Origin of the sequence: Rhodococcus sp. NPDC076796 (assembly GCF_040702765.1) — a bacterium.
GTDB lineage: Bacteria > Actinomycetota > Actinomycetes > Mycobacteriales > Mycobacteriaceae > Rhodococcoides.
Map to the genome: position 1 here is coordinate 115,343 of NZ_JBFBMS010000003.1, position 230,686 is coordinate 346,028.

214 protein-coding genes and 4 tRNA genes (2 of these 218 cut by a window edge) are annotated in these 230,686 nt (G+C 65.8%); 82 read left to right on the forward strand and 136 right to left on the reverse strand.

Annotated elements, in window-relative coordinates:
* The 5 genes in view from AB0366_RS10735 to AB0366_RS10755 are tightly spaced (at most 39 nt apart) and all read right to left on the reverse strand, a layout consistent with a single transcriptional unit that may run on beyond the window.
* Nucleotides 1–286 carry the 5' portion of a cysteine desulfurase gene (locus AB0366_RS10735; protein WP_366243942.1) on the reverse strand. It extends 1,007 nt beyond the left edge of the window, so 286 of the gene's 1,293 nt are visible here — the first part of the coding sequence; its start codon is at nucleotides 284–286; the stop codon falls past the left edge of the window.
* 2 nt (nucleotides 287–288) lie between these two features.
* The gene (gene sufC, locus AB0366_RS10740) at nucleotides 289–1,065 is read right to left on the reverse strand and encodes a Fe-S cluster assembly ATPase SufC (RefSeq protein ID WP_366243943.1); all 777 of its coding nucleotides are present in this window, start codon (nucleotides 1,063–1,065) and stop codon (nucleotides 289–291) included.
* Between the two features lie 39 nt (nucleotides 1,066–1,104).
* The gene (sufD, locus tag AB0366_RS10745; RefSeq protein ID WP_366244398.1) at nucleotides 1,105–2,295 is read right to left on the reverse strand and encodes a Fe-S cluster assembly protein SufD; all 1,191 of its coding nucleotides are present in this window, start codon (nucleotides 2,293–2,295) and stop codon (nucleotides 1,105–1,107) included.
* 24 nt (nucleotides 2,296–2,319) lie between these two features.
* On the reverse strand, nucleotides 2,320–3,765 hold the full coding sequence (sufB, locus tag AB0366_RS10750) for a Fe-S cluster assembly protein SufB (protein ID WP_032377835.1): 1,446 nt from the start codon (nucleotides 3,763–3,765) through the stop codon (nucleotides 2,320–2,322).
* Entirely contained in the window at nucleotides 3,762–4,619 is an 858-nt protein-coding gene (locus AB0366_RS10755) for a metalloregulator ArsR/SmtB family transcription factor (protein ID WP_366244399.1), read from the reverse strand. Before AB0366_RS10755 ends, sufB begins: the two co-directional genes overlap by 4 nt.
* Before the next feature lie 193 nt (nucleotides 4,620–4,812).
* On the opposite strand from AB0366_RS10755, the gene mptB reads away from it, so the two are divergent.
* The 4 genes from mptB to AB0366_RS10775 are packed head-to-tail and all read left to right on the forward strand — an operon-like array spanning nucleotide 4,813 to nucleotide 9,245.
* On the forward strand, nucleotides 4,813–6,465 hold the full coding sequence (mptB, locus tag AB0366_RS10760) for a polyprenol phosphomannose-dependent alpha 1,6 mannosyltransferase MptB (protein ID WP_366244400.1): 1,653 nt from the start codon (nucleotides 4,813–4,815) through the stop codon (nucleotides 6,463–6,465).
* Nucleotides 6,462–7,406 carry an ABC transporter ATP-binding protein gene (locus AB0366_RS10765; RefSeq protein WP_366243944.1) on the forward strand — a complete coding sequence of 315 codons (945 nt, stop codon included), beginning with the start codon at nucleotides 6,462–6,464 and terminating at the stop codon, nucleotides 7,404–7,406. The genes mptB and AB0366_RS10765 overlap by 4 nt, the downstream gene beginning before the upstream one ends.
* On the forward strand, nucleotides 7,403–8,203 hold the full coding sequence (locus tag AB0366_RS10770) for an ABC transporter permease (protein WP_121869922.1): 801 nt from the start codon (nucleotides 7,403–7,405) through the stop codon (nucleotides 8,201–8,203). The genes AB0366_RS10765 and AB0366_RS10770 overlap by 4 nt, the downstream gene beginning before the upstream one ends.
* Nucleotides 8,204–8,258: 55 nt before the next feature.
* Entirely contained in the window at nucleotides 8,259–9,245 is a 987-nt protein-coding gene (locus AB0366_RS10775; protein ID WP_366243945.1) for a heme A synthase, read from the forward strand.
* 139 nt (nucleotides 9,246–9,384) lie between these two features.
* On the opposite strand, the gene AB0366_RS10780 is transcribed toward AB0366_RS10775, so the two are convergent.
* Nucleotides 9,385–9,756, reverse strand: a complete 372-nt coding sequence (locus AB0366_RS10780) for a hypothetical protein (protein ID WP_121872424.1) — start codon at nucleotides 9,754–9,756, stop codon at nucleotides 9,385–9,387.
* Nucleotides 9,757–9,892: 136 nt separating this feature from the next.
* Here AB0366_RS10780 and AB0366_RS10785 point away from each other — a divergent pair, with 136 nt between their 5' ends.
* A complete protein-coding gene (locus AB0366_RS10785; RefSeq protein ID WP_366243946.1) occupies nucleotides 9,893–10,858 on the forward strand; it encodes a quinone oxidoreductase in 966 nt (321 codons plus the stop codon).
* A gap of 25 nt (nucleotides 10,859–10,883) precedes the next feature.
* On the opposite strand, the gene AB0366_RS10790 is transcribed toward AB0366_RS10785, so the two are convergent.
* Nucleotides 10,884–11,891 (reverse strand): heme o synthase, encoded by a 1,008-nt coding sequence (locus AB0366_RS10790; protein ID WP_366243947.1) that lies wholly within the window; start codon nucleotides 11,889–11,891, stop codon nucleotides 10,884–10,886.
* Nucleotides 11,892–12,302: 411 nt separating this feature from the next.
* Here AB0366_RS10790 and tkt point away from each other — a divergent pair, with 411 nt between their 5' ends.
* From tkt to pgl, 5 genes are read left to right on the forward strand one after another with little or no spacing between them, the layout of a single operon-like run.
* Nucleotides 12,303–14,402 carry a transketolase gene (gene tkt / locus AB0366_RS10795; protein ID WP_366243948.1) on the forward strand — a complete coding sequence of 700 codons (2,100 nt, stop codon included), beginning with the start codon at nucleotides 12,303–12,305 and terminating at the stop codon, nucleotides 14,400–14,402.
* A 3-nt stretch (nucleotides 14,403–14,405) separates the two neighbouring features.
* Entirely contained in the window at nucleotides 14,406–15,530 is a 1,125-nt protein-coding gene (gene tal, locus AB0366_RS10800) for a transaldolase (RefSeq protein ID WP_366243949.1), read from the forward strand.
* A gap of 6 nt (nucleotides 15,531–15,536) precedes the next feature.
* On the forward strand, nucleotides 15,537–17,093 hold the full coding sequence (gene zwf / locus AB0366_RS10805) for a glucose-6-phosphate dehydrogenase (RefSeq protein WP_094615170.1): 1,557 nt from the start codon (nucleotides 15,537–15,539) through the stop codon (nucleotides 17,091–17,093).
* On the forward strand, nucleotides 17,090–17,998 hold the full coding sequence (gene opcA / locus AB0366_RS10810) for a glucose-6-phosphate dehydrogenase assembly protein OpcA (RefSeq protein WP_183130148.1): 909 nt from the start codon (nucleotides 17,090–17,092) through the stop codon (nucleotides 17,996–17,998). The genes zwf and opcA overlap by 4 nt, the downstream gene beginning before the upstream one ends.
* Complete coding sequence (gene pgl / locus AB0366_RS10815; protein WP_366243951.1) at nucleotides 17,991–18,737, forward strand: 6-phosphogluconolactonase; 747 nt, start codon at nucleotides 17,991–17,993, stop codon at nucleotides 18,735–18,737. The genes opcA and pgl overlap by 8 nt, the downstream gene beginning before the upstream one ends.
* Before the next feature lie 234 nt (nucleotides 18,738–18,971).
* Here pgl and ppc read toward each other — a convergent pair whose 3' ends face one another.
* From ppc to rpe, 15 genes are all read right to left on the reverse strand, one after another.
* Nucleotides 18,972–21,803, reverse strand: a complete 2,832-nt coding sequence (gene ppc, locus AB0366_RS10820) for a phosphoenolpyruvate carboxylase (RefSeq protein ID WP_366243952.1) — start codon at nucleotides 21,801–21,803, stop codon at nucleotides 18,972–18,974.
* Nucleotides 21,804–21,854: 51 nt separating this feature from the next.
* Nucleotides 21,855–22,088 (reverse strand): preprotein translocase subunit SecG, encoded by a 234-nt coding sequence (gene secG, locus AB0366_RS10825; RefSeq protein WP_068050526.1) that lies wholly within the window; start codon nucleotides 22,086–22,088, stop codon nucleotides 21,855–21,857.
* Between the two features lie 118 nt (nucleotides 22,089–22,206).
* Nucleotides 22,207–22,992, reverse strand: a complete 786-nt coding sequence (tpiA, locus tag AB0366_RS10830) for a triose-phosphate isomerase (RefSeq protein WP_366243953.1) — start codon at nucleotides 22,990–22,992, stop codon at nucleotides 22,207–22,209.
* 3 nt (nucleotides 22,993–22,995) lie between these two features.
* Entirely contained in the window at nucleotides 22,996–24,207 is a 1,212-nt protein-coding gene (locus AB0366_RS10835) for a phosphoglycerate kinase (protein ID WP_032377823.1), read from the reverse strand.
* 5 nt (nucleotides 24,208–24,212) lie between these two features.
* Entirely contained in the window at nucleotides 24,213–25,232 is a 1,020-nt protein-coding gene (gene gap, locus AB0366_RS10840; RefSeq protein ID WP_121869931.1) for a type I glyceraldehyde-3-phosphate dehydrogenase, read from the reverse strand.
* Nucleotides 25,233–25,352: 120 nt separating this feature from the next.
* Nucleotides 25,353–26,336, reverse strand: a complete 984-nt coding sequence (gene whiA / locus AB0366_RS10845) for a DNA-binding protein WhiA (RefSeq protein WP_068050529.1) — start codon at nucleotides 26,334–26,336, stop codon at nucleotides 25,353–25,355.
* Complete coding sequence (yvcK, locus tag AB0366_RS10850) at nucleotides 26,327–27,352, reverse strand: uridine diphosphate-N-acetylglucosamine-binding protein YvcK (RefSeq protein ID WP_366243955.1); 1,026 nt, start codon at nucleotides 27,350–27,352, stop codon at nucleotides 26,327–26,329. Before yvcK ends, whiA begins: the two co-directional genes overlap by 10 nt.
* Complete coding sequence (gene rapZ, locus AB0366_RS10855; RefSeq protein ID WP_314144260.1) at nucleotides 27,349–28,215, reverse strand: RNase adapter RapZ; 867 nt, start codon at nucleotides 28,213–28,215, stop codon at nucleotides 27,349–27,351. The genes yvcK and rapZ overlap by 4 nt, the downstream gene beginning before the upstream one ends.
* Before the next feature lie 83 nt (nucleotides 28,216–28,298).
* Nucleotides 28,299–30,389: an excinuclease ABC subunit UvrC gene (gene uvrC, locus AB0366_RS10860; protein ID WP_366243957.1), complete on the reverse strand. Its 2,091-nt coding sequence runs from the start codon at nucleotides 30,387–30,389 to the stop codon at nucleotides 28,299–28,301.
* A 71-nt stretch (nucleotides 30,390–30,460) separates the two neighbouring features.
* A complete protein-coding gene (locus tag AB0366_RS10865) occupies nucleotides 30,461–30,919 on the reverse strand; it encodes a PH domain-containing protein (RefSeq protein WP_366244401.1) in 459 nt (152 codons plus the stop codon).
* A gap of 29 nt (nucleotides 30,920–30,948) precedes the next feature.
* A complete protein-coding gene (gene ribH / locus AB0366_RS10870; RefSeq protein WP_121869933.1) occupies nucleotides 30,949–31,446 on the reverse strand; it encodes a 6,7-dimethyl-8-ribityllumazine synthase in 498 nt (165 codons plus the stop codon).
* Entirely contained in the window at nucleotides 31,443–32,729 is a 1,287-nt protein-coding gene (locus tag AB0366_RS10875; RefSeq protein WP_366243958.1) for a bifunctional 3,4-dihydroxy-2-butanone-4-phosphate synthase/GTP cyclohydrolase II, read from the reverse strand. The genes ribH and AB0366_RS10875 overlap by 4 nt, the downstream gene beginning before the upstream one ends.
* Before the next feature lie 86 nt (nucleotides 32,730–32,815).
* Nucleotides 32,816–33,427, reverse strand: a complete 612-nt coding sequence (locus AB0366_RS10880; RefSeq protein ID WP_366243959.1) for a riboflavin synthase — start codon at nucleotides 33,425–33,427, stop codon at nucleotides 32,816–32,818.
* A complete protein-coding gene (ribD, locus tag AB0366_RS10885) occupies nucleotides 33,428–34,459 on the reverse strand; it encodes a bifunctional diaminohydroxyphosphoribosylaminopyrimidine deaminase/5-amino-6-(5-phosphoribosylamino)uracil reductase RibD (RefSeq protein ID WP_366243960.1) in 1,032 nt (343 codons plus the stop codon).
* Entirely contained in the window at nucleotides 34,459–35,133 is a 675-nt protein-coding gene (rpe, locus tag AB0366_RS10890) for a ribulose-phosphate 3-epimerase (protein ID WP_366243962.1), read from the reverse strand. The genes ribD and rpe overlap by 1 nt, the downstream gene beginning before the upstream one ends.
* A gap of 35 nt (nucleotides 35,134–35,168) precedes the next feature.
* Between rpe and AB0366_RS10895 the strand changes: the two genes are divergently transcribed.
* Complete coding sequence (locus AB0366_RS10895; RefSeq protein WP_366243963.1) at nucleotides 35,169–35,558, forward strand: MmcQ/YjbR family DNA-binding protein; 390 nt, start codon at nucleotides 35,169–35,171, stop codon at nucleotides 35,556–35,558.
* 32 nt (nucleotides 35,559–35,590) lie between these two features.
* Here the strand turns inward: AB0366_RS10895 and AB0366_RS10900 are convergent, their stop codons facing one another.
* The 3 genes from AB0366_RS10900 to AB0366_RS10910 form a co-directional block, all read right to left on the reverse strand.
* Nucleotides 35,591–37,060 carry a transcription antitermination factor NusB gene (locus tag AB0366_RS10900; RefSeq protein WP_366243964.1) on the reverse strand — a complete coding sequence of 490 codons (1,470 nt, stop codon included), beginning with the start codon at nucleotides 37,058–37,060 and terminating at the stop codon, nucleotides 35,591–35,593.
* On the reverse strand, nucleotides 37,057–37,980 hold the full coding sequence (gene fmt, locus AB0366_RS10905; RefSeq protein WP_366243966.1) for a methionyl-tRNA formyltransferase: 924 nt from the start codon (nucleotides 37,978–37,980) through the stop codon (nucleotides 37,057–37,059). The genes AB0366_RS10900 and fmt overlap by 4 nt, the downstream gene beginning before the upstream one ends.
* 87 nt (nucleotides 37,981–38,067) lie before the next feature.
* Complete coding sequence (locus AB0366_RS10910; RefSeq protein ID WP_366244402.1) at nucleotides 38,068–38,745, reverse strand: PadR family transcriptional regulator; 678 nt, start codon at nucleotides 38,743–38,745, stop codon at nucleotides 38,068–38,070.
* Nucleotides 38,746–39,044: 299 nt separating this feature from the next.
* On the opposite strand from AB0366_RS10910, the gene AB0366_RS10915 reads away from it, so the two are divergent.
* A complete protein-coding gene (locus AB0366_RS10915; protein ID WP_366243967.1) occupies nucleotides 39,045–40,742 on the forward strand; it encodes a diguanylate cyclase in 1,698 nt (565 codons plus the stop codon).
* Here the strand turns inward: AB0366_RS10915 and AB0366_RS10920 are convergent.
* The 17 genes from AB0366_RS10920 to AB0366_RS11000 form a co-directional block, all read right to left on the reverse strand.
* The gene (locus tag AB0366_RS10920) at nucleotides 40,658–41,509 is read right to left on the reverse strand and encodes a cyclase family protein (protein ID WP_366243968.1); all 852 of its coding nucleotides are present in this window, start codon (nucleotides 41,507–41,509) and stop codon (nucleotides 40,658–40,660) included. The two genes, AB0366_RS10915 and AB0366_RS10920, sit on opposite strands and share 85 nt — an antisense overlap.
* Nucleotides 41,510–41,588: 79 nt before the next feature.
* Nucleotides 41,589–43,556, reverse strand: a complete 1,968-nt coding sequence (locus AB0366_RS10925; protein ID WP_366244403.1) for a primosomal protein N' — start codon at nucleotides 43,554–43,556, stop codon at nucleotides 41,589–41,591.
* A 147-nt stretch (nucleotides 43,557–43,703) separates the two neighbouring features.
* Nucleotides 43,704–44,918, reverse strand: coding sequence for a methionine adenosyltransferase (gene metK / locus AB0366_RS10930; protein WP_032397994.1), 1,215 nt, complete (start codon nucleotides 44,916–44,918; stop codon nucleotides 43,704–43,706).
* A 182-nt stretch (nucleotides 44,919–45,100) separates the two neighbouring features.
* Nucleotides 45,101–46,351, reverse strand: a complete 1,251-nt coding sequence (gene coaBC, locus AB0366_RS10935; RefSeq protein ID WP_366243969.1) for a bifunctional phosphopantothenoylcysteine decarboxylase/phosphopantothenate--cysteine ligase CoaBC — start codon at nucleotides 46,349–46,351, stop codon at nucleotides 45,101–45,103.
* 23 nt (nucleotides 46,352–46,374) lie between these two features.
* Nucleotides 46,375–46,680, reverse strand: coding sequence for a DNA-directed RNA polymerase subunit omega (gene rpoZ / locus AB0366_RS10940; RefSeq protein ID WP_032377808.1), 306 nt, complete (start codon nucleotides 46,678–46,680; stop codon nucleotides 46,375–46,377).
* 72 nt (nucleotides 46,681–46,752) lie between these two features.
* Nucleotides 46,753–47,364 (reverse strand): guanylate kinase, encoded by a 612-nt coding sequence (gene gmk, locus AB0366_RS10945; RefSeq protein ID WP_366243971.1) that lies wholly within the window; start codon nucleotides 47,362–47,364, stop codon nucleotides 46,753–46,755.
* A 5-nt stretch (nucleotides 47,365–47,369) separates the two neighbouring features.
* A complete protein-coding gene (mihF, locus tag AB0366_RS10950) occupies nucleotides 47,370–47,690 on the reverse strand; it encodes an integration host factor, actinobacterial type (RefSeq protein ID WP_317533104.1) in 321 nt (106 codons plus the stop codon).
* Between the two features lie 209 nt (nucleotides 47,691–47,899).
* Nucleotides 47,900–48,727 carry an orotidine-5'-phosphate decarboxylase gene (gene pyrF / locus AB0366_RS10955; protein WP_366243972.1) on the reverse strand — a complete coding sequence of 276 codons (828 nt, stop codon included), beginning with the start codon at nucleotides 48,725–48,727 and terminating at the stop codon, nucleotides 47,900–47,902.
* Nucleotides 48,724–52,065, reverse strand: a complete 3,342-nt coding sequence (gene carB, locus AB0366_RS10960; RefSeq protein WP_366243973.1) for a carbamoyl-phosphate synthase large subunit — start codon at nucleotides 52,063–52,065, stop codon at nucleotides 48,724–48,726. Before carB ends, pyrF begins: the two co-directional genes overlap by 4 nt.
* Complete coding sequence (carA, locus tag AB0366_RS10965) at nucleotides 52,065–53,195, reverse strand: glutamine-hydrolyzing carbamoyl-phosphate synthase small subunit (protein ID WP_121869946.1); 1,131 nt, start codon at nucleotides 53,193–53,195, stop codon at nucleotides 52,065–52,067. Before carA ends, carB begins: the two co-directional genes overlap by 1 nt.
* A complete protein-coding gene (locus AB0366_RS10970) occupies nucleotides 53,192–53,698 on the reverse strand; it encodes a transporter (RefSeq protein WP_366243974.1) in 507 nt (168 codons plus the stop codon). Before AB0366_RS10970 ends, carA begins: the two co-directional genes overlap by 4 nt.
* A gap of 4 nt (nucleotides 53,699–53,702) precedes the next feature.
* Nucleotides 53,703–55,019, reverse strand: coding sequence for a dihydroorotase (locus AB0366_RS10975; protein ID WP_366243975.1), 1,317 nt, complete (start codon nucleotides 55,017–55,019; stop codon nucleotides 53,703–53,705).
* Nucleotides 55,016–56,029, reverse strand: a complete 1,014-nt coding sequence (locus AB0366_RS10980) for an aspartate carbamoyltransferase catalytic subunit (protein ID WP_366243976.1) — start codon at nucleotides 56,027–56,029, stop codon at nucleotides 55,016–55,018. The genes AB0366_RS10975 and AB0366_RS10980 overlap by 4 nt, the downstream gene beginning before the upstream one ends.
* Nucleotides 56,026–56,613, reverse strand: coding sequence for a bifunctional pyr operon transcriptional regulator/uracil phosphoribosyltransferase PyrR (gene pyrR, locus AB0366_RS10985; RefSeq protein ID WP_121869950.1), 588 nt, complete (start codon nucleotides 56,611–56,613; stop codon nucleotides 56,026–56,028). The genes AB0366_RS10980 and pyrR overlap by 4 nt, the downstream gene beginning before the upstream one ends.
* 139 nt (nucleotides 56,614–56,752) lie before the next feature.
* Entirely contained in the window at nucleotides 56,753–57,307 is a 555-nt protein-coding gene (gene nusB / locus AB0366_RS10990; RefSeq protein WP_366243978.1) for a transcription antitermination factor NusB, read from the reverse strand.
* Nucleotide 57,308: 1 nt separating this feature from the next.
* Complete coding sequence (gene efp, locus AB0366_RS10995; protein WP_121869952.1) at nucleotides 57,309–57,872, reverse strand: elongation factor P; 564 nt, start codon at nucleotides 57,870–57,872, stop codon at nucleotides 57,309–57,311.
* Between the two features lie 77 nt (nucleotides 57,873–57,949).
* Entirely contained in the window at nucleotides 57,950–59,053 is a 1,104-nt protein-coding gene (locus tag AB0366_RS11000) for a Xaa-Pro peptidase family protein (RefSeq protein WP_366243979.1), read from the reverse strand.
* 106 nt (nucleotides 59,054–59,159) lie between these two features.
* Here AB0366_RS11000 and AB0366_RS11005 point away from each other — a divergent pair, with 106 nt between their 5' ends.
* Entirely contained in the window at nucleotides 59,160–59,819 is a 660-nt protein-coding gene (locus AB0366_RS11005; RefSeq protein WP_366243981.1) for a B-4DMT family transporter, read from the forward strand.
* Between the two features lie 91 nt (nucleotides 59,820–59,910).
* Here the strand turns inward: AB0366_RS11005 and aroB are convergent, their stop codons facing one another.
* The 13 genes from aroB to AB0366_RS11070 form a co-directional block, all read right to left on the reverse strand.
* Complete coding sequence (gene aroB, locus AB0366_RS11010; protein ID WP_366243982.1) at nucleotides 59,911–61,023, reverse strand: 3-dehydroquinate synthase; 1,113 nt, start codon at nucleotides 61,021–61,023, stop codon at nucleotides 59,911–59,913.
* A gap of 14 nt (nucleotides 61,024–61,037) precedes the next feature.
* Nucleotides 61,038–61,589 carry a shikimate kinase gene (locus tag AB0366_RS11015; RefSeq protein WP_366243983.1) on the reverse strand — a complete coding sequence of 184 codons (552 nt, stop codon included), beginning with the start codon at nucleotides 61,587–61,589 and terminating at the stop codon, nucleotides 61,038–61,040.
* Entirely contained in the window at nucleotides 61,586–62,773 is a 1,188-nt protein-coding gene (gene aroC, locus AB0366_RS11020; protein ID WP_366243984.1) for a chorismate synthase, read from the reverse strand. Before aroC ends, AB0366_RS11015 begins: the two co-directional genes overlap by 4 nt.
* A gap of 12 nt (nucleotides 62,774–62,785) precedes the next feature.
* Nucleotides 62,786–63,358, reverse strand: coding sequence for an A24 family peptidase (locus tag AB0366_RS11025; protein ID WP_366243985.1), 573 nt, complete (start codon nucleotides 63,356–63,358; stop codon nucleotides 62,786–62,788).
* Between the two features lie 103 nt (nucleotides 63,359–63,461).
* Entirely contained in the window at nucleotides 63,462–64,274 is an 813-nt protein-coding gene (locus tag AB0366_RS11030) for a shikimate dehydrogenase (RefSeq protein WP_366244404.1), read from the reverse strand.
* A 1-nt stretch (nucleotide 64,275) separates the two neighbouring features.
* Nucleotides 64,276–65,682, reverse strand: coding sequence for an endolytic transglycosylase MltG (locus tag AB0366_RS11035; RefSeq protein WP_366243986.1), 1,407 nt, complete (start codon nucleotides 65,680–65,682; stop codon nucleotides 64,276–64,278).
* Nucleotides 65,679–66,209, reverse strand: a complete 531-nt coding sequence (gene ruvX / locus AB0366_RS11040) for a Holliday junction resolvase RuvX (protein WP_317803903.1) — start codon at nucleotides 66,207–66,209, stop codon at nucleotides 65,679–65,681. Before ruvX ends, AB0366_RS11035 begins: the two co-directional genes overlap by 4 nt.
* 5 nt (nucleotides 66,210–66,214) lie before the next feature.
* Nucleotides 66,215–68,884 (reverse strand): alanine--tRNA ligase, encoded by a 2,670-nt coding sequence (alaS, locus tag AB0366_RS11045; RefSeq protein ID WP_366243988.1) that lies wholly within the window; start codon nucleotides 68,882–68,884, stop codon nucleotides 66,215–66,217.
* Between the two features lie 43 nt (nucleotides 68,885–68,927).
* Entirely contained in the window at nucleotides 68,928–70,322 is a 1,395-nt protein-coding gene (locus tag AB0366_RS11050; protein ID WP_366243989.1) for a replication-associated recombination protein A, read from the reverse strand.
* Nucleotides 70,323–70,371: 49 nt separating this feature from the next.
* Nucleotides 70,372–71,541: a kinase gene (locus AB0366_RS11055; protein ID WP_366243990.1), complete on the reverse strand. Its 1,170-nt coding sequence runs from the start codon at nucleotides 71,539–71,541 to the stop codon at nucleotides 70,372–70,374.
* Between the two features lie 155 nt (nucleotides 71,542–71,696).
* Nucleotides 71,697–72,596, reverse strand: coding sequence for a transglutaminase family protein (locus AB0366_RS11060; RefSeq protein ID WP_366243991.1), 900 nt, complete (start codon nucleotides 72,594–72,596; stop codon nucleotides 71,697–71,699).
* The gene (locus tag AB0366_RS11065) at nucleotides 72,596–75,157 is read right to left on the reverse strand and encodes a circularly permuted type 2 ATP-grasp protein (RefSeq protein ID WP_366243992.1); all 2,562 of its coding nucleotides are present in this window, start codon (nucleotides 75,155–75,157) and stop codon (nucleotides 72,596–72,598) included. The genes AB0366_RS11060 and AB0366_RS11065 overlap by 1 nt, the downstream gene beginning before the upstream one ends.
* 290 nt (nucleotides 75,158–75,447) lie before the next feature.
* Complete coding sequence (locus AB0366_RS11070) at nucleotides 75,448–78,837, reverse strand: transglutaminase family protein (protein WP_366244405.1); 3,390 nt, start codon at nucleotides 78,835–78,837, stop codon at nucleotides 75,448–75,450.
* A 206-nt stretch (nucleotides 78,838–79,043) separates the two neighbouring features.
* Between AB0366_RS11070 and AB0366_RS11075 the strand changes: the two genes are divergently transcribed.
* Both AB0366_RS11075 and AB0366_RS11080 read left to right on the forward strand, forming a co-directional pair.
* On the forward strand, nucleotides 79,044–79,646 hold the full coding sequence (locus AB0366_RS11075) for an RDD family protein (RefSeq protein WP_366243993.1): 603 nt from the start codon (nucleotides 79,044–79,046) through the stop codon (nucleotides 79,644–79,646).
* Nucleotides 79,647–79,773: 127 nt separating this feature from the next.
* Nucleotides 79,774–80,910 (forward strand): hypothetical protein, encoded by a 1,137-nt coding sequence (locus AB0366_RS11080; protein WP_366243994.1) that lies wholly within the window; start codon nucleotides 79,774–79,776, stop codon nucleotides 80,908–80,910.
* 67 nt (nucleotides 80,911–80,977) lie between these two features.
* Here AB0366_RS11080 and aspS read toward each other — a convergent pair whose 3' ends face one another.
* A complete protein-coding gene (aspS, locus tag AB0366_RS11085; RefSeq protein WP_366244406.1) occupies nucleotides 80,978–82,765 on the reverse strand; it encodes an aspartate--tRNA ligase in 1,788 nt (595 codons plus the stop codon).
* A gap of 169 nt (nucleotides 82,766–82,934) precedes the next feature.
* Between aspS and AB0366_RS11090 the strand changes: the two genes are divergently transcribed.
* Nucleotides 82,935–83,849: a neutral zinc metallopeptidase gene (locus tag AB0366_RS11090; RefSeq protein WP_366243995.1), complete on the forward strand. Its 915-nt coding sequence runs from the start codon at nucleotides 82,935–82,937 to the stop codon at nucleotides 83,847–83,849.
* Nucleotides 83,850–83,860: 11 nt separating this feature from the next.
* On the opposite strand, the gene AB0366_RS11095 is transcribed toward AB0366_RS11090, so the two are convergent.
* Nucleotides 83,861–84,889, reverse strand: a complete 1,029-nt coding sequence (locus tag AB0366_RS11095) for an Rv2578c family radical SAM protein (protein ID WP_366243996.1) — start codon at nucleotides 84,887–84,889, stop codon at nucleotides 83,861–83,863.
* Nucleotides 84,890–85,013: 124 nt separating this feature from the next.
* Between AB0366_RS11095 and AB0366_RS11100 the strand changes: the two genes are divergently transcribed.
* Nucleotides 85,014–85,484, forward strand: a complete 471-nt coding sequence (locus tag AB0366_RS11100; protein WP_366243997.1) for a DUF3237 domain-containing protein — start codon at nucleotides 85,014–85,016, stop codon at nucleotides 85,482–85,484.
* A 6-nt stretch (nucleotides 85,485–85,490) separates the two neighbouring features.
* On the opposite strand, the gene AB0366_RS11105 is transcribed toward AB0366_RS11100, so the two are convergent.
* Genes AB0366_RS11105 through AB0366_RS11115 form a run of 3 tightly spaced genes read right to left on the reverse strand, consistent with a single transcriptional unit; the run spans nucleotide 85,491 to nucleotide 88,100 of the window.
* Nucleotides 85,491–86,144: a hypothetical protein gene (locus AB0366_RS11105; RefSeq protein WP_121869969.1), complete on the reverse strand. Its 654-nt coding sequence runs from the start codon at nucleotides 86,142–86,144 to the stop codon at nucleotides 85,491–85,493.
* Nucleotides 86,134–87,405, reverse strand: coding sequence for a histidine--tRNA ligase (hisS, locus tag AB0366_RS11110; protein WP_121869970.1), 1,272 nt, complete (start codon nucleotides 87,403–87,405; stop codon nucleotides 86,134–86,136). The genes AB0366_RS11105 and hisS overlap by 11 nt, the downstream gene beginning before the upstream one ends.
* Before the next feature lie 2 nt (nucleotides 87,406–87,407).
* Nucleotides 87,408–88,100 carry an MBL fold metallo-hydrolase gene (locus AB0366_RS11115; RefSeq protein WP_128645681.1) on the reverse strand — a complete coding sequence of 231 codons (693 nt, stop codon included), beginning with the start codon at nucleotides 88,098–88,100 and terminating at the stop codon, nucleotides 87,408–87,410.
* A 191-nt stretch (nucleotides 88,101–88,291) separates the two neighbouring features.
* Between AB0366_RS11115 and AB0366_RS11120 the strand changes: the two genes are divergently transcribed.
* Together AB0366_RS11120 and AB0366_RS11125 are read left to right on the forward strand one after the other, a co-directional pair.
* Entirely contained in the window at nucleotides 88,292–89,155 is an 864-nt protein-coding gene (locus tag AB0366_RS11120; RefSeq protein ID WP_366243998.1) for a peptidylprolyl isomerase, read from the forward strand.
* Nucleotides 89,152–89,940 carry a peptidylprolyl isomerase gene (locus tag AB0366_RS11125; RefSeq protein WP_366243999.1) on the forward strand — a complete coding sequence of 263 codons (789 nt, stop codon included), beginning with the start codon at nucleotides 89,152–89,154 and terminating at the stop codon, nucleotides 89,938–89,940. The genes AB0366_RS11120 and AB0366_RS11125 overlap by 4 nt, the downstream gene beginning before the upstream one ends.
* A gap of 69 nt (nucleotides 89,941–90,009) precedes the next feature.
* Here AB0366_RS11125 and AB0366_RS11130 read toward each other — a convergent pair whose 3' ends face one another.
* The 12 genes from AB0366_RS11130 to AB0366_RS11185 all read right to left on the reverse strand — a co-directional run bounded on the left by AB0366_RS11130 (nucleotide 90,010) and on the right by AB0366_RS11185 (nucleotide 103,262).
* Nucleotides 90,010–92,502 (reverse strand): RelA/SpoT family protein, encoded by a 2,493-nt coding sequence (locus tag AB0366_RS11130; RefSeq protein WP_366244001.1) that lies wholly within the window; start codon nucleotides 92,500–92,502, stop codon nucleotides 90,010–90,012.
* 72 nt (nucleotides 92,503–92,574) lie between these two features.
* Entirely contained in the window at nucleotides 92,575–93,114 is a 540-nt protein-coding gene (locus AB0366_RS11135) for an adenine phosphoribosyltransferase (RefSeq protein WP_128645684.1), read from the reverse strand.
* Nucleotides 93,111–94,814 carry an ABC transporter substrate-binding protein gene (locus AB0366_RS11140; RefSeq protein ID WP_366244003.1) on the reverse strand — a complete coding sequence of 568 codons (1,704 nt, stop codon included), beginning with the start codon at nucleotides 94,812–94,814 and terminating at the stop codon, nucleotides 93,111–93,113. Before AB0366_RS11140 ends, AB0366_RS11135 begins: the two co-directional genes overlap by 4 nt.
* A gap of 24 nt (nucleotides 94,815–94,838) precedes the next feature.
* Nucleotides 94,839–96,020: a protein translocase subunit SecF gene (gene secF / locus AB0366_RS11145; RefSeq protein ID WP_121869977.1), complete on the reverse strand. Its 1,182-nt coding sequence runs from the start codon at nucleotides 96,018–96,020 to the stop codon at nucleotides 94,839–94,841.
* 1 nt (nucleotide 96,021) lies between these two features.
* Nucleotides 96,022–97,830, reverse strand: a complete 1,809-nt coding sequence (gene secD, locus AB0366_RS11150; RefSeq protein ID WP_366244004.1) for a protein translocase subunit SecD — start codon at nucleotides 97,828–97,830, stop codon at nucleotides 96,022–96,024.
* A 176-nt stretch (nucleotides 97,831–98,006) separates the two neighbouring features.
* Nucleotides 98,007–98,417, reverse strand: a complete 411-nt coding sequence (gene yajC / locus AB0366_RS11155) for a preprotein translocase subunit YajC (protein ID WP_121869978.1) — start codon at nucleotides 98,415–98,417, stop codon at nucleotides 98,007–98,009.
* A 138-nt stretch (nucleotides 98,418–98,555) separates the two neighbouring features.
* A complete protein-coding gene (gene ruvB / locus AB0366_RS11160) occupies nucleotides 98,556–99,584 on the reverse strand; it encodes a Holliday junction branch migration DNA helicase RuvB (protein WP_366244407.1) in 1,029 nt (342 codons plus the stop codon).
* A 54-nt stretch (nucleotides 99,585–99,638) separates the two neighbouring features.
* Nucleotides 99,639–100,244: a Holliday junction branch migration protein RuvA gene (gene ruvA / locus AB0366_RS11165; protein WP_094615219.1), complete on the reverse strand. Its 606-nt coding sequence runs from the start codon at nucleotides 100,242–100,244 to the stop codon at nucleotides 99,639–99,641.
* Nucleotides 100,241–100,858, reverse strand: coding sequence for a crossover junction endodeoxyribonuclease RuvC (ruvC, locus tag AB0366_RS11170; protein ID WP_037189428.1), 618 nt, complete (start codon nucleotides 100,856–100,858; stop codon nucleotides 100,241–100,243). Before ruvC ends, ruvA begins: the two co-directional genes overlap by 4 nt.
* 107 nt (nucleotides 100,859–100,965) lie before the next feature.
* Nucleotides 100,966–101,724, reverse strand: a complete 759-nt coding sequence (locus AB0366_RS11175) for a YebC/PmpR family DNA-binding transcriptional regulator (protein WP_128646421.1) — start codon at nucleotides 101,722–101,724, stop codon at nucleotides 100,966–100,968.
* A gap of 87 nt (nucleotides 101,725–101,811) precedes the next feature.
* Nucleotides 101,812–102,414, reverse strand: a complete 603-nt coding sequence (pdxT, locus tag AB0366_RS11180; RefSeq protein ID WP_366244005.1) for a pyridoxal 5'-phosphate synthase glutaminase subunit PdxT — start codon at nucleotides 102,412–102,414, stop codon at nucleotides 101,812–101,814.
* Nucleotides 102,411–103,262 (reverse strand): acyl-CoA thioesterase II, encoded by an 852-nt coding sequence (locus tag AB0366_RS11185; protein WP_037189431.1) that lies wholly within the window; start codon nucleotides 103,260–103,262, stop codon nucleotides 102,411–102,413. The genes pdxT and AB0366_RS11185 overlap by 4 nt, the downstream gene beginning before the upstream one ends.
* A 41-nt stretch (nucleotides 103,263–103,303) precedes the next feature.
* Here AB0366_RS11185 and AB0366_RS11190 point away from each other — a divergent pair, with 41 nt between their 5' ends.
* Entirely contained in the window at nucleotides 103,304–103,954 is a 651-nt protein-coding gene (locus tag AB0366_RS11190; protein ID WP_366244006.1) for a hypothetical protein, read from the forward strand.
* Nucleotides 103,955–103,964: 10 nt separating this feature from the next.
* On the opposite strand, the gene pdxS is transcribed toward AB0366_RS11190, so the two are convergent.
* The 9 genes from pdxS to AB0366_RS11235 all read right to left on the reverse strand — a co-directional run bounded on the left by pdxS (nucleotide 103,965) and on the right by AB0366_RS11235 (nucleotide 112,145).
* Nucleotides 103,965–104,840: a pyridoxal 5'-phosphate synthase lyase subunit PdxS gene (gene pdxS / locus AB0366_RS11195; RefSeq protein WP_032398431.1), complete on the reverse strand. Its 876-nt coding sequence runs from the start codon at nucleotides 104,838–104,840 to the stop codon at nucleotides 103,965–103,967.
* A gap of 250 nt (nucleotides 104,841–105,090) precedes the next feature.
* A complete protein-coding gene (locus AB0366_RS11200; RefSeq protein WP_366244007.1) occupies nucleotides 105,091–106,116 on the reverse strand; it encodes an NUDIX domain-containing protein in 1,026 nt (341 codons plus the stop codon).
* Complete coding sequence (locus AB0366_RS11205) at nucleotides 106,116–107,240, reverse strand: glycosyltransferase family 4 protein (protein ID WP_366244008.1); 1,125 nt, start codon at nucleotides 107,238–107,240, stop codon at nucleotides 106,116–106,118. The genes AB0366_RS11200 and AB0366_RS11205 overlap by 1 nt, the downstream gene beginning before the upstream one ends.
* Nucleotides 107,237–108,142, reverse strand: coding sequence for a phosphatidylinositol mannoside acyltransferase (locus AB0366_RS11210; protein ID WP_366244009.1), 906 nt, complete (start codon nucleotides 108,140–108,142; stop codon nucleotides 107,237–107,239). Before AB0366_RS11210 ends, AB0366_RS11205 begins: the two co-directional genes overlap by 4 nt.
* Nucleotides 108,139–108,822 (reverse strand): phosphatidylinositol phosphate synthase, encoded by a 684-nt coding sequence (pgsA, locus tag AB0366_RS11215; protein ID WP_366244010.1) that lies wholly within the window; start codon nucleotides 108,820–108,822, stop codon nucleotides 108,139–108,141. Before pgsA (AB0366_RS11215) ends, AB0366_RS11210 begins: the two co-directional genes overlap by 4 nt.
* Before the next feature lie 25 nt (nucleotides 108,823–108,847).
* On the reverse strand, nucleotides 108,848–109,390 hold the full coding sequence (locus tag AB0366_RS11220) for an HIT domain-containing protein (protein WP_121869988.1): 543 nt from the start codon (nucleotides 109,388–109,390) through the stop codon (nucleotides 108,848–108,850).
* A 2-nt stretch (nucleotides 109,391–109,392) separates the two neighbouring features.
* Entirely contained in the window at nucleotides 109,393–111,453 is a 2,061-nt protein-coding gene (thrS, locus tag AB0366_RS11225) for a threonine--tRNA ligase (RefSeq protein WP_366244408.1), read from the reverse strand.
* Between the two features lie 102 nt (nucleotides 111,454–111,555).
* Nucleotides 111,556–111,957, reverse strand: coding sequence for a TIGR02611 family protein (locus AB0366_RS11230; protein ID WP_128646443.1), 402 nt, complete (start codon nucleotides 111,955–111,957; stop codon nucleotides 111,556–111,558).
* Nucleotides 111,958–112,073: 116 nt separating this feature from the next.
* A tRNA-Val gene (locus tag AB0366_RS11235) sits at nucleotides 112,074–112,145 on the reverse strand.
* Between the two features lie 243 nt (nucleotides 112,146–112,388).
* Between AB0366_RS11235 and AB0366_RS11240 the strand changes: the two genes are divergently transcribed.
* The 3 genes from AB0366_RS11240 to AB0366_RS11250 all read left to right on the forward strand — a co-directional run bounded on the left by AB0366_RS11240 (nucleotide 112,389) and on the right by AB0366_RS11250 (nucleotide 112,660).
* Nucleotides 112,389–112,460, forward strand: a tRNA-Gly gene (locus tag AB0366_RS11240).
* 17 nt (nucleotides 112,461–112,477) lie between these two features.
* Nucleotides 112,478–112,548 (forward strand) — tRNA-Cys (locus AB0366_RS11245).
* A gap of 37 nt (nucleotides 112,549–112,585) precedes the next feature.
* Nucleotides 112,586–112,660: transfer RNA gene (locus AB0366_RS11250), tRNA-Val, on the forward strand.
* Nucleotides 112,661–112,756: 96 nt separating this feature from the next.
* Here AB0366_RS11250 and AB0366_RS11255 read toward each other — a convergent pair.
* Nucleotides 112,757–113,626 (reverse strand): bile acid:sodium symporter family protein, encoded by an 870-nt coding sequence (locus tag AB0366_RS11255; RefSeq protein WP_366244011.1) that lies wholly within the window; start codon nucleotides 113,624–113,626, stop codon nucleotides 112,757–112,759.
* 220 nt (nucleotides 113,627–113,846) lie between these two features.
* Between AB0366_RS11255 and AB0366_RS11260 the strand changes: the two genes are divergently transcribed.
* The 4 genes from AB0366_RS11260 to AB0366_RS11275 are packed head-to-tail and all read left to right on the forward strand — an operon-like array spanning nucleotide 113,847 to nucleotide 115,833.
* Nucleotides 113,847–114,140, forward strand: a complete 294-nt coding sequence (locus tag AB0366_RS11260; RefSeq protein ID WP_366244012.1) for a hypothetical protein — start codon at nucleotides 113,847–113,849, stop codon at nucleotides 114,138–114,140.
* Nucleotides 114,133–114,840 (forward strand): alpha/beta family hydrolase, encoded by a 708-nt coding sequence (locus AB0366_RS11265; protein WP_366244013.1) that lies wholly within the window; start codon nucleotides 114,133–114,135, stop codon nucleotides 114,838–114,840. The genes AB0366_RS11260 and AB0366_RS11265 overlap by 8 nt, the downstream gene beginning before the upstream one ends.
* A gap of 16 nt (nucleotides 114,841–114,856) precedes the next feature.
* Nucleotides 114,857–115,309, forward strand: coding sequence for a hypothetical protein (locus tag AB0366_RS11270; protein WP_366244014.1), 453 nt, complete (start codon nucleotides 114,857–114,859; stop codon nucleotides 115,307–115,309).
* Nucleotides 115,306–115,833, forward strand: coding sequence for a GNAT family N-acetyltransferase (locus AB0366_RS11275; RefSeq protein ID WP_366244015.1), 528 nt, complete (start codon nucleotides 115,306–115,308; stop codon nucleotides 115,831–115,833). The genes AB0366_RS11270 and AB0366_RS11275 overlap by 4 nt, the downstream gene beginning before the upstream one ends.
* A 7-nt stretch (nucleotides 115,834–115,840) precedes the next feature.
* Here AB0366_RS11275 and zapE read toward each other — a convergent pair whose 3' ends face one another.
* Entirely contained in the window at nucleotides 115,841–116,854 is a 1,014-nt protein-coding gene (gene zapE / locus AB0366_RS11280) for a cell division protein ZapE (protein ID WP_094615231.1), read from the reverse strand.
* Between the two features lie 34 nt (nucleotides 116,855–116,888).
* Here zapE and AB0366_RS11285 point away from each other — a divergent pair, with 34 nt between their 5' ends.
* The 6 genes from AB0366_RS11285 to AB0366_RS11310 all read left to right on the forward strand — a co-directional run bounded on the left by AB0366_RS11285 (nucleotide 116,889) and on the right by AB0366_RS11310 (nucleotide 122,534).
* The gene (locus tag AB0366_RS11285; RefSeq protein WP_366244017.1) at nucleotides 116,889–117,677 is read left to right on the forward strand and encodes a pyrimidine reductase family protein; all 789 of its coding nucleotides are present in this window, start codon (nucleotides 116,889–116,891) and stop codon (nucleotides 117,675–117,677) included.
* A 46-nt stretch (nucleotides 117,678–117,723) separates the two neighbouring features.
* Nucleotides 117,724–119,298, forward strand: a complete 1,575-nt coding sequence (locus tag AB0366_RS11290) for an alpha/beta fold hydrolase (protein WP_366244019.1) — start codon at nucleotides 117,724–117,726, stop codon at nucleotides 119,296–119,298.
* 63 nt (nucleotides 119,299–119,361) lie between these two features.
* A complete protein-coding gene (locus tag AB0366_RS11295) occupies nucleotides 119,362–120,600 on the forward strand; it encodes a glycosyltransferase family 87 protein (RefSeq protein WP_121870006.1) in 1,239 nt (412 codons plus the stop codon).
* A gap of 27 nt (nucleotides 120,601–120,627) precedes the next feature.
* Nucleotides 120,628–121,056, forward strand: a complete 429-nt coding sequence (gene msrB, locus AB0366_RS11300) for a peptide-methionine (R)-S-oxide reductase MsrB (RefSeq protein WP_314145437.1) — start codon at nucleotides 120,628–120,630, stop codon at nucleotides 121,054–121,056.
* A 312-nt stretch (nucleotides 121,057–121,368) separates the two neighbouring features.
* Complete coding sequence (locus AB0366_RS11305) at nucleotides 121,369–121,998, forward strand: polysaccharide pyruvyl transferase family protein (RefSeq protein ID WP_366244410.1); 630 nt, start codon at nucleotides 121,369–121,371, stop codon at nucleotides 121,996–121,998.
* Between the two features lie 77 nt (nucleotides 121,999–122,075).
* Entirely contained in the window at nucleotides 122,076–122,534 is a 459-nt protein-coding gene (locus tag AB0366_RS11310) for a MaoC family dehydratase (protein ID WP_366244022.1), read from the forward strand.
* Here AB0366_RS11310 and AB0366_RS11315 read toward each other — a convergent pair.
* The 5 genes from AB0366_RS11315 to hemE are packed head-to-tail and all read right to left on the reverse strand — an operon-like array spanning nucleotide 122,512 to nucleotide 128,690.
* Entirely contained in the window at nucleotides 122,512–124,833 is a 2,322-nt protein-coding gene (locus AB0366_RS11315) for a molybdopterin-dependent oxidoreductase (protein WP_366244024.1), read from the reverse strand. The genes AB0366_RS11310 and AB0366_RS11315 overlap by 23 nt on opposite strands.
* 30 nt (nucleotides 124,834–124,863) lie before the next feature.
* Complete coding sequence (locus tag AB0366_RS11320) at nucleotides 124,864–125,568, reverse strand: HAD-IA family hydrolase (RefSeq protein WP_366244026.1); 705 nt, start codon at nucleotides 125,566–125,568, stop codon at nucleotides 124,864–124,866.
* The gene (gene hemQ / locus AB0366_RS11325; protein WP_121870009.1) at nucleotides 125,565–126,260 is read right to left on the reverse strand and encodes a hydrogen peroxide-dependent heme synthase; all 696 of its coding nucleotides are present in this window, start codon (nucleotides 126,258–126,260) and stop codon (nucleotides 125,565–125,567) included. Before hemQ ends, AB0366_RS11320 begins: the two co-directional genes overlap by 4 nt.
* 4 nt (nucleotides 126,261–126,264) lie before the next feature.
* Nucleotides 126,265–127,620 (reverse strand): protoporphyrinogen oxidase, encoded by a 1,356-nt coding sequence (locus AB0366_RS11330; protein WP_366244029.1) that lies wholly within the window; start codon nucleotides 127,618–127,620, stop codon nucleotides 126,265–126,267.
* On the reverse strand, nucleotides 127,617–128,690 hold the full coding sequence (hemE, locus tag AB0366_RS11335) for a uroporphyrinogen decarboxylase (protein WP_366244411.1): 1,074 nt from the start codon (nucleotides 128,688–128,690) through the stop codon (nucleotides 127,617–127,619). Before hemE ends, AB0366_RS11330 begins: the two co-directional genes overlap by 4 nt.
* Nucleotides 128,691–128,815: 125 nt before the next feature.
* On the opposite strand from hemE, the gene AB0366_RS11340 reads away from it, so the two are divergent.
* From AB0366_RS11340 to AB0366_RS11380, 9 genes are all read left to right on the forward strand, one after another.
* Complete coding sequence (locus AB0366_RS11340; protein WP_037189453.1) at nucleotides 128,816–129,415, forward strand: DUF3000 domain-containing protein; 600 nt, start codon at nucleotides 128,816–128,818, stop codon at nucleotides 129,413–129,415.
* A gap of 40 nt (nucleotides 129,416–129,455) precedes the next feature.
* Nucleotides 129,456–130,736 (forward strand): ribonuclease D, encoded by a 1,281-nt coding sequence (locus AB0366_RS11345; protein ID WP_121870012.1) that lies wholly within the window; start codon nucleotides 129,456–129,458, stop codon nucleotides 130,734–130,736.
* 72 nt (nucleotides 130,737–130,808) lie between these two features.
* Nucleotides 130,809–132,035 carry an acetyl-CoA C-acyltransferase gene (locus tag AB0366_RS11350; protein WP_366244031.1) on the forward strand — a complete coding sequence of 409 codons (1,227 nt, stop codon included), beginning with the start codon at nucleotides 130,809–130,811 and terminating at the stop codon, nucleotides 132,033–132,035.
* Nucleotides 132,032–134,137, forward strand: a complete 2,106-nt coding sequence (locus tag AB0366_RS11355) for a 3-hydroxyacyl-CoA dehydrogenase NAD-binding domain-containing protein (protein WP_366244033.1) — start codon at nucleotides 132,032–132,034, stop codon at nucleotides 134,135–134,137. The genes AB0366_RS11350 and AB0366_RS11355 overlap by 4 nt, the downstream gene beginning before the upstream one ends.
* Before the next feature lie 97 nt (nucleotides 134,138–134,234).
* Nucleotides 134,235–135,110, forward strand: coding sequence for an RNA polymerase sigma factor SigJ (sigJ, locus tag AB0366_RS11360; protein ID WP_366244035.1), 876 nt, complete (start codon nucleotides 134,235–134,237; stop codon nucleotides 135,108–135,110).
* A gap of 94 nt (nucleotides 135,111–135,204) precedes the next feature.
* Nucleotides 135,205–135,951, forward strand: a complete 747-nt coding sequence (locus AB0366_RS11365; RefSeq protein WP_366244037.1) for an SDR family oxidoreductase — start codon at nucleotides 135,205–135,207, stop codon at nucleotides 135,949–135,951.
* Nucleotides 135,952–136,173: 222 nt separating this feature from the next.
* Nucleotides 136,174–137,571, forward strand: a complete 1,398-nt coding sequence (locus tag AB0366_RS11370; protein WP_366244039.1) for a sugar porter family MFS transporter — start codon at nucleotides 136,174–136,176, stop codon at nucleotides 137,569–137,571.
* A gap of 1 nt (nucleotide 137,572) precedes the next feature.
* Nucleotides 137,573–137,842 carry a YciI family protein gene (locus tag AB0366_RS11375; RefSeq protein WP_121870015.1) on the forward strand — a complete coding sequence of 90 codons (270 nt, stop codon included), beginning with the start codon at nucleotides 137,573–137,575 and terminating at the stop codon, nucleotides 137,840–137,842.
* 241 nt (nucleotides 137,843–138,083) lie between these two features.
* Nucleotides 138,084–139,343: an MFS transporter gene (locus tag AB0366_RS11380; protein ID WP_366244041.1), complete on the forward strand. Its 1,260-nt coding sequence runs from the start codon at nucleotides 138,084–138,086 to the stop codon at nucleotides 139,341–139,343.
* Here AB0366_RS11380 and dxs read toward each other — a convergent pair.
* Nucleotides 139,330–141,210 (reverse strand): 1-deoxy-D-xylulose-5-phosphate synthase, encoded by a 1,881-nt coding sequence (gene dxs / locus AB0366_RS11385; RefSeq protein ID WP_121870017.1) that lies wholly within the window; start codon nucleotides 141,208–141,210, stop codon nucleotides 139,330–139,332. The genes AB0366_RS11380 and dxs overlap by 14 nt on opposite strands.
* 179 nt (nucleotides 141,211–141,389) lie before the next feature.
* Between dxs and glsA the strand changes: the two genes are divergently transcribed.
* Nucleotides 141,390–143,216, forward strand: a complete 1,827-nt coding sequence (glsA, locus tag AB0366_RS11390) for a glutaminase A (protein WP_366244042.1) — start codon at nucleotides 141,390–141,392, stop codon at nucleotides 143,214–143,216.
* Nucleotides 143,217–143,258: 42 nt separating this feature from the next.
* On the opposite strand, the gene AB0366_RS11395 is transcribed toward glsA, so the two are convergent.
* Both AB0366_RS11395 and AB0366_RS11400 read right to left on the reverse strand, forming a co-directional pair.
* On the reverse strand, nucleotides 143,259–144,017 hold the full coding sequence (locus AB0366_RS11395) for an anti-sigma factor (RefSeq protein ID WP_366244043.1): 759 nt from the start codon (nucleotides 144,015–144,017) through the stop codon (nucleotides 143,259–143,261).
* A complete protein-coding gene (locus AB0366_RS11400; protein ID WP_121870020.1) occupies nucleotides 144,014–144,769 on the reverse strand; it encodes a sigma-70 family RNA polymerase sigma factor in 756 nt (251 codons plus the stop codon). The genes AB0366_RS11395 and AB0366_RS11400 overlap by 4 nt, the downstream gene beginning before the upstream one ends.
* 182 nt (nucleotides 144,770–144,951) lie before the next feature.
* On the opposite strand from AB0366_RS11400, the gene AB0366_RS11405 reads away from it, so the two are divergent.
* Nucleotides 144,952–145,914, forward strand: coding sequence for an ATP-binding cassette domain-containing protein (locus tag AB0366_RS11405; RefSeq protein WP_366244044.1), 963 nt, complete (start codon nucleotides 144,952–144,954; stop codon nucleotides 145,912–145,914).
* Nucleotides 145,911–146,750 carry an ABC transporter permease gene (locus tag AB0366_RS11410; RefSeq protein WP_121870022.1) on the forward strand — a complete coding sequence of 280 codons (840 nt, stop codon included), beginning with the start codon at nucleotides 145,911–145,913 and terminating at the stop codon, nucleotides 146,748–146,750. The genes AB0366_RS11405 and AB0366_RS11410 overlap by 4 nt, the downstream gene beginning before the upstream one ends.
* A gap of 24 nt (nucleotides 146,751–146,774) precedes the next feature.
* On the opposite strand, the gene AB0366_RS11415 is transcribed toward AB0366_RS11410, so the two are convergent.
* Entirely contained in the window at nucleotides 146,775–147,296 is a 522-nt protein-coding gene (locus AB0366_RS11415; RefSeq protein WP_366244045.1) for a CGNR zinc finger domain-containing protein, read from the reverse strand.
* Between the two features lie 25 nt (nucleotides 147,297–147,321).
* On the opposite strand from AB0366_RS11415, the gene AB0366_RS11420 reads away from it, so the two are divergent.
* Nucleotides 147,322–147,483, forward strand: coding sequence for a hypothetical protein (locus AB0366_RS11420; RefSeq protein WP_366244047.1), 162 nt, complete (start codon nucleotides 147,322–147,324; stop codon nucleotides 147,481–147,483).
* Nucleotides 147,484–147,499: 16 nt separating this feature from the next.
* Here AB0366_RS11420 and AB0366_RS11425 read toward each other — a convergent pair whose 3' ends face one another.
* Nucleotides 147,500–148,771 carry a TRAM domain-containing protein gene (locus tag AB0366_RS11425; RefSeq protein WP_366244048.1) on the reverse strand — a complete coding sequence of 424 codons (1,272 nt, stop codon included), beginning with the start codon at nucleotides 148,769–148,771 and terminating at the stop codon, nucleotides 147,500–147,502.
* Nucleotides 148,768–150,765 carry an APC family permease gene (locus AB0366_RS11430; RefSeq protein ID WP_121872443.1) on the reverse strand — a complete coding sequence of 666 codons (1,998 nt, stop codon included), beginning with the start codon at nucleotides 150,763–150,765 and terminating at the stop codon, nucleotides 148,768–148,770. Before AB0366_RS11430 ends, AB0366_RS11425 begins: the two co-directional genes overlap by 4 nt.
* A 177-nt stretch (nucleotides 150,766–150,942) precedes the next feature.
* On the opposite strand from AB0366_RS11430, the gene AB0366_RS11435 reads away from it, so the two are divergent.
* Both AB0366_RS11435 and AB0366_RS11440 read left to right on the forward strand, forming a co-directional pair.
* Nucleotides 150,943–151,608: a TrkA family potassium uptake protein gene (locus tag AB0366_RS11435; protein WP_366244049.1), complete on the forward strand. Its 666-nt coding sequence runs from the start codon at nucleotides 150,943–150,945 to the stop codon at nucleotides 151,606–151,608.
* A 49-nt stretch (nucleotides 151,609–151,657) separates the two neighbouring features.
* Nucleotides 151,658–152,317, forward strand: coding sequence for a TrkA family potassium uptake protein (locus AB0366_RS11440; protein WP_032397923.1), 660 nt, complete (start codon nucleotides 151,658–151,660; stop codon nucleotides 152,315–152,317).
* On the opposite strand, the gene AB0366_RS11445 is transcribed toward AB0366_RS11440, so the two are convergent.
* Nucleotides 152,291–152,944, reverse strand: a complete 654-nt coding sequence (locus tag AB0366_RS11445; protein ID WP_366244412.1) for a DUF3159 domain-containing protein — start codon at nucleotides 152,942–152,944, stop codon at nucleotides 152,291–152,293. The genes AB0366_RS11440 and AB0366_RS11445 overlap by 27 nt on opposite strands.
* Before the next feature lie 109 nt (nucleotides 152,945–153,053).
* Nucleotides 153,054–153,431 carry an OB-fold nucleic acid binding domain-containing protein gene (locus AB0366_RS11450; protein ID WP_032397922.1) on the reverse strand — a complete coding sequence of 126 codons (378 nt, stop codon included), beginning with the start codon at nucleotides 153,429–153,431 and terminating at the stop codon, nucleotides 153,054–153,056.
* 122 nt (nucleotides 153,432–153,553) lie between these two features.
* On the opposite strand from AB0366_RS11450, the gene AB0366_RS11455 reads away from it, so the two are divergent.
* Nucleotides 153,554–154,276, forward strand: coding sequence for an alpha/beta fold hydrolase (locus AB0366_RS11455; protein WP_366244051.1), 723 nt, complete (start codon nucleotides 153,554–153,556; stop codon nucleotides 154,274–154,276).
* On the opposite strand, the gene AB0366_RS11460 is transcribed toward AB0366_RS11455, so the two are convergent.
* Complete coding sequence (locus AB0366_RS11460; protein WP_366244052.1) at nucleotides 154,258–155,100, reverse strand: DUF3710 domain-containing protein; 843 nt, start codon at nucleotides 155,098–155,100, stop codon at nucleotides 154,258–154,260. The two genes, AB0366_RS11455 and AB0366_RS11460, sit on opposite strands and share 19 nt — an antisense overlap.
* 64 nt (nucleotides 155,101–155,164) lie before the next feature.
* Nucleotides 155,165–155,617, reverse strand: a complete 453-nt coding sequence (dut, locus tag AB0366_RS11465; protein WP_237669536.1) for a dUTP diphosphatase — start codon at nucleotides 155,615–155,617, stop codon at nucleotides 155,165–155,167.
* A 220-nt stretch (nucleotides 155,618–155,837) separates the two neighbouring features.
* Here dut and AB0366_RS11470 point away from each other — a divergent pair, with 220 nt between their 5' ends.
* Complete coding sequence (locus tag AB0366_RS11470; protein WP_366244413.1) at nucleotides 155,838–156,302, forward strand: DUF3093 domain-containing protein; 465 nt, start codon at nucleotides 155,838–155,840, stop codon at nucleotides 156,300–156,302.
* Nucleotides 156,303–156,375: 73 nt separating this feature from the next.
* On the opposite strand, the gene AB0366_RS11475 is transcribed toward AB0366_RS11470, so the two are convergent.
* On the reverse strand, nucleotides 156,376–156,678 hold the full coding sequence (locus AB0366_RS11475; RefSeq protein ID WP_027496891.1) for a DUF4193 domain-containing protein: 303 nt from the start codon (nucleotides 156,676–156,678) through the stop codon (nucleotides 156,376–156,378).
* A gap of 545 nt (nucleotides 156,679–157,223) precedes the next feature.
* Between AB0366_RS11475 and cei the strand changes: the two genes are divergently transcribed.
* Nucleotides 157,224–157,904: an envelope integrity protein Cei gene (gene cei, locus AB0366_RS11480; protein WP_121872448.1), complete on the forward strand. Its 681-nt coding sequence runs from the start codon at nucleotides 157,224–157,226 to the stop codon at nucleotides 157,902–157,904.
* 15 nt (nucleotides 157,905–157,919) lie between these two features.
* Here the strand turns inward: cei and AB0366_RS11485 are convergent, their stop codons facing one another.
* Nucleotides 157,920–158,762, reverse strand: coding sequence for an inositol monophosphatase family protein (locus AB0366_RS11485; RefSeq protein ID WP_366244414.1), 843 nt, complete (start codon nucleotides 158,760–158,762; stop codon nucleotides 157,920–157,922).
* A 232-nt stretch (nucleotides 158,763–158,994) separates the two neighbouring features.
* Here AB0366_RS11485 and ppgK point away from each other — a divergent pair, with 232 nt between their 5' ends.
* The gene (gene ppgK, locus AB0366_RS11490) at nucleotides 158,995–159,816 is read left to right on the forward strand and encodes a polyphosphate--glucose phosphotransferase (protein WP_366244053.1); all 822 of its coding nucleotides are present in this window, start codon (nucleotides 158,995–158,997) and stop codon (nucleotides 159,814–159,816) included.
* A gap of 159 nt (nucleotides 159,817–159,975) precedes the next feature.
* On the forward strand, nucleotides 159,976–161,307 hold the full coding sequence (locus tag AB0366_RS11495; protein ID WP_366244054.1) for an RNA polymerase sigma factor: 1,332 nt from the start codon (nucleotides 159,976–159,978) through the stop codon (nucleotides 161,305–161,307).
* A 76-nt stretch (nucleotides 161,308–161,383) separates the two neighbouring features.
* Here the strand turns inward: AB0366_RS11495 and AB0366_RS11500 are convergent, their stop codons facing one another.
* Nucleotides 161,384–161,743, reverse strand: a complete 360-nt coding sequence (locus AB0366_RS11500) for a DUF952 domain-containing protein (RefSeq protein WP_128646396.1) — start codon at nucleotides 161,741–161,743, stop codon at nucleotides 161,384–161,386.
* A 28-nt stretch (nucleotides 161,744–161,771) separates the two neighbouring features.
* Nucleotides 161,772–162,701: an EamA family transporter gene (locus AB0366_RS11505; protein ID WP_366244055.1), complete on the reverse strand. Its 930-nt coding sequence runs from the start codon at nucleotides 162,699–162,701 to the stop codon at nucleotides 161,772–161,774.
* A gap of 233 nt (nucleotides 162,702–162,934) precedes the next feature.
* On the opposite strand from AB0366_RS11505, the gene AB0366_RS11510 reads away from it, so the two are divergent.
* Nucleotides 162,935–163,129: a hypothetical protein gene (locus AB0366_RS11510; RefSeq protein ID WP_027496884.1), complete on the forward strand. Its 195-nt coding sequence runs from the start codon at nucleotides 162,935–162,937 to the stop codon at nucleotides 163,127–163,129.
* A gap of 112 nt (nucleotides 163,130–163,241) precedes the next feature.
* Here the strand turns inward: AB0366_RS11510 and AB0366_RS11515 are convergent, their stop codons facing one another.
* Complete coding sequence (locus AB0366_RS11515) at nucleotides 163,242–164,981, reverse strand: DEAD/DEAH box helicase (protein ID WP_121870028.1); 1,740 nt, start codon at nucleotides 164,979–164,981, stop codon at nucleotides 163,242–163,244.
* Nucleotides 164,982–165,171: 190 nt separating this feature from the next.
* Here AB0366_RS11515 and AB0366_RS11520 point away from each other — a divergent pair, with 190 nt between their 5' ends.
* Nucleotides 165,172–166,284, forward strand: a complete 1,113-nt coding sequence (locus AB0366_RS11520) for a YihY/virulence factor BrkB family protein (RefSeq protein WP_366244056.1) — start codon at nucleotides 165,172–165,174, stop codon at nucleotides 166,282–166,284.
* Here AB0366_RS11520 and AB0366_RS11525 read toward each other — a convergent pair.
* Nucleotides 166,257–166,493: a DUF3039 domain-containing protein gene (locus tag AB0366_RS11525; RefSeq protein ID WP_068050652.1), complete on the reverse strand. Its 237-nt coding sequence runs from the start codon at nucleotides 166,491–166,493 to the stop codon at nucleotides 166,257–166,259. The two genes, AB0366_RS11520 and AB0366_RS11525, sit on opposite strands and share 28 nt — an antisense overlap.
* A 102-nt stretch (nucleotides 166,494–166,595) precedes the next feature.
* Between AB0366_RS11525 and AB0366_RS11530 the strand changes: the two genes are divergently transcribed.
* From AB0366_RS11530 to AB0366_RS11540, 3 genes are all read left to right on the forward strand, one after another.
* Nucleotides 166,596–166,964: a DUF3099 domain-containing protein gene (locus tag AB0366_RS11530; protein ID WP_094615264.1), complete on the forward strand. Its 369-nt coding sequence runs from the start codon at nucleotides 166,596–166,598 to the stop codon at nucleotides 166,962–166,964.
* Between the two features lie 33 nt (nucleotides 166,965–166,997).
* Entirely contained in the window at nucleotides 166,998–168,491 is a 1,494-nt protein-coding gene (locus AB0366_RS11535) for a class I SAM-dependent methyltransferase (protein WP_366244057.1), read from the forward strand.
* Between the two features lie 178 nt (nucleotides 168,492–168,669).
* Nucleotides 168,670–169,641 carry a sigma-70 family RNA polymerase sigma factor gene (locus tag AB0366_RS11540; protein WP_032377730.1) on the forward strand — a complete coding sequence of 324 codons (972 nt, stop codon included), beginning with the start codon at nucleotides 168,670–168,672 and terminating at the stop codon, nucleotides 169,639–169,641.
* A 127-nt stretch (nucleotides 169,642–169,768) separates the two neighbouring features.
* Here AB0366_RS11540 and AB0366_RS11545 read toward each other — a convergent pair whose 3' ends face one another.
* Nucleotides 169,769–172,426, reverse strand: a complete 2,658-nt coding sequence (locus tag AB0366_RS11545) for a GNAT family N-acetyltransferase (RefSeq protein WP_366244415.1) — start codon at nucleotides 172,424–172,426, stop codon at nucleotides 169,769–169,771.
* A gap of 64 nt (nucleotides 172,427–172,490) precedes the next feature.
* Nucleotides 172,491–173,759: an acetoin utilization protein AcuC gene (locus AB0366_RS11550; protein WP_366244058.1), complete on the reverse strand. Its 1,269-nt coding sequence runs from the start codon at nucleotides 173,757–173,759 to the stop codon at nucleotides 172,491–172,493.
* A 185-nt stretch (nucleotides 173,760–173,944) separates the two neighbouring features.
* Here AB0366_RS11550 and AB0366_RS11555 point away from each other — a divergent pair, with 185 nt between their 5' ends.
* Both AB0366_RS11555 and galE read left to right on the forward strand, forming a co-directional pair.
* Complete coding sequence (locus tag AB0366_RS11555) at nucleotides 173,945–174,631, forward strand: metal-dependent transcriptional regulator (RefSeq protein WP_032397915.1); 687 nt, start codon at nucleotides 173,945–173,947, stop codon at nucleotides 174,629–174,631.
* 46 nt (nucleotides 174,632–174,677) lie between these two features.
* Entirely contained in the window at nucleotides 174,678–175,658 is a 981-nt protein-coding gene (galE, locus tag AB0366_RS11560) for a UDP-glucose 4-epimerase GalE (RefSeq protein ID WP_121870033.1), read from the forward strand.
* Between the two features lie 39 nt (nucleotides 175,659–175,697).
* On the opposite strand, the gene AB0366_RS11565 is transcribed toward galE, so the two are convergent.
* From AB0366_RS11565 to AB0366_RS11580, 4 genes are all read right to left on the reverse strand, one after another.
* Nucleotides 175,698–176,813 carry a DUF4192 domain-containing protein gene (locus AB0366_RS11565; RefSeq protein ID WP_366244059.1) on the reverse strand — a complete coding sequence of 372 codons (1,116 nt, stop codon included), beginning with the start codon at nucleotides 176,811–176,813 and terminating at the stop codon, nucleotides 175,698–175,700.
* 151 nt (nucleotides 176,814–176,964) lie between these two features.
* Nucleotides 176,965–177,675 (reverse strand): DUF5642 family protein, encoded by a 711-nt coding sequence (locus AB0366_RS11570; RefSeq protein ID WP_366244060.1) that lies wholly within the window; start codon nucleotides 177,673–177,675, stop codon nucleotides 176,965–176,967.
* Between the two features lie 112 nt (nucleotides 177,676–177,787).
* Nucleotides 177,788–178,420 (reverse strand): MBL fold metallo-hydrolase, encoded by a 633-nt coding sequence (locus tag AB0366_RS11575; RefSeq protein ID WP_317801596.1) that lies wholly within the window; start codon nucleotides 178,418–178,420, stop codon nucleotides 177,788–177,790.
* The gene (locus AB0366_RS11580; RefSeq protein ID WP_068050661.1) at nucleotides 178,417–179,502 is read right to left on the reverse strand and encodes an S-(hydroxymethyl)mycothiol dehydrogenase; all 1,086 of its coding nucleotides are present in this window, start codon (nucleotides 179,500–179,502) and stop codon (nucleotides 178,417–178,419) included. The genes AB0366_RS11575 and AB0366_RS11580 overlap by 4 nt, the downstream gene beginning before the upstream one ends.
* 164 nt (nucleotides 179,503–179,666) lie before the next feature.
* Here AB0366_RS11580 and sthA point away from each other — a divergent pair, with 164 nt between their 5' ends.
* The 4 genes from sthA (at nucleotide 179,667) to AB0366_RS11600 (ending at nucleotide 186,061) form a co-directional block, all read left to right on the forward strand.
* A complete protein-coding gene (sthA, locus tag AB0366_RS11585) occupies nucleotides 179,667–181,082 on the forward strand; it encodes a Si-specific NAD(P)(+) transhydrogenase (protein ID WP_366244061.1) in 1,416 nt (471 codons plus the stop codon).
* A gap of 178 nt (nucleotides 181,083–181,260) precedes the next feature.
* On the forward strand, nucleotides 181,261–182,205 hold the full coding sequence (locus AB0366_RS11590; protein ID WP_121870038.1) for a PAC2 family protein: 945 nt from the start codon (nucleotides 181,261–181,263) through the stop codon (nucleotides 182,203–182,205).
* Between the two features lie 228 nt (nucleotides 182,206–182,433).
* Entirely contained in the window at nucleotides 182,434–183,474 is a 1,041-nt protein-coding gene (locus tag AB0366_RS11595) for an alpha/beta hydrolase (RefSeq protein WP_094615355.1), read from the forward strand.
* 70 nt (nucleotides 183,475–183,544) lie between these two features.
* The gene (locus AB0366_RS11600; RefSeq protein WP_366244062.1) at nucleotides 183,545–186,061 is read left to right on the forward strand and encodes a DUF3516 domain-containing protein; all 2,517 of its coding nucleotides are present in this window, start codon (nucleotides 183,545–183,547) and stop codon (nucleotides 186,059–186,061) included.
* Here the strand turns inward: AB0366_RS11600 and AB0366_RS11605 are convergent.
* Nucleotides 186,048–186,986, reverse strand: a complete 939-nt coding sequence (locus AB0366_RS11605) for a hydrogen peroxide-inducible genes activator (RefSeq protein ID WP_366244063.1) — start codon at nucleotides 186,984–186,986, stop codon at nucleotides 186,048–186,050. The two genes, AB0366_RS11600 and AB0366_RS11605, sit on opposite strands and share 14 nt — an antisense overlap.
* Nucleotides 186,987–187,140: 154 nt before the next feature.
* On the opposite strand from AB0366_RS11605, the gene AB0366_RS11610 reads away from it, so the two are divergent.
* The 3 genes from AB0366_RS11610 (at nucleotide 187,141) to AB0366_RS11620 (ending at nucleotide 189,019) form a co-directional block, all read left to right on the forward strand.
* Complete coding sequence (locus tag AB0366_RS11610; RefSeq protein WP_121870041.1) at nucleotides 187,141–187,728, forward strand: peroxiredoxin; 588 nt, start codon at nucleotides 187,141–187,143, stop codon at nucleotides 187,726–187,728.
* Nucleotide 187,729: 1 nt separating this feature from the next.
* On the forward strand, nucleotides 187,730–188,269 hold the full coding sequence (locus tag AB0366_RS11615) for a carboxymuconolactone decarboxylase family protein (protein ID WP_121870042.1): 540 nt from the start codon (nucleotides 187,730–187,732) through the stop codon (nucleotides 188,267–188,269).
* 78 nt (nucleotides 188,270–188,347) lie between these two features.
* A complete protein-coding gene (locus AB0366_RS11620; protein ID WP_366244065.1) occupies nucleotides 188,348–189,019 on the forward strand; it encodes a PhzF family phenazine biosynthesis protein in 672 nt (223 codons plus the stop codon).
* On the opposite strand, the gene AB0366_RS11625 is transcribed toward AB0366_RS11620, so the two are convergent.
* The gene (locus AB0366_RS11625; protein ID WP_121870044.1) at nucleotides 189,009–189,683 is read right to left on the reverse strand and encodes a hypothetical protein; all 675 of its coding nucleotides are present in this window, start codon (nucleotides 189,681–189,683) and stop codon (nucleotides 189,009–189,011) included. The genes AB0366_RS11620 and AB0366_RS11625 overlap by 11 nt on opposite strands.
* 38 nt (nucleotides 189,684–189,721) lie before the next feature.
* Between AB0366_RS11625 and AB0366_RS11630 the strand changes: the two genes are divergently transcribed.
* A complete protein-coding gene (locus AB0366_RS11630) occupies nucleotides 189,722–189,952 on the forward strand; it encodes a hypothetical protein (protein ID WP_121870045.1) in 231 nt (76 codons plus the stop codon).
* On the opposite strand, the gene AB0366_RS11635 is transcribed toward AB0366_RS11630, so the two are convergent.
* Nucleotides 189,936–191,186, reverse strand: a complete 1,251-nt coding sequence (locus tag AB0366_RS11635) for an aminotransferase class III-fold pyridoxal phosphate-dependent enzyme (protein ID WP_121872452.1) — start codon at nucleotides 191,184–191,186, stop codon at nucleotides 189,936–189,938. The two genes, AB0366_RS11630 and AB0366_RS11635, sit on opposite strands and share 17 nt — an antisense overlap.
* A 76-nt stretch (nucleotides 191,187–191,262) precedes the next feature.
* Between AB0366_RS11635 and hrpA the strand changes: the two genes are divergently transcribed.
* Nucleotides 191,263–195,159, forward strand: coding sequence for an ATP-dependent RNA helicase HrpA (hrpA, locus tag AB0366_RS11640; RefSeq protein ID WP_366244068.1), 3,897 nt, complete (start codon nucleotides 191,263–191,265; stop codon nucleotides 195,157–195,159).
* Nucleotides 195,160–195,171: 12 nt separating this feature from the next.
* On the opposite strand, the gene nrdR is transcribed toward hrpA, so the two are convergent.
* Both nrdR and AB0366_RS11650 read right to left on the reverse strand, forming a co-directional pair.
* Nucleotides 195,172–195,636: a transcriptional regulator NrdR gene (nrdR, locus tag AB0366_RS11645; protein WP_008716872.1), complete on the reverse strand. Its 465-nt coding sequence runs from the start codon at nucleotides 195,634–195,636 to the stop codon at nucleotides 195,172–195,174.
* Nucleotides 195,637–195,750: 114 nt separating this feature from the next.
* Complete coding sequence (locus AB0366_RS11650) at nucleotides 195,751–196,134, reverse strand: hypothetical protein (protein WP_366244069.1); 384 nt, start codon at nucleotides 196,132–196,134, stop codon at nucleotides 195,751–195,753.
* A gap of 384 nt (nucleotides 196,135–196,518) precedes the next feature.
* Between AB0366_RS11650 and lexA the strand changes: the two genes are divergently transcribed.
* A complete protein-coding gene (gene lexA / locus AB0366_RS11655) occupies nucleotides 196,519–197,202 on the forward strand; it encodes a transcriptional repressor LexA (protein WP_094615357.1) in 684 nt (227 codons plus the stop codon).
* A gap of 76 nt (nucleotides 197,203–197,278) precedes the next feature.
* Here the strand turns inward: lexA and AB0366_RS11660 are convergent, their stop codons facing one another.
* From AB0366_RS11660 to ptsP, 3 genes are all read right to left on the reverse strand, one after another.
* Complete coding sequence (locus AB0366_RS11660) at nucleotides 197,279–198,421, reverse strand: acyl-CoA dehydrogenase family protein (RefSeq protein WP_366244070.1); 1,143 nt, start codon at nucleotides 198,419–198,421, stop codon at nucleotides 197,279–197,281.
* Between the two features lie 152 nt (nucleotides 198,422–198,573).
* Nucleotides 198,574–199,845, reverse strand: a complete 1,272-nt coding sequence (locus AB0366_RS11665; RefSeq protein WP_366244071.1) for a solute carrier family 23 protein — start codon at nucleotides 199,843–199,845, stop codon at nucleotides 198,574–198,576.
* A gap of 22 nt (nucleotides 199,846–199,867) precedes the next feature.
* A complete protein-coding gene (gene ptsP / locus AB0366_RS11670) occupies nucleotides 199,868–201,598 on the reverse strand; it encodes a phosphoenolpyruvate--protein phosphotransferase (RefSeq protein ID WP_366244073.1) in 1,731 nt (576 codons plus the stop codon).
* Nucleotides 201,599–201,768: 170 nt separating this feature from the next.
* Here ptsP and AB0366_RS11675 point away from each other — a divergent pair, with 170 nt between their 5' ends.
* Genes AB0366_RS11675 through AB0366_RS11690 form a run of 4 tightly spaced genes read left to right on the forward strand, consistent with a single transcriptional unit; the run spans nucleotide 201,769 to nucleotide 205,899 of the window.
* Nucleotides 201,769–202,536 (forward strand): DeoR/GlpR family DNA-binding transcription regulator, encoded by a 768-nt coding sequence (locus AB0366_RS11675; RefSeq protein WP_366244074.1) that lies wholly within the window; start codon nucleotides 201,769–201,771, stop codon nucleotides 202,534–202,536.
* Nucleotides 202,533–203,543: a 1-phosphofructokinase family hexose kinase gene (locus tag AB0366_RS11680; RefSeq protein WP_366244075.1), complete on the forward strand. Its 1,011-nt coding sequence runs from the start codon at nucleotides 202,533–202,535 to the stop codon at nucleotides 203,541–203,543. Before AB0366_RS11675 ends, AB0366_RS11680 begins: the two co-directional genes overlap by 4 nt.
* Before the next feature lie 9 nt (nucleotides 203,544–203,552).
* Nucleotides 203,553–205,598, forward strand: coding sequence for a fructose-specific PTS transporter subunit EIIC (locus AB0366_RS11685; RefSeq protein WP_366244076.1), 2,046 nt, complete (start codon nucleotides 203,553–203,555; stop codon nucleotides 205,596–205,598).
* A gap of 43 nt (nucleotides 205,599–205,641) precedes the next feature.
* Complete coding sequence (locus AB0366_RS11690) at nucleotides 205,642–205,899, forward strand: HPr family phosphocarrier protein (RefSeq protein ID WP_366244077.1); 258 nt, start codon at nucleotides 205,642–205,644, stop codon at nucleotides 205,897–205,899.
* Nucleotides 205,900–205,908: 9 nt separating this feature from the next.
* On the opposite strand, the gene AB0366_RS11695 is transcribed toward AB0366_RS11690, so the two are convergent.
* The 5 genes from AB0366_RS11695 to AB0366_RS11715 form a co-directional block, all read right to left on the reverse strand.
* Nucleotides 205,909–206,997 (reverse strand): hypothetical protein, encoded by a 1,089-nt coding sequence (locus AB0366_RS11695; RefSeq protein WP_366244078.1) that lies wholly within the window; start codon nucleotides 206,995–206,997, stop codon nucleotides 205,909–205,911.
* 5 nt (nucleotides 206,998–207,002) lie between these two features.
* Nucleotides 207,003–208,379, reverse strand: coding sequence for a GTPase HflX (gene hflX / locus AB0366_RS11700; RefSeq protein ID WP_230596240.1), 1,377 nt, complete (start codon nucleotides 208,377–208,379; stop codon nucleotides 207,003–207,005).
* Between the two features lie 253 nt (nucleotides 208,380–208,632).
* A complete protein-coding gene (dapF, locus tag AB0366_RS11705; RefSeq protein ID WP_366244079.1) occupies nucleotides 208,633–209,502 on the reverse strand; it encodes a diaminopimelate epimerase in 870 nt (289 codons plus the stop codon).
* 24 nt (nucleotides 209,503–209,526) lie between these two features.
* Nucleotides 209,527–210,456, reverse strand: a complete 930-nt coding sequence (gene miaA / locus AB0366_RS11710) for a tRNA (adenosine(37)-N6)-dimethylallyltransferase MiaA (RefSeq protein ID WP_366244080.1) — start codon at nucleotides 210,454–210,456, stop codon at nucleotides 209,527–209,529.
* Nucleotides 210,449–211,171 (reverse strand): class III extradiol dioxygenase subunit B-like domain-containing protein, encoded by a 723-nt coding sequence (locus AB0366_RS11715; protein WP_366244081.1) that lies wholly within the window; start codon nucleotides 211,169–211,171, stop codon nucleotides 210,449–210,451. The genes miaA and AB0366_RS11715 overlap by 8 nt, the downstream gene beginning before the upstream one ends.
* 151 nt (nucleotides 211,172–211,322) lie before the next feature.
* Between AB0366_RS11715 and AB0366_RS11720 the strand changes: the two genes are divergently transcribed.
* On the forward strand, nucleotides 211,323–212,810 hold the full coding sequence (locus AB0366_RS11720; RefSeq protein WP_366244082.1) for a DUF349 domain-containing protein: 1,488 nt from the start codon (nucleotides 211,323–211,325) through the stop codon (nucleotides 212,808–212,810).
* Between the two features lie 41 nt (nucleotides 212,811–212,851).
* Here AB0366_RS11720 and AB0366_RS11725 read toward each other — a convergent pair whose 3' ends face one another.
* Nucleotides 212,852–213,439: a hypothetical protein gene (locus AB0366_RS11725; RefSeq protein WP_366244083.1), complete on the reverse strand. Its 588-nt coding sequence runs from the start codon at nucleotides 213,437–213,439 to the stop codon at nucleotides 212,852–212,854.
* Complete coding sequence (gene miaB, locus AB0366_RS11730; RefSeq protein ID WP_366244416.1) at nucleotides 213,436–214,959, reverse strand: tRNA (N6-isopentenyl adenosine(37)-C2)-methylthiotransferase MiaB; 1,524 nt, start codon at nucleotides 214,957–214,959, stop codon at nucleotides 213,436–213,438. The genes AB0366_RS11725 and miaB overlap by 4 nt, the downstream gene beginning before the upstream one ends.
* A gap of 276 nt (nucleotides 214,960–215,235) precedes the next feature.
* On the opposite strand from miaB, the gene AB0366_RS11735 reads away from it, so the two are divergent.
* From AB0366_RS11735 to AB0366_RS11750, 4 genes are all read left to right on the forward strand, one after another.
* Entirely contained in the window at nucleotides 215,236–215,964 is a 729-nt protein-coding gene (locus tag AB0366_RS11735; RefSeq protein WP_170944851.1) for an amino acid ABC transporter ATP-binding protein, read from the forward strand.
* Between the two features lie 53 nt (nucleotides 215,965–216,017).
* A complete protein-coding gene (locus tag AB0366_RS11740) occupies nucleotides 216,018–216,848 on the forward strand; it encodes a glutamate ABC transporter substrate-binding protein (RefSeq protein WP_314144024.1) in 831 nt (276 codons plus the stop codon).
* A gap of 88 nt (nucleotides 216,849–216,936) precedes the next feature.
* Nucleotides 216,937–217,614, forward strand: a complete 678-nt coding sequence (locus AB0366_RS11745; protein ID WP_366244084.1) for an amino acid ABC transporter permease — start codon at nucleotides 216,937–216,939, stop codon at nucleotides 217,612–217,614.
* Nucleotides 217,614–218,486 (forward strand): amino acid ABC transporter permease, encoded by an 873-nt coding sequence (locus AB0366_RS11750; protein ID WP_366244085.1) that lies wholly within the window; start codon nucleotides 217,614–217,616, stop codon nucleotides 218,484–218,486. The genes AB0366_RS11745 and AB0366_RS11750 overlap by 1 nt, the downstream gene beginning before the upstream one ends.
* A gap of 106 nt (nucleotides 218,487–218,592) precedes the next feature.
* On the opposite strand, the gene AB0366_RS11755 is transcribed toward AB0366_RS11750, so the two are convergent.
* The 5 genes from AB0366_RS11755 to AB0366_RS11775 all read right to left on the reverse strand — a co-directional run bounded on the left by AB0366_RS11755 (nucleotide 218,593) and on the right by AB0366_RS11775 (nucleotide 222,489).
* Nucleotides 218,593–219,144, reverse strand: a complete 552-nt coding sequence (locus tag AB0366_RS11755; RefSeq protein WP_366244087.1) for a regulatory protein RecX — start codon at nucleotides 219,142–219,144, stop codon at nucleotides 218,593–218,595.
* Nucleotides 219,145–219,156: 12 nt separating this feature from the next.
* Nucleotides 219,157–220,194: a recombinase RecA gene (gene recA, locus AB0366_RS11760; protein WP_008716921.1), complete on the reverse strand. Its 1,038-nt coding sequence runs from the start codon at nucleotides 220,192–220,194 to the stop codon at nucleotides 219,157–219,159.
* Nucleotides 220,195–220,388: 194 nt separating this feature from the next.
* Nucleotides 220,389–220,580, reverse strand: a complete 192-nt coding sequence (locus tag AB0366_RS11765; protein ID WP_032397886.1) for a DUF3046 domain-containing protein — start codon at nucleotides 220,578–220,580, stop codon at nucleotides 220,389–220,391.
* A gap of 10 nt (nucleotides 220,581–220,590) precedes the next feature.
* Nucleotides 220,591–221,763, reverse strand: a complete 1,173-nt coding sequence (locus tag AB0366_RS11770; protein ID WP_366244088.1) for a nucleotide disphospho-sugar-binding domain-containing protein — start codon at nucleotides 221,761–221,763, stop codon at nucleotides 220,591–220,593.
* 87 nt (nucleotides 221,764–221,850) lie between these two features.
* Nucleotides 221,851–222,489 carry a helix-turn-helix domain-containing protein gene (locus tag AB0366_RS11775; RefSeq protein WP_366244089.1) on the reverse strand — a complete coding sequence of 213 codons (639 nt, stop codon included), beginning with the start codon at nucleotides 222,487–222,489 and terminating at the stop codon, nucleotides 221,851–221,853.
* Nucleotides 222,490–222,712: 223 nt separating this feature from the next.
* Between AB0366_RS11775 and AB0366_RS11780 the strand changes: the two genes are divergently transcribed.
* On the forward strand, nucleotides 222,713–223,609 hold the full coding sequence (locus AB0366_RS11780) for a diacylglycerol kinase (RefSeq protein WP_366244091.1): 897 nt from the start codon (nucleotides 222,713–222,715) through the stop codon (nucleotides 223,607–223,609).
* Between the two features lie 14 nt (nucleotides 223,610–223,623).
* Here the strand turns inward: AB0366_RS11780 and AB0366_RS11785 are convergent, their stop codons facing one another.
* The 5 genes from AB0366_RS11785 to pgsA (AB0366_RS11805) all read right to left on the reverse strand — a co-directional run bounded on the left by AB0366_RS11785 (nucleotide 223,624) and on the right by pgsA (AB0366_RS11805) (nucleotide 227,048).
* Nucleotides 223,624–223,797: a hypothetical protein gene (locus AB0366_RS11785; protein ID WP_037190120.1), complete on the reverse strand. Its 174-nt coding sequence runs from the start codon at nucleotides 223,795–223,797 to the stop codon at nucleotides 223,624–223,626.
* A 98-nt stretch (nucleotides 223,798–223,895) separates the two neighbouring features.
* The gene (locus tag AB0366_RS11790; RefSeq protein ID WP_366244093.1) at nucleotides 223,896–224,765 is read right to left on the reverse strand and encodes a hypothetical protein; all 870 of its coding nucleotides are present in this window, start codon (nucleotides 224,763–224,765) and stop codon (nucleotides 223,896–223,898) included.
* 43 nt (nucleotides 224,766–224,808) lie between these two features.
* The gene (locus AB0366_RS11795; protein ID WP_094615295.1) at nucleotides 224,809–225,618 is read right to left on the reverse strand and encodes a PspA/IM30 family protein; all 810 of its coding nucleotides are present in this window, start codon (nucleotides 225,616–225,618) and stop codon (nucleotides 224,809–224,811) included.
* A gap of 143 nt (nucleotides 225,619–225,761) precedes the next feature.
* On the reverse strand, nucleotides 225,762–226,103 hold the full coding sequence (locus tag AB0366_RS11800) for a helix-turn-helix transcriptional regulator (RefSeq protein WP_032397883.1): 342 nt from the start codon (nucleotides 226,101–226,103) through the stop codon (nucleotides 225,762–225,764).
* A 252-nt stretch (nucleotides 226,104–226,355) separates the two neighbouring features.
* A complete protein-coding gene (gene pgsA / locus AB0366_RS11805; protein WP_366244094.1) occupies nucleotides 226,356–227,048 on the reverse strand; it encodes a CDP-diacylglycerol--glycerol-3-phosphate 3-phosphatidyltransferase in 693 nt (230 codons plus the stop codon).
* Between the two features lie 140 nt (nucleotides 227,049–227,188).
* Here pgsA (AB0366_RS11805) and AB0366_RS11810 point away from each other — a divergent pair, with 140 nt between their 5' ends.
* A complete protein-coding gene (locus AB0366_RS11810) occupies nucleotides 227,189–227,776 on the forward strand; it encodes an amino-acid N-acetyltransferase (protein ID WP_366244095.1) in 588 nt (195 codons plus the stop codon).
* Nucleotides 227,777–227,817: 41 nt separating this feature from the next.
* Nucleotides 227,818–228,102: a YciI family protein gene (locus AB0366_RS11815; RefSeq protein WP_366244096.1), complete on the forward strand. Its 285-nt coding sequence runs from the start codon at nucleotides 227,818–227,820 to the stop codon at nucleotides 228,100–228,102.
* Nucleotides 228,103–228,185: 83 nt separating this feature from the next.
* Here the strand turns inward: AB0366_RS11815 and AB0366_RS11820 are convergent, their stop codons facing one another.
* Nucleotides 228,186–230,686: the 3' portion of a DNA translocase FtsK gene (locus tag AB0366_RS11820; RefSeq protein ID WP_366244097.1), read on the reverse strand. 187 nt of this gene lie beyond the right edge of the window; 2,501 of the gene's 2,688 nt are visible here — the last part of the coding sequence; the start codon falls outside the window, past its right edge; the stop codon is at nucleotides 228,186–228,188.

The window sequence follows — 230,686 nt, forward strand, 5'->3', positions numbered from 1 at the left end:
CGACGTCGGCCCCGACGAACGACGCGATGGCCGCCCTGGCTCCCTCGTATGCGTCGGTGGCTTCCTCGGCCAGCTGGTGCGCGCCGCGGTGCACTGCGGCATTGCAGGTGGTGAGGAACTCGCGCTCGGCGTCGAGTACCTGTACGGGCCGCTGCGAGGTTGCACCGGAATCGAGGTACACCAACGGCTTTCCATCACGGACGGTGCGCGAGAGGATGGGGAAATCGCGGCGAACCGTGGCGACATCGAACGATGCCGCCACCGCCACAGCTGCCGGTGCAGCCATACTCATGCTCCGGTGGTCGCGGCCTGGGAGTAGCCGGCGTACCCGTTGGCCTCGAGCTCGTCGGCCAGCTCTGCTCCGCCGGACTTCACGATTTCGCCGTTGACGAAGACGTGCACGAAATCGGGCTTGATGTAGCGCAGAATGCGGGTGTAGTGCGTGATCAGCAGCACTCCACCTTCTTCGCGCTCCTTGTACTTGTTGACGCCCTCCGACACCACTCGCAGGGCATCGACATCGAGGCCGGAGTCGGTCTCGTCGAGAATGGCGATCTTCGGCTTGAGCAGTCCCAGTTGGAGAATTTCGTGACGCTTCTTCTCGCCACCGGAGAAGCCTTCGTTGACGTTGCGCTCGAGGAAGTTGGCCTCGATCTCCAGTTCGCTCATGGCGGTCTTGGCTTCCTTGACCCAGTGCCGAAGTTTGGGGGCCTCACCGCGCACAGCGGTGGCGGCGGTACGAAGGAAGTTCGACATCGAGACGCCGGGCACCTCCACCGGGTACTGCATCGCCAGGAAGAGGCCCGCGCGGGCGCGCTCGTCGACGCTCATCTCGAGCACGTCTTCACCGTCGAGGGTGATGGTGCCGGAGGTGACGGTGTACTTCGGATGGCCTGCAATGGCGTACGACAAGGTGGACTTGCCGGAACCGTTGGGCCCCATGATCGCGTGCGTCTCGCCGGACTTCACGGTCAGATCGACACCCTTGAGGATGTTGATCGGCTCGGCGGACGAATCGGTGTTGGCGACGCTGACGTGCAGATCGCGGATTTCGAGTGTGGACATCAAAGTTCCTTTGTGCAGTCGAGAAAGGTTCGGGTGGACCTACGCGCCGACGACGGCGAGTTCGGTCTCGATGGCGGCGTCGAGACGCTCACGTACGGCGGGGACCGGAATCTTGTCGATGATCTCGTGGAAGAAACCGCGGACGACCAGGCGTCGGGCCACCTCCTCCGAGATGCCGCGAGCGCGCAAGTAGAACAGCTGCTCGTCGTCGAAGCGGCCGGTCGCACTGGCGTGGCCGGCTCCGACGATCTCGCCGGTCTCGATTTCCAGGTTCGGCACCGAGTCTGCGCGAGCGCCGTCGGTGAGTACCAGGTTCCGGTTGAGCTCGTACGTTTCGGTGCCCTCGGCCTCGGCGCGGATGAGAACGTCGCCGATCCAGACGGTGTGCGCGTCGTGCTTGCCCGGACCGACTTCGCCCTGCAGCGCACCCTTGTACATCACGTTCGACTTGCAGTGCGGAGCCGAGTGGTCGACGAGCAGTCGCTGCTCGAGGTGCTGGCCTGCGTCGGCGAAGTACACACCGAGCAGGTTCGCGTCGCCGCCGGGCGCGCTGTAGCGCACGGTCGGGCTGATGCGGACCAGATCGCCGCCGAGGCTGACGTTGTAGTGCCGCAGCACCGCGTCGCGCCCGAGCATCGCGTGGTGTGCTGCGACGTGCACGGCGTCGGACTGCCAGTCCTGGATCAGTACGACATGCAGGTGCGAGCTGTCACCGAGAACGAACTCGACGTTCTCGGCATACGTGCCGCTTCCCCGCTGGTCGATCACGACGGTGGCACGAGCGAACGTACCGAGCCGGATCTGCACGTGGCCGTAGGCGACATGGTCGACACCGGGACCGTCGACGGTGATCTCGATCGGATCGGCCACCTCGACCTCGTTCGGCACGGAGACGATCGTGGCCTCGGTGAACGCCGAGAATGCCTGAGCGGCAATACGATCGGCCGGAACGCCGGCCTTGCCCAGTCGCTCGTCATCGCGACCGACGGTCTCCACGACCACCGATTCCGGGGCGCCGACGGTGACCTGAGCGGCCCCGTCGGCGACAGCGGAACCGTCGTGCAAGCCGCGCAGCCGACGCAGCGGCGTGAAACGCCACAGCTCGTCACGGCCGGACGGGATCTCGAACGCATTCACGTCGTAGGACGTGAACTGAGCGCCCTTGTTCTCGACGAGCTTCGACTTGTCTTCCTTGGCCGACTCGGGGTTTTCGGATGCCACGGCACCCATCACTCCGGTGAGGGGGTTGTTCACTTATCCGACCGACCCTTCCATCTGCAGCTCGATGAGCCGGTTGAGCTCGAGCGCGTATTCCATCGGCAGTTCGCGAGCGATCGGCTCGACGAAGCCGCGCACGACCATTGCCATGGCCTCGTCCTCGGTCATGCCGCGGCTCATCAGGTAGAACAACTGATCGTCGCTGACCTTCGAGACGGTGGCCTCGTGGCCCATGGACACGTCGTCCTCACGGATATCGACGTACGGGTACGTGTCGGAACGACTGATCGTGTCGACGAGCAGCGCGTCGCACTTGACCGTCGAGCGCGAACCGTGCGCTCCCTTGTTGATCTGGATCAGACCGCGGTACGACGTCCGGCCACCGCCGCGAGCGACGGACTTGCTGACGATGTTCGAGGACGTGTGCGGGGCCAGGTGCAGCATCTTCGAGCCGGTGTCCTGGTGCTGGTCCGGGCCTGCGAACGCGACCGAGAGAACCTCGCCCTTGGCGTACTCGCCGGTCATCCAGACGGCCGGGTACTTCATGGTGACCTTGGAGCCGATGTTGCCGTCGACCCACTCCATCGTTGCGCCTGCCTCGGCCTTGGCGCGCTTGGTGACGAGGTTGTAGACGTTGTTCGACCAGTTCTGGATGGTCGTGTAGCGGCAACGACCGCCCTTCTTGACGATGATCTCCACCACGGCGGAGTGCAGCGAATCCGACTTGTAGATCGGCGCGGTGCAGCCCTCGACGTAGTGCACGTATGCGCCCTCGTCGACGATGATCAGCGTCCGCTCGAACTGACCCATGTTCTCGGTGTTGATCCGGAAGTAGGCCTGCAGCGGGATGTCCACGTGGACGCCCGGCGGGATGTAGATGAAGGATCCGCCGGACCACACCGCGGTGTTCAGTGCGGAGAACTTGTTGTCGCCTGCGGGGATGACGGTGCCGAAGTACTCGCGGAACAGCTCCGGCTGCTCCTTGAGGGCGGTGTCGGTGTCGAGGAACAACACACCCTGGGCCTCGAGATCCTCACGGATCGAGTGGTAGACCACCTCGGACTCGTACTGAGCAGCGACACCGGAGACGAGGCGCTGCTTCTCCGCCTCGGGGATGCCGAGCTTGTCGTACGTGTTCTTGATGTCTTCGGGCAGGTCTTCCCACGTTGCAGCCTGCTTCTCGCTGGACCGCACGAAGTACTTGATGTTGTCGAAATCGATACCGTCGAGGTTGGAACCCCAGTTCGGCATCGGCTTGCGCTCGAACGTCTTGAGAGCCTTGAGGCGCGCCTCGAGCATCCACTCGGGCTCGCTCTTCTTCTGCGAGATGTCGCGGACGACGGCCTCGGAAAGCCCGCGCTTGGCGCTTTCACCGGCTACGTCCGAGTCGGCCCAGCCGTATCCGTAGGTGCCGAGCGAGGCGATGGTCTCGTCCTGGGTCAGCGGCGCGGTGGGTGTCACCTGGTCTGGTGTGACGGTCATGCGGGCTCCTTCCGGAGGCGTGGGCGTTCTCCGACACGGGGCTGCGCGTCGGAAGTCTTCTTGTCGGAACTATCGGTGTTCGAGTGCCGCGTCGGTGACAGCGGCACGTGCGTCGTGCATGCGCAGTTGCCGTTGGCGATGGTCGCCAAACGCTGCACGTGCGTGCCGAGAATCTCGGCGAACGCGGTCTGCTCTGCCTCGCACAACTCCGGAAACTCGGAGGCGACGTGCGACACCGGGCAGTGGTGCTGGCAGATCTGCACACCGTTGCCCACCTGACGGGTGGTGGCAGAAAAACCTGCCGCACTGAACGCGTCGGCGATTCGGTCGGCGGCGTCCTCCACGGCATGCGCGTCGGATCCCGTCGCCGGCTCCACGTCGGCCACGATCGTGTTGACGCGTTGCCGGGCGAATGTCTCGATGGCCGCGTCTCCACCGATCTTGCGTAGCTGCCGCATGGCGGCACCGGCAAGATCGTCGTAGGTGTGGCCGAGACGGTTACGCCCGGCCGCGGTGAGCTGAAAATGCTTCGCCGGTCGTCCCCGACCACGTTGCCGAGCACCCGCAGGAGTGGTGATGCGGGCCTCGCCCGCGTCGATCAGTGCGTCCAGGTGACGTCGCACACCTGCCGCGCTCAACCCCAGCCGAGTACCGATGTCGGAGGCGGTGATGGGACCCTCTTCGAGAAGCAGAGTGACCACAGCGCTCCGCGTCTGCCCCTCGGGGGCCGACGTGGGTCGCACCGACGAAACGCCTGCGCCGGAGGCCGATGACTCGACACTTCCCGGACGCACGAGCGAACTCTCGGTTGTTTTCACAACACCAGTGTGACGGAATTGCGGTAACCGGTCCAGCAAGGGTGCCCTATGCGGCTCGCTCACCGAGCACGGTGGAGGTCGCGCGCGAGTGCACCGCTACGCTCCCACTGTGCCATCGACCGACAGTGAGCCCAGTTTCGAGAGCTCACCTTCCGCGAGCGGTCCCGAGTCTCCGTCGGTGTCCGGCACATCGAAGTCCACGCCGACTGCGCTCGTCCACCGGTTCGTCGTGGCTCCCGCGCGCCGAGTCATCGGGCTCGAGTCCAGTCCGCCTGGCGGCGGCGTCGCCACCCTGCACGGAGACGAGCCGGAAGCACCGGGGCTGAATCCGTCGGAAACGAACCAGCTCAGGAACATCCGCCGTTTCGGGGCTGCGGGCGCTTTGCTGATGGCGATCGGTGCCCTCGGCGCGGGAGCGCAACCGGTGCTGCAGAACCCGATCGCAGGCGTCCGTTTCCTGAGCCTGCCGTCCCGGATGGCGACCTCGGCACTGACCGTCACGATGACCGGAACCGTCATCGTGGTGCTCGCGTGGTTGCTGTTGGGAAGATTCGCGTTGGGACGCACGCGATCGGGAGGCACCCCGCGTCGGCTCACTCGTTCCCAAATGGACCGCACGCTGCTGCTGTGGATCCTGCCGTTGAGTGTGGCACCGCCGATGTTTTCGCGTGACGTCTACTCCTACCTGGCCCAGAGCGAGATCACCGCACGCGGACTCGACCCGTACGAGGTCGGTCCGGTCGATGCACTCGGGGCCGACAACGTACTGACCCGAACGGTTCCCAACATCTGGCGCGAGACCCCGGCACCCTACGGTCCGCTGTTCCTGTGGATGGGGCGCGGAATCACGTACCTGACCGGCGAGAACATCGTTGCGGGCATCTTTCTTCATCGCTTGCTCGCGCTGGTGGGCGTGGCGCTGATCGTCTGGTCGCTGCCCCGTCTCGCCCGACGCTGCGGGGTTGCGTCGGTGACGGCACTGTGGCTCGGTGCCGCGAACCCGTTGCTGCTGTTCCACCTGGTGGCCGGTATCCACAACGAAGCCCTGATGATCGGGCTCATGCTGGCGGGTACCGAACTGGCGCTTCGCGCGATCGAGCGCTCGGGTGCTCTACGCAGCACCGATATCGCATTTCTCCTGGGCGGAGCAGGCCTGATCGCGCTGTCGTCCACGATCAAGATCCCCTCGCTCATCGCGCTCGGCTTCGTGGGGATGGCATTGTCGCGGCGATGGGGCGGGACCCTCAGATCCGTGATGTACGCGGCGCTCCTGCTCGGCTCGATCGCCGTCGCGGTCCAAGTCGCCGTGAGCCTGGGCAGTGGGCTCGGCTTCGGCTGGATCAACACTCTGGGTACTGCGGGGGTGGTACGCAGCTGGATGTCGATTCCCACGATCCTCGGTCTGGGCACCGGATTCGTCGGCGTGCTTCTCGGCCTCGGCGACCACACCACCGCTGTGTTGGGTCTCACTCGCCCGATCGCCGCCGTTGTCGCGGGGATCATCGTCGTCCGGATGCTGATCGCCGTTCTGCGCGGCCGCCTGCATCCGGTCGGCGCACTCGGCGTCGCGCTCGGGGCCGTCGTTCTCCTGTTCCCGGTGGTGCAGCCCTGGTACCTGCTGTGGGCAGTGATTCCGCTGGCAGCGTGGGCCACGACTCCCTCGTTCCGGCGTCCTGCCATCGCCTTCTCGTCGTTGGTGAGCGTGATCCTCATGCCGAACGGCAGTGAGTACCAGCCGTTCCAGATCGTGCAGGCCGCAGTCATGACCATCCTGACGATCGCGGTGCTCTACCTCCTCACGCGAAACCGGATGCCGTGGCCCACCCGCACCGGACCACCGGCACGCGACCGCAGCACCGACGAATACGCTGAGTCCTCGTGATCTCCGGGACGTCCGACGCGGCGCAACCTGTCGTACAACTGACCGACGTACGCAAGTCGTACGACGGTGTCAGTGCCGTCGACGGACTGAGCCTGAACATCGGCCCCGGCGAGGTTCTCGCGCTGCTGGGCCCCAACGGTGCCGGAAAGACCACCACCGTCGAGATGTGCGAGGGATTCGTCGCACCCGACGGCGGCTCGGTCCGGGTCCTCGGTCTCGATCCCGTGGCACAGTCGGCGCAGCTGAGGCCACGCATCGGCGTCATGCTCCAGGGCGGAGGTGCGTACCCCGGCTCCAAAGCCGGCGAGATGCTCCAACTCGTCGCCTCGTACTCGGCCGACCCACTCGATCCGGCGTGGCTGCTCGATTGCCTCGGCCTGACCTCTGCCGTCCGCACCCCGTACCGGCGGCTCTCCGGTGGGCAGCAGCAGCGACTGGCCCTGGCCTGCGCCATTGTCGGAAGGCCCGAACTGGTCTTCCTCGACGAACCGACCGCCGGGCTCGACGCCCAGGCCCGGCTGCTGGTGTGGGAACTGATCGACGCCTTGCGCCGCGACGGTGTCGGCGTACTGCTCACGACACATCTGATGGACGAGGCCGAGCAGCTGGCGGACCGGCTGACGATCATCGACAACGGCCGCGTCGTCGCCTCGGGCACACCGTCGGAATTGACCAAGCAGGGCGCCGAGGGCCAACTGCGCTTCACCGCACCCCCGGGACTCGAACTGTCCATGCTCGACGCGGCTCTTCCCCCGGGTTACGTACCGTCGGAACCGACGCCCGGCTCCTATGTGGTCTTTGGCGTGATCGAGCCGCAGATTCTGGTGATCGTCACGTCCTGGTGTGCACAGCAGGACGTGTTGGCCACCGAGTTACAGGTCGACCAGCGCCGCCTCGAGGACGTGTTCCTCGAGCTGACCGGCAGAGAATTGAGGAAGTGACCGTGCGCAGAGAAGCCCGGCTCGCCGACAACCGATTCGAGACAGGCCTGTTCTCGCCTCGCCCGCAGCCCGCGTCGGCTGCGCGCATGCTGCTCGCGCAGACCCGCCTCGAACTGAAGTTGTTGCTGCGCAACGGTGAACAGTTGCTGCTGACGATGTTCATCCCGATCACATTGCTGATCGGATTGACCCTGTTGCCGTTCGGCGAACTCGGCACCGACCGAGTCGCCCGAGTGGTCCCGGCCGTGATGATGGTGGCCATCATGTCGACGGCGTTCACCGGCCAGGCGATCGCTGTCGGCTTCGACCGCCGCTACGGCGCTCTCAAGAGGCTCGGGGCGACACCACTTCCGCGGTGGGGCATCATCGGCGGCAAATCCGCCGCCGTGGTGATCGTGGTGATTCTGCAGTCGATTCTGCTCGGCTCGATCGGCGTCGCTCTGGGATGGCGCCCGAGCGCGACGGGTCTGTTGCTCGGGGCCGTCATCATCGCTCTGGGAACCATCACCTTCGCGTCGATGGGACTGCTGCTCGGCGGCACCCTGCGCGCCGAGATCGTGTTGGCGCTCGCGAACATCGCCTGGTTCGTGATGCTGGGAATCGGCAGCGCGGTGTTCGTGGACGACCAGATCCCCCAAGGACTGCAGAACGTCGCACGCATCGTTCCGTCCGGCGCGCTGGGTGAGGCACTGAGCAGAGGCGTGTCCTCGTCCTTCGACATCTTCGGTGTGGTCGTGCTACTGGTGTGGGCTGTGGTGTGCGGCACCCTCGCCGTCCGCACGTTCAAGTTCACCTGATCGACGCTCGCCACCCAACGACGCTGTGTAGTTGATCGGCGTTTACCATCGTGGGGTGCTGTACAGAGCGTTCTTGCGCATCGTCGATCTCCTGCCCTTGCCCTCGCTTCGAGTGCAACGGGTGCTGGCATTCATCGCGATCCTGACCCAAGGTGGCATCGCAGTCACCGGTGCCGTCGTTCGCGTCACCGGATCCGGTCTCGGGTGCCCCACGTGGCCGCAGTGCTTCCCCGGCAGCTTCACTCCCGTCGGGGTGTCCGAGGTGCCGATTCTGCATCAGGCGGTCGAGTTCGGCAATCGTCTGCTCACGTTCGTGGTTGTTCTCGCGGCCGCCGCTGTCGTCATCGCCGTCACCAGGGCGCGGCGTCGTCGGGAAGTGCTGTTCTTCGCGTGGCTGATGCCACTCGGTACCGTCGTGCAGGCCGTCATCGGCGGATTCACGGTGCTGACCGGACTGCTGTGGTGGACGGTCGCCGTTCACCTCGTCGTCTCGATGGCGATGGTGTGGCTGGCCACGCTGCTGTACGCCAAGGTGGGCGAGAGCGATGCGCCGTCGGAGTCGACGCCCACGGTGCCGGGTGCTCTGCGAGCGCTGACGGGGCTGTCCGGGATCGCTCTGGCGGGCGTGCTGATCGCGGGCACCATGGTGACCGGAGCCGGTCCGCACGCAGGCGACAAGAGCGTCGAAGAACCGGTACCGCGCCTCGGTATCGAGATCGTGACGCTGGTGCACGCGCACTCCCAGTTCCTGGTCGGCTACCTGGCCCTGCTCGTCGGACTGGCATTCGCGCTGTACGCAGTGCGTGCGCCGAAGGCGGTCACGTTTCGACTCAATGTCCTGATCGCTCTGGTGCTCGCACAGTCTCTGATCGGCTTGGTCCAGTACTTCACCGGCGTTCCGGCCGTGCTCGTTGCCTTCCACGTGGCCGGTGCGGGCGCTTGTACCGCCGCCACCGCAGCCGTCTGGGCGGCCTGCCGAACTCGCGGCCCGGCCACGTCCGAGAAGATCGAGACCACCGAGGACGTTGCAGTTCGCTCGTGACGATCGGTCGAACTTCGAACAGGGTGGAGGGGCAGCCGACCTCCCCCTCAGATGGCCGACTGCCCCTCCACTGACTTCGACGCACCGGGTACCGAGATGGTTCCCGCCGAATCGAACAAGTTTTGCGACTTTTCTCCGCTCAGACGATCGCCTGGTTGCGTGCCTTCGGGAACTTCTTCTGATTGGCTACCCACCCGGCCATCTTCTCGTGGTGTCCAGGTGCCGGATTGACCGAACTGACCAGCTCGCGGTCCCATTCGGCCTCGGTCAACTGGTCGAGACCGTCGACGATCGCGCGGGCGATGGCGGTCGTCGCCACAACCTGGTCCCCCAGGACGCCGTCGGCACCGACCATGGTGAGCCGAGTCCCGGCCCGACCGACCGGCTGGATCACCACGTTGGCAGAGTTGCCGTGGTCGGCGAGGAAGCTCTTCACTGCCGCGAGCGTTCCCTTGGGAACGTCGTTCGACTCGTTTTTCTCGATACCCGCACTGTCGATTTCGGTAGCCATGCCGACACGATACCGAGGTCGTCCACGATCCCCGCATCGACCCGTCGAGTCGTTACTGATCGGTAACTTCGCTCGCCTTCGTGCATCGAGCGGATCTGTGTACCTGGGTGCGACGCGCCCGTGTAGAACGGTGTTCATGCGTGCCATTCGAATCGACAACACCGGCGGACCCGAGGTCATGAACATCGTCGACGTTCCGATACCCACGCCGGGACCCGGTCAACTCCTGGTTCGGATCGACGCCGTCGGCATCAATTTCATCGACACGTACTTTCGGCGCGGACTGTACCCGCGCGCGCTGCCGTACGTTCCCGGCGACGAGGGATCAGGGGTGATCGAACAACTCGGAGCGGACGTCACCGGTTTCGCACCGGGACATCGCGTCGCCTGGGCCACAGCACCGGGTAGCTACGCGGACTACGTCCTGGTCGACGCCTCGTCGGCCATCGCGGTACCCGAAGGCGTTCCCGCCGATCAGGCTGCCTCGGCACTGCTGCAGGGCATGACGGCGCACTATCTGATCGAATCCACCTACCCGGCCCAGCACGGTGAGACCGTCCTGGTGCACGCCGGCGCAGGTGGCGTCGGGCTGCTGTTGACGCAGATGGCGGTGGCGAAGGGCGTGAACGTGATCACCACGGTCTCCACGGATGCGAAGGCAGAGCTGTCCCTGCATGCCGGTGCCGCCCACGTGTTGCGCTACGAGGAGGACATCGCCGCACGCGTGCGCGAGATCACCGACGGCGAGGGCGTCCATGCGGTGTACGACGGCGTCGGCGCCGACACGTTCGAGGCAAGTTTGGCGTCGCTTCGGATCAGAGGGACGCTGGCTCTGTTCGGTGCGGCGAGCGGTCCGGTCCCGCCCATGGATCCGCAGCGGCTGAACGGTGCAGGATCCCTGTTCCTGACCAGGCCCACGCTGGCGCATCACATACGGGACCGAGCGGAACTGGAATGGCGGGCCGGTGACGTGTTCGCAGCGATGGAGAGCGGAGCGCTCACCGTCCAGGTGGGTGCGCGCTATGCGCTGGAGGACGCGGCGCAGGCCCATATCGATCTCGAGTCACGCAGGACGACCGGGTCCATCGTTCTGGTTCCCTGAGATCCGGATCTCGGCGGACGCTCGCTCAGGAGAGAAGCTGGGCGAGCGTTTGCCAGCCGAGCACCGAGTCGACGGCAAGGCCGCAGAACACCAGTGCCAGGTATTCGTTGGAGAGAATGAACAGCTTGAGGGGCTTGACCGGGGTTCCCGCTCGCACGCCTGCGTACAGGCGGTGCGCCACGACGAGGAACCACACTCCCGACGCGACGGCGACGGCCGCGTAGACGACGCCCGAGCCCGGCGCCAACGCGAGCGTTGCGGCAACGGTGGCCCATGCGTACAGCACGATGTGCTTGGTGACCTTGGTTTCCGAGGCGACCGCAGGCAACATCGGCACGTTGGCGGCCTGGTAGTCCTCCTTGTAACGGAGCATGAGCGCCCAGGTGTGCGGCGGCGTCCACAGGAAGATGACCAGGAACATCACCAGCGCCTGCCACCCGATCGTGCCGGTCACGGCGGACCAGCCGATCATCACCGGCATACAACCGGCCGCGCCACCCCACACCACGTTCTGCGAGGTGCGCCGCTTGAGCACGAGTGTGTAGACGAAGATGTAGAAGCAGATGGTGACGACGGCAAGCACACCGCTGAGCAGGTTGGTGGTGGCCCACAGCCAGAAGAACGAGAACACACCCAGGACGAGCCCGAAGATCAGGGCGTGCGAGACGGGCATGGCACCGCGGGCGAGTGGGCGCTTCTCGGTGCGCTTCATCACCTTGTCGATGTCTGCGTCGACCACCATGTTCAGCGTGTTGGCGCTGGCCGCGGCCAGCATTCCGCCGAACAGCGTGGTAAGGATCAGCCACGGATCGACGTTTCCTCGGTCGGCCAGCAGCATCGCCGGAATGGTCGTGACGAGGAGGAGTTCGATGACCCGGGGCTTCGTGAGCGCGACATACGCAAGAAAGAGTGCGAATGCTCTGCGCGGGGCGGACGTCACCGGCGCGGCCTGCGTGGGCTCACCCTTGTCGTCTGCTCCGAATCCGGGGCCGCCGGCGAAACCGTGTCCGCCCGGCTGCTGCCCAATTCGCACTGCGTCTCCTCGCACGACTGTCGTTCTCTGGCGCTCGGCCACTTGCTCGCGTGCCACCGGCACGCGGGTTGACTCTCCACGGCGACGCTTCGGCGCCTGCGCGCACGCGCGGTCCTCCGCAACTACCACCGCGGGGGCCGACTAACGTGCGCCTACTACGACCGATGGTAGACGGCTGGGTTTGCACCTCCAATTCGCAGGGCACCCAAAGTGAGGAATATGTCGCCTACGAGTAACCCGCGCGCAATCGCCCGGGGGAAGGCACGACAGTAGGGTCGGACGGAACTAGGCTGGTGAAGGACGTCCTTCGGCACCGACTGCGCACGTGCTTCTCCCAGGCGCATCGCAGTTGCCGCCGAGTGACGATTCCTCGGAGCCACAACTCGAACGAATGTCAGGAGATTTCTGCTCGTGTCGATCACAGACGATATTGACGTCCTCACCACGGCGCACCACCCGAGCGACTGGACGGACCTGGACACCCGAGCGGTCGACACCGTTCGTGTTCTGGCAGCGGACGCAGTGCAGAAGGTCGGCAACGGCCACCCCGGAACCGCGATGAGCCTGGCCCCCCTCGCCTACACCCTCTTCCAGCGCACCATGCGCCACGACCCCACCGACACGCACTGGATCGGCCGCGACCGGTTCGTGCTCTCGTGCGGGCACTCGAGCCTGACGCTCTACCTGCAGCTGTACTTGGGCGGCTTCGGACTCGAGCTCGCCGACATCGAGGCACTGCGCACCTACAAGTCCAAGACTCCCGGACACCCCGAGTTCCGCCACACCGACGGCGTCGAGATCACCACCGGCCCGCTCGGCCAGGGGCTCGCCTCGGCCGTGGGCATGGCCATGGCGGCGCGCCGCGAGCGTGGCCTGTTCGATCCCGAGCCCGCTCTGGGAGGGAGCCCGTTCGACCACTTCATCTACGTGATCGCGTCCGATGGAGACATCGAAGAAGGCGTCACGTCCGAGGCGTCGTCGCTGGCCGGTACTCAGCAGCTCGGCAACCTGATCCTGTTCTACGACGACAACAAGATCTCGATCGAGCACTCCACCGACATCGCCCTCAGCGAGAACACCGCCGCGCGCTACGAGGCCTACGGCTGGCACGTCCAGGTGGTCGAAGGCGGCGAGAACGTCACCGCGATCGAAGAGGCCGTCGAGGCTGCCAAGGCCGTCACCGACAAGCCGTCGATCATCGTGCTGCGCACCATCATCGGCTTCCCGGCCCCCACCATGATGAACACCGGTGCAGTCCACGGTGCCGCACTGGGCGACGAGGAGATCGCGAAGGTCAAGCAGGCACTCGATTTCGACCCCGCCAAGACGTTCGAGGTCACCGACGAGGTCATCGGCCACACCCGCAAGCTGCAGGAACGCGGCCGCAAGGCCCACGCCGAGTGGACCGTCGAATTCGACGCCTGGGCCGCGCGCGAGCCCGAGCGCAAGAAGCTGCTGGACCGCCTGACCCAGGGCACGTTGCCCGAGAACTGGACCGACGTTCTGCCCACCTGGGAGCCCGGCAGCAAGGCCGTCGCGACACGTGCGGCGTCGGGCGAGGTCCTCAACGCCGTCGGACCCGTTCTCCCGGAACTGTGGGGCGGCTCGGCCGACCTCGCCGGTAGCAACAACACGACGATCAAGGGTGCGAAGTCCTTCGGCCCGACGTCGATCTCCACCGATGACTGGGACGCCGAGCCGTACGGCCGCACGCTGCACTTCGGCATCCGTGAGCACGCGATGGGTGCCATCCTGTCCGGCATCGTCATGCACGGCCCGACCCGCGCCTACGGCGGAACGTTCATGCAGTTCAGCGACTACATGCGGCCTGCGGTTCGGCTCGCGTCGCTGATGGACATCGACCCCATCTACGTGTGGACCCACGATTCCGTGGGCCTCGGCGAGGACGGCCCGACGCATCAGCCGGTCGAGCATCTCGCCGCGTTGCGGGCCATCCCCAACCTGTCGGTGGTACGCCCCGGTGACGCCAACGAAACCGCATTCGCATGGCAGGCAGTGCTGGCCAAGTCCAGCAGCAGCGGACCCGTCGGCCTCGCGCTGACGCGTCAGGGCATCCCGATTCTCGAGGGCACCAGCTACGAGGGCGTCTCCAAGGGCGGATACATCCTCGTCGAGTCGTCCAAGGCGACCCCCGACGTCGTGCTGATCGGCACCGGTTCCGAGCTGCAGTACGCCGTGGAGGCACAGAAGCAGCTCGAGGCGCAGGGCATCGCCGCCCGCGTCGTCTCGATGCCGTGCGTCGAGTGGTTCGAGAGCCAGGATCAGAACTACCGCGACCAGGTGATTCCGCCCACCGTCAAGGCCAGGGTGTCGATCGAAGCCGGTATCGCGATGCCGTGGTGGAAGATCGTCGGCGGCTTCGGCGAGATCATCTCGCTCGAGCACTACGGCGAATCTGCCGACGCTGCAACACTTTTCCGCGAGTTCGGCTTCACGGCCGAGGCCGTCACCGCAGCCGCACAGCGCTCCATCACCAATGTGAAGGGATAATTCATGACCCAGAACAAGAATCTCGCAGAGCTCTCCGCCGCCGGAATCTCGGTATGGCTGGACGACCTGTCCCGTGATCGCATCCGATCGGGCAACCTGAAAGACCTGATCGACACCAAGAGCGTCGTCGGAGTGACCACCAACCCGTCGATCTTCCAGGCAGCCCTGAGCACGGGCGAGGCCTACGACGAGCAGGTCAACAAGCTCGCCGGTGAAGGTGCCGACGTCGAGACCACGATCCGCACGGTCACCACGGACGACGTTCGCGAGGCCTGCGACATCCTGATGCCTCAGTACGAGGCAAGTGCAGGCGTCGACGGCCGGGTATCGATCGAGGTCGATCCCCGCATGGCGCACGATGCCGACAAGACGTACGAGCAGGCCGTCGAACTGTGGAAGATCGTCGACCGCCCGAACCTGCTCATCAAGATTCCGGCCACCGAGGCCGGAATCCCCGCTATCGCCAAGGTGATCGGCGAGGGCATCAGCGTCAACGTCACGTTGATCTTCTCCGTCGAGCGCTACGAACTGGTGATGAACGCCTACCTCGAGGGTCTCGAGAAGGCGCGCGCAGCCGGTCACGACCTCGACAAGATCCACTCGGTCGCGTCGTTCTTCGTCTCCCGCGTGGACAGCGAGATCGATTCCCGACTCGATGCGATCGGCACCCCCGACGCCGAGGCACTCAAGGGCAAGGCCGCTCTGGCCAATGCTCGTCTCGCCTATGTGGCGTACCAGCAGATCTTCGAGGTCGCTCCTCGATTCCGCGAGCTCGTCGGTAGCGGCGCGCGTCCGCAGCGTCCGCTGTGGGCGTCGACCGGCGTGAAGTCCGACGCCTACCCCGACACCATGTACGTCACCGAGCTCGTCTCACCGAACACGGTGAACACGATGCCGGAGAAGACCATGGACGCGGTTGCCGATCACGGCGAGGTCGTCGGCGACACGGTCTCGGGCAAGGGACCGGAATCGCAGGAGATCTTCGACCGCATCTCGGCGCTCGGTATCGACATCACCGATGTCTTCGTGACGTTGGAGAACGAAGGCGTCCAGAAGTTCGAGGCCGCCTGGAACGAGTTGCTCGAGGCCACCGGCGAGCAGCTTCGCCAAGCAGGTCAGAAGAGCTGACCGACTGTGCCCACCGCAGAAACCGAACCTCTCCATTCCGCGGACTGGCTCAACCCTCTCCGCGACGCGCGAGACAAGCGGCTCCCCCGTATCGCGGGCCCGTGCAGCATGGTCATCTTCGGAGTGACCGGCGATCTCGCGCGTAAGAAGCTCATGCCTGCGGTGTACGACCTGGCGAACCGGGGGCTTCTACCCCCCGGTTTCGCCCTGGTCGGATTTGCCCGGCGGGAATGGCAGAACCAGGACTTCGCCAAGATCGTGCACGACTCCGTGCGCGATCATGCGCGGACACCGTTCAGCGAGGAAGTGTGGAACACCCTCGCCGAGGGATTCCGGTTCGTCCAAGGCTCCTTCGACGACGACGACGCCTTCGACGAGTTGTCACGAACACTGACCGAGCTCGACGAGACCCGCGGCACCGGCGGCAATCACGCCTTCTATCTGTCCATCCCGCCCAGCGCGTTCCCCGTCGTCCTCGAGCAGCTGTCGCGCTCGGGACTGGCGCAGAGCAAGGACGGCAATTGGCGACGCGTGGTCATCGAGAAGCCGTTCGGACACGATCTGCAGAGCGCGAAAGAGCTCAACGCGGTCGTGAACCGAGTGTTCCCCGAGGACACCGTGTTTCGTATCGACCACTATCTCGGCAAAGAGACGGTGCAGAACATCCTGGCACTGCGCTTCGCCAACCAGCTGTTCGATCCGATCTGGAATGCGCACTACGTCGACCACGTTCAGATCACGATGGCCGAGGACATCGGATTGGGCGGTCGCGCAGGCTATTACGATGGAATCGGCGCCGCCCGCGACGTCATCCAGAACCACCTTCTACAGCTTCTCGCCATCACTGCGATGGAGGAGCCGGTCAGCTTCAACCCCAAAGAGCTGCAATCGGAGAAGATCAAGGTGCTCTCGGCAACCAAACTTGCCGAGCCACTCGATCGAACCTCGGCGCGCGGTCAGTACTCCGCGGGTTGGCAGGGCAGCCAGAAAGTGAAGGGGCTCAAGGAGGAAGAGGGTTTCGACTCGGAGTCGAACACCGAAACTTACGCCGCCATCACCCTCGAGGTGGACACGCGGCGCTGGGGTGGGGTGCCGTTCTATCTGCGTACCGGCAAGGCACTCGGGCGCCGAGTCACCGAGATCGCGATGGTGTTCAAGCGCGCTCCACACCTGCCCTTCGATGCCACCATGACCGAAGAACTCGGTCAGAACGCGTTGGTGATCCGAGTCCAGCCCGACGAGGGTGTGACGATGCGGTTCGGCTCCAAGGTGCCGGGATCGAGCATGCAGGTGCGCGACGTCAGCATGGACTTCAGCTACGGCCAGGCGTTCACCGAATCCTCTCCGGAGGCATACGAGCGCCTCATCCTCGACGTGCTGCTCGGGGAGCCGTCGTTGTTCCCGGTCAATGCCGAAGTGGAACTGTCGTGGAAGATCCTCGATCCGATTCTGGAGTTCTGGGCTTCCGGTGGCACCGCGGAACCGTACGAAGCCGGTACCTGGGGGCCTTCCTCGGGTGACGAGATGATGCACCGCACCGGACGCGAATGGAGAAGACCGTGATTGTCGACATTCCCGCCACGACGACGGCCGAGGTCGGCAAGAAGCTGGTGGAGGTGCGTGAGGCAGGCGGTGCGGTGACCATCGGCCGGGTGCTGACACTGATCGTCGCCAGCCGAGATCCGGCCAAGGCCGAACGAGCGATCGACGCAGCGAACGAGGCGAGCCGTGAGCATCCGTGCCGCGTGATCGTGCTCATCCACGGAGACCGATCCGCCGATTCGAGCCTCGACGCCCAGATCCGTGTAGGCGGCGACGCCGGTGCATCGGAGGTCGTCGTGTTGCGCCTGAACGGCGAACTGGCCGATCACGAGCACAGCGTCGTCATCCCGTTCCTGCTGCCCGATACCCCGATCGTGGCGTGGTGGCCGGACGAGGCGCCGACCGTTCCGGCGAAGGATCCGCTGGGACGCTTGGCAATTCGGCGGATCACCGATGCCACCAACTCCCCCGACACCACCGCGACGATCAAGGGTCGACTGAGCAGCTACACCGAGGGCGACACCGATCTCTCCTGGAGTCGCATCACCTACTGGCGCGGCCTGTTGGCCACCGCGCTCGACCAGGCTCCTTTCGAGGCCGTCGTCTCGGCCACGGTGTCGGGACTGGCCGAGGAGCCCGCACTCGACATCCTGGCCGGTTGGCTGGCCGCGAAACTGGACGTGCCGGTCTACCGCCGTGCGGGTGAGCTGAAGGTGGAGCTGATCCGAGAGAACAGCAGCATTTCGCTGACGCGACCGCAGACCGGTAAGACCGCAACCCTGCGGCGCACCGGTCAGCCCGACGCCGAGGTCGCACTGGCGCGTCGTAACACGCGCGAGTGCCTCGCCGAGGAACTGCGCCGACTCGACACGGACGAGATCTACGAACTCGCCCTGCACGGACTGTCGAAAGTGAGCTATGAGTAAGACATCTGTACTTCAGTACTTGGACGCGCAGGCCCTGGTCGACGCAGCCCGATCGCGCTTCGTCGACGTGGTCACAGCCGCGCAGGCCGAGCGAGGCTCCGCGTCGGTGGTGCTGACCGGCGGTGGCACCGGAATCGCGCTGCTGGAGGCGCTACGAACGGACTCCGGGTCGATCGACTGGGGCAAGGTCGACATCTATTTCGGCGACGAGCGCTTCCTGCCCTGTGGAGATCCTGAGCGCAACGAAGTTCAGGCCTCGGAGGCGCTGCTCGATCACGTCGATGTGCATCCGGATCGGGTGTTCCGGATGGCCGCGTCCGACGGACCGCACGGGAGCGACCCCGAGGTGGCCGCGGCAACGTATGCGCAGATCCTGCATTCCGGATCCGAAGGTGAGCCGACTCCCCGGTTCGACGTTCATCTCCTCGGAATGGGCGGTGAAGGCCACATCAATTCGCTCTTCCCCCACACCGATGCAGTGCGCGAGCAGCATCGCTTCGTCGTGGCGGTCGAGGACTCCCCCAAGCCCCCGCCGGTGCGCATCACCCTGACGCTGCCTGCGGTTCGCCGCGCACAGCACGTGTGGTTGCTCGTCTCGGGAGCGAACAAGGCCGAGGCCGTCGCTGCTGCGGTGGGCGGGGCCGATTCCGACGACGTCCCGTCGGCCGGCGCGCTGGGCACCGAATCGACGGTCTGGTTCCTCGACGCCGGCGCAGCGTCCAAGCTGGACACTGTTTGACCTCGGACCCGACAGCTGCCGAGCTAACTGGGTTCGGCCCCGAAGTCGCGTTCCCGAGGTTCGCCGTCGTTCTCGACGGCATGAGGCTCACACTGGATGTCTGATCGTCCGATCCGCCTACCGTTCGCGCGGTAGGCGGATCCGTTTCGCCAGGTGTCCGTCGAGCTGCTGCACTGCCTCATACCTCGTTGGACGCGATCGACTGCCGACCGGTTCCTCGCCCCTCGTACGGGACTAACCGCTGTTGCGCAGTGCCGTCGCGAGACCGTTCATCGTCAGCAGGATTCCTCGCTTGACGCGTTCGTCGTCGTCACCGTTTCGGTAGCGCCTGAGCATCTCCACCTGCATCTGGTTGAGCGGCTCGAGGTACGGGAATCGGTTGTGCACGGAGCGTTCGAGCGACGGGTTGTCTTCGAGCAGGCGACTGTGACCGGTGATCTTCAGGTACATCCGCACAGTCGTCGCGTGTTCGGCCTCGATCATGCCGAAGATCCGCGCACGCAGGTCTGCGTCGGGAACCAACTCCGCGTACCGAGCAGCGATGCCCAGATCCGACTTGGCCATGACCTGCGCCAGGTTGGACAGAACGGTCTGGAAGAACGGCCACTTTCGATACAGGTCGGTCAGCACCTCGAGCTTGGCATCGTCGTCGCCGACCCACTCCTCGAACGCCGAACCTGTTCCGTACCACCCGGGCAGCATGACGCGGCACTGACTCCACGACATCACCCACGGGATGGCGCGCAGGTCGTAGACCGAGTTCGTCGGCTTCCTCGATGCGGGACGCGATCCGATGTTCAGCTCGCCCACCTCGGCGACCGGCGTCGACGTGCGGAAGTACTCGACGAAACCGGGCTCCTCGTGCACCAGCCTGCCGTATGCGGCGCGGGCCTTCGCGGCGAGGTCGTCCAGGATGTCGTATGCAGCTTCTGCGCCGTCCCCGAGACCCTCCACGTCCAGCAGAGTCGATTCGAGCGTTCCCGCGACCAGAGACTCGAGATTGCGACGCGCCATGGACGGCTCGGCGTATTTCGCCGCGATGATCTCGCCCTGTTCGGTCAGCCGCAGCGACCCCTGCACCACGCCCGGCGGTTGCGCCAGGATCGCGTCGTAGCTGGGACCGCCGCCGCGGCCGACGGTGCCGCCGCGTCCGTGGAAGAGCCGCAGGCGAATACCCGTCTTGCGTGAGGCCTCGAGCAGATCCAGCTCGGCGCGGTACAGCGCCCAGTTCGCTGCCAGATACCCGCCGTCCTTGTTCGAGTCCGAATACCCGAGCATGACTTCCTGATTCATGCCGCGCCCGGCCACCAGCGCGCGATAGATCGGGACGTCGAGCGTGGCGAGCAAGGTCGCGGCACCTTGCTGAAGATCCTCGATGGTCTCGAACAGCGGAACGACACCCACCGTCGACGTGGGCGCCGAGCCGTCGGTGCCCGGGTCGAAGATGCCCGCTTCCTTGAGCAGCAACGCCGCTTCGAGCATGTCACTGACCGACTGACACATGCTGATGATGTAGTTCTGGATGGTGTCGGGGCCCAGGTGGTCGATGGCCTCCTTGGCGGCCCTGACGATGCCCAGTTCCTTGGTGGCGAGCTCACTGAGCTGCGCGTTGGGGCCGACGAGCGGCCGCCTGGTCGTAAGTTCCTGCGACAGCACCGAGACCCGCTCGTCCTCTCCGAGGGACATGTAGTCGGAGTGAACACCGGCCCAGGCCAGCAGCTCGGCGACCACCTCTTCGTGGGTCTCGGAGTTCTGCCGCATGTCCAAGGCCTGCAGATGGAAGCCGAACGTCTCGACCGACTGTCGGAGCCGCAGCAGTCGATCGTCGGCGATCAACGCATCACCGTCCGCTCGCAACGCCCGGTCGATGATGTCGAGGTCGTCGAGGATGTCCTGCGGGCCGCCGTACTGCTGCGCCCCGAGGTCCACCCCGGATACCGGCACCGCGTCGAGTACCGCCTCGGCGGTGGCAGTGAGCCGGGCCCGGATGCCGACGACGGCGACCCGATACGGTTCGTCCGATCGGCGATCGTCCGGTTCGGCCGATGCGCCGGCCAGGGCGGCGAGATCCTCGGTGACGTCCACCAGGCGCGCGGACATCGACAGTTCCTTCTCCAAGGCGACCAGCTCGTCGAGGTAGTGCTCGAACGCGACGTATCCGGCCTGATGTGTCGCCGTGTGTACCACGTCGGCGGTCACGTTCGGATTGCCGTCACGGTCGCCGCCGATCCACGATCCGGGGCGCAGAATCGGCCTAGGCAGCAGGTCGTCCTCGGGCCACCGCGCACGCAGCGCCGCACGCACATCCGCGTTGAGGGCAGGCATGACGTCGAAGAGAGACGACTCGAAGTAGCGGAGGCCGACCTCGATCTCATCCTGAATTCGCAGACGAGACAACCGAATCAGAGCTGTCTCCCACAGGGTCAGCACTTGCCTGCGGATCTGCACATCGATGGCGGCCAGTTCCTTCGCCGCACTGGCGGCCTTGCCCTCGACCGCCGCAGTGGCAACATCGCGGCGGCGCATCAGCTCGGTGATCTTCGACTGCACGTCGAACACGGTCCGGCGACGTGTCTCGGTGGGGTGTGCGGTGATCACCGGAGCCACCAGAGCATCCGTCAGCGCGGCGGCCACCTGCTCGCGCGACGGTGACGCGGCATCGATCTTGAGCCAGGTGGCGTCGAGACTGCTGTCCTGCGGCGGGTCCTCGCGGTCGAGGTGAATCGCGCGACGACGTTCGCGGTGCAGATCTTCGGCAAGATTGGCAAGAAGCGAGAAGTGGCTGAACGCGCGAATGAGTGGAACTGCCTGTGCCACTTCCACATCGGTGTAGCGTCCGACCGAATCGTCCCGCTCGATCTCGGATCTGCGAACCGCGAAGGATTCGACACGCGCTGCCTCGATGAGGTCGAAGACGTCCTCGCCCTCGTGCTCGCAGATGATCTCACCCAGGATGCCGCCGAGATAGCGGATGTCCTCACGGAGAGGCTCTGTCAACTCCCGACCCTGAGCTGTCGGTGGGACGAAAGCTGGGGAACCGACTGACTCGTAGGAGGATTCGCTCATCCACCCAGTATCGTCGCTCCGTCACCAACTCGCACTCGGAGCCGAATCCGATCAGGTGTACTTGATCTCCAGACCGATACCGAGGATGGCGATGAGCCAGATGATGCCGGTGAAGACCGTGAGGCGATCGAGGTTCTTCTCGACGACGGTGGAACCGGAGAGGCTGGACTGTACTCCGCCACCGAACAGGCTGGACAATCCGCCGCCCTTGCCGCGATGCAGCAGGATCAGCAAGATCAGCGCCAGGCTGGTGACGACCAGCAGAATATCCAGAAACAGATCCATGTCCACCTCAAACTCGATTCGATGCCTTCAGCAGCCTACCTGGCCCCGCGAACGGCTTCGGACACCCCGCCGACGCGAGGTGTCCGAAGCCGTTTGTTGCAGCGTTGCCGATGGCCGATCAGGGCAGGGGTCCACCTGCAGCGATGGCCGACAACGTGGCGAACTCCTCGGCCTTGAGCGAAGCGCCGCCGACCAGTGCGCCGTCGACGTCGGGCTGACCGACGATCTCGCCGACGTTCTTCGCATTGACCGATCCGCCGTACAGCACGCGCACGCCCGCGGCGACCTCGTCCGAGGACAGCGACTTCAGTTCCTCGCGGATGGCACCGCACACTTCCTGAGCGTCCGACGCCGACGCGACTCGGCCGGTGCCGATGGCCCACACCGGCTCGTAGGCGATCACGATCTTGGAGATGTCCTCGGCCGACAGTCCGTCGAGTGACCCACGAAGCTGCGCGACGTTGTAGGCCACGTGCTCACCGGCCTCACGGATGTTCAGACCCTCGCCGATGCACACGATCGGAGTGAGTCCGTTCTTCAGCGCCGCCTTCGTCTTGGCGAGCACGACGGCGTCGTCCTCGCTGTGCAGCGTGCGTCGTTCGGAGTGACCGACGACGACGAAGGTGCACCCCAGCTTGGCCAGCATGGATCCGCTGATCTCGCCGGTGAAGGCACCCTTGTCCTCGGACGAGACGTCCTGCGCACCGTAGGTGAGCAGGAGTTTGTCGCCCTCGACCAGGGTCTGCACGCTACGGATGTCGGTGAACGGCGGGATCACCGTCACGTCGACCTTGTCGAAGTACTTCTCGGGCAACGAGAAAGCGATCTTCTGCACCAGCGAGATTGCCTCGAGGTGGTTGAGGTTCATCTTCCAGTTGCCCGCGATGAGCGGCTTACGTGCCATGCGTTACGCCTCCAGGACGGATAGGCCGGGGAGCTGCTTGCCTTCGAGGTATTCGAGGGATGCACCGCCGCCGGTGGAGATGTGCGAGAAGCCGTCGTCGGGCAGTCCGAGGGTGCGCACCGCAGCCGCGGAGTCGCCGCCGCCGACGACGCTGAACGCGCCCTTCTCGGTGGCTCCGATGATCGCTTCGGCGATGCCCTTGGTGCCGGCCGAGAACTTGTCGAACTCGAACACGCCGGCCGGTCCGTTCCAGAAGACGGTCTTGGCGTTCGAGAGGACCACGGCGAAACGACTGACCGAGTCGGGCCCGATGTCCAGGCCCATCCAGCCGTCCGGAATCTCGGACGCCTTGACGGTCTTCGCCTCGGCGTCCGCGGCGAACTTGTCTCCGACGACGATGTCGACGGGCAGGTGGATCACGTCTCCGAAACGCTCGAGCAGGTCCTTGCAGACCCCGATCTGATCCTCCTGCAGCAGCGAGTTTCCGACCGAATATCCTTGCGCGGCAAGAAACGTGAACGCCATGCCGCCACCGATGACGAGGGTGTCGACCTTGGGGGCCAACGCCTCGATGACGCCGAGCTTGTCCGAGACCTTGGAGCCGCCCAGCACCACCGCGTACGGACGAGCAGCGTCCTCGGTGAGCTTGGCCAGCACCTCGACCTCGGCAGCGACGAGGGTGCCCGCGTAATGCGGCAGCAACTGCGCCACGTCGTAGACCGACGCCTGCTTGCGGTGCACGACGCCGAATCCATCGGAGACGAACGCCGCGTCGTCGCCCGCCAGAGCCACGAGCTCACGAGCCAGAGCAGCCCGCTCGGACTCGTCCTTGCTGGTCTCGCGCGGATCGAAGCGAATGTTCTCGAGCAGCAGTACGTCGCCGTCGGTCAGACCCTCGGCGCGAGCCTCGGCGTCCTGACCCACCACGTCGCCCGCGAGCTGAACGTGGCGTCCCAGCAGCTCGCCCAGTTTCGCTGCGACCGGAGCCAGGCTGTACTTCGCGTCGGGCTTGCCGTCGGGACGACCGAGGTGCGCGGTGACGATGACCTTGGCACCCGCCTCGACCAGTGCCCGAAGAGTCGGGATCGACGCCTGGATACGGCCGGGATCGGTGATCGTGCCGTCCTCGAGCGGGACATTGAAGTCCGATCGCACGAGGACGCCACGGCCTTCGACACCGGCATCGAGCAGATCCTGCAGTGTCTTGACAGCCATCGGTGTCAGAGGGACTTGCCGACGAGACCGATGAGGTCGGCGAGGCGGTTGGAGTAGCCCCACTCGTTGTCGTACCAGGAGACGATCTTGACCTGGTCGTCGATGACCTTCGTCAGCGGCGCATCGAAGATCGACGAGTGCGGGTCGGTGACGATGTCCGAGGACACGATGGGATCGGTGTTGTACTTCAGGATGCCCTTCAGCGGACCCTCGGCAGCAGCCTTCATCGCAGCGTTGATGTCCTCGGCGGAGGCCGACTTCTTCAGCAGCGCGGTGAGGTCGGTGACCGAGCCGGTCGGGATCGGAACCCGCAGCGCGTAGCCGTCGAGCTTGCCGAGCAGCTGCGGGAGAACCAGGCCGATTGCCTTGGCTGCACCGGTACCGGTCGGGACCACGTTGAGAGCTGCAGCGCGGGCGCGACGCATATCGCTGTGCGGGCCGTCCTGCAGGTTCTGATCCTGCGTGTACGCGTGAATCGTGGTCATCAGACCCGAGACGATGCCGAACTCGTCGTCGAGAACCTTGGCGATGGGGCCGAGGCAGTTGGTGGTGCACGACGCGTTCGAGATGATGTTCTGGCTGCCGTCGTACTTGTCGTCGTTGACGCCCATCACGATGGTGATGTCCTCGCCCTTGGCGGGCGCGGAGATGATGACCTTCTTGGCACCGGCGTCGATGTGGCCCTGAGCCTTCGCAGCGTCGGTGAAGATACCGGTGGACTCGACGACGACGTCGACCCCCAGGTCACCCCACGGAAGTGCGGACGGGCCCTCGCGCAGCGACAGCGCCTTGATCTTCTGGCCACCGACGACGATGGTGTCCTCGCCCTCGAGCGAGACGTCGTGCGACAAGCGACCCAGGATCGAGTCGTACTTGAGCAGGTGTGCGAGCGATGCGTTGTCGGTCAGGTCGTTGACAGCAACGATTTCGATGTCGGTGGTACCGAGCGCCTTCTGCGCATCGACAGCCCTGAAGAAGTTACGCCCGATGCGGCCGAAGCCGTTGACGCCTACCCGGATCGTCACTGTTCGCTCCTAAAAGTTGTGAAAACAGATGTCTGATTGTGCCTGCGTGCGGGGTGCCACACGCGGTTCCCACCCTAGTGTGCGCGCAGGCAGAGCGCGCGCATCACGTGATCGGGCCGGTCACGCCTCGTCGAGCAGTTCGGCGGTGACCGCGGACTCGGTGTCCGGAATTCCGGTCTCCTTGGCCTTGCGGTCGGCCATGGACAGCAGGCGCCTGATTCGGCCTGCCACAGCGTCCTTGGTCATCGGTGGGTCGGCCAACTGGCCGAGTTCCTCGAGTGAGGCCTGCCGATGCTGGACTCGGAGCGAGCCCGCGGCGGCCAGATGATCCGGTACGTCCTCGCCGAGGATGTGCAGGGCCCGCTCGACGCGTGCTGCTGCGGCCACGGCGGCCCTGGCCGAGCGGCGCAGGTTGGCGTCGTCGAAGTTGGCGAGCCGGTTCGCGGTGGCCCTGACCTCGCGTCGCATGCGTCGTTCTTCCCAGATCAACCGGGTGTCCTGTGCCCCCATACGGGTGAGCAGTGCCCCGATCGCCTCGCCGTCACGGACCACTACTCGATCGGTGCCGCGGACCTCGCGTGCCTTGGCGGCCACTCCGAGGCGTCGAGCGGCTCCGACGAGCGCGAGCGCAGCTTCCGGTCCGGGGCAGCTGATCTCCAGAGCCGAGGATCGACCCGGTTCGGTGAGCGAACCGTGCGCCAGGAACGCGCCACGCCATGCGGCCTCGGAGTCCCCCACCGTGCCGCCGACGACCTGCGCGGGCAGGCCGCGAACCGGGCGACCGCGCAGATCCAACAGGCCGGTCTGCCGTGCCAGCGCCTCGCCGTCCTTGGCGACGCGCACCACGTAGCGAGAGGTCTTGCGAAGCCCGCCTGCTCCGAGCATGTGCACGTCGGAGGAGTAGCCGTACAGCTCGAAGATCTCCCGACGCAGCCGTCTCGCAATGGACCCGAGGTCCACCTCCGCCTCGACCACCACTCGGCCCGCCACGATGTGCAGTCCGCCGGCGAATCGCAGCAGTGCGGACACCTCGGCCTTGCGGCAACTGACCTGACTGACGGTGAGCCTGCTCAGCTCGTCCTTGACCTCCGCTGTCATGGCCACGAAGTGATCCCCTCTCTGCGTGCGGCAGTCGGTGCGGTGCCGTCGGTGGACGACACGATGGAGCCGAGAGCCGCAGCAAGCTTGCCGTAATGATGTGCGTGGGTGCCGTTTTCGGCAACGTCGACGTAGACGACCTCGGCACCGAGCCGGGCCGCTGCCCGCGCCACGTGCTCGCGGTTGCTGCCTTCCGGGACCGAGGCGGAATCGACCAACACGTAGTCGATTCCCAAATCCGGTGCGTGTTGGGAGAGTACGTGGACATGCCGCTCGGCGGAGAATCCGGTGGTCTCCCCCAGTTCTGGGGCCAGGTTCAACACCAGTACCTTCGGCGCGCTGGTGCGAGCCAGCGCGGTGAGCTGATCCGGCACCAGCACGTGCGGGATGACGCTGGAGAACCACGATCCCGGTCCGAGCACCACGAGGTCGGCCTTCTCAATCGCAGCGAGTGCATCCGCAGAGGCCGGCGGTTCGGGTGGCAGCAGTCGAACGCGGCGAACCTTGCCGGGAGTCGTCGCCACCGCGACCTGTCCGCGAATGACGCGGCTCACGCGTGGGTCATCCTCGAGACCGGAGACGTCGGCCTCGATGTCGAGTGCGATCGGCGACATCGGAAGCACTCGTCCGTCGATTCCGAGCATCCGCACCATCTCGTCCAGTGCGGCGATCGGGTCGCCCAGTACCTCGGTGAGGCCGGCGAGGATGAGGTTGCCCACCGAATGACCGGCCAGAGCGCCCGTGCCACCGAAGCGGTGCTGCAGCACGTCGGTCCAGAGCTGTGTTCGCTCGTCCGAGCGTGCCAGCGCGGCCAGTGCCATGCGCAGGTCCCCGGGCGGAATGACGCCGAGCTCGGCTCGCAGACGCCCCGAGGATCCTCCGTCGTCGGCGACCGTGACGATGGCGGTGACGTCGTGACCGAGCAACCGGGCCGCCGACAGCGTGGCGTACAGGCCGTGACCGCCTCCGAGAGCGACGATCTTGGGGCCCGATGCCGGTACTTCGGTGTCGACCTCGCTCATTCGCGACCCAGATCCCGATGCAGCACGCGCACCGACACATCACCCTGATCGGCGAGAATTGCGGCCAGTGCCTCGGTCATCGCGACACTTCGATGCTTTCCTCCGGTGCAGCCCACCGCCACCGTCATGTATCTCTTGCCTTCCCGCACGTATCCCTCGATCGTCAGATTCAGCAGATGCGTATATGTCTGCAGGTAGTCGCGTGCCCCGTCCTGACCCAGCACGTAATCGCGCACGTCCGCGTCCTGTCCGGTGTGTTCACGCAGCTCGGGCACCCAATGCGGATTGGGCAGAAAGCGCACGTCGCAGACCAGGTCGGCGTCCATCGGCAGGCCGTACTTGAAGCCGAACGACTGCACGGTGACGCCGACGCCGGTGGTGTCGGCGTCCCCGAACACCGTCTCGATCTTGCGCCGCAGCTGATGCACCGACAGGGATGTGGTGTCCACCGTGAGATCCGCCGCTGCCTTGACCTGGGCGAGTCGCAACCGTTCGGCGGTGATGCCCTCGGTCAGCGTTCCGTCCTGACCGTCGTTCTGCAGCGGATGGCTGCGCCGGTTGGACTCGAATCGACGGATCAGCACGGCGTCGGACGCGTCGAGGAAGAGCACTCTGTTGCGCACGCCCTTGGAGTCGAGTTCTTTCACGACCCAGCCCAGATCGCCGGTGAACAGGCGACTTCGAACGTCCATGACCAGTGCCAGTCGTTCGATTCTGGGCTTGGACTCGAGTCCGAGATCGACCATCTTGGAGATGAGCTCCGGCGGTAGGTTGTCGGCGACGTACCAGCCGAGGTCCTCGAGAATCTTGGCCGCGGTACGCAGTCCGGCACCGGAAACGCCGGTGACCAACGCCACTTCGATCTCGTCGTGCCGCGACTCCCCCGCGGAGGGCTGTTCGAGGTGCTCTTCGGACGGTGGATGTCTCTGTGTCTGGTGTTCGCTCACTACGAAGCCTGTCCCGCCGATTCCACACGCGGTGCGATCGCATGTTCCGCCGTGTTCTCGCCCGATATCGTTGCAGTTGCGGTGCCATCATCGCCTACATCGGCGTCGTCCGTGTCGGAACCCAGCGCGGCCAGCACCGACTTGGCCGTGGTCTCGCCGATTCCCGGAACCTCGACGATTTCCGCGACCGTCGCACGCTTGAGGTTGGCAACCGAACCGAAGTGCGCCACCAGTGCCGTCCGACGCGACTCGCCGAGTCCGCGGACCGAATCGAGAGCCGACGCCGTCATCCGCCGCGACCGCTTGCTGCGATGGAACGTGATCGCGAATCGGTGCGCCTCGTCGCGGACCCGTTGCAGCAGGTAGAGCGACTCGCTCGTACGCGGCAGGATGACCGGATCCTCCTCCCCCGGGACCCATACCTCCTCGAGCCGCTTGGCCAGACCGACCACGGCAACATCGGTCACGCCGAGCTCGTCCAGTACCGCCGCGGCAGCGGCCACCTGAGGGGCACCACCGTCGACGACGAACAGGTTGGGTGGATACGCGAATTTGCGCGGTCTGCCGGTCTGCGGATCCAACGCGGCTTCCGGGGCCAGATCGCCCCCGGTCCCCTCGGCCGAACCGTCCGCGGAGTGTCGTAGGAATCGGCGACGGGTCACCTCGGCGATGCTCGCCACGTCGTCCGAGTGTCCGTCGCCTGCCGCTTCCTTGATCGCGTAGTGGCGGTAGTCGCTCTTGCGGGGCAATCCGTCCTCGAAGACGACGAGCGAGGCCACCACATCGGTTCCCTGCACGTGGGAGATGTCGATGCACTCGATGCGTAGTGGTGCGGAATCCAGATCGAGTGCCTCCTGAATGCCCTGCAGCGCAGCCGATCTCGATGTGAAGTCGCCCGCGCGCTTGAGCTTGTGCTGCTGCAGGGCCTCCTTGGCGTTGCGTTCGACGGTCTCGGCCAATGCCTTCTTGTCGCCGCGTTGGGGAACCCGCAGGGTCACGTTCGAGCCCCGGAGTTCACTGAGCCAGACCTGTACCTCGTCGGCATTGTCCGGCAGGACCGGAACCAGAACTTCCCTCGGAACGGCATTGGAACCACCGTCGTCGCCGCCCGGTGCCTGGGCGGACAGGGCAGCCTGCTCGCCGTAGAACTGCGTCAGAAACTGCTCCACCAGGGCGGGCAGATCGGCCTCGTCCTGGCGTTCGATCACCTCTCCCGCCTTTTCCACCACCCAGCCGCGTTGCCCGCGCACGCGGCCGCCTCGGACGTGGAAGACCTGGACGGCAGCTTCGAGGGCATCGGTGGCGAAGGCGACGAGATCGGCGTCGGTGCCGTCGCCGAGCACCACCGCCTGCTTCTCCAATGCCCGACGCAGCGCACCGACGTCGTCTCGCAGACGTGCGGCGGTCTCGAAATCCAGGTCCTCGGATGCAGCCTGCATCTTCTTCTCGAGCTGACGAACGAGCTTGTCCGTCTTTCCGGCCAAGAAGTCACAGAAGTCCTCGACGGTGGCGCGATGCTCGTCCGCGCTGACCCGGCCGACGCACGGTGCCGAGCACTTGTCGATGTAGCCCAGCAGGCAGGGCCTGCCGATCTGATTGTGGCGCTTGAACACTCCGGTCGAGCACGTGCGCGCGGGAAACACTCGCAGCAGTAGGTCCAGCGTCTCGCGAATGGCCCACGCGTGCGCGTACGGGCCGAAGTAGCGCACGCCCTTGCGCCTGGGTCCGCGGTAGACGAACAACCGCGGGTATTCCTCGTTCATAGTCACCGCGAGCATCGGATAGCTCTTGTCGTCGCGGTAGCGGACGTTGAACCGTGGATCGAATTCCTTGATCCAGTTGTACTCGAGCTGCAGGGCCTCGACTTCGGTGGTCACCACGGTCCACTCCACCGACGCTGCGGTGGTGACCATCTGGCGAGTACGTGGATGCAGCGAGGCGACGTCGGCGAAGTAGGAATTGAGCCGACTGCGGAGGCTTTTGGCCTTTCCTACGTAGACGACGCGACCGTGCGGATCGCGAAATTTGTACACCCCCGGCTCCACCGGGATGGTTCCGGTGGCCGGGCGGTAGGTAGCGGGGTCGGACACGACATCCACGTTAGCCGTCGGGTCCGACGTTCTCCGCATCCGCAGCTCAGCTGTGGTGCGGAGGTACGACGTCAGTCCTGATCGACCGCGACGTCCGGAACGGAGGCGGCGGGTGCGTATTTGCGTTCGAGGGTGCGGAACTGTCGTACCGCCGCGACCGCATGGTCACGATCGTTGGACTGGATGGCCATCACGTTGATGAACTCGTCGTCGGGGATGTCGACCCTGGCCCACATCGCTCCGTCCGGGAAAGACAGCCCCTGCACCAGATCCCACTCGATCAGACGCTCCGACAACAGGTTCCGTACCGCGACACCGGCCGGCCCGACGCGAATGCGCGGGCGCGTCAGCACGAGCGCGAGGCCTCCGAGCAGAAGTCCGATGCCCGCCATCGCAAGTTGGTCGGCGGTTCTGAAGTACACCCCGGTCGGCGACACTCGCAGCAGGACGGCGACGGTGGAGTGCGCCACCACGAGCAGTACCGCCGTCGCGATGGCGTAGCGAGCCGACTTGCGCGACTTCACCACCATGTCCCACTCGGCGGACGGTGCGGTGCCGGTCACGTGAACTCCTGATTCGTCCAGGGTTGGCGCAGGTGCTTGAGAGTCAGCGCCGTGTCGATTGCGGCCGCGGTGGCCTGCGCACCCTTGTCCTCGAACGAACCAGGAAGTCCGGCGCGATCGAGCGCCTGCTGCTCGTCGTTGGTGGTGAGCACACCATTGGTGACCGGAGTGCCCTCGTCGAGTGAAACTCGCGTCAGGCCTGCCGTCACGGCGTCGCACACGTACTCGAAGTGCGGTGTGCCCCCGCGGATGACGACGCCGAGAGCGACGACGGCATCGTGGTTGCGGGCCAGCGCCTGCGCGACGACCGGCAGTTCGATGGCCCCGGCCACCCGGATGACCGTGACGTCCTGAATCCCCGCCGACTCGGCTTTGCGTAGTGCACCGTCGAGGAGCGCCTGGGAGATCTTCTCGTGCCACTGACCGGCGACGATCGCCAGCTTGAGATCACTCGCGCCCGCGAGCTGCAGGGTGGGTTCGCCTTCGCCGCTCATGAGGTGGCCCCGTTTTCGGCAGGAGTGGAGCCTGCGGAATGACCTTTTTCGAAGTCATCCAACCCGGTGAGGTCGTGGCCCATGCGGTCGCGTTTGGTGCGCAGGTAGGTGAGGTTTTCGGCGTTGGCGCGCAACGGCATCGGTACTCGTTCGGTGACGTGCAGGCCGTAGCCGTCGAGTCCCACTCGCTTGGCGGGGTTGTTGGTCAGCAGCCGCATCGAGGAGACGCCGAGGTCGACGAGGATCTGTGCGCCGATTCCGTAGTCGCGGGAGTCGGCGGGGAGGCCGAGCTGCAGGTTGGCGTCGACGGTGTCCGAGCCTGCGTCCTGGAGTTGGTAGGCCTGGAGCTTGTGCAGCAGACCGATCCCTCGTCCTTCGTGTCCGCGCATGTACAGCACGATGCCGCGTTCCTCGGCGGCCACCATTTCCAGGGCCGCGTCCAACTGTGGTCCGCAGTCGCAGCGCAGTGATCCGAACACGTCGCCGGTGAGGCATTCGGAGTGCACTCGAACGAGCACGTCGTTGCCGTCTCCGTCGGGGCCCGCGATGTCGCCGCGGACGAGCGCGACGTGTTCGACCTCGTCGTAGATGCTCTGGTAGCCGACGGCGCGGAATGTGCCGTGGCCGGTGGGGATTCGGGCGTCGGCGACGCGAACGACGTGCTTCTCGTGCTTGCGACGCCAGGCGATGAGGTCGGCGATGGAGATGAGGGCGAGGTCGTGTTCGTCGGCGAAGACGCGCAGTTCGTCGGTCTGGGCCATCGCGCCTTCGTCTTTCTGGCTGACGATTTCGCAGATGACGCCTGCGGGCCGCAGGTCTGCCATACGGGCGAGGTCGACGGCGGCTTCGGTGTGGCCGGGGCGACGCAGCACTCCGCCGTCCTTGGCGCGCAGCGGTACGACGTGGCCCGGACGGGTGAAGTCGTTGGCTCCGGTGTCTGGGTCGGCGAGCAGTCGCATCGTGGCCGCCCGGTCGGAGGCCGAGATTCCGGTGCCGATGCCTTCGCGGGCGTCGACGGTGACGGTGTACGCGGTTCCGTGCTTGTCCTGATTGGTGGCGAACATCGGCGGCAGGCCGAGCCGGTCGCAGTCCTCACCGGAGAGTGGAACGCAGAGATAGCCGGAGGTGTAGCGGACCATGAAGGCGACCAGTTCCGGGGTGGCCTTCTCGGCGGCGAAGATGAGGTCGCCTTCGTTCTCGCGGTCCTCGTCGTCGACGACCACCACTGCTTTGCCCGCAGCGATGTCCGCAACTGCGCGCTCGATACTGTCGAACCTGGTCACCACGGTGTGCTCCATACGTCTCGGGCCTGGCTCAGCGCCCTGGAAATTCTCCTGTGCACCATCGATTGCGTGCACGTCAACAGTACTTACTGTGCGTGGATCGTCTGCAGCCGCTCCACGTACTTGGCGATGACGTCGACTTCGAGGTTGACCGGCGATCCGACCTCGGCCGTGCCGAGAGTGGTCAGGTCGAGGGTAGTGGGGATCAGAGAGATCTCGAACCAGTGCGCTCCGTCGTCGACGCCGAGTCCGGAGACGGTGAGCGAGACGCCGTCGACGGTGATCGAGCCCTTCTCCACGACGTAGCGCGCGACCGAGGTGGGCAGTGCGATACGCACGACGGTCCAGTTCTCGGACGGGGATCGGCCGATGATCGTTCCGGTGCCGTCCACATGGCCCTGTACGAGGTGCCCGCCGAGGCGGCTACCGAGCGCGGCGGCCCGCTCGAGGTTGACGCGGCTGCCCACGTCGAGGGCACCGAGGCTGGAGCGGTTCAGCGTTTCCTGCATGACGTCGGCGGTGAATCCGCCGTCGGGCAGCACCTCGACGACGGTCAGGCAGACGCCGTTCACCGCGATGGAGTCGCCGTGGCCAGCATCGGAGGTCACCACGGGGCCCCGAACGGTGAACCGCGCGGCGTCGGGCAGTTCGTCCTTGGCGACGATCTCGCCGAGCTCTTCGACAATTCCGGTGAACATCTACTTCGCTCCTTCGGGCACGACGCCGATCAGAATGTCGTTGCCGATCATGGTGACTGTCTCCGTGCGGAACCGAATTGCGTCGGCAATTGTTCCGATGCCCGCATTCTCCACCGCTGCGGGGCCGCTGCCCAACACCGCCGGTGCGACGTACGCCACGACGCGGTCCACCAGTCCCGCAGCGAGGAATGCGCCGGCCAACGTCGGACCGCCCTCGATCTGGATGTCGGTGTGCTCGCTCAGGGCGTCGATCACGGCCGCGGGGTCGTGTGTGTCGAGGAACACCGTGGGTGCGTCGGACCCACGTATTGCCGCAGTCGCCGGAATCTGCCGCGATCCGACGACGACGCGCACGGGTTGGTGAGGCGCAAGGGTTCCGTCGGGACATCGCGCGGTCAGTCGCGGGTCGTCGGCCAGCACGGTACCGGTTCCGACGACGATGGCGTCGAGCTTGGCTCGCTCGGCGTGGACGTGCGCCCGGGCCTGCGGTCCGGTGATCCACTGGCTCGTGCCGTCCGCCGCAGCGCTGCGTCCGTCGAGGGTGGCGGCATATTTCCACGTCACGTGCGGCCGACCGGTGCGCTGCTTGTGCAACCAGGAGCGCAGTGGCCCCTGCCGCACCGCGATCTCCCCGATCCCCTGTGCGACGCGAATGCCCGCCGCACGAAGGGCTGCCCCGCCGCCCGATGCGAGCGGATTCGGATCGGCGACGGCATGCACGACCGCGGCGATGCCCGCGGCGATCAGGGCCTGTGAGCACGGTCCGGTGCGGCCGGTGTGGTTGCAGGGTTCGAGGGTCACCACCGCGGTGCCGCCGCGAGCGCGGTCCCCGGCCTCGGCCAGCGCGACGATCTCGGCGTGTGGACCGCCGGGCGGACGCGTCGAGCCGATGCCGACAACGACGCCAGCGGCATCGAGGATCACAGCGCCGACAGCAGGGTTGGGACTGCTGATGCCGCGGGCGGACTCGGATGCCTCGACGGCGAGGGCCATGGCGTCCGCGACGGACAGTGCTGCGCCCTGGCCGTTCATTACGACAGGTGGTGTGATGCGCGGGCGGCTCGGTCGCGTAGGTCGCGCACAGCGGCTGCGGGGTCGGCGGTGTTGTAGACGGCCGATCCGGCGACGAAGCAGTCGATTCCCGCCTCTGCGGCCTGCTCGATCGTGTCGGAGTTGATGCCACCGTCGATTTCCACTGTCAGTCGGAGATCACCGGAATCGACAAGTGCTCGAACGGCTTTCGCTTTCGCGAGTACCTCCGGCATGAACGACTGTCCGCCGAATCCCGGCTCCACACTCATCACCAGCAACGTGTCGAAGTTGCGCAGGATCTCGAGGTACGGCTCGATGGGTGTTCCCGGCTTGACGGACAGTCCGGCTTTGGCTCCCGCGGCCCGGATGTCTCGTGCGACGGCGGACGGGTCGTCGGTCGCTTCGGCGTGGAAGGTGACGTTGTACGCACCCGCCTCGGCGTACGGCGGCGCCCAGCGGGCCGGGTCCTCGATCATCAGGTGGCAGTCGATCGGAATGTTCGTCGCCTTCAGCAAGCTCTCCACGACCGGCAGCCCCAGGGTGAGGTTGGGTACGAAGTGCGCGTCCATGACGTCGACGTGCAGCCAGTCGGCTCCGGACACGGCATCGGCTTCGGCAGCCAGACGCGCGAAATCTGCGGACAGGATCGAGGGGGCAATCATCGGGGAAACCACGATTGACGAGCCTAGCCCAGCGGTATCGTTCGCCCATGACCACCATGGTTTCCGTGACGGCGGTGATCGCCGAGTTGCCCGAGGTCACCGAGAGTGTTCGGTACGGCCATCCGGCGTGGTCGGTGGGCAAGAACGTGTTCGCGTGGATTCGTCCGTTCAGCAAGGCCGATCTGAAGCGGTTCGGCAGCGAGATCCCGCCCAGCGGGCCGATCCTCGCCGTCCGCACCGCTGATCTCAACGAAAAGGAAGCCATCCTCGCCGCCCACCCGCGGGCGTGCTTCACCATCTCGCATTTCGACGGGTTCGCTGCCGTTCTGGTCGACATCGACAACACCGAGGACGACGAACTGCGAGAACTGATCATCGACGGGTGGCTGGTCTACGCCCCGAGAGACGTGGCCGAGGCGTTCCTGGCCGGCGACTGATCGCCGGCCTGCAGATCACATCGGCTTCCCGGTCACATCGGTTTACGCAACGCCGCCATGAACATTGCATCCGTGCCGTGTCGGTGGGGCCACAGCTGCACCGACGTACCGTCGCCGAGCTGCGGGACTCCGGGAACCAGCTCGCGGGTATCGAGCTGTTCGACGCCGTAGCGGCGGACCGCGTCGGCGACGACGGCGGTGGTTTCGGACAGGTGCGGCGAGCAGGTCGAATACAGCACCACTCCGCCCGGGCGTACCAGCTCGATCGCCGCGGCCAGAAGCTCCTTCTGCAAGGTCACCAGTGCCGCCACATCGGAGGGTTGACGACGCCACCGGGCCTCCGGCCTGCGGCGCAGGGCACCGAGCCCGGTGCACGGCGCGTCGACGAGCACGCGGTCGTAACCGCCGTCGAGTCCGGACGCTCGACCGTCGACAGTGTGCACCGTCACCGGGAGATCCTTCGTCGTCTTGGACACCAGGTCGGCTCGGTGCGGCGTCGGTTCGACGGCGTCGACCGTGGAACCGTCGATTTCGGCGATGGCACCGATCAGGGCAGCTTTGCCGCCCGGCCCGGCGCACAGGTCCAGCCACCGGCCACCGTCCTCGCCGACGAGCGGCGCGAGGGTGAGCGCCCGGCCGACGAGTTGACTGCCTTCGTCCTGCACCCCGGCCAGTCCGTCCCGGACGGCGTCGATCTTGCCGGGATCTCCGCCGTCGAGGTGCACGGCGTACGGCGAATAGGGTCCCTCTTCTCCCCCGGTGATCAGCGCCAGCTCTTCTGCGGAGATCTCGCCGGGTCGGGCCACCAGGTGAACCGAGGGACGCGCGTCGTCGGCCTCGAGCACCGCGGCGAGTTCACCGGCGTCGGCACCGAGTGCATCGGCGAAGGCCTGCGCGATCCACTTGGGGTGGGCGTACTCGAACGCGAGGTGGCCGACAGGATCGACCGCCGTCTCGGGCGCAAGCTCGTCCACCCACTGCGCAGCCGTGCGCTCGGACACGCGGCGCAGCACCGCATTGACGAAACCTGCTTTGCCGGTACCGAATTCGGACCGAGCCAGTTCCACCGACGTGGCGACGGCCGCGTGCGGTGCCACTCGGGTGCGGAGCAGTTGGTAGGAGCCGAGCCGCAGAATGTCGAGCAGCGGCCCGTCGATCTCGGCGGCAGGCCGACCGGCAGCATGGGCGATCACCGCGTCGAGCACACCACGCGCCCGGGACGCACCGTAGGCGAGTTCGGTGGCCAGTGCCGCGTCGCGCGAGTCCAGTTTGCGCTCTCGCAGCAGGCCGGGGAGCACCAGGTTGGCGTAGGCATCCCGTTCACGCACCGCCTTCAGGACGTCCCGGGCGGCACGGCGGGCCGGGTCGATCGCGTCGACGCCGCGGGGTCCTGCTCCCTGTGGGGGCCGGTTTCCCTTCGGGCCGCGAGCTCCCGGCGACTTCTTGACGTGCTTGCGCGGTGGGCTCGACTCGCGCTTACGAGGCCTGTCGGGTTCTGTCATCGCGCTACCGCCGTATCGTCCAGCCGAGCGCCGCGCGCCCAGTCGAGTGCCTTCATGAGCTTCTTGCCCTGCGGTTGAACATCGCCGAGAACCACTGCGGTCGTGCCTGTTCCGACGTGCACGCCGGACTTGCGAACCTCGATCCGGCCCGGAGCGAGCGTCTCCTCCGAGATCTGAACCGGGGCGATCTTGACGCGGAGTTCACCGATCGTCGTCCATGCGCCCGGTGCGGGGGTGACCGATCTGATGTGCCGATCGACGAATGCTGCAGATCGAGTCCAGTCGATGCGCGCGGCGTCGACGCTCACCTTGCTCGCGTAGGAGATCCCGTCCTCGGGCTGCGGATGCGCGGATGCCGTCCCGTCCTCGATCGCGTCGAGGGTGGCAGCCAGTAGGTCTGCTCCGCTCGACGCCAGACGGGTGAGCAGGTCCCCCGTCGTATCGGTTGCCCGCACCCGCTCGGTGACGACGCCGAGGACCGGTCCGGTGTCCATTCCCGCGTCGAGCAGGAAGGTGGAGGCACCGGTGATCTCGTCGCCTGCGGCGATGGCGGCCTGTACCGGCGCGGCGCCTCGCCACGCGGGCAGCAGCGAAAAGTGCAGATTGATCCAGCCGAAGCGAGGGATGTCGAGCACCGGCTGCGGCAGCAGGGCCCCGTATGCGACGACCGGACACACGTCGGGCGCGAGTTCGGTCAGCTGTGAGACGAAATCCGGATCCGAGGGCTTCGCGGGTGTGAACACAGGTATTCCGTGCTCGTCGGCGAGCTGCCCGACCGGCGAGCGCGCCGTCTTTCGGCCCCGACCGGCCGCGGCGTCGGGCCGGGTCACCACCGCGATCACCTCGTGGCGTTCGGACTCCAGCAGTCGCTGCAGCGACGGGACTGCAGGCTCCGGTGTTCCGGCAAAGACGACGCGCACTCGAGCAACTCCCTGGGATGGACGAAAGGATCTCGGGTGTTCATCCTAGGGAGTCGCGAGCGCTGCGGACGATTCCGCACCAGCCGATCACGTCGCGTCGGGGGCATCGACCGTGTCGTCGGGATCTCGATCGGTCGGCGCGTCGTCGGCAAGGATCCGGTACAGCGACCTGCGTGCTTCGGTGAGGATGTCGGCGGCCTGCTCCACCTGTTTCGGTGTGCCGACTCCGGCGACCTGACCGGCTGCGCCCATCAACTGGCCGATGAGCGCCCGAAGATCCCGGGCGTCGACACCGACGGACCCTGCCACGGCGTCCCAAGGGCTCCCCAGGTCGGCGCGATGAGCCTCGACGTGCGTTCGCCCCTCGTCGGTCAGCGCAGCCGTCTTGCGGCCGGCCACCTTGTCGATCAGGACCAGGCCCTCGTCTTCGAGTTGCGACAGGGCCGGGTAGATGGAGCCCGGGCTCGGCTTCCAGGTGCCGTTGCTCTTCTCGGCGATCTGCTGGATCAGTTCGTATCCGTGCATCGGACGTTCCTCGAGCAGTAGCAGGATTGCAGCGCGCACGTCCCCGCGTCGCCCTCGCCCTCCCCGACCCCGGCCTCGACCGAAATCTGCATTCGGCCCGAAACCGCCGGGGCCGAAGCCGTGCCTACTCCGTTCACCGTGGCCTCTCCTTCCACGACCTCGCTCTCGCGGACCGTGGTCGTCCGACGGGTCGTGATCGTCGCTCTGCGCGACCCACATCTGAAATGGCGCGCCTCGCATCTGTCGACCTGCGACTGCGCGGCGTCCGAATTCGTTCGCGAATGCTTCGAATGGGTGGTTCATGTCGTTCTCCTTCATATCGATTGACGAGTCGACGATATATCGACAATAGATCTTTGGCAAGGTCCCGAGGCAACCTCCACGTTTCTGCATCCGAGGAACGCGTCGTGGATCGCTCCTGCTCGTTAGAATGACGCGGTCGGCACGAGCTCTCGTGGACGCGCCGAATACAGCGGCCGGCTCGAAAGCGCTCGCTCACGAACGAGGGGGGCCGTGTGGCCGGATCGACGAGGCGACGCGTGACCGTCGTTCTCGGCTGCGTCCTGGCCATCGTGCTGCTCGCCGGCTCCAACGTTCTCGGCCAGCGAATTTCGGTTCTGATCGACGACGTCGCACAACTCGCAGGTGGTATCACTGCGACGGTCGTCTGCTGGCGGACGGCGTCGAGAAGGACGGGCTCCGAACGGCAATGGCGCGTTCTGATGGCCGCCGGAATGGCGTGCTGGAGTGCAGGCATGGCGGTCTGGGCCTTCTATCGATCCGCTCTCGACATGCCGCTGCCGACCGCATCGGTCGCCGACGTCGGGTTCTTTCTCTTCCCGATCTTCGCCGTGCCCGCATTGCTCGCCTTCGTCGGCCTATCGCCCCGACGGGCGGCCGCAGGTGCACGCCATGTCTGGGTGATGTCGTTGCTCGACGGGGCCGTCGTCGTCGGGTCCCTCTTCGTTCTCTCCTGGGCCACCGTGCTCGGTGCGGTCGTGCACTCGTCGGAATCCGAGTCCATCGAGTTCCTCGTGGCGATCATGTATCCCATCACCGACCTGGTTCTCGTGGCCATGATCGTGCTGCTCGTCGTGATCCCGAAGATCGCGTCGCGGTACCGAACGCAGCTCACCCTGCTCGGTGCCGGGATCCTGATGATGGCGATATCCGACAGCATCTACGCGTACCTCGTGGCCACCGGTGCGGATTTCATGCCGGTTCTCACCGACGGCGGATTCATCGCAGGCATTGCGCTCATCGCTCTCGCGGCCGCCGCCCCGAGGACCGTCGACGACGATCCGTCGTCGCTGCACGGATCGGACCCCACTGCGCGGGCGTATACCGAGACTGTCACCGGTGAGAGAACGCAGCTGCTGTTGCCGTACGCGCTCATGGGTGCCATCGGCATCGTGTTGGCGATACTGCGGGTGCAGACCGGGGAGCTGGATTCGACCGTCGTGGTGCTAGGGGTGGCCGTGGTGCTGCTCTCGCTCGTTCGCCAGGTGATCACCCTGGTGCAGAACGACAATCTGCTCCGGAGTCTGTCTCGGGCACAGGCCGAGCTGACGTACCGCGCGCACCATGACGGGCTGACCGGGCTGCTCAACCGGTCGTCGTTCGACGAACACCTCCGAGCGGCGGTGCACGACGCCCGAGCGGGCCGGGGCCGCGCCGTACTGCTGCTGATCGATCTCGACGACTTCAAGAGCGTCAACGACAGATTCGGCCACGGCGGCGGCGATCGGCTGCTGGTCGAACTCGCACGCCGTCTCGATCGATGCGTGGTCGACGGCGTGGTGGCACGCTTCGGCGGCGACGAGTTCACCGCCCTGGTTCACGCCGACCTCGATACCGGTTGCGCGACGGCTGTCCGCATCGCCGAGGCGATGCGGACAGCACACGAGATCGACGGCCATTCGGTCTCGATCGGCGTGTGCGTGGGAGTCGTGCAGATCGGTCAGGTCGACCGCACACCCGAGGACAACTCCGACGTCCACGGCTGCGACACCTCCCACACCTCCGGCGTCGACGAGGACGAGCTGATGCGGCTCGCCGATCGCGCGATGTACAAGGCCAAACACGAAGGCAAGGCCGGCATCTACGCCTACGACACCGCGGGCACACTCCGCGCGGTGTCGAGCGGTTCCGATCAGGCGATTCTGGGCACCAGACCGAAAATGGTTGCAGGCGAACCGGATCCGGCCCGGTTGATCGGGCCACCGACCAGAACGTAGGCACCCGTCGCCGGAATCGACTCCAGATTGGTCAGGTTCTCCAGGCTGATCCGACGCCGGTCGTAGAGCTTGACGGACACCGGATAGGTGTCGTCGTTCCCCAGATCGGGTCCGAAGGTGTCGGTACCGAGGGCACCTCTGTCGGCGAGCCTGCCCGTGTCGATCAACCACTGCGCCGCCTCCGCGGAGAACCCGGGTTGGTGCGTCACACCGTCCGCGTCCGCGTTGGCGTAGGCATCGGTCCCCCAGCGTGACGCCCATCCGGTCCACAGAATGACAGCCGCCCCTCGCGGAATGGCTCCGTTGACTGCTTCCCAGTTCTGCAGGTCGGCTACCGTCACGGCGTAATCGGCGTCGGCCGCCGCTCGATCACGAATGTCGATCTTCACCGCAGGCAGAAACAGATCCTCCGGATCGAGCTGGTCGGCGGTCAGCCCACCTTCCTGGAAGTGTGCGGGCGCTCCCCAGTGCGTGCCGGTGTGCTCGCCCTCCTTGACGTACTGGAGGTAGAAGCCGTCGTCGGCGACGGTGAACGCCGTCTCGAGCGAGAATTCGGGATCGCCGGGAAAGATCGGGGTGAGCGCCGGATCGTTGATGTGCGACAGCGACACGATCCGGAGCAGTCGGTCCAACGGAACGGCCGGTGTCGGCGGCTGCGCCGAGCCGGTACCGGGCAGAGCGTCGGCGGTGGCGGGTGCCACCAGACGGGCCCCGATCACCACTGCCAAACCTGTTGTCGCACGGCGAAAGAGCTGCCTTCTCTTCATATCCCCGACCCACCTCTCGTCGGCGCCCCGTGCGCCGCCCCGAGGCAACCCTAGGCCACGTCGAGCACGGACGGCAGTATCAACCGATTCGAATCGGGTCTATCTGAACCCGCACTCCACCGCCGAGCTTCTTGGCACTGCGCGACGCCTGAGCGGTGGCCAGCGCCCGCGCCAACGCCGCCCCGGTGCTGCGCGGTACGCGTATCAACAGGCGCTGCACATCACCGGGAAGTACGTCCTCACCACCGCCCGCGGGTGCCCGTTGGCCGTCCGGCAGATCGACCGGTCCGAGTATTTCCACTGCCTCGGGCAGATCTGCACTCTCCACCAACGCCGTGATCGCATCGGTGGTTCCGTCGATCGCCGCGACGTGCACGGCGGGCGGGAACCGTACCTCGACTCGTTCGTCCAACTGACTTCGGGCGTGCCACAGTGGATCCCAGCGAACCAGCGCCTGCACCGTGGGTATCTCGGACTCGGCGACGACGACCACGCGGCCACCTGCCGTGCCCGGCCGGACCAAGGCCGCGGCCGTCATCCACCGACGCAGTGTCTCCTCGGCCGCGCGCAGGTCCGCCCGGCCGAGCAGAGCCCAGCCGTCCAGCAAGAGGGCCGCGCCGTACCCGCCGTCGACCGTCGGCTCGGCACCGACGGTCGACACGACCAGACCGGCACCGGGTTGGACGGCGTCGAGCACGGCGGCGCCTCCCGAGTTGTGGATGGGTACGCCGGGAAATGCCCGTCCCAGTTCCTCGGCGGTGCGACCCGCGCCGATCACGACTGCACGCAGGTTGCGTGATCCGCACACCGTGCACCGATGCGCGGTGTCGGCGATTCCACACCACGAGCACGTCGGACTGCCGGCTCCGTCGCTTCCCGGGGCGGAGGGCAGAGCCAACGGCCCGTTGCACCGGCGACACCGAGCCGGATGCCGACACTTCGCGCATGCCAGTGACGGCACGTACCCGCCGCGCGGAACTTGGACCAGCACAGGCGAATCGGCCTTCAGTGCGGCGCGCGCCGCCTCGAACGCGATCGCGGGCAACCGGGCGACACGGGCTGCCGGATCCCGCGCGAGCGCATGGTCCGAGTCCGCCAAGGCCACCACGTGGGGTTGACGCTCACGGACCAGCTCACGGGGAGCCACCAGGTCGTGTGCCCAACCGGAATCGACGAGAGCTTCCGCCTCGGCCGTTCGTGAATGTCCGCCGATGACGACCGCGGCCCCGGATACGTGCGCTCGGAGCAACGCCACTTCTCTGGCGTGCGGATACGGCGAGCGGGGCTCGGCAAAACTGTCGTCACCGTCGTCCCAGACGGCAATCATGCCCAGAGTGGACACCGGAGCGAACACTGCGCTGCGGGTCCCCGCCACAACGACCGGGCCCGATCGCAGCCCGCGCAACCATTGCCGATACCGCTTCGCCGGACCCAATCCGGCCGACAACGCCACCACCCGGTCGGCACCGAGCAGAGCCGTGCAGGCCGCCTCCAGCCGATCGAGGTCTCGCTGATCGGGTACCACCACCACCGCGGATCGACCGCCGGCGACGGTCACCGCAGCGGCCTCCGCCAGCCGCACCGGCCACCGCTCACCGGGCAACGCCTGCCATACCGCTCGCGGTATGCGTCCCGATGCCAACGCGTCGAGGAAGTTCGAGCCGTGGGTGTAGGCCGACCAGGCTGCCCGGTCGATGGCGGGCTCGTCCGGCGGCTCGACGACAGGCGTCTGTTCCGCCTCGACTCGGGCGTGGCGAGCCGGGATCGCCAGACGCAGCACGTCCGCTCTGGTCCCGGCGTACCGATCGGCCACCGCCTCGGCCAGTTCCGCGACCTCCGGGGTCAGAACTCGCTCCGCCGACACCACCCGATCGAGCCAGCCGAGCTTGCCGGAATGCTCGGTCTCGGCCAGTCTGGCCAGCACGAAACCGTCGACCAGTCGGCCTGCGAACCGAACCCGAACTCGCACCCCGGGCTGAGCATCACTGCTCATCTCCTCGGAAACGAGGTAATCGAACTCTCGGTCGAGATGCGGCAGCGGCAACATCGGGAGAATGCGCGCGATCGGAAGATCCGACGCTGCCACCCGCGCTACGCCCGCCACCGCACCTCCTCCTCGATTCTCACCCCACACTCGATGTCGGAGCACCGAGCCGGTGCGAGCAGGGTACGTGCAGAACGGTCGAAGCCGAACTCAGAGTCCGGCAGCCTCGCGGAGCTTGCCTGCGCGATCGGTGGACTCCCACGGAAGATCGATATCGGTGCGGCCGAAGTGACCGTACGCCGCAGTGGGCGCGTAGATCGGTCGCAGCAGATCCAGATCACGAATGATGGCACCGGGACGCAAGTCGAACACCTCGCTGATCGCCGCCTGAATACGCGCGGGATCGGTCTTCTCGGTGCCGAAGGTCTCGACGAACAACCCGACCGGCGCGGCCTTGCCGATGGCGTACGCCACCTGGACCTCGATGCGATCAGCGAGCCCAGCCGCGACAGCGTTCTTGGCGACCCAGCGCATTGCGTACGCGGCGCTGCGGTCGACCTTGGACGGGTCCTTGCCGGAGAACGCGCCACCGCCGTGCCGTGCCATGCCGCCGTAGGTGTCGACGATGATCTTGCGACCGGTCAACCCGGCGTCACCCATCGGTCCACCGAGCACGAACTTTCCGGTGGGATTGACCAACAGACGTACATCGGACGTGTCCAGCGTCGGCACGTCCAACTCGGCGAGCACCGACCCGAGCACCTTCTCCCGGATATCGGGAGTGAGCAGGTTGTCGAGATCGATGTCGGCTGCATGCTGGGTCGAGATCACCACGGTGTCGAGGCGAACGGCGTTGTCACCGTCGTATTCGATCGTCACCTGCGTCTTGCCGTCCGGACGCAGGTACGGCAGCACGCCACTCTTGCGGACCTCGGTCAGTCGCCGAGAAAGCCGGTGCGCCAACGCGATCGGCAACGGCATCAGCTCGGGAGTGTCGGTGTTGGCGTACCCGAACATCAACCCCTGATCACCAGCGCCCTGACGGTCGATCTCGTCGTCGGACAGTCCTTCGACTCGGGCCTCGTGCGAATGATCGACGCCCTGAGCAATCTCGGGAGACTGCGCGCCGATCGCGACGTTCACGCCGCACGAATTTCCGTCGAACCCCTTGGCCGACGAGTCGTACCCGATCTCGAGCACCTTCTCGCGCACGATCTTGGGGATGTCGGCATACGCGGTGGTGTTGACCTCACCCGCGACGTGCACCTGGCCGGTGGTGACCAGAGTCTCCACGGCCACCCGAGCCCGCGGATCCTCCGTCAACAGAGCATCGAGAATCGAATCGCTGATGGCGTCACAGATCTTGTCGGGATGACCCTCTGTGACGGACTCGCTGGTGAAAAGCCGACTACCGGACTTGCTCACGGACTTCCTCTCGACGCATGTTCCTGCCCGACCCGACGCCTCGCGCCGGTCGGGCACTCCACGAAAATTTGACGTTCCCTCGGTGTTATCGCCCCTGCCGGAGCCAGGCAAACCTCTACGGCACTACACGTGGTGCTCAGCACGGTAACCGGTGCGACATCGATCGTGCACCCTCGCCGCCATCACGGAGTGGACTTCGGTCGAGGACTCCGCGCGTCGAGCATCTGCGCCACCGAATCCAGTACGCGGCTCGCGAGAAGTGCTTTGGAACCCTCTCCGAGCGCAGCCTCGGAACCGTCGGAACCGAGCAACCATCCGTCGTTGTGGTCTACCTCGAATGCCTTGCCGTCACCGACAGCGTTGACCACGAGCAGGTCGCAGCCCTTGCGTTCGAGCTTGGCCCGCGCATACGTCAACACGTCTCCGTCCGCGTCCCCGGTCTCGGCGGCGAATCCGACGATGACCGTCGACGATTCGAGCTCACCGTCGCGGCGAGCCGAGACGAGGCCGGCGAGGATGTCGTCGTTGCGGATCAGCGGGATCGACGACGGCTCGTTCGACCCCTTCTTGATCTTGCTGCCCGCGATGGACTCCGGGCGGAAGTCGGCGACCGCGGCCGCCATCACCACTGCATCGACACCGACGGCAAGTTTACGAACGGCGTCCTGCATGTCCGATGCCGTCTTGACGTGCACCACGTCGACCGCGGCCGGAACGTCGAGGTCGCTGGTGTACCCGGCGACCAACGTCACCTGGGCTCCGCGTTGCGCAGCCACACGTGCGAGCGCGTATCCCTGCTTGCCGGAGCTTCGATTGCCCAGAAAACGGACCGGGTCGAGAGGCTCACGAGTGCCGCCGGCAGACACCAGAACGTGGCGTCCTTCGAGGTCCCGAGGAAGCGCATCGGCTCGCTCGGTCACGAGCATCGAGAGCGCGAAGATCTCGTCGGGCTCGGGTAGTCGACCCGACCCGGTGTCGCGTCCGGTCAGACGCCCCGACGCCGGTTCGATCACGTGCGTACCGCGTGAGCGAAGGGTCGCGACGTTGGCGACCGTGGCGGGGTGCTCCCACATCTCGGTGTGCATCGCGGGAGCCAGGACCACCGGACACCTCGCGGTGAGCAGGGTGGCCGTCAGAAGGTCATCGGCCCGTCCCCCGGCGATGCGGGCCATGAGGTCCGCGGTGGCCGGAGCGACGACGACGAGGTCCGCCTCCTGGCCCAGGCGCACGTGCGGGACTTCCGGCACATCTGCGAAGACCCCGGTGTGCACCGGTTGACCGGACAGCGCCTCGAACGTCGCGCGCCCGACGAACTCCAGCGCGGACGCGGTCGGAATCACCCGTACCTGATGCCCACTCTCGGTGAAACTGCGGATGAGCGAACAACTCTTGTAGGCGGCGATACCTCCGCCGACTCCGACGACAACGTGCAAGTCAGATGTCCTCTGTGAGGTTCTTATTCGCCTTCGGTGTGCTCGAGCAGGTCCGCGTGGATCTCGCGGAGAGCGATCGACAGCGGCTTCTCCTGCAGACCCGGCTCGACGAGCGGCCCCACGTACTCGAGGATGCCGTCACCGAGCTGGTTGTAGTAGTCGTTGATCTGACGCGCACGCTTGGCTGCGTAGATCACGAGGGCGTACTTGGACGAGGTGCGGGCGAGCAGCTCGTCGATGGGTGGATTGGTGATGCCGAGCGGCGTGTCGTATGCCGGCAGAGCGCTGCGTCCGTCGAAGTCGGAAACGGCCGCTGAAATGCTGCTCACTGATGATCTCCTGAAATTGCATCGTTGGTGCTACGAACTAGCTGGTCGGGGCCTCGTGCGCCGTGAAACTGGTCAGCTGTTGCCGACCGACGACCTACCGACCAACAAGGATACCAACTGTTCGCACGAATGGTCGACATCGGTATTGACAACCACCGTGTCGAACTCCTCCTGTGCGGCCAATTCCACCCGTGCGGTCTCCAACCTCCGCTCGGTGGCCGCGCTCTCCTCGGTCGCGCGACCGACCAGACGAGAGACCAGGTCGTCCCACGTCGGTGGCGCCATGAACACCAGCAGAGCCTCGGGCTTGGACACCCGCACGGCACGAGCACCGGCCAGATCGAGCTCGAGCAGCACCGGGCTGCCCGCCTCGAGCGCGGCCTCCACGGGTGCGGCCGGAGTCCCCGACCGCTGCAGACCACCGTGGATACTCGCCCACTCGAGCAGCTCGTCGTCGGCGATCATCCGATCGAACTCGCCGGCCGACACGAAGTGGTAATCCTGACCGTCCACCTCGCCCGGCCGCGGCGATCGCGTCGTGACCGAGACGCTGAAGACCAGCTCGGGAAGCGCCGCGCGCACGAGCCGAACGACACTGGACTTGCCGACGCCGGAGGGGCCGGACAGCACCACCAACCGGCCGCGCTTGCTTTCCGGGACCGCAGTCGCCGCAGTGTCACTCACCGTCGTCAGGCCTCGAAATCGAACTTCGTCAACAGCGCCTTGCGCTGCCGATCGCCGAGACCGCGCAGTCGACGGGTGGGCGCGATCTCCAATTCCGTCATCAACTCCGCGGCCTTGACCTTGCCCACCTTCGGCAGGGCCTCGAGCAACGCGGAGACCTTCATCTTTCCGAGAATCTCGTCCGTCTCGGCATCCACGAGCACCTGCTTGAGGTCGGTGCCGCCGCGCTTGAGGCGCTCCTTGAGCTCGGCGCGCGCCTTCCTGGCGATCGCTGCCTTCTCGAGGGCAGCGGCACGCTGCTCGGGGGTCAACTGGGGAAGGGCCACTGTCGGTTCCTCCGTCTTCTCGTTCTGGGCGATACGACGCACACGATCGCTGTCGGCACGTCGATCATCGGTGTTCCACTGCCGCCGGCCGCGGTCATCGGCGCTCCGCACTGGCGATCCGCGCTGTTCGTCGGCAGCGCTAGCGACCGTACCGACGACTCGCGTTCACCGCTAACTCGCCCCCGAGTGCCGGAGCGCAGCAGCGTCGACTATGCGAGACCGGCTTCGATCTCGTCGCGCAACCGCATCGCCGCGTCACGCAATGCCGTCACTGACGGGCCTGCCGCCAGCACACCCCGAGAGGAGTTGGGGAGCAACAGCTCACGCGACTCGCGGAAGATCTCCGCGAGATCGGCAACCGTCGCTCCCTGTGCTCCCAGACCCGGGGCGAGGATGGGCCCGGTGTAGTTCGACAGATCGAGACCATGATCACGAGTGGCACCGACGACCAAGCCCACTGTGTCGGCATCGACGCGATTACGCGTCGCCGCCGCGTCGACGATCGACTGAGCCACCGACCCACCGTTCGACGTCGCCGCCTGCTGCAGGGCCGACCCCTCCGCATTCGAGGTTCGAGCCAGCACGAACAGCCCGCGCTGGTGTTCCACCGCTCGGTCGACCGTCTCCCCCAGCGAATCGAAGCCCAGGTACGGCGACACCGTGACGGCATCCGAGGACAACGGAGACGCGGGGTCCAGCCAAGCCTGCGCGTACGCATCCATCGTGGTGCCGATATCGCCGCGCTTCGCATCGGCGATCACCAGGGTGCCCGCGTCCCTGAGCACACTGACAGTGCGTTCGAGCACCGCGTACCCGGCAGATCCGTACGCCTCGAAGAACGCCACCTGAGGCTTGACGATCGCCACCTCACCGACGAACGCCTCGACACACAGCTCGGCGAACACCTCGAGACCGTCCGCCGAGCGTGGCAACTCCCATGCCTCGAGCAGAGCCGGATGCGGATCGATACCGACACACAGTCGACCGCGCGCCGCGACCGCCGAACGCAACCGATCCGACCAACTCCGATGACTCACGGCGAAACCAGGCCTTCCTTCAGACCCGCATGCAGATCCTGCAGCGAGCGAACACCGATTCCGCCTGCGATCCCGGCTTCGATGCCCTGCACCGCTGCCGACGCGCCCTGCACCGTGGTGATGCACGGAATGTTCTGCGCCACTGCGGCGCTACGGATCTCGTACCCGTCGACGCGGGGGCCGGAGTTGCCGTACGGGGTGTTGATCACCATGGCGATGTCACCGGCGAGTATGCGGTCGACGATGGTCCGCTCCCCCTCCGGCACGTCCTCGCCGGACTGCTTGTACACCTGCTCGCATTTGATTCCGTTACGCCGCAACACATCTGCGGTTCCCTCGGTCGCCAGGATCGTGAAGCCCAGATCCGCGAGGCGCTTCACCGGGAAGATCAGCGACCGCTTGTCCTTGTTGGCCACCGACACGAACACCGCTCCGCCCGCGGGCAACGAGCCGTATGCGGCGGTCTGACTCTTGGCGAAAGCGGTGCCGAAATCGAAGTCGATTCCCATCACCTCACCGGTGGACTTCATCTCGGGGCTGAGCAGAGTGTCCACTCCGGTTCCGTCCGCACGCCGGAACCGGTTGAACGGCAACACCGCTTCCTTCACAGCGATCGGGGCACCGGCCGGGACGGTGCCACCGTCACCGGTCTCGGGCAGGATGCCTGCGGTCCGCAGCTCGGCGATGGTCTCCCCCAGCATCACTCGGGCGCAGGCCTTCGCGAGCTGGACGGCAGTCGCCTTGGAGACGAACGGAACCGTGCGGCTCGCACGCGGGTTGGCCTCGAGGACGTACAGGATGTCGTCCTTGAGTGCGTACTGCACGTTGAGCAGGCCGCGAACGCCGATGCCCTTCGCGAGAGCCTCGGTGGACCGTCGGACGTTCTCGATGTCGGTCTTGCCGAGCGTGATCGGTGGCAACGCGCACGCCGAGTCGCCGGAGTGGATACCGGCCTCCTCGATGTGTTCCATGATGCCGCCGATGTAGACCTCGGTGCCGTCGCACAGTGCATCGACGTCGATCTCGACTGCATCTTCGAGGAACCGGTCGACCAGCACCGGACGGTCGTCCGAGATCTCCGTCGCGTTGGAGATGTATGTCGCGAGCGAGGCCTCGTCGTACACGATCTCCATGCCGCGTCCGCCGAGAACGTAGGACGGACGCACCAGCACCGGGTAGCCGATTCCCGCGGCGATCTCACGAGCTCCGTCGAACGTCGTCGCGGTGCCGTACTTCGCTGCCGGCAGTCCGGCTGCGTCGAGCACCTTGCCGAATTCGCCCCGGTCCTCGGCGAGGTCGATGGCCTCGGGCGACGTTCCGACGATCGGGACGCCTGCGGCCTTCAGTCGCTTGGCGAGTCCGAGCGGGGTCTGTCCGCCGAGCTGGACGATGACGCCCCGCACCGTGCCCGACGCCGCCTCGGCCCGGTACACCTCGAGGACGTCCTCGAAGGTCAGTGGCTCGAAGTACAGGCGGTCCGCGGTGTCGTAGTCGGTGGAGACGGTTTCGGGGTTGCAGTTGACCATCACCGTCTCGTAGCCGGCCTCGGACAGCGTCTGCGCCGCGTGCACACAGCTGTAGTCGAATTCGATGCCCTGGCCGATGCGGTTGGGACCCGAGCCCAGGATGAGCACCTTGGGGCGGTCAGGCTGCGGGTCCACTTCGGATTCGGCCTCGGGGTCGAGCTCGTAGGTGCCGTAGTGATACGGCGTCTTGGCCTCGAACTCGGCAGCGCAGGTGTCGACCGTCTTGTAGACCGGATGCACACCGAGCTCGGTACGAAGCGCCCGCACACCGTCCTCACCGTCGAGTTCGGGACGCAGAGCCGCGATCTGGCGGTCGGACAGACCGTGATACTTCGCCTGCCGCAGCAGCGCCTCGTCGAATTCGGCCGCCTCGCGAACCTGGACGCCGAGTTCGTGGATCTGCTGGAACTGATCCAGGAACCACGGGTCGATCTTGGTCGCCTCGAAGAGCTGCTCGAGGGTGGCTCCCATCGCGAACGCCTTCTCGATCCCGTACATCCGACCGTCCTGAGGAACGGACAGGTCCGCCAGCAGCGCGTCGAGGCTCTCCGCCTCGACCTCGGGGCCGGTCCAGTAACCCGCACGCTTGGTTTCGAGCGAGCGCATCACCTTGCCGAAGGCCTCGGTGAAGTTGCGGCCGATGGACATCGCCTCACCGACGGACTTCATCGTCGTCGTCAGCGTGCCGTCGGCACCGGGAAACTTCTCGAACGCGAACCGCGGTGCCTTGACGACTACGTAGTCCAGGGTCGGCTCGAAGCACGCCGGGGTCTCGCGGGTGATGTCGTTGACGATCTCGTCGAGGGTGTAACCGATGGCCAGCTTGGCGGCCATCTTCGCGATCGGGTAACCGGTCGCCTTCGACGCCAGCGCCGACGAGCGAGACACGCGCGGGTTCATCTCGATGACGACGAGGCGCCCGTCCGCCGGGTCCATCGCGAACTGGATGTTGCAGCCGCCGGTGTCGACGCCCACCTCACGCAGGATGTCGATGGAGAGGTCGCGCATCTTCTGGTACTCGCGGTCGGTCAGCGTCATGGCCGGGGCGACGGTCACCGAATCGCCCGTGTGCACGCCCACGGGGTCCACGTTCTCGATGGAACACACGATGACCACGTTGTCGCGGCCGTCGCGCATCAGCTCGAGCTCGTATTCCTTCCAGCCGAGGATGGACTCCTCGATGAGGACGTTCGCCGTCGGCGAGGCCGCCAGGCCGCCGCCGGCGATCCGGGTCAGATCCTCGTCGTTGTAGGCCAGTCCCGAACCGAGACCGCCCATGGTGAACGACGGCCGGACCACGACCGGGAAGCCGAGCTCGGCGACGGTCTCGCGGACCTCGTCCATCGTGTAGCAGACGGCCGACTTGGCGGACTCGCCACCGACCTTGGCGACGATGTCCTTGAACTTCTGCCGATCCTCGCCGCGCTGGATGGCGTCGAAGTCGGCACCGATCAGCTCGACGCCGTACTTGGTGAGAATTCCCTGATCGTGCAGTGCGACAGCGGCATTGAGCGCCGTCTGTCCACCGAGAGTGGCGAGCACGGCCTGGATGGGATGACCCTGCTCGGCTTCGCGGGCGAAGATCTTCTCGATGAATTCCGCCGTGATCGGCTCGACGTAGGTGGCGTCGGCGAACTCGGGGTCGGTCATGATCGTCGCGGGGTTGGAGTTGACGAGGCTGACGCGCAGTCCTTCCTCGCGCAGCACTCGGCAGGCCTGGGTGCCGGAGTAGTCGAACTCGCAGGCCTGACCGATGACGATCGGGCCGGATCCGATGACCAGGACGTGGTTCAGGTCTGTGCGGCGTGGCATTACTTCTTCTCCTGAAGGACGCTGGTGAAACGGTCGAAGAGGTAGGCGGCGTCGTGTGGACCGGCCGCGGCCTCGGGGTGGTACTGCACGGAGAAGGCGCTACCGCCGATCAACTCGACGCCCTCGACGGTGCCGTCGTTGGCGCAGGTGTGGCTGATGCGGGCTCGGCCGAAGTCGGTGTCGAACTCCTCGCCCGCTTCGCCTTCGAGTGCGAATCCGTGGTTCTGCGCGGTGATCGCGATACGGCCGGTGGTGTGCTCGATGACCGGGATGTTCATGCCGCGGTGGCCGAACTTCATCTTGTAGGTGCCACGGCCCAGTGCGCGTCCGAAGATCTGGTTGCCGAAGCAGATACCGAACAGCGGCAGCTCACGTTCGAGTACCTGCCTGGTCAACGCGACGCTGGTGTCGGCCGTGGCCGGGTCGCCCGGTCCGTTGGACAGGAAGACGCCGTCCGGGTTCAGTTCCAGAACCTGCTCGATGGTGGTGTTCGACGGCACCACGTGCACACGGATACCGCGCTCGGCGAACATCCGCGGAGTGTTGGTCTTGATACCGAGATCGACTGCGACGACGGTGAATCGAGCATCGCCGGCCGGCTCGATGGTGTAGCCGGCTCCGGTGGTCACCTCACCGGCGAGATCGGCACCGAGCATCGACGGCTGACCGACCACCTGCTCGAGCATCTCGTCCGAGGTGCCGAGTGCGTCGCCCGAGAACACTCCCGCTCTCATCGAGCCGCGCGTGCGCAGGTGCCGTACCAGGGCGCGCGTGTCGATTCCGGCGATGCCCACGACGTTCTGGGCCTCGAGCTGATCCTGCAGAGTTCCGGTCGAGCGCCAACTCGAGGTGCGGCGCGCCGGATCTCGCACGACGTACCCGGCGACCCAGATCTTGTTCGGATCCTGGGCGCTGGCGGCTTCACCGTCCTCTTGGTTCCAGCCGGTGTTACCGATCTGCGGCGCGGTCGCGACGACGATCTGTCGGTGGTAACTCGGGTCGGTGAGGGTCTCCTGGTACCCGGTCATTCCGGTGCAGAACACGGCCTCGCCGAGGGTGCGCCCCTGTGCGCCGAATGTGGTGCCGCGGAATGTCCGGCCGTCCTCCAGAACAAGAACTGCGCTGCTCACGCGGTTTCCTCCTTGGTTTCTCCGGTGGAACTCGCTGTCCACACCGGGTAGATCTGCTTGTCGTCGGCCCGGAAGCCGGTGTCTATCTCGGTCCCCGTCGGGAGCTCCCAGCGAATGACCAGGAGCCCGTCCTTGGTCATGACCTTGCCCGCCAACCCGCGTTCGGTGCGGATCGCGCGGATCGATTCCGCCGGAATCCAGATGGGAGATTCACCGTCTCGATCGAGCAGAATGCCCTTCTCGTATCGCGACAGTTCGCCGGTGGCGCGGTGGCCGATGTCGCCGACGGCGATGCGGTCCTGCCAGCTCGGCGCGATGGTGCTGCCGACGTACAGGCCGGTGCTCGGCTCGATGTGGGTGACGCCCAGATCGTCCGGCACGGCCGGGAAGTCACCGATTCGCTCTTCCTGGCGCTTTTGCCGTCCTCGCCAACCCCAGAAGATCAGCGCGATCATCAGTGCCCAGAACAGGATGAATCCGATGACGATGAGAACTCTGTCCACGGCTCTACTCTCCCGCTCTGTTCGCCACGACTCCGCCGCGGACGGTGATTCGTCCGCGCAACACCGTCGTGGTCACTTTCGAGGAGAAGGTCATGTCCTCGAACGGAGTGTTGTGTGCGACGCTGGCCAGCTTCTGGCCCGAGACCGTCCAGCTCGCATTCGGGTCCACCAGCGTGAGGTTTGCGATCTCGCCGACCTCGATGGGCCGACCCTGATCGGCCAGTCCGACGATCTGGGCGGGACGCTCGCTCATCACCCGCGCCACGCCGCGCCAATCGAGCAGTCCCGGGGTCACCATCGTGTCGACGACGATGGACAGTGCCGTTTCGAGCCCGAGCATTCCGGGACGGGCGATCGAGAACTCACAGCACTTGTCCTGCTCGGCATGCGGAGCGTGATCGGTTGCCACACAATCGATCACACCGTCGGCCAAGCCCTTTCGCAAAGCGTCGACATCGGACTTCTCGCGCAGTGGAGGATTCACCTTGTTGATCGCGTCGTACGTCTCGAGCCGCGAATCGTCGAGCAGCAGATGATGCGGGGTGACCTCGGCGGTGATCGAAATGCCCTGTCCGCGTGCCCATTTCATCAGCTCGACGGTTCCCGCGGTGGATGCATGGCAAATGTGCACCCGCGCACCCGCGTCACGGGCCAGCAGGGCGTCGCGTGCCACGATCGATTCCTCTGCCGCGCGTGGCCAGCCGGCCAGTCCGAGACGCGCCGCAGTGGGCCCCTCGTGTGCGACGGAACCGACGGTGAGCCTGGGCTCCTCGGCGTGCTGAGCGATGAGTACACCGAGCGAACTCGAGTATTCCAGTGCCCGACGCATGATCAGTGGATCGTCGACGCAGTGGCCGTCGTCGGAGAACATCTTCACCCGGCCGATTCCCGCTGCCATCGTGGCCATCTCGGCGAGCTGCTTGCCCTTCAATCCGACGGTGATCGCTCCGACCGGGTGGACGTCGACGAGGCCGACTTCCTGTCCCCGACGCCACACGTGATCGGTGACCACCACCGAGTCGGCGACCGGATCGGTGTTCGCCATCGCGAACACTGCGGTGTACCCGCCCAGAGCGGCTGCGGCCGAACCGGATTCGATCGTTTCGGTATCCTCGCGGCCGGGCTCGCGCAGGTGCGTGTGCATGTCGACGAATCCGGGCAGCAGAATTTGGCCGTGAGCATCGACGACCTCGGCACCGTCGGCGTCGAGGTCCGAGCCGATTCCGGCGATCTCCTCACCGGTGATCAGGACGTCGGTTTCGGGGCCCTCGCCGTACAGCAGCACGCCGCGGAGTAGGACGGAGGTCACAGATGCGTTCACGACGCACCCCCGTCCGAACCGACCAGCAATCGGAACAGCACCGCCATCCGCACGTGAACTCCATTCGTAACCTGTTGCAGAACTGCAGTTTTCGGAGAATCGGCCACCGAGGATGCGATCTCCATACCGCGCAGCATCGGACCCGGGTGCAGTACGACGGCATGCTCGGGCAGCAGGTCGAGCCTGCGCTGCGAGAGCCCGTACGTGATCGAGTACTCGCGAGCGGAGGGGAAGAACCCGCCGTTCATTCGCTCGGCCTGCACTCGGAGCATCAGCACCGCATCCAGACCGGGCAGTTCGGCGTCGATGTCGTGCGAGACCCGCACCGGCCAGCCGGTCACTCCGACGGGCAGCAGGGTCGGTGGTGCGATCAGCACCACCTCGGCACCGAGCTTGGCCAGCAGGATCGCGTTCGAGCGCGCCACCCGGCTGTGCAGGATGTCGCCGACGATCGCCACCCGACGGCCGGCGATCTCTCCGAGTCGTTGGCGAACCGTCAGGGCGTCGAGCAGCGCCTGGGTGGGGTGTTCGTGAGTGCCGTCGCCGGCATTGATCACCGCAGGACCCCCTCCAGGAGTGGAGCCTGCGGAACGACCATCGAGGCCAGGAGTGGAGCCTGCGGAACGACCATCGAGGCCAGTCCCCTGATCGGCGGTCCACTGGGCGATCTGGTGTGCGGCACCGGACGCGGGGTGTCTGACTATGAGCGCATCGGCACCTGCCGCGCGCAGCGTCATCGCGGTGTCGCGGAGCGACTCTCCCTTCGACACCGACGAGCTGCTGGCGCTGACGTTGATGACGTCGGCGCTCATCCACTTGCCCGCAACCTCGAACGAGACTCGGGTGCGCGTCGAGTTCTCGAAGAACACCGTCATGATGGTGCGTCCGCGCAGGGTCGGAAGCTTCTTGACTTCGCGGCCGAGAAGCGCCTGCTCGAATCGTTCGGCTTCGTCGAGAAGCTCGGTGGCCGATTCGGCCGTCAGGTCGGCGACCGAGAGCAAGTGCTTCATCGAGCGGATCCTCCCTCGGACAGGCTGACCCCGTCGCGTCCGTCGTGTTCGGAGAGCAGCACCGACACGTCCTCGGTGCGCGCTGTGGGGACGTTCTTGCCGACGTAGTCCGCACGAAGCGGAAGCTCGCGGTGGCCGCGGTCGATAAGGACCGCGAGCTGTACGGCACGGGGGCGGCCGAGATCACGCAGGGCGTCGAGAGCGGACCGCACTGTTCGCCCGGAGAACAGCACGTCGTCGACCAGTACCACGAGTGCGTCGTCGACACCGCCCGTCGGCACCGACGTGCGTTCGAGCGGACGGTGCGGCTTGTTCCGCAGATCGTCGCGGTAGAGGGTGATGTCGAGGGACCCGAGCGGAGGACGCACGCCCGAGAATGCCTCGATACGTTCGACGAGTCGTTCCGCCAACGTGGTCCCGCGCGTGGGAATGCCGAGTAGCACCACACGCGGCGAGTCTGCGGCGTCGAGGGCCGTCTTCTCGATGATCTGATGGGCCATGCGGGAGATGGTGCGTCCCACATCGGCCGAGGACAGCAATTCGCGAACGGCGGGGTTCGCGGACGAGCTTTCGGGCGCAGGCAAACTACGACCTCCTTCTCCGCCTCTCTGGACGGATCGTTAAAGGATGTCTGACAACAACTGCGTAGAGCCTAGCAACGCTCTGCGAACCGCGACCAGCAGGCTCGCAGAGCGTTCGGTCACACGAGCGTCGACGGTCCGATCACTGCTCGGCGTCGACCGACGGTTCGCCGGATGCGTCGGACTGCGTACGGCTCGAGACCGCGGCGGCCGCGGCGCGTACCTGCGGCGCGACCAGGACGATCTGACCGAGCACGCCGTTGACGAAGCCGGGCGAATCGTCGGTGGACAACTGTTTCGCCAGCTCGACGGCTTCGTCGACGGCGACGACGGGTGGCACGTCGGTGGCGTGGAACAGCTCCCACACTGCGACGCGAAGGATGGCCCTGTCGACTGCAGGCAGACGGGCGAGCGTCCAGTCCTTGAGGTGATCGGCGATCACTCCGTCGAGGCGATCGAGATTCTCGGCCACACCCTCGATCAGCGTCTTGGTGTAGTCACTGACGGGAGCGATCGTGTCGTCGCCGCGTGCGAGTTCGATGCGCTCGGTGGTCAGATTCACCGGGTCGACGTTGCGCGCCTCCGCCTCGAACAGAAAGTCCACCGCACGCTTGCGAGCCTTGTGGCGCGCACCGAGCTTCTTCGCACCGGGGGCACCGCTCTGCGAGGCGGAGGATGTCGACTTGTTCGATGACACGTTAGGAGTTCACACGCCCGAGGTAGTTTCCGTCACGCGAGTCGACCTTGAGCTTGTCACCGGTGTTGATGAACAGCGGCACCGAGATTTCGGCTCCGGTCTCGAGGGTCGCCGGCTTGGTGCCGCCGGTGGAGCGATCGCCCTGCAGGCCGGGATCGGTGTGCTTGACCTCGAGCTCGACCGTGACGGGAAGCTCTACGTACAGCGGGACACCCTCGTGCATGGCAACCTGAACCCGGAGGTTCTCGAGCAGGAAGCGCGCGCCGTCACCGACGGTGGCTTCACCGATCGCGAGCTGGTCGTAGGTGTCGGCGTCCATGAACACGTAATCGCTACCGTCGTGGTAGAGGTACGTCATATCGCGACGGTCGACCGTTGCGGTCTCGACCTTCACACCGGCGTTGAACGTCTTGTCGACGACCTTGCCCGAGAGCACGTTCTTGAGCTTGGTCCGCACGAATGCGGGTCCCTTGCCGGGCTTGACGTGCTGGAATTCGATGATCGACCACAGCTGGTTCTCCAGGTTGAGAACCAGTCCGTTCTTGAAATCGCTGGTGGAAGCCACTTGCTTCGGGTCTCCTCAATCGTTTGTGCGCGTGACGCGCCGTCGGTCACGGGCTTGGATTCGCTCCCGCCCGCGCGCTAGACGGACGTGAGTTCCTTGCTTGTCAGGGTGAGCAGTTCCGGACCCCCGTCGCGAACGACGAGTGTGTCCTCGATCCGAACGCCGCCGCGACCGGAGAAGTAGACACCCGGCTCGACGGTGACCGCTGCACCGCTCAGCAGTGTACCGGTGCTCGTCTTCGCGATTCCCGGCGCTTCGTGGATTTCCAGGCCGACGCCGTGGCCGAGCCCGTGCAGGAAGTACTCCCCGTACCCTGCGTCCTCGATCACCGATCGCGACGCGGCGTCGACCGAGGCGGTGGTCACTCCCGGTGCCAGAGCCTCTCGACCGGCCGTCTGGGACCGCTGCACCAGCTCGTACAGATCGCGCTGCCACTGCGCGGGAGTCCCGATGACGAAGGTCCGAGTCATGTCCGAGTGGTAACCGCCGACGAGTGCACCGAAGTCGAGCTTGACGAAGTCGCCGTCTGCCAGCACCGCATCGGTGGGCCGGTGATGCGGGACCGCCGAGTTGGCCCCCGCAGCGACGATGGTCTCGAACGAGATCGCATCGGCACCGTGATCGAGCATCGACGACTCCAGCTCGCGCGCGACCTCACGCTCGGTCCGACCGGCACGGATGCCGCCCCCACCGATCAACCGAGCCAGGGCGTCGTCGGCGGCCCGGCAGGCGTCCCTGAGCAACCCCACCTCGAACTCGTCCTTGACCATGCGCAGCGATTCCACGACACTCGGTGCGCGCACCAACTCCACAGCGCTGTCGAGCTCGGACCACGCGCGATGAGCGTCGACGGTCACCACGTGGCTCTCGAAACCGATCCGGCCGCCACGCCCCGACACACCCGATCGAAGCAGGTGGATCGCCGAGGCCCGGTCGATCTCGGCCCGCAGATCCGGCACCTGCTCGGCCACCTGAGTGACGTACCGACCGTCGGTGCAGATGACCGTCCGATCCTCGTCACCGGCCGAATCGGCCGCCGAGACCAGCAATGCGGCGTTCGACCCGGTGAAGCCCGTCAGATATCGGACGTTGAGAAGATCGGTGATCAACATCGAATCGAGTCCGTCGGCGGCCAACAGTTCTCGTAGGGCACCACGACGGGCACCGAAATCGGCAGGCATGCCGTCGACATTACCGCTCGTTCCATGGGCTCCTTTTCACTCGACCGGGTCAGCGAAGTTGTGGGCCCCGACACACAAAGTTCGACGTGCGGATATGCTGTGCCGCATGACTGGGTGGGCAGTGCGTGGCATATGTATGGGGTTGTTCAATGTCGTCGTTCGACTGCTGCTGGGGGCAGCAGTATCGATGTGGCCGCTGAGCGGATCGGCACTGCGCTGGGTGGCATACGCCCTCGTGCTGCTCGTCATCATCGTGTGGGCCGGCATCGACGGAATCCGCGACCGACGCAAGCATCCTGACCCCGACGACGGCGAGGACCTGACCATGGTCTGGCTCAAAGCCGCTGTGGTCGGTGGACTCCTCGGAGGTCTCCTGAGCTGGATCGTCGACTTCTTCGTCGACTTCAGCCTGGGTCAGAACGGTCTGGTCTTCGAGCTGACGTCCGGAGCCGCGTTCACCATTCTCACCATCTTCATCGCCGCCAGCGTCGCGGTGTTCGTGGGAAGACAGATCGTCAACCGCGAGGCGAAGAAGAAGCTGGCCACATCGGACGCCGAACGAGCGCACGACCGCCAGCTGGTCAACGCAGGCCAGGAGAGCCGGTCGAGTCAGGCCGAGACGACGCAGTCCGAACCTGCTCGGTCGGAAACTCAGTGGGCCTCCGAGCACGGCGAAGCCGACACCGAGGTGTTCTCGGCGGTGGACGCAGACGGCAAGCCGCGGCTGGACAAGGGCGGTCGTCACGGCAGCGCCGACGGTTCCTGACTCCCTCACATCGGCCTACGGGCGGTGATCGACGCTGTGCGCGTCGATCTCCGCCCGTTCTTCGTTCGAACCCGAGTCGCCTCTCACGAGGTCACAACAGGATGGCCGACCCACCTGCGGCCGGGGCCTCGCGACCGACCGCCGAGAATGCGGCGACGAGCAGTGCCGGATCCGGACCCTCGAGCCGTCCGGGCTTGGCCAGACCGTCCAGAACCACGAACCGCAGCAACCCGGCCCGGTTCTTCTTGTCCGTCTGCATGCCCTTGAGCAAATCCGAGAACGCGTGCTCGTCGTAGGTGACCGGCAAGCCGACCGATTCGAGAATCGAACGGTGGCGGTCGGCAGTTGCGTCGTCCAGACGTCCGGCCAGGCGGCCCAGCTCGGCGGCGAACACCAGACCGACCGACACCGCGGCACCGTGACGCCAGCGGTACTGCTCCCGCCGCTCGATCGCGTGCGCGAGCGTGTGCCCGTAGTTCAGGATCTCGCGCAGGTTCGACTCGCGCAGATCGGCCGCCACCACCTTCGCCTTGACCTCGACCGAGCGCCTGATCAACTCCGGCAGAACGTCGCCGGTCGGATCAAGCGCCGCAGCAGGATCGGCCTCGATGATGTCGAGAATCTTCGGATCCGCGATGAACCCGGTCTTGATCACCTCGGCCATGCCCGAGACGATCTCGTTCTTCGGCACGGTCTCGAGCGTCGCCAGATCGATCAACACGGCGGCCGGTTCGTGGAACGAGCCGACGAGGTTCTTGCCCGCATCGGTGTTGATGCCGGTCTTGCCGCCCACGGCCGCGTCGACCATGGCCAGCAGCGTGGTCGGGACGTGCACGATACGGACGCCGCGCATCCAGGTCGCTGCCACGAATCCGGCCAGGTCCGTTGCCGCTCCGCCGCCCAGACTGACGATCGCGTCGCTGCGAGTGAGACCGATTCGGCCGAGGACTTCCCAGCAGAACCCCGCCACCGCAAGGTCCTTGCCGTCCTCGGCATCCGGGATCTCGATGCGGTGAGCGTCGATTCCCTTGTCCGCCAACGCAGCTCGGACAGCCTCCGCGGTCTCTGCCAGCGGAGGCTGGTGGAAGATCGCCACGGTGGCCGTTCCGGCGAGCTCGTCGACGAGGTCCGTCAACAGACCTCGGCCGATGATCACCGGATACGGGTTGGCAGTCTCGACCTGGACGCGCACTGGCTCTGTCATCGAATCACCTTCATCTACTGGGGGTTTTTCTCGTTCGCATCGCGCCCGGGAACAGGGGCGATCGCCGTCAGCTTCGCCACCAACTGGCCTACGACCCGCGCGGGGCTGCGACTGTCGGTGCGCACTCGCACCGTGGCGACCGAACGATAGAGAGGTCGCCGATGACGCATCAGTTCCTGGTACTTCGCACGCGGGTCGGGACCGGCGAGCAGCGGCCGAACCGTATTGGCGCCGGTACGCCGAAGCCCTTCGGCCACACTGATTTCCAGGTACACCACGGTGTGCCCGGACAGCAAGGCGCGGGTCGCGGGCGACAACACAGCACCACCACCGAGGGAGACGATTCCGTCGTGCGAGGCCAGAGCACCGGCGACTATCCGCTCCTCGATCTGCCGAAAAGCCGGTTCGCCGTCGTGCGAGAAGATGTCGGCGATCGTACGACCGGTGTCTCGCTCGATGGCCACATCGGTGTCGAACAGATCCAGGTCGAGAGCCTGTGCCAGCCGTCGACCGATCGTCGACTTCCCTGCTCCCGGCGGTCCGACGAGGACCGCGTACGGGGTCATCGTGGAGGTCGGGCGGCGGTGCCCTTCACGTAGTGGTCGACGTTGCTCGTCGTCTCCGCCAGCGAGTCCCCACCGAACTTCTCCAACGCTGCCTGCGCGACCACGAGGGCGACCATGGTCTCGGCCACGACACCGGCGGCCGGAACCGCGCAGACGTCCGAGCGCTGATGAATGGCCACTGCCTCGTCGCCGGTCGTCATGTCGACCGTCGCCAACGCGCGCGGAACCGTCGAGATGGGCTTCATCGCCGCCCGCACTCGCAGTGCCTCACCGTTGGTCATACCGCCCTCGATGCCGCCTGCACGGTTGGTCGAGCGCAACACACCGTCCGGGCCGGGCTTGATCTCGTCGTGGGCGACGCTTCCGCGTCGACGCGCGGTCTCGAAGCCGTCCCCGATCTCGACTCCCTTGATGGCCTGGATTCCCATCAGTGCCGCGGCGAGTCTGGCGTCGAGCTTGCGTTCTCCGGAGACGAACGATCCGAGGCCGACGGGCAGGCCGTGCACGACGACCTCGACGACGCCGCCGAGGGTGTCGCCGTCCTTCTTCGCGGCTTCGATCTCGGCGATCATCGATTCTTCGGCGGCTTTGTCGAAGGCGCGAACCGGAGAGGCGTCGATCGCGTCGAGATCGGCACCTGCGGGCGGCGGTCCGACGTAGGGGTCGGATGCCCCGATGGAGATCACATGGGACACGACCTCGACGCCGAACGCCTGCTTGAGGAACAGCCGGGCGACGGTGCCGATGGCGACCCGGGCGGCGGTCTCACGGGCGCTGGCGCGTTCGAGAACCGGACGAGCGTCGTCGAAGCCGTACTTGAGCATTCCCGAGAAGTCGGCGTGGCCGGGCCGCGGCCGTGTCAACGGAGAGTTGCGCGCGAGATCCGCGAGCACTGCCTCGTCGACGGGATCGGCCGACATCACCTGCTCCCACTTGGGCCACTCCGTGTTGCCGACCTCGATCGCGACCGGCCCGCCCATGGTGCGTCCGTGTCGGACACCGCCGGTGAGGGTCACTTTGTCGGCCTCGAACTTCATGCGGGCACCACGGCCGTAGCCGAGGCGACGGCGAGCGAGTTGAGAGGCAATGTCGTCCGAGGTCACCTCTACTCCCGCGACCATTCCTTCGAGGATGGCGACGAGAGCGGGTCCGTGGGATTCTCCGGCAGTTATCCAGCGCAGCACTCGAACATCTTTTCACGCCAGGGACGCCGCGGATGCCAGCAGGGTGGCCCCGCACATGGACGGGCCGTGCGCGATGCGGGCTCGCCTGTGCCCGAACGCCGCGGCAACCGACCCCACCACGGCAGTTGCCAACGGTGCCGACAGCGCGGCGATCGCCCATCCTTCCCCACCACCCATGCATGCGATCGAGCCGACCGACCAGGCGAGTTTGACGTCCCCCGCTCCGAACGCCGCGGGCGCGAGAAGATGAACGACGAGGTAGATCGCGAACAGCAGAGCGCCGCCGAGCAGTGCACCCGCCGAACCGGTGAGCACGAGCGCGGTCGTGACCACCATCGCGCCGGGGACGGTCAGGACGTTCGGCAACCGGCGTCGCTGCAGGTCGACAGCGCTGAGCGCGGCGAACCACCACGTCGTCATGCACAACGGAACCGCGTACTCGGTACCGCCGAACCGCCACCAGACCCATCCGGTCCCGAGTGCACACAGCAGCGGCAGGAGCCGAGGCTCCCATCGGACCAGGCAGCGGCGCATCGTCATCCCCGCGGCGGCACCGACCACGACCGCGACACACAGACCCATCATGATCGAAGGGTTGCACTGCGGCAGCGATCGGTTGTGTCGAAAGCCCAGGTGGCAGATTGCCCTGTGTACAACTCACGGCCTGTGGACTACCGCCGGTCCGAACTCAGAGCATGGTGGTCAGCGCGTCCCGCATGATCACTCGCGGGGCCGGCCTGCCGGTGAACTGTTCGACCTGCCCGTACGCCTGATTGAGCAGCATCGACAATCCGCTGATGACGGTTCCACCGGCCGCCTCCACGGCAGTGGCCAGTGGCGTCGGCCAGGGATCGTAGATGGCGTCGAGTACCAACGGCGCATGGGCGAGATCCGACGCGATGTCGGCCGCTCCCGCCGCGGGAACCGTGCTGACCAGTACCGCCGTGGCCGCTGCGACAGTGGCGAGACGAGGGTCGGTCATGTCCACGAACTCCGCGCGCATTCCCGCGGCGACGGCGCAGTCCAGTGTGTCCCGGGCGCGGTCGGCCGACCGCGCGACCACGGTGACCGCAGTAGCCCCGAGCCCGGCCAGCGCCACGACCGCCGGCCTCGACGTTCCCCCGGCACCGACCACCATCACCGTGCTACCGGACAGGTCCTCGACTCCGGCGTCGCGCAGTGCACCCACGATTCCGTCCACGTCCGTGCAGTCGGCACGCCAGCCCGACGCGGTGCGCACCAGGGTGTTCGCCGAGCCGGCCAGAACGGCCCGCGCGGTGCGCTCGGTCGCGTACGCCAGCGCCGCAACCTTGCCCGGCATGGTGACCGACACACCGACCCATTCGGGACCGAAACCGTCGAGAAGACCGGGCAACTGCTCACCGGTGCAGTCGATGCGCTCGTAGGTCCAGTCGGCGAGGCCGAGCGCGCGATACGCAGCACAGTGCAGCACCGGCGACTTCGAGTGTTCGACAGGACTGCCCAACACGGCGGCGCGCATGTCAGCGGCCGCTGTCGAGGAAGCCACCCTCGACCCTGGTGATGTTCGCCAGGTGTTCCTCGTAGCTGCGGGTGAACAGAGTTTCGCCCGCCTGGTTGATGGTCACGAAGTACAACCAATCACCGTCGGCAGGCATCTCGACCGCCTGCACCGCACCGATACTCGGCGAGGAGATCGGGGTTGCCGGCAGCCCCTCGCTGGCATAGGTGTTCCACGGGGTGACACGGGCTCGGTCGGCGTCGGTGGTGGCCACCTCGGTTGTGTCGAGCGAGTAGTTGACGGTCGAGTCGAACTCGAGCTTCTGCGGCACCGCGAGGCGATTGAGGATCACCCGGGCCACTTTGCTGAAGTCCTGGGGCAGGGACTCACGTTCGACGAGCGAGGCGGCGACGAGGGTGTCGTACGGAGTCAGCCCGGAGTTGGCACCGGCGGTGAGGATTCCGGTGTCCTCGTAGCGAGTCGCACTCTCGGACACCAACTGCTTCAGAATGTCGGTCGGAGTCGCGCTGGGGTCGAAATCCCAGGTTCCCGCGGCGATCAGGCCTTCGAGCTGCCGGTCGCGGTCCGGAACACCTTCGACGCGATCTGTGGCCCAGTCCGGGACGCCCAAGGCAGCCGGGTCGTCCACGGCTCCTGCCGCGTTGAGATCGTCGTAGCTCACGCAGGTCGGGGTTCCACTGCCGGTTCGGTCCACGCAGCTGGCCTCGGAGATCAGGGTGTAGATGCCCTTCTTGACGGCATCGGTGTTCACGTCGCGCGCGTCGTGGAGCTGTCGGCCCTCCGAGATCACCATGTTGCCCACCCGGGACGCGGGGTCCACGAGTTCGGTCACGGCCTGCGATGCAGGCACGTTGCTGGCGAGCAGATAGAAACCGGGTTGAACCGAAGTGATGGCATTGTTCAGGAGGGCTGCCTCGAGGAACGCACCCGAGCTGGCCACGACACCCTTGTCCGCTGCCTGGGTACCGATCTGCTGTGCGGTGTCGTTGGGATTGACCTGAATCACCACGCCGTCCCCCGGGGAACCTGCGGCGAAGTCCGCGTTCGGTGTCGTGCGATTGCCGAACTTGTTCACCGCGAAATACCCTCCGCCCGCCACGGCCACAAGCAGTACGAGCCCGAGCACTGCAGCCACCAGCCGGCCGCGACGCTTGCGGCTGGACGCAGCTCGGTCCTTGCGGCTCGCAGCACGGCTGCGGCCGACTTCCTGGGGCACCGCCCCGGGCCCGGCCTCGGTTTCCCGATCTGCGTTGCGAGAGGCCCGGAGGTGCGGTTCCTGACGCTGCGGATGGCCCTGCATGCGTCGGTCGAACTCGCTGCCCTCGTCCACGGAATAGCCGATCGGGTCGGTGTGCGCCTCGTCCGAGCGCGCGTCTCGCCGGTCCCGATCGGGCCCTTGGTTGTTCACTCGTCGACCTCCGTCGATCCTGAATTGTTCGCTGCACGATCCGACACGGCACGGCGCTCGTCGAGCCAGCCCTGCAATATCGCCACCGCCGCAGCCTGATCGATCACCGATCGTTGGTTCTTGGCTCGCACTCCACTGTCCCGTAACGCGCGCGATGCGCTCACGGTAGTCAGTCGCTCGTCGGCCATCCGAATCGGTACATCACCCAACCGCCGGTACAGGGAGCGGCCGAATCTCTCGGCTGCATCGACGGCGCTGCCGCGCTCTCCGCGCAGCGTCCGAGGAAGCCCGATCACGATCTCGACGGCCTCGTACTCGGCGACGATCTCCGCCACCCGCACCACGTCCGGCGCGTCGGGACCCTTGATCTTCGACCGCGGCACGGTCTCGACCGGCGTGGCGAGTACCCCGTCGGGATCGCTCGAGGCGATGCCGATGCGGACGCTGCCGACGTCGATGCCGATACGACGGCCGCGTCCGGGATCGTCGACGCCTGGCCGATCGGGGCCGCGCCCCTGAGCTACCACGATCGTCAGTGGGTCGTGAGTTCGGTCAGCCGAGCCCGGGCGGCGTCGATACCGGCTGCGATTCCGGCGACGTCCGATCCCGACCCCTGAGCCAGCTCTGGCTTGCCGCCGCCTCGGCCACCGATGCTCGGACCGAAGGCCGCCACCAGATCGCCTGCCGCGACGCCTGCATCCTGAGCTGCCTTGTTGGTCGAGACCACGAACGGGACCTTGCCGTTCACGGTGCCGAACAGCACCACCACGGCCGGATCGGTGCCCAACCGTCCGCGAATGTCGGTCACCAGGGTGCGCAGGTCATTGCCGCCGACGCCGTCCGGTGCCTGAGCGACCACCGCTCGCACATCACCGAATCGCTCGGCCTTGCCGACGAACTCACCTGCCGAGGCCAGCACGGCAGCGGCCTTGACGGCGTCGAGTTCCTTCTCCGCGACGCGCAGGCGCTCGACCAGGGTTTCGATGCGAGCCGGGACCTCCTCGGACGGCACCTTCAGCGAGGACGCGATGCCGGCCAGCAGTGCGCGTTCCTTGGCGAGATAGCGGTACGAATCGAGGCCGACGAAGGCTTCGACTCGGCGCACTCCGGAGCCGACGGACGATTCACCGAGAATGGTGACCGGTCCGATCTGCGACGAGTGCTGCACGTGCGTACCACCGCACAGTTCCATCGAGAACGGTCCGCCGATTTCGACGACGCGGACTTCGTCGCCGTAGTTCTCGCCGAACAGGGCCATCGCGCCCATCTTCTTGGCGCTGTCGAGGTCGGTGACCAGAGTGTTGACCGCGAAGTCCGAACCCACCGCGTCGTTGGCGACGTTCTCGATGTCGTCGCGCTGGGCCTCCGAGAGCGCGCCCTGCCACGAGAAGTCGAACCTGAGGTAGCCGGGCTTGTTGAGCGATCCTGCCTGCGTCGCGTTCGGCCCGAGGACCTGTCTCAGTGCCGCATGCACCATGTGGGTACCCGAGTGGCCCTGCGTCGCACCCTTGCGCCAGGCGTGATCGACGTCGACGTGGACGGTGTCGCCTTCGGTGATCTGACCCGACTCGACCACGGACTTGTGCGTCCAGAGCTTCTTGGCGATCTTCTGCACGTCGTTGACCTTGACACCGAGGCCCGGTGCGGTGATCGTGCCGATGTCGGCGATCTGACCACCGGACTCGGCGTAGAGCGGACTGCGATCGAGAATGATCTCGATGCTGTCTCCCGCAACCGCGGTCGGAACCCGGACGCCGTTGGAGATCAACGCCAACACCGTTGCGTCGGAACCGAGTTCGTCGAATCCGGTGAACTCGGTCGGCGAACCGTCGACGAAATCCTTGTAGACCGTCAGGTCGGCGTGCGCGTGCTTGCGAGCGCGGGCGTCGTCCTTGGCCCGGTTGCGCTGCTCGGCCATCAGCGATCGGAATCCGTCCTCGTCGACCGACAGCCCCGCCTCGGCGGCCATCTCGAGCGTCAGATCGATCGGGAACCCGTAGGTGTCGTGCAGCGCGAATGCTTCGGCGCCGCCGATCTTCTTCGCACCCGCCGCCTTGACTGCCTCGGCTGCGCCTTCGAACAGTCGTGAGCCCGAGGTGAGGGTCTTGAGAAACGCCGTCTCCTCCCCCACTGCGACGGTGAGGATGCGATCGAAGTCGGTCACGAGGTTCGGGTAGGACTCGGCCATCGTGTCGCGCACGACGGTGACGAACTGCGCCATCGTCTCGTCGGGTGCTCCCAGCAGACGTGCCGAGCGCACGATGCGGCGCAGCAACCGGCGCAGAACGTATCCGCGACCGTCGTTGCCGGGATTGACTCCGTCGGAGATCAGCAGCGCGGCGGTACGCGCGTGATCGGCGATCACGCGGAAACGCACGTCGTCGTCGTGATTCGCACCGTAGGCGCGTCCCGAGAGCTCCTCGGCCTTGGCGATCACCGGCCGAACGAGGTCGGTCTCGTAGACGTTGTCCACGCCCTGCAGCAAGAATGCGACGCGCTCGACGCCCATGCCGGTGTCGATGTTCTGCTTCGGCAGCGGACCGAGGATCTCGAAGTCGTCCTTGCTGATCCCCTTGCCCCGCTCGTTCTGCATGAACACGAGGTTCCAGATCTCGATGTACCGATCCTCGTCGGCCTCCGGGCCGCCCTCGGCACCGAACTCGGGTCCACGATCGTAGTAGATCTCCGAGCACGGGCCACAGGGACCGGGAATGCCCATGGACCAGTAGTTGTCGGCCATTCCGCGACGTTGAATTCGATCGTCGGGCAGGCCGGCGATCTCCTTCCAGAGTTCGATGGCCTCGTCGTCGTCGAGATACGCAGTGGCCCAGATGCGCTCGGGGTCGAACCCGTAGCCACCGTCCTGGACACTGTCGGTCAACAGCGACCAGGCGTGCCGAATGGCGTCGCGCTTGAAGTAGTCACCGAACGAGAAGTTGCCTGCCATCTGGAAGAACGTGTTGTGGCGGGTGGTGATACCGACGTTCTCGATGTCGAGGGTGCGCACGCACTTCTGGACGCTCGTCGCCGTCTTGTACGGCGGTGTCTGCTGACCGAGGAAGAACGGCACGAAGGGGACCATGCCCGCGTTGACGAACAGCAGGTTCGGGTCGTCGAGAATCAACGACGCACTGGGTACTTCGGTGTGTCCCGCCTTCACGAAATGGTCGAGGAAACGCCTGCGGATCTCATGGGTCTGCACAGATACAGGTTAGCGTCGTCAGACCCTGTGCCGACTCGAGGGCCTATCGGCCTCGGATGATGCGTCGCAGTTTCCCCACCCTGGTCGCGATTTCGCGCTCGGCACCGTGTTCGGTGGGCTCGTAGTAGTTCACGCCCACCAGCTCGTCCGGCGGATACTGCTGCCCCAGCACGCCGCCCGGACTGCTGTGCGGGTACCGATACCCGACGGCGTTTCCCAGTCCCTGCGCTCCCTTGTAGTGGCCGTCGCGTAGATGCGGCGGCACCGATCCCGACTTGCCTGCAGCCACGTCGGCCATCGCCGCACCGAGTGCGCTGATCACCGCCCCGGACTTGGGCGCCGTCGCCAGGTGGATCGTGGCCTGCGCCAGCGCCAACCGCGCCTCGGGCATCCCGATCATCTGCACCGCGCTGGCAGCGGCCGTCGCGGTCTGCAGCGCGGTGGGATCGGCCATCCCGATGTCCTCGCTGGCGTGCACCACCAGACGCCGCGCGATGAACCGCGCGTCCTCGCCTGCCGTGATCATCCGCGCCAGATAGTGCAGGGCGGCGTCGACGTCGGATCCTCGGATCGACTTGATGAACGCACTGATGACGTCGTAGTGCTGATCTCCGTCGCGGTCGTACCGCACGGCGGCCTTGTCGACACTGGCCTCGACGGTCGCGAGGTCCAACGTTCCGTCGGTTGCGGCGCCCGCTGCCGCCTCGAGGGCGGTCAGCGCTCGGCGGGCGTCACCGGCCGCGAGACGCACCAGGTGATCCATTGCGTCCTCGGCGATGGTCACCGCACCGTCCAGGCCGCGCGGATCGTTGGCGGCGCGAGTGAGCAACAACTCGATGTCATCTGATCCCAGCGGCTGCAACTGCAGAACCAACGATCGGGACAGCAGCGGAGAGACCACCGAGAACGACGGGTTTTCGGTGGTCGCTGCCACCAACAACACGATCCGATTCTCGACGGCAGCGAGCAGTGCATCCTGCTGCGTCTTGGAGAACCGGTGCACCTCGTCGATGAACAGCACCGTCTGCTCGCCCGAGAGCAGTCGGCGTCGCGCCAGTTCGATGACGTTGCGCACTTCCTTGACACCGGCCGACAGGGCCGACAGCGCCTCGAACTTGCGCCCGGTCGCCCCCGAGATCAGCGACGCCAGCGTCGTCTTGCCGGTTCCCGGTGGACCGTAGAGCATCACCGAGGATGCGCCGGAGCCCTCGACCAGCCGGCGCAGCGGTGCGCCGGGAGCCAACAGATGAGACTGCCCGACCACCTCGTCGAGGGTCGTCGGACGCATTCGCACCGCCAGCGGTGCATCGGGCCTGATGTAGGTGGACGTCGGACGGGACTCGGCGATCGTCGCCTCCGGCGCCGCAGGCGTGTCGAAGAGTCCGTCGTCGCCGAACTCGTCGCTCCCCGAGATATCACTGCCGATGCCGCCGCTCACCGGTCGAACGCTACCGATCGCGCTGTGGAAAATGCGAACGACGTCGTGGCTACCGGTCCCACTTGGTGCGCAGAGCAGTGCCGACCGATGTTGCGTATTCGGCGATACCGGTCTCGCCGACGCGCGCAGCACTGTCCGCCAACGACGCCCACCGCGAGATCAGTGCCTGCGACCGCGGAACGGACAGATGGTGAGCACGCGCCGCTGCGATGCGAGTGTGGTCGTCGGGCAGGAACCAATAGGTGCTCAGCCATACCCAGATCAGACGTGCGTCGAGGATCTTGCTCGCCAGCGTGGTGTCGTCGGCCAACGCCGGCCAGATGCCCACCACTTCCGCGCGCCACGCGTCGATCATCGCCTGCTCGCGATCGTGCGAGAGTTCGAAGCTGCACAGACAACCGGGGAACGACGCCAACGCATAGGTGATGTCGAGGGTGGCGTCACGAAATCCGCCCCACTCGTAATCGAGGAACCGTACGCCCTCGTCGTTGACGATGATGTTGTCGGGGCACAGGTCGGACGGGCTGAAGGCGCGAAAAGCTCCGTGCGCGAACAGTCGACCGCTGCGAGAGACGCGATCGAGAATCGCATCCGGGGTCGTTTCGACGCCGAGGAGATCGGTCAACAGGCCGGGAACCTCGGCGAGCGCGTCGGGTATCTGGGCGGAGATCCCGTCGGTGGAGTCGGGTTGCCCCACCCGCCGCAACAGAGCGGCGAAGTCGTCCTCGCGGCCGACGGTGGCGGCGTGCATGCGGCCGAGCGCCTGGGCCATGGCCATCAGGGAATTGGTCACCGCGGCTTCGTCCGAGTTGCGCAGCAGAGTGGTGATGGGACTGGCGTCGCCGAGATCGCTGAGCACCAACAGCCGGGCATCGAGATCGTAGGCGTGCAGCTCGGGTCCGGGCCTGCTGTCCGTGGCCAGAGCGTTGGCGAACTGGTACGACGCTGCCTCGCGCAGGAAGGCGCTCTTGCCCGAGATGTCGGCGAGCTCGCCGTGCAGTTCGGATTCGGCAGGCAGGTCGCGAACCTGCTTGATCACCAGGGTGCGGGGCAGCTGAAAAGGGTTCTCGGAGACTCGGACTCGCAATACGACCGCTTGGCCGCTACCCCCCAGATTCACCGGGTCGATCAACGTCACCGGAGCTCCGGTGCGTTTGGTGAGGAGTCGCTGAGCTGCTGCTACTACCTCTGATACAGGGTCTGCCAGTGTTGCGGTCATCGATATCCAAGCTACCCGTTCGCTGCGTTCTGCTGTGCTGTGTCGACGACTACGAATGAGACACGATTGCCCGCTTTGCGGCATTCGTCGGTTCACATCCCCAGATTCGACCAGGTGGTCGGTTCGCCCCGAGCCATCGAATTATGCCGGGTTCGCTACTGCGGTGCAACGTCCACGGAAACGGCGATGGTGCTCTCCTCCGCCTCGGTGTAGATCACCCCTCGCAGTGGAGGTACGTCGGCGTAGTCGCGTCCCCACGCCACGGTTGCGTACCGCTCGTCGACCAGCTGATCGTTAGTGGGATCGAAGGCGAGCCAGCGATCGTTCGGCATCCACACCGCAGCCCACGCGTGGGTCGCGTCGACCCCGATCATCCGCTCCTTACCCGGCGGAGGTTCGGTTGCGAGATAACCCGAGACGTACCGCGCCGCGAGACCCTGGGACCGCAGACACGCGATGGCCAGCCGGGCGAAGTCCTGACACACTCCCGATCGCGCGGCGAGCACGTCGACCACAGTGGTCGAGACCGTCGTCGAGCCGGAGAGATAGCGGAAATCGGTGAAGATCCGATGCGTCAGATCGACGATGACGTCCGCGAGGGGACGACCCGGCCAGAAGCTGGGTGCAGCGTAGGCGCGTACCTCGTCGGTGATCTCCGGGGTCGGCAGATCCAGAGCGAACTCCACAGCCGACGCACGGGCCGGTTCCGCTGGCACGTTCGCGCCGAACAGCGCCATCCGAGCGGACTCCCAGGATGCCGTCGCCGGCCATGACGTGGTCTCGTCCGCCGGGCGCGGATACACCTCCACCAGCGAATCCGCCGTCACCACCAACTTCTCGTGGTCGTGCGTCACGTGGAAGTACACATCCTCGTTGCCGTAGACGTCCACGCCGAAGGATTGATCGGTGGGTGCCGGCTCCACCGTGACCGACTTCTCCACGCAGTGCTGCCCGTCCATGTCGCGCGGCGCGAGGAATCCGCGCCCGTAGGACGAAGTCACGCGGTCGGAGTACGTGTAGGTGGTGATGTGCTTGATTCGGTACCGACGACTCATCACCGCACCCCGTTCGCAGTTCGGACGTTCGAGCTGCCCCACAGCGGCTGCGTGCCACCGGGCAACGACATGTGCGTGGCGAGGACGACGCGAGACAGTTCCTCGAGCGAGTCGTGAATGCCGTCCACCAGCTCGAGCAACTCCACCCGTCGACCGTTCGCGTCGACCGATTCCAGATCCCCCGGGTCGACCCGCCGCAACCGCACCCGCATCTGCTCCACGAGCTGCTCGGGCCGCGACGTACCCGATGCATCGGGCAAAGAACCAAGGTCGTCCCGAAGCCGATCGAGCTGGTAGACCAACGCTCGAGGGTTGCCCTCGTCGAACAGCAACAGCTGCGCGACGGCTGCCGGGCGCGCGCGCCCACTGTTGCGTCTGCGGTAGATCACCGAGGACTCGGCTGCGGACAACACCGAATCGATGACCGCCTGTTCGGTGGACGGAGTGAGAGCGTGGCTCAGTGTGGCCGAGAGCAGCGAAGTCAGCTGCAGACCGCGCTCGATACGTTTACCGGCGTCCATCAGGTACCAGCCCGCGTCTCGCACCATCGACTCCGACGCCAAGCCGGCCAGCGCGAGCAGACCACGCAACACACTCGACTGCGACGACGCCAGTTGCGCGCCGTTGTGAACCGGCGACTCGGCCAACTCCTCGAGTGCGGTGTCGATCCGGTTCAGAACCGCCCAGGTGTCGTTCGAGAGCTGGTCGCGCACCGCGCGCGCCGCTTGCTGCATCCGGTCCACCGATTGCGCCAGCGACCCCATACGTCCCGTCGAGAGCATCAACGAGCGCATTTCCACGGTCGCGTCGCCGCGGTTCTTCTCGTCGAGAAATCCCGGCCAGGTGCGCGAGACCTTCGTGACCGCTTCGAGAAGGATCGGCAGACTGTCACTGCCTTCGAGCCACGGCATCGAGCGGTAGTCCTGATTGCGTTCGCGCGCAGCGATGAGCAATCGAGTCATGTCCTCGGCGCGTTCGCTGTAGCGGCCGAACCAGAACAGGTCGCCGAGCACACGCGGGGAGCTGACGACATCGACGTTGGACGCGGCGTACTGCGGCAACTCCTCCACCGTGGCGGGCGGGGTGTGCGGCGCAGAGTCGGCCGGGGTGACCCGTTCCACCGACTTGACCCATACGTCCTTCGACGCCACCGTGATGAGCGGATCGGTGACCGGTGCGGTGAGCACCACCTGCCCCAGACCGCCGCGCATCGGTGTGTAACCGCCCCGCTGCGCAACCGTGAACAGCCGCATCCCCACCTGTGCGGGGGCCACCGACAACTGCGAACCCGACCCGCCGTCCATCGACGAACCGACCGGAGCCAACGAGAACTCGGGAACTTCCTGCCCGGTCCACTTCCAGGGCTCGGCAACGATTCGATTCCACAGCTCCCTGGCTGCGACGTCGGTGAGGTCGTGCCCCACCACCGTGCGACGCGAGGTGGTCGACCGCAGCACCAGCGAACGCATCCGGCTACCGATGTGCGAGAGCTGAGTCGGGTCGCCGCCCCAGTAGGTCTGTACCGAACCGAGAATCAGATCCTCGTCCAGCAGGCCACGGCTCAACGCCGGAAGCAACGGAAGCAGAGCCTGGTTCTCGAGCACACCGCTACCGAGGGTGTTCACCACGCTCACGGCCCCGCGCCGCAGCACCTCGACCAGACCGACGACACCCAGGTGCGAATCCGGGCGTAGATCGAGTGGGTCGGCGAACTCGGCGTCGACTCGGCGCAGCACCACATCCACCCGGCGCAGCGTGCCGAGCGACCGCATCCACAGACAGCCGTCACGGACCACGAGATCGGCATTCTCCACCAGGGGAAAGCCGAGAACCGTTGCGAGATAGGCCTGATCGAATGCCGTCTCGGAATGCGAACCTGGACTGAGCACCACCACGACCGGATTCTCGGCCGATGCGGGTGCCGCATCGCGAAGCGCCAGCCGCACCGCGCGAGCGAACGTCGAGAGCGGCCTGGGATTGCTCGCCTGGAACAACTCGGGCATCGCGCGCGACATCACTCGCCGATCGGCGAGCGCGTACCCCACTCCCGACGGTGCCTGCGTGCGGTCGGCGATGACCCGGAACTCGCCGTCGGAACCTCGCGCGACATCGGCGGCATGCATGAACAGCTGATGCGGCCCCGGAATGGTGATCGCGTGCGCCGTCCGCAGATAACCCGGGTTGCCGAAGACCAACTCCGGCGGAATCAACCCCCGACGAACGGTTTCCTGGGCCCCGTAGATGTCGGTGAGCACCGCATCGAGCAGCATCGACCGCTGAACCAAACCGGCTTCCAGACGATCCCACTCGTCGGCCGCGACAACCAACGGAACACTGTCCAACCCCCACCGAACAGCACTGGGTAGCGCTTCGCTGCCACCCGACGGAATCGGGTTGTACGTGATGCCATGGTCGTCGACCAGACGGCTCACCCGCGACTGCAACGTCTGCATGGCACCGGAGCCGGCCTCACGCAAGCCGTCGACCAACTCCGCCCAATGCGGGCGGACGGCGTCGTCGGCGTCGAGCATCTCGTCGAACCGATCGACGCGACCGGTCACGGCCTCGCGTCGACCGCGATACGCGAGCCACGACGACCCGGCTCCACTCGAAACATCTTCGTTCCTGCCGGCTCCACCAGAGACATCTTCGTTCCTGCCGGCTCCACCAGAGACATCTTCGTTCCTGCCGGCTCCACTCAGGGTGGTATCCACGGGCACCATCGAGCCGTTGTTCCTTCCGTCGGTCGATCACACTCCGCCGCCGAACGGCTCCGCTACCCGCGGAACCGCCCGATACGCGTCGGACCGAGATCGCTACCGGTCGACTCGTTCTCCTGTGCAGTCGCGCGTCAGGACGTGATGACTCCGGTCCGGCGCAGGTCGAGCATGCCGGGCGCGGACACATCGATCGCTTGGCGCGCGTGCATCTCGAGCAATCTTGCTACGTCCACCTTCCCCGAGGTGAACCCACCCTCCTCGAAGCGGCCGTTGCGGCGTGCTTCGGCTTCCACCGAGTTGACGGGAGGCCCCTCGTACGAACGTCCGCCCGGATGCACGACGTGGTACGAGCACCCACCGACTGCGCGTCCGGTCTGCATTTCCACCAGATCGAAACGCAGTGGACTCTGTACCTCGATCGTCGGGTGCAGAGCACTCGGCGGCTGCCAGGCGCGGTAGCGCACACCGGCGACCTGAACGTCCTGACGCTCGGTGCGCAACATCGGCACCGGCACCCCGTTGCACGTCACCATGTATCGGCCCGCATCCGCTCCGGCGACCTGAACCTGAATTCGCTCCACCGAGGAGTCCACGTAACGCGCGGTGCCCGAGGACGTCGATTCTTCGCCGAGGGTGTTCCAGGGCTCGATGGCACCCCGCAATTCGATCTCGGCGTCACCGACCACGGTGGTACCGATTCGGGGGAACCTGAACTCGGTGAACGGATCGAGCCAACTGGTGTCGAAATCGATGCCGTGCTCACGGAGGTCCTCGACGACACGACCGATATCGTTGATGACGAAGTGCGGCAACATGTACCGACCGTGCAGGTTGGCACCGTGCCGGATGAGAGGTGCTTTCAGCGGGGTGTCCCAGAACCGCGAGACCATCGATCGCACGAGCAGTGACTGCACCATCGCCATCTGATGGTGCGGCGGCATCTCGAACCCACGCAGTTCGAGCAGTCCCAGTCGGCCGCGAGTGGAGTCGGGACTGTAGAGCTTGTCGATGCAGAACTCGGCGCGGTGCGTGTTGCCGGTGATGTCGGTGAGCAGGTGCCGCAGCGCTCGGTCGACGACCCAGGGCGACGCCGATCGGTCGGCCCCGGTCAGTCGCTCGATCTCACTGAATGCGACCTCGAGTTCGTAGAGCGATTCCTCCCGGCCCTCGTCGGCGCGAGGTGCCTGCGACGTGGTGCCGATGAAGCGGCCCGAGAACAGGTACGACAGCGACGGGTGGCGCTGCCAGTGAGTGAGCAGCGACACCAGCAGGTCCGGTCGACGCAGAACGGGTGAATCGACAGGCGTCACGCCGCCGAGAGTGATGTGGTTGCCGCCGCCGGTTCCGCGGGTGGTGCCGTCGTTGTCGAATCCTTCGGTGCTCAACCGGGACTGGCGAGCCTCGAGGTAGAGACGCTCCATCAGGTCGTTCTGTTCGGCCCACGAGGAGGTCGGTTGCACGTTGACCTCGATCACACCGGGATCCGGTGTGACGGTGAGGGTTTGGATACGCGGATCCGAAGGCGGGCCGTATCCCTCGATCACGACGGGGGTGTCGATGGTCGAGGCCGCCTTCTCGACGCGTGAGACGAGGTCGACGAAATCGTCCAACCGATCCATCGGGGGCATGAACACGTGCAGGACGCCGTCACGGACCTCGGCGACCAGCGCGGTGACGGCGGTTCCGCCCACACCGGACGTCTCGTTCACCAGCTGCGCGTACCGCGACTCGGCCGGGTTCACCGCACGCGGCGGTTGCTGCGTCAGCTGCGGTGTGGGCAGATCCGGCTTGGGAGCGGTGGGGTCGGCCGGGTTCTCGACCGGTCCGCCGTCCCAGGAGATCGCCCGGAGCGGCAAACGCAGACCCGCGGGAGAATCGCCTTCCAGCAACACTATTCGGCCACGGCGCAACTTCCAGTCCGAGCTCTCCCAGCCGGACCCGTCCTCGGTCCGCGAGATGGGCAGCACGAATGCGGCAGGCTCGTCGGTACTGGCATCGAGCCGTTCGAGCAGTTGTTTTCTGGCGTCCGCGGAATCGGCTCCCGGTTCGAGGTCCTCGTCGTCGGCGGGCGGGTCACCGTAGGGCTGGCGAACCAGGTCCAACAGTTTCACCAACGGGTCCTCGTAGGCGGGACGCGCTTGTGAGGCAGGCAGTCCGAGCGCCTTGACCAACTCGTCGATCAGTTCCTGCGACGCCGAGTTGTCGACCGGTTCCGGGCGCAGGTCCTCCGCCAACCAGGGATCGGCGATTAGGTCTGAGTCGTGCCACAGGGCTTGACCGTCGGTGCGCCAGAACAATCCCACCTGCCACCGCGGCAGCGGCTCGCCCGGGTACCACTTGCCCTGGCTGCGCTGCACCAGACCGTCGGGTGCGTAGATGGTCCGGAGCCGTTCGGCGAGCACACTTGCCAGCTTGCGCTTGTGTGGGCCATCGGCCGTGGTGTTCCACTCGGGCGCTTCCTGATTCTCGATCGCGACGAAGGTGGGCTCACCGCCGACGGTCAACCGTATGTCCTGATCGAGCATCCGCTTGTCGATCTTCTCGGCTGTCGCCTTGATCGACTCCCACTGTTCGGCGGTGTAGGGCAACGTCGTTCGCGGGTCCTCGTGGACGCGGACGACGGTGTTCGAGAAGTCGAGTTCGGCCTTGCACTTGCTCGTCGCACCGGAGATGGCTGCGGCAGTCGAGGGGTGCGGCGTCGCCGACAGTGGAATGTGGCCTTCGCCGGCGAACAGGCCCGAGGTCGGATCCATCCCGACCCACCCCGCACCGGGAAGATAGACCTCGGTCCAGGCGTGGAGATCGGTGAAATCCTCCACCGGCCCGGACGGACCGTCCAACGACTTGACGTCGGAGGACAACTGGACCAGGTAACCCGAGACGAAGCGCGCTGCCAGACCCATCTGACGCAGTACCGACACCAGCAACCACGCCGAGTCGCGGCACGACCCGACGGCGGACGTCAGGGTCAGATCAGGGGTCTGCACTCCGGGTTCCATGCGCACGGAATACCCGACGTCCCCCATGACGGCTTGGTTTGCCATCACGAGGAAATCGATGGTGCGCAACGACTCTCCGCGTTCGACGACGGCTGCCTGCAGCTTCTCCACCCAGGCCGAGACCACCGGGCCCGGTCCGGATCCGGCCTTGCCCTCGTCCACCGGGCGCAGGTACGGCTCGAGGTCGGGAAGGTCGTGCTCCTCGTACGCGAAGCCGAAGTGCTCGGCCCACTCCTCCACGAAGAAGTCGAGGGGGTTGATCGACGCCATGTCCGCGACGAGTCCGACGGTGATCGACAGGTGGTCGGTTCGCTCGGGGAAGACCACCCGAGCAAGGAAGTTTCCGAACACGTCCTGCTGCCAGTTGACGAAATGCTCGGCCGGTTCGATCTTCAGCGAGTACGCCTCGATGGGAGTACGCGAGTGCGGTGCCGGTCGCAGCCGAATCTCGTGCGGAAAGATCTTGACGGTGCGGTCGAATTTGTAGCTGGTGCGGTGTTCGAGTGCAACCTTGATGCCCACGGCGAGCCCCTCGTGATAGTCCCGGTATGGGTAGAACACCCAACCCTAGTAGGACCGGGCTCGGTGCGCTCGGCGAGGAATCGTGTCCGAAATGTGCCGACCGGGCGGGCGCGTAGTGCTTGACACCCTCTTCGTGGTGCGGTTCGCTCAGCGAGAATCGAGTATTCGTTCGACGCACGCCACACTTTGCAACCAAAGGGAATCTCGTGAGCGACAATCCACCCAACGGACCGCAGTACGGCTCCGATCCGAACCAACCCCAGTACCCCACGAATCCAGCGTCCGGTTACCCGCCGCCCGGCAACTACCCACCCCCGGGCAACTACCCACCGCCGCCGGTCGGCGGCAACGCGGCATTCGGAATGGGTTCGCAGCTGCCCGGCGGCGCGCAGCCCGGCAGCCTCGGATCACGGTTCGCGGCCCGCTTCCTGGACGGACTCTTTCTCGCTCTCGTCCAGATCATCCTGTTCTTGATCTTGCCCAGCGGGTTCTTCGGAACATTCCTGATGGGTCTCGCGTCCGCCCTCCTCGGCTTCGCGTATTTCACGCTGCTCGAGTCCTCCCGCGGCCAGACCGTGGGCAAGCAGCTCCTCGGCCTGCGCACCCTCGGCGCAGCGGGCGGATTGCCCACTCAGGCGGAGGCGGCCAAGCGCAATGCCTTCCTTCTACTCAACATCGTGCCGTTCATCGGCGCTTTCCTGGTGATCGTGGCGTACATCTTCATTGCGGTGACCATCAACTCGAGCCCCACCAAGCAGGGCAAGCACGACGAGCTCGCCGGCGGAACCCAGGTCGTCAGCGTCTCGTAACAACCCGTCCACGCACGAGCGGACCTCCGTAGTTCGGCGGAGGCCCGCTCGTCTGCGTTCCGGTGTTCCACGGCCTTCGGTGCCCTGAAGTACCCCACTCCTCCCGACCACAGACCAGGAGAACGACGTGAGCGACAATTCAAACGACGAACCGCGTCCCGGCGAGGGATCCGATCCCGACCGCCCCGAAACGCCGAACACTCCCCCGTCGAACACGGGAAACACCCCGCCGCCTCCAGGAGGTGGCTACCCACCCCCGCCCGGGAACTATCCGCCGCAGGGCAACTACCCACCGCAGGGCGGTTACCCGCCTCCCGGTGGATACCCACCTCCGCCCGGAAACTACCCACCCCAGGGAAACTACCCACCCCAGGGCAACTACCCACCCCAGGGCAACTACTCACCGCAGGGCGGCTACCCGCCTCCCGGTGGCTACCCACCCCCGCCCGGGAACTATCCGCCGCAGGGTGGCGCACCCGGCAGCTATCCACCGCCGCCCGGGGCGTACCCGCCGCCGCCCGGCAACTACGGAAACTACGGCAACCAGGGCTACGGTCAGGCTCCGCTGGGGCCGAACCCCGGCCGCCTCGAGGTCGGTGCCGCGCTGAGCTACAGCTTCGACAAGTTCAAGGCCAATGCGGGACCGTGGATCGGAATCACCGCCATCGTGTGGGTGGTCAGCGTCATCGGTGTCGTACTGGTCTTCGCGTCGACGTTCACCGCAGCAATGGCAGCGGCCGACAGCGGTGACACGGCGTTCACTACCACGACGTCCGGGGTGGCCCTCGTCATGACGGCCATCGCCACCTTCGCGTCGTATTTCGTCAACGCCGCCTACGTTCGGGGGGCGCTGGACGAGACCGGCGCGCCACAGAAGCCGTCGTTCGGGCGGTTCTTCCAGCTCACCAACGTCGGTCAGATCGCGATCCTCGCGTTGATCTGGACCGTCGTCAGCGTGGTGTTCAGTTTCATCCCGTTCCTCGGAACGGTCCTTCTGATCGTGATCGGCTTCCTCGCGAACTTCGCACTGACGTTCCTGATCGATCGCAACCAGACGGCGATCGAATCGATCAAGTCCAGTGTCGACCTGACCGTGAAGAACTTCGGCCCCTTGCTGCTGCTCCTGCTGCTGCTGGCCGCGATCAACATCGTCGGTGCGCTGCTGTGCGGTCTCGGTCTGCTCGTCACCATCCCGATCTCGGTGATCGCCACCAACTACGCCTACCGCGTGCTTACCGGTGGGCCGCTGTCCCCCGCACGCTGAGCTGCTCGACACAGACGAACTGTCCCCGTAGCGCACAGCGCTACGGGGACAGTCGCTTTCGAACCTTCTAGGCCTCGGCCGGAGACTCTTCCTTCTTCTCCGGCTTGAAGTCGACGCCCGATTCCTTACGCTGCTGCGGGGTGATCGGTGCCGGCGCGTCGGTCAACGGGTCGATGCCGCCACCGGACTTGGGGAATGCGATGACCTCACGGATGGAATCGACTCCGGCAAGCAGCGCCGTGATGCGATCCCAGCCGAACGCGATGCCGCCGTGCGGCGGTGCGCCGTAGGAGAAGGCATCGAGAAGGAAGCCGAACTTCTCCTGAGCTTCTTCCTTGCCGATACCCATGATCGCGAACACCCGTTCCTGAATGTCCTTGCGGTGGATACGAATACTGCCGCCGCCGATCTCGTTGCCGTTGCAGACGATGTCGTAGGCGTAGGCCAGCGCAGATCCGGGGTCGGTGTCGAACGTATCCATCGACTCCGGCTTCGGCGACGTGAAGGCGTGGTGCACGGCAGTCCACGCACCGGATCCGACGGCCACGTCACCACTGGCCGTGGCGTCGGACGTGGGCTCGAACAGCGGAGCGTCGACGACCCACACGAACGCCCATGCCTTCGGGTCGATCAGGTCGAGCTTGCGGGCGATCTCGCCGCGCACCGCACCGAGCAATCCACGTGATGCCTTGATCGGGCCCGCGGAGAAGAAGATCGCATCGCCGTTGTTCGCACCGACATGTGCGGCGAGGCCGTCGCGCTCGGCGTCGGTCAGGTTCTTGGCAACCGGGCCACCCAACGTGCCGTCCTCACCGACGAGAACGTACGCGAGACCCTTGTGGCCGCGCTGCTTGGCGAACTCCTGCCACCGGTCCAACTGCTTGCGGGGCTGGCTCGCGCCACCGGGCATCACGACCGCACCGACGTACGGGGCCTGGAACACACGGAACGTGGTCTCGGAGAAGAAGTCCGTGCATTCGACCAGTTCGATGTCGAAGCGGAGATCGGGCTTGTCCGAACCGTAGCGACGCATCGACTCGGCGTAGGTGATCCGTGGAATCGGAGCCGTGAAGTGGTGCCCGACGAGCTTCCACAGCGACGCCAGGATCTCCTCGGCCAGCAGGATGACGTCGTCCTGGGTGACGAAGCTCATCTCGACGTCGAGCTGAGTGAACTCCGGCTGACGGTCGGCGCGGAAATCCTCGTCTCGGTAGCACCGGGCAATCTGGTAGTACCGCTCGATACCGCCGACCATCAGCAGCTGCTTGAACAGCTGCGGGCTCTGCGGCAGCGCGTAGAAGCTACCCGGCTGCAACCTCGCAGGCACCAGGAAGTCGCGGGCACCCTCGGGAGTGGATCGCGTGAGCGTCGGAGTCTCGACCTCGACGAACTCGTGGTGCGCGAGCACCGAACGGGCGGCCGCGTTGACGTGCGAGCGCAGGCGAATGGCTCGCCCCGGTCCCTCGCGACGCAGATCGAGGTAGCGGTACTTCAGACGCGCTTCTTCGCCCGGCTGATCGTCGAGCTGGAACGGCAGCGGCGCGGCCTCGGACAGGACCTCGATCTCGGAGGCCTCGACCTCGATCGCACCGGTCGGGATCTCGTAGTTGGCATTGCCTTCGGGGCGGCCCTCGACCTTGCCGGTCACCTTCACGACGTATTCGGCGCGCAGGCGGTGGGCCTGCTCGAGTGCTGCTCCCTCGCGGAAGACGACCTGGGACACACCGGACGCGTCGCGAAGATCGATGAAGATGACGCCGCCGTGATCGCGTCGGCGGGCCACCCATCCCGTCAGCGTCACGGTTCGGTCGACGTGCTCGGGGCGTAATGAGCCGGCGAGGTGGGTGCGCAGCACGGGTGTCCTTTCGAGAAAAATCCGCTGATCGTGTTCTTCGCTCACCGATCCTACGGAGCACATCACCGTAGAAGGAAACGAGATCGCGACGCGGCATGCGAAGCTATGGCCGACAGCAGCGATTTGTGTTCTCGCCACAGGTGGGGGCTCGGCGGAGAGGAACTCGGGCATGACCTTCAGAGAAGGTTCGCGGATGGAGCGGGGTCGAGTCTCCGTCGGCGGCAGCGGGGGTGGCGGACGTGGCAAGTTGGCGATCGGTGGCGGCGCGGGCGGCCTGGTCATCATCGTCCTTGCTCTGCTGTTCGGCGGCGACCCTGGAGCAATCCTGAACCAGATCAGCGGCGGCGACAGCTCTGCGGGGCAGAACGACTCCGGGACGTCGGGAACGCTCGATTGTGACGTCGCAGACGCGAACAGCAACGTCGACTGCCGAATCGACTTCACCGTAGGAAGTCTGGACACCGTCTGGGAATCTCAGCTCCAAGCTCAGACCGGCGTCGCCTACGTTCAGCCCGGCGTGAATCTGTTCTCGGGAGCAACGAACACCGGCTGCGGCAACGCCACCAGCGCCGTCGGGCCGTTCTACTGCCCGGCCGATTCCACGGCGTACTTCGACACGAGCTTCTTCCAGGTTCTCGTCGACCAGTTCGGTTCCAGCGGCGGCCCATTGGCGCAGGAGTACGTGGTGGCGCACGAGGTCGGCCACCACCTGCAGAACCAACTGGGCGACATCGGCCGCGCGCAGGCCGATCCGCAGGGACCCGAGTCCGGTGGCGTCAAGGTGGAGTTGCAGGCCGACTGCTACGCGGGAATCTGGGCGCACTACGCGGCCGACACGGTCGATCCGGACACCGGTGTTCCGTTCCTCGAGCCGCTGACCACGGCCGACATCAACGACGCCCTCTCGGCAGCGTCGTCGGTGGGCGACGACCGCATTCAGCAGGCATCCACCGGCAGCGTCAACCCCGAGGGCTGGACGCACGGGTCTTCTGCGCAGCGCCAGGCATGGTTCACCGCGGGCTACGAGACCGGACAGGTGGCGGCCTGCGACACGTTCTCGGCACGCGACCTCGACAATCCCTGAACCGGCACCGATCAGAACAGGGTCAGAGCCGGCCCCGAGGTCACCAGTTCTCGGGGTTCGGCAGGCTCGTTCGCGGGCAGCGAGCGGGTCTGCTCTGCGGCGAACCCGTAGGTGTCGAGCAGCGGATCGATTCTCGCTTTCAGCCACTGCTTGTACTCAGGGGTCACGTACGCCCCGTGTCCGTAGAGCTGGCGGTATCGACGCACCAATGAGGGGTGTTCCTTCACCAGCCAGCTCATGTACCAGTCCTTGGTGCTCGAACGCAGATGCATCGGCAGCGCCGTCACGGTTGTCGCACCTGCCTCGGCCAGGGCACCGATGAGGCCGTCCAATTGCTTGGCCCCGTCGGTGAGAAACGGAATAACCGGTGCCACCAGAACGCCGCAGTTCAGGCCCGCGTCGCGGACCGCACGAACGAGATCCAATCGTGCTCGCGGACTGGGGGTCCCGGGCTCGAGCTGCTTCTGCAGGTCGGCGTCGTGAATGGCCAGGCTGATGCTCACCTGCACCTCCACCTGCTGCGCGGCCAATGTCAGCAACGGCAGATCGCGTCGAAGCAGTGTGCCCTTGGTGAGAATCGAGAACGGCGTCCCGGATTCGGTCAACGCTCGAATGATCCCCGGCATCAACCGATATCGACCCTCCGCGCGCTGATAGGGGTCGGTGTTGGTGCCGAGCGCCACCGGCTCGCGCTTCCACGACCGGCGCGCGAGTTCCTTGCGCAGTACCGCAGCGACGTTGGTCTTGACGACGATCTGCGAGTCGAAATCGTTGCCGGAGTCCAGGTCCAGATATTCGTGCGTCGGGCGGGCGAAGCAGTATCGACATGCATGCGAGCACCCACGCATCGGGTTGACGGTCCACGAGAAGGGCACCTGCGATTCGCTCGGCACTTCGTTCAGGGCGCTCTTGCACAGCACCTCGTGGAAGGTGATGCCCTCGAACTCGGGTGTCTGCACGCTGCGGACCAGCCCCGATCGCTCGAGCCCCGGTAGCGCCCCGTCGTCCGCGGCGTCGAGAGTCTGACCGGCCCATCGCATGCACACAGTCGAACATTTGTTCTATGTCGTGTCAAGGCCGACTCGTCCCTGACGATCCCCGCTCGGGTGTGGTCACCGGAAGGCGATAGCGTAGGCCCCCAGTCGATCCTAGGAGTGCACCGCCGTGACCGCCCCGAACACACCGACCCTCGAGCCCATTCTCCGCCTCGGCCTCACACTCGGACCGGGCATCGAGATCGGCACGGTGCCCGCCGGTGAGCGGGTGGTCACCACCGTGCTCGGCGGCGCAGCACCCGGCCCCGACATCGAGGGCACCCTCGCAGCCGGGTCGACCGTCGTCAGCGTGACGCGACCCGACGGATGCACCGAGTTCAGCAGCGACCTCGTTCTCGAACTGGCGACCGGCGGTTATCTCTCGCTCGACTACCGCGGAGTTCAGTTCGGGCCGGCCGAGGTCATCGAAGCCCTCAACGATCCCGAGCGTGAGGTGGACCCTGCCACGTACTACTTCCGCGGCACCCTCCGCGTGGCGACGGCGGTCCCGAAGTTCACCTATCTCAACCGAGCGCTCGTCGTCACGTCCGGATCTCGCTCGGCCGAAGCCGTCGTGCTCGACGCATTCCTGGTCACCTGATCCTGCTCATTCGAGCAGCTGGGCGACCTCACGGTCGGTCAGTGTCGCCTGCGGAGTTCGTCCCTTGCTACGGACGAGTTCGACGGCGCGATAGAGCGGCCGTTGGTCGAGTCCGGCGTCGCGCGCCTCGGCGCGCAGTTGATCCACCAGCACCGATGCGATCGCCGCGGCAGGCACCAACTCGGTGGTCCACAGCGAGTCGGCGAGAGTCCGTAACGCAAGGATCGGCAGTTCCCGGCCCCCGTTCCTGGTGTACAGCGCAAGCGCAACCACGATATGCGTACGCCCGTCGTAGAGCCGTAGCGAGATCTGATCGATTCCGGCCGTCCGAATCGTCAGTTCGGCCGTCACCACCTCCGGCATCTTCAGCCGGCGAGTGCGCAACCCTCGCGCGCACAGTTGCGGACCGTCGAGCCATACCCGTCGGCGCAGACCCAGCCAACCCGACAGTACGGCGGGACCGCCGACGATCACCCCGACCAGAACTGCAACCCACACCGGCACGAACAGCGCCAGGACGACGGCGAGAACGATCCCGATCGCGGCCGACCCGACCATGATCTTGCGCAGGCGCGGTGCCAGGAACTCCACCGAGACCAGGTCGAGCGCTACCGGCCCCGCGTTGGACCGAGAGTCACCGGACCGGGACTCACTGGGCAAGGCGCGCTCCGAGGGCGTCGACCACGTCGGCCATCGGAACGGTGTCCTGCTCGCCGTTCGAAAGATCCTTCACCAGAACCGATTCCGCAGCCAGTTCCTGATCGCCGAGCACCAACGCGAACCGCGCTCCGGATCGGTCGGCGGCCTTCATGGCACCCTTGATCCCGCGATTTCCGTAGGCCATGTCCACGGCTATTCCTCGTTCGCGTAGCTGAGCCGCGATGTCTACGACCGCCAGCTTGGCACCTGCTCCCATCGGAACACCGAAGACCTGGCATCGCGACGTCGCGCCCGCGGTCTTGCCTTCGGCGGCAAGGGCCAGCACCGTGCGATCGACGCCCAGGCCGAACCCGATTCCGGAGAGCGCCTGCCCGCCTAACTGTTCCATCAAACCGTCGTAGCGGCCGCCGCCGCCGATGCCCGATTGTGCGCCGAGCCCGTCGTGCACGAATTCGAACGTCGTCTTGGTGTAATAGTCGAGGCCGCGCACCATCCGCGGGTTCACGAGATACGGAACGTTCATCACGTCCAGGTATGCCAGCACTTCGTCGAAGTGTTCCTTCGCCGAATCGGAGAGGTGATCGAGCATCAGCGGTGCGTCCGCAGTCATCGCGCGCACCTCGGGTCGCTTGTCGTCGAGCACCCGCAGCGGGTTGATCTCGGCGCGTCGACGAGTGTCCTCGTCGAGGGGAAGCGCGAACAGGAACTGCTGCAACAGCTCTCGGTACTGCGGGCGGCAGGTGTCGTCGCCGAGCGAGGTGATCTCGAGCCGGAACCCGGTGAGCCCGAGGGCCCGGAAACCGGCGTCGGCCACGGCGATGACCTCGGCGTCCAGCGCCGGGTCGTCGACGCCGATCGCCTCGACACCCACCTGCTGCAGCTGGCGGTATCGGCCGGCCTGCGGGCGTTCGTAGCGGAAGAACGGACCGGCGTAGGCCAACTTGACCGGCAGCGCTCCCCGATCCAATCCGTGCTCGATCACCGCGCGCATGACTCCGGCGGTGCCTTCGGGTCGCAGTGTCACCGATCGGTCTCCGCGATCGGAGAAGGTATACATCTCCTTGCTCACCACATCGGTCGACTCCCCGACCCCGCGGGCGAACAGGCCGGTGTCCTCGAAGATCGGCAGTTCGATGTGGCCGTAGCCGGCGTTGCGGGCTGCGTCGAGCAACCCTTCGCGTACGGCGACGAACTCGGCCGAGTTGGGCGGGAAGTAATCGGGAATGCCCTTGGGCGCGGAAAAGGCGGTCTGCTTGCTCACGCTCACAGCTTTCCTTGCTCGGGGTCGGTGAGTCCAACGAGGAACGGGTTGGACCCGCGCTCCTGGCCGATCGAACTCTGTCCGCCGTGCCCCGGGAGCACCACCGTGTCGTCGCTCAGCGGGAGCAGCCGAGTCGCGATGGACCGCAGCAGTTGATCGTGATCGCCGCCGGGCAGATCGGAGCGCCCGATCGATCCCGCGAACAGGGTGTCCCCGGTCAGGGCCAACGGAACCGAGCCGTCGGGCCCGTCGGCGTGGGCGAGGAACACCACCGATCCCTGGGTGTGCCCGGGGGTGTGCACCACCGTGAACTCGATTCCGGCGAGTTCGAGCCGTAGACCGTCCGTGAGCTCGATCACCTCGGCCGGTTCGTGGAACTCGAGGTCGCCCAGTACCGCCGCCAGCGTCGGGCCCGTTCCCTTGATCGGATCGGCCAGCATGTAGCGGTCCTCGGGTGCGATGTACGCCGGGATGCCGTACTTTGCGCAGATCGGCTCCACCGACCACGTGTGGTCCAGATGACCGTGCGTGAGCAGTACTGCGGTGGGGGTGAGCGAGGACTGCGTCAGGAAGTCGATCAGCGGATCCGCGGCGTCCTGACCGGGATCGACGACGACGCACTCCGACGCGTCGTCCTGGGCCAGGATGTAACAGTTCGTCTGGAACATGCCTGCGGGGAATCCGGTGACGAGCAAGACAAACGCTCCTAAAGGCTGAGGCCGAAGTACCGAGCAAGCTTAGTGGTGCCGCTCTCGCCGGGTCCCCCCAGCATGCTCTCAGGCAGTGATGGCAAACTCGCGTTGGCCGATTCTCGGCCGAATACCACACGATCGGTCCGTGCAGCGAGCGGGCGAGGTCGTTTTTCGACAAGCGGGAGGAACACGAATTGCCCAGCAACGAGCAACGGCGCGAGGCTGCCAAACGAAAGCTCGAACGCCAACTCGTACGCCGCGCCGAGCGAGCGCGTCGTCGTAAGCAATTGACGATCGCCGGTTCCATTCTCGGCGTCGTCGCGGTCGTGGCCGTCGTCTCGGTCGTGTTCGTGGTGACCCGCGGTGACGACGACGCGAGTACCGCCCAGGAGTCGACCACGTCGGCGCCAGCCGATTCGATCATCGCGGCGGGGCGCACCGAGCCACTGCCCGAGACGGTGAACTGCTCCTACCCTGCCGCAGAGCAACCGGCGGCCAAGCCGAACACTCCCCCGCGCACCGACAACGTACCCACCAGCGACGAGCCGCTGAGCTACAGCATGACCACGTCTGCCGGGAACATCGGGCTGACGCTGAACAATCCCGAGTCTCCGTGCACGGTCAACAGTTTCGTCTCGCTCGCCAATCAGGGCTACTTCGACGGCACCACCTGCCATCGACTCACCACGGGCGCGGGCCTGCAGGTTCTGCAGTGCGGCGATCCAACCGGCACCGGCTCCGGCGGACCGGGCTACCAGTTCGCCGACGAATTCCCCACCGACACGTTTGCCGAGGGCGACCCCGCTGCACAGACCCCCATCGCCTACCCACGCGGAACGTTGGCCATGGCCAACGCAGGCCCGGGTACCAACGGCAGCCAGTTCTTCCTCGTCTACGGCGATTCCGAACTGCCGCCCGCCTACACCGCGTTCGGCACCATCGACGAGACCGGACTCGCCACCCTCGACGCCATTGCGGCCAAGGGAGCGCAAGGCGGCGCTTCCGACGGAGCCCCCGCCGAACCGGTAGACATCACGTCCATGTTGAGCGACCTGTGAATCGCACCTCGGCTCTGACGATCGCGGTCTCGGCCGCCGCGCTGGTACTCGCGGGGTGTTCCGGTTCGGCCGAACCGGCTGCTGCACCGACCACCACAACGTCGACGACCACGACGACCGAAGCACCCGCGCCTCGGCCTGCACTCGATCTGTCCCGTTTCGGGGCGTTGCCGCCTGTGCCGCAGCCGACGACCGATACGGTGTCCTGCTCGTATCCGGAGGAGTCTCCGGCCGTCACGGAGGTCGACGCACCTGCGACCGACAACGTCGACGTGTACGGCAACATAGATGTGACGTTGTCCACCACTGCGGGTCCGATCGGCATCACACTCGACCGGACGCCTGCACCGTGCACGGTCAACAGTGTCGTCAGCCTCGTCCAACAGGGATACTTCGACGGCTCACCCTGTCACCGACTGACGACGTCACCGGGCCTCGAGGTACTGCAGTGCGGTGACCCGTCCGGGTCCGGTCGAGGCGGACCGGGATACACCTTCGCCAACGAGTACCCCACCACCGCGTACACCGACGATCCGGCGCAGGCCCAGAACCCGGTGGTCTACCCGCGCGGAACGTTGGCCATGGCCAATGCAGGCCCCGACACCAACGGCAGCCAGTTCTTCCTGGTGTACGCGGACTCGGTGCTGCCACCGCAGTACACCGTGTTCGGCACCATCACGGACACCGGTCTGCAAACCCTCGACGCCATCGCGGCGGGCGGGGTCACCGGTGGCTCCGAGGACGGTGCACCGGCGAACCCGGTGATCGTGGAGTCCGCAGCCTGAGTTCGGATTCGAAAGGCGAGAGGGTGAGCAGAGATTCTCTGCTCACCCTCTCGTCGTTGTCCGGACCTCTCAGGCGGCCGACGTCAGGCGGTACACGTCGTACACGCCCTCGACGTTGCGCACGACGTTCAGCACATGCCCGAGGTGCTTCGGATCGCCCATCTCGAAGGTGAACTTGCTGATCGCCACTCGGTCCCCCGACGTGGCGACCGACGCCGAGAGGATGTTGACCTTCTCGTCGGCGAGCGCCTTGGTGACGTCGGAGAGCAGTCGGTGGCGGTCGAGTGCCTCGATCTGGATGGCGACCAGGAACACCGAGGACGCCGAGGGTGCCCACTGAACCTCGATGAACCGTTCGGATTGCTCTTCGAGCGATCGTGCGTTGGTGCAGTCGGTGCGGTGGACACTCACCGATCCACCACGGGTGACGAATCCGAGGATCTCGTCTCCCGGCACCGGAGTGCAGCACTTCGCGAGCTTCGCGACGACGCCCTCGGCACCGGTGACCAGCACACCCGCGTCGCCGACCTGACGGGGTCGAGTGGGGATGGTCGACGGTGTCGACCGCTCGGCGAGCTCTTCCTCGACGTCGCCGACGCCCCCGAGATGGGCGACCAGGCGCTGCACCACGTGGCGAGCGGATACATGGTTCTCGCCGACCGCGGTGTAGAGCGCGGAGACGTCGACGTACCGTAGCTCGTGCGCGATCGCCGACATGGACTCGGCATTCATCAAGCGCTGCAAGGGAAGTCCGCCTCGACGAACCTCCTTGGCGATACCGTCCTTGCCTGCCTCCAGGGCTTCCTCGCGGCGCTCCTTGGCGAACCACTGGCGAATCTTGGTCTTGGCTCGCGGTGAGGCGACGAACCCCTGCCAGTCCCGACTCGGACCGGCGGTGGCGGCTTTCGAGGTAAACACCTCGACCACTTCACCGTTGTCCAGAGTCCGTTCCAGTGCGACGAGTCGACCGTTGACCCGCGCGCCGATGCAACGATGCCCCACCTCGGTGTGCACGGCGTACGCGAAGTCGACCGGACACGATCCGGCGGGCAGGGTGACGACATCGCCCTTGGGAGTGAAGACGAAGATCTCCTTGACTGCGAGGTCGTAGCGCAGCGACTCGAGGAACTCCCCCGGATCCGCGGCTTCTCGCTGCCAGTCGAGCAGCTGGCGCATCCACGCCATGTCGTCGACCTCGGCGTTGTCCTGCGAATGCTTGCCCTTGGTCTCCTTGTACCGCCAGTGCGCAGCGATGCCGAACTCGGCTGTTCGGTGCATGTCCCGCGTACGGATCTGCACCTCGAGGGGCTTGCCCTCGGGGCCGATCACCGTGGTGTGCAGCGACTGGTAGACGCCGTAACGCGGCTGCGCGATGTAGTCCTTGAAACGGCCCGCCATCGGCTGCCACAGCGAATGCACCACACCGACAGCGGCGTAGCAGTCACGAATCTCGTCGCACAGGATGCGAACGCCAACGAGGTCGTGGATGTCGTCGAAGTCGCGGCCCTTGACGATCATCTTCTGGTAGATCGACCAGTAGTGCTTCGGGCGACCCTCGACGACCGCACTGATTCTCGACGCGGCGAGTGTCGCGTTGATCTCGGCCCGAACCTTCTCGAGGTAGGTGTCGCGGGACGGCGCACGATCGGCGACGAGACGCACGATCTCGTCGTACTTCTTGGGATGAAGAATCGCGAACGCCAGGTCTTCGAGCTCCCACTTGACCGTGGCCATTCCGAGCCGATGGGCAAGCGGCGCAATGACTTCCAGCGTCTCTTTGGCTTTGCGCGCCTGCTTCTCCGGGGGCAGGAACCGCATGGTGCGCATGTTGTGCAACCGGTCGGCGACCTTGATGACCAACACCCGCGGATCTCGCGCCATCGCGATGATCATCTTGCGGATCGTCTCGCCCTCGGCTGCAGTTCCGAGCACGACCTTGTCGAGCTTGGTCACTCCGTCCACGAGATGGGACACCTCGTCGCCGAATTCCTCGGTCAGCTTGGCGAGCGAGTATCCGGTGTCTTCGACCGTGTCGTGGAGCAGCGCCGCAACCAGGGTGGTCGTGTCCATCCCCAGCTCGGCCAGAATATTGGCCACGGCGAGCGGATGCGTGATGTAGGGATCGCCGGACTTGCGCATCTGCGAGGCATGCAGCTCGTCCGCTACGTCGTAGGCCCGCTGCAGCAACGTCAGATCGGCCTTGGGATAGAGCTCACGGTGCAGGCTGACGAGTGGCTCGAGCACCGGCTTGACCGCCGCGCTGCGGCCAGCGGTGATGCGGCGCGCCAGACGTGCTCGCACCCGCCGCGATGCCGAGGTAGGGACAGGTGCCGAATTACGGGTCCCCGACGGAGCCTGCGAATCGGTCGCCGCCGGGTCGTGGGGAACCGGGGCGTGGGTAACCGGAGTGTCGACGGCCGGGCGGGCATCACCGGACGCGGACTCGTCGGTCGTGACGACGTCGACACCGGTCCGATCGGTAACTCCGGTCCGATCGGCAACTGCGGGCCGCTCGGGGACGGCAGGCCGATCGGGCAAGGGCTGATCGATGTAACGGGTCACTCTCATCACCTCCTGCCACACGTTCCGCGCTGTCGTCGAAACGTCAACGCATTGTGAGAGAGACTTTAGTCCTCATACCCGAACCAGGCAGCCGAGCGGGTAGCCACTGCACTTGTCGCGCCCGCCCAGGACGGCGATCTCGAGAACGACAGCAGCGCCGGCGATCACCGCCCCCTGCTCGGCCAACAACCGAGCCGTCGCGTCGACGGTACCGCCGGTCGCCAGTACGTCGTCGACCACCAGCACACGTTTTCCGGCCACGTCGATCGCAGTCGGGATCTGCAGTGCGGCGGTTCCGTACTCGAGTTCGTACGACCGTGAATGCACCGGAGGCGGCAACTTGCCCGCCTTGCGCACCGCGAGCACACCGCACCCGAGTTCGAGAGCAACCCCGGCCCCCAGCAGGAATCCCCGTGCGTCGATTCCCGCCACCAGGTCGACGTCCTCGAAACCCAGAGCCAGTTCCGACACCACGCTGCGTAGCGCAGGGCCGTCGGCGAACACCGGCGTCAGATCGCCGAAGCGCACACCGGGGACGGGGAAGTCGTCGACCCACCGCGTCAGCCTGGTCACCGCGGCGGCCGCACCCACTCGATCTCCTGCGTCGTTCATCGAAGAAGCACCCACCGATCCATGTTCCATCCGGCACCTGCGGCCGTCGGGTTGGGCACCACGTCCTGCATGCCGTCACTGACGACGGTGGTACGCGGCTCGTTGTACAGGGGAAGCGACGGCATGTCGTTCCACAGGATGTTCTCGCCCTCGGTGGCCAACGCCAGGATGCGCTCGGGATCGTCGGTCACCGCCAACTGATCGACGATGGCATCGATTCTGCCGTTGCTGTATCCGCCGACGTTCGTACCGATGCCCGTCCGCAACGAATACCGTGCGGTGACTGCGGCAGCCGAACCCGACGGTCCGGGAAGCGATCCGCTGCTACCGAGGACGGCGTCGACCGCCCCCGCCCGCAGTGCGGACGGTGTGAAGTCCGGTGAGCTCGCGTCCTCGACGGTGATGCCCGCGGCAGCGCAATCGGCAGCCATGCGGCTCACCACCTGAGCGCGGCGTGCGTCCGGCCCCCGGTAGCCGACACGAACGGTCAGAGCGTCCTCGCCCGCCGCCTCCAGTTCTCGGCTCGCCTGGTCGAGGTCCGAGCGCTGGTACCGATCGCCCACCACCGTTGCGACCGACGGGTACTCGAGCGTGTCGGGCTGGACGAGACGAGAGTCGACGACGCCCGAGCCCAGACCCGCAGCTGCCGCCTCGGAACCGGGATGACCCAGTGTGTCGAACAGATCCGATCTCGGGATGCACGCGGCCACTGCTCGACGTGCACTCGCGTCGGCCAGCACCCCCTGGGTTGCGAACGTCAACTGCTCGACGCCTCGCGACGGTTCCTCGGTGGTCGTGAATCCCTCGGTGGGCCCGAGATCGACGGCACCGGCACCGTGGTCGACCACGTCCAGCGATCCGTCCGCAGACTTCGCGGCCAGGTCCGTGCCTTTGGGCCAGACGACAACTTGCCCGGTCTCGGGTGGGATTCCCCACCAGGCGTCGTTCGCGACGAGCACGAGACCGTCCTCGGCGGTGTACGACTCGATGCGGTACGGACCGGCCGAGGGCAGCAGCGAAAGGTCGATCGAGCCCGGCGTCAGGGTCCATCCGGTGTTCCAGAAGTCGGCGATGCGGCTCACCGCATCGTCGTCCTCGGCCAGGATGGGATCGACGACGTTCGGCACGCCCGCTGCCCGAGCCGCGACATGTGCCGGTAGCAGGTCGGTGGCTCCGAACAGGGCACGCCAGTTCTGGTAGCTGCGGCCGGACGCGAAGACGACCGTGGCTTCCTTCGCCCCCGGAACGCAATCGATGCGCTGGATGTCGGAGTACCCGGCCGTCGACGCCGCGTCGAACAGGGGGCGGTCGGTGGCGAATCTTCCGCTGTTCGCCGCCCAGGCCAACACCAGGTCATCGCAGGCCATCGGCGCACCGTCCGAGTACGTCGCGGCGGGGGCGATGGAGTACTGCACGGTCAAGGTGTCGCCGGGAACGACGGACACTGTTCCGATGTCGTTGTCCGACAATGCGTCTCCCTCGGGCCCGAGGTAGCTGAAGCCCACCTGCACCCGAGTGAAGGCCTGCCGGGCTCCCGACGCCGCGCCGTCGACGGTCCTCGCGTTGTAGGTGTTCACCACGTTGTCGAACGAGTAACCGATCGAGGGCACCTTGTCCTCGGGCGACGAACACGCGGTGATGGACACCGCGCCGACACTCGCTGCTACCAGTGCCGCGCTCCACCTGCGTTTCACGTGCACTCTCCGTCCCTGTCGAGGGTGGTTCTACCGACGCTTCTTGTTCCGCTTACCGGTGGGGCGGTTGCCCGGCTGCGGAGCCGACGCCTTCGGGGCGGCCACGCCGACGGCCACCGGCTCCGGAGCGAGACCGGCTGCGCGAGCTGCTGCTTCGGCGCGCTTGGCGTGGACCTTGCGCGTGTGAGCTGCGACAGGGCCCCACTTCTCCTTGAGCGTCACCAGCAACGGAGTGGCGAAGAAGATCGACGAGTAGGCACCGACGATCATGCCCACGAGCTGCACCAGCGCCAGATCCTTCAGCGTGCCGACTCCCAGCAACCAGACCGCCACGACCATCAACGCAAGCACCGGCAGCACACCGATCACGGTCGTGTTGATCGAGCGCATCAGGGTCTGGTTGACGGCCAGGTTGGCCTGCTCCGCGAACGTCTTGCGATGCAGGTTGAGGATGCCGCGGGTGTTCTCCTCGACCTTGTCGAACACCACCACAGAGTCGTACAGGGAGAAACCGAGAATCGTCAGCAGACCGATCACCGTCGCCGGAGTCACCTCGAACCCGACGAGTGAGTACACGCCCGCGGTCACCAGGAGGTCGAAGGCCAGGGCGGCCAGGGATGCCAAGGCCATGTCCCGTTCGTATCGAACGGCGATGTAGATGCTGACGACGACCAGGAAGACCGCGAGCGCGATCAGCGCTTTCTGGGTGATCTGGCTTCCCCAGGTCTCACTGACGTCGGACACACTGATGGCGTTGGGTGTGGCGGTGCCCGAGTTGTTCTGCGGCTGGAATGCCTCGAACAGTGCCTGACGCAGGCTGTCCACTTCGGCGGGGTCGAGTGCCTCGGAGCGGATCTGCACCGTTGCCGCTGCCCCGGATCCGACGGTCTGCACCGACACCGGTGCCATCCCGAGCGAGTCGTTGTAGACGGTCTCGACCTGCTCGGTGGAGATGTTGTCGGCGGCGGGCAGCGCGATGCGAGTTCCACCCTCGAAATCGATACCGAGGGTGAAGCCACGCACCAGGAAGCTCAGCAGGCACACCAGAACGATGACGCCGGTGAGGATGTAGTAGAACCGGCGACGACCGATGATGTCGAAGGCACCGGTGCCGGTGTACAGCCGGGACAGCCAGCTGTGCTTGGGCTGGGTGGATTGATCGACTCCCGAATCGTCGAGGGGCGATGGGGTCGACGTGGTCGTGTCCGACATGTCATGCCTCCTTCGACGGCGCAGTGCCGGTCTTCACGGCGAGAGCCTTGTTGGCCGCGCGCTTGCGCTCCGCAGCGATCTGCTGGACGGCACCGAGCCCGTTGACGGACGGCTTGGACCAGAACTTGGATTTCGACGCGAGGTACACCAGCGGCCAGGTCACCAGCACCACGACGATGATGTCCAGGATCGTCGTCAGACCGAGGGTGAACGCGAAGCCGCGGACCTGACCGATGGCCAGCACGTAGAGCACCGCGGCCGCGATGAAGCTGACCGCGTTGCCCGACAGAATGGTCTTGCGTGCGCGTGCCCAACCGCGAGGAACCGCCGACCGGAAGCTGCGGCCTTCCCGGATCTCGTCCTTGATGCGCTCGAAGAACACGACGAACGAGTCCGCGGTCATACCGATACCGATGATCAGGCCGGCGATGCCGGCGAGGTCGAGCGTGAAGTTGATCCATCTACCCAGCAGAACGATGATCCCGTAGACGACCAGACCGGCCAGTACCAACGACAGCGCCGTGAGCAGGCCGAGGGCGCGGTAGTAGAGCAGGCAGTACACCAGCACGAGCGCCAGACCGATGGCACCGGCGATCAGGCCGGCGTCGAGCGAGGCCAATCCCAGCGTTGCCGAGACCGTTTCGGCCTCCGAGGAGACGAAGGACAGCGGCAGGGAGCCGTACTTGAGGGTGTTGGCGAGCTCGGACGCGGTCTGGTTGTTGAAGTTGCCGGTGATCGAGGTGGCGCTGCCCGCGGGCGTGGCCCCCTGGATGACCGGAGCGCTGATCACCTTCGAGTCCAGTACGAACGCAGCCTGCTTCTGCAGATTGGCCGCGGTGAACTGCGCCCAGGTGTTCGAGCCGTCCGTGTCGAAGGTCAGGCTCACCTGGAACTGGGCCTGCTGACTGTCGAATCCGGAGGTCGCGTCGGATATCTGCTGGCCGTCGATGATCGTGGGACCCAGCAGGTAGACGGCTGTTCCGTCGGTCGAGCACGCCACGAGGGGCAGCGCCGGATCGTCGTTGCCGGCGAGCGGGTCGGCGGCGTTGCAGTCGAGGGACTGCATGGCCAGCTGTTGGATCTGCGGATCCTCGCTCTGCCGGAGTGCTCTGGCGTCGGAGATCTCCTGGGCCGCACGTTCTGCGTCGGACAGCGACGCATCGGTGGCGGGGTCGTCGGCCGCCGGTGCGTCGGTAGCAGGCGCATCGGTGGCAGGTGCATCCGTGGCGGGAGCGGGACTCGGATCGACCGTCGTCGGATCCTGCGCCGGGAACACACGGTTCTGCGGGGTGGCCGGGTCTGCGGGCGCAGCCGGGTCCGCAGAGGCGGCAGGGTCCGCCGGTGCCGCGGGGTCTGCCGGTGCCGCCGGATCGACCGGCGCGGCCGGGTCGACCGGGGTCTGCTGCGTACCTGCACCCTCGCCCGCGGACGGAGCAACCGATCCCACCACGGGCCGGATGAACAGTCGCGCGGTCTGCCCGAGGGTGCGCGCCTGGGAGCTGTCGTCACCGGGCACCGTGATGACCAGGTTGTCGCCGTCGACGACCACCTCGGACCCGGTGACACCGAGACCGTTCACCCGAGTCTCGATGATCTGCTGCGCCTGCTGCAGGCTGTCCTGCGTCGGCGCATTGCCGTCGGGGGTCCGCGCGGTGAGTGTCACGCGCGTGCCGCCCTGCAGGTCGATACCCAACTTCGGCGAGGGATCTTTGTCTCCGGTGAAGAAGACCATGGCGTACACCGCTGCCATCAGCACCGCGAAAACGGCGAGATAGCGGGCGGGCTGCACCGGTCCGCTGGAAGGTGCCACGGTGTGTGTTTCTCCTCTGGGCGATGGAAAGTATCGGTTCCTGCGGGGCCTGACGGCCCGATGTGTCAACGATGAGCGTGTCAGCGGTGAGCGGTGCGATTGTGCACCACATCGGTCACCGCAGAGAAAACCGCTGCCGGATACTGTCTCCGACAGCGGTTTCGATCACATCGAGCTCACTCTTTTTCGAGCCTCTTGGCCGTCTGCTCGACGGTCTCGTCCGGTCGACTCGCGTTGGCCTTGTTCAGGGACGGTCCCGCGGTGTCGTTCGAGCCGAGGGCCGCGATGTCCGCCTCGGTGGTGGCGTCGAGGTCGGTGTCGTCGAACTCGGAGTCGTCGGGCAGCACCTCACGTACCACTGCACGCGACCAGGTGGTGATCACGCCGTCGGCGATCTCCAGGTCGATCGTGTCGTCCTCGACCAGGACGACACGGGCGTACAGGCCGGCGGTCGTGACGACCTCGTCGCCGATCTTCAGCGAGTCCTGCATTTCCGTGGTCTTGGCCAACACCTTCTTCTGTCGACGCGCATTGAGAAACAGCGGTACCAGAAGGGCCACGATCAGCAGCGGGAACAGCAAATCCATCGGAAGGTCAGTCCTCGAAGTCGGGTTCGAAATACGTCATTGTCTCGTGCGAGAACGTCGCCGGTGCGGGCCTCGCAGCTACCCAGTGTGCCATTACCTGGAACCGGTCCGGTCCGTTCGTGTCCTGTTGTGCCCGATTCATTCGAATAATCCCTGCTGGACCTCCGAGGATCGGACCGAAATTCCACCCACTGCAAGGTCCGGCGGCGGCGTCAGACCGAGGTGTTGCCACGCAGCAGCGGTCGCGACACGCCCCCGGGGGGTGCGGGCGATCATTCCGGCACGCACGAGGAACGGCTCGCACACTTCCTCGACCGTCGACGGTTCCTCGCCGACGGCCACGGCCAGTGTCGACACACCGACCGGCCCGCCGCCGAAGCTCCGGACGAGCGCGCTCAGTACTGCGCGGTCGAGTCGGTCGAGCCCGAGTTTGTCGACGTCGTAGACCACCAGGGCGGCCTTCGCGGTGTCCTGGGTGACGGTGCCGTCGCCGCGCACGTCCGCGTAGTCGCGGACTCGCCGGAGCAGTCGGTTCGCGATTCGGGGGGTGCCGCGCGAGCGCCCGGCGATCTCCGCGCAGCCGTCCCGGTCGATCGGCACGCCCAGAATTCCCGCCGACCGCATGAGGATGCGCTCGAGTTCGCTCGGCTCGTAGAAATCCATGTGCGCCACGAATCCGAACCGATCTCGCAGTGGGCCGGTGAGCGCACCCGACCTGGTGGTGGCACCGACGAGGGTGAACGGCGCAACCTCGAGGGGAATCGACGTCGCGCCCGGCCCCTTGCCGACGATGACGTCGACGCGGAAGTCCTCCATCGCCAGGTACAGCATTTCCTCGGCCGGACGGGCGATGCGATGGATCTCGTCGATGAACAGCACGTCGCCTTCGACCAGGTTGCTGAGCATCGCCGCGAGATCTCCTGCGCGCTCGAGCGCCGGACCCGACGTGAGTCGAAGCGAGGTTCCCAGCTCGGCGGCGATGATCATCGCCATACTGGTCTTGCCGAGGCCCGGCGGCCCGGACATGAGGATGTGATCGGGGGTGCCGCCGCGCATCTTGGCCCCCGACAACACGAGCTGGAGCTGCTCCCGTACGCGAGGTTGACCGATGAAATCGGTGAGGTTCTTCGGACGCAGACTCGTCTCGACATCCAGATCGTCGGACATCGCGTCCGCACCGACCTGGGATTCGGCGAACTGGTCTTCCTCGGACACCCGCGCCTACCTGGACTTCCCGAGGTACGCCAGCGCCGACCTCAGCGCGGTCGACGTGGTGGCCTCGGGCTGCTGAGCGAGGACCGCGTCGGTGGCTTCCTCGGCCTGCTTGGTGGGGAATCCGAGACCGATCAGCGCTTCGACGATCTGGTCTCGCATCGAATTGCCCGCACCGGATCCCGGCACGGCCGAGCTCCCGGCGCGTCCGACGACCGCGTCGACCTTGTCGCGCAACTCGACGACCATTCTCTCCGCGCCGCGCTTGCCGATACCGGGAACTCTGGTGAGGGCTCCGATATCACTGTCCGCCAAGGCCGTTCGCAGCGCGTCGGGCTCGTGCACGGCAAGAGTCGCCATGGCGATTCGCGGGCCGACGCCGGTCACGGTGAGGAGCAACTCGAACAGCTCACGCGACTCCTTGTCGGGGAATCCGTACAGCGTCTGCGAATCCTCGCGCACGATCATGGTCGTCAGGAGGGTTGCTTCGCTCCCCCGATGCAGCGTGGCCAACGTCGCCGGAGTGGCGTTGACTCGGTACCCGACGCCCGCGGCCTCGAGGACGGTGTGATCGAGCGCGATGTCGACCACCGAACCCCTGATCGACGCGATCATCGTGCGCCCGCCTCCTTCTTCGCCATTTTCTCGATCCTGCGCGCCACGACGGCGCGAGCCTTGCGCTCCTCGGCCAGACGCGCGTCGTACTTGCGTTTCTGTTCGGCGGCCATGGCTTCGGCCTTCGCCATCCGGGCGATCATGGGCGCTCGCCAGCAATGACAGATGCCGAGGGCCAGGGCGTCGGCCGCGTCGGCGGGAGTCGGCGCAGTCTGCAGACCGAGAATGCGCATGACCATCGCGGTCACCTGAGCCTTGTCGGCCGAGCCGTTGCCCGTGACGGCTGCCTTGACCTCACTGGGAGTGTGAAAGCAGACGTCGACGCCCCGCCTGGCCGCCGCGAGGGCGATGACACCGCCGGCCTGGGCCGTGCCCATGGCCGTACGCACGTTGTGTTGGGCGAAGACTCGCTCGATCGCCACCACCGAGGGCTTGTGGGTATCGAGCCAGTACTCCGCGGCCTCGGAGATCCGCAGCAAACGCTGCGCGAGATCCATGTCCGCGGGCGTTCGCACCACATCGACATCGAGCGCGACCACCGTTCGGCCCACGCCCCCCTCGATCAGACTGAGCCCACACCTGGTGAGACCGGGGTCGACACCCATAACCCGCACGCCACCACACCTTCCGCTTACGAACTGTTGTTCGATAGCGTAGCGGAGCCCACCGTCGGATCAGGGATACGACACCCGGTCGATCACGTCGTCGGACGCGAGGGGCGTCAGTCCTCCTGGTCGAGCTCCGCCATGACCTCGTCGGAGAGGTCGACGTTGGACCACACGTTCTGGACGTCGTCACTGTCCTCGAGTGCATCGATGAGCTTGAACACTTTGCGTGCACCGTCCGCGTCGACCGGGACGTTGACCGACGCCTGGAAGCTCGCCTCGGCGGAGTCGTAGTCGATCCCGGCCTCCTGCAAGGCGGTGCGCACGGCGACCAGGTCGGTCGGCTCGCTGACGACCTCGAACGTGTCGCCGTTGTCGTTGACTTCCTCGGCACCGGCTTCGAGGACGGCCATCAGAACGTCGTCCTCGCTCTGACCGTTCTTCTCGAGGGTCACCACACCCTTGCGCGAGAACAGGTACGACACCGAACCCGGATCGGCCATGTTTCCGCCGTTGCGCGTCATCGCGACACGAACCTCGCCTGCGGCGCGGTTGCGGTTGTCGGTGAGGCACTCGATGAGAATCGCGACACCGTTGGGTCCGTAGCCCTCGTACATGATGGTCTGCCAATCGGCACCACCGGTCTCTTCGCCTGCACCTCGCTTGCGCGCCCGCTCGATGTTGTCGATGGGCACCGAGGTCTTCTTCGCCTTCTGAATGGCGTCGAAGAGCGTCGGGTTGCCGGTGGGGTCACCGCCACCCGTGCGGGCCGCCACCTCGATGTTCTTGATGAGCTTGGCGAAAGACTTGCCGCGTCGGGCGTCGATCACCGCCTTCTTGTGCTTGGTGGTGGCCCATTTTGAGTGGCCGCTCATGCGATAGGGCCCCTTCCTGCTCGAAATCAGTGTTGTCGACTTTACTCGCCCGCTACCGCGCTCGGCACCGACCGACCATCGAAGGTTCTAGCGGCCTCGCACCATGTCGACGAAGAGGGCGTGCACTCGATCGTCGCCGGTGACCTCGGGATGAAAGCTCGTCGCGAGAACGGAGTTCTGGCGAACGGCCACCACGCGTCCGGCGGCCGGTCCGTGCGGCACGGTGGCGAGCACTTCGACGTGTTCGCCCACCCGCTCGACCCACGGCGCGCGGATGAACACCGCGCGCACCGGTCCACCGTCGATGCCGGTGACGTCGAGATCGGTCTCGAAGGAATCGACCTGACGACCGAAAGCGTTGCGCCGCACGGTGATGTCGAGAGAATCGAGATGCCGGGCGTCGGGTCGGGTATCGAGGATCTCGGATGCCAGCAGAATCATGCCCGCGCACGAACCGTAGGCGGGCAACCCCTCGGCCAGCCGAGCGCGCAGTGGATCGAGAAGGTCGAACACGCCGAGCAGAGTGCTCATGGTCGTCGATTCCCCGCCGGGGATGATCAGTCCGTCGATCTGCGCGAGCTCGGCCGGCCGACGCACCGTGACACCGCGCGCACCGCTCGAGTCGAGCGCAGCCAGGTGTTCGCGAACGTCGCCCTGCAGTGCGAGAACTCCGATGGTCGGAGCGTTCACTTGCGCCCGAAGGGATCGACATGGGGCGCGTCGGGATCCCGCTCGTAACGCATGAGCCCTTCCTGCACCACCGCGGCGACCAGCCGGCCGGACGTGTCGAAGATTCGTCCCTGCGTCAGTGCCCGCCCGAAATCCGCGGAAGGGGACGTCTGGTCGTAGAGCAACCATTCGTCTGCCCGGAAGGGCCGCAGGAACCACAGCGCGTGATCGAGCGAAGCCGTCTGCGTGACGGCGTCCGGGTGTGGCACCTTGGCCGATCCGAGCAGCGTCATGTCGCTCATGTAGGCGAGTGCGCAGACGTGGAACACCTGATCGTCGGGCAACGTGTCCCGGTAGCGGAACCACACCCGTTGCTGCGCAGCGAAACTGGGATGTTTGACGGTCTGGTCATCGGGAATGAGACGGATGTCCCATTCCGACCATTCCTTGTAGTACGAGTGGTCGTACTCGGCGAGGGTGGTGGGATCGGGCAGGCTGTCCGGCCCCACGACCTCGGGCATGACGTCCTGATGCGAAATGCCGTCGTCGTCGCCGTGGAACGAGGCAGACATCGTGAAAATCGCCTTGCCGTGCTGAATTCCGGTGACGCGACGCGTGCAGAAAGACCGTCCGTCGCGAATCCGGTCGACCATGAACACGGCCGGTTCGTTCGGATTGCCTGGACGCAGGAAGTAGCCGTGCAGCGAGTGCACACGAAACTCGGGTGCCACTGTGCGCACCGCCGCGACGAGCGCCTGACCCGCCACCTGACCGCCGAACGTACGGGGCAGCCGAGAAGGGAAAGTCCGTCCCCGATAGATGTCGTTCTCGATCCGTTCCAATTCGAGAATGTCCTCGATGCTGGCCATGGCTGGTGTCCACCTTTCTGTGACAACGGCTCAGGCTAACAATGGACGGACCAGGCAAGATGGTCGGTGTGGGTCAACCGGTGCCGATATTTCCCGATCTTCTCGTGGAGTCGATCGTCGATTCGTGCCCGGACGGGACCCGATCGATCGTCGTCATCGACGGCGCGGATGCCGCGCGGCCGGTCGACTTCGCAACGCGCACAGCCGAACACGCCCGCTCTCGGGGCCGTCCGGCTGCCGTCGTCGACCTGCACGACTACGTCCGACCTGCGTCCATTCGATTCGAGTACTCGCGCACCGACGAATTGAGCTATCGCACACTGTGGTTCGACTACGACGCCCTCGTTCGAGAGGTCATCGCCCCGCTGCGACCCGGTGGCGGAGGTCACTTTCTACCGCGACTGTGGGATGAGGCGACCGACCGATCGGCTCGGGCCCGCAGCGCCTCGGCGGCAGCAAATCAGATCGTCCTGATCGCGGGACCCATGCTGCTCGGTCGGGGATTGAACGTCGATCTGTCGGTGCAGCTACGCCTGTCCGCGAGCGCATTACGCCGCAGAACCAGCGCCGACGATCAGTGGACCTGCGCCCCACTGCTCGAGTACTACGACGGCCTCGACCACTCGGCCGAGCGGCCGGATTTTCTGGTCCGCTGGGACCATCCGGACCGCCCGGCACTCGAACGCTACTGACGGACGTACGTCACCAGCCGCGCTCGGCGAGACGGTGTCCGACGGGGAGGTCGTCGACGTTGATTCCGACCATCGCCTCGCCGAGACCGCGCGAGACCTTGGCGAGCACATCGGGGTCGTCGAAGAACGTGGTGGCCTTGACGATCGCCTCGGCGCGCTCCTTGGGGTTGCCGGACTTGAAGATTCCCGATCCGACGAACACGCCCTCGGCACCGAGCTGCATCATCATCGCCGCGTCTGCGGGAGTGGCGATGCCGCCCGCGGTGAACAGTGTGACGGGCAGCTTGCCGGCCCGGGCGACCTCGACGACGAGGTCGTACGGGGCCTGCAGTTCTTTTGCCGCCACGTACAGCTCGTCCTCGGGGAGCGAGGTGAGGCGACGGATCTCGTCGCGGATCTTGCGCATGTGCGTCGTCGCGTTCGAGACGTCGCCGGTGCCGGCCTCGCCCTTGGAACGAATCATGGCCGCTCCCTCGGTGATTCGGCGCATTGCCTCACCCAGGTTGGTGGCACCACAGACGAAGGGAACGGTGAAGTTCCACTTGTCGATGTGGTTGGCGTAGTCGGCCGGGGTGAGCACCTCGGACTCGTCGATGTAATCGACGCCGAGGCTCTGCAGAATCTGCGCTTCGACGAAGTGGCCGATGCGGGCCTTCGCCATCACCGGGATGCTGACCGAGGAGATGATGCTGTCGATCATGTCGGGATCGCTCATGCGCGACACCCCGCCCTGGGCGCGGATGTCGGCGGGGACGCGCTCGAGTGCCATGACGGCCACTGCTCCGGCGTCCTCGGCGATCTTGGCCTGATCGGCGGTGACCACGTCCATGATGACGCCGCCCTTGAGCATCTCGGCCATGCCTCGCTTGACGCGCGCGGTGCCGATTCCGTTCTCGCTCGATCCGCCTTCGGCAGATCCAGCGGGTGTAGTGGATGCGTGTGGGGTACTCAAGCCGACTCCTGTGTTCTGGGCACCGTTCGTGGCGCTCCGGATTGATACGTGCGACCACGTCCGACCGCGCACGCGTGGACGATCGCGCGCGGCGCGAAGTCGCGCCCAGAACTGTAGGCCTCGACGCGACGGTTTCCCATAACCACTTGACGATTGCTGGACTGCACGAAAAGGGTCCAGATTGCTAGCGGATAGCGCGCACGTCCGGGTCGCCGCGTCGAGCGAGAGCCACATTGACCTCGTCGAGCAGTTCCGCCAGGTCCTGGGGATAGACGTTCTCGCCGACGGCGCTCAGCGCACGGATGTCGGCCTCGGTGCACCACTGGTGGCCGGTCACGGTGCGGCGCTCGAAGTCGGTGAAACCAGCGCTGTGCGGCTCGAACTCCTGCGTTCGGATCGCGAAGAACAGCTCTTCCGAGCGGATCAGGGTTCCGTTGAACGGGAATGTCGCAACCCGACGCCACAGTGGTCCGCGCAGATCGGCCGGAGCGATCGTCAGGCCGGTCTCCTCGTGTACCTCGCGCACCGCTGCCTCGCGGAGCGACTCGCCCTTCTCCACTGCTCCCCCGATGGTGAACCAGAAGAAGGTGTCGGGAACCGTCGGATCGTGTCCGCGCAGCAGCAGTACTCGGCCGCGCTCGTCGAGCAGCACCACCCGCGCGGACGTTCTCGGGGTAGCGCGGTTCTCGCTGCCGAACGTCGCGGCAGCAGACCGCTCGGCGATCTCGAAGTACGACGGCAGGGCCGCGGTTCCGCCGAGGTGCAACCAGCGGACCGGACGTCTGACGCGCAGGGCGAGGGTGTCGCGAACGGCATCGTTGTGGAACCGTCGTGCGATCAGCACGCGGGCCTCGGCATCGGCCAGTTCGGCGACCAGCTGCGGGGGCAACGCGTTCGGTTCGACGACCGCCAGCGCCATGGACACCGCGTTCTCGGCCTCTTCACGCTGAGAGCGGTCGACGCGTTCGGCCCGATCGGCCAGTGCGGCAAGTTCTCTGCTCGACGGGGCCGAGTCGCGGGTGGCAGCGGACACCGCGCGTGCGACGACGGCACGGCGGGCGAGGGCTGCGTCGAGTGCCTGCCAGGCGAGGTCGGTGCGCACGTGTAGGCGGTCGAGTCGGTTCGCCGTTCCGTAGGCCCACAGGCCGACCGCGAGGATCAGTACCGCGACCAGCCCGAGTACCAGGATCGTCAGTGCCGAGAGGGGCATCAGTTCGCCGCCCGCACCTTCTGGCCCCCGAGGGTGACGGTTTCGTAGACACGCAGGATCTGCTCGGCGACGACGGGCCAGTCGTAGGTGGCCACGGCCACCGAGGCGGCGTCGACCAGGCGCGCACGAACGGCGTCGTCGGAGAGGATCGAGGTCAGTGCGGCGGCGAGAGCATCGGAATCGTCGATCGGGACCAGCAGCCCGCAGGTGCCGTCCCGCAGCACTCGCCGGAAGGCGTCGAGTTCGCTTGCCACCACCGGCGTTCCGGCGGCCATGGCCTCGACGAGGACGATGCCGAAGCTCTCACCGCCGAGGTTGGGTGCGCAGTAGACGTCGGCGCTGCGCATCGCGGATGCCTTGGTCGCGTCGTCCACCTGCCCCAGGAACGTGAGGTGCGATGCGAGTGCGCCGGCATCCTTGCGGAGCTTGTCTTCGTCGCCCCGGCCGACGATGAGGATCTCGATGTCGGGATGGGATTCGACGAGGGTGGGAAGTGCGCCGAGCAGGACGGCCATTCCCTTGCGCGGTTCGTCGAACCGGCCGAGAAACAGCACTGTGCGACCGGTGCGTGGATAGCCTTCCAGCACAGGGGCATCGGCGAATGCGGGCACGTCGACTCCGTTGGGGATCTCGACGGCGTCGGATCCGAGGGCCTCGACCTGCCAGCGCCGGGCGAGTTCGGACACGGCGATACGGCCGCTGATCTTCTCGTGGTACGGACGCAGCACACCCTGAAAGGTGCTGAGCACCAAGGACTTCGTCGTCGAGGTGTGGAAGGTTGCCACGATCGGGCCGTCGGCGGCCTTGAGCGCCAACATGGACAGACTGGGCGCGTTCGGTTCGTGGATGTGCAGCACGTCGAAATCGTTGTCGGAGATCCACTTACGGATTCGAGAATAAGTGACCGGTCCGAATCGCAGCCGCGCCACGGATCCGTTGTAGGGAATGGCGAGTGCCTCGCCCGCCGACACCACGAAATCCGGTAACTCGACGTCGTCGGACGCCGGAGCCAGGACACTGACGCGATGTCCGCGTTCGATGAACACCTCGGCCAACTGCTGAACGTGTGCCTGCACTCCACCGGGAACGTCGAACGAGTACGGGCACACCATGCCGATCTTCACGCGCCCTCGATTCGGGCGCGTCGCTCGGCCGACCAGTCGCTCATCCACAGCGGCTGCAGCATGTGCCAGTCCGCCGGATGGGCTCGGATGCCGGCAGCGAAATGGTCGGCCAACGTCTGGGTGGCGGGCCCGACTCCTGCCGAGACATCCACTGCGGGCGAGATGTCGAATCCCCAGCCGTCGCCGTCGAAGTAGCCGTGGACCGGCAGCAGTGTCGCTCCGGTGTCGATCGCGAGTTTCGCCGCGCCCGCGGGCATCCGGGTCGGTTCACCGAAGAAGGTGACCGGCACGCCGTGCTTGGCGAGGTCGCGCTCGCCGAGCAGGCAGACGACCTTGTTCTGGCGCAGCCTCTCGGACAACGCGAGCAGGGGCGGTTGCTCACCGCCGCTGAGCGGGAAGATCTCGAAGCCCAGGCTCTCCCGATAGGCGACGAATCGCTGGTAGAGCGATTCCGGCTTCAGCCGTTCGGCAACGGTCGAGAGCCCACCGTGCGTGCGCACCAGCCACATTCCGGCCATGTCCCAATTGCCGCTGTGCGGCAGCGCCAGCACGACTCCCTTGCGGGCCCCGAGTGCACCTTCGAGGTGTTCCTTGCCGTTCACGCATCGATCGATGACGGCGGCCTGCGCAGCCAGATCCATCGACGGCAACCGAAACGCCTCGCGCCAGTAACGGGCATAGGAGCGGACGCTCTCGCGAATCAGCTCGTCGGGAACTTCGGCGGGAGTGGTCCCCAGAACGCGAGCGAGATTGCGACGCAACTGATCCGGACCACCGTTGCGCGTCGACGCGAAGTCGGCCCCGCGATCGAACAGGCGTCGTGCCACAGGCTCGGGCAGAGCCCGGACCAGTCGCCAGCCGGCCGCGTAGCCCGCGTCGCTCGCCCAGTCGGAGAGATTCACGACGCGGCCACGTCGCCGTCGTCGGCTGTCGGTGCCACCGGAGGCACGATGATGTCGCGAGCACCCTCGGATCCACGGACTGCGAGAACCCGCTGGAACACGGTGACGATGCTCAGCACTGCGAGAATCCACATCGCCGGGTAGATCAGGCTGTCCAGCCACGGAATGTCGAAATGCCGACCGACGCCGGTGAATCCGGCTCCGACGAGAACGATGACCAGGCGGTCGGGGCGTTCGATCCAACCACCGTCGGCCGAGAGTCCACTGGCCTCGGCCCGCGCCTTGGCGTAGGAAATCACCTGGGAGGTGACCAGGCAGATCAGGGTGGCCACCAGCAGCGGCTTGTCCTGCTCGGAATACACCGCCCACCAGGCCAATCCGCCGAAGATCGCACCGTCGGCCACTCGATCGCACGTCGCGTCGAGCACGGCACCGTACTTGGTGCCACCGCCCCGAGCCCGCGCCATGGCACCGTCGAGCATGTCGAACAACACGAACAGGGTGATGACGACCGAACCCCACCACAGGTATCCGGCGGGGTACATCGTCACCGCGGCAGTGACGGTGACGACGGTGCCGATGATCGTCACCGAGTTGGGGGTGAGTCCGGTGCTGTTGAGGGCGCGCCCGAGCGGGGCGGTCACCTTCGAGACCGGCGCACGGCCGAAAATGCTCAGCACGGCGCGTGCTCCTCTCGCCTGTGGTTCATTCGTTCCAGGCCGACGCGAGCAGGGCCCGTGTGTCGCGGAGCAACTGCGGCATGACTTTTGCGCCGCTGATCACGGTGATGAAGTTCGCGTCGCCGCCCCATCGGGGCACGATGTGCTGGTGCAGGTGCTCGGCCAGCGACCCGCCCGCGGCAGCGCCGAGGTTGAGTCCGACGTTGAACCCGTGCGGACGCGACACGCGCTTGATGACGCGGATCATCTGCTGCGTGAACGCCATCAACTCGGCGCTCTCCGCGGGCGTGAGGTCTTCCAGTGCCGCAACGCGGCGGTACGGCACGATCATCGCGTGACCGGGGTTGTAGGGATACAGGTTGAGTACCGCGTACACCGATTCGCCTCGTGCGACGACCAGACCGTCCTCGTCGCTCATCTTGGGAATGTCGGAGAAGGGCTCGTTCGACTTCGCCGAGCCCTGGGGAGCCTCGGCGATGTAGGACATCCGGTGCGGCGTCCACAGTCGCTGCAACCGATCGGGCTCACCGGCCCCGGTGGCGACGATCGACTCGTCCTGTTCCGACATGATCAGCTCACTCCTGCGGGTTCGGTCTGCACGAGCTCGGCGGTCGGTGATGCGTTGTTGCGCTGCGAGATCCAGTCGGTGACGACAGCGATGGCCTGAGCCACGGGGACGCCGTTGACCTGCGTGCCGTCCCGGAATCGGAAACTCACGGCACCGGCTTCGACGTCGCGTTCGCCGGCGAGAAGCATGAAGGGGATCTTCTGCGCCGTCTGGTTGAAGATCTTCTTCTGCATCCGGTCGTCACTGGCATCGACCTCGGCGCGCACACCACGCTTCTTCAGCTCGTTCACCACCGCGAACAGGTGGTCCTGGTACACCTCGGCAACCGGGATGCCGACGACCTGGACCGGTGCGAGCCACGCCGGGAACGCGCCCGCGTAATGCTCGGTGAGCACCCCGAAGAAGCGCTCGATGGAACCGAACAGCGCGCGGTGAATCATCACCGGTCGCTCCTTGGTTCCGCCCGAGCCGGTGTATTCGAGCTCGAAGCGTTCGGGCAGGTTGAAGTCGAGCTGAATGGTCGACATCTGCCAGGTACGCCCCAGCGCATCCTTGGCCTGCACCGAGATCTTCGGTCCGTAGAACGCAGCACCACCCGGATCGGGCACCAGGTTCAGTCCCGACGCCGCCGCCACCTCGGCGAGGGTGTTGGTCGCTTCTTCCCAGACCTCGTCGCTACCGACCGACTTCTCCGGGTTGCGAGTGGAGAGTTCGAGGTAGAAGTCGTCGAGGCCGTAGTCCTTGAGCAGCCCGAGAACGAATTCGAGGGTGCTGGTGAGCTCGCCGCGCATCTGTTCGCGGGTGCAGAAGATGTGCGCGTCGTCCTGGGTCATCCCGCGTACGCGGGTCAGACCGTGGATGACGCCGGACTTCTCGTAGCGGTAGACCGAACCGAACTCGAACAGACGCAACGGCAGTTCGCGGTACGAGCGGCCGCGGGAACGGAAGATCAGGTTGTGCATCGGGCAGTTCATCGGCTTGAGGTAGTAGTCCTGGCCGGGCTTGCGGACATCGCCGTTCTCGTCGAGTTCGGCGTCCAGGTGCATCGCCGGGAACATGCCGTCCCGATACCAATCGAGGTGACCCGAGACCTCGTACAGATGGCCCTTGGTGATGTGCGGGGTGTTGACGAACTCGTAGCCCTCTTCGATGTGCCGCTGGCGCGAGTAGTTCTCCAGCTCGTTCCGGATCACCCCACCCTTCGGATGGAACACCGGAAGACCGGAGCCCAGCTCGTCGGGGAAGCTGAACAGGTCCAGCTCGGACCCGAGCTTGCGGTGATCGCGGCGCTCCGCCTCGGCCAGCAGCTCGAGATGCGCATCGAGCGCTTCGGTGGACTCCCATGCCGTTCCGTAGATGCGCTGCAGGCCTGCGTTGTCCTGATTGCCGCGCCAGTACGCAGCCGAACTGCGGGTGAGCTTGAACGCGGGCACGTACTTGGTGGTGGGGATGTGCGGTCCGCGGCACAGATCGCCCCAGATGCGCTCGCCGGTCCGGGGATTGAGGTTGTCGTAGGCGGTGAGCTCTCCCCCACCGACCTCCATGACCTCGGGATCGTCGATGCCGGACTTGTCGTCGATCAGCTCGAGCTTGTACGGCTCGTTCGCCAACTCCTCGCGGGCCTGCTCCACCGACTCGTACACCCGACGAGAGAACCGCTGTCCGGCTTTGACGATCTGCTTCATCTTCTTCTCGAGTGCCGTCAGATCCTCGGGAGTGAACGGCTGCTGCACATCGAAGTCGTAGTAGAAGCCGTCCTTGATGAACGGTCCGATGCCCAGCTTGGCGTCGGGAAAGAGCTCCTGAACGGCCTGCGCCAACACGTGCGCAGCCGAGTGCCTGATGACGCTTCGTCCGTCCTCGGTGTTCGCCGGAACGGGCTCGACCTCGGTGTCGCCCTCCGGTGCCCACGAAAGGTCACGGAGCTTGCCGTCGGGATCGCGCACCACGACGACGGCGTCGGGTCCCTTGTTCGGCAGGCCGGTGTCGCGGAGCGCCGTACCTGCCGTCGTTCCTGCCGGCACCATGATGCGGGCGGGCGAAACGGCGGCGACAACGGGCATGCTCACAGCGATGTACTCCTCGATCGATTCTTCTGGCCAGGAAGGCCTCCGACAGCCTATCGGCAACGGTCCACTCGATTGGCCTCAGCGCGACGCGTGAAGTCAGATCGGGCTTTCGAGCCACGTCCAGTCGAGCCCGATCCAGCCCCCGACCAACGCGAACGTGCCCAGTAGCCACAGCGTTGCCAGCACGACGACCGTGGTGAACAGCACGCCGAGGCCCTTGACGAACATCGATTGCGTCGAGAACCACGCCATGAATGCGTCGTATCTCTTGCGGACGAATCGCAGCGCACTCTTGGCCCAGGCGAATTCCGAGGCCAGGATGCCCAGGCCCGCGAAGACGATCAACCAGCCGGGCCCCGGATACGGAATGGCGAGCACACCCAGCACCAACACGACTGTTCCGACGACTCCGACCGTTATTCGGTACGCGAGATCGAGGGACTTGTTCTCGGCGATGCGCGCCCGGAAGCGCCGGTGCTTCACCTTGGCTGTGTCCATCGGACCCTGGTCGGCGACGGCCCGGGGCTTCGACTGTTCGGTGCTCACCGGCTCAGGCTACCGGCCCCGAACGCAAGAAGGCCCACACCGACGAGCGGTGTGGACCTTCTTTTCTGTGGTCCCGGCTGGGATCGAACCAGCGACCTTCCGCGTGTGAAGCGGACGCTCTCCCACTGAGCCACGGGACCGAACGAGGCAAAACATTAACACGAGGTGCCACGGCGAACCGAATCGCCTGCCCGATCACCGAATACGTCGCCGGACCGCCTCCACTGGGCTGCTCTCGCCTCTGCTTTCACATCTTTCACATGCGTGAATCGTTCGAATTCCGCAGCTGACCACGAGATTTGTGAGTTTCACTCCCGTTGGGTTAATGTTTTCCCCGCACCACGGAGACAGCAACTGCCCAGCAGTGAACGCCTCCGGGGTATGCGGATGTGGCGCAGTGGTAGCGCATCACCTTGCCAAGGTGAGGGTCGCGGGTTCGAATCCCGTCATCCGCTCGAGGGTCTCGACCCATGGTGGAGTGGCCGAGTGGTGAGGCAACGGCCTGCAAAGCCGTGCACACGGGTTCGATTCCCGTCTCCACCTCGCTAGTGCATCGGTTGCAAGACCGATGCGAGGACACGCGCGATTAGCTCAGCGGGAGAGCGCTTCCCTGACACGGAAGAGGTCACTGGTTCAATCCCAGTATCGCGCACCAGAAGTAAGACCAGGTCAGGCCCCCTTTCGAGGGGGCCTGACCTGTTTGTGCCGGAGTCTTTGTGCCGGAGTCGCCTTCGATCCGTGCTGCCCGATGTCATGAAGAGACCTGTGTGCGGGTCCGTCCGGTAACCAGATAACCGAATGCCGTGGCCATTACGTACATGAGGAACGAGTAGACCGCGGCCGGTATCGCCACCTCGGTGCTTTGGAGCACGCTCAACGCGACTGTGAGGGCAACGGTGGTGTTATGGATTCCGATTTCCATCGAGATCGCGATGGACTGCGGCTCACCCATCTTCAGCAGTCGCGCAGCACCGTAGCCGATGGCAAGGCTTGCCAAGCAGAACAATCCCGTCACCAGTCCGACCTGTTCGAGGTAACCGACAACGTTGGATCGCTCGCCGACAAGGGCGCCGACCGCCACCAACACCAAGATGACGATCGAGAAGATCCGGACCGGTCGATCCGCGCGTTCGGCGAACGCCAGGGAGCGATTGCGCACCAGCATTCCGAGTGCCACCGGAATCAGCACGATAGCTATGACCTGCACTATTTTGCCGAACTGCAGGCCCAATTCACCGTCTGCATCGAAGTAAGCGATGGCGAAGTTGGTGATGACGGGAATGGTCACGGCCGCCAGAACCGAATTGACCGCGGTCAATGTGATGTTGAGTGCCACGTCCCCACGGAACAGGTGCGAGAACAGGTTCGCGGTGGTCCCGCCCGGAGAGGCGGCCAGCAGCATCACTCCGACAGCCAGCAATGGCGGCAGGTCGAACAGCAGAATCAGTCCGAATGCGAGAACAGGAAGAACCAAGATTTGGAGAGCCAGGGCCATCACAACGGCTCGCGGCGTGCGCGCGGTGCGTCGGAAATCCTCGACGGTCAGCGACAGTCCGAGTCCGAACATGATGATCGCGAGTGCGATGGGCAGAAACGTCGAGATCAATACCGAGTCGTCCATGGATTCCTTCTGGTGCGGGAAACGTGAGATGAGTGTGCGGCATTCGTCCGTTTCTGGCGAGAGTTCGATGAAGAGAATGGAAATGAGTTGTTCGGGTCACGCGGTCGATTCGACCTCTTCGACGGGTCATCGGCGCTCATCCCGAAATCAATTGTGGTGATTCACGCCATAGAAGTGCACAGTGGAGACGACGCACACACTTCGACGGAAGGACACTCACGTGTCGGACGATGCTCAGAGCGAACCCACAGTCGATGACGCCACCCTGGAGGAGGCGAAGAAGTCCGTGGAGGGCCTCGACGACCGGTATCGACCCGGTGCCCGGCCCACCGTGGCCCTTCCGGGAACCAACGGCACCGTCGCCGGGACCGCCTTCGCGGACATGGTCGACGACAACGGTGAGATGGTCGACGCCGATGACCAGGACTCCACCGACTCCGACGGCTCTGCTGACGACGCTGACACGGATCACGTCGACACCCAGGAAAAGGTAACGTCCTCGAACGATGCCTGAACTCGATGGACCCGACGCCCCCGCCGACATCGATTTCGGCGGGGGCGTCGCCTTTCTGCACACACCCTCGATACCGTCACGCGGCGGCCTCGTTCTGACGCACGGTGCGGGCGGAAACTGCGAGTCGCTGCTGCTGCAGCGCATCGCCACGGTATGGACAGCAGTCGGGTTCACGGTGCTGCGGTTCGACCTTCCCTTTCGAGTACGCAAGCCCAAGGGACCGCCGCACCCGTCCCGGTCGGCCGAGGACAGGCTGGGCATCGCCGAGGCCGTCGAACGCCTTCGCGCCGAGACCGACGGATTCATCGCATTCGGTGGGCATTCCTACGGTGGCAGGCAAGGGTCGATGATCGCGGCCGAACAACCGGGCCTCGTCGACGGACTCGTCCTGACGTCCTATCCCCTGCACCCGCCGGGCAAGCCGGAGAAGGCTCGTACGCAGCACCTCCCCGAACTGCGAACACCGACGGTGGTGGTGCACGGCACGAAGGACCCGTTCGGCACCACTGCCGAACTGAGCGCTGCGCTCGCGCTCGTCCCGGCACCGACACTGCTCGTCGACCTCGAGGGTGCAGGCCACGACCTCACCCCGACCAAGTACGACGCAGCGGCGAAGACCCTTGCCGGTGCCGCCTCGTTGTTCGGTGCCCCGACGTCCGATTCGTCGGTTGTCGTCCCGCTCTTCGACCCGTCGCGCTGAAGTGGTCTACTAAGGCATGCCGACCTGGGGATGGTTCATCGTGGCGTTGGTCCTCGTCGACGCCGCGGTGCTCGCGGCGTGGCTGTTGGCCCGCAAGAAGCCCGGCTCGTCCCCGGAGACGTCGCGCAACATCAGGCTCGTCGGTCTCGACGAGAGCGCCCGCGCAGACATTCATCAACTGCTGGCTGCGAACAAGAAGGTCCAGGCCATCAAGGTCTTTCGTGAACGAACAGGTGCCGGGCTCCTCGACGCGAAGAACGCGATCGACAGCGTGCAGCGCGGCGAGCCGTTTCCGTCCTCGGCCACCATCACCGACGCCGCGCAATCCGGTCCGACACCCTGGGACGATCTGATCCCGCGCCTGCAGTCGCTGAAATCGGAGGGCAAGGCGATCTCGGCCATCAAACTGCTACGCGACCGAACCGGTCTGTCGTTGCGCGATGCCAAGAACGCGGTGGATCTGCTGTGACCGTGCGCGTGGCAGCACTCGCCGATGCACATCGCGTCGCCGAGGTGGCCGCGTCGACCTTTCCGCTCGCCTGCCCGCCGGGAACCCGGCCCGAGGACATCGAGCAGTTCATCTCGAATGTGCTGTCGGCCGAGCACTTCGAGAACTACATCGCCGACGCGACCAGAACGGTCCTCGTCGACGAGACAGCCGGCGCAGACGTGGTGGGCTACGCGATGCTCGTATCCGGGACGCCCACGGACCCGGACATTCGCGCGGCCCTCTCGCACCAGCCGGCCATGGAGATCAGCAAACTCTATGTGCAACCGACCCAGCACGGCAGCGGAGCCGCGGGCCGATTGATGTCGTCGTCGCTGTCTCACGCCCGCGACTCCGGTTGTGCCGCAGCATGGTTGGGTGTCAATCAGCAGAACGTGCGGGCGCAGAAGTTCTACGCCAAACACGGATTCGAGATCGTGGGCACCAAGACGTTCGTCGTCGGAGTCCAGACGCACGACGACTACGTCATGCAGGTGACGCTGTGACGACCGCTCAGCCGACTGCAGCGAAACGAGACAACGCGAGCAGACGCGAGGTGGCGCGCAGGTACTTCTTGCGGTAGCCGCCTGCCAACATCTCCTCGGTGAAGATCTCGTCGAGCTTGCCGCCCGAGGCCGTCACCGGAATGCCCGCGTCGTAGAGGCGATCGGCGAGGACGACCAGGCGCAGAGCGATGGCCTGATCCGATGCCGGGTGCACGTTCTTCAGGAACACCGCAGGAATGCCGTCGAGCAACTTGCCGTAGCGCGAGGGGTGCAGCGTGCTCAGATGCGCCAGCAGCTCGTCGAAGTCGTCCAACGTTGCGCCCTCGACGGTGTCGGCGCGGTCGATCAGCTCGGACTCGGACGTGGGCTCGGGAGCCGGGGGCAGATCGCGGTGGCGGTAGTCGGGTCCATCGACCCGGATCGACTCGAAGATCGAGCCGAGCTTCTTGATCTCTCGCATGAAGTCCTCGGCGGCGAAACGACCCTCACCGAGCTGCCCGGGCAGGGTGTTCGACGTCGCGACGATGGACACTCCGCGCTGCGAGAGCTCGGAGAGCAACCGAGAGACCAACATCGTGTCGCCGGGATCGTCGAGCTCGAACTCGTCGATGCACAGCACGCTGTGGTTCGAGAGCTCCTCGAGCGCCTTGTTGAAGCCGAGAGCACCGACCACGTGGGTGAGTTCGACGAACGTACCGAACGCCTTGGGCTCGGGAACGCTGTGGTAGATCGAGGCGAGCAAGTGAGTCTTGCCGACGCCGAAGCCGCCGTCGAGGTACAGGCCTGCACCGATGGCCGGGGTCTTCTTGCCGAAGAGACCGCGCTTGCCCTTGCCGCGGATCTTCTGCACCTTGTTCGCGAACTCCTCGGCCTTCGCGACCGCCGCAGCCTGCGTCGGCTCCTTGGGGTCGGGAATGTACGAAGAGAAACTGACGTCGTCGAACATCGCCGGCGGGACCATCTGCGCGATCAACTGATCGGAGGGGACCACGGGATTTCGGTCGACAAGGCGTGCGGGCATTTGTCGAGCGTAACGACGTGGTCTGATCTCTCTCATGCAGCTTCTCCATATTGGGACCTACTTCACATCGGGGCAGACAACCGAGTCCGCGCCCGCCGTCGGATCGACACTCGACGACGATGCAGTCCGCGTCCTGCACGCGTACCCGACCGACCTGGACCGACCGTGGATCCGCACGAACTTCGTCGCCAGCATCGACGGATCGGTCACCGCGAACGGTAAGTCGGCGGGCCTGGGAACCCCCGCAGACGCCCGATTGTTCGGCATTCTGCGAGAACTGTGCGACGCCGTGCTGGTCGGTGCCGGAACCGCCCGCGCCGAGAACTACGGCGGCGTCTCACTGTCCGCCGAAGCGAAGGCACGGCGGGTGGCCGGCGGACTCGCACCGGTTCCGACGATCGTGGTGGTCACCGCCTCCGGTTCGATCGAGGCAGATTCTCGATTGATCACCGAGACCGAAGTGCAGCCGGTGGTGCTGACCTCGGCGGCTGCGGACGGCTCGAAAGTGGCGGCGCTTCGTTCGGCGGGTGCGACCGTGATCGAGGTGTCCGGCGAATCGGTGTCGACCGTCGACATCGTTGCGACACTGACCGACCTCGGATTCCGCCGCATCCTGTGCGAGGGCGGACCAGGACTGTTCGGGCAGCTCGTCTCCGACGGGGCGGCGGACGATCTGTGCCTGACGATCTCGCCGATGCTCGTCGCCGGAGAAGCGGGCCGGATCGCCCACGCCGGCGGCGCGTCCGACACAGCGATGCACCGGGCACACGTTCTGGGCGATGTGGACGGAACGCTGCTCACGCGCTGGGTGCGTCAGGCATGAGCAGCGCGCCGTCCGGCACCGATCGAAAAGTCGATAGCCTCGCACGGTGACGCAGAAACGAACGATGCTCGCCGCGGTCCTCGTCCTCGCCACGATGTGCGCGGCCTGTGGTGCCGGCCCGTCGCTCCGACCCGACGTCGCGGTCGAACAGCGCTCCCCCGGTCAGCCGGGCGAGCCCTCGACGGACGCACCCCCGGAACCGGTCGCACTTGCCGTGCCGACCAACGATCTCGCCTGGGCCGACTGCACCGCAGCCACACTCGGCACGTTCGGGCTCACCTCAACCACTCCCGGCCTGACACTCGAATGCGCAGAGTACGAAGCAGACGTGGATGCGAGCGGGCAGATGTTCGGCACCTTCGCCGTCGGCGCGCTGCGAGCCCGACTCGACAGAACGCCCAGCGATGCGGGACCGCTGGTGTTCACGTCCGGTTCGGATCGGTCGTCGATCGGCACGTTGGCCACGATGGCCGCAGGCCCGCTCGCGACGCTGCTCGAGGCTCATCCCATTGTTGCGGTGGATCGACGCGGCATCGGCCGATCCACCGCCGTGGTCTGTATCGACGACATCCCCCAGTCTCCTACCAAGTCTGCTGTCGATGCGCTTGGGCAGTTCACCAGATCCGATGCCGACGCCGTCGACCGCGCTGTCGACGCAGGTCGTGACGCCACGATCGAGTGCACCGACACGTTGCAACCGCAGGAGCTCGCGTTCGGAACCACCTATGCCGCGGACGATCTGGACCGTCTGCGGCAACTCTGGGGTGTGGAACAGATCGGCCTGATCGGCTCGGGCAACGGCGCGCTCACCGCGTTGGCCTACGCAGCGAAGTTTCCGGCCAACATCTCGCGCCTGATCCTCGATTCACCGACCGGAGTGGGCGCCGATCAGATCACGTTGGCAGAGCAGCGGACACAGGGCAAGGAAGCAGCCTTCAGAGCGTTCACGCAGCGATGCGTCGCGCTGAACTGCTCGCTCGGCAGCGATCCGACGGCCGCCGTCGCCCAGCTGCTCCGACGCGCCGCCGGTGGCGAATTCTCACCGCTGTCCACCCACGAGATTCTCGACGGCATCACTTTCGCCCTCGCGTCGACAGCAGGCGACGCGTCGTCACGGGCCACCGGGCTGTCCACTGCACTGTCCTCGGCCGCCGGGTCCGACACCACTGCACTGTCGGCCCTCGCCGAGCGGGGTCGGAACGCCTACAGCACCGACGGGCAATTCGTGTCTCGCTGCACGGACGGGCAGCAGTGGCCGTCACCGCAGGGCGTTCGCGACCTGACGTCGCAGTGGACCGAGCGCTACCCGATCTACGGCACCGACGCCGCACTGACGGCTCTGCTGTGCTCGTCCTGGCCGACGGCTCCCTCCACTCCGCTGCCCACCTCTCTGGATGTCCCGGTGTTGGTCCTGTCCAATGCAGGCGACCCGATCGCCGGCAACGGCGGGCTGTCCTCGGTCACCGGGTTGGTCGGGGCTACCGGTGCAGGCGTCGCCTCGGCCGCGTGGCAGGGCAGCGGGCATCCGAGCCTGGGCGGATCGCAGTGTCTGCAGAGCGCTGCGGTGAACTACGCACGCGACACCGCGCTTCCGACCGACGGCACCGTCTGCCCCGCCTGAACCGGGTGCCCATCGCGGGGTGTCCTTCGCCGGTGCGGTCACCGCCTCGGGTACCGTTCCCGGGTGTCACTAAGCTTTCTGGAGCCGCGGTCAGGGCGGACGACCGCCGAGGTAATCAAGTACGCCCTGTGGCCGATCGCCATCATGACCGTCATCCAGCGCGTGGTGATCAAGGCGGTCAACGGAGACATCACCAACGATTTCAACCCGGTGTACAGCGCCGCCCTGGCATTCCTCAACCGCCAGCCGGTGTACACGGCGAACTTCGACTCGGTCGATCCGCACTATCTGTACCAACCGAGCGCAACGATGCTGCTCTCCCCCATTGCCTTCATCGACCCCGAGCGGTCCCGCTGGCTGTTCATCATCGCCAGCACCGTCGCGATTCTGCTGGCGCTGTACATCCTGTTGCGGATCTTCGGATTCCGGATCGATTCGGTAGCGGCCCCCGCTCTCCTGCTGGCCGCCTTCGTCAGCGAAACAGTTACCAACACCTTGGTGTTCACCAACTTCAACGGCTTCGTGCTTCTCGGTGAGGTGGCCTTCCTCGGGTTCCTCCTCCAGCGCAAGGACCTGTCGGCGGGCGTCGCCATGGGTCTGACTCTGGCGATCAAGCCGATGCTCGCGCCGCTGCTGCTGCTTCCGCTGATGACGCGTCAGTGGAAGGTCTTCATCACCTCGATCGCGATCCCCGTGGTGATGATGGCCATCGCCTGGCCGCTGTCGGTGGATCCGATGAACTTCATCGATCGGACGCTGCCGTACCTGCTGCAGACCCGCGACTACTTCAACAGCGCTGTCGTCGGTAACGGCCGCTACTACGGTGTTCCCGAACTCCTCACCCTCGGAATCCGAGCGGTACTGGGAATCATGGTTCTGATCTCGCTGTGGCTGCTCTACCGATACTGCCGCGAGGACCGACTCTTCTTCTTCGCGACCACCTCGGGCTTGATCCTCACCGCACACTGGCTGTTGGGCTCCCTCGGCCAGATGTACTACTCGATGATGCTGTTCCCGCTGCTGATGACCGTCGTGCTGAAGAACTCGCTGCTGCGCAACTGGCCGGCCTGGCTCGCAATCTACGGGTTCATGAACTACGACCGATGGCTCTCGGGCCGCTGGATCGAAACCGGCCGCGCCTTGGACTACCTCCGCACCACCTTCGGCTGGGCACTGCTGATCGTCGTCATCTTCGGCGTCCTCGTCGGACGCTATTTCGCCGCTCGAAGCGAGGGACGACTCGACGACGGAATCGAACCCAGCTACCTGTTGCCGAGCGCTCCACCAGCGAAAACGGCATAGCCCGACAAATCGTATTAGCGTGTGAGCATGAGTTCAGCTACCGACAACAATTCCGCCCCGGCCGTCCAGCTCACCGATGCACAGTGGCGCGAGAAGCTGACCCCCGAGGAGTACGCGGTGCTGCGGCAGGCAGGCACCGAACGCCCCGGCGTCGGCGAATACACCGACACCACCACCGAGGGCATCTACGAATGCCGCGCCTGCGGTGCCGAACTGTTCCGTAGTACCGAGAAGTTCGAATCGCATTGCGGCTGGCCGTCCTTCTTCGACCCGGCCGACAGCGACGCCGTCATCCTCAAAGAGGACACCACGCTCGGAATGCGCCGCGTCGAGGTCATCTGCCGCACCTGCCACAGCCACCTCGGCCACGTCTTCGAGGGCGAGGGCTACCCCACCCCGACCGATCAGCGGTACTGCATCAACTCGATTTCTTTGACGCTCAAGCCTGCATCCTGATCGGTCCGGAAAGTCCGGAGATCGCCGTGCTGAACAGCAAGTCATGAGCTGCGAATACGCCGAACCGCAGTCATATAATTCCTGAATTTACTTTTGATTTGCTCAATACATAGAGTAAATTTTACTGTCATGGCTACGTCGATCAAGACTTTCTGGTGGCGCCAGGTGAAGCTCACTGGCGTCAGACCCAATTTCGGCGATGAATTGACACCCGGACTGGTGCGATCACTCTTCGGGCAGAAATGTTCCTGGCGTCGTGCGAAGCGGAGCGACATGATCGGGGCAGGTTCCACTCTCGAAATGGTCCAGCTCATGCAGGCGCGGAAGGGTCTCAAGGTCTGGGGTTCGGGATTCATGCTCAGCGACACTGCCCACGAAAAAGACTTCAGCTACCCCGACTTCGACTTCTATGCGGTGCGCGGGCAGCTGTCATTGAGTCGCATCAAGGCCGAGCGCAAGGTCGCGGTCGGGGACCCCGGGCTCTTGGCGAACAGGGTTTACTCACGCTCGCCGCGGATACCTGGTCGAATCGGCCTTGTCTACCACTGGGTGCACAAGAAGGATCCCGTGGTGCTCGCGCTTGCGCGAGAAAAGAACGTCACGTTGATCGACCCGTCCCGCAAGCCGGCCAAGGTCATCGCCGACATCACCGCATGTGACTTCGTGATGTCGACGAGTCTGCACGGCTTGATCGTCGCTGACTCGTACGGCATCCCCAACGCGTGGATAAAGCTGCCACAGGACATAGGCGGCAACGGATACAAATTCGACGACTATTACTCCGCTTTCAACCGAGAAGCTGTCCAGCATTCGTCGGACCTTGCGCGTGATCACCAGAAAATCGCGCAGCTTCGGGAGGAATATCGACCGATCCCTAATCTGACGGAAATCCAAGACGATCTGATCGCCGCATTTCCGTTCGCTCCGCGCTACACGGCCTGAATTCAGCAGGCCGAGAACAGAGCCGAACATCGTTCGGCCCCAGTCGTTCGTCTGCTACGACGGTGCATACTGTGAGCATGCGCACTTTCACTTCAGCAGAGCAGATCAAAGCCGCCGTCGGCGAAGACCTGGGAACCAGCGATTGGCTGCAGATCACCCAGGAGCGGGTGAACACCTTCGCCGACGCCACCGGCGATCACCAGTGGATCCACGTCGACGTCGAGCGGGCGAAGAAGGAAAGCCCGTTCGGCGCACCGATCGCCCACGGATTTCTGAGCCTGTCCCTGGTGTCGATGCTCAACTGGCAGATCTACACCATCGAGAACACCAAACTCGGAATCAACTACGGCTCCAACAAGGTCCGCTTCATCAACCCGGTGAAGGTCGGATCCCACGTACGCCTGCAGACCACCCTCGTCTCCGTCGAGGAAGTATCCGGCGGAGCACTGCAGATAGTGACCGCGGGAACGTTGCAGATCGAGGGCGAGGACAAGCCGGCGCTCGTCGCCGAGATCATCTCTCGGGTCGTGTTCTGACCCCGGACCGAACAGGTGGATCGAACGCGGTGATCGGCGGCAACGGCTCGTCGTAGCGTTCGATCTCCACCAACACGTGCTGGCCGGTGCACCCGCGAGACAACGCGGACGATCCCTCGTCTGCGGTCAGCACGTTGACGCTGCCGTGCTTGCACATCGACCCGGGATCGGCCGGATCCTCAGGGTCGTACCAAGCCCCGGTGGACAACTGCACGACCGACTCCAGCATCGCGTCGTCGACCACCACACCGGCCAGGCACGAACCGCGATCGTTGAAAACCCGCACGACGTCCCCGTCCGAGACTCCCCTGGCTGCGACCGCCGACGAGTGCATCCGAATCGGCTCCCTACCCTGAATCTTCGAGTTACGGCTCACCGCACCGTGATCGAGCTGACTGTGCAACCTGGTGCGCGGCTGGTTGGCGATCAGGTGCAACGGAAACTGCTCGGCCCTCGGCCCGCCGAGCCATTCCTGCGGCTCGAACCACATCGGATGCCCACGGCAGTCCTCGTAGTCGAAGCCCGCCACTGTCGCCGAGAAGATTTCGATCTTCCCGCTCGGGGTGCGCAACGCGTTGCCCACCGGGTCGCGTCGGAAATCCTCGAAGAACGTCAGATCGTCCTCGGTCTTCATCCGAAACGACCCCTCGCGCCGGAAATTTTCGTATTCCGGAGTATCGACGCCCCCGGCACGTAGATACCCGCGCCACTGCTCGTACAGATGCTCGAGCCACTGCTGCGAGCTACGCCCCTCGGTGAACTGCTCGCCCACACCGAGTTTCGTCGCCAGCTCGGCGAACGCGTCGTAATCGTCGCGGGAGTCGGCGAAGCGCTCGGCGGCGGGCGACATGGCGACGAGCAAGGGATCGTTGCGCGTGCAGCTCAGATCCGATCGCTCCAACGACGTGGTCGACGGGACGACGATGTCGGCGTGCTTGGCCATCGGTGTCCAGTACGGGTCGTTCACCACGACTGTGTCGGTTCTGCCGAGAGCGCGGCGCAGCCGCCCCAGATCCTGGTGGTGGTGGAACGGATTTCCGCCGGCCCAGTAGACGATCTTGATGTCCGGGTAGGTCAATCGCTTACCGTCGTAGTCGAATTCACCACCGGGATTCAGCAGCATGTCCGAGACCGCGGCGACCGGAATCAGGTCGGGTACGGGATTGATACCTTGCGGCAGGGTCGGCAACGGATACGGCACCGGGGCCAGACCGGGCTCGTTCATCGACCCGTACCCGTGCCCGAATCCTCCACCCGGAACACCGATTCCACCGAGCATCGACGCCAAGGTGACGCCCATCCACGGTGCCTGCTCCCCGTGCCTCGTCCGCTGCAGCGACCAGGTGACCGTCACCATCGTGCGTTTCGACGCCATCTCCCGAGCGAGATCCGCGATCACCGCGGCCTCGATGCCGCAGATCGCAGACGCCCACTGCGGGGTCTTGGGGGTTCCGTCAGTGATACCGAGGAGGTATCGCTCGAATTCGGGGTATCCCTCGCAGTACTTCTCCAGAAACGCTGTGTCGTGCAGCTTCTCGTCGGCGAGTACGTAGGCCAGAGCCAGCATCATCGCCACGTCGGTACCGGGCCGCGGAGTGATCCATCGCGCGTCGCCGCTGAGGTCGCTGCGGAGCGGACTCACGGTGACGATCTGCCCACCGCGGGCGCGCATCGCGTCGAGCGAATCAACGGTCGGGTGGTCCGATGTACCGCCGTGATTGATGCCGGTGTTCTTCACCGGAACTCCGCCGAATGCCACCAACAATTCGGTATGTGCGGCAATCACGTTCCAGGATGTGGAGCGCGAGAACATCTTCCAATGCGCACCGAGAACGTGCGGCATGATGACGCCGGTCGCACCGAGGGAGTAGCTGTGCACCGATCGCGTGTAACCGCCGATGCAGTTGAGGAAGCGATGCACCTGACTCTGCGCGTGGTGGAAGCGTCCGGCACTCGCCCAACCGTACGACCCGCCGTAGATCGCGTTGTTGCCGAATGTGTCGACGACTCTGCGTAATTCGGCCGCCAGCAGATCGGTGAGCTCGTCCCAGGACACCTCGACGAACTCGTCGCTGCCACGCTTGTCGGTCGGCCCCGGCCCGTCCTCGAGCCAGCCCCTACGCACCGCCGGGGAGGTGACGCGCGATCGATGAGTCACCGACCCGACGAGGTTCCCCAGTACCGGGGAGGGATTTCTGTCGGTCGGCTGGGGATGGACCGCAGTGACGTCGCGTCCGTCCGACTCGGCCCTGAACATGCCCCAGTGGCCCATGTGCTGGACGCCGGCCACTCCAGTCATCGAACCACCCCGGTCATCGAACCACCGCGGTCATCGAATCCCGAACGCGCTCAACGCTGCCAGCAGTGCATCGGGCCGCTGGGCCGTCGGCACCGGCTCCACGAGAGCGAAGCTGCATCCGATCTCCTGCGCGGCACCGTCGGCCTCGGCACTGTCGCCCACCATCAACGTCCGGGAGGGATCGACGCCCAGGGCCGCGACCGCGTGCCGGAAGATCTCCGGTTGCGGTTTGACGTGACCGACCTCGAACGAGAGCACGAAGTGATCGACGTACCGATCGAGATCGCGATCGACGAAGGCAGGCCGGATGTCGAACGCGATGTTGCTGAGCACACCGACCCGAACCGACTCGCGCGCAAGTCTTTTCAGCACCGCCTCGGTGTCCGGATACGGTGTCCACGAGTCTGCGTCGATCACGCGGCCGTACACCGACTCGGCCTGCTGTGGGTCGGTGACACCGGACTGAGCCAGCACGTGCAGATACGCCTGTCGGTGCAGCGCTGGGTCGAGGTCTCGGTTTCGCCAGGCATGACGCGTCGCGTCGTCGAACTCGACCGTCTCCCCCACCGGCGCGGTCATCCGACGCATCAGTTCCGCGGCTCCCGCACCGTCGACGGGGGTGCCGTCGGCATCGCGGACGCCGTCGAACCAGGAGGGGTGTTCCTCGAGCCTGAACAACGTGCCCGAGAAGTCGAACAGGACGGCCTCGATCGTGGGTGTGCCCGTCGTCGTCACGGCAGGGATTCGACGAGCGCGTCCACCTCGACCCGAGGGCCGGTGAAGAACGGGGTCTCCTCGCGAACGTGTCGCCTCGCCTCGGTGGCCCGCAGGTCACGCATCAGGTCCACGATGCGATCGAGTTCGGGGGCCTCGAAGGCCAGGATCCACTCGTAGTCGCCGAGTGCGAACGACGGCACGGTGTTCGCCCGCACATCCTTGTAGCCACGTGCAGCCATACCGTGATCGGCGAGCATCGTGCGGCGCTCGTCGTCGGGCAGCAGGTACCAATCGATCGAGCGGACGAACGGGTAGACGCAGATGTACGCGCCCGGATCCTCACCGGCGATGAACGCCGGGACGTGGCTCTTGTTGAACTCGGCCGGACGGTGCAGCGCGGTGTTGCTCCACACCGGAGTGCTCGCCTTGCCCAGCGCGGTGGTGCGACGGAAATCGGAATACGTCGCCTGCAGGTCCTCGATGCGCTCGGCATGCGTCCACACCATGAAGTCGGCGTCGGCGCGCATACCGGCGATGTCGTACACCCCGCGCACTGCGACACCCTTGTCTTCACGACCTTCGAAGAACACCTTCGCTTCCTTGGCGGCCGCGGCCCGATCCTCGCCCAGAACGCCGGGCGTGACCTTGTAGACCGAGAACATCAAGTAACGAAGAGTCGAATTGAGCGCTGAGTAATCGAGGCGTGCCATGGCCCTATCGTGCCACTTCGATCAGACGGGCGGCAGCGGTGGTGGCGGACGCAATACACGCGGGCACCCCGACACCGCGCTGCCAGGCCCCGGTGACCTCGAGGCCGGGTAGGTCTGCGACTCCGGCCTCGATGGCGGCCACGCGATCGAGGTGCCCCGGCGCGTACTGCGGCAGGCCTCCCGGCCAGCGCTGCACGGTCGCGGCGAGCGGCTGCACATCGATTCCGGCTACCGTGCGCAGATCGTTCAAGGCCGTCTCGATCGACTCGGCGTCGGATCGGTCCGCCGCCGTGGTGTCACCGAAACGGCCGAGCGAGGCCCGCAGGAGCACCGCGTCACGCTCCCCCAGGTGCGGCCACTTGCGGCTCGACAGGGTGAATGCCTTCACGTCCAAGCCCGCGTCCGTGGCCACCAGGATTCCCGAATTCTGCGGCAGCTCCGTCGTCTTGGGGAAAGCGAGCGCGACGACGACCGAGGACGCCAGTTCTATGTCGCCTGCGGCCTGCGACGCCGCGGGCGCCACCTCGCCGATGAGCCGACCCAGAATCGGGGCAGGGACCGCCAGCACCACTCCGTCGACGAGTCCGAGTCCATCGACGAACCAGCCGCCGGCCTCGCGGCGGATCTTCTCGACGCCTGCTCCCACGACCGTCCTGGCATCGGTTGCAGCGACGAGTGCATCGAGCAACACCGCATAACCGTCGCGTAGCCCGCCGAACACCGGTCCCGGCGACGGCGTGGGCAGCGCTGCCAGCACGGCCTCGGTCAAGTTCCCCGCTCCGTCGTCCAACGCGGCAGCCAACGTGGGCAGTGCCGCGCGGACGCCGATGGAACTCGACGAACCGGAGTACACGCCGCCGAGCAACGGATCGACCGAACGGCTGACCACCTGGGGGCCGAACCTGGAGCCCACGAGATCGGCCACACTCACGTCCGAACCCGCCGTCCATGCGAAGGGCCGCGCGGTCTCGGTCTCGATGAGGTGCAGGTCTTCGGGGTCCACCAGACCCCGGACCGAATCGGCGGACGACGGGATGCCCATCAGAGTGCCGAGCGGGAGCGCGTGCGTTCGACCGCCGGAGAAGACGAGCGGACGCACCGGTGCCGGATACACCAGCTGATCCGACAGACCGAGCTCGGCGAGCAGTGCCGGCACCTCCGGACGTCGACCGATGAAGGCCTCCGCACCGACGTCGAGCGAGTCCGTGCCGACCGCGGTGGTGCGCAGCGTGCCGCCGATGCGAGACGAGGCCTCGAGCAGAGTGATCTCGGCATCCGGCCCGCAGGACTGCCGAAGGCGATACGCCGCGACGAGGCCGGAGATTCCGCCGCCGACCACGGCATATCGCCGCACTGTCACAACGAATGCACCAGCGACACCACTCGCGTCAGAATCTCGGGATCGGTGTCGGGAAGCACTCCGTGTCCGAGGTTGAACACATGTCCGCGCGCACCGGCCGCCACCGCGCGGTCTGCATCGGCGGCAATGCGTCGAACTTCCGTCTCCACGGCATCCCAGCCCGCGAACAGCACCGCTGGATCGAGATTGCCCTGCAGAGCCTTGCCGTTGCCGACACGATGCACGGCGTCGTCGAGTGGGATCCGCCAGTCGACGCCGACCACATCGGCACCGGCCTCACCCATCGCCCCGAGCAACTCTCCGGTTCCGACGCCGAAGTGGATCTTCGGCACTCCGGCCGAGGACACTGCCTCGAACACTCTCTGCGAGTGCGGTAAGACGTATTCGCGGTAGTCGGCGAGGGACAACGCACCCGCCCAGGAGTCGAACACCTGCACTGCGTCGACGCCTGCGGCCAGCTGAGCCTGCAGGAAGGTGATGGTCGTGGTGGCCAGTGCGTCGAGCAGGGCGTGCCAGGTGGCCGGATCGGACCGCATGAGTGCCTTGGTCTTCTCGTGATTGCGACTCGGGCCGCCCTCGACCAGATACGACGCGAGGGTGAACGGAGCGCCTGCGAAACCGATGAGCGGTGTACCGGAGAGTTCGCGGGTGAGGATCCGTACTGCATCGGCCACCGGCTCCACCTGATCGGAAGTCAGGACGGGAAGTGCGGCTACGTCGGCAGCCGACCGCACCGGCTGCGCGACGACCGGCCCGGTGCCTGCGACGATGTCGAGATCGATACCGGCGGCCTTGAGCGGAACAACGATGTCCGAGAACAGGATTGCCGCGTCCACGTCGTGCCGACGAACAGGCTGCAGGGTGATCTCGGCCACGAGGTCGGGTCGGAAGCACGAATCCAACATGCCGATGCCGGCGCGAATCTTGCGGTACTCGGGCAGCGACCTACCTGCCTGGCGCATGAACCACACCGGCCGACGCGAGGGAGCTCGACCGGCGATCGCGGCCAGGAACGGCGCGTCCGGGAGTTCTCGACGGGCGGGGGCTGTGGCGTGCAGTTCGGCGTTCATCGGGTTCCATGCTGCCACGCGTCGGTAAAGCTCCTGCCACCAAGGGCGACACACCCACTTCGGTTGCATCACGGCTCGGCGCGCCTCCGCCTGACCGCAACGTGACGCGTCTAACGTCCGGTGACGTGACCGAATCCCAATCCACCGCCGAACCTGCGCCGTTCCGCGCCGCCATCGACGCGATGCATCGGGCTCAGGTACACCCGGCGATCGAAATCGGTCCGATCCGGCCGCCGCAGCGTCTCGCCCCCTACAGCTACGCGATCGGTGCCGAGGTAAAGCACCCCGATTCCGACCAGGTCGACGAGCAGAGTGACGGCGACGCCTTCGGCCGCCTGATTCTGCTGTACGACCCCGACGGCGCGGAGGCCTGGAACGGCACGCTTCGACTGGTCGCGTACATCCAGGCGGACGTCGACGAATCCCTCGCCGACGATCCCCTGCTCCCCGAGGTCGGGTGGAGTTGGCTGGTCGACGCGCTGGAGTCACGGTCGGAGCCGCTGAACGCACTCGGTGGCACGGTCACCTCGACCAGCTCGGTGCGCTACGGCGACATCGCCGGGCCACCCAAGGCCCACCAGCTCGAACTGCGCGCCTCGTGGACGGCCACGTCCGAGGACCTCTCGACGCACGTCGAGGCGTTCTGCGAGGTGCTCGCCTACGCGGCCGGTCTACCGCCGGCGGGCATCACCACCCTCGGTCAGCGCAGTTCCAGCCGGACATAGTGGACGGTCCCTCGACCCGCAGGGCTTAGAGTCACATCTCATGTCAGCCGAGAGTTCTCCCGAGACCACGCCGGACGACGAGGCGAACGAGCCTGTCGCCGTCCCGCTACTGGCCCCGGCTGACGGCGTACCCGACGTGGTCGACACACCGGACGCAGTGCGCTCGGCTGCCGCTCTGCTCGCCGCAGGTCACGGCCCCCTCGCCGTCGACGCCGAACGCGCCTCCGGCTTCCGCTACTCCCAGCGCGCCTACCTACTGCAGTTCCGTCGCCGCGGCGCAGGCACGGTTCTGCTCGATCCGATTCCGGTCACCGGCGACCTAGCTCCGCTCGCCGAGGTGATCAACCCGCTCGAATGGGTACTGCACTCCGCCGATCAGGACCTACCGGGACTCGCCGAACTCGGCCTGATACCCGACACGCTCTACGACACCGAACTGGCAGGACGCCTCGCCGGATTCGATCGAGTCGGACTCGGTGCCATCGTCGAACGCACTCTCGGACTGGCCCTGCAGAAAGGCCACGGGGCCGCCGACTGGTCCACCCGCCCCCTGCCCGACACCTGGCTCAACTACGCCGCGCTCGACGTCGAGGTTCTTCTCGAACTGCGCGACGCGATGGCCGAGGAGCTCGAACAACAAGGCAAGACGGAATGGGCAGCACAGGAATTCGCCCACATCCTCACCCTCGGGCCGCCCAAACCCAAGACCGACAGATGGCGTCGGACATCGGGGATCCATGCGATCAAATCTCCCCGCACCCTCGCTGCCGTTCGCGAACTGTGGACCACGCGAGACGAACTGGCGGCCAAGCGTGATGTGGCACCGAGCCGGGTGCTGCCCGACTCGGCGATCGTGGCGGCGGCAACAGCGGACCCGAAATCCTCGCGGGAGCTCGAGCAACTGCCGGTCTTCGGCGGTCCCCGTCAGCGCAGATCGTCCCGATTGTGGGCCTCGGCCCTGACCCGCGCCCGGGCACTTCCGACCTCCGAATTACCTTCGATGGCAGCCTCTTTCGACGGTCCACCGCCGGTCAATCGGTGGGCTCGCCGCGATCCCGATGCAGCAGCGCGACTCGCCGACGTTCGAGCCGCGATGACCGCGCTCAGCGAATCGGTTGCGGTGCCGGTCGAGAATCTGTTGATGCCGGATCTGTTGCGCCGCCTGGTGTGGGATTGGCAGAGTCCGACCGATCCCGACGTCGACCCTGCCGAGCTGATCGACGCCCGACTGGCCGAGGGCGCGGCCCGACCCTGGCAGCGGACGCTGGTGGTGCCGGTACTGGCGAAGGCACTACACCCTTCCCAAGTTACCGACGGGTAATACCGGCTACAGTAGGACACGCGTCCGGGCACCCGGGCGAGTCGTCCGCATCTGTCGGGAGGATCCAAAAGCGTGTCTGTACCCGCGTCCACCAGCTCACAGAGGAATGTTGTCTTCGTCGACGGCATCCGTACCCCGTTCGGCAAAGCAGGCCCCAAGGGCATGTACGCCGACACTCGCGCAGACGACCTCGTCGTCAAGACAATCCGCGAACTTCTTCGCAAGAACCCCAACCTCCCTCCCGAGCGCATCGACGAGGTCGCGATCGCCGCGACCACGCAGACCGGTGACCAGGGCCTGACCATCGGCCGTACGTCCGCACTGCTCGCCGGACTCCCCCGCAGCGTCCCCGGCTTCGCCATCGACCGCATGTGCGCGGGCGCGATGACCTCGGTGACCACCACCGGATCGGGCATCGGCTTCGGCCAGTACGACGTCGTCATCGCCGGTGGCGTCGAGCACATGGGCCGCCACCCGATGGGTGAAGGCGTCGACCCCAACCCGCGCTTCCTCGCCGACAAGCTCGTCGATCCCAGCGCGCTGGTCATGGGCAACACCGCCGAGAACCTGCACGACCGGTTCCCGAGCATCACCAAGGACCGCACCGACGCATACGCCGTCGCCAGCCAGAACAAGTACGACGCCGCCAAGAAGGCCGGCTTCATCGCCGACACTCTCGTGCCCGTCGCCACCAAGTCCGCCGCAGGCTGGGGCCTGGCCACCGAGGACGAGCCGCCTCGCCCCGGCACCACCGTCGACGATCTGGCGAAGCTCAAGACGCCGTTCCGGCCCGCAGGTCGCGTCACCGCAGGCAACGCCGCCGGACTCAACGACGGTGCCACCGCCGCGATTCTCGCCGGTGAAGACACCGCGCACGAGCTCGGACTGAACATCGGCATGCGAATGGTCGGCTTCAGCTTCGCAGGCGTCGACCCGGCCGTCATGGGCATCGGACCGGTCCCCGCGACCGAGAAGCTGCTCGGCCGAACGGGATTGAGCATCGAAGACATCGGCCTGTTCGAGATCAACGAGGCCTTCGCCATCCAGGTTCTCGCCTTCCTCGAGCACTACGGCATCGCCGACGACGACCCCCGCGTCAACCAGTGGGGCGGGGCCATCGCGTGCGGCCACCCCCTCGCATCCTCGGGCGTCCGCCTGATGACCCAGCTGAGCCGCCAGTTCGCTCAGCAGCCCGACGTGCGCTACGGCCTGACGACCATGTGCATCGGTCTCGGCATGGGCGGCACCGTCATCTGGGAGAACCCCAACCACGCTGACTACTCAGGAGCGAAGGCATGAGCGACATCACCACAGCGTTCACCGACGAGGTAGTCACGAACGCGTTCACCAAGATCGTCTCCGTACCGGGGCTCGACGGCTCCATCGCCCTCGTGACGCTCGACAACGGCTTCGATCACACCAAGCCGTCGACCTTCGGTCCCGGCGGACTGGCCAAGTTCGACGCCGCACTCGACGAAGCATTCGCAGCGAACCCGGTGGCCATCGCCGTCACCGGCAAGCCGTTCATCTTCGCCGTCGGTGCCGACCTCAACGGTGTGCCGAACATCAAGACCAAGGACGAGGCGCTGCAGATCGGGCAGCTCGGCCACAAGGTGTTCCGTCGCCTGCGCGAGTCGACGATTCCGACGTTCGCCTTCATCAACGGTGCTGCACTCGGCGGCGGCCTCGAAGTGGGACTGCACTCGCACTACCGCACCGTCGCCGAGAACGCTGCCGCGCTCGGTCTGCCCGAGGCCTTCCTCGGCCTGGTACCGGGATGGGGCGGAACCCAGTTGCTGCCCAACATCATCGGAGCCTCGAACGCCGTCACCGTCGTCATCGAGAACGCGCTGAACCAGAACCGCGTCCTCAAGCCGCAGCAGGCACTCGACCTCGGCATCGCCGACGCCCTCTTCGGCGGAGCCGACTTCCTCGAGCAGTCCCTCGCGTGGGCTGCTCAGGTCATCAAGGGCGAGATCGTTCCCAACCGTCCCGAGATCGACCGCGGTCAGGCCTGGGACGACGCCATCGCCCGCGCCAAGGGGATCGTCGCCGGCAAGACCAACAACTTCGCCCCCGGACCCGTCGCTGCGGTGGAACTGCTCGAGCTCGCCAAGGGCACCGACATCACCGACTCGGCCTCGCTCGACAAGGCCTTCGCGGCCGAGGACGAGGCGCTGTCCACGTTGCTGGTCAAGGACGAGCTCCGCGCCGGGCTGTACGCCTTCGATCTGGTGCAGAAGCGCGCGAAGCGTCCCGCCGGTGCACCCGACAAGTCGTTGGCGCGCAAAATCTCCGGTGTCGGCATCGTCGGTGCCGGCTTGATGGCCAGCCAGCTTGCTCTGCTGTTCGTGCGGCAGCTGAAGGTGCCGGTGATCCTCACCGACATCGATCAGGAGCGCATCGACAAGGGCGTCGGCTACGTCCACGGGGAGATCGACAAGCTGCTCGGCAAGAAGCGCCTGTCCCCCGATGCCGCAAATCGGTTGAAGGCGTTGGTGTCCGGCTCGATCGACAAGTCCGCATTCGCCAAGACCGACTTCGTCATCGAGGCCGTGTTCGAGAACCTCGACGTCAAGAAGAAGGTGTTCGCCGAGGTCGAGGAATTCGTCTCTGCCGAAACGATTCTTGCGACCAACACGTCCTCGCTGTCGATCACCAAGATGGCTGCAGACCTGAAGCACCCCGAGCGCGTCGTGGGCTTCCACTTCTTCAACCCCGTCGCGGTCCTGCCACTGCTCGAGGTCGTCAAGGGTGAGAAGACCGACGATGCCACCCTCGCAACGGCATTCGCGACGGCCAAGACCCTCAAGAAGTCGGCCGTGTTGTCGGCGGATCTCCCCGGATTCGTCTTCAACCGTCTCGTCACGCGCGCGTCGAACGAGATCATCAGCGCCATCGACGAGGGCACCCCGTTCGATGTCGCCGACGGCGCAGTGGGCGAACTCGGCATGCCGATGAGCCCGTTGACCCTGCTGGCACTCGTCGGACCGGCCGTCGCGCTGCACACGGCCGAAACACTTGCCGAGGCCTACCCCGAGCGGTTCAAGGACTCCCCCGGATTCCGTGCGCTCGTCGAGGCGAAGAAGCCGGGTGTGTGGACCTACGGACCCGAGGGCCAGGTGGTCGATCCCGAGGTGGCCGCACTGTGGCCGCAGGGTGATTCGCCGTCGACCGCCGAGCAGGTGCTGATGCGTACCCGCAACGCAATCGCCGACGAGATCAAGATCATGCTCGACGAGGGCGTCGTGGCAGCAGCCGAGGACATCGACCTCTGCCTGCTCCTCGGCGGCGGATTCGGCTTCTGGAACGGCGGCATCACGCCGTACCTGGACCGCAGCGGAGCCTCCGAGGCCGCAACCGGTCAGCGCTTCCTCGCCCCTGGTGTAGCCAGCGTCTAGCGTTGCCCGCCGAGTTCGAGGTTGTGGACGGATTTCTCCGGTTTTTCGTCCATGACCTCGAACTCGGCATTTTCATGTCGGGATATGGTCTGACGCCATGAACAACGAACGCGGTCGGCTGATCGGTATCGCCTACCGCATGCTCGGTTCCTACTGCGACGCCGAAGACGCCGCATCCGAGGCTCTCGTTCGCTGGTACCGACTCACCGACGCCCAACGCGACGCCATCGACGTCCCTGCTGCGTGGCTCACCCGAGTGGTCGGCCGCATCTGCCTCGACATGCTCGGATCGGCCCGCGTTCGCCGCGAGAACTACGTCGGGCAGTGGCTGCCGGAACCCGTCCGCGGACTCGACCCCAAGAGTTCGGCCGCCGCCGACCCCGCCGACCGAGTTGCGCAGCAGGAATCGGTGACGTTGGCACTGCTCGTCGTACTCGAATCACTCGGGCCGGCGCAGCGAGTCGCATTCGTACTGCACGACGCGTTCGCCGTGCCGTTCGACGAGATCGCGACCGTTCTCGATCGATCCCCGGCTGCGTGCCGCCAACTCGCCTCTGCCGCACGAACTCACGTGCATTCCCGTCACCGCTCCATCGCCGACCCCCGCGAGCACGACCGCGTCGTGCGGGCGTTCGCCTCGGCCTCCGCAGGCGGGGACATCGCATCCCTCGTCTCGGTGCTCGCGCCCGACGTCACACTGGTCAGCGACGGCGGCGGCCACGTATCCGCGGCCCGCAATGCCGTCCTCGGATCCGATCGAGTCGCTCGCTTCGTCCGCGGCATCACTGCCAAGTCCACCGACCTCGAGTGGTCGATCGAACCCGTCAACGGCCTGTCTGGCATCGTGATCCGGCGCGACGGCGCAGTGTTCGGCGTCATCGCGTTCGACGTAGTCGGGTTCGACACCATCGACGGCGCGGTCTCCAGCATCTGGATCGTGCTGAATCCGGACAAACTCCGGCACTGGGTCTGACACCAGCCATACATTCGGCACGGCTGCGTCGTCAGAGAGTGGAGGGCCGCGCAGTGCGGTCCGCATCGTCTCTCGAGAATCAGGTGGATACGCGATGAAGCTAGCCGTAGCAGGCGGGACCGGAACCGTGGGAGTGCACGTCGTCGAGGTTGCGCGAGAACGCGGACACGAGGTGGTCGTACTGTCGCGATCTGCCGGTGTGGATCTCGTCACCGGGTCAGGACTGTCCGACGCCCTGTCCGGCGTCGACGCGGTGGTCGACGTCGCGTCGACGCAGACGATCTCAGCGAAAGAATCGACGGCGTTCTTCGCTGCCGTCACCCGCAATCTGCTGACGGCGGAGAGCGCAGCCGGAGTCGGTCATCATCTCGCGTTGTCGATCGTGGGGGTAGACGCGGCACCGCACGGCTACTACGCCGGAAAGGTGAAGCAGGAGAGCCTCGTTCGGGCTGGAGCAGTACCCTGGACGATTCTTCGAGCAACCCAGTTCCACGAGTTCGCCGCGCAGATCCGCTCGCAGACCTCGTTCGGTCCACTGACAATCATCCCCAGGATGGTGTCGCAACCGATCGCCGCCCGCGAGGTCGCCGAGCGACTGGTCGACCTGGCGGAGGGTCCACCGGCAGGGCGAGTCGCCGATCTCGGTGGACCACGTGAAGAGCGCATGGCCGAGATGGTGCGTGGTTATGCACGAGCAATCGGTGCTCGCGGTCTGGTACTCGAGGTCCCGATTCCCGGCGCATACGGTCGCGCGATGCGAGACGGAACTCTGGTCACCACGAACGATTCGGATCACGGTTCACAGACCTTCGATCAGTGGTCGGACGCCCAGGCACGCTGACTCGCATCTCGCCGAACTCGAAGTTACGGACGACATTCGAGAGATTTCCGTCCACAACTTCGAGTTCGACAGCGGAATATCGGACAATTCACCTTTTTCGGTGAGCCGATTTCCGCACGCCGCGAATATCGAGACGATTTCACTCCCATTCCGTCGGTGCGAGGACGATGATGGCGATCGACCACCAAGGATGCTGGTTCACCTCGAAAGCTGGGTCACGTGATGACGCAATCCACCGATCGGCACACCGCCAAAGTCATCGGAGTCACGATTGCCGCCGCTGTCGGCGGCTTCCTGTTCGGGTTCGATTCGTCCGTGGTCAACGGCGCGGTGGACTCCATCCAAGAGAACTTCGCGCTGTCGTCCTTCGTCACCGGCTTCGCGGTGGCCATCGCACTTCTCGGGTGTGCCGTCGGAGCTTGGTTCGCCGGCCGTCTCGCCGACAGCTGGGGCCGAAAGAAGGTGATGCTGCTCGGTTCCGCACTGTTCACCATTTCGTCGGTGGGATCCGGGTTCGCGTTCAGCGTTCCGGATCTCATGCTCTGGCGTGTACTCGGCGGCCTGGGCATCGGCATCGCATCGGTGATCGCGCCCGCGTACATCTCGGAGATTGCCCCGGCCCGCTACCGAGGTGGATTGGCCTCGCTGCAACAGCTGGCCATCACCGTCGGAATCTTCGCCGCTCTACTGTCGGACGCGGTGCTGCAGAACGCCGCAGGCGGACCGTCGAACGACCTGTGGTTCGGACTCGAAGCCTGGCGGTGGATGTTCCTGGTCGGCGTCGCACCGGCCCTCGTCTACGGCTTTCTCGCCACTCTGATTCCCGAGTCACCCAGATACCTCGTCGGAAAACACCTCGACGAAGAAGCGGCGCGCATTCTGGGAGACATCACCGGAGAAGTGAACCCGAACGAGAGGGTCAAGGAAATTCGGTTGACCCTGCGCCGGGAATCCAAGTCGTCGTTCGCCAATATTCGCGGACCCAAATTCGGCCTGCAACCGATCGTCTGGGTCGGCATCACGATGGCGATTCTGCAGCAGTTCGTCGGAATCAACGCGATCTTCTACTACTCGACGACTCTGTGGAAGTCCGTCGGATTCAGCGAGAACCAGTCTTTCGTCACCTCGGTGATCACCTCTGTCATCAATGTCTCGATGACGTTCGTCGCCATCCTGTTCGTCGACCGATTCGGCCGACGAAATCTGCTCATGATCGGCTCGATAGGAATGTTCGTCGGCCTCGTTCTCGCGGCCATCTCGTTCACTCAGGCAGTGGGCAGCGGGGACCAACTCGAGTTGCCGTCGCCGTGGGGCCCGGTCGCTCTCGTCGGCGCGAACCTCTTCGTGGTCTTCTTCGCCGCAACCTGGGGACCGATCATGTGGGTGATGCTCGGAGAGATGTTCCCCAACCGAATGCGTGCCGTCGCCCTCGGTATCAGTACTGCGGCCAATTGGATTGCCAACTTCGCGATCACCCTGGCCTTTCCGCCGTTGTCCGACACCGTCGGACTCGGATTCATCTATTCGTTCTTTGCGTTCTTCGCGATCCTGTCTTTCTTCTTCGTCAAGTACAAGGTCAAGGAGACCAAGGGAATGGAGCTCGAGGACATGGAGATCTGACATGCCGATATTCGTGGTCGAATACACCTACACCCCCGAAACATCCTCGGGCCGTGACGATCACCGAACCGATCACCGCGCGTGGCTGCGTGAACTCGAGCGTCGCAAGATTCTCCGATCGTCGAGCCCACTCGCCGATCACAGTGGTGCCACGATGATCGTCGAAGGCACCGACAAGGCAAGTGTGGAGCGGATGTTCGCACACGACCCGTTCGCCCTGGCCCATCTGATAGATCGCGTTCGGATCGAAGAGCGGGTGACAGGGACGTAGCGGATGGTCGAGGTCCGACAACGCCACGCGTCGGAGAACACGACCACCAACCCGATCACCACCGTGACCGGACCGGTGACGGCCGCAGTCCGTGCGGGGACTATCCGATAAACGGTTGATCCGGTCTCGGTTCGGTGCGGCATTCGTGAATCCGTGGCGGGAGTCGAGGGAATTCCCGCTTGACCTGTGGTGCATTGTGAGGGAAGGAAACTATCCGTCGTTCCGATGCCGAAAGCAGGCCATGAATTCCCGAACCGTGTTCGCTGTGGTCACCGTCGTGTTGTTCGGTCTCGGTCTGCGACTGTTGTTCGGCAGTACCTCTGCCCTCACCTCGGATATTGCAGCGTTCTACTCTGCCGACTCCATCTCGATGGCGCTGCTGACCACGGGGCCGGTGATCGTCCTCGGCGTGTGCGCGGCTGCTGCAGGCGTTTTGCTGAGTCGCGCGCGGGTGACCCACGTGCTCGTCGGATGCTTGATTCTCATCGCTGTGGGCACCGCGGTGCGCGCAGTGCCGTCCTGGCCGGTGCTGGTGGCGGGAACCCTCGTGGCGGCTGCGGGTATTGCGGTGGCGAATGTGTTGGGTCCGGTTCTGGTACGTGTGATTGTGCAGGAGTGGAGCCAGCAGGGACGATCGGAGAATCCGGCGGTGTCGGCTCGGCGGCTGGGGTTGTTGACCGGTGTGTTGACTGCCGTGATCAGTGCCAGTGCGGGTGTTGCGTCGGGGGTCTCCGTTCCGTTGGCGGAGGCGCTCGACGGCGGTTGGCGGTGGGTGCTCGGGCTGTGGGCGGTCCCGGTGGTGATTGCGGCGCTGTGTATGGCGCTGCTGTCCCGGATGTTCGCGAGGGCGGGGTCGACGGCAGTGTCCGGTGCCGTGGAATCGCAGGGCGGTTCGGCCGTGCTGCGCTCCCCCGTCGCGTGGGCGGTGACGGCGTTCATGGGTGTGCAGTCACTCATGGCGTACTCGATGATCGCGTGGCTGCCCACGATCTACCGGGATCGTGGAGTGGACGCCGCCGCGGCCGGGCTACTGTTGACGGCTCTGTCCCTCACCAGTGTCGTGACGGCTCTGACGGTGCCCAGCGTGGCCACCAGGTTGCCGAGACAGAGCGCTCTGGCCGTTGCGGTGGTGCTGCCCACCGTTGCGGGCTTGGCGGGGGTGTTGTCCTCTGCAGATTCCTGGGCGCTGCTGTGGGCCGTGTTGCTCGGACTCGGCCAAGGTGGGCAGTTGTCCCTGGCTATGACGCTGATGAATCTGCGGGCCGCGACGGCACGTGATGCTGCGTCGTTGAGTTCGATGGCACAGACGGTCGGCTATGTGCTGGCAGCCTGCGGACCGTTGGTGTGCGGCGCTGTGCATTCGGTGACTCAGCGGTGGGAACCGTCGGTGCTCTTCCTTCTCGTGATGACGGCTCCGATGGCAGTCGCGGGTGCGGTGGCCGGACGCCGCGCGTTCTACGGCGTCGATGTCCGGCAGGAGACCGGTGTCAGAGGCTCTTGACCCAGTGCGAGACCCGCTGCACGACGTCCTCGCAGGTGAGACCGAGTTCGTGGTGTAGCTGTTCGCGCGATGCGTGGTCCAGGAATCGTTGTGGCACACCGAGATCACGGCACGGGGTATCGACTCCTGCCCCGCGGAGAGCCGCAGACAGGGTCGAGCCGATGCCACCGTGCAGGCCACTGTCTTCGAGGGTGACCACCATCCGGTAGTCCTCCGCCAATTTCAGCAGCGCCTGCGGGATGGGCAGCACCCATCTTGGGTCCACCACTGCGACCGAGATGCCGTCCTGCTGGAGTTTGTCCGCCGCGTGCACGGCCAGCGGACCGAACACTCCGACGGCCACGATCAACACATCGCCCGTCGCGTCGGACGGCTCGGTCAGTACGTCGACGATTCCGTCGAGTCTGCGCACTGCAGGTACGGTTTCGGTCACTGCGCCCTTCGGAAAGCGCAGTGCTGTGGGTCCGTCGGACGTCGCGATCGCCTCGGCCAGTTCTTCTCGCAGTGTTTCGGCATCTCGCGGTGCCGCCACCTTCATGCCGGGAACGATGCCGAGCAGAGACATGTCCCACATGCCGTTGTGGCTGGCACCGTCGGCCCCGGTGACCCCGGCGCGGTCGAGCACCACGGTGACCGGCAGTCCGAGCAGCGCTACGTCCATCAGCAACTGGTCGAACGCGCGATTGAGGAAGGTGGAGTAGATCGCGACCACCGGATGCATGCCGCCGAGCGCGAGCCCGGCAGCCGACGTCATCGCGTGCTGCTCGGCGATTCCGACGTCGAACAACCGGTCGGGGAAGCGAACTCCGAACGCGGCGAGCCCGGTGGGCGCGGCCATCGCTGCGGTGATCGCGACGACGTCCTCGTTCTGTTCGCCCTGCTCGATCAGTGCCGCCGAGAACACCGATGTCCAGTCCGGTGCCGACTTCGACCGCGCCAGTCCCGTCAACGGATCGATGACTCCGGTGGCGTGCATCTGATCGGCGACGTCGTTCTCGGCGTGCACGTAGCCCATGCCTTTGCGCGTCACCGCGTGGACGATGACCGGACCGCCGTACGCCTTGGCTCGGCGCAGAGCCGATTCCATCGCGTGCTGGTCGTGGCCGTCGACCGGACCCAGGTATTTGATACCGAGATCGGTGAACATCACCTGCGGGCTGATGGCGTCCTTCACCCCTGCCTTCATGCCGTGCAACATCGCGTAGGCCGTGGGCCCGACGATCGGAATGCGACGAACGATGCGGCGACCGTTGTCCAGCACCTTCTCGTACCCGGGCTGAAGCCGAAGGGCTGCCAGATGATCGGCCAGGCCCCCGATGGTCGGGGCGTACGAGCGACCGTTGTCGTTGACGACGATCACCAGTGATCGGTCGCGGCCTGCGGCGATGTTGTTGAGGGCCTCCCAACACATCCCGCCGGTGAGCGCACCGTCGCCGACAACAGCGACGACGTGCCGGTCGGTTTCGCCTTTGAGTGCGAATGCTTTGGCCAGGCCGTCGGCGTAGGAGAGGGAAGCCGACGCATGCGATGACTCCACCCAGTCGTGTTCGCTCTCGACACGTGACGGGTAGCCCGACAGGCCGCCCTGCTTGCGGAGCGTGTCGAACAGACCGGTGCGCCCGGTCAGCATCTTGTGGACGTACGCCTGATGACCGGTGTCGAAGATGACGGGATCACGCGGGGAGTCGAAGATGCGATGAATCGCCAACGTCAGTTCCACGACACCGAGATTGGGACCGAGGTGGCCGCCGGTAGCGGACACCTTCTCGACGAGAAACGCACGGATCTCGCGAGCCAATTCGGCCAGCTCCGCACTGCCGAGGTCGCGCAAGTCCTCGGGCGTCTGAATTCGAGCTAGGACACCCAACGAGATCGCTCCCTCCGGCCGGAAAACACAATGGAAATTTCAGTCTACGGAGTTGCCGTGCCCTGCTGCTCCGCCCAGCGTCGTGACGCCGACAGTACCGTCGAACGTCGGGGTGCCCTGGGTCAGCCGCCCCTAACCTCGACGGTGTCGAATCGGACATCACACATACAGTGTGGCCTATGAGCAACGTGGTCGATGCCATCCTGCGCCGAGTTCACGAACTGTGCCGCGACGACACGTCCGGGCAGGTGGCGGACTACATCCCCGAACTCGCTGCCGTCACGCCGGACGGGTTCGGTATCGCGCTGACGACCACGGACGGTTACGTCTACGAGGTCGGCGACACTCGACTCCCCTTCACGATCCAATCGATCTCCAAGCCGTTCACCTACGCACTGGCGTTGGCCGACCGGGGCATGGACGTCGTCGCGAGCAAGGTCGACGTCGAGCCGTCCGGTGAGCCGTTCAACGAGATCAGTCTCGACCCCGTCACCGAGCGCCCACGCAACCCGATGATCAACGCCGGTGCCATCACGTCGGCGTCGCTGATCGCGGGGCGAAGTGCCGAGGATCGATTCGAGCGTATTCGAGCCTCGTACTCGCGGTACGCGGGGAGGTCTCTGGCGTTCAACGATGCCGTGTACCGGTCGGAGGCGCGCACCGGCAATCGCAACCGCGCAATCGGCTACATGCTCCGTTCGTTCGACATCATCGACCACGATCCCGACGCCGCCGTCGATCTGTACTTCCGCCAGTGTTCGATCGACGTCACCGCCGCGGACCTCGCGATGATGGCGGCCACCATGGCCAACAACGGCGTCAACCCGCGCACGCGTGAACGCGCACTGGCACCGGCTCTGGTCGAGCGAGTGCTGTCGGTCATGACGACGTGTGGGATGTACGACGGTGCAGGCGACTGGGTCGCGAGGGTCGGCCTGCCGGCCAAGAGCGGGGTCGGCGGCGGGATCCTTGCGGTTCTCCCTGGACAGATGGGCATCGCCGTCTACTCCCCACGGCTCGATTCGCACGGCAACAGCGTGCGCGGAGTCGCCGCCTGCCGAGAACTCTCGAAACGCCTCGAACTGCACTTCCTGCACGTCACCCGAGCGGCGAAGTCCTCGATCCGGCGCCGCTACGTCGTCACCGAGGCACCCTCACGCAAACGGCGATCGGAGGTGGAACAGGCAACCTTGGCTGCCGTGGGCGATCGCGCCCGTGTGTACGAGCTGCACGGTGATCTGCTGTTCTCGGGTGCCGAGACTGCCGTCCGTGAGATCGGCGACCTCGATCGGGAACTCGACGCACTCGTCATCGATGTGCGAGGCGTCGACGAGGTCAGCGACATCGCTCGGACCATGTTCGAGGATCTACGTCAGGATCTGGCGGAGCACGGCTGTGTGGTGGGTCTGGTGGATCCCAGAGCGATCATGGGTCACACGACGTCGAGTATCGACCCGGCCGACCCCGCTGGCCGAACCTACTCCAGCCTGGGTGCGGCCATCCAGTGGGCCGAGAATCTGTTGCTCGATCGCCATTGCGCGGGGGTGCGACAGCCGACCGTCGTCACCACGGCCGAGCATCCGTTGCTGGCCGGGCTGTCCGCCGCACAGTTCGAGGCGGTCACTCCATATCTGGAGAAGCGGCACTACGCCCGCGGAGACGTCATCGTTCGCCACGGCGATGCGGCGGCGGGCCTGTTCCTGATGCTGCGCGGCGAGGTGACGTCCACGGCCGTCGCCGCCGACGGTGGCAAGCACCGCATCACGACTCTCTCCCCCGGCATGAGCTTCGGTGAGATGCCCCTGCTGATGTCGGTGCCGTTCCTGCTCGACATGGTCGCCGACACACCGGTCGATCTCGTGGTGGTGTCGGCAGCGCACTTCCGGGCGCTCACGCGCGACGCACCGGAGATCAAGCTGGCGTTGCTGGAAAATCTCGCCACCGGGGCCTACGGCCAGATGGCAGCGGTGATAAGAACGCTCGGGCGGTTCGACATCGGCATCTGACCGAATGTCGAACCGCCCGAGGCGATCGTGCGTGTGCTGTGCTCAGGCACCCAACGTCAGCATCGTGAGCACCTCGGTGGGCTGCGCCGACCCGCCTGCGGGTTCGAGCGAGAACGCGAAATTCGTCGACGCCCCGAGACCGTCGACCACCGTGCCGGACTCGGAAGTGATCTGCTCGTCGGTCATCACACCGGCCGATCGTGGAGAACCGTCCACGAACCACATCTGATACGCGCGTCCGGGCGGCGGCTGTGAAACCCCGTCGAGAGTGACCACGACGGCGTTCTGGGAGAGCGAGTAGGACACCGTTGCCGAACCGCCACCGGGGAACTCCGCCGTGGCTCTACGCGCATCCGGTGCAGCCACGATCTGGTCGGCCTGCGACGGCTGCGGATCGTTCCCCATGGTCTGCGTCACGACCACCACACCCCCGACGGCGACGATCACCGCCGCGGCGGCCGACACCATGGAGTAGCGCCAGGACTTCGACCGTGGTTGCCGATGCCGGTGCAACGGCGTCACATTCGGCGGTAACTCCCGAACGGTGGGCTCCTGGTCACTGGAGGCGACTCGATCGAGCACCACCTGTCGCAGCCGGTCGGGCGCGGGCGTCGCATCGACTGCGACGGCCAAGGCCAACGTTTCGTGGATCTCGCTCACGAGAATGTCGAACTGGGCTCGCGCGGTGTCGTCGACACGAGTTCGTTCGGCTTCGATGTCGCGTCGCTCGGGATCGGTCGTCGCGTGGAGGGCGTAGACCTCCGCGTCGTCGAGAAGCCGTTGCCGTGACGATTCACTCATTGCGGGATCACCCCCAGACAAGTTTTCAATTTGATCAATCCGTCTCGTATGCGCGACTTGATGGTAGGAACCGCGACCCCGAGCCGCTCCGCAACTTCGCGATAGGTGTAACCGCTGTAATAGGCCATTCGGACCGACTCGCTCTGCGTATCGGTCAAGGTGTCGAGACAGGCGATCACGGCCTCCGATTCGAGCCGCTGCGTCACCGTCTCGAGCACCTCGTCGTGCTCTGGTGTGTGACTGACTGCGCCGTACGCGGCCTCACGGTCGGTACCCGACTGCTCGCTTCGAACGCGATCGACCGCTCGCCGGTGCGCGAGCGTCATGATCCAGGCCAGTGGGCTGCCCTGATTCGGGTCGTAGTTCGGTGCCGCGCGCCAGATCTGGAGGAACACCTCCTGCGCGGTCTCCTCGCTGTACCCCGGGTCTCGAAGCACCCGCAGCACCATTCCGTAGACCCGCGACGACGTCGCGTCGTACAGCTCGGCGAACGCCGCCCGGTCGCCCTGCGCGACCGACGCCATCAACCGACGCAGACGATCCGTTTCGTCGGCACGCAGGTTCTTGAGCTGTGGACTGGGAACAGCACACACCGCATCCTCTGCCGCGTAGCTCTCCGAGGCAGCGGACGACGTCCGGTCACGGCCGGCATTCGAAGATCCGGACGCATCCGACAACGGCGCGCTCATCGGAAAGTCGTCCCAACAGACGGGTTCATGATCGAGTTCATCGATCACGACACTAGTGGTCATATCGCTCTCATATCGAAACCTCCGCGTTTTCCCGCCGCAGTACATATTCGGAACAAACCGACCGGAGGATGGTTCGGGACCAAAATTCGTTTGCGACAGATGTGGTCGGCGTTTCATCCTTGGTGGACAATCGGACAATCGTGGGGAATCGGGCGACCGGCCCACCGGAGGAATCGAGAGACATGGCGGCGATCGAGACACACGGTCTGGTCAAACGTTTCGGAGCGAACATCGCCGTCGACGGAGTCGATCTGTCCATTCCGTCCGGTGGTGTCTACGGCGTGCTCGGGCCGAACGGCGCAGGGAAGACGACGACCATCCGGATGCTGGCCACCCTGCTTCCGATCGACGGGGGCAGCGCCCGAGTCCTGGGTCACGACGTCGCGAGCGAACCGGAGGCGGTACGGCAGAAGGTCGCTCTGACAGGACAATTCGCCTCTCTGGACGAGGATCTCACCGGGACGGAGAACCTGGTGCTGCTCGCTCGGCTGCTCGGCTACTCCCGGCCCGCCGCCCGATCACGAGCCGAGCAGTTGCTGACGGCGTTCGACATCGCCGATGCCGGACCGCGACAGGTCAAGACCTACTCCGGCGGCATGCGCCGTCGCATCGACATCGCCGCCAGCATCATCGTCACTCCCGAACTGATCTTTCTCGACGAGCCCACCACCGGACTCGACCCCCGCAGCCGAAACCACGTGTGGGAGATCGTCCGCGCGTTGGTCGCGGGCGGGACGACTGTGTTGTTGACGACACAGTATTTGGACGAGGCCGATCAACTGGCCGGGCGTGTCGCAGTCATCGATCGCGGCAAGGTCATCGCCGAGGGAACGACGGGTGAGCTGAAGGCATCCGTGGGATCGAATTCACTGCACCTGCGCGTTCTCGATGCGGCCCAGCGAACGGCCGCCGCGCAGATCCTGCGAGATCTCCTCGGCGCCAACGTCACCGAGGACCCGGATCCGTCCACCGTCAGCGCACGGTTGGACAACCCGGCACAGGCCGCGCCCGTGCTGCCCGCACTCGAGACCGCAGGCATCTCCATCGCGTCGTTCACGCTGGGACAACCGAGCTTGGACGAGGTGTTTCTCGCTCTCACCGGGCACGATGCCGGTTCCGAATCCGACCGGGAGGTTGCGTCATGACAACCGAAGCCCAGCAGGCGACGCCACAGGCGTCGACCATCATCGATGTGCTCGGCGCCGCCGGGCCTCGTCCGCCGCGTCCGTCGTCGTTGTCGACGTCGTTGAGCTTCGGGTGGCGAGCGCTGCTCAAGATCAAGCACGTGCCCGAGCAACTGTTCGACGTGACGGCCTTTCCCATCATGTTCACGTTGCTCTTCACCTACCTGTTCGGTGGCGCATTGGCCGGGTCGACCGAGGCGTACATCCAGTTCCTGCTCCCCGGCATCCTCGTGCAGACCGTGGTGATGATCACGATGTACACCGGCGTGACCATGAACAAGGACATCGAGAAGGGCGTGTTCGATCGATTCCGTTCACTGCCCATCTGGCGGCCGTCGCCCTTGGTCGGTGCGTTGCTCGGTGACGTCGTGCGCTACACGCTGGCTTCGGTGATCGTGCTGATCCTCGGGTTGATCCTCGGTTTCCGGCCGCAGGGTGGCGTCGTCGGCGTCGTGGCCTCCATCGCTCTGCTGCTGGTGTTCTCGTTCTGCCTGTCCTGGATCTGGACCATGATCGCGATGATCGTGCGTACCGAGGCTGCAGTGATGGGCGTGTCGATGTTCATCCTGTTTCCGCTCACGTTCGCGAGCAACATCTTCGTCGACCCCAGCACGATGCCCGGTTGGCTGCGCGCGTTCGTCGACGTCAACCCGGTCAGCTTCCTGGTCACGTCGCTGCGTGGCCTCATGCAGGGCGACGTCGACACCGGTGGGCTGGGAGTGACGCTGATGCTGTGCGCGGTGTTGCTGGCGGTGTTCGGGCCGATCACGATGCGCCTGTACAACCGGAAGTCCTAGCGAACGCGCTGCGCAGTGCGTCGATCACGAGGCCGCGCGTGCTCGATGCCTGCGGACCGCGTCGCGATTGGAGCACACCGTTCCGCAGTATCGCTGCCTTCCGGTTCTCGAGGTGTCGGCGAAGGCGAGTGTGCAGTCGGCGGCGGCGCAGCGATCGAGGCGAGACATTCCGCGTCCGGTCAGGTGCAACGCAGTGCCGACGCTCACCAGGGCCCTGATGACGCCGCCGAGTTCGATGTTGGGGTCGCGGTAGTGCATGTGCCAGCCGTCGTCGGCATGGTTGGTCAACCGCGGGTAGGCCGACGCCTGTGCCAGCAGAGCATTGAGCTCGTCGGCTCGATCGTCTTTCGTGGTTGCGTCCACCACCCGCGCCCAGTCCCGCAGGAACTGGAGGGTGTCGACCAGATCGGCATCTGTTGCGGTCCAGTCCGGTACGAGGCCGGCGTCCACGCAGCGGTCGCCCAGTTCGGTTGCCGACGTGGGTGGTGAGTTGAGCAGGTCGATGCCGAGTTTCACCGCATATTCGCCGTAAGGGTTGATGTGCACAAGACCATTACATCACGATGGACGCATGCACACCGAACACACCACACACACCTGGACCACCCACTCCACCCACGACACGAGCGAGGGACTCGTCGGATATCAGGGCTGCAGGTGCGGTGCCCAACGCATCGTCGCCGTTCCCATGCACACCTTCGCCCCGGTCGCCGACGTTGCACACCGGGGCTGATCGGCTGCCGCAGCCCTCACCGACGAACGAAACGACCGATGCATTCGACGTGGCTGGTCGACGGAAAGGCGTCGAAGGCGCGCATGTCGTCGAGCTCGTATCCCGCAGCTCGATACAGGCTCACATCCCGCGCGAACGAGGCCGGATCGCATCCGATGTGCACCACCGAACGTGGAGACCTGCCGGCAAGGGCGTCGATCACGTCCCGTCCGGCTCCCGCGCGAGGTGGATCGAGCACCGCTACCGACACCGGCTCGGCCAACGCATCGATCGAGCGCTCGACCCGACCCGGCACGAACGAGACCTGCGGCAGATCCCGCAGCGCCGAACGGCCGTCCTCGGCTGCACGACGGGAGAATTCGACACTGGTGACTCGGCCGCTCGGACCCACCTGGTCGGCCAGGGCGGCGGCGAACACCCCGACACCGCCGTACAGATCCCACGCACCGTCACCCACTGTGGCGTCCGCCCAGTCGCCCACCACATCGGTGTACACCTGCGGCGCGCCGCGGTGGGCCTGCCAGAATCCGGTGGCGTCGAGGGTCCACGCCCTGTTCGAGACGTATTCCGTCACCCGACCCGATCCGATCACGGCCTTCTCGGGCCGAGACCGAGACGACGCTGCCCGGCGCGCGGACGCCCCACGACGACCCGGCGATCGGCGTCCGGTGGCCGAGAGTTGCGCGGGCGCGATCTCCACCACGTGCCGCTCGCCTTTCCCGTCCAGCACCACCTGCAGCTCGGCCCCCGGCCGCCATTGCTGATCCGAGAGCCCCTCGAACGCCGCGGAATCCATTTGAGGACAGGTCAGTTCGGTGACGATCGAGCTACTGCGATAGCGGTGATAGCCGGGCCGTCCGCTGGAATCGACGGCGAGTCGCACTCGGGTTCGCCACCCGGTGCCGTCGCCGGACCCCGGAAGTTCCTCCACGTGCACCTCACGCTCGATTCCGGCGACGCGGCGAAGTTGTTCGGCAACGACGAAGGACTTCAGTCGCCGCCCGGCATCGACACTGGCGTGGGAGTAATCGCAGCAGCCCGAGCCGCCGGGGCCGGAAATCGGACAGCGCGCGTCCACCCGGTCCGGAGACGCCGTCAGGATCTCGACGGCATCGGCGCGACAGAACGACCCGCCTCGGTCCTCGGTCACCTTGGCCACGACCCGTTCGCCCGGCAATCCGTGACGCACGAACACCACCCGGCCGTCGTGGCGGGCCACGCAGAACCCGCCGTGCCCGGGCGCGCCGAGTTCGACCTCGAGTAGCAGCCCGAACCAGCTCTCGCTCACTTGCCCACCGGCGGCTCGTAGCCGCGACGCGACGCACCGGGTGCATTGCCGAGCACCTCACGCTTGGCCTTCTCGGAAGACCGAAGTTGCCACGGCACGCTGGTGACCATCACTCCCGGTTGGAACAGCAGTCGAGACTTCAGTCGCAACGCGCTCTGATTGTGCAGAACCTGCTCCCACCAGTGACCGACGACGTACTCGGGAATGAAGACCGTGACGACGTCACGAGGCGAGTCGCGGCGGACTCGCTTGACGTAGTCCAGGACCGGTTTGGTGACCTCTCGGTAGGGCGACTCGACGACCTTGAGCGGCACCGAAACGTCGCTGGCCTCCCACTGCCGAACCAGGGCGCGGGTATCGGCCTCGTCGACGTTGACCGTCACCGCTTCCAGAGTGTCCGGCCTGGTCGCCCTGGCGTAGGCCAAGGCGCGCAGGGTCGGCATGTGCAGCTTGGACACCAACACGATCGAGTGCGTGCGGCTGGGCAGGACTCCGTCCCATTCCTCGTTCTCGAGCTCGCGGGCCACGGTGTCGTAGTGCTTCCTGATCATTCGCATCAGCACGAAGATCGCCACCATGGCGACGATCGCAATCCAGGCACCGGCGGCGAATTTGGTGATCAACACGATCACCAGCACCGTTCCGGTCATGGCGAGACCGACACCGTTGATCACGCGCGAGCGCTGCATGCGCCGCCGCTGCTCGGGATCGGTCTCGGTGGCCAGCAGCCGCGTCCAGTGCCGAACCATGCCGGTCTGGCTGAGGGTGAACGAGACGAACACGCCCACGATGTAGAGCTGAATGAGCTTGGTGACCTCCGCCCCGAACACGACGACGAACGCGATCGCAGCTCCGGACAGGAAGAGGATGCCGTTGCTGAAAGCCAGCCGGTCGCCGCGTGTGTGCAGCTGGCGGGGCAGGTAGCGGTCCTGTGCCAGCACCGAACCGAGCACCGGGAAGCCGTTGAACGCGGTGTTGGCCGCGAGTACGAGAATCAGTGCCGTCACGGTGGTGATGAAGAAGAAGCCCGCGGGAAAACCACTGAAGACGGCCTCCGCCAGCTGCGCGATCAGCGTCTTCTGCTGGTACCCCTCCGGCGCTCCGACCAGCTGGATGTCTGGGTCCAGGGCGTACTTGATGCCGATCTTCTGCGCCAGCACGATGATGCCCATCAGCAGCGTGATCCCGATCGCGCCGAGCAGCAGCAGTGTGGTTGCAGCATTGCGCGACTTCGGCTTCTCGAACGCAGGCACCCCGTTGCTGATGGCCTCGACTCCGGTCAATGCCGCGCAACCGGAGGAGAAGGCCCGCGCGATGAGGAATGCGAACGCGATGCCGTACAGGTGCGAATCCTCGGCCTTCAGATCGAAGCCCGCCGACTCGGCATGGATGTCGTCGCCGAGAACGTAGACCCTGAACAGCCCCCACCCCAGCATCAGGACCATGCCGCCCATGAAGGCGTAGGTCGGGATGGCGAACGCGGCCCCGGACTCTCGAATGCCACGCAGATTGATCGACGTGATGAAGGCGATGGCCACCACGGCGAACAACACTTTGTGCTCGGCCACGAACGGGACCGCCGACCCGATGTTCGACGCGGCCGCCGAGATCGACACCGCGACGGTCAGCACGTAATCGACCAGCAACGCGCTACCGACCGTCAATCCGGCCGCGGGGCCGAGGTTGGTGGTGGCAACCTCGTAGTCTCCGCCGCCGGAGGGATAGGCGTGCACGTTCTGTCGATAGCTGGCCACCACCACCGCCATCACCACACAGACGGCGAGACCGATCCACGGGGTGAACGCGAGTGCCGAGATGCCCGCGACCGAGAGCACCAGAAAGATCTCTTCGGGTGCATACGCAACCGACGACATGGCGTCCGAGGCGAACACCGGCAACGCGATTCGCTTGGGAAGCAACGTATGACCGAGCTTGTCGCTGCGGAACGGCTTACCGAGCACTAGCCGCTTGGCGGCAGTCGAGACCTTGGACACGCTGAGAAGCGTAGGCCGTCCTCCTGTGGACGTCTCAACCACGCGCCTGAAACGGTGTCGGAGCGCACCCTCGGTCGATCCGGCGACGAATCCCCGATACGTTGGTGCACGCATGCCCATCGTGGCAGTGTCGATCGGCAGTGTGGTCGGCAATCGAGATCGGGACGGAGCAGGGCGTTGTACGTAGTCGTGATGGGATGTGGCCGCGTCGGTGCATCGCTGGCCGGTGCACTCCAGCGCATCGGCCACGAGGTAGCGATCATCGACCGCGACCCGACAGCATTCCTGCGCCTCGATCCCGACTTCGGCGGACATCGCGTCGTCGGCATGGGTTTCGACCGAGATGTGTTGGTGAGCGCAGGAATCGAGAAGGCCGAGGCCTTCGCGGCCGTGTCGTCCGGCGACAACTCGAACATCATCTCCGCGCGCGTCGCGCGAGAGACGTTCGGTGTCGACAAAGTGGTCGCAAGGATCTACGACGCCAAGCGCGCCGCCGTCTACGAACGCCTCGGCATCCCGACGGTCGCCACCGTCCCCTGGGCCACCGATCGTTTTCTGCACAACCTGCTCCGCGACGACCCCACCACCAAGTGGCGCGATCCGTCGGGCAGCGTCGCCGTCGTCCTTCTCGACTTCCACGACGCCTGGATCGGCAAGAAGCTCTCCGTACTCGAAGATGCAACCAACTCGCGGGCCGCGTTCGTCATCCGATTCGGCGGCGGACTGCTACCGGACAAGCGCACCGTGATCCAAGCCGGTGACGAGGTGTACGTCGCCGCGGTCTCGGGCACCGTCGCCGAAGCCATTGCGCTGGCGGGCAACCCGCCGCCCTCGGACGATTGATGCACGCGCGCACGTTCCCCACCTCCCCCATCGACCCGAACGGGAAGCCATGAAAGTCGCCATCGCCGGAGCCGGCGCAGTCGGCAGATCCATCGCACGCGAGTTGATCCGCAGTGAACACGATGTGATGCTCCTCGAACGCAAGCTCGACCACGTCGATCAGGCCGCCATCCCGGAAGCGGAATGGGTGCTGGCCGACGCGTGCGAGTTGAGTCTGCTCGAAGCCGCCCACCTCGAGAACTACGACGTGGTGATCGCTGCCACCGGCGACGACAAAGCCAACCTGGTGCTCAGCTTGCTGGCCAAGACCGAGTTCGGCGTGAATCGCGTGGTGGCCCGGGTCAACGATCCGCGCAACGAATGGCTGTTCGATGCCGCGTGGGGCGTCGATGTCGCAGTGTCGACGCCGCGCATGCTCGCGTCCCTGGTCGAGGAAGCCGTGTCGGTGGGCGACCTGGTTCACCTGATGACGTTCCGCAAGGGTCAGGCCAACCTCGTCGAGATCACGCTTCCGGAGAACACTCCCCTGGCGGGCAAGCCGGTACGCAAGCTCCAATTACCCAGGGACGCAGCGTTGGTGACGATTCTGCGCGGCGGTCGAGTGATCGTTCCGCAGCACGACGATCCGCTCGAGGGCGGCGACGAGCTACTGTTCGTCGCGGCCAAAGAGGTGGAGAACGAATTACGCGCCGCTGTCGGCCTGATCTGACGGCAGCTGCTCCCGCCTGCGGTCCGCGCTCGACTCAGCGTCGAGCGCGCGATCGGCCGCACGCACGGCCCAGAGCGTGACCAACAGTGCCACTCCCGTGAGCGGCCAGCCCATGCCGATGCGGGCAACGGCGAGCCAGCCCGTCTGGTCGGAGTCGTAGAGCTGCGACTGAACGATGTATCGGGCACCGAACACCGACGCCCAGGCGATCGTGGCGACGTCGTAGTAACGCACAGCCGACCGGTTGCCGCGCCACGACGTTCCCTTGCCGTTGAGGTATCCCCAGATGATGCCGACCAACGGCCAGCGCGCGAGCACCGACAGCACGAACGCCGCGCCGTAGGCGAGCGAGGTGTAGATGCCGAACAGGAAGTAGCCCTTGGCATCTCCCGTCCGGTATGCGATGAATGCGCAGATCCCGACCCCGAAGAATCCCGAGATGGCGGGCTGAATCGGGCTACGACGAACCAACCGCCACACCAACACCGCAGCGGCGACTCCCAGAGCGGACCACAGAGCAACGGCGAGGTTGACGTAGCTGTTCACCGGAACGAAGACGACGACGGGCAAGGTCGAATAAATGAGCCCGCTCAACCCGCCGAGCTGTTCGAGGACGGTGGGAGCCACCTTCTCGGCGGTGGTCGACGCGTCGGGCGCGGGTTCCGGCGTCGTCGACGGGGCCGGCACGGAATCGTCGCTGTTGGTCACGACAACGAGAGTGCCATACCGGCGACGATCAGCTGTCGTCGCGCAGTTCGTAATAGGGGTTGTAGACGATCTTGCGTCCGTCGCGTTCGCCGACGCGTCCACGAACGAGCAAAGTCTTGCCTGGCTCGATTCCGGCGATCTTGCGTCGTCCGATCCAGAGCAGCGTCACCGTGTCGGTGCCGTCGAAGAACTCGGCCTCGATATTGGCGTTGGCCGCCTTCGAGCAGGCTTCGACGCTGCGCAACCGACCGAGCATCGTGACTTCCTCGCCTCGCGAGCAGTCGCACGCCCGCCGAGCCCCGGAGGCTTCGGAGGTTTCGGCCATCTCCTCGGCATCGAGTTGATCGATATCCTCTGTCAACTTCCGCGTCAGACGGCGAAAGTATCCTGCGGCAGCGGGTGCCATTGTGCGCTCCAGCGGTGGGGGTCGTTCCCTCGTCAGGGTGGGTACTTCGCCACTGTAGACCCGAAGCGTCACGCTGACCAACCGTTGTCACGGCGGTGTCGGCAGGCGTGCACAATCGTGTCGTGCACAGCCGATTCGACACCCGTACCGCAGTCGTTCTACCGGGGACGGGGTCCGATGCTAAGTTCGCCGCCGACGCGTTCTCGGCAGCATTGGACAGTGTGGGATTGGCCACCGTCGCGGTCGAACCCGACCCGGCCGCCGTGGTCGAGAGCTACCTGTCCGCCCTCGACGACGCGGCCGATCGACACGGACGCATCGTGGTCGCGGGGATATCCCTCGGGGCAGCCGTCGCGGTTAGATGGGCCGGCGACCACCCATCGAACACCGCGGCTCTCGCACTCGCGCTGCCGGCGTGGACCGGAGACCCGGCCGGTTCCCCCGCGGCCCTGAGCGCGGAGATCACCGCCCGATCCCTGCGCGATAAGGGGCTCGACGCCGTCACCGCGGCAATGGCAGCGTCGAGCCCGCCGTGGCTCGCGCGCACTCTGCGGAGGTCCTGGGCGGCCCAGTGGCCCGCACTTCCCGACGCGCTGGACGAGGCGGCTCGCTATCGCGGACTCGAACTCGACGAGCTCGTTCGGATAGAGCTGCCTGCCGTCGTCGTGGGCGCAGTGGACGACGCCGTCCATCCGATCGAGGTAGCTCGACAATGGGCGCGGGCGCTACCGAACTGCGAGCTGCGCACCGTGACCCTGGACGACATCGGGACCGATCCGGGATGCCTCGGCCGAGCGGCCGTCGACGGTCTCGACGGGCGGTCGGCTCAGCCGCCCAGCTGCTGAATCGCCGATCCCGACGCGCCCCGACGCGGAGCTCGGTCGCGCTCGGCTGCGGTCGGCTGCGGAGTCGAATCCTGTTGTGGCGCAACAGGTTCTGCAGCGGGCACCGCGGCCTGAGGCTGCGCAGCCTGTTGCGCTGCGCTCTGCTGAGCTGCCGCCTGCTGCTGTGCGGCTGCAGCAAGTTGCTCGGCCAGCACCTGAGGCAACACCACCGGCAACGGTGTCCGGACGGGGTGCGGGTCGGTACCCCGATCCACCACGGTCTGCCGAAGAATCGTGTGCGCCAGCCGGACGAGCGGTTGGCCCTCGCCCACCGCACCCGACGGTCCCGCCAGCACGCAGCGGACCATCCAGCGATAGCCGTCGACTCCGATGAAGCGCAGGTCGGCGTTGGCCGTGACACCGAGCAGTTCGCGTCCCCACGGACCCGTCTCGACCGTCGTCTCGGCCTTGTCGTTGCGCAGTGACGTCGCCAGATCGGTTGCCACCTCGCGCCATTGACCGGGTGATTTCGGCGCCGCGTAGGCAGCGATGGTGATGCGCCCGAACTGCGTGACGATGTGCACTGCCTGCGGGCTGCCTGCCTGCGACATCTCGACCTGGAGTTGACCGCCCTCCGGCAGCGGAATCAGCACCGAACCGAGGTCGAGTCGCGTCTTGGCGATGGTCTCGCGATCGTCGTCGAGATCCTCGAGATCGTGGGGACCGTCGGCGGTCGTGTCCGCGGCCTCGACATCGTCGTCTTCGTCCTCGACGCTGTCGACGAATGGCTCCGCACCGGGCGCGGAGGCACTGCCGGCGTCGTTCTTCTTACGCCGTCCGAACATGTTCAGCTCTCTTCTTCTCGGTTGCTTCCACTGTGCCTGCCACCGGCGAACGTCGTGGCGGAACTCACTGCTTCAGACTCGCATGGCCACCGGTCGAACCGTGACCACCGGCCCCTCGAACGGTGTCGTCCAACTCGTCGACCTCGACGAACGTCACCAGTTCGACTCGCTGCACGATCAGTTGGGCAATGCGGTCGCCTCGCTCGAGCTCGATCGAAGTGTGCAGGTCGTGGTTGATCAGGCACACCTTGATCTCGCCGCGATACCCGGCATCGATCGTGCCCGGGGTGTTGACCACCGACAGGCCCGACTTCGCCGCCAGTCCCGATCGCGGATGCACCAGCCCGACGGTTCCCAACGGTAGAGCGATCGCGATTCCGGTCCCCACCAGGACGCGTTCGCCCGGTGCGATCGTCACCGGGGCGGTGATTCGCAGATCCACGCCCGCATCACCCTCGTGCGCCCGTGTCGGCACCGGAAGCTCGGGATCGAGTCGGCGTACCCGGACCTCGGACAACGGATCGGAAGGCAGGCGCGGGGTGGGGGGTCGGCCGACGGACGGTTCGTTGCCGGACTCGGTGACTTCGTCGCTCACGTGGAACGAGACTACGCTGGCCGGCTTCGGTCTCGGTGTGGCGACTACCCTGGGACTCGTGACTGCAGATCGACAGGCCGAACACGCATCGGAGTCCGGCGACTCCACTCCTCACACGGGTTCCACGGCACCCGCTGACTCGGTGCTCTACTCCGAGCGACTCTGGGTGCCGATCTGGTGGTGGGCAGCGGGCGCGGCCGTGGCGGTGTTGCTGGCTGCGGAGATCCACATGGGAGCGCCCGGCATTCGTGCCTGGCTGCCCTACGTGGTGTTGCTCCCGCTGATCGCGTGGGCGTTGTTCGCCTTCAGCAGGCTGCGCGTCGAGGTGGTCGCGGGTGCGGCCGGTGCCGAGTTACGCGTCGGGTCTGCTCATCTGCCACTCGAGGTGGCGTCGAAGGCTGCCGTCGTTCCAGCGACAGCAAAAAGTGCGGCACTGGGAAGGCAGCTCGATCCGCTGGCCTTCGTGCAGCACCGCACCTGGGTGAAGCAAATGGTGATCGTGGTCCTCGACGACCCGAACGATCCGACGCCCTACTGGCTGGTGAGCACCAAACGCCCCGAGGAGCTGTTGGCGGTCCTGACCGCGCACGGCGTCGAGGCGCGCTGACCTACCTCTCGATCTTTCGGTCGGAACCGTCGACACAGACCTGATCCGACCGATCAGGTCTGTGCGGAGATGGTCACGCCGCGCAGTCGCGGCACATCAGTACACCGTTGGCGTCGCTGGCCAGTCGGCTGCGGTGATGGACCAGGAAGCAGCTCGAGCAGGTGAACTCGTCGGCCTGCTTGGGAACCACCCGAACCGAGAGCTCCTCGCCGGACAGATCTGCACCCGGGAGCTCGAAGGACTCCGCGGTGTCGGATTCGTCCACGTCCACCACAGCGGACTGGGCCTCGTTGCGTCGGGCCTTCAATTCTTCGAGCGAGTCCTCCGACACATCGTCGGATTCTGTTCTTCTCGGTGCGTCGTAGTCGGTTGCCATTGTCTTCGTACCCCTCATCTTCGTGCGTGTGTGTGGTGGAAGCTGCCGATGTGGTCGGCTTGTGGCCGTCGGCTGTGAAGAGGGCGCTTGCTCGCTCCCACCGATGTTCGTATCTGTTCAAAACCGTTCGTCGTCGCGCGGTGCCCGAAACTACACCGGGTAGTTCCCAGAACTCGCCGGTTGAAACCCGATCGAGACCTCGCTCACCTGATCGATGGTGCACCGGCGTCCGATTCTTGAAGCACCGCGGCCGCCAGACAATAGCCGAAGCCGGTCGCAAAGCAGAAACCGAACCGCCGACAAGTCCACAACCTGGGTGCACGCCGCATCAACACCGGGATGACCAGCTTCATTCCGCGCGTCGCAGAACACTTCTCGACGCCGGTTTCGGGCTCCGAATCGGGCGTCGCGCACTGGATCGAAGGAGTGCCCCGCCGAGTGTGCCGCCCTCGCGCACCCCGGCCATCTACAGTAGGCACCGCGTCGGTGTGAACCGACTCTGCGAACCGGTCTCGGCGACTGCCGACGGAAAGGCGAAGATCACTGTGGTTTCTCTGATCACCGAAGGCCATTCGGTCGACGGTCGAGGTCGTCCGTTCCGTCGCCGCCGCGCGTTTCCGATCATCGCGGTCTTCGCGGTGCTGGCTCTGCTCGGAGTGCTGGTGTGGGTCAGGGTGTTCACCACCGCAGAGGCCACCTCGGCAACCGCCGAATGCAATGTGCCCACCACCGCCGCCGCGTCGGACGGAACGCTGCCCGCGCCACTCGGCGAGGAAGTGGACCCCACGACACTGCTCGACGTCGAGCCTGCCGCCCTGTCCGCATCGAAAGTGCGTGTTTTCAACGCCAACGGTGAGCGCGGACAAGCCGCTCTGGTGGCCGCCCAGCTCAGCGACTACGGTTTCGCCAGCGCACCGGACGTCCAGGTCGGCAACGATCCGGTCTACGTCGATCAGAACATGCAGTGCCAGGGCCAGATTCGGTTCGGCCCGGCCGGCCTGGCGGCAGCGAGTGCGGTGTCACTGGTCGCGCCATGCGCCGAACTGATCCAAGACGCCCGCGCCGACGACTCGGTCGATCTGGCACTCGGTACCTACTTCAGCGAGATCCAGCCCAACGACGACGCCGAGGAAGTGCTGCGCACGCTTGCCGGGGCCGCACCCGGTGCCCCGCCTGCGCCGCTCGATGCCGCTCTGCTCTCGGCAGCACGCGAATCGCGTTGCTGACGCAGTAGGGCCGCGTCAGCCGGGAATCGGATCGAGGGCACCCGCGCTGCGGAGTACGGCCACGAAGGCGTCCGCGATCCCCGGGGCCGTTGCCACCGTCACCGCACCCTGCGCACTGGTGCTGTTGGCCGCGGGCAGCCTGATCATTGCGCCCGCCTCGGCCGCGATCAGCGCACCCGCCGCCCAATCCCACGGACTGAGTCCGTGCTCGAAGTGGGCGTCCACCACTCCGGACGCGACCATGCACAGATCGAGCGCGGCCGAACCGATCCGGCGGATGTCGCGCACTTGAGGCAGCAGTTCGGAGATGATCGCGCCCTGCACCGCGCGACGGGAGGATCCGTAGCCGAATCCGGTGGCCAACAACGTCATCGACACATCGGTGACACCGGAACAGTGCAGCTGCTCCTGGGTACCGTCGGCCCGCTCCACCGTCGCCCCACGTCCCAGAGCGGCCGAGTAGACGAGCTCGCGGGCGACATCGATCACGGCACCGGCAACACTGACACCGTCGATCTGGACTGCGACCGAAACCGCGTACGCCGGAATTCCGTACATGAAGTTCACGGTTCCGTCGATCGGGTCCAGCACCCATCGCACACCGTCGAGCGAGTCGTCCTCGCTGCCTTCCTCTTCTCCGAGAATCGCATCCTCGGGCCGCAGCTGCGCCAGCATCTTGCGTAGGACGCGCTCGGTTTCGGTGTCCACGACGGTCACCGGATCGGTCGGCGTGCTCTTGGAGTGCACCGCGCCGTCACCCTCGCTCGAATCGCCGCCGAAGACCTCGGGGCGACGCCGTCTGACATGCTCGGCGGCTCGCGTCGCGACCCGTACGGCGACCTCGCGCAGCACGTCCACCTCGCGCGTGTTCGATCCCTCTGCTGCCACCTGCTCTTCCGGCAATTGCGTACTGGCGGTGTCGGTCTGCGATCGGTCTGGTTTCGGCACGCGTACATCGCAACACACACCGACGTCCGAGCACCACCGCAGCGACCGCCGGTGACGTCACCGTCCCGCGAACGCCGAAACGCACTATTGTTCGGAGGCGACGGCATCACACGGATTCGATCACGCCAGGAGCGGCATCCACATGACACAGGCAGGTTCGGACAACACCACCGCTGCGGCAGCGCGCCACGGATTCGGCGTCGATGTGGGCGGCAGCGGCATCAAGGGCGGAATCGTGGACCTGAGCACCGGTGAGCTCGTCGGCGACCGCTACAAGATCGAGACGCCGCAACCGTCGACCCCCGATGCCGTCGCGCGCACCGTCGCCGAGATCGTCGCGCACTTCGAGTGGACCGGTCCGGTGGGCGTCACACTGCCTGCCGTGGTGACCGACGGTGTCGCTCGCTCGGCCGCCAACATCGACAAGTCCTGGATCGACACCGACGCCCGCGCGCTGTTCGCGAAGGCCATCGGCACCGAGAACGTCACCGTACTCAACGACGCTGATGCCGCCGGGGTGGCCGAGGACAAGTACGGCGGCGGCAAGGGCAAGGACGGCGTCGTCGTGCTGTTGACGTTCGGCACAGGGATCGGTTCGGCCGTGCTGCACAACGGAGTTCTGCTTCCCAATACCGAATTCGGTCACATGGAGGTCGACGGCAAGGAAGCCGAGCATCGCGCGGCGTCGTCGGTGAAGGAGAATCAGGGACTGTCCTACAAGGAGTGGGCCAAGGAGGTCTCGAAGGTTCTCGAGACGTTCGAGGCACTGCTGTGGCCGGATCTTTTCATCGCCGGCGGCGGAATCAGCCGCAAGAGCGAGAAGTGGATTCCACACCTGACCAATCGCACGCCCGTGGTTCCGGCAACCCTGCTGAACACTGCCGGGATCGTCGGCGCCGCACTCGCGGCGGACTCCGCCGTACCGTCCGCCGAGACCGGTACGTCCGCGGGATCGCTGGACTGACACGCGGGTTGCCACCTGCGTAGGGCGAGGGTCGGTAACAAACTCCTGAGAGGTCGTTACAATGGTGTGTGCCGGTACGCAGCCGGCCGAATCCGAAGACCTCTCCGCCGGAAACAACTCTGGCGTGACGCCGCACGACTTCGTCACGAAAGGGCGTACGTGGCAGCCACCGATATCCGTCAGACCGTAGATTCCGAGACCGAGTCTGCGACACCTGCACCTGCTGTCAAGGCACCCGCTGCGAAGGCACCGGCAAAGAAGGCACCCGCCAAGCGCGCCGCAGCCAAGAAGGCACCGGCGAAGAAGGCCGCAGCAAAGAAGACAGCAGTAACACCGGCGTCCGGGGACGATGCCGACGAGAGCACTCCGGGGATCGAAGACATCGACATCTCCGAGGGCGACCTCGCCGCAGCCGCCAACGATGTCGTCGAGGTGGTCGCTGCCGGTGACGACACCGAGGAAGACGCCACCGCCGAGCCGACTGCCGAGGACAAGGCGTCCGGTGACTTCGTCTGGGACGAAGAGGAATCCGAGGCGCTGCGCCAGGCCCGCAAGGATGCCGAGCTCACCGCGTCCGCCGACTCCGTCCGTGCCTACCTCAAGCAGATCGGCAAGGTCGCACTCCTCAACGCAGAAGAGGAAGTCGAACTGGCCAAGCGCATCGAGGCCGGCCTGTTCGCGGTCGAGAAGATGCGCGAGTCCGCGGAGAAGGGCGAGAAGCTTCCCGTTGCGCAGCGTCGCGACATGACGTGGATCTGCCGTGACGGCAACCGCGCCAAGAATCACCTCCTCGAGGCGAACCTTCGACTCGTCGTCTCCCTCGCCAAGCGCTACACCGGCCGTGGCATGGCGTTCCTGGACCTCATCCAGGAAGGCAACCTCGGTCTGATTCGCGCGGTCGAGAAGTTCGACTACACGAAGGGCTACAAGTTCTCGACGTACGCCACGTGGTGGATCCGACAGGCGATCACCAGGGCCATGGCCGACCAGGCCCGCACCATCCGTATTCCGGTGCACATGGTCGAGGTCATCAACAAGCTCGGCCGCATCCAACGCGAGCTGCTCCAGGATCTGGGTCGCGAACCCACTCCCGAAGAGCTCGCGAAGGAAATGGACATCACGCCGGAGAAGGTGCTGGAGATCCAGCAGTACGCGCGTGAGCCGATCTCGCTCGACCAGACCATCGGTGACGAGGGCGACAGCCAGCTCGGTGACTTCATCGAGGACTCCGAGGCGGTCGTCGCCGTGGACGCCGTGTCGTTCACGCTGCTCCAGGATCAGCTGCAGTCGGTTCTGGAGACGCTGTCCGAGCGCGAGGCGGGCGTGGTTCGTCTGCGGTTCGGCCTCACCGACGGTCAGCCCCGCACCCTCGACGAGATCGGTCAGGTCTACGGTGTCACGCGCGAGCGGATCCGTCAGATCGAGTCCAAGACCATGTCCAAGCTGCGTCACCCGTCGCGTTCTCAGGTGCTGCGCGACTACCTGGACTGATTCGTTCGCTCCACCTCGAACAACGACCGCCGATCACTGTGATCGGCGGTCGTTGTTCTCTGCTGCGTGGATGCCGTCACACCTGCGGCACCCCGAACGTTCCGTCCGGCCCTGGCCGATAGTCGAGCACAGCCGTGACGGCCGCGATCGGCAGCGGTCCGTACAGGTGCGGGAAGCGCATGGACTCCGGATCGGTCGGCACCCCCGGTTCCCATCGAACGGGTGCCGTCAGACGAGCCGGATCCACGCGCAGCAGAACCAGATCCGTGCGGCCGGAAAAGAGCCGATTCGCCGGCAAGTGCACTTGCTCGGGTGTGGACAGGTGCACGAAACCCACGGATTCGTACGAGTCCGGGGTGTAGTCGGCCCGACCACGCATCGCGAGCCACTCCCCTGCCGTGCAGATGTGAACGAGGTCGTCCTGCTTGCTGGTCACAGTTCCATTCTGCAGTGTCGAGTGCGCGTCAGGGCGGCGGAATGTCGGCAACGCCCCGATCTCTGCGGGCAGGCAGCCCACCGACCACGACGGCTACGATGACGGCGACGATTCCGAGAGCCTCCAGAGTCGTCGGAATCTGAGTCAGCACCACGGCACCGACCACCGTCGCCGTCGCCGGGAGCAGAGCCAGCAACAACGCGAAGCGGGCCCGGCCGACTCGCACCAGGACGTACTGATCGAGAACGTAGGGAACCACACTCGACAACAGCCCGACGCCCAGTCCGAGAACCCAGATCCGCCAGTCTCCCAATGCATTCGAGTGCGCGACCGCGAACGGTCCGAACAGTGGGACGGCAAGGAGTACGGACGCGATTCCGAACCCGGCAGCCATGTCGTCGAGCCCCTGGCCTGCGTCGGCAACCGACTTGCCCAGCACGATGTAGGCAGCCCACAGGGCCGCCGAGCCCAGCGCGAACACGATCCCGACCAACCCCACCTCGCCGCCCTCGAACTGCGCCGAAGCGATGGCTCCGACGCCGGCCACCACCAGGAGCAGCGCGCAGACGTCGGCAGGCTTTCTGGACCCGGCAGCAGCGACCGCGATCGGCCCGAGAAACTCGATGGCCACCGCCGCGCCGAGCGGCAGCCTGGCGATCGCCTCGTAGAACATCGCGTTCATGCCGATCGTCGCACCGCCGAACGCGGCGGCCGTGGTCGCCCGACGCACGGTCCATCCGCCGCTGCTGCCGGCCCGGTGCCGCCACGGCCGCCGCCAGGCCACCAACACCAGCGCCGCACCGAACCCGCGCAGCCACGCCACCGCGGCCGGATCGACGGTGTCGAACAAGAACACACCGATCGCCGCACCGACGTACATGCACAGCGCGCCGATCACGAACAGCGACGGAATACCCAGCTTCGATGCGCCGGAGAGCGAGGTAGAAGTCGAAGCCACATCGGCGACCCTACTGCCGCGACTCGCACCGAACACGATCAGCTCTCAGCGAACACTGTCGACGACGTTCCTGCTCGTGAGCCATGTTTCGTGTTAGTGACAACACAAAGAAACGCGCTCGGGAACAACGCATGACCGCCATACGTCTGACAGAGTGAACGGACCGCGCCATACCGACGCGGCGGACCGGCCCCAGGCGAACGGGACAACCCGCAAGCCAGTACGGAGGAGTCATGCCCGGAACATTGACCAGCCCACAATTGACAGCAGCGGACCGGTGCGACCGGTGCGGTGCAGGGGCTCGCGCGCGTGTCGTGCTCTCGACCGGTGGAGAACTTCTCTTCTGCGGTCACCACGCCACCGAGCACGAAGCCCGTTTGCGTGAAGTGAACGCAACGGTGATGACCGAATCGGACTCCACGGTGTAACCCACCTTTTGCGTCGGGGGAAACAGGTTCGCCACGATCGACGAACACAACGAAGAAGACGGACGGTCACCAGACCGTCCGTCTTTTTCGTGCCCTGATCTGCCAGGGATCTCTACATCTTGCGCAACTGCGCGATTCGCTCGCCCAACTGATCGGCCGACGCCATCGCTGTCGGCGGGCCACCGCAGATACGTCGCAGATCGCCGTGAATCACCCCGTGCGGCTTCCCGGTGCGGTGGTGGTACACCGCGACCAAACTGTTCAGTTCACGCCGCAGACCGGCCAACTGGCCCGCACTGGTGGCCCTGTCGTTGACCACTGCAGGTGCCGGAACCGCCGGCCCGGCAGCCGGCTTGTCGATCTGTTCCTGCTGGCGCTGGCGCAGCAGGTCACGCATCTGCGTCGCGTCGAGCAGACCGGGCAGACCGAGATAGTCCGCTTCCTCGTCGCTACCCGAGAACGTCGCGGTACCGAACGAGGAACCGTCGTAGATCACCTGGTCCAGTTCTGCATCCGCACCCAGCGAGGTGTACGCCTTCTCCTCCTCGCCCAGTTCGTCCTTCTGCTTGTTGGCGTCGGCCAGCAACTCGTCGTCGAAGCCGTCCTTCTCGCGGTGCGGTTTGCCGAGGATGTGATCGCGTTGCGCCTCGAGCTGCGACGCGAGATCGAGCAGCACCGGTACCGACGGCAGGAAGACGCTTGCCGTCTCACCCTTGCGCCGAGACCGCACGAAGCGGCCGATCGCCTGTGCGAAGTACAGCGGGGTCGACGCGCTCGTCGCATAGACACCGACGGCCAGACGCGGAACGTCGACGCCCTCGGACACCATGCGGACGGCAACCATCCACCGCTGGTCGCTCTTACCGAACTCGGCGATACGAGCCGAGGACGTGGGGTCGTCCGAGAGCACGATCGCCGGTGTCTCCCCCGTGATCACCTCGATCAGCTTCGCGTAGGCCCGCGCCACCGTCTGATCGGTTGCGATCACCAGACCGCCGGCATCGGGCATGCCGCCTGCGCGCAGTTGTGCGAGCCGCGTGTTCGCAGCCAACAGCACCGCAGGCATCCAGTCGCCCTGCGGATCCAGTGCGGTGCGCCATGCCCTCGCGGTCTGTTCGGCATTGAGCGGCTCACCCAGGCGCGCGGTGTATTCCTCGCCGGCGCTGTCCCGCCAGCGCGCTTCACCGGAGTACGCGAGGAACACGACCGGACGGACCACGCCGTCCGCAAGAGCATCGGAGTAGCCGTACGCGTGATCGGCCTTGGACCGCATCAACCCGTCCTGATCCGGTTCGTAGTTGACGAACGGAATCGGACTGTCGTCGCTGCGGAACGGCGTACCGGTCAGTGCGAGACGTCGGGTGGCGTCTCCGAACGCCTCGCGAATTCCCTCACCCCAGCTCTTGGCGTCGCCGCCGTGGTGAATCTCGTCGAGAATCACGAGGGTCTTGCGTGATTCGGTGCGCACTCGATGCTTGAACGGGTGCGAGGCGATCTGCGCATACGTCACGACCACGCCGTGGTAGTCGCTCGAGGTCTGACCGGTCGAGTTCGAGAAGCGCGAGTCCAATGCGATGCCGACCCTGGCGGCCGACTCCGCCCATTGGTGCTTGAGGTGTTCGGTGGGCGCAACGACGGTGACCTGATCGACGGTCCGATGCGCGAGCAGTTCTGCGGCCACCCGGAGGGCGAAGGTCGTCTTGCCTGCGCCGGGCGTCGCGACCGCGAGGAAGTCCTTGGGCGAGGCGACGAGATACTTCGTCAGCGCCCGTCGCTGCCACGCGCGCAGCGGTGCTCCCCCACTCGCGGGAGCGGCAGTCTGCTCGGTGGATGGTGGTGTGGGATCGAACATGTCAGCGCTCACTGGCCGCCGGTTCCTGGCATCGATGTAAATTCCTCGCGCTCTCGGTAGCCCTGCAGTGTCCGCCGAGGAGCCTATCGCTCCGCACCGACCGATCCCGCATCGCTGGGGTGAGTCGGATGCGACACGGCGAGTCGGCTGTTAGGCGAAGTCGCCTTTCGTCAGGAATGCTGGAGGAACCATGAGCGAGTCTGCAGGCGGAACTCCACCACCGGAACGGTTGTCTGCGAGAAGGCCGCTACACGCAGTATGGAAAGTGACGCTGCGCACTCTGAGCAAAGCGTGGGAAGACTCGATCTTCAGCAAGGCCGCAACGGCTGCGTTCTGGCAGACGCTGTCGCTGCCACCGCTGTTGCTCGGCGTGCTGGGCAGTCTGGGACTCGTCGGCGGATGGTTCGGACCCAACACCGTCGAGATCATCGAGTCCAAGATCATCACGTTCAGCAACACCCTCTTCAGCGGCAGCGTCGTGGACCAGATCATCGCTCCGACGGTCAAGGACGTCCTCGCCCAGGGCAGCGGCGAGATCGTGTCCGTGGGCTTTCTGCTCTCGTTGTGGGCCGGGTCGTCTGCGATCTCGACGTTCGTCGACTCCATCGTCGAAGCGCACGGGCAGGCCGACGCGCGACATCCCGTCTGGCAGAGGTTCTTCGCGCTGCTTCTCTACGTGGGCTTCCTGGTGATCGCGGTCTTCGTGCTTCCGCTCGTCGCCCTCGGACCGGTGTACGTGCAGCAGATTCTGCCGGATTCGTGGATCACCGTGGGCAGCGAGGTCATCGATTTCTTCTACTACCCGGCCGTCGGGCTGTTGCTGATCATCGGTTTGACCACGCTGTACAAGGTGGCCCTGCACACTTCGCTGCCGTGGCATCGTCTCCTCGGTGGAGCCCTGCTGGCCGGGGTGTTCTTCATGATCGCCAGCGCGGTACTGCGCCGGTATCTGGGCTGGGTGACGAGCACCGGGTACACCTACGGCGCGCTGGCGACGCCCATCGCGTTTCTGCTGTTCACGTTCTTCCTCGGCTTCGCCATCGTTCTCGGTGCCGAGTTCAACGCAACGATCCAGGAGTTCTCGCCCGCACGGGCGACCCGAATGGACCAGATGCGGGAGTGGATCGCGGCGCAGGCCGCTGCCGACGACAAGCCGTCGGGACCGGTGACCGCTGTCGCCCGACGGCTGGCCACGGGGCCGATCAAACTGTCCGGCGACCGGGCCCGTTCGGATCGTCCCGAACCGACCCCGGACCGGCACCCGGGAGACGGTGGTCAGTCGCCCTTCTTCAAGCCCTCGTAGACCTTCTTGCAGTCCGGGCACACCGGTGATCCGGGCTTCGCGGACTTGGTGACGGGAAACACCTCACCGCACAGCGCGACGACGTGCGTACCCATCACCGCGCTCTCGGCGATCTTGTTCTTCTTCACGTAGTGGAAGAATTTCGGCCGGTCGTCCTCGGTGGTTTCGTCCGGTGCGATATCGGGACGGTCCTTCGTCTGAGTGCTCATGAACACAGATTAATCCGTTTGGGCCGTGCATCCACAGCAAGGGGTAACCGGTTCCACAGCTCGTCGTATGCATTCTGTGAGCAGTAGTGCCACAGTGGAGGTATGACGAGAACCCCAGGGTTCGACGGAAGCGCGTACAGCGACTCGCCGGATGGGCCCGTCCTGATCACCGAGGCGCAGAAGTCGGTCGAGGAGCAGCACAAAGCTCGCGTCCGCAAATACATGTTCATCATGTCGTTCCGCATCCCGGCGTTGGTGTTGGCTGCCATCGCGTACGGGATGTGGATGAATCCGTGGATCTCCATGGCGATAGTCGGAGCGTCCATTCCACTGCCGTGGATGGCGGTGCTGATCGCCAACGATCGGCCGCCCCGCACCAAGGACGAGATGAGCCGATACGACTACCGGACCGTGGACAGGCCGCAACTGGAATCGAGCAACCACCGGGTGATCGAACCGGGCGACGACTGACGCAGCGGCCATCGCCGATGCGACACTTGCGTCGTGACTGCACCGAATTCCACGTCCCCGCTCGTCGTCGCCTGCTCCGATCTTCGTGAGGCCTTCGAGCGGGCGGGGTACGACGCCGACGGAGTACTGACGCTGCTCGGCGCCGACGCCCACGCTGCCCTCGGTCGCAGCGAGCCGGTGCCGGTACGCAACGCCAGCCGGGACGGTGGTGCGCTGGGTGTTCTGGTGCGCCTGTTCCTGCTCGTCGACGACTGCCCCGAGTCCGACGTCGCTGACGCCATCGCACCACTGACGGTTGCCGACGCCGTCGCAGCCGGGATTCTCACCTGCTCCGGATCGACAGTGCGGACGCTGCTCGATATTCGACCGCTCGACGCCGGACACGGAACTCGGTGGATCGTCTCGGATCCGGACGGCAGCATGCGCGCCGCCGAGACCGCTCCCGACCACGTGCTCGGCGTCGGGCAGGCCTCGTTGTCGCTGCTGCGCGGAACGCCCACGTCCCCGGCGACAAGCGTTCTCGACGTCGGTACCGGCTGCGGCGTCCAGGCCGTGCACGCCTGCGGCTACGCGGAGCAGGTGACCGCGACCGACATCAGTCCGCGATCGATGGACCTCGCTGCCGCGACGATGGCGCTCAACGGGCTCGACGTCGAGTTGCTGCACGGTTCGTGGTTCGAGCCCGTCGCCGGGCGTCGATTCGATCGCATCGTCGCCAACCCGCCGTTCGTCGTCGGCCGCGCCGAAGTGCAGCACTCGTACCGCGATTCCGGCCTCGACCTCGACGGAGCGAGCGCTCTGATGATCGGCGGGGCCCCGGAACACCTGGCGCTCGGCGGTACCGCGGCCATCCTGGCGTCATGGGTGCACGTCCGCGGTGAGGACTGGCGTGCGCGGGTGGCGTCGTGGCTGCCCGCGCACGGAATCGACGCCTGGGTCGTCGAGCGTGACGTCGCCGATCCCGCGCTCTACGTGGGCACCTGGATGCGTGACGGCGGACTCGATCCCCGCGATCCCGACGCGGCCGCGGTGGCACAGTCCTGGCTCGACCACTTCGCCGCCGCCGATGTCGAGGGAATCGGCTTCGGGTTCGTCTATCTCCGCCGAACGGATGCGCCGACCGATCTGCTTGCCGAGGAGCTCACGCACGGCTTCTCCGACCCGCTTGGCAACGAATCTATCGAGTACTTCGCGCGGCTGGACTGGCTGCGGGAGCACGACATCCTCGACTCGGTACTGACTCTCGACCCGAACACCGCACTCGAACGCGTCTACCTTCCCGGCGAGGAGGGATGGGCTCCGGTGGCGGTGCGCGTCCATCGCGGGAACGGCCCGCAGTGGCAGCACGACGTCGACGAACTCGGTGCGGCTCTGCTCGCAGGCCTTCGACCCGATGGCCTACCGGTCGGCGAACTGGTGGAGTTGCTCGCTGCTGCGCACGACGAGGACGCCGAGGAACTGGCAGTGCATGCAGTGACGATGATGCAGGGGCTCGTCCGGCACGGCTTGGTTCTGCCGGCTCGATGAGTGCACGACACCGCCCCGGGAGAGCGACCGTTCCCGGCGGCTTCACTTCTCAGCAACTTCTCAGGACGAACATGACGTAATCCCTGGTCACACGGGTATCTACAGGATCGGCGTGGGAACTTATCGGAGTCTCCCGAGCGTTGAACCCTGTGAGACACCACCGACCAGGAGGCAAGTCATGACCAGCCCCAGCACCACGATTCGTCCGCGGCCCACCGATGCCGATCTGGACGCCCAGAGCCCAGCAGCCGATCTCGTTCGCGTGTACCTCAACGGCATCGGCCGCACCGCGTTGCTGACGGCTGCCGAAGAAGTCGATCTGGCCAAGCGGATCGAGGCTGGTCTCTACGCAAAGCAGGTTCTCGAGAACACGAAGCGACTGAGCGCAGTCAAGAAGCGCAACCTCGCCATCATCGTTCGTGACGGCAGTGCTGCACGCAGCCACCTGCTCGAAGCGAACCTTCGCCTGGTCGTGTCTCTCGCCAAGCGCTACACCGGCCGCGGTATGCCCCTGCTCGACCTGATCCAGGAGGGCAACCTCGGGCTCATCCGCGCGATGGAGAAGTTCGACTACGCCAAGGGCTTCAAGTTCTCGACGTACGCGACGTGGTGGATTCGTCAGGCCATCACCCGCGGTATGGCAGATCAGAGCCGCACGATCCGGCTGCCCGTCCACCTGGTCGAACAGGTCAACAAGCTGGCCAGGATCAAGCGTGAGCTGCATCAGCAGCTCGGCCGCGAGGCAACGGACGAAGAGCTGTCGAGCGAATCGGGTATCGCGGTGGAGAAGATCGCGGATCTGCTCGACCACAGCCGCGACCCGGTCAGCCTGGACATGCCGGTCGGCAGCGACGAGGAAGCACCTCTCGGCGACTTCATCGAGGATTCCGAGGCGACGTCCGCCGAGAACGCCGTCATCGCCGGACTGCTGCACAGCGACGTCCGTGTCGTTCTCGGCACTCTCGACGAACGGGAGCAGCAGGTCATTCGTCTCCGCTACGGCCTGGACGACGGACAGCCCCGCACCCTCGATCAGATCGGCAAGCTCTTCGGTCTCTCCCGTGAGCGTGTCCGTCAGATCGAGCGCGAGGTGATGGTCAAGCTTCGGCAGGGCGACCGCGCCGAGAAGCTGCGGTCGTACGCCAGCTGAGCACAGCCCCGACCGGGTGGAGCGACGGTGACCATCCCCGTTCGCGCCGCCTCACGCGGTAGCCGAGCCGACGTTCTCTCCCCCTCGGGACGTCGACTCGGCTGCCGCTTTTTCGTGGCCCGTCCGTTCAGCGCAGGCGGCGCGGCCCCAGATCGGCTTTGGTGGGCTCGGGCCCGATGCGCACCCGGGCGTCGGTGATCTGTGCGCCGTCGGCGGACGCCAGAACCGGCTCACACGAGATCTCGCGAATGTCGGCGATGTCTTCTGCCAGCGCAGAAATTCGCTGAACGAGGTCGATCAGGGCTTTCTTGTTGACGGGCACCGCATTGCGATATCCGGACAGCAGCGGAGCCGCCTTCGGTGCGTCGATCAGTTGCGCGGCCTCGTCCTCGGTCAGTGGCAGCACCCGATACGCACGATCGCCCAACAGATCCGAGATCACCCCGGCCAGACCGAACGAGATGAGTGATCCGAAAGACGGGTCGTCCTGTACGCGAACGACGCAGCCGATTCCCTTGACCGCCATGCGCTGGACGTGCAACAGCGGCTCGCCCGAGGCCGCCGCCAAATTCCGATACGCCACCCGCACCGCGGAGGCGTCGGCCATGTCCAGACGCACTCCGCCGAGATCCGGCCGGTGCCGCCACCGCTCCCCGGTCGCCTTGACCGCCACCGGATATCCCAGTTCGTCTGCTGCCGCGACGGCCTCGTCCTCGTCGGTCACGGTCCGAAAGGCCACGACGTCGAGGCCGTAGCAGCTCAGCAGCTCTGCGGTCTCGAAATCCGAGAGCCAGCGTCCGTGACTGCCCGCCGACCGCCATCCCTCGACCAGCTGCTTGGCACGTTCGGAGTCGATGCTCTTGGGCCGGACGAGATTCGACACCGGCCGCGAACGCCACGACGAGTACCGCCACGCAGCAGCCAGCGCCGCAACGGCCCGCTCCGGACTCGAGTACGACGGCACCGATCCACGCACGGGGTGTCCACCCGGTCCGCGGACCGCCAGGACGTCCGGAATGCCCTCGGTGGCAAGGAACGTCGAGAGTACGGGCTTGTCGGATCCACGGACGGCGTTGCCGAGCGCGGCCGCGAACGGTTCGACCTCCACCGCTACCGGTGGAACGAACACGACGATGACGGCGTCGATGTCGGATGCGGCCAATGCCGACGACACGGCCGCGGCGAACTCCTCGGGGCCTGCCTGCGGACCGACATCGGTCGGATTGCTCGCGTGCAGGCCCTTGGCTCGCGCAGCGTCCACTGCCAGCACACCCAGAGCCGTCGAATTTCCCACCACGGCAACCCGCGGGCCGACCGGAAGAGGCTGATTTCCGAACAGGACGGCGCAGTCGAACAGTTCGGAGATGGTGTCGACCTGAATGACTCCGGCCTGCGCGAACAGTGCGCGCACGATCGAGTCGTCGATGTCGGCACCGATCGCATGGGCAGGCGGCACGGCCCCGCGGCCGCTCTTGACCGCGATGATTGGCTTGGTGCGCGCGACCCGTCGGGCGATCCTGGTGAACTTCCTGGGATTACCGAAGCTCTCGAGGTACAGCAGGATCACCTCGGTGGCCGGGTCCGAATCCCAGTACTGCAGTAGGTCGTTTCCGGACACATCGGCGCGGTTTCCGGCCGAGACGAACGTCGACAGTCCCAGCCTGCGGTTGGCGGCCTCGTCCAGAATCGCGATGCCGAGGGCACCGGACTGACAGAAGAACCCCACGTTGCCCGGAGTGGGCAGATGCGGAGCCAGCGTGGCGTTCAGGCCGAACTCGGGATCGGTGTTCGCCACACCGAGCGCGTTGGGCCCGATCAACCGCATTCCGTGCGCCCTCGCGGCGAGCACCAGCCTGCGCTCGCTCTCCTGGCCCGCGGGTCCGGTCTCGCCGAATCCACCCGAGACCACCAGCAACGCTTTGACGCCCTTGTCGAGGCAGTCGTCGAGCACGGCGTCGATCGCATCGGCCGGTACCGCTGCTATCGCCAGATCGACCGGATCGGGGATGTCGTGCACCGTGGCGTAGGCGCGGACCCCGCGGACCGAACGATGGTCGGCGTTGACGGGATAGACGGGGCCGGTGAAGTTGCCCGCCAGGAGATTCGCGAGAACGGCGTTGCCCACTTTCGAGCTGTCGGTCGATGCTCCGATCACGGCCACCGATCGTGGGCTGAGCACGTTGCGCACACTGCGGGCCTCGGCGGCACGCTCACGCGAATTGCGCACCGAGAGCAGAGCTTCGCTCGGGTCGATGGCGAACTCCAGTCGCAGCACTCCCCCCTCGAAGGACCTGCTGACCTGATAACCCGCTTCACGGAAGACGGTGACCATGTTCCGGTTCTCGGCGAGCACCTCGGCGACGAACATGTTCACCCCGTTCTCGGCGGCCGCTCCCGCGAGGTGTTCGAGCAGGATCGGACCCAGCCCGCGGCCCTGATGCGCGTCGGCGACGACGAAGGCCACCTCGGCGGAATTACCGTCGCCCTCGGGCAGTCGTTCGTATCGGCCGACCGCGATGATGTCGTCACCGAGCACTGCGACGAACGCCACCCGGTCGTGGTGATCGACCGTGGTGAAGTTGAGGACGTCGCGCTGGGGCATCGTGGGGTAGGGACCGAAATATCGCAGGTATCTCGTCCGCTCGGACAGCCGCCCGTGGAAGGCGACGATGCGCTCGGAGTCCGACGGGACGATGGGACGCAGGTGCACCACACCACCGTCGGAGGTCAGGACGTCGGCAACCCAGTGTCGCGGAAAAGTCGTCTCCGCTCGCTCTCGGGCCAGGTCCTTGTCGCTCGGGTCCGACGCCGCAACGGCCGGCTCCTCGGCCGAGGGGCTGTCGGTCTGATCAGTCACGCGGGTCCTCCGGATCGAGTCCGAGCAGTGGAAACACTGCTCGACGGGTGGCGATGATCGCCGAGTCGACACGTTCGAGCGCCCTGTCGGTGCCGTCGGTACCGGCGAGAGATCCACCGGGTCCGTCCCAGGCGGGGTAGTCGACGTCTCCCCCGTCACCCATGGTCTGCGGCAGGTCGACACTCGGTGCCATGGTCCGTACCCGCTCGCGCCACGTGTCCGGCAGCGCCGACATCGGGTCGATGTCGCGGCCGAGCGCGGCAGCGATGAGGTGCGTCCAGGACCGTGGAACGACGCGCACCAAGCCGTACCCGCCACCGCCGACGGCCAACCACCGACCTTCGGAATGCTTGTCCGCCAGATCACGCATGGCCAGGAATGCCGCGTTCTGGCCGTCGACGGTCAGGGCGAGATCTGCGAGGGGATCTTCGCGGTGGCTGTCGACACCGCATTGACTGACGATGATCTGGGGCTTGAACGCGCCGATCGCGCCCGGCACGATCGCGTGGAACGCTCGCAGCCACAACCGGTCCGCGGTGCCGGGCAGCAGCGGAACGTTGATCGAGGTTCCCTCACCGCGTTCGGTTCCCACCTCGGTCGACCATCCGGTGTTCGGCCACAGCGTCGCCGGATGTTGGTGCAGCGAGACGGTGAGCACTCTCGGGTCACCGAGAAATGCCGCTTGAACGCCGTCCCCGTGGTGAGCGTCGACGTCGATGTAGGCGATTCGGTCGAACCCGTTGTCCAGCAACCACGAAATGGCGATCGCGGCGTCGTTGTAGACGCAGAAGCCCGAGGCCCAGTCGGCCATCGCGTGGTGCATGCCGCCACCGATGCTCACCGCGCGTCGAGCACGACCCGACGCGATTTCGCGGGCGGCGGCCAGCGAGCCGCCGGCGAGCATGGCGCTCGCCTCGTGCATCTGCGGAAACACCGGGTTGTCGTCGGAACCCAGTCCGTGGACGACGTCGTCGGGATCGCGCAGGGCCGGGCCCTGCGACGGTGCCTGTTTGACGGCCTCGATGTACGCGCTGGTGTGAAACCGGAGCAGTTCGGAATCCGGTGCAGCGGACGGCTCGACCAATTCGACGCCCGCGAGCAGGCCAATGTCGGTGGCGAGCGCCATCGTCAGATCGAGTCGAGTCGGGTTCATCGGGTGGTCGTCGCTCCACCGGTAGCCGAGGTAGTCCGCACTCCACACGACGATGTCCTCGGGGCGGTTCGGGATGGACGCGGCGGCGCGTGTCGCCTGATCAGACATATGGACAAAACTACGTTGTCGGGCGGGATGGTGTTGCCGGGTTCCGGTGTTGTCCCGATAGTCCCCTTGTGAGAAGCCATGGGAAACGACGTCCACAGTTGTGGTGCGCCGCGCCCGCTACGACTGGGTGCAGCGCCTATTTCGGGGCGCTGACGGTAGGATCGAGCCCGACGAAGGGGTTGAGTGTGAAGGATCTGGTCGACACCACGGAGATGTACCTCCGGACGATCTACGATTTGGAAGAAGAGGGCGTGATTCCGCTCCGCGCGCGAATCGCCGAACGGCTCGAACAAAGTGGTCCCACCGTCAGCCAAACCGTTGCTCGGATGGAGCGCGACGGGCTGTTGTCCGTCGCAGGCGATCGGCACCTCGAGCTGACCGAGAAGGGCCGCAGTCTGGCGGTTGCGGTCATGCGCAAGCACCGTTTGGCGGAGCGTCTGCTCGTGGACATCATCGGTCTGCGATGGGAAGACGTTCACGCCGAGGCGTGCCGTTGGGAGCACGTGATGAGCGAGGAGGTCGAGCGTCGTTTGGTCACCGTACTGAACAACCCGACGACCTCGCCGTACGGCAACCCGATCCCAGGGTTGGCCGAACTCGGTCTCGGCCAGTCGACTCTGGCACCGGAGGCTCTCATCCGCCTCACCGATGTTCCGGTCGGCCAGCCGACAGCAGTAGTGGTGCGTCGTCTCGCCGAGCACGTTCAGTCCGACCCCGAGGTGATCGCTCAGCTCCGCGAAGCGGGCGTGGTCCCCGATGCTCGCGTTACAGTCGAGGCCAAGCCCGGATCGATCACGATCACGGTGCCAGGACACAGTGGTGTCGACATATCCGAGGAAATGGCGCACGCCGTCCAGGTGAAGAAGGTCTGACCTCACACCGACGACGGCGTTCGACGTGTGTGAGGGAGAACGAACAGTGAAGCTTCTGGTTACCGGTGGTGCGGGGTACGTCGGCAGCGTCTGCGCGGCCGTGCTCGTCGAGCGCGGTCACGAGGTCGTGGTTGTGGACAACCTGTCCACCGGTAACCGGGACGCAGTGCCCGGCGGTGCGACGTTCGTCGAAGGTGACATCAAGGACGTTGCCGCAGACGTGCTGATCGGCGGCGGTTTCGACGCCGTCCTGCACTTCGCCGCGCAATCTCTCGTGGGCGAGTCGGTGGTCTCGCCGGACAAGTATTGGAGCGGGAACGTCGTCACCTCGCTGGCGTTGCTCGATGCCATCCGAGCATCCGGCACCGCGAAGCTGGTGTTCTCCTCGACAGCCGCCACGTACGGCGAGCCCGAGAAGACTCCCATCACCGAGGACGCACCCACCCGCCCCACCAATCCCTACGGTGCCACCAAACTCGCGATCGATCACGCGATCACGTCGTACGCCGCGGCCTACGGCCTCGCGGCCACCAGCCTGCGGTACTTCAACGTCGCCGGTGCCTACAACGGTTTCGGCGAGAATCGCGTCGTGGAGACGCACCTGATTCCGCTCGTGCTTCAGGTCGCTCTGGGGCAGCGCGAGAAGATCTCGGTGTTCGGCACCGACTGGCCCACTCCGGACGGTACGGCTGTTCGCGACTACATCCACGTCGCCGACCTCGCCGAGGCGCACATTCTCGCCGTCGATGCCGCAGAACCGGGTGAGCACACCATCTACAACCTCGGCAGCGGCACCGGATTCTCCGTACACGAGGTCATCTCGTCCTGCGAGCGCGTCACGGGCCTGCCCATCGCCGTCGAACATGCTCCCCGTCGTGCCGGTGATCCTGCCGTCCTGATCGCCTCGAGCGCACGTGCGGTCGAGGAGCTGAAATGGACGCCGGAGCTGACCGATCTCGATCGGATCGTGGCCGATGCGTGGACCTTCCTGCAGCAGCTCGGCGATCGGTCGCACGCAGCGCGCTGACCCGCGTCGCCGGCCGATCGTCGATGTGCCCGACTGCCGTCATCGTCGACCGAACGGGTCGCCGGGCAACCGAACTCCGCAGGCGCGCGCACATGCGAAGCCGCTCTCGGCCACTTCGCGAACGAGTTCGGGACCTGCGCCTGCGCTGAGCGATCTGTCCAGCAGTCGCGCCAGTGAGTAGGTCTCGTCGGCTTCCAGTGCAGCGTCGATCGCGATGCGGGCCATCGGCCCGTCTCCGCGCACGTACGCGCTGAAGGCCAGAAGTGTTGCGGCGATGGCCCGTTCGCCCTTCGGCAGAACGCGGGACAACCTCGCCCAGAACTCTTCGACGAATCCCGCGTCGTCGCCGAGGGTCAACGCCAGCAGTGCGTCACGCACCTGGACGTGGCCGATCGCGAGTGCGATCCGAGCGATGTCGGTCGGGTCCAACTCGGTGTCGTACGGTCCTCGCGCAACGTACGACAGCACCGAGGTCAAGTCGTCGGTACGAGACCGGGTGCCGTCGCGTCGTTGTCGCGACATCTCGGCGGCCACGGCCCGCACGGTCGCGTCGGGGCCCGGTGCGATGGTCTCGGCGAGCTCGCGCCTGGACCGTCGGACGGAGTAGCCGTCGAGCACGCGGGCAACGGTCATCGGCGACGCCGACGGATCCGATATCACGCCGTGCCGCTGCGGTCCGCGCAACGTCCACCACTCGGCGGAATCGGCGATCTCCGACGCCGCGAGGGCCTCGCCGAGCTGGACTCCGAACGATGCGAGTGTGGCGTCGAGTTCGATCACCAGCGCTTCGACGTCGAGCAGATGCGGTGTTCTGACGGTTCGATCGAGCCTGTCGTCGACGAACACCGCCATGACTGCCGGGATGTTCTCCATCGCGCAGTAGCCGGCCAGGTAGCCGATGACGTCGAGCATCTCCGGGGTCGCGCGGGTGTGACTGCCTGCGCGCCGATCGATGTGTTCGCCTGCCAGGACGAGGTCGTGACGCATCGTGGGTCCGACGCAGGCACCGCCGTCCTTGACCGCGATGAGCACCATCGATCGATGCGGGTGGAACCCGAGCATGGCCGGCACGGCTGCCATCAGGTCGCTCGCGTGGCCGAGGCGAACGCGATGGTGGGAATCGAAGTTGTCCTGTGAGTTCGTCGGTGTGTACATACCGGAGAATCCTGGCCGGGGGCCCGAGGACCGACCGAGTCTCGACCTGGGCTTTCGTACTGCCCTGTGGAGAACTGCCGTGTTGTGGATGAATCGCATCGCCGGAGCTGGGGACGAACGATTCGTGTCGGTGCCGTCTGCTAGGGCTCCGTCAGCTCTGGCCGACCTTCTGGACTGCCGCGGTGAACAACTCGTCGAGGGTCATCGCATCGGGCGTGCCCGAGCCGAACGACATGAACGTGGCCGACACTCGTACTCCGTCGATCTGGGCCATCAACGTCAGCATCGATTGGGTGACGGCGTCGCCGCCTGCGCCCGATGCAACGGTCTGGCGGACGGCCAAGGTGTCGTCCGCGTCGATGGGCGGGGCCGGGGTCAGAGTGGAGGTCACCGTCGAGGTCGCGCCGGACTTGGTTGCGGTCACCTCACCGCACTCTTCGAGTTGCTCCTTGCGCGCCGAGAGCGGTTCGTCCACTGCGGTCAACTCGATCGAGATGGTGGACCGGCTGTCGTTGTCGGTGCCGACGATCATGGCCGTGCCCGTCGGGCCGAAGTCCTGGTCGGCGGGCTTGCATCCTGCCGGGCTGACTTCTGCACCGGCAGGAATTCCGCTGAGATCGGGTGCGGCTTGCGAGATCGCCTGCTGGGGCAGCACCAGGGCGTCGTACGGTGCCGGGAAGCTCGACGGGTCGATCAGCAGCGTGTTCAGATCCACGCCGGACGGCGGCGACGAGGTGGCGGCACCCGAACTGGGCTCGGCAGTGCCGGTGACGGTGGAGCTGCAACCGACCAGCACGAGAGCTGCGATCGCCGCCGAGGTCGCGGCGATGGTCAGGCGGGTTCTGCGTGCGGCGGGGCTCACAAGGCGTCCTCTTCGGGTCGGTGGGACGCCGCAGCACACGCTCCGGCGTCCCACCACTGTCTCATTCCGACCACCTCGAACGCGGCAGGCGACCCGCCGCAGTGTCGCGAAGTCAGCTGCCGCGGGCGATCCACTCCTCGAGGTGCGGTGCTTCGTCGCCGATGCGCGTGCCGTCACCGTGCCCGGTGTTGACTCGGGTGTCGACAGGAAGCGCGAAGAGGCGATCACGGATGGACCCGATGATGGTGGGGAAATCCGAGTACGACCGTCCGGTGGCACCCGGACCGCCGGAGAAGAGTGTGTCGCCGCTGAACAACTCCCCCGCTTCCGGCAGGTACAGGCACGTCGATCCCGGAGAATGCCCGGGCGTGTGCAGCGCCAGGATGTCGGTCCCGGCCACGGTGATGCGCTGACCGTCTTCGAGGGTCGAGTGCCCGACGCCCGGGTGCGTCTGTTCCCACAGCATCTCGTCGGCTGGATGCAGCAGAATCGGCGCGTCGAGTGTGTCCGAGAGTTCGGGTGCCACGGTCACGTGGTCGTTGTGACCGTGGGTGCAGATGACGGCCTTGACGGTCCGGCCTGCGACCGCGTCGACGATCGGGGCCGCGGTGTGTGCTGCGTCGACGATCACGACCTCGTCGTCGTCACCGATCAGCCAGATGTTGTTGTCGACGTCCCAGGTGCCACCGTCGAGGCTGAACGTGCCCGAGGTGACGACATTCTGGACGCGGAACTGCCCGCTCACAGGACCACCACCGAACGCAGGACAGTGCCCTGATGCATCTTCTCGAAGGCTGCCTCGACGTCGTCGATGGTGATGCGCTCGGTGACGAACTTCTCGAGCGGCAGACGGCCCTGCTGGTACAGATCCACCAACTGCGGGAAGTCTCGCTCGGGCAGGCAGTCTCCGTACCAGGAGGATTTGAGCGATCCGCCGCGTGAGAAGAAGTCGATCAGCGGCATCTCGAGGGTCATCTCGGGTGTCGGTACGCCGACGAGCACCACGGTTCCGGCGAGGTCGCGTGCGTAGAACGCCTGCTTCCAGGTCTCCGGGCGACCGACGGCGTCGATGACCACGTCGGCACCGAACCCGCCGGTCAGCTCCTGCACGGCCTCTACTGCGTCCACCACCGAGGAGTCGACGGTGTGGGTGGCTCCGAGGCCGAGTGCCCATTCGAGCTTGCCCGGGTCACGGTCGACCGCGATGATCGTCGATGCGCCGGCCAGGCGTGCTCCGGCGATCGCGGCATCGCCGACGCCGCCGCAGCCGATCACGGCCACCGAATCTCCGCGCGAGACGTTGCCGGTGTTCATTGCCGCGCCCAGCCCGGCCATCACTCCACAGCCGAGCAGTCCGACGACGGCGGGATCGGCGTCTGCGGCGACCTTGGTGCACTGACCCTCGTGCACCAGGGTCTTCTCGGCGAATGCGCCGATGCCCAGAGCCGGTGTCAGCTCGGTGCCGTCCTCGAGGGTCATCTTCTGGGCTGCGTTGTGGGTGTCGAAGCAGTACCACGGGGTGCCGCGCTTGCAGGCTCGACATTCGCCGCACACGGCGCGCCAGTTCAGTACGACGAAGTCTCCGACCTCGACGTGCTCGACGCGGTCGCCGATGGTCTCGACGATTCCTGCTGCCTCGTGTCCGAGCAGGAACGGGAACTCGTCGTTGATGCCGCCTTCGCGATAGTGCAGGTCGGTGTGGCACACCCCGCAGGCCTGGATCTTCACGACGACCTCGTTGGGCCCGGGATCGGGGATGGTGATCGTCTCGATGGAGACGGGCTCGCCCTTGCTCTTGGCGACGACGGCGCGGACCTGCTGCGGCATGTGTTCCTCCACTGTAAATCGGGTGTTTCGTGCTGTGTTCAGCCTCGCACAACGCATCAGCACGTGGCGACATCTGCATGGGTTCGACGCACCGAATCGTGGAGTTCACAAAGTTGTGACCGGGTGGGCACGCAGTCTTTGCGTGCGAGCGGTACCTATGACGAATGTCTGAACCCATGGAGTACGACCTGGTGGTCATCGGCTCCGGCCCCGGTGGCCAGAAGGCGGCCATTGCGGCTGCGAAGCTCGGCAAGCGGGTGGCGATCGTGGAGAAGGGCCACATGCTCGGCGGGGTCTGCGTCAACACCGGCACCATTCCGTCCAAGACGCTGCGCGAGGCCGTTTTGTATCTCACGGGCATGAATCAACGTGAGCTGTACGGGGCGAGCTACCGGGTGAAGGCCGACATCACTCCGGCCGATCTGCTGGCCCGAACGCAGCACGTGATCGGCAAGGAGATCGAGGTGGTGCGTTCGCAACTGCTCCGCAACCGCATCGAGTTGATCACCGGTGTCGGCAAGTTCCTCGACGCGCACACCATCGTGATCGAGGACGAGATGCGGGGCGAACGCATCACCGTCAAGGCCGCCAACGTGGTGATCGCCACCGGCACCGCTCCCGCCCGTCCGGCCGACGTCGCGTTCGACGACTATCGAGTACTCGACTCGGACGGAATCCTCAACCTCGAGTTCATTCCGGCGTCGATGGTCGTGGTCGGGGCCGGTGTCATCGGAATCGAGTACGCGTCGATGTTCGCTGCTCTGGGAACGAAGGTCACCGTCGTCGAGAAGCGCGATTCGATGCTCGACTTCTGCGATCGCGAGATCATCGAGTCGTTGCAGTTTCACCTCCGCGATCTCGCGGTGACCTTCCGCTTCGGGGAGGCAGTGACCGCGGTCGACGTCGGCCCGAACGGAACGGTGACGACGCTTGCCAGCGGCAAGAGGATCCCGGCGGAGACGGTGATGTACTCGGCCGGCCGCCAGGGTCTGACGACGGCGCTCGAACTCGAGAACGCCGGTCTCGAGGCCGACGCGCGCGGTCGCATCTTCGTCGACGAGCATTTCCAGACCAAGGTCGATCACATCTACGCGGTCGGCGATGTCATCGGGTTTCCGGCGTTGGCCGCGACGTCGATGGATCAGGGCCGGTTGGCGGCTTACCACGCGTTCGGCGAGTCGAGCGCCAAGCTGACCGACGTGCAGCCCATCGGTATCTACTCCATTCCCGAGGTCTCGTACGTCGGAGCCACGGAGGTCGACCTGACGAAGGGATCGATCCCCTACGAGGTCGGGGTGTCGAGGTACCGCGAACTCGCTCGGGGTCAGATCGCCGGTGACTCGTACGGGATGTTGAAGTTGCTCGTCTCCACCGAGGACCGGTCGATACTCGGCGTTCACATCTTCGGGTCGGGTGCGACGGATCTGGTGCACATCGGGCAGGCGGTGATGGGGTGCGGCGGCACCGTCGACTACCTCGTCGATGCCGTGTTCAACTACCCGACGCTGTCCGAGGCATACAAGGTCGCAGCCCTCGATGTCACCAACAAGATCCGTGCGCTGGCCAACTTCGACCGCTGACCGGACGGCAGGTCGAACGACTGTCGGGGAATGAACGGCGGGCAGCCGGTTGTTCTTCTCGAGTAGTGATTCGCCACGTTCGACGTCGGCGCGTACACGGCGCGAGCCGAGGGTCGGCGTATTCTGGCTCGAATCTCGCGTCGAGGTACCGACGAGTCGATCCGAAAGGGGCCAGGCCATGACCGAACAGTCGAAGATGTACGAGCTGGAGTTTCCGGCACCGCAAATCTTCTCCAACGACGGCGTCGGACCCGTCCTCGTGCACGGCCTGGAGGGCTTCTCCGACGCAGGTCACGCGGTGAAGTTGGCAACGACTCATCTGCGCGAGAGCCTGGAATCGGAGCTGGTCGCGTCGTTCGATGTAGACGAGTTGATCGACTACCGGTCCCGACGGCCGACGATGACGTTCAAGTCCGATCATTTCTCGGACTACGACGCTCCCGAGCTGAACCTCTATGCCGTCAAGGACCGAACCGGCACCCCGTTCCTGTTGCTGGCCGGCATGGAACCGGATCTGCGGTGGGAGAAGTTCACCACCGCTGTGCGCCTGCTCGCCGAACAGCTCGGCGTCCGTAGAACCATCGGTCTCGGGTCGATCCCGATGGCCATTCCGCACACCCGGCCGCTCGGTGTGACGGCCCACGCCAGCGACAAGGATCTGGTCAAGGAGGGCAACAGCTGGGCAGGTGACCTGCAGGTGCCAGGCAGCGCCTCGTCCCTGCTCGAGCTTCGGATGGCGCAGCACGGTCACGAGTCGATGGGCTTCTCGGTGCACGTCCCGCACTACCTCGCCCAGACGGACTACCCCGGTGCAGCCGAAACGCTGCTCGAGAACGTCGGCGAGGCCGCCGAGTTGGATCTGCCCCTGGCGGCGTTGGGTGAAGCCGCGGCGCGGGTTCGGGAGCAGGTGAACGAGCACATCACCGGAAACGAAGAGGTCCAGTCGGTGGTGCAGGCACTCGAGCGCCAGTACGACACCTACGTTGCCGCGCAGGAACAGCAGTCGACGCTGTTGGCCAGTGACGAGCCACTGCCGAGCGGCGACGAGCTAGGGGCCGAGTTCGAGCGCTTCCTCGCCGAGCAGGCCGGTCTCGACGAGGGAGACGGCACCACCGAGCAGTAACAGTGTGAGTGGTCACAGAAGATGATCGCTCGGGCGGGCATATCGGACAGCCCGGGCCGATCGAAACATACCTGTAACCGCAAATACGCTCGATGTTCTGCCCCGAGCGTCATCTCGTGCAAGAGTCGTAGCAACACGTACTCCGGTACGTACGTCTACACACTCGTGCACGGCGTCGCCGTTCTGTACCGCCGCGCGCGGTGCACCAGGGAATTTCAGGAGGCGCAGATGAGCACCAATCCGCGCAGTCGCAAGCTCCGCCCGGTTCCCGACGAAGAACCACGGCTGATCTTCCGGACCATTCACGGATACCGGCGCGCGTTCCGCATGGCCGGTGAAGGTCCGGTGTTGCTGTTGATCCACGGGATCGGCGACAACTCCGAGACGTGGAACGAGGTCATCCCGCACCTCGCGAAGAACTACACCGTCATCGCTCCTGATCTGCTGGGGCACGGTCGCTCGGACAAGCCACGCGCGGACTACTCCGTGGCCGCGTACGCAAACGGCATGCGCGACCTGCTCTCGGTGCTGGGCATCGAACACGTCACCGTCGTCGGGCACTCACTGGGCGGCGGCGTCGCCATGCAGTTCGCCTACCAGTTCCCGGGCATGGTCGACAGGTTGGCTCTCGTGTCCTCCGGTGGCGTCACCAAGGACGTACATCCCATTCTTCGATTGGCATCGATGCCGTTTCTGAGCGAGGCCGTCAAACTGCTCCGCCTGCCCGGCGCGATCCCCGCGGTGAAGCTGGCAGGCGGCCTGCTGAGCAAACTGCACAGCTCTCCCCTGCGACCCGGATCGCTTCTGCACGACACTCCGGATCTGATCCGAGTGCTGAGCGAGCTCCCGGCTCCGACGACGTACGAGGCGTATCTGCGGACCTTGCGCGCCGTCGTCGACTGGCGCGGCCAGGTGGTCACGATGCTGGACCGGTGTTATCTGACCGAGAACCTGCCGGTTCTGCTCGTCTGGGGTGACCAGGACTCGGTGATTCCGGTCAGCCATGCTCGCCTCGCTCACTCGGCCATGCCCGGTTCCACGTTGGAGGTGTTTGAGAATTCCGGACACTTCCCGTTCCGAGACGATCCCATGCGCTTCCTGCAGGTCGTGGAGGACTTCATCGATTCCACACCGTCGTTGACGTTCGACGAGGTGCGGTGGCGCAACCTGCTCATCACCGGTGTCGGCGAGGACATGATCACCGGCAGCGCGAGTACGCGCCTCGCGGTGCTCGGAGCCATGGGCTCGGACGAACGCAGCGCCACCTGACGCGTCGACTCGGCCACGGACGCTCGGTGTCGATGCGGGTCCGGCCGTCGATCCCACATAGCCTGTAGAGGTGCTTCTCACCGAACTGATTCCCGATGCCGCCGCTGCTCGGTCCGACGGCGTGGATCCGGACGTCCTGTTCGACACGTTCACCACCTGGACTGCCGATCGCGGCCTGACCCTGTATCCCGCACAGGAGGAGGCTCTCATCGAGCTGGTCTCCGGCTCCAACGTCATCCTCGCGACGCCGACCGGATCGGGTAAGTCGATGGTGGCCATCGGAGCTCATTACGCTGCGATGGCCGCAGGCATTCGCAGCTTCTACACCGCGCCGATCAAGGCACTCGTCAGCGAGAAGTTCTTCGCCCTGTGCGAGATCTTCGGTGCCCAGAACGTCGGCATGATGACCGGTGACGCGTCGGTCAATTCCGGTGCCCCGATCATCTGCGCCACCGCCGAGATCGTCGCGAACCTCGCCCTGCGTCAGGGTGCCGGCTCCGATATCGGCCAGGTGATCATGGACGAGTTCCACTACTACTCCGAGCCCGATCGAGGGTGGGCCTGGCAGGTGCCGTTGATCGAGCTGCCGCACGCGCAATTCCTGTTGATGTCTGCGACGCTGGGCGACGTCTCGTTCTTCCGGGACGATCTGACCCGACGCACCGGACGCACGACCACCGTCGTCTCGGGCACCGAACGGCCGGTTCCGCTGATGTTCTCGTACGTCACCACTCCGATCAGCGAGACCATCGAAGAACTGGTGGAAACGCATCTTGCGCCGGTGTACGTCGTGCATTTCACTCAGGCCGCGGCACTCGAACGAGCCCAGGCGCTGACGAGCGTCAACGTCGCGTCCAAGCAGGAGAAGGCCGAGATAGCCGAGGCCATCGGGGCCTTCCGCTTCACCACCGGTTTCGGGAAGACCCTGTCGAGGCTGGTTCGGCACGGCATCGGGGTGCACCACGCCGGCATGCTTCCCAAGTATCGACGGCTGGTCGAGAAGTTGGCGCAGGACGGCCTGCTCAAGGTGATCTGTGGAACAGACACGTTGGGGGTGGGCATCAACGTCCCCATTCGTACCGTGTTGTTCACCGGCCTGACCAAATACGACGGCATTCGAACTCGCAAGCTCCGGGCCCGCGAGTTCCACCAGATCGCGGGCCGCGCGGGACGCGCCGGTTACGACACCCTCGGCACCGTCGTGGTCGAGGCCCCCGAACACGACATCGAGAACGCGCGTCTGGTGGCCAAGGCAGGCGACGATCCGAAGAAGCTCAAGCGCGTGCAGCGCAAGAAGGCACCCGACGGTTTCGTCTCGTGGGGCGAGCCGACGTTCGAGCGGATCATTGCCGCAAGCCCGGAGCCGCTCACGTCCCGATTCTCGGTGAGCAACGCCATGCTGCTCAATGTCATTGCCCGGCCGGGCAATTGCTTTCATGCCATGCGCCACCTGCTCGAGGACAATCACGAGTCCCGGCCCGCTCAGCGCAAGCACATCCTGCGGGCACTCTCGCTCTACCGCGGTCTGGTCGATGCGGGCATCGTCGAGCAACTCGACGAGCCGGACGCCGACGGTCGACACGCTCGACTGACGGTGGACCTGCAACCGGACTTCGCGCTCAATCAGCCGCTGTCGACGTTCGCGGTCGCGTCCTTCGATCTGCTCGACGCCGAATCGCCGACCCATGCCCTCGATGTGGTGTCGATCATCGAATCGACCCTCGACGATCCGCGTCAGATCCTGATGGCACAGCAACACGCCGCGCGCGGCGAAGCGGTGTCGCAGATGAAGGCCGACGGCATCGAGTACGACGAGCGAATGGAGCTGCTCGAGGAGGTCACGTGGCCGAAACCTCTTGCAGAGCTGCTCGTTCCGGCGTTCGAGATCTATCGGGGCACCCACCCGTGGCTCTCCGAGGTCGGCCTGTCACCCAAGTCCGTGGTGCGCGACATGGTCGAGCGCGCGATGACGTTCGCAGAATTGATCAGCCACTACGGTTTGATGCGGTCCGAGGGACTCGTCCTGCGTTATCTCGCCGACGCCTATCGCACACTGCGCCAGACGGTTCCGCCGGAGTCTCGAACCGAAGAGGTACAGGACATCACCGAGTGGCTGGGCGAGCTCGTCCGGCAGGTGGATTCGAGCCTGCTCGACGAGTGGGAGAACCTGACCGACCCCGGTGCCGAGCCGGAAGCGCTCGTGGAGGCGTACGGATCCGATGTGCCACGTCCGATCTCGGCCAACCCGCGGGCCTTCCGAATTCTCGCGCGCAACGCGATCTTCCGCCGCGTGGACCTAGCGGCGCGCCGACAGTGGAATACGCTCGACGAACTCGACGACGGCCCGGACTGGGAGACGGAACTGGAACCGTTCTTCGCCGAGTACGGCTCGATCGGGACCGGCCCATCGGCCCGCGGCCCCGCGTTGTTCACCCTGAACGTCGGTGCGGAAACCACGACGGTGCGTCAGGTGTTGGAGGACCCCGACGGGGACCACGGCTGGTCGCTCGACGCCGTCGTCGATGTGCCGGAGTCCGACGCGGCGGGCGAGATCGTGTTCGACGAGATCGTGATCACGCCCGGCTGAGGCCACCTGCGTTGCCGGCGTGAACCTCGGCGGCGAGAAGACTTGCCAGCGCACTGTATTCGGCCGAGCGCGCACTCGTGGATCGGTGTACGAGACCGATGGTGCGGCCGGGAGCAGGGTGTGCGAACTCTGCGGTGGACAAGCCCGCACGAGCGACCTCGACATCGACGGCACTGCGCGGCAGCAACGTCAGGCCGAGCCCTCCGGCAACGCACTGCACCACCGTGGTCAACGACGTCGCCCGCGTATCGCTCGCATCGGGCGCGATGTCGACCGAGCGGCACAGGTCCAGGGTCTGCTCGCGCAGACAGTGCCCCTCGTCGAGCAGGAGCAGAGGCAGGCCCCGGAGGTCGGTGACCGTCAGATCCCGACGCCCCGCGAGGGCGTGCTCGGCAGGGAGCGCGAGCACGAAATCCTCTGTGTACATGGGTATTTCGATCAATCCCGGATCAGCGAAGGGCAGCGCGAGAACGACGACGTCGAGTGCACCGGACCGGAGTGCGTCGAGCAGTCGGGCGGTGTGATCTTCCACTATCCTCGGCACGAGATCGGGGTACTCGGCGCGCACGGCCGGGAGCATCGCCGGCAGCACGTACGGTGCCACGGTGGGAATGATTCCGAGCCGGATACCACCGGTCAGAAGACCGCCCAATCCTGCTGCGGTAGCAACCAATCCGTCCACGGCCTCGAGTGCTGCAGTGGCACGACCGAGCAACTGACTGCCGGCCGACGTCAGCAACACCCTGCGGGTGCTGCGCTCGACCAGCTGCACCCCCAGCCCCTGCTCGAGCGCAGCCAGGGCCTGCGACAGAGACGGTTGGCTGATGTTCGATTGTGTTGCTGCAGTGCCGAAATGGCGATGTCGCGCGATCGCTACGAAGGCTCGCAGATGCGACAGGGTCGGCTGATAGCTTCGATCGGTCACGCCTATGAGTGTAGTGCCACTCATCACGTTTACCTTTCATAACATTTTTGGCACACTCGTACCGGTCGGCCGGGCTCGCACGGCTGCAGTCACGCCACCGACCCCAACCGCTCACATACGGAACCGACGCGATCATTCGACACGAGGAGACCACATGGCACTGTTGACAATTGGCGACCAGTTCCCTTCATACAACCTGACCGCCGTCATCGGCGGAGACCTGTCCAAGGTGAACGCCCAGCAGCCCGACGACTACTTCACCACCGTCACCAGTGACGATCACGCAGGCAAGTGGCGCATCGTCTTCTTCTGGCCCAAGGACTTCACGTTCGTCTGCCCCACCGAGATCGCCGCGTTCGGCAAGCTGAACGAGGAGTTCGAGGACCGCGATGCACAGGTCCTCGGCGCTTCGGTCGACAACGAGTTCGTCCACTTCCAGTGGCGAGCACAGCACGACGAGCTCAAGACGCTACCCTTCCCCATGCTGTCGGACCTCAAGCGCGAATTGGCCTCTGCCACTGGCGTTCTCAACGCCGACGGCGTTGCCGACCGTGCCACGTTCATCGTCGACCCCAACAACGAGATCCAGTTCGTATCGGTCACGGCAGGCTCGGTTGGCCGCAACGTGGACGAGGTCCTGCGAGTTCTCGACGCCCTGCAGTCCGACGAGCTGTGCGCCTGCAACTGGAAGAAGGGTGATCCCACCATCGACGCGGGCGAACTGCTGACGGCGAGCGTCTGACATGACGATCGACAACCTCAAGAACGCCGTCCCCGAGTACGCCAAGGACCTCAAGCTCAATCTCGGTTCCATCGCCCGGTCCACGGTGCTCAGTGAGCAGCAGCTGTGGGGCACCCTGCTGTCGGTGGCCGCAGCGTCGAAGTCCGCAACGACGCTGAAGGAGATCGCCGAGGACGCTGCCGATTCGCTGTCGGCCGAGGCGTACAACGCGGCACTCGGTGCCGCGTCGATCATGGGCATGAACAACGTCTTCTACCGAACCAAGGGATACCTGGACGGTAAGTACGACGATCTGCGCGCCGGCCTGCGCATGAACATCATCGGCAACCCCGGCGTGGACAAGGCCGACTTCGAGCTGTGGTCGCTCGCGGTGTCGGCCGTCAACGGGTGCAACCACTGCCTGGAGGCACACGAGAAGACTCTGCGTGCCGAGGGCGTCGACCGCGAGACGATCTTCGAGGCCATCCGCGCCGCGTCGATCGTCGCGGGTGTCGCGCAGGCGATCGAAGCAGGCCGAATCCTCGACGGTGCCTCCGTCTGAGCTTCGACTCGATCTGTTCACCGAACGAGGGATCCGCGGCCGCGGGTCCCTCGTTCGGCGTTTGGTAGCGTCCGGGGTATGGCTACCGACGTGTCCGTCGTCCGAGTGTTCACCGATGCCGACGGTAGATTCGGCAACCCCCTCGGCATCGTGGCCGCGGATGACGTCGACGAGGCGGACAGGCAGCAGTTCGCCACCGAGCTCGGCTTCAGCGAGACGGTGTTCGTCGATCGCTCCGAGTCCGGTACGGCCTCGGCCACCATCTACACCCCCGCCGTGGAGCTGCCCTTCGCCGGACATCCCACGGTCGGACTCTCGTGGTGGCTCCGAGAGCAGGGCCACCCGGTCGGTGTGCTCACCGTCCCTGCCGCACCGCTGAACATCCGCTACGACGGCGAACACACCTGGGTTCGCGCCCGCGCCGACTGGACTCCGCAGTTCACCTTCCATCAGGTCAACGATGCGGCCGAGGTGGCGGCAGCAGACCCGAGTGCGTACGACAGTGGGCACCACTACGTCTGGGCCTGGACCGACGAAGAGCACGGCGCACTGCGCTCGCGCATGTTCGCGCCGATGATGGGTATCGCCGAGGACGAGGCGACCGGTGCTGCCGCCGTCCGGCTGACCGGCGAGCTCGGTCGGAGTCTGAACATCGTGCAGGGAGCCGGATCTCGTTTGCACACCACCTTCGACGACGGCTGGGTGGAACTGGGCGGACGCACCGCGGCGGACGCGTCGATCAGCGTGTGACGGGTACGTCCACTTCGATTTCCTCGCCCAGACGAACTCCGTCGGCGAGCGGGAGCCGGTCGCCGCTCCAGAACTTGCCGGGGTCGAACCAGTTGGCCTTCTTGTTGCCGGTGAGCAGACCCATCGCGTCGTAGGTCATGGCTACCACCTCGGCGCAGTAGGCGGTTTCGAGGGCGGCTCCCTCGCGTCGGCTGCGACGCAGTGTGGGGACTCGGCCCCGGAACCATCGTCCGGCGAGCGCCGCAGTGGTCGGAAAGGCCGTTCCGTCCATGCGGGCGATGGTGCGCAGCAGGGCGTCTTCCTGCGCAGTCGTCACGGACGGAGTGGAGCCTGCGGAACGACCCAGGTATCCGTCCAATTGTCGCAGCCAACAACGCTGTTCGTACTTCGTGGCCCATTGGGTGACGGCCGCACGCAGATCGTGCAGCTGAACGCCGCGTTGAAAATTTCCGCTCCACATGTCCTGCAACGACTTTCCCAGTTCGGCGTGCCACATCAGCGGCGGCAGGTCGTCGATCACGACGGCCATTCCGACGTGATTGACGGGACTGTTGGTCAGTGCCTGGATAGCGCGATCGGCGTTCGACTGTCCGCGGAAGATCCAGATGTCGCCCGTTCTGGTGGCCTCGACTGCGGTATCGAGGCTGATTCGCGACGGATTCATGGTCCACACCCTAGATCTCGTGACGGTACGGTGGCCGGATGAACGTGTGGAAGGCCCTCGGTCTCGCCGGGATGGTCGGTGTCGCGGCCACCGGGGCGTTGGTGGTCCGTTCCGAACGCAAGCGTCGTTCGTATGCGCCCGAGGAAGTGCGTGATCAGCTGCACCGGCGTTTCGCCGCCATCTCCGACGAGCCGCAGCCGGCAGCTGCTCCCCCGCTCTCGCGCGGCAAGCAGCTGCTGAGCAGGCTCCGGTTCAGCCGAGCGCGCTGAGGATTCGCGCGGCCAGCTCTTCGATCTCGGCGTTCGTCATCACGAATGCCGGCGAGATCTGCATCGCACCCTGACCGGCCGCGCGGCTGGAAACGCCGTGCGCTCGAAGCGTCTTGACGAAGGGCAATGCCTCGGCCGGGTCGGCGAGCTGCACGGCGGCAACCGCACCGATTCCGCTGCGGATCTCCGACACTCGCTCGTGTGCGGCCAGTGGCGCGAGGTGGGTGTGCAACGCTGCCTCGATGCGCTTCGAGTGTGACAGCAGTTCCTCGCGCTCGATGATGTCGAGGTTGGCCATCGCTGCCGCGGCCGCTCCGGCATGGCCACCGTAGGTGTACCCGTGCCGCCACCACACGCCGCCCGCGAAGAACGGTTCGGCGATCGTCGGGGCGATGAACACAGCACCCATCGGTACGTATCCGGATGTCAGGCCTTTGGCGGTGGTCATCAGGTCGGGTTCGAGCTCGAATCGGGTGGAGGCGAACCAGCTGCCGCCGATCCGGCCGAATCCGGTGACGACCTCGTCCGCGACGAACAGTACGTCGTTGTCGCGGCAGATCTGCCGTACCTCGCGCAGGTACCCCTCCGGTGGGAGGTAGATTCCGCCTGCACCGATGACGGGCTCGCAGAAGAATGCGGCCACGTTCTCGGCACCGACCTCCTCGATCAGCGCCAGCAGCGACTTCGCGTCGTCCCACGCCACCGTTCGGGCGTCGGACATGAGCTCGCCGTAGTGCTCCTTGTTCACCGGAATGCCGGCGAGCGCAGTCCCCGCGACGTGCATCCCGTGGTAGGCCTTCTGCCGACCGACGATCAGTTTCTTGCTCGGTCGACCCATTTCCACCCAGTAGCGCCGCGCGAGTTTCGCGGCGGTATCGATGGAGTCCGAGCCACCCGAGGTGAAGAAGATCTTGCTGCCCGGTACGGGAGCGATCGCGGCGAGACGATCGGCGAGCGCGAGTGTGGTCTCGGGTACGAAGTCGCCGAAGTTCGAGTAGTGGGCGATCGAGCTCAACTGCGTCGCAACGGCGTCGGCGATCTCACGACGGCCGTGGCCGACATTGGTGAACCACAGGCCCGCGGTCGCGTCGAGGTACTCGGTGCCCGCGTGGTCGTAGATGTAGGCACCTTCACCGCGAGAGACGACGAACGGGCCGCCGGCCGTGACGGCACCCATATCGGCGAATCCGTGCCAGAGCGCGGAAGAGTGTGTGGTTCCGGTGGCAGAAGACATGCGGTACACAGTAGTGGAGCCACTGCGACGGTCGGCGGTTCGGACGTCCCGCCGAAACGGATATCCTGGTTCGAGTATGTCTACCTCGAATTCGTCCGGTCAGCGTCGCGCACTCGCCACGCGACTGGCGCAGGTCACCATCCGTGACGAGAACAGATTGCGGCGCCGTCTGGACAAGGCCCGTACCGACGACGCGTTCGCTGCTCTCGACCGCGACATCGCCCGCGCCGAAACCGTGGTCGCCACTCGCCGCGCTGCGGTCCCCACCCTCGAATTTCCCGAGTCACTTCCGGTCAGTCTTCGCAAGGACGACATCGCAGCGGCCATCGCCGAGCACCAGGTGGTGATCGTCGCCGGCGAGACCGGCTCCGGCAAGACCACCCAGATTCCCAAGATCTGCCTCGAGCTGGGGCGCGGAATCCGGGGCTCGATCGGTCACACGCAGCCCCGTCGGCTCGCCGCGCGCACCGTGGCCGAACGCATTGCCGAGGAGGTGGGCGAACCGCTGGGTGAATCCATCGGCTACAAGGTGAGATTCACCGACCAGTCCTCGGATTCGACCCTCGTCAAGCTGATGACCGACGGCATCCTGCTGGCGGAGATCCAACGAGACAGACTGCTCCGCCAGTACGACACCCTGATCATCGACGAGGCCCACGAGCGCAGCCTCAACATCGACTTCATCCTGGGCTACCTCGCGCAGCTTCTCCCCCGCAGACCCGACCTGAAGATCGTCATCACCTCGGCGACCATCGATCCCGAACGATTCGCCCAGCACTTCGCGCGGGACGGCATGCCCGCGCCGATCATCGAGGTCTCCGGCCGCACGTTCCCGGTCGAAATGCGCTATCGGCCACTGACCGTCGACGCCGGGGACACGACGATCGATCTCGACCCCGTCGACGCGACCTGCCAGGCCGTCGACGAGCTGATGGCCGAGGGCGACGGCGACATACTTGTGTTTCTGTCGGGGGAACGCGAGATTCGCGACACCGCCGATGCGTTGAACGACCGCAATCTACGCAACACCGAGATCGTTCCGCTGTACGCGAGACTCTCTGCGGCCGAGCAGCATCGAGTGTTCTCACCACACGCGGGCAGGCGCGTGGTGCTCTCGACGAACGTTGCGGAGACATCGCTGACGGTCCCCGGCATCCGCTACGTGGTGGACCCGGGTACGGCCCGAATCTCGCGATACTCGTTGCGCACCAAGGTTCAGCGGCTCCCCATCGAGCCGATCTCCCAGGCATCGGCGCGGCAGCGGGCCGGCCGCTGTGGTCGCGTCGCCGACGGCATCTGCATCCGGTTGTACTCCGAAGAGGATTTCGAGTCGCGTCCGCAGTTCACCGAACCGGAGATTCTGCGTACCAACCTGGCGTCGGTGATCCTGCAGATGACCGCACTCGGGCTCGGCAAGATCGACGCGTTCCCGTTCGTCGAACCGCCCGATCCGCGCAGCATCAGGGACGGAATCGGACTGCTGGAGGAGCTCGGGGCACTGAAGCCTGCCACCAAGGACGGCACTGCGGAGCTCACCCCCATCGGCCGGGAACTCTCGGCGCTGCCGGTCGATCCTCGAATGGCGCGGATGCTCGTCGAGGCCAACGGCAACGGCTCTCTGCGCGACGCGTTGGTGGTCGTGGCCGCCTTGTCGATTCAGGACGTTCGGGAGCGGCCGGCCGAGCATCAGCAGGCAGCGGACGAGAAGCATGCGCGTTTCGCGGTGGAGAACTCCGACTTCCTCGCGTACGTGAAGCTCTGGACCTATTTGCGCGAACAGCGGAACGAGTTGTCCTCCAACCAGTTCCGACGCATGTGCCGTACCGAGTTCCTGCACTATCTACGTATTCGCGAATGGCAGGATCTGCACGGCCAGCTGCGTCAGATCACCCGCGGGCTCGGATGGACGGTGCCCGACGCCGACTCCACCGAGACCGCCCTGCATCAGTCGCTACTGTCCGGACTGCTCTCGCACGTCGGGCTCAGGGAGGGTGACAAGCGCGAGTTCCTCGGCGCACGCGGAGCTCACTTCGCCATCTTCCCCGGGTCGGGTCTGTTCAAGAAGCCCCCGCGCTGGGTCATGGCCGCCGAACTGGTCGAGACCGGACGCCTGTGGGGCCGGATGGCTGCTCGCATCGAGCCGGAGTGGGCCGAGCGGTTGGCACCGCACCTGGTCAAGCGGACGTACTCGGAACCGCACTGGTCCATCAAGCGGGAATCGGCGATGGCCTACGAACGGGTGACGCTGTACGGCATTCCGTTGGTGACGCAACGTCCGGTGAACTATCACCGCATCGACGCCAAGGCGTCCCGAGAGCTGTTCATCAGACATGCGCTGGTGGAGGGTGAATGGAAGACCCAGCACGCGTTCTTCCACAAGAACCGGGCTCTGCTCGACGACGTGGGTGAACTCGAACATCGCGCACGGCGACGAGACATCGTGGTCGACGACGATGCTCTCTTCGACTTCTACGACGCACGCATCGCCCCGGAGGCGGTGTCGGCGAGGCACTTCGACACCTGGTGGAAGAAGGCCCGCAGGCAGGACCCGCACCTACTCGACTTCACCACCGACACCGTCGTCAACTCCGACGCGGCCTCGGTACTGACCGGGGCGTATCCCGACGCATGGCGACAGGGCGAGATCCAGTTCCCCCTGACGTATCAGTTCGAGCCGGGCACCGCGGCCGACGGAGTCACCGCTCGTATTCCGATCGCGCTGCTCGCTCAGGTACAGCCGGTGGGCTTCGACTGGCTGGTCCCGGGGATGCGCGGCGAGTTGGTGACCGCTCTGATCAAGACACTGCCGAAGGCACTGCGCCGCAACGTCGTCCCGGCTCCCGACTTCGCGGCCGCGGCGTTGGCGGTCATGAAGCCGCGCGCGGAAACCCTGGTGACGGCCTTGGCACGTGAGCTGTCGCGGGCTGCGCAGTGCCACATCACGGCGAAGGACTTCGATGTTGCGGCACTGCCCGAGCACCTGAGGATGACGTTCGCGGCCGTCGACCCGTCCGGAAAGGTGTTGGGCAGCAACAAGGATCTGACTGCTCTTCGGACGATCCTGTCACGAGAGGTCGGCCGTCAGGTGGCCAGCGCGGTCGGCGACGCGGAGCGCGCGCCGTCTCTGGCCTGGACCTCCGGCACGCTGGGACGGTTGGAATCGACCGTCACCCGTGATGTGGGTGGGCAGAAGGTCACCGGCTACCCGGCGTTGGTACCCGAGGGACCGGGCGTCGCGGTGCGGGTCCTCAGCACCCCCGCCGAGGCGCGGGCCGCAATGCGGTCGGGAACCCGAGCCCTGCTGCTGTCGACGGCACCGAAGGGAACCAAGGCATTGCTGGCCGGACTACCGACCGCCGAACGCCTTGCCCTGGGCCAGAATCCGTACGGCGGAGTCGATGCGCTCCTCGAAGAATGCCGGGCTCTGGCGGTCGAGGAAGCGATGGATGCGCACGGTGGGCCGGTACGCGATCCCGAGGCCTTCGACAAGCTCAGGGCACTCGTCGACGCGGAGGTTCCGCAGCGTACCGCCGCGGTGCTGGCCCTGGTTCGCCCGGTGTTGACTGCTGCCCTGGCACTGTCCGCGCAACTGCACTCCTCCTCGGGTGAGCCGGCAGACGACGTTCGGGAACAGCTCGACGGCTTGATCTTTCGCGGGTTCGTCACCGAGTTCGGTTCTCGCAGATTGGCGGACCTGCCGCGCTATCTCGCCGCTGCGACGAAGCGGTTGGCGACGCTGCCGAGCAGTGCGGGCCGGGACGCGGCGGCGATGGACGTACTCGATCGGGTGTACGCGTCGTACGGGCGACTGTTGGATTCGCTGCCGGAGAGCAGAAAGAACAGTTCCGGGGTACAGGAACTGTTCTGGATGATCGAGGAACTGCGCGTCGGACTGTTCGCCCAGGGCATTCGCACGGCGTATCCGGTATCGGAGAAGCGTATCGAAAAGGCGATCTCGGACCAGAGTCGCTGACGGGCGGGACTGTCAGTCGATGTCTGCCGACTCGCGGTGCTTGCGCAGTTCGTGGATTTCTTTCTCGAAGTCCTCGGCCGAGCTGAACGAGCGATAGACGGAAGCAAAGCGCAGGTAGGCCACTTCGTCCAGATCGCGGAGCGGACCGAGAATGGCCAACCCCACTTCGTTGCTCGGGATCTCCGCGGATCCCGCTGCACGGATGGCGTCCTCGACCTGCTGTGCCAGCAGGTTCAGCGCGTCGTTGTCGACATCTCTGCCCTGGCAGGCACGTCGGACTCCCTTGACGACCTTCTCGCGACTGAACGGCTCGGTGACGCCGCTGCGTTTCACGACTGCGAGCACTGCGGCCTCGACGGTCGTGAATCGACGACCGCACTCCGGGCAGGAGCGACGCCGCCGGATTGCTTGCCCCTCGTCCATCTCACGCGAGTCGACCACGCGTGAGTCGGGATGCCTGCAGAACGGGCAATGCATGAGGGATCCTCCGTCGTAGCCGATGCTCCGACGACAAACACGCACAGACGAGCACGCACATCGGGGCAGTCTGTCGAGGATACTCAGTCTTCTCGAACCCGACGGGGCCGGTGGTCATCTGCCGGGCGTGTACTCGACGACAGCTCCGTCGTGCACCTCGACCACACCCGCCGGTTGCGCGCCTGCATCGGGGGCAACGGCCCGCAGGTTCGCGATGCCGATCAGTCCGCCTGCGACGACCAGGACCGCCAACATCCACAACATCAGCGAGCGAATCCGAACCGGCTGGCTCGCGAAGTGCGCCGAGGTCGCGTCGAACTCGCGATCGGCCACCTCGCGATCGGTGACGTCGGTCCACGACGGGTCGAGGACGGGCAGGCACGGGCCCGGTTGCGTGGCGAGACCGTGCAACACCGGACGCGCCCGGCGACGACGCTCGACGACAGTGGATCGGGCACGGACACCGGCGGCGGTGGGGCGATCGGTGATGATGGTCATCGGAACCTCGTCTTCGCTCGTTGGATCGATTATTCGATCAGGCGTTCGATGGACGCTTGTTCGAAGTTCTATCACGAGCCTCCGACAAAGTCTGCAGAAAACGCGACACGAGTCGAACAGATGTTTGATTCAACAGCTGATACACGCTAGATTCGTGTCAGAAACCACACGCCACACGAGTCGACACCATCAACTCCAGTCCGCGCAGACCTACCCCGCAGACCGGATCCAGGACACCAGCAGGAGGCCGACAGCATGAAGGACGAGACCTCGACGAGGTCGACCACGCGTTCCACGACAACCGGTTCCAAGACGACCGGAGCCAGGGCCACCGCACCGAAGGAAGCAGCGGGTAAGCCCGCTGCGGAACCGACATCCAAGGCCATGGAAGTCGGCACCGACATCAGTGCGGGTCTGACCGAGCGGCAGCGGAAGGTACTCGAGGTCATTCGCGCTTCGGTCACCGAGCGCGGTTACCCACCGAGCATTCGGGAGATCGGTGACGCGGTCGGTCTGACGTCGACCTCGTCCGTCGCTCACCAACTCCGCACCCTCGAGCGCAAGGGCTTCCTCCGGCGCGACGCCAACCGCCCCCGCGCCGTCGATGTCCGCGGTCTCGACGAGGTGCAGGCCGATCAGGCTGCCGCGGCGGTCGACGGATCGCAGGCATCGGAGGATCAGGATCGATTGCCGACCCCGACGTTCGTGCCGGTGCTGGGCCGGATCGCTGCAGGCGGCCCGATTCTGGCCGAGGAGGCCGTCGAGGACGTGTTCCCGCTCCCCCGCGAGCTGGTCGGTCAGGGTTCGCTGTTCCTGCTCAAGGTGGTCGGTGAATCGATGATCGACGCGGCCATCTGCGACGGCGACTGGGTGGTGGTTCGTCAGCAGTCCGTGGCGGACAACGGCGACATCGTCGCTGCGATGATCGACGGGGAGGCCACCGTCAAGACGTTCAAGCGGTCCAAGGGCGAGGTGTGGCTGCTGCCGCACAATCCGCTGTTCGAGCCGATTCCGGGCAACAACGCCGCGATCCTCGGCAAGGTCGTCACCGTGATGCGCAAGCTCTAGGGATCGTCACCGTATCGACATGCGAAGGGCCGCAGCACATGTGCTGCGGCCCTTCGCATGTCTGAAGATCAGCGGATCACAGATTCAATCCGCGGCCGATGATCTCCTTCATGATCTCGGTGGTGCCGCCGTAGATGGTCTGCACACGGGAGTCCATGTACGCCTTGGCGATCGGGTATTCCTTCATGTAGCCGTAGCCACCGTGCAGCTGCAGACACCGGTCGATCAGTTTGACCTGATTCTCGGTGGTCCACCACTTCGCCATCGCGGCTTCCTGGACGGTCAACTTGTCTTCGTTGAGCAGTTCGATGAACTTGTCCACCATGATGCGGGTGGCGGTGGTTTCGGTGGCCAACTCCGCCAACACGAAGCGCGTGTTCTGGAACTTGCCGATCGACTTTCCGAACGCCTTGCGGTCACGGCAGTACTGAATGGTCATGTCCAGCGCCGATTCCATCGCCGCGGCAGCGACGACGGCGATGGAGAGCCGCTCCTGGGGCAAGTTCTGCATCAGGTAGATGAAGCCCATGCCCTCGTCGCCGAGCAGGTTGGCGGCGGGCACGCGAACGTCGGTGAAGCTCAGTTCGGCGGTGTCCTGGGCCTTCATGCCGATCTTGTCCAGGTTGCGGCCTCGCTCGAATCCGGGCATGTCGCGTTCGACGACCAGCAGGCTGAAGCCCTGTGCGCCCTTCTCGGGGTCGGTGCAGGCCACGACGATCACCAGATCGGCATTGATTCCGTTGGTGATGAACGTCTTCGAGCCGTTGAGCACCCAGTCGTCACCGTCACGTACGGCCTTGGTCTTGATGCCCTGCAGGTCGCTTCCGGTGCCCGGCTCGGTCATCGCGATCGCCGTGATCAGTTCGCCGGAGCAGAATCCGGGGAGCCAGCGCTGCTTCTGCTCGTCGTTCGCAAGATCGATCAGGTACGGCGCGACGACGTCGTTGTGCAGGGTGAACCCGATACCGCTGTACCCGCCGCGGGTGGTTTCCTCGGTGACGATGGCGTTGTAGCGGAAGTCCTTGACTCCGCCGCCGCCGAACTCCTCGGGCGCTGCCGTTCCGAGGAAGCCCTGCTTACCGGCCTCGACCCAGACGCCGCGATCGACGATGTTCTGCTCTTCCCACTTCGCGTGGTTCGGCGCTACGTGCTGATCGAGAAATTTCCGGTAGGACTCCCGGAACAGCTCGTGCTCGGGCTCGAAAAGTGTGCGTTCCACGAATGTCTCCTTGTTCGGTGCATACCGGCAGCGACCACGCGAAATCTCTACGGATCTCGGTCGCCGGTACGACTGACGTCACAGGGAAACACTACGTCCGCGGTGTCGGGTCGGTCGATGACCAAAACGCGCGCGATCCGTGACCGACCTCGCTAACGACCTCGTGTGCCTGCACTCCTCGCGAGCGCCGAGACGATCGGGTAGCCGAGAAGGATGCCCACCGAACCCCAGGCGATACCGCCGAGCTCGACCGATCCGACGGACAGTGTCAGGTCGCCGATTCCGGCGACGAGCGCCGCAGCGACGACCATGAGATTGACCGGATCGGTGAAGTCGACCTTCGCGTCGGTCCAGATGCGTACGCCGAGCAGCCCGATGAGGCCGTAGAGAACCAGGGTTGCGCCGCCGATGACCCCGTCGGGCGCGGTGAAGATCAGTGCACCGAACTTGGGCGAGAACGCGAGCAGCATCGCGGTGATCGATGCGACCCAGTACGCCGCGGTCGAGTAGACGCGAGTGGCGGCCATGACGCCGATGTTCTCTGCGTAGGTGGTGGTGCCCGAACCGCCGCCGGCTCCGGCGAGTGTGGTCGCCAGCCCGTCGGCGATCAATGCGTCACCGGCCACGTCGTCGAGGTTCTTGCCGGTCATCGCGGCGACGGCTTTGACGTGCCCCACGTTCTCGGCGACGAGGACGATCACCACCGGCAGCGCCACGAGGATCACCGACAGCTCGAAGGACGGACCGCGAAACTCGGGTAGACCGATCCAGCTCGCCGCGCTCAGTGCGTCGAGACGCGGTTGCGCGATTCCCCCGGTGACGGCGGCGAACACCCAACCCACGACGACACCGAGCAGAATTCCGAGTCGCCCGATCAAGCCGGGTCCGAGCGCCGTCGCCAGCAGAATCGCGATCAGGGTGACGGCTGCGATCAGCGGCTGTGCCTCGAACGACGTGGTGGCGGCCGGTGCCAGGTTCAGCCCGATCAGCACGACGACGGCACCGGTCACGACGGGCGGCATGGCCGCGTCGAGTACCCGTTGGCCCGCGAACTTCACCACGAGGCCGACGGCTGCCAGTACGACGCCGACACACAGGACCGCTCCGAGTTGGGCGGCGGGTCCGTTCGCTTGGGTGGCACCGAGCGGGGCCAGGAAAGCGAAGGAGGAACCCAGATAGCTGGGAACACGCCCTCGGGTGATGACGAGGAACAGCGCCGTTCCTATGCCCGAGAACAGCAGCGTCGTCGAGACCGGAAATCCGGTGATCGTCGGAACCAGCAGTGTTGCACCGAACATCGCGACGACGTGCTGCATTCCGATACCGATGGTGCGTGGCCACGTCAATCGTTCGTCGGGCGAGACCACCGCCCCGGCTTCGACGGTCTTTCCGTTTCCGTGCAGCGTCCAACCCAGAGTTCTCATGATGGAAGGCAACACTATTGGATCAGCCGAGGATCGCACTCACTGCCTCGCGGGCAGCGGCGGTGCTGTCCGTCTCGAGGGCTGCGGCGGCCGCTTCCTTGCACTGATCGAGCGTGACCGTCGCCAGCTTCGACCCCACGTGCGCGACGGCAGCCGATGCCGCCGACAGCGAGGTAATGCCGAGTCCGACCAACACGCAGGCCAGCAGCGGATCAGCAGCGGCCTCACCGCAGACGCCAACGGGTTTGCCCGCCTTGGCTCCCGCGGCCGCGGTGTGCGCCACGAGTGCCAGCACGGCCGGCTGCCACGGATCGGTCAGGCCGGCGAGCTGAGCGGACATACGGTCGGCGGCCATCGTGTACTGAGCCAGGTCGTTGGTGCCGATCGACAGGAAGTCGACGTGCTCGAGGATGTGTTCGGCGAGCAGCGCGGCGGCGGGGATCTCGATCATGACGCCGGGGGTGAGTCCGCGCTCGCGCACGTCGGCGGCGAAATCCTTCGCCTCCAGCGCGGTCGCGATCATCGGAGCCATCACCCACGGGGAGGAGTCGGTCGCCTTGGCGGCCGCTGCGATGCCGTCGAGCTGGCGGTACAGAATCCCGCGGTCGGCTTCGGCGATGCGGATGCCGCGGATGCCCAGTGCCGGGTTGGCCTCGTCGGGATGCGTGGCGAACCGAAGTGGCTTGTCCGAGCCTGCGTCGAGAGTTCGCACGACGACCTTCTTGCCCGCGAACGCGTCGAGTACCTGGGCGTAGATTTCGGCCTGCTCGTCGACGGTGGGTTCGGAGTCGCGGTCGAGAAAGCACAGTTCGGTCCGAAACAGTCCGACGCCGTCCGCTGCGCTGGACCGTGCTGCGCGGGCACCGGCACCGTCCTGGACGTTGGCGAGAATGTCGACCGCGTGGCCGTCGGCGGTGGTACCGGGGCCGACCCACTGGGACACCCGGTCCAGCTCGTCGCGGGCAGAGACGACGGCGGCGCGGGCCGACTCGGCGTCGGGCTCGAGTTCGATGCGGCCGCTGGTGCCGTCGACCGATGCGTTCGTACCCGCGGCGATGTCGTCGAGGCCGGCCACGGCAACGATGCAGGGAATGCCCAGCTGGCGCGCGATGATCGCGGTGTGACTGGTCGGACCGCCCAGCGAGGTGGCCAGACCCACGATCAGCGCAGGGTCGAGGCCTGCGGTGTCGGCGGGTGCCAGGTCGTCGGCGAACAGCACCGACGGTTCGTCCGGAACCGGGACACCGGGCTCCGGCACGCCGAGGATCTCGGCGATGACTCGGTCGCGGATGTCGCGCAGATCGGTCACGCGCTCGGCCATCAGCCCGCCGAGCTGGGTGAACATCGCGGCAAACTTCTCGGTGGCCGCGGCAGTGGCGGTGACCGCCGAACTGCCCTTCGCGATCGAGGCGCGCGCGGCTCCGAGCCAACCGCGGTCCGTTGCCATCGCGGCGTTGGCCGACAGGACTTCCGAGGCAGCTCCGGTCGCCAGCTCCGCGCGACCACGCAGGCGAGCGGCGACGGCGTTCGCTGCGGCGTCGAAGACGTCCTTCTCGGCACCTCGATCCGCCTCGGCCACCTCGCCGGTGTCGGCTGGGATGGCGGGACGGGCACCGGGGCGGATCACTCGGCCGTATCCGACGCCGGGCACGACAGGCGTGCCGTGCAGCGTGGTCTGCGCTGCTCCGGTTCCGGCTGCATCGACTGTCGTGTCGCTGTGTCCGGTCGAAACGGTGCTAACCGATCCCGTCATGTGGTCCTCCTCGGATCCTGCGTGAACAAAGGTCTTCGTACTGTCCGGCGAGCTGTGGTGGGGGCCATCACTCGTATGTGTTGTGACCGAGATTACTCCAAACCCTTGACATGTCAACACACACGGGCGTAAAACAACATAAAGCAACATCAACATGGAAGGAGACGCAGGTGTACGCAGAAGAACGACAGCACTCCATAGCCGAACTGATCAGCACCCAGGGACGCGTCTCCGTCAACGATCTCTCTGCCACCTACGGCGTCACCACAGAAACTGTGCGACGCGACCTCGCCACCCTCGATCGAATGGGCGTCGTGCGCCGCGTCCATGGTGGAGCAGTACCCGCATCGGCGCTGACCACACTCGAACCGGGCGTCTCGGAACGCGAATTCACCCGCGCCGATCAGAAGGACGCGATCGCGGCCGCCGCCCTGTCCTTCCTGCCGCCGGTCGGGGGCAGCGCCGTGTTCGATGCCGGCACCACAACGGGCCGACTCGCCGGTTTGCTTCCCCACGATCGTGAGCTGACGTTGGTGACCAACTCGGTCCCGATCGCCGCTCGCGCCGCGACGATGCCGAGTGTCAGCCTTCGACTGCTCGGCGGTCGGGTACGTGGGACCACTCAGGCGGCTGTCGGCGACGAAGCGCTGAGCGCCCTCGAATGGCTCCGTGTGGACGTCGCGTTCATCGGCACCAACGCCATCAGCGTCGGGCACGGACTGTCCACTCCCGACAGCGACGAGGCAGCAGTCAAGCGTGCCATGGTCGAGGCGGCGAACCACGTTGTGGTGCTGGCGGATTCGTCGAAGATCGGCCGCGAGCACCTGGTCAGCTTCGCCCGAGTGGGCTCCATCGATGTCATCGTCACCGACAGCGACATCTCGACCAACGACCGTAAGAAACTCAGCGACAAAGGAATCGAGGTGGTGATCGCATGATGGTCACACTCACGGCCAACCCGAGCATGGACCGGACGGTCACACTCGACACGCCGCTCGTCCGCGGTGGCGTACACCGGGCATCGACGTCGTCCACCGACCCAGGAGGCAAGGGCGTCAACGTCGCTCGCGTACTCGGCGGATCGGGAGTCGAGGCGCTTGCGGTGCTCCCGGCCAACACCGGAGACCCCCTGCTCGACGCGATGGCCGCGAAGGGAGTGCGGTATTCCGCGGTTCCGACGTCGGGTCCTGCACGGACCAACATCACGGTGAGCGAGGTCGGTGGCACCACCACCAAGATCAACGAGCCCGGTGCCACGGTGTCGGAGCGGACCCGCGCGGAGCTGCGGGAGCGGATCCTCTCTCTCGCAGTCGATGCCGAATGGGTGGTTCTCTCCGGTTCGCTTCCGCCGGGCCTCCCCGTCGACTGGTATGCCGAGCTCGTCACTGCGCTGCGTGCCACGTCGGCGAAAGTTGCGGTGGACACCTCCGACGAGCCACTGCTCGCACTCGCGGCGGCGTTCCCGGCGTCGGCACCCGATCTGATCAAACCCAATTCCGAGGAACTCGCCCAACTCACCGGGTACGATTCCGAAGAGCTGGAAAGCGCAGCGGCGCAGGGTGATCCGACGGCCGCGATCGCAGCCAGCACGATCCTTCTCGGCCGAGGCGTCGGCGCGGTACTGGCCACTCTCGGCAGTGCCGGAGCCGTACTGGTCACCGAGGACGGTTCCTGGTACGCCAGCCCGCCCCCGATCACCGCGGTCAGCACGGTCGGCGCAGGCGATTCCTCGCTCGCCGGCTACATCCTCGCCGATGCCGAGAACTGTTCCGACGCAGACAAACTTCGCCGCGCCGTCGCCTACGGAACGGCAGCAACCGCGCTTCCAGGCACCACGCTTCCACTGCCCGAGCAGACCCACCCGAATTCGGTGACGGTCCGTGCGCTCGACATCCCCACCTCCGTCAGCCCGTCCACGCTCTCCCCTTCTTCGAACCGTCTCTAGGAGCCCGCAATGTCCACCCCCACCGAAGATCAGCAGATCATCGCCGAGGATCTGATCCTCCTCGACGCCGATCTCGGCGAATCCAAGGAAGCCGTCATCGAACGCCTCGCAGGCGTTCTGGCTTCCGCGGGTCGCGCAACCGAGACCGATGCCCTGCGCGACGCCGCTCTGGCCCGCGAAGCGCAGTCGGCAACCGGCCTGCCCGGCGGCATCGCCATCCCGCACTGCCGCTCCGAAGCGGTCACCTCCGCCTCGCTCGGATTCGCCCGGCTGAACCCCAAGGTCGATTTCGGTGCCCCCGACGGCCCGGCCGACCTCGTCTTCCTCATCGCAGCGCCGGCCGGTGCCGGTTCGGCGCACATGAAGTTGCTCTCGAGCCTGGCGCGCGCACTGGTCAAGCCGGAGTTCGTCACCTCGCTGCGCAACGCGTCCTCGGCTGCCGAGATCGTCACCCTCGTCGACGGTGTCATCAACCCGGCGGCGAAGCCGGCTTCGACGACCCCTGCGGCAGCTCCCGTGTCGACCGCCAAGCACAGCGCGGCCGCTGTCCCGGCCGAGGCCACTGCCCCCAAGCACATCGTCGCGGTCACCGCCTGCCCCACCGGAATTGCGCACACCTACATGGCTGCCGATTCACTCGTCGCAGCGGGTGAGCGTGCCGGAGTCACGGTTCATGTCGAGACCCAGGGCTCGAGCGGCAGCACGCCGTTGGACCCCTCGATCATCGCCGGAGCCGAGGCAGTCATCTTCGCCACCGATGTGGGCGTCAAGGGCCGCGAGCGTTTCGCCGGCAAGCCCGTCATCTCCTCCGGCGTCAAGCGCGCCATCAACGAGCCCGATGTCATGCTCACCGAAGCCCTGCGCGCTGCGCTGAATCCGGACGCCGCTCGCGTCGGCGGTACCGCAGTGGCGGCCGGCTCGAACGAGTCCGCAGGCGAACTCGGCTGGGGCACCCGCATCCGCCAGATCCTGCTCACCGGCGTCAGCTACATGATCCCGTTCGTCGCTGCCGGTGGTCTGCTGATCGCCCTGGGCTTCCTGCTCGGCGGATACGAAATCAAGGATGTCGCCGAGGGTATCGTCGTCAACAACTCCATCACCTCGCTGCCCGAAGGCGGAATCGCCGCCTACCTCGGTGCCGTGCTCTTCCAGATCGGCGCGCTGTCCTTCAGCTTCCTGGTGCCCGCGCTGGCCGGCTACATTTCCTACGCCATTGCCGACAGGCCAGGTCTGGCACCAGGATTCACCGCAGGCGCGGTGGCCGTTCTGGTGGGTGCAGGCTTCATCGGCGGTCTCGTCGGTGGTCTGATCGCCGGCTTCGTCGCACTGTGGATCAGCAAGTGGAAGATCCCCACGGTTCTGCGCGGCCTCATGCCCGTCGTCATCATTCCGCTGTTCGCCACCCTCATCGTCGGCGCGATCATGTTCCTGCTGCTCGGCAAGCCACTCGCCGCGATCACCAGTGGACTCACGGACTGGCTCAACGGCCTCAGCGGTTCCTCGGTCATCATCCTCGGCATCATTCTCGGCCTGATGATGTGCTTCGACCTCGGTGGACCGGTCAACAAGGCTGCCTACGCATTCGCCACCGCAGGCCTGTCGGTCACCGATACCGCCTCGCTTCGCATCATGGCAGCGGTCATGGCCGCAGGAATGGTGCCGCCCCTGGCCATGGCACTCGCCTCGACCGTTCGCGCACGCCTGTTCACCGAAGCCGAGCGCGAGAACGGCAAGGCTGCATGGTTCCTGGGAGCTGCATTCATCTCCGAGGGCGCAATCCCGTTCGCAGCGGCCGATCCGTTCCGCGTCATCCCCTCGATGATGGCAGGCGGCGCAGTGACCGGCGCGATGATCATGGCGTTCGACGTCACCCTCAGCGCACCGCACGGCGGCATCTTCGTGTTCTTCGCGATCGGCAACATCCTGTGGTTCATCCTCTCGCTGGCGGCGGGCACCATCGTCTCCGCGTTCCTGGTCGTCTCCGCCAAGCAGTTCGTCAAGAGCAAGAACGCCCCGTCGGACGCCGAACTCGATCCCGCACTCGCCACCGTCTGACACTCGCTACGATCGCAACAACCCCACTACGAAGGAGCACCACATGCCCAGCACCACAGTCGCCGTCGGATCCTCGATCGGTCTGCACGCTCGACCCGCAGCACTGATCGCCGACGCCGTCGCCGAAGCCGGCGTGGACGTCACCCTCGCAGTGGCCGACTCGGAGCCCGTAGACGCAGGTTCGGCCCTGATGATCATGACGCTCGGGGCCACCAAGGGCACCGAAGTCACCGTCACCAGCGACGACCAGGCAGCACACGACAAAGTGGTCGCACTCGTCGAAGCAGACTTGGACGCATAGGTCCAGCTTCTAGCGAGAACGCATCGATCGCCGGACGGTGAATCCCACCGCTCCGGCGATCAGCACCACACCGGCAGCGACGGCCGCTCGGAATGTCCATTCCGAGTCCGTCGCTGTCGGCGTCTGCGCAGGCTGGTCGGGAACGACGGTCGGCGATACCGGCTCCACAGCAGCAGGTTCGGGCGTGGACGTGTCGAGCGCTACCGCGTCGGGGATCCTCAGAATGGGCGGAAGAGTGGCCTCGGCGGGTCCGAATCCTGCCTCGGATGCGATGAGCAAGGACCCGTCGTCGGTGAAGACCAATGCCTCACCCTGCGGCTGATCGGGCAACGGCACCACGGCACGAGACGCTGTCGGATCGACCAACGTCGACGCGATGTCCCCGCCCGACGGGCGGAACAGGTAGGCGTCGGTGTAGGTACGCACTGCTGCCACGGCACCGTCGGCGCTCACCGCTCCCCCGGTCGCCAGTATCGATCCGACCACGAACGGCGGCCCACCGACCGTGTCGGTTGCCGTGAATGCCAGATCTCCGACCTTGCGCATCGGCGTCGGCCCAGGGCTGGACAGATCGGCGACGGATTCGTCGCCGGCAGGTACGTACACCCCGCTCACGCCCGAGAGCTCCTTCGTCACGATCACCGGCCTACCACCGGGCTCGATCAGTATCGTCTCGGCGTCGTGCGCGCCGTCGGGATAGGTCAGTCGGTACAGTTCTCCCGCACCCGAGGCCGGGTCCAATCGCGTCAATGCCACCGTGTCGCGGCGCATCTGATTGTCGCCGATGTCCGCCAACCACAGCGAGCCGTCGTACGACGTCAGGTCCTCGACGTCGTACGGGTCGACGGGCACGTCGATCCATCGCTGCACCGAGCAGTCGGCACCGAGCACCGCGACCCGATCATCGGCTCCGCTGTCACCGATCGCGTACAGGACCCCGTCGATCGAGGTCAGCCCCGACAACTCGGCGAGGCCGGGATCTGTTGGCCGACAATACGTTTCGGTCTCGATCGGCGCAGCGAAGGCAGTACCCGAGAACGCGATCGTCGCGGCGACTGCAGCCGCCACCGCTCCGCCCACCACCAGCCGTGGCCCCACCGAGGTCAGACGCTGGGCACGGTCGCCGTGAATTCGACGAGCGCTGCCGCAAGTGACTGCGGCACACGAGCTTCCACGCGTGTGCCCTCTTCCTCGTGGGTGGATTTCACGATCCGGCCATCGGTGTGGATTCGCGCGACCAGATCACCACGCGTGTAGGGCACGAGAACGTCGACCAACACGTCCGGCTCGGAGAGGATCTCGGCCAAGTGATCCCGCAGAGCGTCGATTCCCTCGCCGGTCTTGGCCGACACGAACCGAGCGCCGTCGAGCAATCCACGCAATTGAGTCAACTGAACCGGATCGGCAGCGTCGATCTTGTTGACCACCAATAACTCCGGCGGCATCTTCGCATCCTGTTCGCGAACCACCTCGGTGATCACCTCGCGCACGGCCTTGATCTGATCGATCGGAAGAGGATCCGATCCGTCGACCACGTGCAGCAGCAGATCTGCATCGGTGACTTCCTCGAGCGTCGAGCGGAACGCTTCGACCAACTGAGTCGGAAGATGCCGAACGAAGCCGACGGTGTCGGTCAGCACGATCTCGCGGCCGTCTTCGAGCGTCGACTTGCGCGTGGTGGGATCGAGGGTGGCGAACAGTGCGTTCTGAACCAACACACCGGATCCGGTGAGCGCATTCAGCAGACTCGATTTGCCTGCGTTCGTGTACCCCACGATCGCGATCGACGGCACCGTACCGCTCAGGCGCTGTTCGCGTTTGGTGTCGCGGGCCTGCTTCATGCCCTTGATCTCGCGGCGCAGCTTGGCCATCCGCTCACGGATGCGTCGACGGTCGGTCTCGATCTTCGTCTCACCCGGTCCGCGCAGACCCACACCACCGTTGCTGCCTGCCCGTCCACCGGCCTGCCGCGACATGGATTCGCCCCAGCCGCGAAGCCTGGGCAACATGTATTCCATCTGCGCGAAGGCGACCTGCGCCTTGCCTTCTCGCGAGGTCGCGTGCTGGGCGAAGATGTCGAGGATCAGCGCGGTGCGATCGATGACCTTGACCTTGACGACCTTCTCCAGCGCATTGAGCTGAGCAGGCGTCAGTTCACCATCGCAGATCACCGTGTCGGCGCCGGTCGCGAGGACGATGTCGCGTACCTCCTTGGCCTTACCGGAGCCGATGTACGTCGCGGCATCGGGCTTGTCGCGTCGCTGCATCAGCGCTTCGAGTACCTCCGAGCCGGCGGTCTCGGCCAGTGCAGCCAGCTCGGTCATGCTGGACTCGGCCTGCGCGGCCGTGCCGGTGGTCCAGACTCCGACCAGCACGACGCGTTCGAGGCGCAGCTGCCGGTACTCGACCTCGGTGACGTCGGTGAGCTCGGTGGACAGTCCGGCCACTCGACGTAGCGCGGTGCGATCTTCGAGCTGCATGTCGCCGGAGGACGGGGAGTTCTCGTCGTTCAGCGGAGACCGAGCCAGTCGCCTCGACCACGCGTCGGACTCTTCACGAGTCCAGGCGGATTCGGTTTCGGGAGCACCGTCGATATCGTCGCGACTGTCGTCGACCGGTTCGCCCGCAGGGGATGTTTCATGTGAGTTCGTCATACGAGCTCCATGATCCACGAAAAGCCCAGCGTATGCACGCGGGTTTCGGTCCGGGCGGATGCCGAGGCCGGTGCGATCGTCAGGACTGAGCCTTCAGCCACCGGTCGTCGATCTCGCCGCGGGCCAGCAGCACCGACGGTCCGCGCAGAGTGGCTCCGACGTGATCGATGGCCACGCGTACCCGACCGCCGAGCACACCGACGCTCACCTCCCCGGTCTCGTGACCCTCGTAGGACAGCGCGGCTGCGGCCGCAGCCACGGTTCCGGTGCCACACGATCGCGTCTCCCCGACGCCACGCTCGAACACGCGCATCTCGACGGCACCGTCGTCGAGCCTGGTCAGGATCTCGACGTTCGCACCGTGGGGAAAGAACTCGGTGTCCAGCGTCGGTGGTGCGGACAAGTCCAGAGCGCCGAGAGATGCGCGCGTCAATGCACCGTCGACACAGGCCAGGTGAGGATTGCCGACGTCGATTCCGACGCCCTCGTACGTTCCGCCCGCGAGGGTCACCGAGCTCGAGCCCATCAGCGTGACGTCACCCATCGCCACGGTGACATCGGCGTCGGTGTCGTCGAACGAGTGGACGGTCACAGCGCGCGCGCCGGCCCGCGAACCCACCACGAACTGGTCGCGTTGTTCGAGATCGTGCACCCGCAAGTAGTGCGCGAACACGCGGACACCGTTGCCGCACATCTCGGCAATGGTGCCGTCGCCGTTGCGGTAGTCCATGAACCAGTCCTCGGGCTCGACACCCGACGGAATTCGGTCGAGTACGCCTGCATCTCGGAGCACACCGGCCCGCGCGACGCGCAGAATTCCGTCGGCACCGAGGCCCTGGCGTCGATCGCACAACACCGAGACCGCCGACCTGGTGAGTTCGAGCTCGGCTGCCGGATCCGGCAGTACGACGAAGTCGTTCTGAGTTCCGTGGCCTTTGGCGAATTCCATGGCCGCGAGTCTACGGGGGTTCGGCTACGAGGGGTCGATCGCAGACAAGGCGTCCGACCTCAGCGTGGGCGAGGCACCGTCGAGCCAACGAACGCGTTCGTCGCGGCGAAACCAGGATCGCTGGCGTCGCACGTAGCGTCTGGTTCCGATGAACGTCCGTTCGCGTGCGAACTCGACGTCGTACTCCCCCGCCAACACGTCGAGAGCCTGCGCGTACCCGATCGCCCGCGACGCGGTGACGCCCTCCCGTAGTCCCGAGGCGAGCAGCCCCTCCACCTCGTCGAGCAGTCCGCTCTCGAACATCAGCCGAGTGCGCTCGGCGATCCGATCGTCCAGTTCTGCTGTGTCGCGGTCGACTCCCAACACCACCGTGCCCCAGCGAGGTGCGCCGATCTTCGGGGCCGAGGCCGCGAACGGCTGCCCGGTCAGCTCCACCACCTCGAGCGCCCGGACCATGCGCCTGCCGTCGGTGGGCAGGATCGATGCGGCAGCCTCGGGATCGGCGGCCGTCAACGCCCGATGGATCTCCTCGACGCCGTCGCGTTCGAGGACTGCTTCCCACTTCGCTCGGACGACGGGGTCGGTGGCCGGAAAGGCCCATTCGTCGAGCAACGACTGCACGTACATCATCGATCCGCCGACGATGATCGGCCGCAGACCCCGCGATCGAATGTCCTCGACGTCGGCGACCGCAGCCGCTTGGTACCGCGCGACGGTGGCGATGTCGGTGACCTCGAGCACATCGAGTTGATGGTGCGGAATTCCGCGCCGCTCCGCGACGGGCAGTTTCGCGGTCCCGATGTCCATCCCCCGGTACTGCTGCATGGCGTCGATATTGACGATTTCGCCGCCGAGTTCCTCGGCCAGATCGAGAGCCAGATCGGATTTGCCTGCGGCAGTCGGCCCGATGACCGCGATCGGAGTCGTGGCCGAATCGCTCGCCCCGTCAGTCACGAGCCCAGGTCCCCACGAAGTACCCGACCCCGAAGGGAGCGCCTCGGTAGAGCTCGCTCGTCGTTGTCGCATCGGCTCCGGCGAGCGCTGCCAGCACCTGCAATGCCGCTCTGCCGCCGACTCCGAGCGATGCGCACAGGTCTGGATCCAGACCCGCCAATGCATCGACGTCGGCGCTCGCGAGGGCATCGTCGATCCGGCGCTGGAGCTCCTCGGCGCGCTCGTCGAACGATCCAGGGGCCTTCGGAGTCAACGTGTTCGCTCCGTCTGCCAGCACCAGAACACCCCAGTTCTCCGCCGAAGCATCGAGCTCGCGGCGCAGCTGCTCGCCGAACTCGGCGCACCACTCGGTGCTCGCATCGGCCGGGATCGTGCGGACCTCGACCGCATCGTCGGGCGCAGCCACTCCTCGCAGCCACCCCGCGATCAGAACGGCCAGCGGCAGGTCCGGGTCTGCGGCAGTCTGCGCTGTGCCGCCGGACAGGCTCACCACCACATCGACTCCGAAGCCCCGCAACGTGCCGACCGTGGCCTCGCCGTACGTGGACGACGTGCGATCGACGCCGAGGACGATCCAGCTGTCGACCATCGACGCCAAGTGAGTCGTCGCGCTGACGGCGGCGGTCCGAAGATCGGCCGTCTCGGCCGCCCCCGCGCCCATCAATTCGGGGACCAGCAACGGCGGAGAGGGCACCAGGGCCGCGGCACGAAACACGAGTACCACGCTAGTCGCTGGTGCAACTTGGCCGGACGAGTCCACCTCGAGTCGTCTGAGCTGTTTCAATGGTCCGATCGGTCGTCACCTAGTTCAATGGTGTCCAGATCGCGATTGAGGCAGCCGTGACGCGCGGCAGAGATGAGGAACAATGACCGACCCGAACGCCGGCACCCCCACCACCCCCGAGGCTGCATCCTCGGATGCACCCGCCCAGACCCCCGGTGCCACCGCGCCCGGTGCGGCGAACCACGGCGGACCCAAGCCCGGAGGTGGACCCAAGCCGGGCGGTGGACCGAAGCCCGGTGGAGGACCCAGGCCAGGCGTCCCGGGTCCCGCCTCTCCTCGTCCCGGCGGTTCGGCCGGTGCCAAACCTCACCCGACCCCCTCCCACGTCCCCACCGCGATCCCGACGGTCACGCCGGCGAGCGACCCCAGCAAATTCGGCAGAGTCGACGACGACGGCACCGCGTGGGTGACCACCTCGGACGGCGAGCGACAGATCGGGTCCTGGCAGGCCGGAGACGCAGCGGAAGGGCTCGCTCATTTCGGTCGGCGCTACGACGATCTGGCCACCGAGGTCGGTCTGCTCGAAGCTCGATTGACCTCCGGTACGGGCGATGCCAAGAAGACCAAGGCCGCAGCGTCCGCGCTGTTGGAGAGCCTGCCGACTGCGGCAGTGATCGGCGACCTCGACCTGCTCGCCAGGCGGCTCGACGCGGTGGTCGAGCATTCGGATGCTGCCGCAGCGGTGGCCAAGCACGAGAAGGAGCTCGAACGGGCCGAACACACGGCACGTAAGGAAGCGCTCGCCGTCGAAGCCGAGCAGATCGGCAGCGAATCGACCCAGTGGAAGCACGCGGGAGACCGGCTACGAGAAATCCTCGACGAGTGGAAGACGATCCGCGGGGTCGACCGCAAGATCGACGATGCCTTGTGGAAGCGGTACTCCAAGGCACGGGAGAACTTCAACCGTCGCCGCGGCGCACACTTCGCCGATCTCGATCGTGAGCGCGGTGCGGCCAAGACCCGGAAGGAAGAACTCGTCGAACGGGCGAAAGCCTTGTCGTCGTCCACGGATTGGGGTCCCACCGCAGCCGCGTTCCGCGATCTGCTGGTGGAGTGGAAGGCGTCCGGTCGCGCCCCACGCGATGCCGACGACGCCCTCTGGAAGAACTTCAAGGCCGCACAGGACGTGTTCTTCGCCGCTCGCAACGCCGCGGCTTCCGAGCGCGATGCCGAGTTCGAGTCCAACGCCGAGGCCAAGGAAGCTCTGCTGGCAAAGACCCACATCGATCCGAGCAAGGACCTCGATGCGGCCCGTTCGGCACTGCGTGACCTGCAGGACAAGTGGGATGCCATCGGCAAGGTTCCGCGCGAGAAGATGGGCGAACTCGAAGGCAAATTGAGGGCGATCGAGAAGTCCGTCCACGACGCCGTGGAGTCGCAGTGGCGTCGTTCCGACCCCGAGGCCGTCGCCCGCGCCGCCCAGTTCCGCGAGCGGGTGGCTCAGTTCGAGGATCAGGCCGCGAAGGCGACCGCAGCAGGCAAGACCAAGGACGCCGAGCGGGCGCTCGCACAGGCGCAGCAGTGGCGCGAGTGGGCCGACGCAGCAGAGAGCGCCGTCGACGAGTTGTGATTCGCCGGCTCCACTCCTGACCCGGGGGCGGCCGATCGGACCTACGGGGCCGAACGGCCGTCCCACAGGCGCAGCTTCTGTTCGCCCGACGCGGCGGCGATGCGCCGCTGCTCCTGAGCTGCGAGCTGGGCGTTCGTCTTGTTCCACACGGCCTTGAGCCAGTGGAACGTCAATGCGATGACGGTGATCCACGCGATGATCAGGCCGATTCCCGGTCCGGCACCCTGCAGGTTGTCCGGCACGGTCTGCCGTGTCCAGATCGAGAGCATCCCGTACACCGAGGACACCGCACACCCTGCGAGGGCGGCCCAGGCCAGCGCCCATATCCGGGTGACGAGCGCGAGCACCGACATCACCACACCGAACGTCAGTACCAGCACGACGAAGACGCGCGACGGCAGGGCGATCGATTCGGCAACTGCGGCATCGCTGCCCGTGAGCACGTCGAACCCGCTGGCCGATCCGGTGTGCGGCAACGCGAACGTGACCAACAGGACCAGCACCAGCCCGGCCACGACCATGGCCCGCGCGCCCGGGTCCAGCTCGGTCATCACCGCCCTCTCCGTTCGACTCAGCTCCTCCGCTGATCGAGAGGGTACGACGCGATCGGGTCCGTCTGTGTCTGTCATGCGGTGCATCCTGTCTCTACCGGTAGCGGCGCCGGTGCGCCGATCGAGGGAAGTCCGAGGCCGACGCCGATCGGTGCCGTCTTCGGCATCACTCCACGTTCGTGGGCGTCTCCTGCAGCCGTACGGCGGTGGGTGAGCACGCCGGCATCGGCGATGAGGTGGTACGGGGCGGCCGCAGTGAGTGTGGTCGTGACGACGTCGCCCGGGCGGATCTCGCTCACGCGATCGGCGTCGACCGCGAAGTGCACCAGTCGGCCGTCCCTGGCTCGCCCGCTCATCCGATGGGTTGCCGCGTTCTTGCGACCTTCACCGGTGGCGACGAGCAGCTCGACCTCGGTACCGATCAAAGCCTGGTTGGCCGCGAGAACGATCTCCTCCTGCAGGGCGATCAATCGCAGGTACCGTTCCTGCACAACTTCTTTGGGCACCTGGTCGGGCATGTCGGCGGCGGGCGTTCCCGGCCGCTTGGAGTACTGGAAGGTGTAGGCGTTGGCGAACTTCGCCCGCCGCACCACGTCGAGCGTCTGCTCGAAGTCCTCTTCGGTCTCACCCGGAAAACCGACGATGATGTCGGTGGTGACAGCCGCGTGCGGCATGGCCTCACGGACCTTGTCGATGATGCCCATGAACTTGCTCTGCCGGTAGGACCTGCGCATCGCCTTGAGGATTCGATCCGATCCGGACTGCAGCGGCATGTGCAAGGTGGGACAGATGTTCGGGGTGGACGCCATCGCCTCGATGACGTCGTCGGTGAACTCGGCCGGGTGCGGGGACGTGAACCGCACACGCTCGAGGCCCTCGATCGAGCCGCATGCGGTCAACAGTGAAGCGAACGCGCCGCGGTCACGAGGCATGTCCGGATCGGCGAACGAAGCACCGTACGCATTGACGTTCTGGCCGAGTAACGTCACCTCGAGTACGCCCTGATCCACCAAAGCCTGTACCTCGGCGAGGATGTCCCCCGGCCTGCGGTCGATTTCCTTGCCGCGCAGGGCCGGGACGATGCAGAACGTGCAGGTGTTGTTGCAGCCCACCGAGATCGACACCCAGCCCGCGTATGCCGATTCGCGCTTCGCAGGCAGGGTCGACGGGAACGCCTCGAGGGACTCCAGGATCTCGACCTGTGCCTGTTCGTTGTGCCGGGCGCGCTCGAGCAATACCGGCAACGACCCGATGTTGTGGGTTCCGAAGACGACGTCGACCCACGGCGCCTTCTCTACGACGGTGTTGCGATCCTTCTGTGCCAGGCAACCGCCCACGGCGATCTGCATGTTGGGGTTCCGCGTCTTCGCGGGCCGCAACATACCCAGGTTGCCGTACAGCTTGTTGTCGGCGTTCTCGCGCACCGCGCACGTGTTGAACACGACCAGATCTGCGTCGGTGCCTGCGTCGGCAGGAACGTAGCCCGCTTCCTCGAGCAACCCGGACAACCGCTCCGAATCGTGGACGTTCATCTGACAACCGTGCGTACGCACTTCGTAGCTGCGGGGACTCGTCGCCGACCCGTCGGTGAACGGCACGGGCTCGGAAACCCCGTGTTCGGTCACGTCCACGGTCGGAAAAACACTCGTTTGCACCCCTCCAGGGTACGTCCATCGCACCGACCGGCACGCCGGGGTCGAGGGCCCCACCGGTGACTGTCCAGGGCCGATGCGGACCGTCAGTAAAGTTTCCATTACATAATCGAAGATGACGGGCGAAAACACCGGTCGGCGAGGAAACTACGCATAGGGTTTCGATCTATGACGCACGCCACCGACGCGCCGGCATCGACTCCCCCGCCGGGCGCACCTTCGATGATCTCGCTCAAATCCGTCGACAAACATTTCGGTGATCTGCACGTCCTCAAGGACATCAACCTGGAAGTGCCGGCCGGACAGGTCGTCATCGTCGTGGGTCCTTCCGGATCGGGCAAGTCGACCCTGTGCCGCACGATCAATCGGTTGGAGCCGATCGACTCCGGTGCCATCGAAGTCGACGGAGACCTGCTCCCCGCCGAGGGCAAGGCCCTGGCCGCACTGCGTGCCGACGTGGGCATGGTCTTCCAGTCGTTCAACCTGTTCGCGCACAAGACGATTCTGCAGAACGTCATGCTCGCGCCGATGAAGGTACGCAAGCAGAAGAAGGACGAGGCAGAGAAGAGCGCCCTGGCCCTTCTCGAGCGTGTGGGCATCGCCAACCAGGCGGACAAGTACCCCGCTCAGCTCTCCGGTGGTCAGCAGCAGCGCGTCGCCATCGCTCGCTCCCTGGCCATGAACCCGAAGGTGATGCTGTTCGACGAGCCCACCTCGGCCCTCGACCCCGAGATGGTCAACGAGGTACTCGACGTCATGACCTCGCTCGCGAAAGAGGGAATGACGATGCTCGTCGTCACCCACGAGATGGGCTTCGCCCGCAAGGCCGGCGACCGCGTCATCTTCATGGCCGACGGCGCCGTCGTCGAGGACACCGATCCGGAGACCTTCTTCAAATCTCCCAAGTCCGAACGAGCCAAGGACTTCCTCGGCAAGATCCTCGGCCACTGACCCGCTTCACCGTTCATTCCGTTCGCCCCACCCGATCCCTAAGGACATTCATAGTGAGAATCACCCGCCCGATCCGCCTCGGAGTTGCACTTGCCGCCCTGTCCATCGTTGCGACCGCCTGCGGCGGCGGCGAGGAGGCACGCTCTATCTCGACCAGTGCCGAATCCGGCAACCTCATCGTCGGCATCAAGTTCGATCAGCCCGGCCTGGGGCTACGCAATCCCGACGGAACGTTCAGCGGATTCGACGTCGAGGTGGCCAAGTACGTCGCCGGCCAGCTCGGAGTCGACGAGGCCAACATCGAGTTCAAGGAGTCCCCCTCGGCCCAGCGGGAGACCCTGATCGAAAACGGTGAGGTCGACTACATCGTCGCCACCTACTCGATCACCGATACGCGCAAGGAAAAGGTCGGCTTCGCCGGACCGTACTTCGTGGCGGGCCAGTCGCTGCTGGTGAGCCAGGACAACACCGACATCACCGGACCTGCTTCCCTCGAGGGCAAGCGTCTGTGCTCGGTCTCCGGATCCACCCCGGCACAGAACATCGCCGATGAATACCCCGGAGTGCAGCTTCAGAACTACGACACGTATTCGGCATGTGTCGAGGCCCTCAACAACGGTTCGATCGATGCGGTCACCACCGATGACATCATCCTCGCCGGCTACGCCGCCCAGTTCCCAGGCCAGCTCAAGGTCGTTGGCGAACCGTTCACCACGGAAAACTACGGCATCGGCCTGAGCAAGGACGACACCGAGGGACGCAACCAGATCAACGACGCCATCGAAGAGATGATTTCCAGCGGTGCCTGGGAACAGGCCTTCAACGACACTGTCGGCGCATCGGGCTACCCCCTGCCCGAGGCACCCACCGTCGATCGCTACTGATTCCCAGGAGGTCGCTGAGTTCTGCTGCTTCGAGACAGCGGAGCTCAGCGACCCGAATTTTCTCTGAGCCGTAAGGACCTGAGGCACCTTGAACCTTCTGAGCAAGTACGGCAGTCAGCTCATCGACGTGTTCATCACGACGATTCAGCTGACGGTGCTATCGGCGATCGGTGCGCTGATCATCGGCACGGTTGTAGCCGCCATGCGCGTCTCTCCGATACCGATCGCGCGCGCGATCGCCACCGTGTACGTCACAATCTTCCGAAACACGCCCCTGACGTTGATCATCCTGTTCACATCGTTCGGCCTGTTTCAAACCCTGGGTGTCTCGTTGGCCTCGCAGTCGTCGCCGACTGGGCTGGTGGACAACAACTTCCGGCTCGCTGTTCTGGGCTTGAGCGTGTACACGGCGTCGTTCGTCGCCGAGTCACTGCGATCGGGCATCAATACGGTACCGGTCGGTCAGGCCGAAGCGGGCCGCTCACTCGGCATGACGTTCACGCAGAATGTGAGCATTGTCGTTCTGCCGCAGGCGTTCCGGGCCGTGATCGGACCGCTGGGCAGCGTTCTGATCGCACTTACGAAGAACACGACCATCGCATCGGTCATCGGCGTCGTCGAGGCCTCGTTCCTGATGAAGGAGATGATCGAGAACGAGGCCGCGATCTTCGTAGTCGGCGGAATCTTCGCGCTCGGCTTCATGATCCTGACGCTCCCGACCGGGTTGCTGTTCGGCTACATCAGCAAGCGATTGGCGGTGTCATGATGAGTGATGCAGTAGCAGTTCTCTACGACGTTCCGGGGCCGAAAGCGGTTCTGCGATACCGAATTCTGTCCGGCATAGTTGCCGTCATCTCTCTCGGAATCGCGTTTCTCATCTACCGGGCACTCGACTCCAAGGGGCAGTTGACCGCAGAGAAGTGGGATCCGTTCCTCGAATCGACCACGTGGACTACCTATCTGTTGCCCGGCATTCAGGGCACGCTGGTGGCGGCGGCCCTGTCGATCGTGTTCGCCCTGGTTCTCGGTGCCGCCCTCGGTATCGGACGGTTGTCCGATCACCGAGTGGTTCGCGGGATCAGCGGCGCATTCGTCGAGGTGTTCCGCGCCGTTCCGGTGCTGATCCTGATGATCTTCCTGTACGCCGTCTACGCCGACTACGAGGTCTTCAAGGTCAAGTACCTGGCCTTGGCTGCAGTGGTCACGGGCCTCACGCTGTACAACGGTTCGGTCATCGCCGAGATCGTGCGTGCCGGTGTCAATTCGTTGCCCAAGGGCCAGCGGGAAGCAGCATCGGCTCTCGGAATGCGCAAGAGCCAGGTCATGTTGCTGGTTCTGCTCCCCCAGGCCGTCACCGCGATGTTGCCTGCGATCATCTCGCAGATGGTGGTGGCGCTGAAGGACTCGGCGTTGGGCTACGTCATCGGTTACGTCGAAGTGGTGCGATCGGGTCAACAGGTCGGCGCGTTCTATAGCAACTACCTGCCGTCCTTGGTGATCGTCGCCGTCATCATGATCATCATCAACTCTGCGTTGACCAAGCTGGCCACCGTAGTCGAGCGACGTCTGCGATCTCGCAAGCGCAAACCGGATACAACCGGTCCAGTGCCGGCTCTCGACGGAGGTCAGGCAGCCTGACCTCGCGTCGGCCGCAACTGAGATAGCCCCCGACAAGTAAGGCCCGCAACACCGATGGTGTTGCGGGCCTTACTGTTTCTCGACGGCACCGGCTCGAGGTGGACGATCACATCGAGTCGGGGCCGTCGAAGTCATCGGTGTCGGCTCCTGCGCGGTCGAGTTGCTCTTTGACCACCGCAAAAGCCATCGATTGGGAGTAGCCACGGCGTGCGAGCATGCCGACCAGTTTGCGCACTACCTTGTCTCGTTCGGCGCGAGCGTCGGGTCCACTCGGATCGGGCAACTGCAGTGTGCGAAACCGCTTGCGTACCAACTCGGCTGCGCGCTGACGCTCGTCGTCGGCATCGATCGTATCCAGCGCGTGCACAGCGAGTTCGTTGCTGACTCCCTTGTTGCGGAGCTCCATGCTCAGCGCACGTTTGCCCTTGCCGGAGTATTTGTGCCGGGATTGCACCCACTGCTGCGCGAACGATTCGTCGTCGACCAGTTTGGCCTTCTCGAGCCGGTCGAGAACAGCGTTCGCGATCTCGGTAGTGAAACCCTTCTTGGCCAGGCTGGCTTCGAGTTCGTGCCTGCTGCGCGCTCGGTCGGTCAGCAGCCGAAGGCAGACATCTTTCGCCTGCGCCTCGGTGCCGCCGCCTTCGTCTCGCTGCTGCACAGCGACGACAGGTTAGAAGTCGACCGGAGCAGCTGCGGGCTCTTCTGCGGTGACGTCCGCGCCGATCTGCAGCTTCTCCATGATCTTCTTCTCGATCTCGTCCCGCACGTCCGGGTTCTCGAGCATGAACTTGCGGGCGTTCTCCTTGCCCTGGCCGAGCTGGTCCCCTTCGTAGGTGAACCACGAACCCGACTTACGGATGAAGCCGTGCTCGACGCCCATGTCGATCAACGAGCCTTCGCGGCTGATGCCCTTGCCGTAGATGATGTCGAACTCGGCCTGCTTGAACGGCGGCGCAACCTTGTTCTTGACCACCTTGACACGGGTGCGGTTACCGATGGCGTCGGTTCCGTCCTTCAGGGTCTCGATGCGGCGGATGTCGAGGCGAACCGAGGCGTAGAACTTCAATGCCTTACCACCGGTGGTGGTTTCGGGAGAGCCGAACATGACGCCGATCTTCTCGCGCAGCTGGTTGATGAAGATGACGGTGGTACCGGAGTTGCTCATGGCACCGGTGATCTTGCGCAGGGCCTGGCTCATCAGGCGGGCCTGCAGACCCACGTGACTGTCGCCCATCTCGCCCTCGATCTCGGCGCGCGGTACCAGTGCCGCCACCGAGTCGATCACGAGGATGTCGAGAGCACCCGAACGGATCAGCATGTCGGCGATCTCGAGAGCCTGCTCACCGGTATCGGGCTGCGACACCAGCAGTGCATCGGTGTCGACACCGAGCTTCTTCGCGTAGTCCGGATCCAGAGCGTGCTCGGCGTCGATGAAGGCGGCGATGCCGCCGGCGCGCTGAGCACTGGCCACCGCGTGAAGGGCAACGGTGGTCTTACCCGAGGATTCCGGACCGTAGACCTCGATGACACGTCCACGCGGCAACCCTCCGATGCCGAGTGCCACATCGAGCGCGATCGATCCCGTGGGGATGACGGCAATGGGCTGGCGGACCTCGTCACCGAGGCGCATCACCGAACCCTTGCCGAAGTTCTTGTCGATCTGCGCGAGTGCGAGATCGAGTGCTTTGTCGCGATCGTATGCAGCCATCGTGAGCTCCCTGTGTCGTGTCGTTCAGCTGTGTCGTGTCGATCAGCTTTGTCGTCGGTAACGCTAGATCGGGGTACCGACAAGAAGTTTCTCGAAACCGCCCGGCAACCGTTGACACAAGCATAGGGGAACACGTGTTCGAGTCAACTACCGCAGCAATCGACACGCCGAGAGGATCGAAAGGTCCCCGGGAGCTACCAGCGTTCTCTCGGCACATCGAACTCGTAACAGATCGATCGCCACACTTCCCGTGGATCCACGCCGTCCTCGATCGCCTGCGCTCCGGTTCGGCCTATACCGGACAGCACATGATCGGTCAGCAGGGAATCGCCACGAACGGAGCCGAACTCCTCGGTGAGCAGTTCACGAAATTCGGTCAGACGCACAACGACAACCCTAACGCCCGCGCGGCGGAGTGCTACGGGCGAGCACCCGATGACAGACGGACACCGGATCCTCGACGGATTGCGCCCCGTCCGCCGCCGACTCCGCTGCTCGAGCGTAGCGCGGATCGGACAGCACTGTGGCCACCGCGTCGGCGATCGAGGCCGGCGTAGCGGGTCGTACGATGACGGCACTCCCCTGCCGGGCGGCGCGGTTCGCCAGCTCCCATTGATCACCACCGCCGGGGACGGTCACCACCGGAACGCCGTGGATGAGCGCCTTGGCCAGCATGCCGTGGCCACCGCCGCACACCACCACATCGGCATGTCGCAGAAGTTCGTCCTGGCGGCCCAGTCCTGCGTTCGCCCAGTTCGGGAGTACGTCGGGGCCTCCGTCGAGAACGGACGCCACGACCCGAACGCCCTTGCCGTCCAACCCTTTCAGCGCCATCTCGAGCATTCCCTCCGCGCCGGTGAACGCTGTCGACGGCGCGACCATCACCAGCGGTGACGAGCCGTCGGGAGCATCGAGCAGGTCGTCCGTCGGTTCCCACAGGAGCGGGCCGACCACGTGAGCGTCCTGCGGCCAGTCGGGACGGTGCACCTCGAGCGCGGGAATGGTGGCGACGAGCCGAGCAGCCGGGCCCGGATCCTCGGCAGGCAGCCCGATACTCGTCCGTGCACGGGACCGCTGAGCTCTCCCCTGAGCGATCGAGCGTGCCGTCAACGCGCGCATCAGGGTATCGCGCAGCCTGCCGCGAACCCCGGTGCCCGGAGCCAAGCCACTTCCGATGGGAGGCAACCCTTTCGAGGGCGAATACAGTGGATGGGGCGAGAGCTCCACCCAGGGGATACCGAGCCGCTCCGCGGCCATACCGCCGCCTGCGGTCAGGATGTCGGATACAACGAGATCGACGTTCTCCCGCTCGAGGTCGGGTAGCAACTCGGTCGAGACGAACGCCGCCCGTGAGTGGATGCGTTGTCCGGCATCGAGATCGTCGTCCTCCGGCCGCGGTGCAAGGCCACCCAATGGAAGCGCCCGCAGCCCCGCGGCATGCGCGTCGGGCACCCACCGACTACCGGTGAACAGGATCGGTTCGTCGCCGGCCGCGCGGAAGAGCAGAGACAGCGCGATTGCCGGAAAGGCATGCCCCGGATCGGGCCCGGCCACCACTGCTACTCGCACGAACCCAGCGTGCCACACTCGAGGCGTACCGCTCGACGTGTGCCGAGATCAGGCAATCGGTCCGGATCGCGATCGACGTAGCCTCGTTCACGCACTCTCGGGCCGGAGGTAGCTGTCGACTGCATACGCCATCTGGCGCGTCACCTCGGTACCGGAGACGCGCTCGGAGACCATCTCCGCGGACTGCACCGCAGACTGCACCATCAGTAGCACCAGCGTGGCCAGAGTGGTGGGGTCCCCCGCCCGAATCGAGGAATCACGTTGTCCGGCAACGACCAGAGAAGACAGTGCGTCGATGATCAACGACTGACTTGTTCCGAGTCGATGCAGAATGTAGGTGGCCAGCACGTCGGAATCGGAACGCAGAATTTTCACGAACAGCGGATGGAGTCGAATGCGGTCGGCCACTTCGCCCACCGCAGTCACGATCTGATCGCGAGCCGACGCGGTGGCGTCGAAAGTCGGAATCAGGGCACCGATCTCACGTGTGAGCAGGCTCGACACCACTGCTCGCGTGTCGGCCCATCTCCGGTACACGGTGGGCCTGCTGACCTTGGCACGACGCGCGATCTCGGCCAAGGTCGTGCGCTTGACTCCGTGTTCGAGGATGCAGGACCGGGCCGCGTCGAGAACGGTGTCCTCGACCGATTTCTCGGGAGTACCGGTTGGGGAGGGCGACTGCGGGGGCTCGGACGAGACAGGACTCGACACCGGCTGCTCGATCACGTGCCACCCTTCGCAATTCGGACAAAAGGACTGTATTTCCAGCGATAACAGTCTCTTTCGTTACAGTACCTCACGGTTACACGCACATTGGGCCCGGAAATCACCGGTAACACTCGTACGCAATGTACGCCGGAGGCATCCGGCGATGAATCGTCTCGGTCACCACCACGGCAATCGTCAACCCTGGCAAGCTGATCGATGTGATCGACGAATCGTTGCGACCGTGACCCGTTCGGTGACGGTGTTGACCAATCCGATGGCCGGAGGTGGGCGCGCAGGGCACGCCGGACGGCGCGCCGTGGCGCGCCTGAGGGAGCGAGAACTTCACGTCACGGCCATCGAAGGCCGCACACCAGGAGATGCGCTGACATTGCTCGAGAAGGCCGTCGGCAGCGGTACGGACGCCGTGGTCGCCGTCGGCGGCGACGGGCTCGTCAATCTCGTCGTTCAAGTGCTCGCCGGCACCGACGTTCCGATGGGCCTCATCCCGGCCGGCACCGGCAACGATCTGGCCCGGACTCTGGGCCTGCCTCGCGACGATGCTGCCCATGCAGCCGACATCGTCGCCGACAACGTCACGCGCGCAATCGATCTCGGACGGATCGGCGAGCGCTGGTTCGCCACCGTCCTGTCCAGTGGTTTCGACTCTCTGGTCACCGAGAGGGCCAAGCGACTGCGTTGGCCACGTGGACCTCTCCGGTACAACGCGGCCATGATGCTACAGCTGGCATCACTGGAAAAGCTTCCGTACGTCATCGAACTGGACGATGCCGAACTTCGCCTCGACGCCACCTTGGTCGCGGTCGGAAACGGCAGGAGCTACGGAGGCGGCATGGTCGTGTGCCCTGCCGCGCGGGTGGACGACGGCCTGCTCGATGTCACCGTGGTTCGCGCGGTGAGTCGGACGCGACTGCTCGGACTGTCGCCGACTCTCTATCGGGGAACACACATCGACTTGCCGGAGGTCGACACCTACACCTCGACTCAGGTCACGCTTCGGTGCGACGGAATCGTCGCCTATGCGGACGGGGAGCGTGTCGCAGAACTACCTGTTACCGCACGTTGCGTGCCGCGGGCACTTCGAGTGTTCGTCGATCAGGGTTCAGCGTCTCGTGGGTGACCGGTACCGTCGCGTCAGAACTTCAGCGACGACCGATCGTCGTTCGACGAGATCGCCTTGTACAGCCACACCAGTCCCAACACGATCGCGCCGGCCACCACGAGCCAGAAGACACCCTTGATGATGGTGCCCAGAAGCGCGAGCGCAATCCAGATCAGAACGATGAATCCCAGTACTTTCCAGAACATGATTGCTCCTACCGTGTCGCCGCGCACCGTGTCGTATCGCGTACTTCGATACTGTCACCAGGGCGCGACGAACACATCGGGGTGAACCCTGAATTGTCTCAGCGGTGCCGCGACCGGATCTGGTCGATCTCGGTGAGCGCCTCGGCCCATCCCTGCAGTCGATCCGTCGCCGACAGCAGCTCGCGTCGATGCGATTCCACGACCGTCGTCGACGCCGATCCGGCCGGTCCGGTCATCCGCGCGGCCGCTGCGACGAGCTGCTCGTACTGATCGACCCCGGTAGCGAGTTCGGCTGCAGCCGAAGCTATTCCGTTGCGCAGGTGTTCGCGGGTCACAGCGCTCGCCGCCCCCGCACGTTCCAGAGCGGCGATGTCGACGGCGACTCCTTCGAGACCTCGGGCTGCATCGGAGGTCACCGCGATCATCTCCTCGACGTCGTCGGCACCGATCGTCTCGGACCTCGCCAGGATCCCCAGCAGCTCGAACAGACTCTGCTCGGCACCGGCCAGTCGGGTCATCGATTCGTATGCGGCAGATCCGCGCTGCGGCGACACGCGCTTGGTCGGTAGGCCCACGGGGACCGGTTGAGCCCGAAGACGCCGCAACCGCGTCACCGCGAATGCCGCCGGGACGGCCATGAGGGCAGCACCACCGCCGCCCACGAACAGAGTCCACTCCGGTGCCGACAACACCGCCATCCCCGCAGTTCCCACCGCTGTCGTCGTGGACGCGGCTCCGAACCTGATTCCGCGTCGCCTGGCGCGGCGAATCTTCTTCAGATGCTTGACGCGGGGGTCTTTCCGACGTCCGGCGGCGTCGAGGATCGAGGTACCGACACTACGAGCGGACTCCGCCAGAGACCTGACCACTGCACCGGACTCGGTGACGGCCGCGGTCACGGACTCTCGATCGAGCGAAACGGCCGGTCGCTTACGCGACCGGCCGGATTCGTGATCTCTTCTACCCATGTCGACGCTGCTGTCGGACGACCGAGGTGTTCGTCAGGTCGATCTACGCCTGAGCCGGGGGCTCGGGCGTCGCGTCCGGGGACTTGGCGATCGAGGGCTTCGCCGCGGCATTGCCGGACGGCAGCGAGTCGCCTGCCATCGATGCGCGGATCTGCTCCAGGCGACTGTGGCCCGCCATCTGCACGGATGCCTGCTGGACCTCCATCATGCGACCGGAGACCGTGTTCTGCGCCAGCTCCGCCGATCCCAGGGCATCTGCGTAGCGACGTTCGATCTTGTCGCGCACAGCGTCGAGGCTCGGGGTGTTGCCGGGCGCGGACAGGGTGCTGTCCATCGACCGAAGGGATTCGCTGACCTTCTCCTGCATCTTCGCCTGCTCGAGCTGGCTGAGCAGCTTCGTGCGTTCTGCGACCTTCGACTGCAGAGCCATGGCGTTCTGCTCGACGGCCTTCTTGGCCTGGGTGGCCGCCTGCAGGGACTGGTCGTGCAGGACCTTGAGGTCCTCGACACTCTGCTCGGCGGTCACCAGCTGCGCGGCGAATGCCTCGGCTGCGTTCGTGTACTGCGTGGCCTTCTCGATGTCACCTGCGGTGGCGGCCTGATCGGCCAGCGTCACCGCTTGCCGAGCGTTCGCGTTGAGCTTCTCGACCTCGTCCAGCTGCCGGCTGAGCTTCATTTCGAGCTGGCGCTGATTACCGATGACGGACGCGGCCTGCTGGGACAGTGCCTGATGCTGCCGCTGCGCGTCTTCGATCGCCTGCTGAATCTGAACTTTGGGGTCGGCCTTCTCGTCGATCTTGGAATTGAAGAGCGCCATCATGTACTTCCAGGCTTTGACGAAAGGATTAGCCATGGGGTGGTCCTGCCTCCATCTGTTGCGCCGCGGTGGCCGCGTACGGGTCGGCTGCTCTCGCAGTGACCGAAATGAACCTGTCCGTGCTGTGAAAGTCGGGTGCGTGGTCTGGGTCAGGAGTGGAACTGGGTACTTTTCCGATCTTAGGCGGCGGCGAGAGCTCTGGCAGCAGGTGCCGGAATCACGACGCGAGTATCGCCGTCGATGCGGGTGGCGACCGCCGCCTCGTCGAGCCGCGCGGCGGCGGTCGAGGCGTCGGACAGTGTCACACTGACATCGCTCATGACGTCCGAGAGCGGGACGGCGAGGGCGTCGCAGATCGCGGCGAGGAGTTCGCTCGACGCCTCTTTGCGACCGCGCTCCACCTCGGAGAGGTATCCGAGGCTGACGCGTGCGGTGTTCGAGACTTCACGCAGGGTTCGGCTCTGTGCGACGCGAGTACGCCGCAAACTGTCGCCGAGTGCTTCACGCAATAGCAGCGCCATCTCGCTCCTCCTCGTTGGTGTTCGTGCCGACGACTGTGCCGTCGAGACGACAACGTTCATATCTCGTTCGTCCGGAGCCGTCACGATGTTCAACGTCCCAGCCGGTCCGATTGGTTCCCGACCCTATATGCCCGTTCACTCCAACACGCGCCGAAGCTGCTCCGACACGGCTGCCAAGACTGTATCTCGCCGAATGGTTCGCCTGCTCGCCCGCGCACAACTCGGCCGTCGTCGAGGTCACGTCGGATCGATTCACGTCGAGGACACGCCTCGGCGCAGGCGAACGGCCTGCACCACGTAGTCCAGGCCGGTGTACACGGTGAGTAGTACCGCCAGCGCCATCAGAGCAACCGCGAACGGGTCGACGACGCTCGGCAGCGGGCACAGGTACACCCCTATTGCGAACGTCTGCACCAGAGTCTTCACCTTGCCGCCGCGGCCTGCGGGGATGACGCCGTGGCGAATGACGGCGAACCGCACAGCGGTGATGCCGATTTCCCGCACCCCGATGATCACGGTCACCCACCACGACAGGTCGCCCAACATCGACAGCCCCACCAGCGCGGCACCGATCAGTGCCTTGTCCGCGATGGGGTCGGCCATCTTCCCGAAATCGGTGACGAGACCGTATTTGCGGGCCAACTGGCCGTCGATCCGGTCGGTGATGGCAGCAGCAGCGAAGATCGCGGTTGCCGCCAGCCGCCAGGTCGTGTCCTGGCCGTCGCCGACGAACAGCGCTGCGAGAAAGACCGGAACCAGTGCGATCCGGAGCACCGTGAGGACGTTCGCGATATTGAGCAGGGGCACTTCGTCCGGCCCACCGGCGACAGCGTTGCTGTGGGGCAGCCCCGACGTGCGCGCAGAATCTCCTGTGCCGGACGCGCGGTTGCCCGGAATCTCGCCACTGGAAGGAACGCCGTGATCGGGCGTGACCGGCCCACTCATCGGCGAACCCAGGAGCCGTCGACGACGTACCGGTCGGTGTGTCGGCTTTTGCGCAGCACCGATCCGCTGAGACGGGGACACAGCTCACGAAGCGACACACGAAAAGTTTATCGGTTGAAGTACTGACTACTGTTCACCCCATGACTTCTGGGCCGAATCGGGCGAGTCGCGGCATCGCAGACCCCGAATCCGACGTGCATTCCGACATCGCGGACCGTCGCTCCGCGAACGACGGCACCCTCGTCGTGCGTCGAGCCAGGACCTCCGACATCCCCGAGATCAAGCGTTTGATCGACATCTACGCAGGACGCATTCTGCTCGAGAAGAACCTCGTCACCCTGTACGAGGCGGTGCAGGAGTTCTGGATCGCCGAGCGTGACGGCGAGATCATCGGCTGCGGTGCGCTGCACGTGCTGTGGGCCGATCTGGGCGAGGTTCGCACGGTCGCCGTCGATCCCGCCGCGAAGGGGCACGGAGCAGGCCACCTGATCGTCGCCAAACTGATCGAGGTCGCTCGCGATCTGGCGCTGCAGAAGGTGTTCGTGCTGACCTTCGAGGTGGACTTCTTCTCCCGACACGGGTTTGCCGAGATCGACGGAACCCCGGTGACGGCCGAGGTCTACGCGGAGATGTGCCGGTCGTACGACACCGGCGTGGCGGAGTTCCTGGACCTGAGTTACGTCAAACCGAACACTCTGGGCAACACGCGGATGCTGCTCTCGCTCTGACAGAATTCCGGTATCACCCCACGAATCCGGAAGAGAGCTCCATGCCACTGATCGCCGTCAGCTACACCTACTCGCCCGCCACCACGGAAGGACGCGACACCCACCGCGCGGCACACCGTGCCTGGCTGGCCGACCTACTCGACCGGAAGACCCTCGTGTCGAGCGGGCCGTACGCCGACGGCAGCGGCGCACTGCTGCTGGTGGAAGGTCCCGATGCCGCCACCGTCGAAACGCTGTTCGCGCAGGATCCGTTCGCGGTGCAAAACCTGATCGAGACGGCGACGTTCCACGAGTGGACGCCCGTCATGGGCACTTTCACGTCCTGATCGGCCCGCTCACCCGGTTCGCGTGAATGGACCATTGCACCGCCGAGACGGCTGCAGTGGTTCATTCACGCGAACGAGGACCGTCAGAACTCGTCCGACGCGGGCTGCTCGTCCGGGTCGCCGCCCTTGATCGACCACAGCAGACCGTCGAGCTCGTCCGGTTTGACGAGCACCTCGCGGGCCTTCGATCCCTCGCTCGGGCCGACGACTCCGCGGTTTTCCATCAGGTCCATCAATCGCCCGGCCTTGGCGAAGCCGACTCGAAGCTTGCGTTGCAGCATCGACGTCGAACCGAACTGACTCGTCACGACCAGCTCGACCGCCTGCAACAGCACGTCGAGGTCATCGCCGATGTCGGGGTCGACGTCCTTCTTGTCCGAGACCTTCGCTGCGGTGACGGTGTCGTTGTACTCGGGCTCGGCCTGGTTCTTGGCGAAGTCGACGACGGCAGCAATTTCCTCGTCGGTGATGAACGCACCCTGCAGACGCGTCGGCTTGCCTGCACCCATCGGTAGGAAGAGCGCGTCGCCCATACCGATCAACTTCTCGGCACCCGGCTGATCCAGGATGACGCGGGAGTCGGTCAGGGACGAGGTGGCGAAGGCAAGACGCGACGGCACGTTCGTCTTGATCAGACCGGTGACGACGTCGACCGAGGGACGCTGGGTGGCGAGCACCAGGTGGATTCCTGCCGCGCGCGCCTTCTGGGTGATCCGCACGATCGCTTCCTCGACGTCGCGGGGAGCGGTCATCATGAGATCGGCCAGCTCGTCGACGATCGCGAGGATGTACGGGTACGGCCGATAGACACGTTCGCTGCCCAGGGGTGCGGTGATCTCGCCGGAACGCACCTTCTTGTTGAAGTCGTCGATGTGGCGGACCTTGTTGATCTGCATGTCCTGGTAGCGCTGCTCCATCTCCTCGACGAGCCACGCCAGTGCCGCGGCAGCCTTCTTGGGCTGCGTGATGATCGGGGTGATGAGGTGCGGAATGCCCTCGTAGGGCGTCAGCTCCACCATCTTCGGGTCGATCAGGATCATCCGAACCTCGTCCGGCGTCGCCCGAGCGAGCAGCGAGACGAGCATCGAGTTCACGAAGCTCGACTTACCGGAACCGGTGGAGCCGGCCACCAGCAGGTGAGGCATCTTCGCGAGGTTCGCGCTGACGAAGTCGCCCTCGATGTCCTTGCCCAACCCGATCACCAACGGGTGGTGATCCTTGCGCGTCGACGGCGCAGTGAGCACGTCCGCCAGGCGGACCATCTCACGATCGGAGTTGGGCACCTCGATCCCGACCGCTGACTTGCCCGGGATCGGCGCGAGCAGGCGCACGTTGTCGGTGGCGACGGCGTAGGCGATGTTGCGTGCGAGTGCGGTGATCTTCTCGACCTTGACGCCGGGGCCCAGCTCCACCTCGTAGCGGGTGACCGTGGGCCCGCGGGTGAAACCGGTGACCGCGGCATCGATCTTGAACTGTTCGAGTACCTCGGAGATCGCCTCGATCATGGCGTCGTTGGCCTGGCTGCGGGTCTTGGGCGGATCCCCGTCGATCAGTAGCGACAGCGACGGAAGCGTGTAATCCCCATCGACGACGCGATCGACGACGATCTTGTCGTCCTCGGCTGCCTGCTTCGGTTCGGCTGCCTTGACGATCGGCTTGGGCTTCGGCCGCGGGGGTGCGGCCGGCTCGGGGGCAGGTGCGGGGGCAGCCGCTGCAGGGGCGATGACCTCGGTGGCGGCCTCGGGCGGCGGGGACTTGCGTGCGCGTGGCGGCTTGGCGACCGGGATGTATTCCTCGGTCGGGTAGTTGTCGTACGGGTCCGCGCCGCCGTGGACCGGGTAACCGTCGGCGTCGAAGTTGCTGTCGTAGTCGCCGTAGCCCTCGTCACCGAACTCGGAGCCGAAGTCGGCCGGGTCGTACTCGTCGTATTCGTCGCCGCGACTGTCGGTGCCGAACAGCGCACGCATCCGATCGGGTACGTCGCGCACGGTGGTACCGGTGAGCAGCAGTACCCCGAACAGACCGGCGAGCAGCAGCAACGGCACGGCCAGCCACACCGTGAGGCCGTCGGCGATGGGCCCACCCGCCACGTATCCGACGAAGCCTGCGCCCTCGGATCGGCCGGCGGCGTCGGTCGGTGAACCGGCGGCCATGTGCCACAGTCCGAGGATCGGCAGCCCGAGCAGGATCGAGCCGAGGACCAGTCGAGGCCGTACCTCGGGATGGGGTTCGGAGCGCATCAGTACCACGGCGATTGCGACTCCGAGCACGGGCGCGACGTAACCGGCTTCGCCGATGACGGCGCGAATGCCCACCTCGATCCATTCGCCGACCGGTCCCCCGGCGCTCAACCACACACTCGCGGCCACGACCACACTGACAGCGATCAGGCCGAGGGCGATCCCGTCCCGGCGGTGGCCGTGCTCGATGTCGGCGGCCTTGCTCACCGTCCGGGTCGTGGCACCGACACCGCGTGCCGCCATCGACCAGGTGGACGCAATGCCCCGCCCGATCGCGTCGAGGGCACCGCGTGACTTCTTCTTCGCCGCAGGTCGCCGAGCCGTCGACGAGCCCCTGGTGGGGG

Excerpts from the sequence above, each read along its gene's own strand:
- AB0366_RS11625 (WP_121870044.1), bottom strand. The coding sequence starts at position 189,683 with ATGAATCCGTCGCGAATCAGCCTCGATACCGCAGTCGAGGCCACCAGA.
- AB0366_RS11000 (WP_366243979.1), bottom strand. The coding sequence starts at position 59,053 with ATGCCTGCCGATTTCGGTGCCCGTCGTGGTGCCCTACGAGAACTGTTG.
- tpiA (WP_366243953.1), bottom strand. The coding sequence starts at position 22,992 with ATGGCACGTAAGCCGCTCATCGCGGGCAACTGGAAGATGAACCTCAAC.
- AB0366_RS11650 (WP_366244069.1), bottom strand. The coding sequence starts at position 196,134 with ATGACCATCATCACCGATCGCCCCACCGCCGCCGGTGTCCGTGCCCGA.
- AB0366_RS11175 (WP_128646421.1), bottom strand. The coding sequence starts at position 101,724 with ATGAGCGGCCACTCAAAATGGGCCACCACCAAGCACAAGAAGGCGGTG.
- AB0366_RS11095 (WP_366243996.1), bottom strand. The coding sequence starts at position 84,889 with ATGCGATGGGCCGGTCAGACTCTCGACGCCGCGGACGACGGGGCGCTA.
- AB0366_RS11610 (WP_121870041.1), top strand. The coding sequence starts at position 187,141 with ATGGCACTGTTGACAATTGGCGACCAGTTCCCTTCATACAACCTGACC.
- AB0366_RS11630 (WP_121870045.1), top strand. The coding sequence starts at position 189,722 with ATGAACGTGTGGAAGGCCCTCGGTCTCGCCGGGATGGTCGGTGTCGCG.
- yvcK (WP_366243955.1), bottom strand. The coding sequence starts at position 27,352 with ATGAGCGAGGTCGACACCGAAGTACCGGCATCGGGCCCCAAGATCGTC.
- recA (WP_008716921.1), bottom strand. The coding sequence starts at position 220,194 with ATGGCTGCATACGATCGCGACAAAGCACTCGATCTCGCACTCGCGCAG.
- AB0366_RS11255 (WP_366244011.1), bottom strand. The coding sequence starts at position 113,626 with ATGGACGACTCGGTATTGATCTCGACGTTTCTGCCCATCGCACTCGCG.
- AB0366_RS11005 (WP_366243981.1), top strand. The coding sequence starts at position 59,160 with ATGACTGGGTGGGCAGTGCGTGGCATATGTATGGGGTTGTTCAATGTC.
- AB0366_RS11750 (WP_366244085.1), top strand. The coding sequence starts at position 217,614 with ATGAGTGATGCAGTAGCAGTTCTCTACGACGTTCCGGGGCCGAAAGCG.
- ptsP (WP_366244073.1), bottom strand. The coding sequence starts at position 201,598 with ATGACGGGATCGGTTAGCACCGTTTCGACCGGACACAGCGACACGACA.
- AB0366_RS11550 (WP_366244058.1), bottom strand. The coding sequence starts at position 173,759 with ATGTCTGATCAGGCGACACGCGCCGCCGCGTCCATCCCGAACCGCCCC.
- AB0366_RS11595 (WP_094615355.1), top strand. The coding sequence starts at position 182,434 with ATGAGCACCAATCCGCGCAGTCGCAAGCTCCGCCCGGTTCCCGACGAA.
- AB0366_RS11025 (WP_366243985.1), bottom strand. The coding sequence starts at position 63,358 with ATGATGGGTCTGTGTGTCGCGGTCGTGGTCGGTGCCGCCGCGGGGATG.
- AB0366_RS11800 (WP_032397883.1), bottom strand. The coding sequence starts at position 226,103 with ATGGCGCTGCTATTGCGTGAAGCACTCGGCGACAGTTTGCGGCGTACT.
- AB0366_RS10780 (WP_121872424.1), bottom strand. The coding sequence starts at position 9,756 with ATGGCTACCGAAATCGACAGTGCGGGTATCGAGAAAAACGAGTCGAAC.
- AB0366_RS11635 (WP_121872452.1), bottom strand. The coding sequence starts at position 191,186 with ATGTCTTCTGCCACCGGAACCACACACTCTTCCGCGCTCTGGCACGGA.
- AB0366_RS11410 (WP_121870022.1), top strand. The coding sequence starts at position 145,911 with ATGACAACCGAAGCCCAGCAGGCGACGCCACAGGCGTCGACCATCATC.
- AB0366_RS11810 (WP_366244095.1), top strand. The coding sequence starts at position 227,189 with ATGACTTCTGGGCCGAATCGGGCGAGTCGCGGCATCGCAGACCCCGAA.
- AB0366_RS11370 (WP_366244039.1), top strand. The coding sequence starts at position 136,174 with ATGACGCAATCCACCGATCGGCACACCGCCAAAGTCATCGGAGTCACG.
- AB0366_RS10835 (WP_032377823.1), bottom strand. The coding sequence starts at position 24,207 with ATGGCTGTCAAGACACTGCAGGATCTGCTCGATGCCGGTGTCGAAGGC.
- sufD (WP_366244398.1), bottom strand. The coding sequence starts at position 2,295 with ATGGGTGCCGTGGCATCCGAAAACCCCGAGTCGGCCAAGGAAGACAAG.
- AB0366_RS11185 (WP_037189431.1), bottom strand. The coding sequence starts at position 103,262 with ATGGCCAGCATCGAGGACATTCTCGAATTGGAACGGATCGAGAACGAC.
- hemQ (WP_121870009.1), bottom strand. The coding sequence starts at position 126,260 with ATGGCACGCCTCGATTACTCAGCGCTCAATTCGACTCTTCGTTACTTG.
- msrB (WP_314145437.1), top strand. The coding sequence starts at position 120,628 with ATGAGTTCAGCTACCGACAACAATTCCGCCCCGGCCGTCCAGCTCACC.
- nrdR (WP_008716872.1), bottom strand. The coding sequence starts at position 195,636 with ATGCATTGCCCGTTCTGCAGGCATCCCGACTCACGCGTGGTCGACTCG.
- secF (WP_121869977.1), bottom strand. The coding sequence starts at position 96,020 with ATGTCGGACACGACCACGTCGACCCCATCGCCCCTCGACGATTCGGGA.
- AB0366_RS11530 (WP_094615264.1), top strand. The coding sequence starts at position 166,596 with ATGACGAGAACCCCAGGGTTCGACGGAAGCGCGTACAGCGACTCGCCG.
- AB0366_RS11515 (WP_121870028.1), bottom strand. The coding sequence starts at position 164,981 with ATGTTCGATCCCACACCACCATCCACCGAGCAGACTGCCGCTCCCGCG.
- AB0366_RS11420 (WP_366244047.1), top strand. The coding sequence starts at position 147,322 with ATGCACACCGAACACACCACACACACCTGGACCACCCACTCCACCCAC.
- dapF (WP_366244079.1), bottom strand. The coding sequence starts at position 209,502 with ATGGAATTCGCCAAAGGCCACGGAACTCAGAACGACTTCGTCGTACTG.
- AB0366_RS11265 (WP_366244013.1), top strand. The coding sequence starts at position 114,133 with ATGCCTGAACTCGATGGACCCGACGCCCCCGCCGACATCGATTTCGGC.
- AB0366_RS11030 (WP_366244404.1), bottom strand. The coding sequence starts at position 64,274 with ATGCGCGCCGCCGTGTTGGGCAGTCCTGTCGAACACTCGAAGTCGCCG.
- AB0366_RS11375 (WP_121870015.1), top strand. The coding sequence starts at position 137,573 with ATGCCGATATTCGTGGTCGAATACACCTACACCCCCGAAACATCCTCG.
- AB0366_RS10865 (WP_366244401.1), bottom strand. The coding sequence starts at position 30,919 with ATGGTGGTGAAGTCGCGCAAGTCGGCTCGCTACGCCATCGCGACGGCG.
- AB0366_RS11015 (WP_366243983.1), bottom strand. The coding sequence starts at position 61,589 with ATGACCCCGTACGCGGTCCTCGTCGGACCGCCGGGAGCAGGGAAGTCG.
- ribD (WP_366243960.1), bottom strand. The coding sequence starts at position 34,459 with ATGAACGGCCAGGGCGCAGCACTGTCCGTCGCGGACGCCATGGCCCTC.
- yajC (WP_121869978.1), bottom strand. The coding sequence starts at position 98,417 with ATGGATTTGCTGTTCCCGCTGCTGATCGTGGCCCTTCTGGTACCGCTG.
- AB0366_RS11815 (WP_366244096.1), top strand. The coding sequence starts at position 227,818 with ATGCCACTGATCGCCGTCAGCTACACCTACTCGCCCGCCACCACGGAA.
- lexA (WP_094615357.1), top strand. The coding sequence starts at position 196,519 with ATGGAAGTCGGCACCGACATCAGTGCGGGTCTGACCGAGCGGCAGCGG.
- AB0366_RS10895 (WP_366243963.1), top strand. The coding sequence starts at position 35,169 with ATGACCACCATGGTTTCCGTGACGGCGGTGATCGCCGAGTTGCCCGAG.
- AB0366_RS11690 (WP_366244077.1), top strand. The coding sequence starts at position 205,642 with ATGCCCAGCACCACAGTCGCCGTCGGATCCTCGATCGGTCTGCACGCT.
- AB0366_RS11270 (WP_366244014.1), top strand. The coding sequence starts at position 114,857 with ATGCCGACCTGGGGATGGTTCATCGTGGCGTTGGTCCTCGTCGACGCC.
- AB0366_RS11090 (WP_366243995.1), top strand. The coding sequence starts at position 82,935 with ATGACCTTCAGAGAAGGTTCGCGGATGGAGCGGGGTCGAGTCTCCGTC.
- AB0366_RS10925 (WP_366244403.1), bottom strand. The coding sequence starts at position 43,556 with ATGTTGCCGCTGCCGCATCTCGACCGAGAGTTCGATTACCTCGTTTCC.
- AB0366_RS11285 (WP_366244017.1), top strand. The coding sequence starts at position 116,889 with ATGCAGCTTCTCCATATTGGGACCTACTTCACATCGGGGCAGACAACC.
- sufB (WP_032377835.1), bottom strand. The coding sequence starts at position 3,765 with ATGACCGTCACACCAGACCAGGTGACACCCACCGCGCCGCTGACCCAG.
- AB0366_RS11450 (WP_032397922.1), bottom strand. The coding sequence starts at position 153,431 with ATGGCACCCGCTGCCGCAGGATACTTTCGCCGTCTGACGCGGAAGTTG.
- AB0366_RS11055 (WP_366243990.1), bottom strand. The coding sequence starts at position 71,541 with ATGACCGCAACACTGGCAGACCCTGTATCAGAGGTAGTAGCAGCAGCT.
- aroB (WP_366243982.1), bottom strand. The coding sequence starts at position 61,023 with ATGACAGAGCCAGTGCGCGTCCAGGTCGAGACTGCCAACCCGTATCCG.
- tal (WP_366243949.1), top strand. The coding sequence starts at position 14,406 with ATGACCCAGAACAAGAATCTCGCAGAGCTCTCCGCCGCCGGAATCTCG.
- AB0366_RS11380 (WP_366244041.1), top strand. The coding sequence starts at position 138,084 with ATGAATTCCCGAACCGTGTTCGCTGTGGTCACCGTCGTGTTGTTCGGT.
- AB0366_RS10910 (WP_366244402.1), bottom strand. The coding sequence starts at position 38,745 with ATGCGAGGCGCGCCATTTCAGATGTGGGTCGCGCAGAGCGACGATCAC.
- secG (WP_068050526.1), bottom strand. The coding sequence starts at position 22,088 with ATGGATCTGTTTCTGGATATTCTGCTGGTCGTCACCAGCCTGGCGCTG.
- ruvB (WP_366244407.1), bottom strand. The coding sequence starts at position 99,584 with ATGTCCGACGATCTGGATGTCGAGACGAGTCTGCGTCCGAAGAACCTC.
- AB0366_RS11460 (WP_366244052.1), bottom strand. The coding sequence starts at position 155,100 with ATGTTCGGACGGCGTAAGAAGAACGACGCCGGCAGTGCCTCCGCGCCC.
- AB0366_RS11795 (WP_094615295.1), bottom strand. The coding sequence starts at position 225,618 with ATGGCTAATCCTTTCGTCAAAGCCTGGAAGTACATGATGGCGCTCTTC.
- AB0366_RS10880 (WP_366243959.1), bottom strand. The coding sequence starts at position 33,427 with ATGTTCACCGGAATTGTCGAAGAGCTCGGCGAGATCGTCGCCAAGGAC.
- thrS (WP_366244408.1), bottom strand. The coding sequence starts at position 111,453 with ATGCCCGTTGTCGCCGCCGTTTCGCCCGCCCGCATCATGGTGCCGGCA.
- hemE (WP_366244411.1), bottom strand. The coding sequence starts at position 128,690 with ATGAACGCCGAACTGCACGCCACAGCCCCCGCCCGTCGAGAACTCCCG.
- AB0366_RS11355 (WP_366244033.1), top strand. The coding sequence starts at position 132,032 with ATGAGCGACATCACCACAGCGTTCACCGACGAGGTAGTCACGAACGCG.
- AB0366_RS11060 (WP_366243991.1), bottom strand. The coding sequence starts at position 72,596 with ATGAGTCGTCGGTACCGAATCAAGCACATCACCACCTACACGTACTCC.
- AB0366_RS11685 (WP_366244076.1), top strand. The coding sequence starts at position 203,553 with ATGTCCACCCCCACCGAAGATCAGCAGATCATCGCCGAGGATCTGATC.
- AB0366_RS11475 (WP_027496891.1), bottom strand. The coding sequence starts at position 156,678 with ATGGCAACCGACTACGACGCACCGAGAAGAACAGAATCCGACGATGTG.
- AB0366_RS11615 (WP_121870042.1), top strand. The coding sequence starts at position 187,730 with ATGACGATCGACAACCTCAAGAACGCCGTCCCCGAGTACGCCAAGGAC.
- pgsA (WP_366244094.1), bottom strand. The coding sequence starts at position 227,048 with ATGAGTGGGCCGGTCACGCCCGATCACGGCGTTCCTTCCAGTGGCGAG.
- AB0366_RS11720 (WP_366244082.1), top strand. The coding sequence starts at position 211,323 with ATGACCGACCCGAACGCCGGCACCCCCACCACCCCCGAGGCTGCATCC.
- AB0366_RS11310 (WP_366244022.1), top strand. The coding sequence starts at position 122,076 with ATGCGCACTTTCACTTCAGCAGAGCAGATCAAAGCCGCCGTCGGCGAA.
- AB0366_RS11400 (WP_121870020.1), bottom strand. The coding sequence starts at position 144,769 with ATGACCACTAGTGTCGTGATCGATGAACTCGATCATGAACCCGTCTGT.
- ppc (WP_366243952.1), bottom strand. The coding sequence starts at position 21,803 with ATGAGCGAATCCTCCTACGAGTCAGTCGGTTCCCCAGCTTTCGTCCCA.
- AB0366_RS11440 (WP_032397923.1), top strand. The coding sequence starts at position 151,658 with ATGAAAGTCGCCATCGCCGGAGCCGGCGCAGTCGGCAGATCCATCGCA.
- AB0366_RS11565 (WP_366244059.1), bottom strand. The coding sequence starts at position 176,813 with ATGTACACACCGACGAACTCACAGGACAACTTCGATTCCCACCATCGC.
- hflX (WP_230596240.1), bottom strand. The coding sequence starts at position 208,379 with ATGCAGCTCGAAGATCGCACCGCGCTACGTCGAGTGGCCGGACTGTCC.
- AB0366_RS11365 (WP_366244037.1), top strand. The coding sequence starts at position 135,205 with ATGAAGCTAGCCGTAGCAGGCGGGACCGGAACCGTGGGAGTGCACGTC.
- AB0366_RS11735 (WP_170944851.1), top strand. The coding sequence starts at position 215,236 with ATGATCTCGCTCAAATCCGTCGACAAACATTTCGGTGATCTGCACGTC.
- AB0366_RS11220 (WP_121869988.1), bottom strand. The coding sequence starts at position 109,390 with ATGTCGGAACAGGACGAGTCGATCGTCGCCACCGGGGCCGGTGAGCCC.
- AB0366_RS11520 (WP_366244056.1), top strand. The coding sequence starts at position 165,172 with ATGAGCGAGTCTGCAGGCGGAACTCCACCACCGGAACGGTTGTCTGCG.
- ppgK (WP_366244053.1), top strand. The coding sequence starts at position 158,995 with ATGACACAGGCAGGTTCGGACAACACCACCGCTGCGGCAGCGCGCCAC.
- AB0366_RS11405 (WP_366244044.1), top strand. The coding sequence starts at position 144,952 with ATGGCGGCGATCGAGACACACGGTCTGGTCAAACGTTTCGGAGCGAAC.
- AB0366_RS11345 (WP_121870012.1), top strand. The coding sequence starts at position 129,456 with ATGTCAGCCGAGAGTTCTCCCGAGACCACGCCGGACGACGAGGCGAAC.
- AB0366_RS10980 (WP_366243976.1), bottom strand. The coding sequence starts at position 56,029 with ATGAAGCACTTGCTCTCGGTCGCCGACCTGACGGCCGAATCGGCCACC.
- zapE (WP_094615231.1), bottom strand. The coding sequence starts at position 116,854 with ATGCCCGCACGCCTTGTCGACCGAAATCCCGTGGTCCCCTCCGATCAG.
- carB (WP_366243973.1), bottom strand. The coding sequence starts at position 52,065 with ATGCCACGCCGCACAGACCTGAACCACGTCCTGGTCATCGGATCCGGC.
- AB0366_RS11620 (WP_366244065.1), top strand. The coding sequence starts at position 188,348 with ATGGCTACCGACGTGTCCGTCGTCCGAGTGTTCACCGATGCCGACGGT.
- sthA (WP_366244061.1), top strand. The coding sequence starts at position 179,667 with ATGTCTGAACCCATGGAGTACGACCTGGTGGTCATCGGCTCCGGCCCC.
- AB0366_RS11590 (WP_121870038.1), top strand. The coding sequence starts at position 181,261 with ATGACCGAACAGTCGAAGATGTACGAGCTGGAGTTTCCGGCACCGCAA.
- AB0366_RS11305 (WP_366244410.1), top strand. The coding sequence starts at position 121,369 with ATGCAGGCGCGGAAGGGTCTCAAGGTCTGGGGTTCGGGATTCATGCTC.
- sufC (WP_366243943.1), bottom strand. The coding sequence starts at position 1,065 with ATGTCCACACTCGAAATCCGCGATCTGCACGTCAGCGTCGCCAACACC.
- AB0366_RS11665 (WP_366244071.1), bottom strand. The coding sequence starts at position 199,845 with ATGAGAACTCTGGGTTGGACGCTGCACGGAAACGGAAAGACCGTCGAA.
- glsA (WP_366244042.1), top strand. The coding sequence starts at position 141,390 with ATGAGCAACGTGGTCGATGCCATCCTGCGCCGAGTTCACGAACTGTGC.
- sigJ (WP_366244035.1), top strand. The coding sequence starts at position 134,235 with ATGAACAACGAACGCGGTCGGCTGATCGGTATCGCCTACCGCATGCTC.
- AB0366_RS10920 (WP_366243968.1), bottom strand. The coding sequence starts at position 41,509 with ATGAAGAGAAGGCAGCTCTTTCGCCGTGCGACAACAGGTTTGGCAGTG.
- AB0366_RS10785 (WP_366243946.1), top strand. The coding sequence starts at position 9,893 with ATGCGTGCCATTCGAATCGACAACACCGGCGGACCCGAGGTCATGAAC.
- ruvA (WP_094615219.1), bottom strand. The coding sequence starts at position 100,244 with ATGATCGCGTCGATCAGGGGTTCGGTGGTCGACATCGCGCTCGATCAC.
- AB0366_RS11510 (WP_027496884.1), top strand. The coding sequence starts at position 162,935 with ATGCCCGGAACATTGACCAGCCCACAATTGACAGCAGCGGACCGGTGC.
- AB0366_RS11315 (WP_366244024.1), bottom strand. The coding sequence starts at position 124,833 with ATGACTGGAGTGGCCGGCGTCCAGCACATGGGCCACTGGGGCATGTTC.
- AB0366_RS11525 (WP_068050652.1), bottom strand. The coding sequence starts at position 166,493 with ATGAGCACTCAGACGAAGGACCGTCCCGATATCGCACCGGACGAAACC.
- AB0366_RS11395 (WP_366244043.1), bottom strand. The coding sequence starts at position 144,017 with ATGAGTGAATCGTCACGGCAACGGCTTCTCGACGACGCGGAGGTCTAC.
- pgl (WP_366243951.1), top strand. The coding sequence starts at position 17,991 with ATGAGTAAGACATCTGTACTTCAGTACTTGGACGCGCAGGCCCTGGTC.
- AB0366_RS11580 (WP_068050661.1), bottom strand. The coding sequence starts at position 179,502 with ATGCCGCAGCAGGTCCGCGCCGTCGTCGCCAAGAGCAAGGGCGAGCCC.
- AB0366_RS11230 (WP_128646443.1), bottom strand. The coding sequence starts at position 111,957 with ATGGACACAGCCAAGGTGAAGCACCGGCGCTTCCGGGCGCGCATCGCC.
- AB0366_RS11725 (WP_366244083.1), bottom strand. The coding sequence starts at position 213,439 with ATGACAGACACAGACGGACCCGATCGCGTCGTACCCTCTCGATCAGCG.
- hrpA (WP_366244068.1), top strand. The coding sequence starts at position 191,263 with ATGTCTACCTCGAATTCGTCCGGTCAGCGTCGCGCACTCGCCACGCGA.
- AB0366_RS11790 (WP_366244093.1), bottom strand. The coding sequence starts at position 224,765 with ATGGGTAGAAGAGATCACGAATCCGGCCGGTCGCGTAAGCGACCGGCC.
- AB0366_RS11680 (WP_366244075.1), top strand. The coding sequence starts at position 202,533 with ATGATGGTCACACTCACGGCCAACCCGAGCATGGACCGGACGGTCACA.
- AB0366_RS11785 (WP_037190120.1), bottom strand. The coding sequence starts at position 223,797 with ATGTTCTGGAAAGTACTGGGATTCATCGTTCTGATCTGGATTGCGCTC.
- AB0366_RS11200 (WP_366244007.1), bottom strand. The coding sequence starts at position 106,116 with ATGCCCCTCTCGGCACTGACGATCCTGGTACTCGGGCTGGTCGCGGTA.
- AB0366_RS11190 (WP_366244006.1), top strand. The coding sequence starts at position 103,304 with ATGGACGGACCAGGCAAGATGGTCGGTGTGGGTCAACCGGTGCCGATA.
- ribH (WP_121869933.1), bottom strand. The coding sequence starts at position 31,446 with ATGAGCGGCGAAGGCGAACCCACCCTGCAGCTCGCGGGCGCGAGTGAT.
- AB0366_RS11540 (WP_032377730.1), top strand. The coding sequence starts at position 168,670 with ATGACCAGCCCCAGCACCACGATTCGTCCGCGGCCCACCGATGCCGAT.
- AB0366_RS10900 (WP_366243964.1), bottom strand. The coding sequence starts at position 37,060 with ATGACAGAACCCGACAGGCCTCGTAAGCGCGAGTCGAGCCCACCGCGC.
- AB0366_RS11135 (WP_128645684.1), bottom strand. The coding sequence starts at position 93,114 with ATGAACGACGCAGGAGATCGAGTGGGTGCGGCCGCCGCGGTGACCAGG.